This is a genomic window from Metaclostridioides mangenotii (assembly GCF_017873185.1).
Taxonomy (GTDB): domain Bacteria; phylum Bacillota; class Clostridia; order Peptostreptococcales; family Peptostreptococcaceae; genus Metaclostridioides; species Metaclostridioides mangenotii.
This window is the reverse complement of the sequence record NZ_JAGGJX010000002.1, coordinates 1-230,686: the sequence shown is the minus strand read 5'-3', so window position 1 is coordinate 230,686 and position 230,686 is coordinate 1. Positions and strand designations below refer to the sequence as shown.

General features: G+C 32.1%; 197 protein-coding genes, 1 rRNA gene, 1 other RNA gene, 1 pseudogene, 2 riboswitches and 1 other annotated feature (1 of these 203 cut by a window edge). Of the genes and pseudogenes, 46 read left to right on the top strand and 154 right to left on the bottom strand.

The annotated features are described in order from the left end of the window. The 8 genes from J2Z43_RS07175 to J2Z43_RS07145 all read right to left on the bottom strand — a co-directional run. Positions 1 to 258: the start of a glucosyltransferase domain-containing protein gene (locus J2Z43_RS07175; protein WP_209456552.1), read on the bottom strand. It extends 1,365 nt beyond the left edge of the window; the window shows 258 of its 1,623 coding nt (coding positions 1-258); its start codon is at positions 256 to 258; its stop codon lies beyond the left edge, outside the window. 373 nt (positions 259 to 631) lie between these two features. Then, positions 632 to 2,077 (bottom strand): DEAD/DEAH box helicase, encoded by a 1,446-nt coding sequence (locus tag J2Z43_RS07170; protein ID WP_209456551.1) that lies wholly within the window; start codon positions 2,075 to 2,077, stop codon positions 632 to 634. 336 nt (positions 2,078 to 2,413) lie between these two features. Further along, positions 2,414 to 3,082, bottom strand: coding sequence for an ABC transporter ATP-binding protein (locus J2Z43_RS07165; protein ID WP_209456550.1), 669 nt, complete (start codon positions 3,080 to 3,082; stop codon positions 2,414 to 2,416). Between the two features lie 65 nt (positions 3,083 to 3,147). Continuing rightward, entirely contained in the window at positions 3,148 to 5,724 is a 2,577-nt protein-coding gene (locus J2Z43_RS07160) for an ABC transporter permease (protein WP_234926138.1), read from the bottom strand. 179 nt (positions 5,725 to 5,903) lie between these two features. Next, positions 5,904 to 6,287 carry an ATP-binding protein gene (locus J2Z43_RS14780; RefSeq protein WP_234926136.1) on the bottom strand — a complete coding sequence of 128 codons (384 nt, stop codon included), beginning with the start codon at positions 6,285 to 6,287 and terminating at the stop codon, positions 5,904 to 5,906. A gap of 137 nt (positions 6,288 to 6,424) precedes the next feature. Beyond that, complete coding sequence (locus tag J2Z43_RS14775) at positions 6,425 to 7,237, bottom strand: hypothetical protein (protein WP_234926135.1); 813 nt, start codon at positions 7,235 to 7,237, stop codon at positions 6,425 to 6,427. Next, positions 7,231 to 7,941, bottom strand: a complete 711-nt coding sequence (locus tag J2Z43_RS07150) for a LytR/AlgR family response regulator transcription factor (protein WP_209456549.1) — start codon at positions 7,939 to 7,941, stop codon at positions 7,231 to 7,233. Before J2Z43_RS07150 ends, J2Z43_RS14775 begins: the two co-directional genes overlap by 7 nt. Positions 7,942 to 8,367: 426 nt before the next feature. After that, on the bottom strand, positions 8,368 to 9,273 hold the full coding sequence (locus tag J2Z43_RS07145; RefSeq protein ID WP_209456548.1) for a LysR family transcriptional regulator: 906 nt from the start codon (positions 9,271 to 9,273) through the stop codon (positions 8,368 to 8,370). Positions 9,274 to 9,391: 118 nt separating this feature from the next. Here J2Z43_RS07145 and J2Z43_RS07140 point away from each other — a divergent pair, with 118 nt between their 5' ends. Further along, positions 9,392 to 10,582: a coenzyme F420-0:L-glutamate ligase gene (locus J2Z43_RS07140; RefSeq protein ID WP_209456547.1), complete on the top strand. Its 1,191-nt coding sequence runs from the start codon at positions 9,392 to 9,394 to the stop codon at positions 10,580 to 10,582. A 597-nt stretch (positions 10,583 to 11,179) separates the two neighbouring features. On the opposite strand, the gene J2Z43_RS07135 is transcribed toward J2Z43_RS07140, so the two are convergent. The 4 genes from J2Z43_RS07135 to dinB all read right to left on the bottom strand — a co-directional run bounded on the left by J2Z43_RS07135 (position 11,180) and on the right by dinB (position 16,328). Continuing rightward, on the bottom strand, positions 11,180 to 12,559 hold the full coding sequence (locus J2Z43_RS07135; RefSeq protein ID WP_234926215.1) for an amino acid permease: 1,380 nt from the start codon (positions 12,557 to 12,559) through the stop codon (positions 11,180 to 11,182). A 1,171-nt stretch (positions 12,560 to 13,730) separates the two neighbouring features. Continuing rightward, the gene (locus J2Z43_RS07130; protein ID WP_209456781.1) at positions 13,731 to 14,630 is read right to left on the bottom strand and encodes a sulfite exporter TauE/SafE family protein; all 900 of its coding nucleotides are present in this window, start codon (positions 14,628 to 14,630) and stop codon (positions 13,731 to 13,733) included. Positions 14,631 to 14,890: 260 nt separating this feature from the next. Continuing rightward, positions 14,891 to 15,034: a hypothetical protein gene (locus tag J2Z43_RS07125; protein WP_209456545.1), complete on the bottom strand. Its 144-nt coding sequence runs from the start codon at positions 15,032 to 15,034 to the stop codon at positions 14,891 to 14,893. 55 nt (positions 15,035 to 15,089) lie between these two features. After that, entirely contained in the window at positions 15,090 to 16,328 is a 1,239-nt protein-coding gene (gene dinB, locus J2Z43_RS07120; protein WP_209456544.1) for a DNA polymerase IV, read from the bottom strand. Between the two features lie 247 nt (positions 16,329 to 16,575). On the opposite strand from dinB, the gene J2Z43_RS07115 reads away from it, so the two are divergent. The 3 genes from J2Z43_RS07115 to J2Z43_RS07105 all read left to right on the top strand — a co-directional run bounded on the left by J2Z43_RS07115 (position 16,576) and on the right by J2Z43_RS07105 (position 18,168). Next, positions 16,576 to 17,007, top strand: a complete 432-nt coding sequence (locus J2Z43_RS07115) for a MarR family winged helix-turn-helix transcriptional regulator (protein ID WP_209456543.1) — start codon at positions 16,576 to 16,578, stop codon at positions 17,005 to 17,007. 87 nt (positions 17,008 to 17,094) lie between these two features. Beyond that, positions 17,095 to 17,742, top strand: a complete 648-nt coding sequence (locus J2Z43_RS15145; RefSeq protein ID WP_327786944.1) for a pentapeptide repeat-containing protein — start codon at positions 17,095 to 17,097, stop codon at positions 17,740 to 17,742. 171 nt (positions 17,743 to 17,913) lie between these two features. Then, a complete protein-coding gene (locus tag J2Z43_RS07105) occupies positions 17,914 to 18,168 on the top strand; it encodes a CatA-like O-acetyltransferase (RefSeq protein ID WP_209456541.1) in 255 nt (84 codons plus the stop codon). Between the two features lie 115 nt (positions 18,169 to 18,283). Here J2Z43_RS07105 and J2Z43_RS07100 read toward each other — a convergent pair whose 3' ends face one another. After that, positions 18,284 to 18,580 carry an ATP-dependent DNA ligase gene (locus tag J2Z43_RS07100; RefSeq protein WP_209456540.1) on the bottom strand — a complete coding sequence of 99 codons (297 nt, stop codon included), beginning with the start codon at positions 18,578 to 18,580 and terminating at the stop codon, positions 18,284 to 18,286. 115 nt (positions 18,581 to 18,695) lie between these two features. Here J2Z43_RS07100 and J2Z43_RS07095 point away from each other — a divergent pair, with 115 nt between their 5' ends. Then, entirely contained in the window at positions 18,696 to 19,217 is a 522-nt protein-coding gene (locus J2Z43_RS07095) for a hypothetical protein (RefSeq protein ID WP_209456539.1), read from the top strand. On the opposite strand, the gene J2Z43_RS07090 is transcribed toward J2Z43_RS07095, so the two are convergent. Then, positions 19,195 to 19,449 carry a hypothetical protein gene (locus J2Z43_RS07090; protein ID WP_209456538.1) on the bottom strand — a complete coding sequence of 85 codons (255 nt, stop codon included), beginning with the start codon at positions 19,447 to 19,449 and terminating at the stop codon, positions 19,195 to 19,197. The genes J2Z43_RS07095 and J2Z43_RS07090 overlap by 23 nt on opposite strands. Before the next feature lie 279 nt (positions 19,450 to 19,728). Here J2Z43_RS07090 and J2Z43_RS15035 point away from each other — a divergent pair, with 279 nt between their 5' ends. After that, positions 19,729 to 19,857, top strand: coding sequence for a hypothetical protein (locus J2Z43_RS15035; protein ID WP_268828396.1), 129 nt, complete (start codon positions 19,729 to 19,731; stop codon positions 19,855 to 19,857). 49 nt (positions 19,858 to 19,906) lie between these two features. On the opposite strand, the gene J2Z43_RS07085 is transcribed toward J2Z43_RS15035, so the two are convergent. From J2Z43_RS07085 to J2Z43_RS07060, 7 genes and pseudogenes are all read right to left on the bottom strand, one after another. Then, positions 19,907 to 20,680, bottom strand: coding sequence for an N-acetylmuramoyl-L-alanine amidase (locus tag J2Z43_RS07085; RefSeq protein WP_234926131.1), 774 nt, complete (start codon positions 20,678 to 20,680; stop codon positions 19,907 to 19,909). An 18-nt stretch (positions 20,681 to 20,698) separates the two neighbouring features. Next, positions 20,699 to 20,974, bottom strand: a pseudogene (locus J2Z43_RS14765) (phage holin family protein). Between the two features lie 351 nt (positions 20,975 to 21,325). After that, positions 21,326 to 21,613: an ATP dependent DNA ligase gene (locus J2Z43_RS07075; RefSeq protein ID WP_209456537.1), complete on the bottom strand. Its 288-nt coding sequence runs from the start codon at positions 21,611 to 21,613 to the stop codon at positions 21,326 to 21,328. A gap of 64 nt (positions 21,614 to 21,677) precedes the next feature. Then, positions 21,678 to 22,259 (bottom strand): flavodoxin family protein, encoded by a 582-nt coding sequence (locus tag J2Z43_RS07070; RefSeq protein WP_209456536.1) that lies wholly within the window; start codon positions 22,257 to 22,259, stop codon positions 21,678 to 21,680. 409 nt (positions 22,260 to 22,668) lie between these two features. Then, positions 22,669 to 23,181 (bottom strand): GNAT family N-acetyltransferase, encoded by a 513-nt coding sequence (locus tag J2Z43_RS07065; RefSeq protein WP_209456535.1) that lies wholly within the window; start codon positions 23,179 to 23,181, stop codon positions 22,669 to 22,671. Between the two features lie 237 nt (positions 23,182 to 23,418). Then, a complete protein-coding gene (locus J2Z43_RS15140) occupies positions 23,419 to 23,676 on the bottom strand; it encodes an ATP dependent DNA ligase (RefSeq protein ID WP_327786938.1) in 258 nt (85 codons plus the stop codon). Then, positions 23,673 to 24,320, bottom strand: a complete 648-nt coding sequence (locus tag J2Z43_RS07060; RefSeq protein WP_327786937.1) for an ATP-dependent DNA ligase — start codon at positions 24,318 to 24,320, stop codon at positions 23,673 to 23,675. Before J2Z43_RS07060 ends, J2Z43_RS15140 begins: the two co-directional genes overlap by 4 nt. Before the next feature lie 119 nt (positions 24,321 to 24,439). Between J2Z43_RS07060 and J2Z43_RS07055 the strand changes: the two genes are divergently transcribed. The 6 genes from J2Z43_RS07055 (at position 24,440) to J2Z43_RS07030 (ending at position 29,126) form a co-directional block, all read left to right on the top strand. Further along, positions 24,440 to 24,916, top strand: a complete 477-nt coding sequence (locus J2Z43_RS07055) for a ferritin-like domain-containing protein (protein WP_209456534.1) — start codon at positions 24,440 to 24,442, stop codon at positions 24,914 to 24,916. 1,205 nt (positions 24,917 to 26,121) lie between these two features. Continuing rightward, positions 26,122 to 26,520: a hypothetical protein gene (locus J2Z43_RS07050; RefSeq protein WP_209456533.1), complete on the top strand. Its 399-nt coding sequence runs from the start codon at positions 26,122 to 26,124 to the stop codon at positions 26,518 to 26,520. Positions 26,521 to 26,624: 104 nt separating this feature from the next. Continuing rightward, positions 26,625 to 27,086, top strand: coding sequence for a hypothetical protein (locus J2Z43_RS07045; protein ID WP_209456532.1), 462 nt, complete (start codon positions 26,625 to 26,627; stop codon positions 27,084 to 27,086). A gap of 36 nt (positions 27,087 to 27,122) precedes the next feature. After that, positions 27,123 to 27,347 (top strand): hypothetical protein, encoded by a 225-nt coding sequence (locus J2Z43_RS07040; protein WP_209456531.1) that lies wholly within the window; start codon positions 27,123 to 27,125, stop codon positions 27,345 to 27,347. Positions 27,348 to 28,004: 657 nt separating this feature from the next. Then, the gene (locus J2Z43_RS07035) at positions 28,005 to 28,394 is read left to right on the top strand and encodes a hypothetical protein (protein ID WP_209456530.1); all 390 of its coding nucleotides are present in this window, start codon (positions 28,005 to 28,007) and stop codon (positions 28,392 to 28,394) included. A gap of 348 nt (positions 28,395 to 28,742) precedes the next feature. Then, positions 28,743 to 29,126, top strand: coding sequence for a tyrosine-type recombinase/integrase (locus tag J2Z43_RS07030; protein ID WP_209456780.1), 384 nt, complete (start codon positions 28,743 to 28,745; stop codon positions 29,124 to 29,126). Positions 29,127 to 29,230: 104 nt separating this feature from the next. Here J2Z43_RS07030 and ssrA read toward each other — a convergent pair. Both ssrA and smpB read right to left on the bottom strand, forming a co-directional pair. Continuing rightward, positions 29,231 to 29,579: a transfer-messenger RNA gene (gene ssrA, locus J2Z43_RS07025) on the bottom strand. 87 nt (positions 29,580 to 29,666) lie between these two features. Then, a complete protein-coding gene (smpB, locus tag J2Z43_RS07020) occupies positions 29,667 to 30,122 on the bottom strand; it encodes an SsrA-binding protein SmpB (protein ID WP_024621718.1) in 456 nt (151 codons plus the stop codon). A 355-nt stretch (positions 30,123 to 30,477) separates the two neighbouring features. On the opposite strand from smpB, the gene J2Z43_RS07015 reads away from it, so the two are divergent. Then, positions 30,478 to 31,338: an AIM24 family protein gene (locus tag J2Z43_RS07015; protein ID WP_209456529.1), complete on the top strand. Its 861-nt coding sequence runs from the start codon at positions 30,478 to 30,480 to the stop codon at positions 31,336 to 31,338. A gap of 79 nt (positions 31,339 to 31,417) precedes the next feature. Here the strand turns inward: J2Z43_RS07015 and rnr are convergent, their stop codons facing one another. The 4 genes from rnr to J2Z43_RS06995 all read right to left on the bottom strand — a co-directional run bounded on the left by rnr (position 31,418) and on the right by J2Z43_RS06995 (position 35,723). Next, positions 31,418 to 33,562, bottom strand: coding sequence for a ribonuclease R (gene rnr / locus J2Z43_RS07010; protein WP_209456528.1), 2,145 nt, complete (start codon positions 33,560 to 33,562; stop codon positions 31,418 to 31,420). A 264-nt stretch (positions 33,563 to 33,826) separates the two neighbouring features. Then, positions 33,827 to 34,738: a DUF4097 family beta strand repeat-containing protein gene (locus tag J2Z43_RS07005; RefSeq protein WP_209456527.1), complete on the bottom strand. Its 912-nt coding sequence runs from the start codon at positions 34,736 to 34,738 to the stop codon at positions 33,827 to 33,829. Continuing rightward, complete coding sequence (locus J2Z43_RS07000) at positions 34,731 to 35,390, bottom strand: permease prefix domain 1-containing protein (RefSeq protein WP_209456526.1); 660 nt, start codon at positions 35,388 to 35,390, stop codon at positions 34,731 to 34,733. Before J2Z43_RS07000 ends, J2Z43_RS07005 begins: the two co-directional genes overlap by 8 nt. Before the next feature lie 9 nt (positions 35,391 to 35,399). After that, on the bottom strand, positions 35,400 to 35,723 hold the full coding sequence (locus J2Z43_RS06995; RefSeq protein ID WP_027701145.1) for a PadR family transcriptional regulator: 324 nt from the start codon (positions 35,721 to 35,723) through the stop codon (positions 35,400 to 35,402). 104 nt (positions 35,724 to 35,827) lie between these two features. Here J2Z43_RS06995 and J2Z43_RS06990 point away from each other — a divergent pair, with 104 nt between their 5' ends. Continuing rightward, positions 35,828 to 35,968 (top strand): hypothetical protein, encoded by a 141-nt coding sequence (locus J2Z43_RS06990; protein WP_209456525.1) that lies wholly within the window; start codon positions 35,828 to 35,830, stop codon positions 35,966 to 35,968. 325 nt (positions 35,969 to 36,293) lie between these two features. On the opposite strand, the gene J2Z43_RS06985 is transcribed toward J2Z43_RS06990, so the two are convergent. Both J2Z43_RS06985 and J2Z43_RS06980 read right to left on the bottom strand, forming a co-directional pair. After that, on the bottom strand, positions 36,294 to 39,125 hold the full coding sequence (locus J2Z43_RS06985) for a DUF11 domain-containing protein (protein ID WP_209456524.1): 2,832 nt from the start codon (positions 39,123 to 39,125) through the stop codon (positions 36,294 to 36,296). Between the two features lie 387 nt (positions 39,126 to 39,512). Beyond that, positions 39,513 to 39,959, bottom strand: a complete 447-nt coding sequence (locus tag J2Z43_RS06980) for a hypothetical protein (protein ID WP_209456523.1) — start codon at positions 39,957 to 39,959, stop codon at positions 39,513 to 39,515. Positions 39,960 to 40,052: 93 nt separating this feature from the next. On the opposite strand from J2Z43_RS06980, the gene J2Z43_RS06975 reads away from it, so the two are divergent. Beyond that, positions 40,053 to 40,355: a hypothetical protein gene (locus J2Z43_RS06975; RefSeq protein ID WP_209456522.1), complete on the top strand. Its 303-nt coding sequence runs from the start codon at positions 40,053 to 40,055 to the stop codon at positions 40,353 to 40,355. A 960-nt stretch (positions 40,356 to 41,315) separates the two neighbouring features. Here the strand turns inward: J2Z43_RS06975 and secG are convergent. From secG to J2Z43_RS06865, 22 genes are all read right to left on the bottom strand, one after another. Further along, positions 41,316 to 41,540 (bottom strand): preprotein translocase subunit SecG, encoded by a 225-nt coding sequence (gene secG, locus J2Z43_RS06970; protein ID WP_209456779.1) that lies wholly within the window; start codon positions 41,538 to 41,540, stop codon positions 41,316 to 41,318. A gap of 205 nt (positions 41,541 to 41,745) precedes the next feature. Further along, positions 41,746 to 43,035, bottom strand: coding sequence for a phosphopyruvate hydratase (gene eno, locus J2Z43_RS06965; RefSeq protein WP_209456521.1), 1,290 nt, complete (start codon positions 43,033 to 43,035; stop codon positions 41,746 to 41,748). An 81-nt stretch (positions 43,036 to 43,116) separates the two neighbouring features. After that, the gene (gene gpmI / locus J2Z43_RS06960; protein WP_209456520.1) at positions 43,117 to 44,652 is read right to left on the bottom strand and encodes a 2,3-bisphosphoglycerate-independent phosphoglycerate mutase; all 1,536 of its coding nucleotides are present in this window, start codon (positions 44,650 to 44,652) and stop codon (positions 43,117 to 43,119) included. Positions 44,653 to 44,663: 11 nt separating this feature from the next. After that, positions 44,664 to 45,404, bottom strand: coding sequence for a triose-phosphate isomerase (tpiA, locus tag J2Z43_RS06955; RefSeq protein ID WP_209456519.1), 741 nt, complete (start codon positions 45,402 to 45,404; stop codon positions 44,664 to 44,666). Positions 45,405 to 45,512: 108 nt separating this feature from the next. Next, positions 45,513 to 46,715 (bottom strand): phosphoglycerate kinase, encoded by a 1,203-nt coding sequence (locus tag J2Z43_RS06950; protein ID WP_209456518.1) that lies wholly within the window; start codon positions 46,713 to 46,715, stop codon positions 45,513 to 45,515. A 242-nt stretch (positions 46,716 to 46,957) separates the two neighbouring features. Next, the gene (gene gap, locus J2Z43_RS06945) at positions 46,958 to 47,980 is read right to left on the bottom strand and encodes a type I glyceraldehyde-3-phosphate dehydrogenase (RefSeq protein ID WP_209456517.1); all 1,023 of its coding nucleotides are present in this window, start codon (positions 47,978 to 47,980) and stop codon (positions 46,958 to 46,960) included. A gap of 628 nt (positions 47,981 to 48,608) precedes the next feature. Further along, complete coding sequence (rpoN, locus tag J2Z43_RS06940; protein WP_327786936.1) at positions 48,609 to 49,964, bottom strand: RNA polymerase factor sigma-54; 1,356 nt, start codon at positions 49,962 to 49,964, stop codon at positions 48,609 to 48,611. A 113-nt stretch (positions 49,965 to 50,077) separates the two neighbouring features. Further along, the gene (gene xdh / locus J2Z43_RS06935; protein WP_209456515.1) at positions 50,078 to 52,639 is read right to left on the bottom strand and encodes a selenium-dependent xanthine dehydrogenase; all 2,562 of its coding nucleotides are present in this window, start codon (positions 52,637 to 52,639) and stop codon (positions 50,078 to 50,080) included. Then, positions 52,640 to 54,022: a dihydropyrimidinase gene (gene hydA / locus J2Z43_RS06930; protein ID WP_209456514.1), complete on the bottom strand. Its 1,383-nt coding sequence runs from the start codon at positions 54,020 to 54,022 to the stop codon at positions 52,640 to 52,642. 263 nt (positions 54,023 to 54,285) lie between these two features. Continuing rightward, positions 54,286 to 55,629: a nucleobase:cation symporter-2 family protein gene (locus J2Z43_RS06925; RefSeq protein WP_027701132.1), complete on the bottom strand. Its 1,344-nt coding sequence runs from the start codon at positions 55,627 to 55,629 to the stop codon at positions 54,286 to 54,288. A gap of 47 nt (positions 55,630 to 55,676) precedes the next feature. Further along, a complete protein-coding gene (locus tag J2Z43_RS06920) occupies positions 55,677 to 57,362 on the bottom strand; it encodes a selenate reductase (RefSeq protein ID WP_209456513.1) in 1,686 nt (561 codons plus the stop codon). 75 nt (positions 57,363 to 57,437) lie between these two features. Continuing rightward, on the bottom strand, positions 57,438 to 58,769 hold the full coding sequence (gene ssnA / locus J2Z43_RS06915) for a putative aminohydrolase SsnA (RefSeq protein WP_209456512.1): 1,332 nt from the start codon (positions 58,767 to 58,769) through the stop codon (positions 57,438 to 57,440). Positions 58,770 to 58,893: 124 nt separating this feature from the next. Continuing rightward, positions 58,894 to 60,474, bottom strand: coding sequence for an N-acyl-D-amino-acid deacylase family protein (locus J2Z43_RS06910; protein ID WP_209456511.1), 1,581 nt, complete (start codon positions 60,472 to 60,474; stop codon positions 58,894 to 58,896). A gap of 71 nt (positions 60,475 to 60,545) precedes the next feature. Then, the gene (locus J2Z43_RS06905; protein WP_209456510.1) at positions 60,546 to 61,733 is read right to left on the bottom strand and encodes a YgeY family selenium metabolism-linked hydrolase; all 1,188 of its coding nucleotides are present in this window, start codon (positions 61,731 to 61,733) and stop codon (positions 60,546 to 60,548) included. A gap of 144 nt (positions 61,734 to 61,877) precedes the next feature. Beyond that, positions 61,878 to 63,110 carry a diaminopropionate ammonia-lyase gene (gene dpaL, locus J2Z43_RS06900; RefSeq protein WP_209456509.1) on the bottom strand — a complete coding sequence of 411 codons (1,233 nt, stop codon included), beginning with the start codon at positions 63,108 to 63,110 and terminating at the stop codon, positions 61,878 to 61,880. A 221-nt stretch (positions 63,111 to 63,331) separates the two neighbouring features. Beyond that, a complete protein-coding gene (locus J2Z43_RS06895; RefSeq protein ID WP_209456508.1) occupies positions 63,332 to 65,152 on the bottom strand; it encodes a sigma-54 interaction domain-containing protein in 1,821 nt (606 codons plus the stop codon). A gap of 251 nt (positions 65,153 to 65,403) precedes the next feature. Further along, positions 65,404 to 65,781, bottom strand: coding sequence for a RidA family protein (locus J2Z43_RS06890; protein ID WP_024621694.1), 378 nt, complete (start codon positions 65,779 to 65,781; stop codon positions 65,404 to 65,406). Between the two features lie 373 nt (positions 65,782 to 66,154). After that, positions 66,155 to 67,030: an Hsp33 family molecular chaperone HslO gene (gene hslO / locus J2Z43_RS06885; RefSeq protein WP_209456507.1), complete on the bottom strand. Its 876-nt coding sequence runs from the start codon at positions 67,028 to 67,030 to the stop codon at positions 66,155 to 66,157. 172 nt (positions 67,031 to 67,202) lie between these two features. Continuing rightward, positions 67,203 to 67,949 (bottom strand): class I SAM-dependent DNA methyltransferase, encoded by a 747-nt coding sequence (locus J2Z43_RS06880; RefSeq protein WP_209456506.1) that lies wholly within the window; start codon positions 67,947 to 67,949, stop codon positions 67,203 to 67,205. Between the two features lies 1 nt (position 67,950). After that, complete coding sequence (locus tag J2Z43_RS15265; RefSeq protein ID WP_209456505.1) at positions 67,951 to 68,271, bottom strand: small, acid-soluble spore protein, alpha/beta type; 321 nt, start codon at positions 68,269 to 68,271, stop codon at positions 67,951 to 67,953. A 73-nt stretch (positions 68,272 to 68,344) separates the two neighbouring features. Continuing rightward, complete coding sequence (locus J2Z43_RS06870) at positions 68,345 to 69,463, bottom strand: amidohydrolase (protein WP_209456504.1); 1,119 nt, start codon at positions 69,461 to 69,463, stop codon at positions 68,345 to 68,347. Between the two features lie 470 nt (positions 69,464 to 69,933). Further along, entirely contained in the window at positions 69,934 to 71,127 is a 1,194-nt protein-coding gene (locus J2Z43_RS06865; RefSeq protein WP_209456503.1) for an L-serine ammonia-lyase, iron-sulfur-dependent, subunit alpha, read from the bottom strand. A gap of 359 nt (positions 71,128 to 71,486) precedes the next feature. Then, a riboswitch (Lysine riboswitch) is annotated at positions 71,487 to 71,655 on the top strand. A gap of 255 nt (positions 71,656 to 71,910) precedes the next feature. On the opposite strand from J2Z43_RS06865, the gene J2Z43_RS06860 reads away from it, so the two are divergent. The 5 genes from J2Z43_RS06860 to dapB (J2Z43_RS06840) all read left to right on the top strand — a co-directional run bounded on the left by J2Z43_RS06860 (position 71,911) and on the right by dapB (J2Z43_RS06840) (position 76,583). Next, positions 71,911 to 72,912: an aspartate-semialdehyde dehydrogenase gene (locus J2Z43_RS06860; RefSeq protein WP_209456502.1), complete on the top strand. Its 1,002-nt coding sequence runs from the start codon at positions 71,911 to 71,913 to the stop codon at positions 72,910 to 72,912. Between the two features lie 137 nt (positions 72,913 to 73,049). After that, the gene (gene dapA, locus J2Z43_RS06855) at positions 73,050 to 73,937 is read left to right on the top strand and encodes a 4-hydroxy-tetrahydrodipicolinate synthase (protein WP_209456501.1); all 888 of its coding nucleotides are present in this window, start codon (positions 73,050 to 73,052) and stop codon (positions 73,935 to 73,937) included. 150 nt (positions 73,938 to 74,087) lie between these two features. Then, positions 74,088 to 74,840, top strand: coding sequence for a 4-hydroxy-tetrahydrodipicolinate reductase (gene dapB / locus J2Z43_RS06850; RefSeq protein ID WP_209456500.1), 753 nt, complete (start codon positions 74,088 to 74,090; stop codon positions 74,838 to 74,840). A 17-nt stretch (positions 74,841 to 74,857) separates the two neighbouring features. Next, positions 74,858 to 75,574: a 2,3,4,5-tetrahydropyridine-2,6-dicarboxylate N-acetyltransferase gene (gene dapD, locus J2Z43_RS06845; protein ID WP_209456499.1), complete on the top strand. Its 717-nt coding sequence runs from the start codon at positions 74,858 to 74,860 to the stop codon at positions 75,572 to 75,574. A gap of 247 nt (positions 75,575 to 75,821) precedes the next feature. Then, complete coding sequence (gene dapB, locus J2Z43_RS06840) at positions 75,822 to 76,583, top strand: 4-hydroxy-tetrahydrodipicolinate reductase (protein WP_209456498.1); 762 nt, start codon at positions 75,822 to 75,824, stop codon at positions 76,581 to 76,583. Between the two features lie 125 nt (positions 76,584 to 76,708). Here the strand turns inward: dapB (J2Z43_RS06840) and J2Z43_RS06835 are convergent, their stop codons facing one another. The 6 genes from J2Z43_RS06835 to J2Z43_RS06810 all read right to left on the bottom strand — a co-directional run bounded on the left by J2Z43_RS06835 (position 76,709) and on the right by J2Z43_RS06810 (position 83,522). Then, on the bottom strand, positions 76,709 to 77,692 hold the full coding sequence (locus tag J2Z43_RS06835; RefSeq protein ID WP_209456497.1) for an ornithine cyclodeaminase family protein: 984 nt from the start codon (positions 77,690 to 77,692) through the stop codon (positions 76,709 to 76,711). Positions 77,693 to 78,553: 861 nt separating this feature from the next. Further along, the gene (locus J2Z43_RS06830; protein WP_209456496.1) at positions 78,554 to 79,861 is read right to left on the bottom strand and encodes an L-cysteine desulfidase family protein; all 1,308 of its coding nucleotides are present in this window, start codon (positions 79,859 to 79,861) and stop codon (positions 78,554 to 78,556) included. 197 nt (positions 79,862 to 80,058) lie between these two features. Continuing rightward, positions 80,059 to 81,825: a sigma-54 interaction domain-containing protein gene (locus J2Z43_RS06825; RefSeq protein ID WP_330617470.1), complete on the bottom strand. Its 1,767-nt coding sequence runs from the start codon at positions 81,823 to 81,825 to the stop codon at positions 80,059 to 80,061. A gap of 81 nt (positions 81,826 to 81,906) precedes the next feature. After that, positions 81,907 to 82,050 carry a hypothetical protein gene (locus J2Z43_RS06820; RefSeq protein WP_209456494.1) on the bottom strand — a complete coding sequence of 48 codons (144 nt, stop codon included), beginning with the start codon at positions 82,048 to 82,050 and terminating at the stop codon, positions 81,907 to 81,909. Positions 82,051 to 82,132: 82 nt separating this feature from the next. Beyond that, positions 82,133 to 82,693, bottom strand: coding sequence for a class I SAM-dependent methyltransferase (locus J2Z43_RS06815; protein WP_234926210.1), 561 nt, complete (start codon positions 82,691 to 82,693; stop codon positions 82,133 to 82,135). Positions 82,694 to 82,886: 193 nt separating this feature from the next. Continuing rightward, positions 82,887 to 83,522, bottom strand: a complete 636-nt coding sequence (locus J2Z43_RS06810; RefSeq protein ID WP_027701111.1) for a single-stranded DNA-binding protein — start codon at positions 83,520 to 83,522, stop codon at positions 82,887 to 82,889. A gap of 821 nt (positions 83,523 to 84,343) precedes the next feature. Between J2Z43_RS06810 and J2Z43_RS06805 the strand changes: the two genes are divergently transcribed. The 3 genes from J2Z43_RS06805 to J2Z43_RS06795 all read left to right on the top strand — a co-directional run bounded on the left by J2Z43_RS06805 (position 84,344) and on the right by J2Z43_RS06795 (position 87,321). Next, positions 84,344 to 85,270, top strand: coding sequence for a glycosyltransferase family 2 protein (locus tag J2Z43_RS06805; RefSeq protein ID WP_209456493.1), 927 nt, complete (start codon positions 84,344 to 84,346; stop codon positions 85,268 to 85,270). 89 nt (positions 85,271 to 85,359) lie between these two features. After that, positions 85,360 to 85,779: a GtrA family protein gene (locus J2Z43_RS06800; protein ID WP_209456492.1), complete on the top strand. Its 420-nt coding sequence runs from the start codon at positions 85,360 to 85,362 to the stop codon at positions 85,777 to 85,779. A gap of 36 nt (positions 85,780 to 85,815) precedes the next feature. Next, positions 85,816 to 87,321 (top strand): DUF6056 family protein, encoded by a 1,506-nt coding sequence (locus J2Z43_RS06795; protein ID WP_209456491.1) that lies wholly within the window; start codon positions 85,816 to 85,818, stop codon positions 87,319 to 87,321. An 83-nt stretch (positions 87,322 to 87,404) separates the two neighbouring features. Here J2Z43_RS06795 and J2Z43_RS06790 read toward each other — a convergent pair whose 3' ends face one another. From J2Z43_RS06790 to J2Z43_RS06715, 17 genes are all read right to left on the bottom strand, one after another. Beyond that, positions 87,405 to 87,959 carry a transketolase C-terminal domain-containing protein gene (locus J2Z43_RS06790; protein WP_209456490.1) on the bottom strand — a complete coding sequence of 185 codons (555 nt, stop codon included), beginning with the start codon at positions 87,957 to 87,959 and terminating at the stop codon, positions 87,405 to 87,407. A 70-nt stretch (positions 87,960 to 88,029) separates the two neighbouring features. Next, positions 88,030 to 89,187: an ABC transporter permease subunit gene (locus tag J2Z43_RS06785; protein WP_209456489.1), complete on the bottom strand. Its 1,158-nt coding sequence runs from the start codon at positions 89,185 to 89,187 to the stop codon at positions 88,030 to 88,032. 12 nt (positions 89,188 to 89,199) lie between these two features. After that, positions 89,200 to 90,081 (bottom strand): ABC transporter ATP-binding protein, encoded by an 882-nt coding sequence (locus tag J2Z43_RS06780; protein WP_209456488.1) that lies wholly within the window; start codon positions 90,079 to 90,081, stop codon positions 89,200 to 89,202. An 11-nt stretch (positions 90,082 to 90,092) separates the two neighbouring features. Continuing rightward, the gene (locus J2Z43_RS06775) at positions 90,093 to 90,950 is read right to left on the bottom strand and encodes a hypothetical protein (protein WP_327786934.1); all 858 of its coding nucleotides are present in this window, start codon (positions 90,948 to 90,950) and stop codon (positions 90,093 to 90,095) included. Next, positions 90,904 to 91,488 carry an RNA polymerase sigma factor gene (locus tag J2Z43_RS06770; RefSeq protein WP_209456486.1) on the bottom strand — a complete coding sequence of 195 codons (585 nt, stop codon included), beginning with the start codon at positions 91,486 to 91,488 and terminating at the stop codon, positions 90,904 to 90,906. The genes J2Z43_RS06775 and J2Z43_RS06770 overlap by 47 nt, the downstream gene beginning before the upstream one ends. Positions 91,489 to 91,678: 190 nt before the next feature. Continuing rightward, positions 91,679 to 92,560, bottom strand: a complete 882-nt coding sequence (locus J2Z43_RS06765) for a sulfite exporter TauE/SafE family protein (RefSeq protein ID WP_209456485.1) — start codon at positions 92,558 to 92,560, stop codon at positions 91,679 to 91,681. 147 nt (positions 92,561 to 92,707) lie between these two features. Next, a complete protein-coding gene (locus J2Z43_RS06760; RefSeq protein WP_209456484.1) occupies positions 92,708 to 93,598 on the bottom strand; it encodes a sulfite exporter TauE/SafE family protein in 891 nt (296 codons plus the stop codon). Positions 93,599 to 93,732: 134 nt separating this feature from the next. Continuing rightward, positions 93,733 to 94,740 (bottom strand): proline racemase, encoded by a 1,008-nt coding sequence (locus J2Z43_RS06755; protein WP_209456483.1) that lies wholly within the window; start codon positions 94,738 to 94,740, stop codon positions 93,733 to 93,735. Positions 94,741 to 94,794: 54 nt separating this feature from the next. After that, complete coding sequence (locus J2Z43_RS15030) at positions 94,795 to 94,917, bottom strand: hypothetical protein (RefSeq protein WP_268828394.1); 123 nt, start codon at positions 94,915 to 94,917, stop codon at positions 94,795 to 94,797. 68 nt (positions 94,918 to 94,985) lie between these two features. Next, positions 94,986 to 95,456, bottom strand: coding sequence for a glycine/sarcosine/betaine reductase component B subunit (locus J2Z43_RS06750; protein ID WP_209456482.1), 471 nt, complete (start codon positions 95,454 to 95,456; stop codon positions 94,986 to 94,988). 14 nt (positions 95,457 to 95,470) lie between these two features. Beyond that, complete coding sequence (prdD, locus tag J2Z43_RS06745; RefSeq protein ID WP_209456481.1) at positions 95,471 to 96,229, bottom strand: proline reductase cluster protein PrdD; 759 nt, start codon at positions 96,227 to 96,229, stop codon at positions 95,471 to 95,473. Positions 96,230 to 96,303: 74 nt separating this feature from the next. Beyond that, positions 96,304 to 97,029, bottom strand: a complete 726-nt coding sequence (gene prdB / locus J2Z43_RS06740; protein ID WP_077173604.1) for a D-proline reductase (dithiol) protein PrdB — start codon at positions 97,027 to 97,029, stop codon at positions 96,304 to 96,306. Between the two features lie 43 nt (positions 97,030 to 97,072). Continuing rightward, positions 97,073 to 97,375 carry a CBO2463/CBO2479 domain-containing protein gene (locus J2Z43_RS06735; RefSeq protein ID WP_027701100.1) on the bottom strand — a complete coding sequence of 101 codons (303 nt, stop codon included), beginning with the start codon at positions 97,373 to 97,375 and terminating at the stop codon, positions 97,073 to 97,075. 43 nt (positions 97,376 to 97,418) lie between these two features. After that, positions 97,419 to 99,305, bottom strand: a complete 1,887-nt coding sequence (gene prdA, locus J2Z43_RS06730; RefSeq protein WP_209456480.1) for a D-proline reductase (dithiol) proprotein PrdA — start codon at positions 99,303 to 99,305, stop codon at positions 97,419 to 97,421. Positions 99,306 to 99,323: 18 nt separating this feature from the next. After that, positions 99,324 to 100,610, bottom strand: a complete 1,287-nt coding sequence (gene prdC / locus J2Z43_RS06725; protein ID WP_327786943.1) for a proline reductase-associated electron transfer protein PrdC — start codon at positions 100,608 to 100,610, stop codon at positions 99,324 to 99,326. 346 nt (positions 100,611 to 100,956) lie between these two features. Then, a complete protein-coding gene (gene prdR / locus J2Z43_RS06720) occupies positions 100,957 to 102,714 on the bottom strand; it encodes a sigma-54 dependent transcriptional regulator PrdR (protein ID WP_209456479.1) in 1,758 nt (585 codons plus the stop codon). A gap of 88 nt (positions 102,715 to 102,802) precedes the next feature. Beyond that, positions 102,803 to 103,564: a polysaccharide deacetylase family protein gene (locus J2Z43_RS06715; protein ID WP_209456478.1), complete on the bottom strand. Its 762-nt coding sequence runs from the start codon at positions 103,562 to 103,564 to the stop codon at positions 102,803 to 102,805. Between the two features lie 347 nt (positions 103,565 to 103,911). On the opposite strand from J2Z43_RS06715, the gene J2Z43_RS06710 reads away from it, so the two are divergent. Both J2Z43_RS06710 and J2Z43_RS06705 read left to right on the top strand, forming a co-directional pair. Beyond that, positions 103,912 to 104,136: an alpha/beta-type small acid-soluble spore protein gene (locus J2Z43_RS06710; protein WP_027701095.1), complete on the top strand. Its 225-nt coding sequence runs from the start codon at positions 103,912 to 103,914 to the stop codon at positions 104,134 to 104,136. 156 nt (positions 104,137 to 104,292) lie between these two features. Further along, positions 104,293 to 104,847: a DUF4364 family protein gene (locus tag J2Z43_RS06705; protein WP_209456477.1), complete on the top strand. Its 555-nt coding sequence runs from the start codon at positions 104,293 to 104,295 to the stop codon at positions 104,845 to 104,847. Here J2Z43_RS06705 and J2Z43_RS06700 read toward each other — a convergent pair. Next, positions 104,831 to 105,697: a YncE family protein gene (locus J2Z43_RS06700; protein WP_209456476.1), complete on the bottom strand. Its 867-nt coding sequence runs from the start codon at positions 105,695 to 105,697 to the stop codon at positions 104,831 to 104,833. The genes J2Z43_RS06705 and J2Z43_RS06700 overlap by 17 nt on opposite strands. A gap of 163 nt (positions 105,698 to 105,860) precedes the next feature. Here J2Z43_RS06700 and J2Z43_RS06695 point away from each other — a divergent pair, with 163 nt between their 5' ends. Next, entirely contained in the window at positions 105,861 to 106,106 is a 246-nt protein-coding gene (locus J2Z43_RS06695; protein WP_209456475.1) for a TIGR03905 family TSCPD domain-containing protein, read from the top strand. A gap of 93 nt (positions 106,107 to 106,199) precedes the next feature. Here the strand turns inward: J2Z43_RS06695 and J2Z43_RS06690 are convergent, their stop codons facing one another. From J2Z43_RS06690 to J2Z43_RS06615, 16 genes are all read right to left on the bottom strand, one after another. Continuing rightward, positions 106,200 to 107,498: a bifunctional folylpolyglutamate synthase/dihydrofolate synthase gene (locus J2Z43_RS06690; protein ID WP_209456474.1), complete on the bottom strand. Its 1,299-nt coding sequence runs from the start codon at positions 107,496 to 107,498 to the stop codon at positions 106,200 to 106,202. Between the two features lie 22 nt (positions 107,499 to 107,520). After that, positions 107,521 to 108,534 carry a S8 family serine peptidase gene (locus J2Z43_RS06685; protein WP_209456473.1) on the bottom strand — a complete coding sequence of 338 codons (1,014 nt, stop codon included), beginning with the start codon at positions 108,532 to 108,534 and terminating at the stop codon, positions 107,521 to 107,523. A 224-nt stretch (positions 108,535 to 108,758) separates the two neighbouring features. Next, positions 108,759 to 109,469, bottom strand: coding sequence for a LytR/AlgR family response regulator transcription factor (locus J2Z43_RS06680; RefSeq protein ID WP_234926127.1), 711 nt, complete (start codon positions 109,467 to 109,469; stop codon positions 108,759 to 108,761). Positions 109,470 to 109,743: 274 nt separating this feature from the next. Beyond that, positions 109,744 to 112,407, bottom strand: coding sequence for a valine--tRNA ligase (locus J2Z43_RS06675; RefSeq protein ID WP_209456472.1), 2,664 nt, complete (start codon positions 112,405 to 112,407; stop codon positions 109,744 to 109,746). Positions 112,408 to 112,463: 56 nt separating this feature from the next. Next, positions 112,464 to 112,685 (bottom strand) — a binding site (T-box leader). Positions 112,686 to 112,831: 146 nt separating this feature from the next. After that, positions 112,832 to 113,662 carry a polysaccharide deacetylase family protein gene (locus J2Z43_RS06670; protein ID WP_209456471.1) on the bottom strand — a complete coding sequence of 277 codons (831 nt, stop codon included), beginning with the start codon at positions 113,660 to 113,662 and terminating at the stop codon, positions 112,832 to 112,834. A 99-nt stretch (positions 113,663 to 113,761) separates the two neighbouring features. After that, the gene (locus J2Z43_RS06665; RefSeq protein WP_209456470.1) at positions 113,762 to 115,159 is read right to left on the bottom strand and encodes a [Fe-Fe] hydrogenase large subunit C-terminal domain-containing protein; all 1,398 of its coding nucleotides are present in this window, start codon (positions 115,157 to 115,159) and stop codon (positions 113,762 to 113,764) included. 133 nt (positions 115,160 to 115,292) lie between these two features. Continuing rightward, the gene (locus tag J2Z43_RS06660; protein ID WP_209456469.1) at positions 115,293 to 116,180 is read right to left on the bottom strand and encodes an FUSC family protein; all 888 of its coding nucleotides are present in this window, start codon (positions 116,178 to 116,180) and stop codon (positions 115,293 to 115,295) included. Positions 116,181 to 116,319: 139 nt separating this feature from the next. Further along, complete coding sequence (gene phoU / locus J2Z43_RS06655; protein WP_209456468.1) at positions 116,320 to 116,973, bottom strand: phosphate signaling complex protein PhoU; 654 nt, start codon at positions 116,971 to 116,973, stop codon at positions 116,320 to 116,322. 32 nt (positions 116,974 to 117,005) lie between these two features. After that, complete coding sequence (gene pstB / locus J2Z43_RS06650) at positions 117,006 to 117,770, bottom strand: phosphate ABC transporter ATP-binding protein PstB (RefSeq protein WP_024621654.1); 765 nt, start codon at positions 117,768 to 117,770, stop codon at positions 117,006 to 117,008. A gap of 15 nt (positions 117,771 to 117,785) precedes the next feature. Then, entirely contained in the window at positions 117,786 to 118,610 is an 825-nt protein-coding gene (gene pstA / locus J2Z43_RS06645; RefSeq protein WP_209456467.1) for a phosphate ABC transporter permease PstA, read from the bottom strand. Beyond that, a complete protein-coding gene (gene pstC / locus J2Z43_RS06640) occupies positions 118,611 to 119,540 on the bottom strand; it encodes a phosphate ABC transporter permease subunit PstC (RefSeq protein WP_209456466.1) in 930 nt (309 codons plus the stop codon). A gap of 358 nt (positions 119,541 to 119,898) precedes the next feature. Next, positions 119,899 to 120,729, bottom strand: coding sequence for a phosphate ABC transporter substrate-binding protein (locus J2Z43_RS06635; RefSeq protein ID WP_209456465.1), 831 nt, complete (start codon positions 120,727 to 120,729; stop codon positions 119,899 to 119,901). Positions 120,730 to 120,928: 199 nt separating this feature from the next. Then, the gene (pepF, locus tag J2Z43_RS06630; protein ID WP_209456464.1) at positions 120,929 to 122,713 is read right to left on the bottom strand and encodes an oligoendopeptidase F; all 1,785 of its coding nucleotides are present in this window, start codon (positions 122,711 to 122,713) and stop codon (positions 120,929 to 120,931) included. A 22-nt stretch (positions 122,714 to 122,735) separates the two neighbouring features. After that, complete coding sequence (locus J2Z43_RS06625; protein WP_209456463.1) at positions 122,736 to 123,584, bottom strand: DegV family protein; 849 nt, start codon at positions 123,582 to 123,584, stop codon at positions 122,736 to 122,738. 120 nt (positions 123,585 to 123,704) lie between these two features. Beyond that, the gene (locus tag J2Z43_RS06620) at positions 123,705 to 124,352 is read right to left on the bottom strand and encodes an MgtC/SapB family protein (protein ID WP_209456462.1); all 648 of its coding nucleotides are present in this window, start codon (positions 124,350 to 124,352) and stop codon (positions 123,705 to 123,707) included. 144 nt (positions 124,353 to 124,496) lie between these two features. Next, positions 124,497 to 124,658: an aspartyl-phosphate phosphatase Spo0E family protein gene (locus J2Z43_RS06615; RefSeq protein ID WP_077065792.1), complete on the bottom strand. Its 162-nt coding sequence runs from the start codon at positions 124,656 to 124,658 to the stop codon at positions 124,497 to 124,499. Positions 124,659 to 125,145: 487 nt separating this feature from the next. Between J2Z43_RS06615 and J2Z43_RS06610 the strand changes: the two genes are divergently transcribed. Next, the gene (locus tag J2Z43_RS06610; protein WP_024622068.1) at positions 125,146 to 125,367 is read left to right on the top strand and encodes a FeoA family protein; all 222 of its coding nucleotides are present in this window, start codon (positions 125,146 to 125,148) and stop codon (positions 125,365 to 125,367) included. A 12-nt stretch (positions 125,368 to 125,379) separates the two neighbouring features. Continuing rightward, entirely contained in the window at positions 125,380 to 127,317 is a 1,938-nt protein-coding gene (gene feoB, locus J2Z43_RS06605) for a ferrous iron transport protein B (protein WP_209456461.1), read from the top strand. Between the two features lie 296 nt (positions 127,318 to 127,613). Here the strand turns inward: feoB and proC are convergent, their stop codons facing one another. From proC to lon, 16 genes are all read right to left on the bottom strand, one after another. Next, positions 127,614 to 128,417 (bottom strand): pyrroline-5-carboxylate reductase, encoded by an 804-nt coding sequence (proC, locus tag J2Z43_RS06600; RefSeq protein WP_209456460.1) that lies wholly within the window; start codon positions 128,415 to 128,417, stop codon positions 127,614 to 127,616. Positions 128,418 to 128,570: 153 nt separating this feature from the next. Further along, positions 128,571 to 130,940 carry a trans-4-hydroxy-L-proline dehydratase gene (gene hypD, locus J2Z43_RS06595; RefSeq protein WP_209456459.1) on the bottom strand — a complete coding sequence of 790 codons (2,370 nt, stop codon included), beginning with the start codon at positions 130,938 to 130,940 and terminating at the stop codon, positions 128,571 to 128,573. Positions 130,941 to 130,944: 4 nt separating this feature from the next. Beyond that, positions 130,945 to 131,853 (bottom strand): trans-4-hydroxy-L-proline dehydratase activase, encoded by a 909-nt coding sequence (locus tag J2Z43_RS06590; protein WP_209456458.1) that lies wholly within the window; start codon positions 131,851 to 131,853, stop codon positions 130,945 to 130,947. Positions 131,854 to 132,225: 372 nt separating this feature from the next. After that, positions 132,226 to 133,305, bottom strand: a complete 1,080-nt coding sequence (gene htrA / locus J2Z43_RS06585) for a serine protease HtrA (RefSeq protein ID WP_209456776.1) — start codon at positions 133,303 to 133,305, stop codon at positions 132,226 to 132,228. Positions 133,306 to 133,465: 160 nt separating this feature from the next. Continuing rightward, positions 133,466 to 134,812: a glucose-6-phosphate isomerase gene (locus tag J2Z43_RS06580; protein WP_209456457.1), complete on the bottom strand. Its 1,347-nt coding sequence runs from the start codon at positions 134,810 to 134,812 to the stop codon at positions 133,466 to 133,468. Positions 134,813 to 134,870: 58 nt separating this feature from the next. After that, positions 134,871 to 136,499, bottom strand: a complete 1,629-nt coding sequence (locus J2Z43_RS06575; protein ID WP_209456456.1) for a Na/Pi cotransporter family protein — start codon at positions 136,497 to 136,499, stop codon at positions 134,871 to 134,873. Between the two features lie 570 nt (positions 136,500 to 137,069). Beyond that, positions 137,070 to 137,387 (bottom strand): hypothetical protein, encoded by a 318-nt coding sequence (locus J2Z43_RS06570; RefSeq protein ID WP_209456455.1) that lies wholly within the window; start codon positions 137,385 to 137,387, stop codon positions 137,070 to 137,072. Between the two features lie 2 nt (positions 137,388 to 137,389). Next, positions 137,390 to 137,755, bottom strand: coding sequence for a hypothetical protein (locus J2Z43_RS06565; protein ID WP_209456454.1), 366 nt, complete (start codon positions 137,753 to 137,755; stop codon positions 137,390 to 137,392). 84 nt (positions 137,756 to 137,839) lie between these two features. Then, entirely contained in the window at positions 137,840 to 138,928 is a 1,089-nt protein-coding gene (locus J2Z43_RS06560) for an SEC-C domain-containing protein (RefSeq protein ID WP_327786933.1), read from the bottom strand. 492 nt (positions 138,929 to 139,420) lie between these two features. Continuing rightward, positions 139,421 to 139,807 carry a type II secretion system protein gene (locus J2Z43_RS06555; RefSeq protein ID WP_234926123.1) on the bottom strand — a complete coding sequence of 129 codons (387 nt, stop codon included), beginning with the start codon at positions 139,805 to 139,807 and terminating at the stop codon, positions 139,421 to 139,423. Positions 139,808 to 139,908: 101 nt separating this feature from the next. Beyond that, positions 139,909 to 141,030: a type II secretion system F family protein gene (locus J2Z43_RS06550; RefSeq protein ID WP_209456453.1), complete on the bottom strand. Its 1,122-nt coding sequence runs from the start codon at positions 141,028 to 141,030 to the stop codon at positions 139,909 to 139,911. After that, positions 141,014 to 142,267: a GspE/PulE family protein gene (locus J2Z43_RS06545; RefSeq protein WP_209456452.1), complete on the bottom strand. Its 1,254-nt coding sequence runs from the start codon at positions 142,265 to 142,267 to the stop codon at positions 141,014 to 141,016. Before J2Z43_RS06545 ends, J2Z43_RS06550 begins: the two co-directional genes overlap by 17 nt. After that, positions 142,260 to 142,940: a DUF881 domain-containing protein gene (locus tag J2Z43_RS06540; protein WP_209456451.1), complete on the bottom strand. Its 681-nt coding sequence runs from the start codon at positions 142,938 to 142,940 to the stop codon at positions 142,260 to 142,262. Before J2Z43_RS06540 ends, J2Z43_RS06545 begins: the two co-directional genes overlap by 8 nt. 135 nt (positions 142,941 to 143,075) lie before the next feature. Then, positions 143,076 to 144,149 carry an ATP-binding protein gene (locus J2Z43_RS06535; RefSeq protein ID WP_209456450.1) on the bottom strand — a complete coding sequence of 358 codons (1,074 nt, stop codon included), beginning with the start codon at positions 144,147 to 144,149 and terminating at the stop codon, positions 143,076 to 143,078. A 234-nt stretch (positions 144,150 to 144,383) separates the two neighbouring features. Continuing rightward, positions 144,384 to 144,995, bottom strand: a complete 612-nt coding sequence (yihA, locus tag J2Z43_RS06530) for a ribosome biogenesis GTP-binding protein YihA/YsxC (RefSeq protein WP_027701061.1) — start codon at positions 144,993 to 144,995, stop codon at positions 144,384 to 144,386. Then, entirely contained in the window at positions 144,985 to 147,351 is a 2,367-nt protein-coding gene (gene lon / locus J2Z43_RS06525) for an endopeptidase La (protein WP_209456449.1), read from the bottom strand. Before lon ends, yihA begins: the two co-directional genes overlap by 11 nt. A gap of 162 nt (positions 147,352 to 147,513) precedes the next feature. Here lon and J2Z43_RS06520 point away from each other — a divergent pair, with 162 nt between their 5' ends. Together J2Z43_RS06520 and J2Z43_RS06515 are read left to right on the top strand one after the other, a co-directional pair. Further along, the gene (locus J2Z43_RS06520) at positions 147,514 to 148,026 is read left to right on the top strand and encodes a chromate transporter (protein WP_209456448.1); all 513 of its coding nucleotides are present in this window, start codon (positions 147,514 to 147,516) and stop codon (positions 148,024 to 148,026) included. Further along, positions 148,014 to 148,544 (top strand): chromate transporter, encoded by a 531-nt coding sequence (locus J2Z43_RS06515; RefSeq protein ID WP_209456447.1) that lies wholly within the window; start codon positions 148,014 to 148,016, stop codon positions 148,542 to 148,544. The genes J2Z43_RS06520 and J2Z43_RS06515 overlap by 13 nt, the downstream gene beginning before the upstream one ends. A gap of 123 nt (positions 148,545 to 148,667) precedes the next feature. Here the strand turns inward: J2Z43_RS06515 and clpX are convergent, their stop codons facing one another. The 16 genes from clpX to J2Z43_RS06435 all read right to left on the bottom strand — a co-directional run bounded on the left by clpX (position 148,668) and on the right by J2Z43_RS06435 (position 168,283). Then, positions 148,668 to 149,918, bottom strand: coding sequence for an ATP-dependent Clp protease ATP-binding subunit ClpX (gene clpX, locus J2Z43_RS06510; protein ID WP_027701057.1), 1,251 nt, complete (start codon positions 149,916 to 149,918; stop codon positions 148,668 to 148,670). Between the two features lie 11 nt (positions 149,919 to 149,929). After that, positions 149,930 to 150,520, bottom strand: coding sequence for an ATP-dependent Clp endopeptidase proteolytic subunit ClpP (gene clpP, locus J2Z43_RS06505; protein WP_024622090.1), 591 nt, complete (start codon positions 150,518 to 150,520; stop codon positions 149,930 to 149,932). Between the two features lie 46 nt (positions 150,521 to 150,566). Beyond that, positions 150,567 to 151,151, bottom strand: coding sequence for an ATP-dependent Clp endopeptidase proteolytic subunit ClpP (clpP, locus tag J2Z43_RS06500; RefSeq protein WP_209456446.1), 585 nt, complete (start codon positions 151,149 to 151,151; stop codon positions 150,567 to 150,569). Positions 151,152 to 151,224: 73 nt separating this feature from the next. Continuing rightward, complete coding sequence (gene tig / locus J2Z43_RS06495; RefSeq protein ID WP_209456445.1) at positions 151,225 to 152,511, bottom strand: trigger factor; 1,287 nt, start codon at positions 152,509 to 152,511, stop codon at positions 151,225 to 151,227. 146 nt (positions 152,512 to 152,657) lie between these two features. Then, complete coding sequence (locus tag J2Z43_RS06490; protein ID WP_209456444.1) at positions 152,658 to 153,128, bottom strand: metallophosphoesterase; 471 nt, start codon at positions 153,126 to 153,128, stop codon at positions 152,658 to 152,660. Then, complete coding sequence (rph, locus tag J2Z43_RS06485) at positions 153,128 to 154,477, bottom strand: ribonuclease PH (RefSeq protein ID WP_209456443.1); 1,350 nt, start codon at positions 154,475 to 154,477, stop codon at positions 153,128 to 153,130. Before rph ends, J2Z43_RS06490 begins: the two co-directional genes overlap by 1 nt. Before the next feature lie 187 nt (positions 154,478 to 154,664). After that, positions 154,665 to 156,689: an NAD-dependent DNA ligase LigA gene (ligA, locus tag J2Z43_RS06480; protein WP_209456442.1), complete on the bottom strand. Its 2,025-nt coding sequence runs from the start codon at positions 156,687 to 156,689 to the stop codon at positions 154,665 to 154,667. A gap of 67 nt (positions 156,690 to 156,756) precedes the next feature. Beyond that, positions 156,757 to 157,692: a phosphoglycerate dehydrogenase gene (locus J2Z43_RS06475; protein WP_209456441.1), complete on the bottom strand. Its 936-nt coding sequence runs from the start codon at positions 157,690 to 157,692 to the stop codon at positions 156,757 to 156,759. Positions 157,693 to 157,844: 152 nt separating this feature from the next. After that, on the bottom strand, positions 157,845 to 158,273 hold the full coding sequence (locus tag J2Z43_RS06470; protein WP_209456440.1) for a DUF3783 domain-containing protein: 429 nt from the start codon (positions 158,271 to 158,273) through the stop codon (positions 157,845 to 157,847). 166 nt (positions 158,274 to 158,439) lie between these two features. After that, positions 158,440 to 159,201 (bottom strand): epoxyqueuosine reductase, encoded by a 762-nt coding sequence (locus J2Z43_RS06465; RefSeq protein ID WP_209456439.1) that lies wholly within the window; start codon positions 159,199 to 159,201, stop codon positions 158,440 to 158,442. Between the two features lie 229 nt (positions 159,202 to 159,430). After that, complete coding sequence (locus J2Z43_RS06460; protein ID WP_209456438.1) at positions 159,431 to 160,513, bottom strand: glycosyltransferase; 1,083 nt, start codon at positions 160,511 to 160,513, stop codon at positions 159,431 to 159,433. Between the two features lie 417 nt (positions 160,514 to 160,930). Beyond that, positions 160,931 to 163,081 (bottom strand): exosporium glycoprotein BclB-related protein, encoded by a 2,151-nt coding sequence (locus J2Z43_RS06455; RefSeq protein WP_209456437.1) that lies wholly within the window; start codon positions 163,079 to 163,081, stop codon positions 160,931 to 160,933. Between the two features lie 232 nt (positions 163,082 to 163,313). After that, the gene (locus J2Z43_RS06450; protein WP_330617467.1) at positions 163,314 to 163,919 is read right to left on the bottom strand and encodes a nitroreductase family protein; all 606 of its coding nucleotides are present in this window, start codon (positions 163,917 to 163,919) and stop codon (positions 163,314 to 163,316) included. A gap of 254 nt (positions 163,920 to 164,173) precedes the next feature. Then, a complete protein-coding gene (locus J2Z43_RS06445; protein WP_209456436.1) occupies positions 164,174 to 164,668 on the bottom strand; it encodes a DNA-deoxyinosine glycosylase in 495 nt (164 codons plus the stop codon). Positions 164,669 to 164,858: 190 nt separating this feature from the next. Continuing rightward, positions 164,859 to 167,222, bottom strand: coding sequence for an HAD-IC family P-type ATPase (locus J2Z43_RS06440; RefSeq protein ID WP_209456435.1), 2,364 nt, complete (start codon positions 167,220 to 167,222; stop codon positions 164,859 to 164,861). Positions 167,223 to 167,647: 425 nt separating this feature from the next. Beyond that, on the bottom strand, positions 167,648 to 168,283 hold the full coding sequence (locus J2Z43_RS06435) for an NAD(P)-dependent oxidoreductase (protein WP_209456434.1): 636 nt from the start codon (positions 168,281 to 168,283) through the stop codon (positions 167,648 to 167,650). A gap of 339 nt (positions 168,284 to 168,622) precedes the next feature. Between J2Z43_RS06435 and J2Z43_RS06430 the strand changes: the two genes are divergently transcribed. Further along, the gene (locus tag J2Z43_RS06430) at positions 168,623 to 168,967 is read left to right on the top strand and encodes a winged helix-turn-helix transcriptional regulator (protein WP_209456433.1); all 345 of its coding nucleotides are present in this window, start codon (positions 168,623 to 168,625) and stop codon (positions 168,965 to 168,967) included. Between the two features lie 226 nt (positions 168,968 to 169,193). Here J2Z43_RS06430 and J2Z43_RS06425 read toward each other — a convergent pair whose 3' ends face one another. The 3 genes from J2Z43_RS06425 to J2Z43_RS06415 all read right to left on the bottom strand — a co-directional run bounded on the left by J2Z43_RS06425 (position 169,194) and on the right by J2Z43_RS06415 (position 171,810). After that, positions 169,194 to 169,643, bottom strand: coding sequence for a GNAT family N-acetyltransferase (locus J2Z43_RS06425; RefSeq protein WP_209456432.1), 450 nt, complete (start codon positions 169,641 to 169,643; stop codon positions 169,194 to 169,196). A 285-nt stretch (positions 169,644 to 169,928) separates the two neighbouring features. Then, positions 169,929 to 170,546, bottom strand: a complete 618-nt coding sequence (locus J2Z43_RS06420) for an acetate uptake transporter (protein ID WP_209456431.1) — start codon at positions 170,544 to 170,546, stop codon at positions 169,929 to 169,931. Positions 170,547 to 171,162: 616 nt separating this feature from the next. Beyond that, on the bottom strand, positions 171,163 to 171,810 hold the full coding sequence (locus J2Z43_RS06415; RefSeq protein WP_209456430.1) for a DsbA family oxidoreductase: 648 nt from the start codon (positions 171,808 to 171,810) through the stop codon (positions 171,163 to 171,165). Between the two features lie 340 nt (positions 171,811 to 172,150). On the opposite strand from J2Z43_RS06415, the gene J2Z43_RS06410 reads away from it, so the two are divergent. Beyond that, positions 172,151 to 172,312 carry a hypothetical protein gene (locus tag J2Z43_RS06410; RefSeq protein WP_209456429.1) on the top strand — a complete coding sequence of 54 codons (162 nt, stop codon included), beginning with the start codon at positions 172,151 to 172,153 and terminating at the stop codon, positions 172,310 to 172,312. Positions 172,313 to 172,580: 268 nt separating this feature from the next. On the opposite strand, the gene cspC is transcribed toward J2Z43_RS06410, so the two are convergent. From cspC to J2Z43_RS06390, 4 genes are all read right to left on the bottom strand, one after another. Further along, positions 172,581 to 174,254 (bottom strand): bile acid germinant receptor pseudoprotease CspC, encoded by a 1,674-nt coding sequence (gene cspC, locus J2Z43_RS06405; protein WP_209456428.1) that lies wholly within the window; start codon positions 174,252 to 174,254, stop codon positions 172,581 to 172,583. A gap of 9 nt (positions 174,255 to 174,263) precedes the next feature. Continuing rightward, positions 174,264 to 175,949: a S8 family peptidase gene (locus J2Z43_RS06400; RefSeq protein WP_234926121.1), complete on the bottom strand. Its 1,686-nt coding sequence runs from the start codon at positions 175,947 to 175,949 to the stop codon at positions 174,264 to 174,266. Positions 175,950 to 176,452: 503 nt separating this feature from the next. Beyond that, positions 176,453 to 177,250 carry a pseudouridine synthase gene (locus J2Z43_RS06395; protein WP_209456426.1) on the bottom strand — a complete coding sequence of 266 codons (798 nt, stop codon included), beginning with the start codon at positions 177,248 to 177,250 and terminating at the stop codon, positions 176,453 to 176,455. 336 nt (positions 177,251 to 177,586) lie between these two features. After that, entirely contained in the window at positions 177,587 to 178,033 is a 447-nt protein-coding gene (locus tag J2Z43_RS06390; RefSeq protein WP_209456425.1) for a YmaF family protein, read from the bottom strand. Between the two features lie 136 nt (positions 178,034 to 178,169). Between J2Z43_RS06390 and J2Z43_RS06385 the strand changes: the two genes are divergently transcribed. Continuing rightward, on the top strand, positions 178,170 to 178,700 hold the full coding sequence (locus tag J2Z43_RS06385) for a CatA-like O-acetyltransferase (RefSeq protein ID WP_209456424.1): 531 nt from the start codon (positions 178,170 to 178,172) through the stop codon (positions 178,698 to 178,700). Positions 178,701 to 179,165: 465 nt separating this feature from the next. Here the strand turns inward: J2Z43_RS06385 and J2Z43_RS06380 are convergent, their stop codons facing one another. Both J2Z43_RS06380 and J2Z43_RS06375 read right to left on the bottom strand, forming a co-directional pair. Beyond that, positions 179,166 to 179,351, bottom strand: a complete 186-nt coding sequence (locus tag J2Z43_RS06380; RefSeq protein ID WP_209456423.1) for a hypothetical protein — start codon at positions 179,349 to 179,351, stop codon at positions 179,166 to 179,168. A 20-nt stretch (positions 179,352 to 179,371) separates the two neighbouring features. After that, complete coding sequence (locus J2Z43_RS06375) at positions 179,372 to 179,557, bottom strand: DNA ligase-like domain-containing protein (RefSeq protein ID WP_234926118.1); 186 nt, start codon at positions 179,555 to 179,557, stop codon at positions 179,372 to 179,374. A 109-nt stretch (positions 179,558 to 179,666) separates the two neighbouring features. Between J2Z43_RS06375 and J2Z43_RS06370 the strand changes: the two genes are divergently transcribed. Beyond that, positions 179,667 to 180,152 carry a ferritin-like domain-containing protein gene (locus tag J2Z43_RS06370; protein WP_209456422.1) on the top strand — a complete coding sequence of 162 codons (486 nt, stop codon included), beginning with the start codon at positions 179,667 to 179,669 and terminating at the stop codon, positions 180,150 to 180,152. Positions 180,153 to 180,334: 182 nt separating this feature from the next. Here J2Z43_RS06370 and J2Z43_RS06365 read toward each other — a convergent pair whose 3' ends face one another. From J2Z43_RS06365 to J2Z43_RS06340, 6 genes are all read right to left on the bottom strand, one after another. Then, a complete protein-coding gene (locus tag J2Z43_RS06365; protein WP_209456421.1) occupies positions 180,335 to 180,763 on the bottom strand; it encodes an N-acetylmuramoyl-L-alanine amidase in 429 nt (142 codons plus the stop codon). A gap of 197 nt (positions 180,764 to 180,960) precedes the next feature. Beyond that, complete coding sequence (gene rlmD / locus J2Z43_RS06360) at positions 180,961 to 182,319, bottom strand: 23S rRNA (uracil(1939)-C(5))-methyltransferase RlmD (RefSeq protein WP_209456420.1); 1,359 nt, start codon at positions 182,317 to 182,319, stop codon at positions 180,961 to 180,963. Positions 182,320 to 182,507: 188 nt separating this feature from the next. Further along, on the bottom strand, positions 182,508 to 184,268 hold the full coding sequence (pyk, locus tag J2Z43_RS06355) for a pyruvate kinase (RefSeq protein ID WP_209456419.1): 1,761 nt from the start codon (positions 184,266 to 184,268) through the stop codon (positions 182,508 to 182,510). Between the two features lie 75 nt (positions 184,269 to 184,343). Beyond that, entirely contained in the window at positions 184,344 to 185,303 is a 960-nt protein-coding gene (gene pfkA, locus J2Z43_RS06350) for a 6-phosphofructokinase (RefSeq protein WP_209456418.1), read from the bottom strand. Positions 185,304 to 185,444: 141 nt separating this feature from the next. Continuing rightward, positions 185,445 to 189,011 (bottom strand): DNA polymerase III subunit alpha, encoded by a 3,567-nt coding sequence (locus J2Z43_RS06345; protein WP_209456417.1) that lies wholly within the window; start codon positions 189,009 to 189,011, stop codon positions 185,445 to 185,447. A 79-nt stretch (positions 189,012 to 189,090) separates the two neighbouring features. Continuing rightward, positions 189,091 to 189,642: a CD3072 family TudS-related putative desulfidase gene (locus tag J2Z43_RS06340; protein WP_209456416.1), complete on the bottom strand. Its 552-nt coding sequence runs from the start codon at positions 189,640 to 189,642 to the stop codon at positions 189,091 to 189,093. A gap of 154 nt (positions 189,643 to 189,796) precedes the next feature. Here J2Z43_RS06340 and J2Z43_RS06335 point away from each other — a divergent pair, with 154 nt between their 5' ends. Further along, positions 189,797 to 190,354 (top strand): CD3073 family putative ECF transporter S component, encoded by a 558-nt coding sequence (locus tag J2Z43_RS06335; protein WP_027701034.1) that lies wholly within the window; start codon positions 189,797 to 189,799, stop codon positions 190,352 to 190,354. Between the two features lie 87 nt (positions 190,355 to 190,441). On the opposite strand, the gene whiA is transcribed toward J2Z43_RS06335, so the two are convergent. The 7 genes from whiA to J2Z43_RS06300 form a co-directional block, all read right to left on the bottom strand. Next, complete coding sequence (gene whiA / locus J2Z43_RS06330) at positions 190,442 to 191,395, bottom strand: DNA-binding protein WhiA (RefSeq protein WP_209456415.1); 954 nt, start codon at positions 191,393 to 191,395, stop codon at positions 190,442 to 190,444. Positions 191,396 to 191,411: 16 nt separating this feature from the next. Continuing rightward, complete coding sequence (locus J2Z43_RS06325; protein ID WP_024622233.1) at positions 191,412 to 191,837, bottom strand: NUDIX hydrolase; 426 nt, start codon at positions 191,835 to 191,837, stop codon at positions 191,412 to 191,414. A 72-nt stretch (positions 191,838 to 191,909) separates the two neighbouring features. Further along, positions 191,910 to 193,010 (bottom strand): gluconeogenesis factor YvcK family protein, encoded by a 1,101-nt coding sequence (locus J2Z43_RS06320; protein ID WP_209456414.1) that lies wholly within the window; start codon positions 193,008 to 193,010, stop codon positions 191,910 to 191,912. Between the two features lie 15 nt (positions 193,011 to 193,025). After that, positions 193,026 to 193,883 carry an RNase adapter RapZ gene (gene rapZ / locus J2Z43_RS06315; RefSeq protein ID WP_209456413.1) on the bottom strand — a complete coding sequence of 286 codons (858 nt, stop codon included), beginning with the start codon at positions 193,881 to 193,883 and terminating at the stop codon, positions 193,026 to 193,028. A gap of 15 nt (positions 193,884 to 193,898) precedes the next feature. Further along, the gene (locus tag J2Z43_RS06310) at positions 193,899 to 194,612 is read right to left on the bottom strand and encodes a PHP domain-containing protein (protein WP_209456412.1); all 714 of its coding nucleotides are present in this window, start codon (positions 194,610 to 194,612) and stop codon (positions 193,899 to 193,901) included. A gap of 3 nt (positions 194,613 to 194,615) precedes the next feature. After that, a complete protein-coding gene (gene murB / locus J2Z43_RS06305) occupies positions 194,616 to 195,530 on the bottom strand; it encodes a UDP-N-acetylmuramate dehydrogenase (RefSeq protein ID WP_209456411.1) in 915 nt (304 codons plus the stop codon). A gap of 478 nt (positions 195,531 to 196,008) precedes the next feature. Further along, positions 196,009 to 199,134: a cell wall-binding repeat-containing protein gene (locus tag J2Z43_RS06300; protein ID WP_209456410.1), complete on the bottom strand. Its 3,126-nt coding sequence runs from the start codon at positions 199,132 to 199,134 to the stop codon at positions 196,009 to 196,011. 331 nt (positions 199,135 to 199,465) lie between these two features. Here J2Z43_RS06300 and cls point away from each other — a divergent pair, with 331 nt between their 5' ends. The 4 genes from cls (at position 199,466) to J2Z43_RS06280 (ending at position 205,262) form a co-directional block, all read left to right on the top strand. Beyond that, positions 199,466 to 200,947, top strand: a complete 1,482-nt coding sequence (gene cls / locus J2Z43_RS06295) for a cardiolipin synthase (RefSeq protein ID WP_234926116.1) — start codon at positions 199,466 to 199,468, stop codon at positions 200,945 to 200,947. Positions 200,948 to 201,093: 146 nt separating this feature from the next. Then, positions 201,094 to 201,597 (top strand): NADH-quinone oxidoreductase subunit NuoE, encoded by a 504-nt coding sequence (gene nuoE / locus J2Z43_RS06290; RefSeq protein WP_209456408.1) that lies wholly within the window; start codon positions 201,094 to 201,096, stop codon positions 201,595 to 201,597. A gap of 17 nt (positions 201,598 to 201,614) precedes the next feature. Beyond that, the gene (locus J2Z43_RS06285; protein ID WP_209456407.1) at positions 201,615 to 203,504 is read left to right on the top strand and encodes an NADH-quinone oxidoreductase subunit NuoF; all 1,890 of its coding nucleotides are present in this window, start codon (positions 201,615 to 201,617) and stop codon (positions 203,502 to 203,504) included. An 18-nt stretch (positions 203,505 to 203,522) separates the two neighbouring features. Beyond that, the gene (locus J2Z43_RS06280) at positions 203,523 to 205,262 is read left to right on the top strand and encodes an NADH-dependent [FeFe] hydrogenase, group A6 (protein ID WP_209456406.1); all 1,740 of its coding nucleotides are present in this window, start codon (positions 203,523 to 203,525) and stop codon (positions 205,260 to 205,262) included. A gap of 93 nt (positions 205,263 to 205,355) precedes the next feature. Here J2Z43_RS06280 and J2Z43_RS06275 read toward each other — a convergent pair whose 3' ends face one another. From J2Z43_RS06275 to uvrC, 4 genes are all read right to left on the bottom strand, one after another. After that, entirely contained in the window at positions 205,356 to 207,101 is a 1,746-nt protein-coding gene (locus J2Z43_RS06275) for an NADH-dependent [FeFe] hydrogenase, group A6 (RefSeq protein ID WP_209456405.1), read from the bottom strand. Beyond that, the gene (locus J2Z43_RS06270) at positions 207,095 to 208,939 is read right to left on the bottom strand and encodes an NAD(P)-binding protein (RefSeq protein ID WP_209456404.1); all 1,845 of its coding nucleotides are present in this window, start codon (positions 208,937 to 208,939) and stop codon (positions 207,095 to 207,097) included. The genes J2Z43_RS06275 and J2Z43_RS06270 overlap by 7 nt, the downstream gene beginning before the upstream one ends. Before the next feature lie 412 nt (positions 208,940 to 209,351). Continuing rightward, positions 209,352 to 210,296, bottom strand: coding sequence for an HPr(Ser) kinase/phosphatase (gene hprK / locus J2Z43_RS06265; RefSeq protein WP_209456403.1), 945 nt, complete (start codon positions 210,294 to 210,296; stop codon positions 209,352 to 209,354). Between the two features lie 31 nt (positions 210,297 to 210,327). Continuing rightward, positions 210,328 to 212,154, bottom strand: a complete 1,827-nt coding sequence (gene uvrC / locus J2Z43_RS06260; protein WP_209456402.1) for an excinuclease ABC subunit UvrC — start codon at positions 212,152 to 212,154, stop codon at positions 210,328 to 210,330. A gap of 209 nt (positions 212,155 to 212,363) precedes the next feature. Continuing rightward, a riboswitch (cobalamin riboswitch) is annotated at positions 212,364 to 212,557 on the top strand. 139 nt (positions 212,558 to 212,696) lie between these two features. Between uvrC and J2Z43_RS06255 the strand changes: the two genes are divergently transcribed. Genes J2Z43_RS06255 through J2Z43_RS06245 form a run of 3 tightly spaced genes read left to right on the top strand, consistent with a single transcriptional unit; the run spans position 212,697 to position 215,627 of the window. Further along, the gene (locus tag J2Z43_RS06255; protein ID WP_209456401.1) at positions 212,697 to 213,758 is read left to right on the top strand and encodes an ABC transporter substrate-binding protein; all 1,062 of its coding nucleotides are present in this window, start codon (positions 212,697 to 212,699) and stop codon (positions 213,756 to 213,758) included. Positions 213,759 to 213,780: 22 nt separating this feature from the next. Beyond that, complete coding sequence (locus J2Z43_RS06250; protein WP_234926114.1) at positions 213,781 to 214,872, top strand: FecCD family ABC transporter permease; 1,092 nt, start codon at positions 213,781 to 213,783, stop codon at positions 214,870 to 214,872. Then, a complete protein-coding gene (locus J2Z43_RS06245; RefSeq protein WP_209456400.1) occupies positions 214,872 to 215,627 on the top strand; it encodes an ABC transporter ATP-binding protein in 756 nt (251 codons plus the stop codon). The genes J2Z43_RS06250 and J2Z43_RS06245 overlap by 1 nt, the downstream gene beginning before the upstream one ends. A 64-nt stretch (positions 215,628 to 215,691) precedes the next feature. On the opposite strand, the gene nrdF is transcribed toward J2Z43_RS06245, so the two are convergent. From nrdF to uvrB, 4 genes are all read right to left on the bottom strand, one after another. Next, positions 215,692 to 216,657 (bottom strand): class 1b ribonucleoside-diphosphate reductase subunit beta, encoded by a 966-nt coding sequence (gene nrdF / locus J2Z43_RS06240; RefSeq protein WP_209456399.1) that lies wholly within the window; start codon positions 216,655 to 216,657, stop codon positions 215,692 to 215,694. 10 nt (positions 216,658 to 216,667) lie between these two features. Further along, entirely contained in the window at positions 216,668 to 218,770 is a 2,103-nt protein-coding gene (gene nrdE, locus J2Z43_RS06235) for a class 1b ribonucleoside-diphosphate reductase subunit alpha (RefSeq protein ID WP_209456398.1), read from the bottom strand. 301 nt (positions 218,771 to 219,071) lie between these two features. After that, the gene (gene uvrA, locus J2Z43_RS06230) at positions 219,072 to 221,897 is read right to left on the bottom strand and encodes an excinuclease ABC subunit UvrA (protein WP_209456397.1); all 2,826 of its coding nucleotides are present in this window, start codon (positions 221,895 to 221,897) and stop codon (positions 219,072 to 219,074) included. Further along, positions 221,898 to 223,868, bottom strand: a complete 1,971-nt coding sequence (gene uvrB / locus J2Z43_RS06225) for an excinuclease ABC subunit UvrB (RefSeq protein WP_234926112.1) — start codon at positions 223,866 to 223,868, stop codon at positions 221,898 to 221,900. Between the two features lie 741 nt (positions 223,869 to 224,609). On the opposite strand from uvrB, the gene J2Z43_RS06220 reads away from it, so the two are divergent. From J2Z43_RS06220 to J2Z43_RS06205, 4 genes are all read left to right on the top strand, one after another. Then, entirely contained in the window at positions 224,610 to 226,685 is a 2,076-nt protein-coding gene (locus J2Z43_RS06220) for a sigma-54 interaction domain-containing protein (RefSeq protein WP_209456396.1), read from the top strand. Positions 226,686 to 226,916: 231 nt separating this feature from the next. After that, entirely contained in the window at positions 226,917 to 228,092 is a 1,176-nt protein-coding gene (locus J2Z43_RS06215) for a MalY/PatB family protein (protein WP_209456395.1), read from the top strand. Positions 228,093 to 228,135: 43 nt separating this feature from the next. Continuing rightward, on the top strand, positions 228,136 to 229,581 hold the full coding sequence (gene nhaC, locus J2Z43_RS06210; protein ID WP_234926110.1) for a Na+/H+ antiporter NhaC: 1,446 nt from the start codon (positions 228,136 to 228,138) through the stop codon (positions 229,579 to 229,581). Positions 229,582 to 229,701: 120 nt separating this feature from the next. Further along, positions 229,702 to 229,962: a hypothetical protein gene (locus tag J2Z43_RS06205; protein ID WP_209456394.1), complete on the top strand. Its 261-nt coding sequence runs from the start codon at positions 229,702 to 229,704 to the stop codon at positions 229,960 to 229,962. Between the two features lie 490 nt (positions 229,963 to 230,452). Here J2Z43_RS06205 and rrf read toward each other — a convergent pair. Next, positions 230,453 to 230,569 (bottom strand): 5S ribosomal RNA (gene rrf / locus J2Z43_RS06200). Positions 230,570 to 230,686 lie beyond the last annotated feature (117 nt).

Below are 230,686 nucleotides of genomic sequence, written 5' to 3'. Positions count from 1 at the left end.
ACCATTAAATAGAGGTATATTATAATTTCCCCAATTATCTCCTACAAAATCACCCATTACACTTAAAAACCATCTTCCACTACTGGCACCTGCTCCATACCCTTTGGGTGTATTCGTTATACTATCATGGTTATATAAATTATTTACAAAAAAATATAAGTATGATAATAGTCCAAAGAATATTGAAGAAAAAAAACAATAGACAGTGCTTTTTTCTTTAATAAATTCTTTTACTTTATAAATCTCTTTTTCTTCCATTTCGCCTCCAAAAATTTCTGTTTTTTAAAACAAACTTTTACTCCAATATTTTGTTGTATGTATGTATGTATGTATGTAAACATGCATACATATATATATTACATTAAAAGCTTATAATTTACTGTCATATTTTGCTATTTATTGTTTTTTTAATATTTTTTTTCTCAAGAGTGAGTGCTTTCATCTCATATTGCCGTTGATACCGTATTTTCTTTGCCAGAAAGTTGTTGTCCTTTATTGGTGAACTTAAAAAACTCAACATGAATACAGATTGAGATAATTTTACACAACCTAGCATTTTCAATATATTCGTCATTTGAATTTTAAAATTGGTGGAGATGAATCGCAGGAATAATACCCACAAGCATATTTATTACAACTCTGCTTTAGTAACTTTTCGTAGTCTACCTTTTATATTTTTTGTCTGTAATGCTTTTAATACCATATCACCTTTGTTATTTAGTACTTCAACATAAGTAGATACATCAAGAACACTTATAACACCAATGTCTTGTGCACTCATACCTTCTATACTACAAAGTGTACCAACTATATCAACAGGTCTCATCTTAGTTTTTTTACCAGCATTTATATGCAATTTCATGATTTCTTGACTTAGATTTGCACCTTTATCTTCTTTAACCTTTTGTCTTTGCTCTAACTTCTTATCAAATTCAGACTTTAAGCTCATAACAAATCTTTTACTTGGTTTCACCTTCATTGTTAATTCCTTGCCTGTGTATGAGTATATTTCAAATATACGTCTTTCATCAGATTTCATAATAAAGGTAATAGCTCTACCTTCTTTACCTGCACGACCTGTTCTCCCTATTCTATGAACATAATTTTCTCTTAATACAGGTACATCGTAATTTATTACATGAGTGATATTATCTATATCTATACCTCTAGCAGCTACATTAGTTGCTATTAGGTATCTAAAATATCCTTTTTTAAAGTTATTCATTACTTTTATTCTCTCATCTTGTTCCATAGCACCATGTATTTTGTCACATGGATATTTAAGTTTAGTTAATTCATTGTACAGTGATTCTACTTTAACTTGAGTGTTACAGAAAATCACACAGCTATCTGGATTTTCTATTATTGTTACGTCTTTTAATAAATTTAACTTTCCTGTTTCTTCTACTCTATATCCATCTTGTTGTATTCTATCTACTGTTAAAGTTTTTGCTTCAATTTCTATTGTAACAGGGTCTTTCATATACTTTTTTGATAATGAATCTATATCATCTGGCATAGTTGCTGAAAATAACATAGTCACACGCTTAGCAGGTAGTGCTGATATTATCTCTTCGACTTGTCCTAAGAATCCCATACTAAGCATTTCATCTGCTTCATCTAATACAAGGTATTTTATATTATCTGTTGTGAAGTTTCCTTCTTTGATATGATCTATTGTTCTACCTGGTGTTCCAACTACTATATGAGTTTTTTGCTTTAGCTCTTTTGCTTGTAGTTCAAAAGATGATTTACCGTATAACGCTGGTACCTTTATTCTTTTGAATCTTCCTATGTTAAATATATCTTCCTTAACTTGTATTGCAAGTTCTCTTGTTGGTGTTAGTATTAGTGCTTGTGGTTTGTTTTCTTTCCAGTCAACTAGTTCACATAATGGTATTGCGAATGTTGCGGTTTTACCACTTCCTGTTTGTGATTTTACTAGTACATCTTTATTTTCTAGAGCAACTGGTATTACTTCTTGCTGAACTTTTGTTGGTATCTTATAGTTTAGCATATTAAGTGATTTTAGTATTTCATTGCTCAGTTTGTAATCTTTAAAGTTCGTTTTTGTCATTTATATTATCTTCCTTTATGCCATTGTAGTATTTTATATCTATCCTCACTACTAAATAATATCATAAAAATTCTATATCTCCTAATTAGAAAAAAGTAGTGCCTCAAAATGATCTTTCCATTAATTGAGACACTCTTTTGTATAATCTCTATCTCCTTGTTTTAATATAAAAATAATCTAGATGTTAGTAGTAATCACCCCATCTAGCTTATTCCTATTTATAATATATATTTATTTTTTTAGCTGTTACAATCTATATATTGCTTACCCTTTTTCTATTAAATCTTCTATTTTAAAGTATTTTTCTCAATTAATTAAAATACACCTTCTATATAATTACATTGATACTATTTTACCATCACTAATATTTATAATATTATCTGCACTATTAGCTATTTCATCATTATGAGTTATCATAACTAACGTCTGTTTATACGCATCTACACAAAACTTTAGAAGACTCATAACTTCATCAGTTGTTTTACTATCTAGGTTTCCAGTAGGCTCATCTGCAAATATTATTGAAGGTTTATTTGCAAGTGCTCTAGCAATTGCTACCCTCTGTTGCTGCCCTCCTGATAATTCATTAGGAAATTTATTAATTTGAGACTCTATTCCTAACTTGACTATTAAATCGTCTATATACTCTTTATCTATCTTTCCTCTGCTTATTGAGGCAGGAAGAACTATATTGTCATAAACATTTATAACTGGTATTAAATTAAAGCTCTGAAATATAAATCCAAACTCTTCCCTTCTTATCTTTGATAGCTTGTCATCATTTAGAGTATATAAATCTAAATCATCTATCATTACTTTTCCAGAAGTAGGTTTATCAAGTCCTGCCATGCAGTGAAGTAATGTACTTTTACCACTGCCACTTGCCCCTATTATTGCTGTAAATTTATTAGGATCTATTTCTAAAGTTATTTCATTAATAGCCCTAACCTCATTATCATTTTTTCCATATAATTTATTTAAACTTAATGCTCTTAATTTTTTCATAATAGCCTCCTTATATATCATCCGTCTGTTTAGATATATTTATATTTTTATAGAATTCCATATTGTTAATCATTTTGTGAAATTCCCTCAGTTATTGATGTACCTTCTATTTTATCTTTAGATAAATACACTGCAATAAGTCCTATGATACTAAAAATTACAAAGAGTATAACTATTTGTTCTAAAGGAATATTATGCTTTATAGTCCTTTCAAATCCTCCTGCTAAAAGAGTTTTATTCGTTCTTGAAATCCCCCAGTTATGATAAGCTGTTGCAATTATAGCTCCTATTGTAGACGCTACCAATCCATAAAACTCACTTTCAATTATTAGTATCTTTTTTATATCTTTTATACTCATTCCAACTGCCCTTATTGTTGCTATTTCTTTTCTTCTTGCAATAATATTGCTTCTCATAATAAAAATGCTATTTACAGAAAGTATAAGTATAAGTAAACACTGATATATTCCTGCAAGTCTGTCCTCTGAACTTTGTTGTGCTCCAATAAATTTCATGTCTTCACCTTTTCCACCAATTGATGAAAAGGCATAATCCTTTGTCAGTTTCTCTAATCTTTTTTCAACTGGGTATAACTCACCTTTTTGAGTCATTACATAAATCTTGTTATAATCATTCTGACCTGTTAACTCTCTATAGTCATCCTCTCTAAATATTACCTGTGCACCTGCTGCATCAACATATCCATCTTGAGATGCTGCATAAACTTCTTTCATAATAGCACTAACCTCAACCTTAAATGTTTCATACTTTTTAACACCTTCTTTATATACAGGTAATTTTATATCTATAACATCTCCAACCTTTACATCATCAATGACCTTTGCTTCAAATGAGTGTGTAACTAGTGATTGAGTATTGTTTACTAATATAACTTTTTTGTACTTCCCTTCTTTAGCATTTATCAAATTTTCTCCTTGTTCAATAAATGACGCTCTACTATTTAATAACTCATTGCTATATCCCCTTATAAGAAGTGTATATTCATTATTCTGTTCCCCTTGAAACAATGAGTTTCGTCTGTTTAATTCATCTTGATAAGCCTTAGATATTTTATCTTTAGGAACTAAAATATATCCATTAGGATTATAAAAGTTAGGCTCTACACTTTTTACTCCTTCTATATTTTTCACCTTCTCTATCATATTTTTATCGACTTTATAAAATAAACTATCTGTACCATTGTAACTACCATTTACAGTTTTATCTACACTTCCATATGACATCCCAAAGCTTCCACCAGTTATTCCTGCTTCTATATTGGTATTTAATGTGCTTTTTACTGCAAAGCTAAATATAAACATGGTTCCAACCATGGTAATTGCAAGCATTGTTATAATAGTTCTGGATTTATTTCTCCATACATTTCTAATCGCAATACTTATAATCATACTTCCTTGTGTTCTATTTGTTTTTATTTTTTTGAATTTTAATTTTCTTTCATACTTCTCACTGCTTCTTATTGAATCAATTATAGACATCTTCATAGCTTTTCTAACTACTACAAAACTACTTATAGATACAGATAATGTTGAAACTACAAAAGAATAAATTATACTTTGCATATTTATAGTCAGCATAGAACTATACCCATATACTACTCTAACTCCCACGTATGATAAAATAATCCCAATTAATATACCTATTACCGTACCTAAAACTATATAAATAAGGCCTAATACTACAAACATGCTTTTTATTTTCTTTTTAGACATACCAATTGCTCTCATAAGACCTATTTCTATTGTCATATCTTGTAGTATAATATTAAAAATATTGTATATTACAAGAACAGATACAAAAACTAAAAGAACCATATTTTGAAGATTTTCTTTATTATTAGTAGATATATACTTAAATAGATTAGCTGCACTAACTTCCGTATTTTCATGTAAATAGTCCCAACTAAGATTTAGCTTCTTTTCCATTTTACTTAAAAACTTAGATGCATTTTTTTCTGACTTAAGAAATATTGTTCCTTTGTAGGTATCTTCAATTTTTAATGAAAGCTTTGAGTCTTTATATATAAAGGCTTGAGTCTCAGTTCCTCCAATTGCACCAGATATAGAACTATAATATCTATCTGGCTTTTCAATAACACCAACAATTTTAAATGTGTTATTAACACTCTCAATTTTATTTCCTTCATTATCATCAACGTACTTATTCATCAACATTAAATCAATATTCTTATTTAATGGATTATTTATTCCTATCTGATCAGCCGTTTCTTTTTCTATGACTATTTCTCCATCTCTTATTGGACTTCTTCCCACCATCTTATAGTTAAGAGAATCTATAAAATCTTTATCAAATGAATTCAAATCAAATTTAACACCACTTGATTTATTGACTGCTTCACAAAAGTATTTAACTCTGCTTGATTTTTTAACTTCATTATCATTTTCTAGTTCTCTTGCTTTACCTATATCAATTCCCTCAAACCATACTTGATAGTCCCCATGCAAATTTTTTGCTTCTTGTATTTGAGAATCATATCCTGAGTCCCTAATTACAATCATTGAGAAAATAAGCATTACTGAAAGTGCAATACTTGATAGCAGTGCTACTGTTTTTCCTCTTTGTTTTTTCATATACGATATTGCTAGTTTAAATATAGTCAAAACTTTGCCTCCTCTTCTTGTATTAAATCCTCGCAAAAAAATGCTACCTTCTTTGTATAAAAGGTAACATTTCTAAAATTTTGCTTCAATATAAATCCGACAAGTGGTATTTTTTCACCGACAACTAGCATACTAAACCAAACTTGCAATTTTATTAAATGAATAATCATATTAAATTTTTACTCAACTGGTATATGAATAGTAGCCATAAACTTAGACTCACTATCCTTAATTTTTAATTCTCCATTATATTTTTTTATTGAAGATTTTATACTATCAAGACCGATTCCATGAAGAAATTTATCTTTTTTAGAAGTAAAAATCTTATTATTTTTTATTATTACTTTATTTATCTTGCTATTTTCACATCTAACTACATAGTACCCTTTTATAAAAGTACTTTTTATAGTTATATATTTATCTATATTATTATCATCAATTTTCTTACATGCTTCTATTGCATTATCTATTAAATTTGAGAATATGCTACTTATATCAATCATCTCTATGAATTCACATTTACTAAAATCTATACATACATTAAAATCTATATTATTTTCCATACAGGCTTTGCTTTTTTCATTTAAGATAATATCTAATAGTAAATTTCCTGTATTATAAATATTTTTAGTACTTTTTACTTCACCTTCTATATTGTTAATATATTTATTTACATCTTCACTACTATTTTTTAATGATTTTATATTTTCATATGGCTATTCATATCATGGTATACTTGTCTCATTTTTTCTTGTGATTCCTTGACCGTAAAATAGTATTTATACTGCATATCTGATTTTTCGTTTACAAACTCTGCTTTAGCTTTTTCTTTTTCTAATTTTACAGAATTTAAAAATATAGATATTAATAATATATTTACTATAAGTAAAAGATAAGGAAATGTCTCTTTTATAGATGCTGAAAATCTAAGCATCTCTGAAACATAAGAATGAGCAATTTTATTTTTACCTACCATATCATATAAAGTAGCTGCATCTGTAAATGATTTATTTATAAATAAAATTATTAGTAAATTAATTATAGTGGTTAATGCAATGTATAAATAATATTTCTTATTTTTATAGATATCCTCTAATCTATTAAAAAAATGGATGCTAGCCAAAAAAATAATAGCACTACTTATAAGAGTTATTTCAATTATATAATCTATTTTTATAATTGAAATTTGTACAAACCAATAAATACTACATCCTACTAAAATATAAACTAAGCTATATATTAATGAAGTTACAAAAGATTTTCTTGTATTAACTTCATAAAAAATTTTACAAATCAAATATATAGTTAAAAACATCCATAGTATCTGTTGCAGAGATGTTGTTCCAAATCCTAATCCCCTTATAATTGTAAAAATTAAGAATATACTTGTAAGTATATATCTACTCTCAAATTTATATTGATAGACATAACCTTTTTTATTCATTAGCATAAAAAATGAAAATATAAACATTAGCATATTTAAAACAGCTAAAATATAGATACTTACTAACATAATTTCTCCTCTATTAAGTCAAAAAATTTATCTTTTGTCTCCTTAAACCTATACCTGCTAACAGGTACTTCGTCACTATCTTCAAGTACTGCAGCATACTGTTTTATACTTTTAATATGCTCTAGGTTAACTAAAAAGCTCTTGTGGCATCTAAAAAATCTACTACAATCTAACTCCTTTTCAATATTACTCATTGTTCCATTTATTTTGTATACTTTTTTTAAAGTATGTATAGTTATAGTTTCTTTTTGCACTTCTACATAAGTTATTTCACTTATATTTAATTTAATTCGATTTCCTTGTTCTTTTACCATAATATATTTATTTTTTATATCTACTTCTTTCATGCAATTTATTATATTCTCTTTTAAATTCTCATATTTCACTGGTTTTATTAAATATCTATAAGCCCTTACCTCATAACCTTCTAGGGCGTATTCTATTAATGATGTAATAAATATAATCTCTACATCCTCATCTAACGTTCTAATTTTTCTTGCAGTATCCATTCCGTTGATTTTACACATTTGTATATCTAATAAAAGTATGTCTGTATCTTTTAAATAGTTTTCAAGTAATTCTTCTCCTGAATTAAGTATTTCCAATTTATATTTAATAGATAGTTCCTCAAATATTTGATTTATATATACTTTTAACAGATCTTGTTGTTCTTTTTCATCTTCACATATTGCTATTTTTATCACTTAATTTCACCTCATACCCATTTATATTGCTTCATTTATTAATTTTTTATGATATACACTTATTTATTTTATATTCCTTCCATTACTTTGTAGTAATAATTTTCTATTACTTATAATTATAAACTAACTTTTTATTTCTTTGAGTATTTTTATATAGATTAATTAATAAAAAATTCTTTATAGTAATCTCTTACAATGAATTTCAATATAAAAAACCATATTGACTATTACATCAATATGGTTTTCGTGGATTTAAATGGTGGAGACGATTCACGAAAATAATACCCACAATTTCTATATATAAATTTTCTACCTGAGTTTACTTCCACGTACATGTAATCTCGCTTATTAATTATTTTATAAAATGGATTATTTTTTTCTCATCGACTCTATCTCTCTCTAATCTAAATATAATAAACGCATACTTTATTTAATTTTTAATGAAGGGTTAGCAGAAGATAATATCTCAATAAATTTTATAGAAGCTAATGAAAGTGGAACGCTCTTTAAATAACAAACACCAATGCTTCTACTAGGTATCTCTTCTGAAATATTAACCTCATATAATAATCCCTTTTCTAAATAATCCCCTGAGAACTCCTTTACTACACAAGCAATACCTAAATTTATCTTTGCAAACTCCAATAATAAATCAAAAGATCCAAGTTCAAAATCTGAAGAGATTTTTATCCCCTTGGATAGCATGAACTTTTCCACATACTTTCTTGAGTTTGAATTAGGTTCTAGGAATATTAAAGGATATTTTACCAATTCTTCTAATGAAATTTTCTCCGTTGATAAATCCTTATACTTCTCTCCACAAACAAAAATATCTCTAACCTCTCCACAAGGTATTAATTCTAATGAATGATCATCAATTGGAAAATTACAGATTGCAATATTAATTTCTCCTGACTTAATTAAGGCGCAAAGCTCTAAGGTAGTACCATTTATAATCTTAAACTTAAGATTAGGATATCTATTATGAAAGAACTCTAAATATGGAAGTAAAAAATACTTAGATATAGTATCTCCTACTCCAATCTTTAACTCTCCCACAGTTAAATCTTTAAATTCTAATATTTTTTCTTCTCCAGCATTGATTATATTAATTGCTGAATTTACATAATCAAATAAAAGATTCCCCTCATTAGTTAAGGATACACCCTTAGGTGTTCTATTAAAAAGTCTAATATCTAGTTCTCCTTCTAATTGCATTATCGCTTGGCTTACTGCTGGCTGTGTCATGTAAAGAGCCTTTGATGCCTTTGTAAAGCTTTTACTTTTTCCTACCTGACAAAACACCTTATATAAATCTAATTTAGTAACCATATAAGCACTCCTTATATCATATATTCATTATATTTATTTTACTTATATCATTTATTGGTGTATATTACAATAGTATTAAATATTTGAAATCAATTTTAAATTGTTAGGAGAGATTATTTTGGAAAGAGTTATTGGTACAGTTGTTAGGGGACTACGTTGTCCAATCATAAAAGAAGGCGATAAAATTGAGGATATAGTTATAGAAAGTGTACTTAAAGCTTCAGAAGTTGAAGGATTTACTATAAATGATAAGGACATAATTACTGTAACTGAATCAGTAGTTGCACGTGCTCAAGGAAATTATGCTTCTATAGATAATATCGCTAAGGATGTTAAATCTAAATTTGGTGACGATACTATTGGTGTAATATTCCCTATCTTAAGTCGTAATCGTTTTGCAATCTGCCTTCGTGGTATAGCAAAGGGAGCTAAAAAAATAGTATTAATGTTAAGCTATCCATCTGATGAAGTTGGAAATCATCTTGTTGATTTAGATATATTAGATGATAAGGGCGTTAATCCTTGGACAGATGTTTTAACAGAGCAAGAATTCCGTAATCTGTTTGGGTATAATAAGCATGCTTTCACAGGTGTTGATTACATTGATTATTATAAATCTTTAATTCAAGAATATGGAGTTGAGTGTGAAGTAATATTCTCAAACAATCCTAAAACTATCTTAAATTATACAAAGAGCGTTCTTACTTGTGATATTCATACAAGATTTAGAACTAAGAAAATTTTAAAAACAAATGGTGGAGAAAAGATCTATAGCCTTGATAATATATTATGTGAATCTATTGATGGAAGTGGATTTAATGAAGCTTATGGACTATTAGGTTCAAACAAATCAACAGAAGAAACAGTTAAGCTTTTCCCTCGTAACTGTCAACCTATCGTTGATAATATACAAGCTATTCTTAAAGATAAGACAGGAAAAGATGTTGAGGTCATGATTTATGGAGATGGAGCTTTCAAGGATCCAGTCGGTAAGATTTGGGAACTTGCTGACCCAGTTGTTTCACCAGCTTATACATCAGGCTTAAATGGTACTCCAAATGAAATAAAATTAAAGTATCTTGCTGATAATAACTTCGCTGATTTAAAGGGTGAAGAGCTTAATAAGGCAATATCAGAATATATTAAAAATAAGGAATCAGATTTAGTTGGAGCTATGGAATCACAAGGTACTACTCCAAGAAGACTTACTGACCTTATAGGATCATTATCTGACTTAACTTCAGGAAGTGGAGATAAGGGAACTCCTATTATATTCATCCAAGGTTATTTTGATAATTACACAAAGTAATAAATTATAAAAGTGGCTACCGTTTAAAAATTAATTAGTGGTAGCTCCTTTTTTAGTTATTCAAATAATCAGCCGTGTAAATAATTTTATAATTAATTTATATCTATAAAGTAAAAATCCACGATATCTCTATCGTGGATTTTAATGGTGGAGACGATTCTCAACAATCATATCCACGATTATATCTCGACATAAATTTTCCCCCTATGGGATTACTCTAATCACTTTTGATTTTAAACAAATAGTAATATAAATTCAAAAGATAACTTTTACCACCAAACAATAGAATTCATAAAATAGACATTTGGTTAAAGAACATATTCTCTAACTGATTAAATTTTAATTTAAAATATTTTCTCTATTTTCAATTTATGTTTTTGTTAGTATTTTATAAATTATAAATTTATGTAATGACTTATTTTATCAATATGGTTTTCGTGGTATAAGATTTATAATTTGCTACATCTACTATAGTAAGCTCTGCTGTTTTATACCATTAATTATATTAATCAAATATATGTACCTATAAATAGGTAGTTAAGTTTTACCTATATATAAATTCATATATTTGCAACAACCTATTGTTTCATTTAAATATTATTTATTACAACTATGCTTTTTATTACTATTTTTATTTGCATATAAGAAAAATGTTATTAATCCTATAACAAGCCAAGCAACCAGTGGTATAAATGCAACAAATGGTAGCCTAACAAATAAAAATAATAAGATTAGTATAGATAATATTGGAATAAATGGTACTAATGGTGTTTTAAAAGATCTCTCTATATTTGGATATAATTTTCTTAATATTATAACACTAGCACAAACAAGCATATAAATTATTAACATTCCCGAATTAGAAATATTTACTAAGATATGAATATCAAAAAATGCTGTTATTAATGCACAAAGAATTCCATTCCCCCATATAATTACGTTTGGGCTATCTTTAGAACTCAATTTAGATAAATTTGTTGGTAATAAACCATCCCTAGACATTGACATAACAACTCTTGATACTGCATAACATAGTGCAAATAAAACAGCTAGAAGACCGATAACAGCTCCTAATGAAACTACTCCTGCAACACCATGTTGTCCAACTGATTCTAAAACTAATGACATTGCCTCAGGAACATTTAATTCAGTATATTTAAGTACCCCAGTCATTATTAATGAGACAACGACGTATAATATCGCACAAACAATTAATGTTGCTACCATACCCCTTGGTAAATCCTTTTGTGGATTTTTAACATCCTCAACTGAAGTTGCTAATATGTCAAAACCTATAAATGCAAAAAAAGCTGTAGAAGCTCCTGTGAGTACTCCTTTAATGCCGAATGGTGCAAAAGGTGTCCAATTAGATGGTTTGATATAAAATGCTGCAACTACACAGAATAATAATATCACAAATATTTTAATCCCAACCATAGCATTATTAAACTTTTTACTCTCTTTTGTTCCTTGTGATAACATAATTGTAACAAGTAAAATAGCTATTGCTCCAGGTAAATTTGCCACTCCTCCATCAGCTGGAACTTTCGTTAAAGCTTCAGGAATAATAATACCAACCCCATTTAGTAAATTTGATAGGTATCCTGTCCAACCACTTGCAACAGCAGCAACACAGGTCATATAAACCCCTGTTAATAGCCAACCAGTTAAATAACCAACTAATTTACCCATAGAAGCATACGTATATATATAAGCGCTACCTGATATTGGGATTGTAGCTGCAACTTCAGCGTAACACAATCCCACTAAACCGCACACAAAAGCAGCTAAAAGAAATGAAAATATAACTGCTGGCCCTGAAGTAGTAGCAGCAACTACACCTGTTAAAACAAGTATACCAGAACCAACTATTGCCCCTACCCCCATTAATGTTATATCGAGTGCACCCATAGATCTCAGACTAGGATCTTTTTTGTTTTTTTCAATTTCAACGACATCGATTACTTTTTTCTCCATTATTGACACAAGTTTTTTCTCCTTTGTTAATCATTTTAAATTTTTTGTTCATTGCCCTCCTTCTAATACAAATTTTCATAATACAAAGCTATATAAAGTGTTTTATGAACTGTTAAGTATAATAACGTTTCCTTTAAATTTATTAACCACGCTACTAATTTTTAGTTTATTGTCATTTGCATGCAAATGTTTGTATATCTTTAATATCTATAAAAATACAAAATTCATATTATTCGACAAATTCTTTCAATTAAATTCATTATAATACTAAAAAAAATAGAATATGTAAAATTATTATTAGATTTGCGTTAATTTTCTGTTATATTCTACAAATATTTCAATATTATTTGTTTTATTTAATAAAAAAGTAATTATTTTAAATTAATCGAATATTCTAACTTTACTCACTGTATTATTTTTCTATCTTTTAAATATTTAACCATTAACTCGTAAGTTTTTAAGTCCTTACCTACTAACTCTGTTACATAGTCTGGTAATTTCTCTAGTCTTTAGCTTGCTCCACTGTCTATAGCGTAGTCATTTCTTCACTTCATAAAATAAACCACTTGAATGTTTACAAGTGGGTTTTATATGTCCTATAGCATTGAAAAATAAATGCTTGTAACTAATCTCCTATCGGATTGTCTATTAAAGTAGTAAATTGAATTCATGTCGATGTTCATCATTAATTGTAGTGTCTTCGTCAACAAAGTGCATATGTCTACCATTCCAACTGGAATAGGAGGACCAGTTTGTTCAGAATATATGTTCTATTATATTTTGATTGTAAACTTAATAATACAGGTAGTCATTACGATAAGAGCAGTTATTTATCTGCTCTTATCCTTCTTAATCTTTCAGATAGTTTTTTATCAGTAGAGTCAACTCGTCTTGTATATCCTTTTTTTGTTATAGATACCCAGATTAAAGGGATAGTCTTATCTACCCCAAAATTGACAATAAAAAAACACCACATAAAGCGATGCCTTTTCATGATATATAATACATAATGCAAAATGTAAGGAGAAACACGATTACGTGAACCCATAATCCTGTGTACATATTATACACAATTATTTTTATTTTCATACCAAAAACACCTTCAGATATATATTTTAAAGGTGTTAATGGTAAATAGGAAATTATAAGTCAAAACACCGATACCTTTATTCTACAACAACTTCGTATTTTCAGAAGTTGGCTTCTTAAGACCAGCTCTAAGCATTGTCACTGATGTGTAAGTTATTACTAAAATAACTAATATCTTAAGCACATCTAAAGATATCCCTTGGAAAAACATTACCGCCGCTATTACTCCGAATATTCCTCCAAATGCTATCGGAAGAGAAAGTTTTCTAGAGTAAGCATTTTCTTTTATAAACTTCGTACTTGCGACTGGCATAAGCAACGCACATGATGTCATCATGATTGGAAAAGCAACCGCTGGCGACATTCCAAGGAAGTAAACCATCACCATACAAGGCCCATAAAGACCTATCCCAGCAGTCATCAATGCCCCGAGAATAAAATTACCAACAGTTCCTATAACAAGCTTAGCTCCTGTCAACCCTGTTGCATCTCCACCTCCTGGAATCATATTTACCCATGGATGTGATAAAAGCATCAATACAGCAGCTACTGCAAGGGCAACTCCCATTACAATCTTGATCTTTCTATCATCCATTTTTGAGATAATACCTGCTCCCAAATAAGATCCTATTACTGCCGCTGCGACTAATACTATCAGAGTCAGCGGATCTACTTCTACAACCGCTGTGAATATCAGTGCCTGTAATATTATTGGAATGGCATGGCATACATTTAGAGTACCTGGAATCAGTTTATCAGGTATATTCACCTTAAGTCCCTTAAACAATGCAATAGACGTCGCAAAGGATCCTATTCCCAGTGTATCTCCTAAATTAGTGAAAAATCCAATTACAGCACCCTTACCGAAGCTAATGTTTTCTTCTATTTCTCCTCTCTGTCTAGCATTCTTGTAGTCTGTGCCAAATACTATAGCTAGCATTCCTCCAAATACCACAAGTGCTGCTCTTAAAATAGTAAGTATCATTTTTGCTCCTCCAATATTCAGATTTGTTTAAATCTTATCAATTTTTAATATTATAACATAAATAATATCATATTGTGTCCAATCTATTATTATTTCAAAAACTTTACTATTTATTAACATTTGAAAGGCTATATACCAGTTTCCACTTAAAACAGTAAGGGGAGTCTATATTAAGTTTTGCTATTCACATATATTTTTGTATCATATATATTATATTTTTATCTATATAACCATATTATTTTAAGTTGGTTGGGGGGTTATTGGTCTTCAGTTATTGCTCCCATGCCTAGTAATTCTTTTAAATGTTCTAGCTCTTTTTCATCTTCTCTATTAGCTGCATATCCTAAAAATATAATTATAATGCCACCCAAAATTCCAATTAAAGCCAATGTTAAGTCCATAATATACTCCCTTTATATATATTATAGCAAATATAGGAAAATATTTACAATTGCGTTATCTAAATGCTGTAGGGTGTATTACATGTTCTTCCGTGGGATTTATATGTGATAACTCAGTATCTACTAGAGCAATGCCTCTTTGGACTGCATAATGTCCAAATCTATAACGAAGCTTATCTATAGTATTATCAATCTTTTCATGTTTCTCTATTTCCTTGAAATTATCGCCAAAACTCAATTGTACATAGTTAGATGTGGACAAGTTACATGCTCTAACCCCTAGCTTTCTTACAGGCACAAAAGGTTGGTGATGTTTTTTAAATAGCTCAAATGCCTTGTCAAATATCTCTGCTGTGGTATAGCATGGAATAGTTAATTTTCCTTGTCTCTCATACCACTCTAAATCACTATTTCTAATAGTTATTTGTACTGTACTACATACAAAACCATGCTTTCTAAGCCTCTCTGTTACACTCTCTGTAAGTTTATAAAGCACGATCTTAACCTCTTCATCGGTTGTTAAGTTTCTTTTTAGAGTTATAGAATTGCCTATACTCTTTATCTCCGAGCTAGAGTTGTAAAAACTTACGGGAGAATTATCGTATCCATTTGCGAAGCTCCAAAGTTCTACACCTCTTTTGCCTAAAGTCTTCTTTAAAAACTCTGGCTTTGTATATGCTAAATCTCCTATAGTGTTTATGTCGTATTTTAAGAATTTCGTTTTTGTTGATCGACCTACATTTAATAGATCTTCTACTGGTAGTCCCCAAATCTTTTCTTTGAAGTTTTCCTTCTTTATTATAGTAGTAGCATCTGGCTTTTTCATATCACTACCTAATTTCGCAAATATCTTATTAAAACTAACTCCTACAGATGCAGTCAGCCCTAGTTCCTTCTTTACTCTATCTCTAATTTGATTAGCTATAGTCTCTCCGTCCCCGAATAATCTTGCACTCTCTGTAACATCAAGCCAACATTCATCTAATCCAAAACTCTCAATTTTGTCTGTATAGTCTTTATATATATCTATCGCCAATCTTGAAAATCTAAGATACTGCTGATAGTTTGCTGGAACAATTACTAAATTTGGACATTTTTGCTTGGCTTGCCAAATTGGATCACCAGTTTGAACCTTATATTTTTTAGCTTTGTAGTTTTTCGCTAGTATAATACCATATTTACTATCTCCCTGTGGACTAACTGCTAGAGGCTTATCTCGTAATGATGGATTATACAAGCATTCAACACTAGCATAAAAGTTGTTCATATCTGAATGTAATATAACTCTTTCCATAAAATCACCTCATATAACAGAACTGTTGTTCTGAACTTATGTTCTATTATATTCATTATGCGAGTGAAATAATACCGGTAATTAATGTTATAAAAAAAGAGCTAGTATTTACTCTAGCTCTCTACACTCATTTGGTAATTTATCTTCTCTAATTACCTTTAAAACTGGTTGTCTCAAAGATATTATTTGACATTCGCATATTTATAAAGTTATAATATGTTAGAAGTCTAACGAAAGGAGGGTGTATATGTATTTTGATAAGTTAGGAATAAGTAGGAAGTTTTGGATTATTAACCGAAAACTCAGACATATGTTTGACGATGCTTTTGCTGCAAGTGGGGTTACGGGTACACAGGCAGCAGTTCTTCATTTTGTATATACAAAAGGAAAATACCGAGATGTATTTCAGCGAGATATTGAAACGGTTTTTAATATACGTCGTTCATCAGTAACAAGTTTGTTGCAAAGTTTAGAGCGTAAAGGTTTCATTCTTAGGGAGAATGTACAAGAGGATTGTCGTTTAAAGAAATTGGTTCTGACTGATAAATCAATAAATATTGCAGATCATATACAACATAAAATTGATGAATTAAACAACACAATTTTAGATGGATTAAGTTCGAATGAAGTTAATTTTCTTAATGCCTTGCTTACGCAAATAGAAGAAAACTTACCTTAATTTAATGAAAATAATAAAGAAATTTATAAATATATTGTTAGAAGTCTAACATTTATGATATAAAAAATAATAAAGGTGTGATTAAAAATTAAAAATGTAAGATTAAAAAAGCCAATAGTAACTAGTGCAATTAACAATTTATATGAAGATGAGCTTTACAGCTACATATATAATGATGAACTAGTAGAAGATGCAATAATAGAGAATCTTTATATTAGAGATATAGAAAAAGTAAGAGTTAAATTTAGTTCATGTATATTTAAAGGTGTTGATTTTGAAAATTGTGATTTTAGAAAAGTTGATATGACAGATGTTGTATTTGAAAACTGTAATTTATCTAATTTAAATTTTTCAGAAAGTGGGATTTATAGAATTGAATTTATCAACTGTAAATTAACAGGTATAATATTCCATGATTCTGTGCTTAAGAGCGTAAAATTCAAAGATAGTCTATGTAGATATTCCAATTTCGCATTTTCAAAATTTAGAGACGTTTTATTTGATGGTTGTGATTGTCAAAGCGCAATTTTTCAAGAAGTTAAAAATGAGTCTATGGCAGTTGAAAATAGCAATTTAACTAGTTCTGTATTTAGTGGAACAAATTTAAAAAATGTTGATTTTACAAGCTCAAACATAGAAGGAATGGATGTATTATTAAAAGATGTAGAAGGGGCAATTTTTACACCACTTCAAGCACTAGAAATTAGTAGACTATTAAGAATAATAATAAGATAATTGCCTCTTTACAAAGATTGACCCTCCTGTAAGGGGATATAATATACTTTTTGTAGAGGAAACAAGATTTAAATGGGTGTTTTTATATGAAATTTATCAATGTTTATTACAATTATGCGACCAGAGTTCATTTAATCAGCAAGTGGCGTAGCAGGAAAAAAGGAATAGTTTATGGAAAAATACAAAATAATAGATATTAATGAATTTGACAGGTCAGAATACTTTCAATATTTTATGAGTGTAGGTACCACTATCGAAATTACAGTTAAAGTGGATGTAACAAGGATATTACCCCAACTTGATTTACCTCCAAATGTATTCAACGTCTCCTCAATACCATGGATACATTTTGAACATTTTTCTTCAAATACAAATGACTCTGGAAATCAACTAACAACTATGATAACAACGGGGAAGTATGTTTAAATTACTAATAATATAATTTAGCTAGAGATAACAAAAGTGTGTTAAATATAACTTATTATAAGTGGTATCTAAGACGCTTTTGTATTTTTGTGTACTAAAATATAGGAGGGTTAGATTATAAAATTCTTCTTTGCAATTCGTAAAAGTCTGGTACTCCATTTTTCATGGCTATTAGTTCTCCATCTAAAATACATTTTTCATTAACATATCTATGTAACTGGTCTAGTTCTGGAAATCTCGAAATCAACTTGAAATCTCTTTTATTTCTTAAATCTGTACTATCATTATCTAAATATGCAATACATCTAATTCCATCCAACTTTAATTCAAATATATAATCTGGTGAGTCAAACGCCTCTTGCATTTCCGCTATTAACATTGGTTTGATACCTTTTTCATCGAATATATCCATACAATCACCTCTTAAGTTAGTATGGACAATGGTAAGTAATTTTAAGCTTCTTTTCAATGAATGCACCCAAATTTAATAACATATATATAGTAAAACATTATTTAGGAGGTTTATTATGTATGAGAATATTTACCCAAATCCTATTCAATTACAAAATTCAATAAATTTAATACAGGATACAATAAACGCTATGGAGCAAGATCTACTTTTATATAATTGGTTAGGCGATAGAATACCTATTTCAGAACTACAAACTTTACCCTCACCTAATCTTGAAGAAATATATGATATTCTAGAAATAATTGAAACACTAAAAAACGATACCATTAATAATAGCAATTTATTGAAAGAAATATATTATCAATTGACAGGTACTTTTGCCAATATTAAACAAGGTTTTTATTTTGTTCCGCCGAGAGATTTATTTACAGGTGTATACGATGCCATTGTAAAAACTACTGGGTATATAAAGCAATTAAGAGTCATAATGTTTGGATTACCAAATTTTTACTACAGAGATGCACTCTTTAGTATAATATCTGATGAATTAATTCATGGGACCTTGCTTAATTATGTGAATTCAAAATTAATACGCATTCAAATTGAGCGAAATCTTAATATACATATACAGCGATAGAATAATTTTTATCTGTTTTTGCAAAAATGATAAAAAAAAATAAGGGTAGCAATTCAGCTACCCCCTTATACTGTCTACATATATTTTCTATTTTCCAACCACCCAATTCTTTAAAGCCATTACCTACAAACTTAGTCACATTGTCTGGAAACTTCTCTAATCCAGAAAAACACATATATATAACTCCTAATTTTTTGTGTTCAATTATATATGACTTTAATTTTCTTTTCACATTAAATATTAATACTCATATAATTATAAAGAAGCCAGTTATATAGTTTATTTTTTAATAAATATGTCTTTTAAAAATGCTTTTCTATTAACAGTTATGCAATTTACAATTTACTATTTTGTTCACACACGAGTAGGGTGCAATTAAGCTTCCCTTTAAAATTTTTACAACTTTAATTATTTAGCGGATAATGTAGAATTAACAAAAATAATGTAATGCGCATACCATATAATTAGGAATACTTTTATATTCCTATTAATTTTATAAGAAGGTGTTTATATGGATAAGGAAAGATTTTTCTTCTTCGGTTTCGTAATATGCCCAGGTTGTAGAAGAAGATTTGCAAGAAGATGTATATGCAGCAGATGTTGTCGCTGTTCTAGATGTTGTACTTGTAGCAGAGATTAAATTATTGCAATGCTAATTGATGTAGATAAGGCTAGCGATTAAACTAGCCTTATCTACTATACAATACCCTATTCAATGTATCCCATCTATCTACACCATTAAATACTGTGAATCTATCTGGTAAATTCATTTTCTTTAGTGCTTCCTCTGTCCTACCACCAACAACAAATAAGTTCTCTGCCGTATATGATTTAAAATTTACTACGTCCATAACAACACAATCTTCTTTATTCCATGCAAATACTTCCGCAATTGTTCTGTCTGCATCATTACTATATAAAACACAATTCTTTTTCATTTTATTATTACTTCCTTGAATAGTTTTATTTAATATTCCTTCTGCTATTAGTTTAGCAACTTCTCCATAACCTAATTTTGTAGCTATATCATAGTCATTCTTACTATCACAGAAGAATGTTTCTATCATTATAGCAGGGCAGTCTGTAGAGTTAAGCATGTACAAATCTGGTCTGTCTTTTACCCCTCTGCTTGTAAATACTGTCCCAAATTTATTTACTACCCTTTGTGCATACATCTTGCCTGTATTTGAGCAATATAGCACCTCTGTACCTTTTGCACTACCGTTGTAGCTATTTAGATGTAACTCTATACAAAGATCATATTTCTTGCCATTTATACGAGATAATTCATAAGTTCTTTCCTCTGTAGACTTTGCAAATTGTTTCTCTGGACAGATAATAACATCTACCGTACAACCTGATGATCTAAGTATTTTCGCTAAAAAATCAGCTAACATCTTACAATATTGATACTCGTTTACTACTCCATCAGCACTAGTACACAGTAAGTATGCTATGCCCAACTGTTATTGCGATTTTCATTACTGATCATCCCCCTTATCCTTTAATTGTTCTAAAGCGTTTTGTATCTGAACAGGCACTTTAATACCTATTTGACTGCAATTTTCTAATATGCTAAGCCCCTCATTTTCTATATAAAAATAGCACACAAGCGTTCTAAACACTCATGTGCCATTGCTTATTAAACGATCTAAGTAGACTGCTACTATTAATACAGCAAATATAACTCCTTTTCTTGCAATTCCGATAAGTCCTGTACTGCTTGACCATTTTTTTAATATCCAACCTTTTAACATCCCTAATTCAGATTCATCTTTTACACTTCCCTCTGAAGAATTCTCTTCTTTTGATTCATTAGTGATTTCAATCACTGAGTCTTCTGTATCAGTTTCTGCAAAAGAAAAATTAATACTTGTACAAAACAGAGTAAATGCAACGAATAAAGATACGATTTTTTTGTTTTTCATACTATAAATCTCCTTATATTATTTTAAATATATGTTAAAAGTTCGCTCAATTTTTAAAGTAACATGATTTATATTATTAATATATAGTTTTGACAAAACTGGTCATTTTTTAAAATAACTGGAAAATTTAAACAAAATCTAAACAAAAAATAGAGTAGCTATCACTCACGCTACTCTTATTTATTCTCTACACTCATTCGGTGATTTATCTTCTCTAAAACCTTTTAAAACTGGTTGTCTTAAAGATCCTCTGTCATTTGGCATATACTCTACAGTAGCAACTAAGGTAGGCTCTATCCATATAGCATCCTCATTATTTGATCCACTTGGAACGTACTTAATAGGTGGATCACTAGCTTTTTTATACTTATACTGATCTAGTTTCCTAAGGCTCACACCTAATGTAACGTGTCCTTTATATATCAATTCGTTGTTATCATTATATTGTGCAATTACTAAACTAGTCATATTATTTTCTTTTAATTTGTCTTTGATTTGTGAGTATTATTCTGTAAAATGGAAGCTTTCACTATTATGAGTAAACTTTTTTTCCAAACTCATAAGCATCTTTTAAATGATTTGTTCTGTCAATCTGTGGCTTTCCGTTTGTATCACCGCATCCTCCTGCAAGAAGCATTCCTTTATCATTAAATCCAATGTAATTTATAAAAGCATATTTATAATAGGATGTTACTTGCTCAAAAGTCCAAAAGAAATTATCCGCAGACGTTACCAATAATGCACAATCCTTTATTGGGTATTTCTCGTGTCTTCCAAGAGGAGGATTAGGGTCTTCCTCTGCTATAAAATAAAACCTTTCTATAAATGCTTTAATTCTTGACGATATTGTCCAATAATATAGAGGAGAAGCAAAAACAAGCAAATCAGCTGATTTAATTTTAGGAACAAGCTCATTAAAGCTGTCTTTTTGCACACATAGTTTACCGTATCGGCAGGCATTACAACCAATACAGCCTTTTACTTCATTTTTTATAAGTGATATTACTTCTACCTGATGTCCTGTTTCCTTTGCACCTTTTACAAAACTATCTACCAACTGTGCCGTATTACCCTTTGGTCTTCCGCCACCTTGTAAAACAATTATATTATTCATATACTTAACCTCCTGTCAAATTCAAATTTATCGATTGTTTCTTGTGCTTATTATATCATTATTTCTTGGTTTACTTATTTCTTTTCTGCTTTAGAAAAGGACTTATTTAAATTGATAGACAGAACCTAATCAATTTCATTATTTTCCTTTAGAAATAATAATTTTCCAGATTTTAATCCCCATATTTCATCCAAATACATACATACTTTTTTTGAATGAGTTACGATTATAACACATTTATCATGATTATGGGCTAACGATACTAAAATATACATTATTTTTTCTTCTGCAGCAAGTCTATAAAAAAAATAAAAGAGAGTAGCTAAAAGCTACCCTCTTTACTAATTATATTTACTCAACAATCACGCCATTTTGTCGAAGAAGTAAAGATTTGAAAATTTTTTATAGTTCATTTGAAATTCTCCTCTAAAATAGCGTAATAATATTCATCCCACCATTCATTACCTTTTGGAATACATTTTTTAAAAAAGCCTTCCCTTCTCATTCCAATCTTCTCCATAACTCGGTATGATGGAATATTATCAGGCTGACAAGTGGCTATAATCCTATGTAAGTTCATTTCTTTAAAACCATATTCCAAGAAGGCTTGTGCTGCTTCAGAAGCATACCCTCTACTTTGATATTTTGGATTAAAAACCCATCCAATCTCATAAGTATGCTCACCAAAATACTTATAAAAAACAATGTGCCCTATAAGAATATCTTCATCTATTAGTACTACAGGAAATTTTTCAGCTTTAACACCTTTATTTTTATTTACAAATTTTTTTGCATCTTCTTCAGTAAAAACCCCTTCAGGTATATACTTCATAACATTAGTATCTGACGTATACTCATATATAGCTTGCCAATCCTTGAATTCAAATTCTCGTATCAACAACCTTTTTGTTTTTATATGCATTACACAAACTCCCATCATTGTATAAATTTATATTCGAATTTTTTCATTTCCATCTCCTTTTTAATCAATATTATATCAAAGTAAAGATAAATTTTCGAACTTCTTTTAGTTTCTTATTTTTCATCAAATCACTAAAATGATAGTATTTGTTTAAATGCTGATTATATATGAATAAATATCTATTAAATATATTCTTCTCTTATTTACTCTCTACATTCATTAGGTAATTTATCTTCTCTAATTCCCTTTAATACTGGTTGGTTGCCTTAAAGAGCCTTTTTCATTTGGCATATACTCTACTGTACATACAAGAGTTGGTTCTATCCAAACCGCATCCTCATTGCCTGATCCTGAAGGAACGTTTTTGATTGGTGGTAATCCAGTCTTTTTATATTTATATTGAATAAGTATTCTAAGACTAACACCTAAAGTCACATGTCCCTTGTAAACTAGTTCGTTACTATCATTATATTGTGCTATAACCAAACTAGTCATGTTGTTCTCTTTAAGTATATAACTGCACACGACGAAATATCTTTCATATACTTAATTTTAATCCAGTCTTTACTCTTTTTATCAAACCAATACTTGCTGTTCTTGTCTTTTGCGACAATACCTTCTAGTTTCTGTTGTTCTGCTACTTGATATAATGCTTTTCCGTTAGTTTCTATATATCTAGATATCGCAAATCTATCCATCTCATTTATAGTCTTCTCCAATAATTTCTTACGCTCTATTAAAGGTAAATCTGTAACTAACTTATCCTTATAATATATGATGTCATATGCAATGAAACTTACTGGATACTTCTTTGCAGATATTTGCATTTTGAAAGGATCTGAAAATAATGTTCTTCTTTGCAATTCATAAAAGTCTGGTACTCCGTTTTTCATGGCTATTAATTCTCCATCTAAAATACAATTTTCATTAACATACCTATGTAACTGGTCTAGTTCCGGAAATCTTGGGATTAGTTTAAAATCTCTTTTGTTTCTTAAATCTGTACTATCATTATCTAAATAAGCAATACATCTAATTCCATCTAATTTTAATTCGTAAATATAATCTGGAGAGTCAAAAGCCTCCTGCATCTCTGCTATTAACATTGGTTTGATTCCTTTTTCATCGAATATATCCATACAATCAACCTCCTATGGGTAGTATGGTCAATTACGGGTTATTTTAGGCATACAACAAAAAGTATACAAAACTTTAATTAGAACATATATCTATAGTAAAGCTATTTAGGAGGTTATTTATGCCTGACTCAGATACTAACCAATTGAAAAATACAATAAATATGATTGGTGAATCTATAATATCTAAAGAAAAACATTTGCAATTTTTTCAATGGTTGATTGACCATGTTATGATATCAGAACTTTCTCCTATACCATCTCTTTCTCTATCCGAGGCAAAAGAAATAATAATACTTTTAGAATATATAAGGGATGAGGAACTAAAACATCTTGACTTGCTACAAAATTTATATTTTCGACTTACTGGGTCTTATCCCTCGATTTATTATGGGGTTTTTTATCCACCAGTTAATCTTACTGCCGGAATAGAAAACGCACTCATGGAAAATTTAGACTCCGTTAAAAAATATAGACTTATAATGAATGGCTTATCATCATCTTCTGATAGAAGTACGATTTCAAGTATTATATCCGATGAGCTGAATCATACAAACTTATATAATTCTTTACTTATGCAATTTGCAAATATAGTGTAAATGCAATAAAAGGGCAGCAATTAAGCTACCCTTTTACATATCTAAATTAATTTTCTATCTTTTAAATATTTATACCATTCACAATAATATATTATTTTCTATATAGTATACTAGAGTAGAATTATTTAATTACTACTCTATATCAATCCCTAGAATGCTTTAAATAGAACTATATTTCATGTCATCTTTTTAATAAAGATGACATATTTTTTATTATTTTTAGAAACTTATCACAAAATAATAAAAATTTACTCTCACTATCAATTAATATTTTCATATTATAAATAATAAGGAAGGTGATGGATATGGATTGTAATGACAAAACAAATAAAAATTGCTTAAAAGGATCTTGAAATATAGGACAAAATATTTCAACTTCAGCTGCACAAGAAACAGTTTTAAATAGTAATGACAATCAAGAAGATGAAATTGAAGCACAATTAGAAATACTGAAAAACCATATCTGCTTATTAGAGATACAAGCGAAAAAAAGATAGCATAGTTATTGATTATAATTATTATTTTTATGTAAATCTTCCTCTGATATTCAACCTATTACAAATAGCTTCTCTGCTGTATAACTTTTAAAATCTTTTATATGCTACATAGTATATCAGTTTTTATGTAATTGTTTAATGGATAATGTAGAATTAACATTAATAATGTATTTTAATACCATACAATAGGAGTTATTTTTTTACTCCTATTAATTTAATGGGAAGGTGTTTATATGGAAAGATTTTTATGTTGTTGCATAAGATGCTCATGTTGCAGAAGAAGATTTTCAAGAAGACGTATATGCAGCAAATGTTGCCGCTGTTTTAGTTGTTGCACTTGTTGCAGAGAATAAATTATTTAAATATTAATTAATTAATGTAGATAATATAGGGTAGTAATATTATTATTACTAGCTCTTTTTTTACTATTCTGATTTATAATTTATATTTTGTTAGCCCATTACAATCTACATAAATTTTCTCTCTTCCAACCATCCAACTACTTTTCTATATATATATTTTTGAAATACTCACTTATAAAAATAAAAACTTATATTATATATATACATTCTTTCCCAATTATACACTTTAAACGACCAGTTTTGCTAAAATTATTGAATATTTTTATTTATTTTAGTATACATGTATAAATCGTATTATTTAATTTTATCTATATTCAGAATATAATATTTGAAAATTTGTAAGGAGGTGTTAGTTATAAATAAAAATAGATTCTTATTAATTTCTTTAATATCCTTATTATTCATTATTTTCGGTACTTTATTTTATTTAAATAATGGAGCAATCGTATTTACTGGTGAGTCATCAAATTGGGCCGCTAAATACACAGTTCAAAAAAATGACATAAGAAATTTAGAAGTAATATATAAAGATAAAATTAAAAAGGGAGAAGAAATAAAATACATTTGCAAAATAATTGAAAATGGAGATGAGATAACTCGAATTGAAGATAGCTTAACTGAATTTAATGATAAAATTATAGGTAAAAGCAACATTGAAGATCACCTAAATAAGAAAAACAATAAATATTTAGTTATTATTGAATGGAATAATAAAACAGAAAAAATATCTTTATTTCGGAAATAATTTAAGAAAGAATAAAAATTTTATTATATTTTAAAAAATAAAATAAAGGGGAGTTGTTTATGAAAATGATAAGAAAATTTCTTGTATAAACATTATCAATATTTATGGTTGGATCATTAATTTTACCTGTCAATGCAGAAGAAATATCTGAAACTGGTGATAAAACACGTACTTATTCAGAAAAACAAATTACAGATGTAGAATCCCTATACAATATGGGAGAGAGCGGGATTAGCGATGTTGCAGAGAATTCAAATGATGTAGCCAAAGTTATAAACCCCGAAACTGGAGAGGAAGAATTTTTAGAAACGATGTCAACAACTCAATTAGTTGAGGTAAAACAAGCAAGAAACGAATCAGAGGAAACATATGTAAAAACAACTTTTATAAAAGAACCTGAACCAGAGAGTGAAGTAATTCAAACTAGAGCTAGTAAAAATGAAGATGCCTATGATAAAACAGGTGGAGTAAGAGTATACTCAACAGTAACATATACAACTTCAAGCGGGGATGGTAAATTTACATACATAAAAATGACTAAAATGTCTGGTGGATTTTCTATATAAGACAGTTCAATACAAATTACTAGCCGTTCTGTTAAAATGAACCAATATGGTAGGTTGTCTTGTAAACAGCAAGGAGTTACAAATACTACAAGTAGAAAACCTATTAATAATACTTTCGGTTACAGTGTCCCAAACTGGCCTGCAGTTGGAAGAGGAAGTATAGGATATGATACAGGTGTAGGTATAACAGGCAATTTAAAAAAGGAACTTACAAGTGGTCTGTTAATTTTTACAATTCTATATAAATATAAACAAGAGTAGCTTTTTACTTTACATTAATTCTTTCTTTACCAACCAATCAACAACTTTTCCATATGTCTCTTTATAACATTGTCTGGTAACTTATCTAATCCTGATTATCAAATATATCCATACTATCGGTTTTAGCATGGTCATGTAGTGATCATAGTACTTAAATTTGTAAAAGATAAATGGGTACATCAAGGTGCACATACATTTATAGATATAATGGATGGTTTTATCAAACTTAAAATCGGGGGTTAAAAAATGTTTAAAAGAGTCTTTCTAAAAACTATACCAACTTTAATTATTGTCGCCATAACTTCATTAGCTTTCATTTATTATAAAGTAAGCACATATACACCTATAATTTTTTGCTTACAGATAATCGCTTATATTCTTTTATTTTTATATTATTATAAAAAAGAGAATCAAGGGTAGCTATTAAGCTACCCTTTTACTATCTACATATATTTATTATTATCCTTTAACCACTCAACTACTTTTCTATACGTCTCCTTAAAGTCCTTACCTACAAACTTAGTTACATTGTCCAAACAATTTTTTGTATTTATACTATATTAAATTAATAAAAAAAGAGAAATACTTTAAAGGGTATTTAACCTCTGTGTCAAATTTAATCTAAAAGTTTATTAAATTTAATGGAGGTTGATATATATGCGTACTGTAAAAGAAGTAGCCAATTTATTCAATGCTCGTTATAACAAATTTAAAAAGTCTAATAATCAAGTAAAAGATCAGCAAGAAAAAAATTTTATTGAAGATAAGTTAATTAATACATTAAAAGATGATTTACAAATTAATAAAGGTAAAAATGAATTAGAAGATATTATGTATATTGAGTTGCTAATAGAGCAACTTACTTATGAAAGAGAATATAATCAAGAGGAGTTAGTTAATAAAGAAAAAGAAATTGAGGGATTGTATGACCTATTAATTGAATATAATAGAATAATTGAAAATTTTTTAAGGTTTAAAGCAAGGGTTGAAGAAGTGAGCCTTAAGATGGAATTAGCAAGACAAAATATGCGAAACAAAGAAAAATAGGAAGATAATATTTTTGTTTTTTTATTCTTATTCTACTAAGTAATTCAGCTTAAAAGAGGCATCTGAATGAATTTTGATATTCAGATGCTTCTTTACAGTATATAAAGTTAATATTTAACGTTTATTTTTTAATTATACCCTGTATTACCAATGAATAAAGGTTAAATCAACATAATAGTTAGCTCTTTACATATTTTATAACCTTATCCAGTGTATCAAATCTATCTACGCCGTTAAATACAGTATACTTGTCTGGTAAGTTCTTAACTTTTAGGGAATTACAGACTGAGAGATAAAGGAAGCATTAGAAAAACAATTTTCTATGGATAGCCTAAGACTAAAAACTCAATAAGAACTGTTCAGATCCCAACTAATATAATTAGAGAATTAAAATCTCATAAAATCAAAGCATTAGAACAAAAAGTATTAATGGGTAGTGAATACAAGGACAAAGATTATGTTATTTGCAACGACTTCGGGGAGCCTATGAATAACAATAGACCCGCTAAGATTCTACATTCTTCTTTAGATAAGTTAAATATACCTAGAATGAAATTCCATGCTCTTAGGCATACTTACGCTACGCGTTTATTTGAAGCAGGAGTCCCTCCTAAAACAGTGCAAACCTTAATGGGTAATTATGATATAAGTATAACTATGGATATTTACACTCATGTTATGAAAGATTCTAAGTTAGAAGCAGTAGATAAAATAAATGATATTTTTGCTTAAAATCTATATAGGTGTGTCATAGGTGTGTTTATAAATAAAAAACACTTAAATACATCAACTGTAAGTAAGTGTTTTCAACTATTTCAAATTTTCATTTTCTAAATTGGTGGAGACGAGGGGAATCGAACCCCTGTCCGTAAGTCTTTTCCTCGTTGCATCTACGTGTGTAGCCAGCTTAATTAAATCTCGCCTCACATACAAATAAGCGGCAATCTATATATGAGACCAGCCCCGATTAATCTACTTTAGTGTCGAGACACCCACAAAGTAGTTCCCTGCATAATGGCGTCCAGTCTTAGCCGGCAGGAGGGCTAAGAGGGACGAGCAGCATTAGGCTGCTAACGCGTAATTATCGTCTGCGTTTGTTTTAAAGTTCCCCAGTTTTTACGTGACCCAGAGTAACACGACACGCAGCCCCAAGTGCCAAACCCACGTCGAAACCTTTACGCCCCCGTGATGGTTTATAGTCTTAGAGACTTCTTATTTCTTTTGCAAACAATTTTTACTTTGTTGTTCCTTTATAAATTATCTAATTTTTAATTAGTATTTACCTGTCATTTCTCTTTCCATACGTCTTTCTGCATCTTTCTTTGCCATATCTTGACGTTTATCGTATAATTTCTTACCTTTTGCTAGTGCTATCTCTACTTTTACTTTACCATTTTTTAGATATAATCTAAGCGGTATTAGTGAGTATCCTTTTATTGTAGTTGCACCAATTAGTTTTCTTATTTCTGATTTGTGAAGAAGTAGTTTTCTTACTCTTAAAGGATCTACATTAAATACATTTCCTTGCTCGTATTGACTTATATGAACTTGTTTTAAAAATACTTCACTGTTATCTACAGACGCATAGCCGTCGCTTAAGTTTGCTTTACCTTGTCTTAAAGATTTTACTTCTGTGCCTTTAAGCTCGATTCCACATTCGTAAGTCTCGTCTATAAAATATTCATGTCTCGCTTTTCTGTTTGTAGCTAAAACTTTTATACCTGCCATATAAATCACCTTCTTCACTGTTTAATACTAGTAAATATAGATTCAAAATACTATACCTACGATAATCTATGATATCACAATTGATAACTACAGTCAATATGTCCACAACTAGTAGTATCTTCATATTAAGGATATTTGATTCAATTTTTACATATTTTCTTGGATCTTTAGATAAAAATTGATGATTATAAGTATACATTTTTACAAAAAAATTGTAAAATAGACATAAGATGAAAAATTACACCTCTAGAACTTGCAAACACTGAATTTCTAGAATTTATGAAATTATTTCTGATAATTAAAATTTAACTACATATAAAAATAATACTGGCTAGTTACAGGGAGGAAATTGAAAATGGATTTAAGTAAAAAAGTAAGAGTGTTAGAAAGTTATTCTGATGGAAGAAGTGAATTCGAGATATTAGAATACGATAAATTAGAAGGGGCAACTGACCCACTTATGGCAATGGCGCTTCACTTTTCAAAAGAAGCTGGTCTTAAGGGTAGACAAGTTAAAATAAAGCTAAACAATTCTAGTATAAAAACTGAATCAGGCGCTTTATACTACTATAAAGGTCAAATTTCATCAGATGCTAACATCGGAGGAGTTGGGGGATTCTTCAAGAAGAGCATTTCTGGTGCGTTAACTAATGAGTCTGCTATGAAGCCTCAATATACAGGTACTGGTGAAGTTTATCTAGAGCCATCATTCAAACATTATATGGTAATGGAATTAGACAATGACTCATTAATAGTAGATAAAGGTACATTCTATTGTTGTTCTGATACTATAGAAGTTAAAACTTTCGCTCAAAAGAACGTATCATCTGCACTTCTAGGTGGAGAAGGTATATTCCAAATAGAATTAAAAGGAAGTGGAACGGTTATACTAGAGCTTTATGTTCCTAAAAATGAAATCATAGCTTATGAAATAAAACGTGGTGAAGAGTTAAAGGTTGACGGTAACTTCGCACTTGCTAGAACTTCTCGTGTTAACTTTGCTGTTACTAAATCAGATAAATCACTAGTAGGATCTATGTTAAATGGAGAAGGTCTTTTAAATACATTTACTGGAGAAGGAACTGTATGGTTAGCTCCAACTCAACCAATGTACCAATCTTTATCTTTTGGATTTATGCCAGGAAACAAATCAATGAACAATACAGCAACTAATGCTAAAAATATTTTCGGCGGTTTCGGAAACTTAATAGACTAATTCAAACGTAAAACCAAGATGTCAGCTTAGGCTACCATCTTGGTTTTTTTAGTTTTAATCCTAATTATCAAATTAAAAATTAATCTATTTTTTCCTCTTCTTTTTTAACAATAGAAAAATCAATCTCTCTCAAATCTACATTGACTTTATCTACTTTTATTCTAAGCGGATCGCCTATTTTATACATTCTCTTAGTATGCTCTCCAATTACACAGTAGTTTTTCTCGTCAAATATATAGAAATCATCGTCCATATCAGCTAATCTGACCAATCCTTCTATTGTATTTTCTAACTCTACAAATATTCCAAACGAAGTTACTCCTGAAATATTTCCGTCAAATTCTTCGCCAACTTTATCATTCATGTACATAGCTTTATAGAAATCGTGTACATCTCTCTCAGCTAACTCAGCTTTTCTTTCCTGTTCGGAAGACTGAGTAGAAGCATACTCTACTATTGTAGTAAGCTGTGTTTGTCTCTTTTCATTTATCTTATTATTTAATGACTCTTTAATAATTCTATGAATTTGTAAGTCTGGATATCTTCTAATTGGAGAAGTAAAATGTGAATAAAACTTAGCTGCAAGTCCAAAGTGACCATGGCATTCTGGAGAATATTTAGCCTGTCTAAATGAACGCAACATTATTGAGCTTACGGCTCTCTCTTCTTTTTTACCTTTTATTTGCTCAACCACTGCTTGTAAAGCCTTTGGATGAACTTCTTCTAAGTCGCCTTTTATATGGTATCCAAATGCGGAAATGAAATTGCTTAAATTCTCCATCTTTTCTTGAGATGGAATTTCATGAATTCTATATACAAAAGGGAGATTCATCCAATAGTAGTGCTCCGCTATTGTTTCATTACTTATAAGCATAAACTCTTCTATTATTTTATTAGAAATTCTTCTCTCATAATCTTTAATATCTGCTACTTTTCCTTCACTGTCTAAGATTATTTTTGCTTCAGGGAAGTCGAAGTCTATTGATCCTCTTCTTTTTCTCTTATCCATAAGTATTCTTGCAAGCTCTTCAGATATTTTAAACTCTTCTACTAGATTTTCAAAAGTCTTTTTAAGCTTTTCATCATCTTTTTCTAGAATATCTGATACTTCAGTGTAAGTCATTCTAGCTTTTGAATTTACAACACTTTCAAGTATATCATGCTTAACAACATTTCCTTTTTTATCAATTTCCATAATTATAGAAAGTGTAAGCTTGTCTTCAAAAGGATTTAAACTACAAACTCCATTTGACAATATCCTCGGCAGCATCGGTATAACTTTATCTACTAGATATACTGAAGTTGCTCTTTTTAAAGCTTCTTTATCCAATTTACTTTTTTCTTTAACGTAGTGAGTTACATCGGCAATGTGAACTCCAAGTTTGTAGTTTCCATTTTCTAATTTCTCAATAGAAACAGCATCATCTAAATCTTTTGCATCTTCACCATCAATTGTAAAAATCTTTAAATCTCTTAAATCGCTTCTTCTGCTAATTTCTTCTTTTGGAATTTCCACTGCGACTGATTCTGCTTCAAAAACTACTTTTTTAGGAAATTCTTCTGGTAGACCATGTTCTCTAATTATTGAATCTATTTCAACTCCACGATCGCCTTTATGCCCAAGGACTTCAATGATCTTTCCTTCTGGTTTTTTTCCTTCTTCTGGCCAAACAGTAATTTTACATACTACTTTATCTTGTGCTCTAGCTCCACTGAAAAATCTCTTAGGTACATATATATCCTTGTTGAATTTCTTGTTATCAGGTACTACAAATCCAAACGCCTTACTTGGCTCAAATACTCCAACAACAGTATCTACCTCTCTTTTTACTATCTTTACAATTTTTCCTTCTGCCCTTTTATCATCTTGTGCTGGAACTACTACTTCGGCAATTACTCTATCATTGTGCATTGCACCATTTACATCGCCAGCTGGAATAAACAGATCCTGTTCATTTTCTCCATCTGATTCTACAAATCCAAATCCCTTTTTATGTGAAATAAATTTACCAACAAAATTACCAGCACTCTCCGGTGAAACTATTTTTTCTTTTTTAGTAATATTTATATGGCCCTCTTCTTCTAATTCACTTATAAAATTATAGAATAGAGGCATCTCTGATGAATGTATGTCAAATATAGTAGCTAATTCTTCTTTTCTTAGCGGCTGATATGATTCTTCATTTATCAAACCTAATAGGTTCTTTCTAATTTCTGGTGTCATCTTGACCTCCTTACATTTATTTGCGCTTCTACCATTATACACCAATTAAAGTATATTGGTAAAATCATATATTGTAGTGCTATTATTATATTAGTATGCTCAAATTTATTTATATTAATTTACAAACGCATTTAATTTTTCGTTAAAGTTATCTATACCCTAAATTTTATAAAAAAAATACATTATAAAAGCGATATTAAATACGCTGTACAATATAGAATTTACTCTAACTGTATTACGTGCTTAATATCGCCATATTAAACTTTACTCCTCACCTAAAAAATTTAGTTTTATTTTACCGACATTACTTCTAACTTTAATAGTCTTTTCGCTATCTCCAAATATATTTTTATCTACGTTGCTAATTACCTTTCCAACGTCACTTTTAGCATCTAACATAAACTTCTGGCTTTTATCAATGTTTATGACTATCTTTCCTACATCTGTTGAAACATCTATATCGCCATCAATTCTCTCTAGGTTGCATATTACATCTCCTACTTCTGATTGAATACTCCCTTTACCGAGAATCCTTTCTAAAACTACCTTCCCTACATCAGATTTTATTTTATAATTATCGGCTTCAGCTCTATTTAGTTTTATATCCCCTACATCACTTGTAACTACTAATTTTTTAGTATTGATAGCCCTTTCTACTAAAATCTTGCCGACATCGCTTTCTAAAGTTATTTCATTTAAATCCAAGTCGCTCTTTACGTATAAATCCCCGACATCTGATTGTAATTTAAACTTCTCTTTATATTCTTTAGGTAAAAATATCTCCACAACCTTTTTATCAGTTGACCAAAATATGCCGAATCCTTTAAATCTTTTTTTTGGTTCAACAAAACTAAGTTCATTTCCCTGTTTTGATATATTTAGTGTCCTATCATTTTTAAGTTTTTTATCTGATCTCTCTATTACTTTTATTTTATTATCATCAGTAGTTTTTAGTATTATTTCACTTACATCCATTTTAAAATTTATTTTTTCAATTCCATCTAAGTTCTCTTCTCTGACAATCTTGTTTTTATATGCCCAACTTGGATTATTTCCGCCTTTACTAACCCAATTCGAGCCTCCGTTAAATCTTATACCTGTTATTAAAATTCCAGTCATAACTACTATAAGTAATATCAACGATATTATCCTAATTTTCGTAAATTTTCTAAACATAATCTTTTTCCTCTTTCAATTCGATAAACGCACTTATAATTTGATCAACTGCATAACCTATAATAAATATAACCCAAGTAACGTACCAAGCACTAGTTAAAAAACTAATTATAAAGTACGCTGATATTACTATTGCCCATACAGCAGATGAGATCGCCTTTCTAACTCTATTTTTTTGATATCTTACTGTTTTCTTTTCTTTTATTTCTTCAACTATAGATTCATCTTCTCTATCGTATTTTTTTATTTTTGACATATTGTTATACACTAACATTCCCGTTGCAATAGCTACAATAACAAAAAATATTACTATGGCAAATTCTTCTACCCAGCCAAAGGCCTCACTTAGAATAATTCCAATTGGGCTTAGTATATAAAGCATTATTGATATAGCAGTAATCATAGCGGATTTTTTTCTTTCCTCTGCTTCTTTATCGTTGTATAAATTATAATCAAATATAAGATTCCCCACATTACCAATATTTCCTACAACTGACGTATATGCTTCATTTTCATCAATTCCCGCATCAATTAAATCATTATATCTATCTATTGAATTCGCGAGTATCTCCTCTTTTAGTTCTCTTGTTCTGCCATTTGATGGTGCCTTTTCAAACAATCCATCTACATACATTTCTATCTCTCTTCTCATAATACCCCCCTATTTAATCAAGCTATCGATCAGTTTTTTAGCTTCCGACCAATCTTTTTTATTTTGTTCATATACTACAGACCCCAACTTTGTAATTCTATAGTATCTTCTTCTAGCCCCTTGGTTTTCATTTCCCCAGTAAGATTCGATCATGCCACCTTGCTCTAATCTTCTAAATGCTGAATACAGTGTAGCTTCCTTTAATTCGTACTCGTTATCTGTTTTTTCTTTTATTGATTTATTTATCTCATAACCGTAGCTATCTTTTTCTATTAGTCTAGCTAAAATTATTGTTTCTGTATTTCCTCTAATTAAATCAGATGTAATAGACACATTATCTCGCCTCCTTGTCTTTAATCAACTTATCTTATATTCACTATTATAATTATATATACCTCGCCTGTCAATGTATCTTTTAAAATTATGAACATGCACAAATGACAGGCGATTCAAGTAATTTTACTAAAATGGTATATGAATTATCTAAAGAAAAGTTGACATCTATGTTACGCAATTTAGAAACTTATAATGATTTAAATAATAGAAAAACTAAAGTGAAAGATGAATATGAAGGATAATGTATAATTACAAAAAACTAGCCCCCCGGGGACTAATGTAATTGTCCAATAAGTGACGGTCTTTTTTACACCTATCTATAGGTTTAGAATTTTTAAAAAAACCATGTTCGTAATGCACTTGTTGTACTGTCATTACGAACATGGTTATTATCCAAGATGGGAAAAAGCTTGCTAATCATATTAATCATTGTAGGAATGAAGCAACTATAACTAAAGAAATTCTGGGTTTCTTTTATTTTTATTTACAAAATCAATTCCTCATATGCATAATTATTTTTACTCATAATCCTACTTCTGATTAACAACATCGTTATATGAAATAAGTTCAAAAGTCATCGCGACAACGTTCCTTGCAACTACAGTTCTTACAGCTATGCTCCTTACAACTATAGTCCTTGCGCCAATAGTCATTGCGCCAATAGTCCTTACTACTATGGCCCTTGCGACAACAGTCTTTACAACTATGGTCCTTACAACTATGGTCCTTACAACTATGCTCTTTACAACTATGCTCTTTACAACTATGCTCTTTACAACTATGCTCTTTACAACTATGGTCCTTACAACAACATTTCTTAATTTCTACCCTAGATTTCGCAGTATTATTGTTAAGATCTGGATCTGGTGTTGTTGAGGTAACCTGTGCAATATTAATTAGTGCGTCACTGCATGTTGGCTTTATGGTTCCTCTTAAAATAATCACTCTTGAAGTTCCTGCTGGTAATGTGCCTATTTCAAAACTTCCAGTCCATGGTTCAAAGCATTCCCCATTATCCACTGAAAACTCTGGTCTACATAGAATATTTGCAACGTTATCTATTAAAGTAACATTTTGTGCATCTGCTGGGCCTGCATTTGCTACTATTATTGTAAAACTTATACATTCTCCTACACAAGCGCTTTTCTTATTTGCAAATTTCTCTACCGAAACATCAGCTGCTACAACTACTATTGGAGTCTCTACCGTAGAGGTGTTGTTTTCTAGATTTGGATCTGGTGTAGGTGAAGTAACTGTTGCTGTATTAATAATCACCCCTGTTGCTGTTGAGCTAATTGTTCCTCTTATTATAATAACTCTTACTTCTCCTGCCGGTATTGTCCCTAAATTAAGGCTTCCAGTCCATGGTTGGAAAGTTACTCCATCATCTAGCGAGAACTCTGGATTAATAATAGAAGATGGTATATTATCTGTTAGAAGGACACTCTCTGCAGCATTTGGTCCAAAATTTGTAACTACAATCCTATAGCTGAACATCTCTCCTGGTACAGCAAATGATTCATTACCTTGCTTTACCACAGCAATGTCTGCTGCCACGGCTACTACTGGAGTCTCTACCGTAAAAGTGTTATTATCTAGATTTGGATCTGGTGTAGGTGAGCTGACTGTTGCTGTATTTATAATTACACCAGTTGCTGTCGAATCTACTGTTCCTCTTATTATAATAACTCTTACCCCTTCTGCCTCTATTGTTCCTAAATTAAGGCTTCCAGTCCATGGTTGGAAAGTCACTCCATCATCTAGCGAAAACTCTGGATTAAGAATAGAAGATGGTATAACATCCGTTAGAAGCACACTCTCTGCATCAGATGGCCCAAAATTTGTAACTACGATTGTATAGCTGAACGTCTCTCCTGGTACAGCAATTGGCTCATTACCTTGCTTTACTACAGCAATGTCTGCTTCTCCTGGGACTTCTTCAACAAGTAGAGTAACTTCGTTAGAATCTTCGGAAAAAGTAAGTGGTATACCGCCTTCAACAGGTGTATAAGAGTAATCTATCGTTGCTATATTTATAGCAGGATTTGGATTAGGTATACCTTCAACTCTCACCTGGAAAGTTACTGTAACTGTTGTCCCACCTGCAACATCCGGTAGTGTGAAACCTACATTAGGATCTACTCCTGGCTCAGCCACTCCATTAACCATCACACTATCAGGTATAAATAATAAGCCAAGAGGAATAATATCTTTAAAAAATACATTAGTTAGAGGGCTGGTACAAGTATTTGTTAATTGAACGCTATATGTTACTACATCCCCCACAACTGCAGTTGACTTATCGCTTGTCTTTATTGGAATAAATGTTGGAACTATTATTTCATTTAATGCAACATCATCAATAGCATAATCATTTCCAACAACAGCTTCACCTTCACTGAAAAATTCTACTGTAATTTGAGTATTATTTAGAGAATTAATGACAGTTCCTATTTGTTTCCACTCTGGTGCATTTGTATTTTCTGGAATTTGAACTCCTAATGTTTGTTGAAATAGTATATTACCGTTTTGATCAAGTATTCTAACACCTAACTGTGCTGGTGGAAATCCAGTTACCTTAAAGAGATTTAGAATCCATGTGCTAAATAAAAAAACAGTATTAGGTGTAACTGGTACTGTTGATCTAAAAAATACAGCACCTGGATTAAAACCATTTACCACCATCATTCTTCCTGTTTCATTTCCTGTAGTATGATCTGCAATACGCCACCAAGCCCCTATCTGATTACTCATTGCATTATTCATAATATTTTGTACTGTATATTCTCCATCTATAGGTGTAAACTTAGTTGGATCTGGTACTACATACATAAAATCTGGCGTAACATTTGGATATGGTGCTGTAGCAGGTCCTGTATTAGCTGGTGTTCCTGGTGGAAAGAATCCAAATGTTCCATTATCTGCATCTGTAATAAGGTTTATATCGGATAAAGTTGTACATGAATCTAATATAGTTTGTATAGGTGTATAGATTACTGGACCATTTAGTATATTTTGATTTATTATATCAGCTCCTGTTACCGTTATTAACAGCGTATTAGGAGTTGTACAGTCTAAGTTTGTTGTCCCTGTAGGTGGATTCGTCACAAAACTGATTGGTGGTACTGTAGCAATAGGAACTGGACCCACCACTGCATTCGAAAAGTTTCCTGGTGTTGGTACTCCTCCTGCAGTTCCAAAAGCTTCTACAATTCTATAGTCACCATTTGGAACATTTATAAATGAATAATTCCCTACAGCATCTGTAAGAACTACAAGCCTAACCCCTGTTGCTATATTTTGTAATACAATTGGTACATTAGCTATTCCTGAGTCTCCAGCGCTGATAGTTGCACTTCTATCTCTATCAAATGTTAATTGGCCTGATATTGTTGCCATATTATCACTCCTTTGAAATTAAAATTTTAGGCCCATAATATAATATTCTTTTAATTTTTTTATGTGACATTTTTATACAATAAACGAGTTATTTTCTTATAAATATCCGAAATTTAGCAATTAATTGATACTCAATATCTTACGAATATCATTTTATTTAGGTAGAGCGAAGTTCAAATATATCAATGAATTAATCGTTAGTATCAGAATCATTCTTATCACCAGAAAGAGTGATTCTGATACTAACGATTAATTGTGTTATTTCAGTAGCTATCTAGCAATACTTACTAATTTTAAAATAAATAGCTATCTCCTAACCTTTTAAATCGTTAAGAGACAGCTATTTATTTTAAATGTTGTATTATCAAATTAAATATTACTAAATACCTAATTTTTCTTATTCATATCATTGCATACTATCATCCATACAACCAACTTCACAATAACCAATACCGAAAATAATAAAGATATCTCTCTTTTTCCTAAAAGCATTGATATTATAACTATAAAATATTCTATATACACAAAAATAGAGTAAACTTTTGAGTTGGTTTTTTCTCCAATAGGTACATTTCTTTCATCTTTTTTATTTATTTCAACTTCTTCAAATATTGATGGATTTCTCAACATTCTTATACTGCCTATTGTGCTGACAATTCCAGCTGATAATAATCCACAACCTAACCCAAATAAAGTACTCTCTGTGTAGCCATCTGGAAATTTCAATACAATGCCTCTCGCGATTAAATCGCTCCTACCACTAGCAATATAATCGACATTAACAGATTTATCTATCATTTCCATTCCAGAAGGAACGTTTTTACCAGGCGGCACTCCAGTCTTTCTATATTTATTTTGATTAAGTCTCCTAAGACTAACACCTCTTATTATATTTTCATATCATAGATAATAGGGAGGGTGATGGATATGGATTGCAATGATAAAAAAAGTAAAAATTGTTTAGAAAAGTCTTGTTTTTTTAATATTCCCCCTAAACAATTTTCGCTCCTGTCATCAATAATAGGTCTCTTACTAATAGACAATCTTAATACAGATCAACAGAATTCACTCGGTAACTTCATTGTAAATATTGGCCAGAATATTACAACATCAGCAGCACAAGAATCTCTCTTGGCTAATAAAAACAATCAAGATGATGAAATAAATACTCAATTAGAAATCCTTAAAAAACAAATATGTTTATTAGAGAATAAAGTTAAAAAAAAGTAACATAATTTAATTCTAGTTTAAAAACGTTTTAATTTATTGTATAGATAATAAATAATAAAGCATGCTCTATTAAAAATATTTTAAAAGAACATAACATATAAGTTGTTATATTGTAGATTTAACAAAAATAATGAAATTGAATACCTTAATATAGGAGTATTTTTTACAGTTAAGGTGTTTATATGGATAGATTTTTCATTTCTTGTATAATATGTTCACGTTGTAGAAGAAGATTTTCAAGAAGACGCATATGTAGCAGATGCGGTTGCTGTTTTAGATGCTGTTCTTGCTGTAGAGACTAATATGACAAAAATAATTTTATAAAATATAATAGGGTAGCAATTAAGCTACCCTTTATCGTGTCTAACTATCTTTCTATTTAACATATAAAATAAAATTACGACAAAAAAGGTCCTTATAAAAGTTTTATCCATAATAATTATAATAGTAGTACATCAATTTTTTCTTTCTTCTAACCACTGAAAACAATTTTTATAATTATAAACACTTTTTCGACAAAAATTTCATATTATATATCAGTGGACAAGAATATAATCCACTAAAGATTTTTAGTTTTGCATTTTAGTATCCTTTTAGTGAATTGATATACTATTTAATTATCAAAACTTATATGATAAAAAAATTTTTAATTCATTCCTATAAATGTTTTAGGAAAATATGTAAAGTATCATGCCATCTTAATAAACTAAAATAAGATGGCATGTACTTTTTTTAGCCTTCCTTTATATACTTGGAAAGCATTATAATGATCATGATTATGCGAAAAGTTGCTGATTTATTTGATAAATTATAATTGCCACCAAGTTTTACGTTACGGTGGCAAAAAGGTGGCAAACTATAATATTAAAGATGTTTATACATCATATAAACATTGAAATTTAAAATTTTCTCAATCTTTAGCCCTTTCAAATATATTTATTGGCCAGTTAAATTGATATACTACTTATCTAATATAAGTAATGCTAATGCGTTTATAAAAAATAGCACTGCTGTTATTTTCGTTATTTTACCAAGAAATGCTTGCTTCCCTTTTGGCTTGAAATAAGTTTGGTTACCATCTCCACCAAATTGTGAAGGTAAAGCACTCTTTGTATCTTGAGGCATTATACTAACAACCATTACGATTCCTAATACAATTTGTAATCCCATTAAAAAATTATTCAAGTTCACTTTTTATCCTCCTGTTCACACGTTTCTTAAAATCACTACTCTCCAGTTTATCATAATAACTTCTTTTATTCAAGTAATGTCTATAGATATACGAACCCCTCTTGAATGAGTTACTGTATACCTATAGACATGATTTATTTATTATGCTTTATTTATTATGATTTTTTAGTGATTGTATTCCAACGTGTCCCTAAATCAATTATCTTAAGTTGTAGAATGAGTCTAAACCGCAGTATCTAGCTGGCTCACCTATTGTTTCTTCGATTCTTAATAATTGATTGTACTTAGCAACTCTATCAGTTCTTGATGGAGCACCAGTTTTTATTTGACCAGCATTTGTAGCAACTGCAAGGTCAGCTATTGTAGTATCTTCAGTTTCTCCTGATCTATGAGAAATAACGGCTGTATATCCTGCTCTTTTAGCCATTTCTATAGCATCTAAAGTCTCTGTTATTGTACCTATTTGGTTTACTTTTATAAGAATTGAATTAGCCACGCCTGATTTGATTCCTCTTTCTAATCTCTCAGTGTTTGTAACGAATAAATCGTCTCCAACTAATTGAACTCTATCTCCTAATTTTTCAGTAAGTAATTTCCATCCATCCCAGTCTTCTTCGTCTAATCCATCTTCGATTGTAACAATTGGGAAGTTTTTAGCCCATCCTTCGTATAATTCAACCATTTCAGCTGCAGTAAGCTCTTTGTTTTCTCCAGCTAATACATATTTTTTAGTTTCTACATTGTATAATTCTGTAGCAGCAACATCAAGACCTAACATAACGTCTTTACCTGGAACGTATCCAGCTTTTCCTATAGCTTCTACTATTAATTCTAAAGCTTCTTGGTTTGAATCAAGGTTTGGAGCGAATCCACCCTCATCACCTACACCGCAAGCTAATCCTTTTTCTCCTAAAACTTTTTTAAGAGCGTGGAAAACTTCAGCTCCCATTCTTAAGCCTTCTTTGAAGCTTTCAGCACCAACTGGTAGTATCATAAACTCTTGTACATCTACGTTGTTATCAGCATGCTCTCCGCCGTTTAATATATTCATCATAGGAACTGGTAATTGCTTAGCATTTACTCCACCTAAGTATTGGAATAATGGAAGACCTATTTCTTCAGCAGCTGCTCTTGCAACAGCCATAGAAACACCAAGTATTGCATTTGCTCCTAAGTTTGCTTTGTTATCTGTTCCATCTAACTCTATCATAATTGCATCTATCATTGGTTGATCAAATGCGTCCATTCCTTCTAATTCTGGGGCTATTATTTCATTAACATTGTTTACAGCTTTCTCTACACCTTTTCCTAGGTATCTAGAACTGTCACCATCTCTAAGTTCTACAGCTTCAAAAGCTCCTGTAGAAGCTCCTGATGGAACTATAGCTCTTCCTGTGTCTCCACTCTCTAATACTACCTCAACCTCTACAGTTGGGTTTCCTCTTGAGTCTAATACTTCTCTTGCGTATACTAAATCTATCGCTGACATTTTGTTTCTCCCTTCACATCAATAAAATTTATTTAATATTAAAATTTACATCTATCTATACTATCATTATATTATAATGCCTTATTTTTGAAAAGAAATAAGGCTATGACCATCCATCTCTTTAGGTGCACCCAGATCCATCATATCTAATACTGTAGGTGCAATATCAGAAAGCCTTCCATCATCTAGAAGATCGGCATCCTTGTACTTGGCACCAGCTAATATAAACGGAACTTCATTAGTAGAATGCGATGTCACTACTTTTCCTGTTTCGTGATCTATCATGTACTCAGCATTTCCGTGATCAGCTGTAATTATTGCAGCACCACCTAAACTGATGATTTTATCTACTATAGATCCCACACATCCATCAACTGTCTCTACAGCCTTTACAGTAGCTTCTATGCTACCTGTATGACCTACCATATCTGGATTTGCAAAGTTTACAACAATAAAATCAAACTTATCTTCATCGATCTTATTTAATGTATTTTCTAAAAGCTCTGAAGCCGACATCTCTGGTTGTAGATCGTATGTTGCAACCTTTGGAGACGGCACTAACATTCTCTCTTCACCTGGATTTGGCTCTTCTACTCCTCCGTTGAAAAAGAATGTTACATGTGCGTACTTTTCTGTTTCAGCAGCTCTAAGTTGAGTTTTTCCATTATTTGATAAATACTCACCTAAAGTGTTTTCTAATGATTGAGGTTTAAATGCAATATGTACATTTTCAATAGTTGCATCGTACTCAGTCAGGCAAACAAAATGTGTATTTATATTTTCTTTATCAAAATCCTCAAAATTATTATCAACAATAGCTCTAGTCATCTGTCTAGCTCTATCAGGTCTAAAATTGAAGAATATTATGCTATCCCCATCTTTTATTTTACCTAAAGCTATTCCATTTTTTTGTACTACTGTGGGCAATATAAACTCGTCGTTTTTACCTTGCTCGTACGAATTATTTACAGCTTCTTCAGCAGATGCAGCAGTTTCTCCCACACCATATACCATAGCATCGTATGAAAGTTTAATTCTGTCCCATCTCTTATCTCTGTCCATAGCATAGTATCTACCCGATACAGTTGCAAATTCACCTAGATCCACATCTTTTAATGTAGATTCTATTTCCTTTACATACTCTACAGCACTTTGAGGATCAGTATCTCTCCCGTCTGTAAAAGCGTGGATATATAATTTATCTACACCTCTTTTTTTAGCCATCAAAATAAGTGCTTCAACGTGCTCTATATGGGAGTGTACTCCTCCATCTGAAAGAAGTCCCATTATATGAAGCGCGTGTCCCTTAGCTTTATCCATTGCTTCAGACAAAACTTCATTTGTAAAAAAGTCTCCATCTTTTATCGATTTAGTTATTCTAGTTAAATCTTGATATACAATTCTACCCGCGCCGATATTTGTATGCCCGACCTCAGAATTTCCCATTTGAAGATATGGTAGACCTACATCAAGTCCACTAGCTTTTATAAGAGTACTCGGATACTCTTTTGATAATCTGCATAGATTTGGAGTCTGTGCCTCAGCTATTGCGTTTCCTTCAGCATTTTCACTATAACCAAAACCATCCATAATAATTAAAGCAACTGGTTTTTTCATTGTTTCACTCCTTAAAAGTTGACAAGTTCTAAATAGTCTTTAGAAGCTAAACTCGCTCCTCCAACTAATGCTCCATCTATATCACTTTGTCCCATTATTTCTTTTACATTAGAAGGTTTTACACTTCCTCCGTACTGTATTCTAACTTCTTGACTTAAATCTCCGTATAAACCTTTTATAACTTCTCTTATGTAAGAAATTACGTCGTTTGCTTGCTCTGCTGTAGCAGTTTTTCCTGTACCTATAGCCCATATTGGCTCATAAGCTACTACTACTTTTGATAAATCTGAGTCTTTTACTTCTTTTAAAGCTTCTTTCACTTGAACTTCAACTACTTTTTTAGTGTTTTCAGATTCTCTTTCCTCTAAAGTTTCTCCAACACACACTATTGGATTTATTCCCGTTTCTAAAGCTTTTAAAACCTTTTTGTTAACTGTTACATCAGTTTCGTTGAAGTATTGTCTTCTCTCAGAATGCCCAATAACAACGTAATCTATGTTTAATTCTTTTAACATTAGAGGCGAAACCTCTCCTGTAAAAGCTCCATTGTCCTCAAAGTGCATATTTTGTGCTGCAATTTTTATGTCAGTTCCCTTAGTCGATTCTTTTAAATCTTTTAAAAGAGTAAAAGGTGCGCATATTACCGCATCAACATCTGCATTAGTTTTTCCTTTAATATCTGAAACAAACTCTAATGCTTCTTTTATAGTTTTGTGCATTTTCCAGTTCCCAGCAATTATAGGTTTTCTCATGTATTCAAATCTCCTTATATATAAGTTTATTCTTTCTAATGTATCTTTTTATATATTATTGTATATTTTTTTAAATATAAACAAGCTATCTTCTATTTTTATATTATCTTACTTATCGTCTAAAGATACTATACCTGGAAGATCTTTACCTTCTAAGAACTCTAGAGAAGCTCCACCACCTGTAGATACATGAGTCATCTTATCTCCAAATCCAAGTTGGTTAACAGCAGCTGCACTGTCTCCACCGCCGATTATAGTTGTGGCATCTTTTAGGTTAGCCATAGCTTTTGCAACTTCTAGTGTACCTGTAGCAAAGTTTGCAAATTCAAAAACTCCCATTGGACCATTCCAAACTACAGTTTTAGATTTATTTATAGCATCTACGAAGATATCCACAGATTTTGGACCTATATCTAATCCCATATATCCGTCTTTTATGTTTGCATCGTCAGTAACTATTGGCTCTGCATCTTCTGCAAATTTTTCTGCCATTACTACGTCTGTTGGAAGTAGAAGGTTTACTCCCTCCTCCTTAGCCTTCACCATCATCTCTTTTGCGTATTCTATTTTATCTTCTTCTAATAAAGAAGTTCCTACATCATATCCCTGTGCTTTTAGGAATGTATACGCCATTCCTCCGCCGATGATTAAGTTATCCACTTTATCAAGTAAATTGTTAATAACTGCAAGCTTATCTGAAACTTTCGCTCCACCTAATATCGCTGTAAAAGGTCTTACAGGATTTGCAACTGCATCTCCTAAGAATTTAATCTCTTTTTGTATTAAATATCCACAAGCTCTTTCTTCTAAAAATTCTCCCGCACCTACTGTTGAGCAGTGAGCTCTGTGAGCAGTTCCAAAAGCATCATTTACATATATCTCTGCAAGTGACGCTAATTCTTTTGAGAAGTGTTCTTCATTTTTAGTTTCTTCTGCTCTATATCTAGTGTTTTCTATAAGTACTATATCTCCGTCTTCCATTTTATTTACTGCAGCTTTAGCATTTTCTCCTACTACATTATCATCAGCAGCAAATACTACTTCTTTCCCTAACATTTCAGATAACTTTTCAGCTACAGGAGCTAGAGATAGTTCTTTTTTAGCTTCCCCTTTTGGTTTTCCTAAATGAGAACACAATATAACCTTTGCATCTCTTGATACAAGGTTCTCTATTGTAGGCATAGCACCTCTTAATCTATTGTCGTCTGTTATTTGTCCGTCTTTAAGTGGTACATTAAAATCACATCTTACTAATACTTTCTTCCCACTAACTTCTATATCTTCTATATTTTTTTTGTTCAGCATTGACATAGTTAACTCTCCTTTTAAGTAAAGAAATTTATCTTACATTAATAGACATTAATGTATACTTTTATAATATTTAATATATCATATTATTGGTTATTTATGAATAGTATGTCACAATTATTTACGTAAATTCTTTAGTTTTTATAAAATTGAGCAAAAAAGTCCATACCTATGCTAATACACAGATATGGACTTTATTTAATGTTAAATGAAGATAAACAATTTACCAAATATAGGTAACCGGTTTAGTAGGGATTTTCTTCCTTAACAAATCCTCCAACCAATACCAATAATCTTATTAACTGCACTGTATAAGACATCTCATTGTCGTACCAAGCTACAACTTTCACAAGTTGCTCACCATTAACATCGATTACTTTCGTCTGAGTTGCATCAAAAAGAGATCCATAGTAAATTCCAATTACATCTGATGATACTAACATCTCATAATTATATCCAAATGAATCATTTTCCGCTTCTTTCATAGCTTTGTTTATTTCTTCTACGCTTACTTTCTTATCTAAACTACAAACTAACTCTGTAATAGATCCAGTAGGAACTGGAACCCTTTGAGCAGAGCCGTCAAGTTTACCTTCTAATTCTGGTATTACTTTTCCTATAGCTTTAGCTGCACCTGTGCTGTTTGGAACTATGTTATTTGCCGCCGATCTTGCTCTTCTAAAATCACCTTTTGGGTGAGGCGCATCCAGTGTGTTTTGATCGTTTGTGTAAGCGTGGATTGTAGTCATAAGACCTTTTTGTATTCCATAATTGTCGTTTAACACTTTTGCCATCGGTGCAAGGCAGTTAGTAGTACACGAAGCAGCTGAGATTATGGTTTCAGATCCATCTAATGTTTCGTGATTTGTATTGTATACAATCATCTTTATATCATCTGAACCGGGAGCTGAAATAATTACCCTTTTTGCTCCTGCTTTTAAATGTTCTTCTGCTTTTTCCTTAGATGAAAATAATCCAGTACACTCCAACACTACTTCTGTACCTAACTCAAGCCATGGTATATCTGCTGGATTTCTTTCAGATGTAACTTTTACTTCTCTGCCATTTACCACAATATTGTTGCCTTTTATTTCTATTTTATGATTTAGTCTACCTTGGGTTGTGTCGTATTTAAGTAAATATACAAGCATCTCTACATCAGTTAAATCGTTGATGCCGACTATTTCAAATGCTTCTGGCTGTTCTATCATTAATCTAAATGCTAATCTCCCAATTCTACCAAATCCATTAATTCCAACTCTTAACATAAGTTTACCTCCTGTAGTAAGTAATATTTTTAATATAATCTTCGATTATATTTTAAAGTCTTATAGTATTTTAGTTATAATAACTACTATTCAGGTATTTAAGGAAGCCTTTTATTTCTTCTTGTAAAATCTATGTTCTCCATATCGTATAGTATTGTCCAGAAAAACTTAATTATATATAAAATAAAAATAAAAGTTCAATCTATGCTATCAATACAAGTTTATTTTTAAATTTTTCATATAAATATATACTTATTTTTTCAGAATATATTTATACTTATAATTACTGAATATATTTATACTTTTTATTTTATAGTCATCGTTTTATATTGATTGTTTTAGAATATTTTTATATTTTTTTATAAAATAAATTTATTGTATACATACAATATCGATTATTTTTTACAAGATTAGACAGTCATCCTTTTCTTTATCTTATCATAAAAGTTGTCGTTTTTTTCAATTATTTTCTGCTGCAAATTTATTGTTAGTTTGTGATTATTTCAATGTTTTTCTATGATTTTTAGACGAACTTTTCCGCCTTCATCTTAGTTCTTTTACGCTTACTTTTGTTACTTTTTGTCGTTTTTTATGTTCATGTTTGATTGTATCTGTTCTTTTATATTTTTTAATATTTTTTTCTTCTGCTGGATGATAGTATTCCCAACTCTTCTCGGTATTTAGCTACTGTTCTCCTAGCTATATTTATACCTTTTTCTTTAAGAATTTTTGAAATATGATCATCACTTAGAGGTTTGCTTTTATTTTCGCCTTCTATTATTTCTTCTATCATCTTTTTTATACTGATGCTGGAAGCCTTTTCATCGCTCTCTGTATCTATAGCACTGCTGAAGAAATATCTAAATTCGTAAAGTCCATACGGAGTTAGCATGTATTTTCCGTTTACACCTCTACTGATCGTAGATTCATGAAAACCTAATCTTTCAGCTATATCCTTCATCTTCAGTGGTTTTATATATTTTGTACCCTTTTCTAAAAATTCTCTTTGAGCACTCAGAGTCTCTTCAGCTATTCTAAGAATAGTTGTCTTTCTGTTTTCTATGTTTTTAATTAGATCTGTAGCTGAGTTAAGTCTCTCTTTTATAAAGCTCTTTGCATTTTCATCAGAACTGGAATTGCTCAATATATCTTTGTAATAGTTATTTATTCTTATTTTATAAGAATCTTTTTCGTTGGTGTGAACTACAAACTCCCCATCTATTTTTTCTACAAATACATCGGGCTGAATATATACGCTTTTTTCGGAAGATTTTGCCCTTCCTGGTCTTGGATCAAATGATTTAATGATATCCATCAGCTCTACACATTTTTGCAGTGTAATGTTGTATTTTTTGCTTATTTGCTTATATTTATTATTAGCAAGCAAAATCAAATCGTTTTTAACAATTTCTCTTAATACTTTATTATTTATATTTAAGTTGTCCATTTGAATCAACAGACATTCGGATAAATCTCTTGCCCCGACACCAACAGGCTCTAATTGTTGTACAATTTCAAGACATTCATTAAATTGTTCTTCGTTAATTTTTAGTATATTTATTATATCTATATCATTTGATCTAAGGTAGCCGTCTTCATCAAGGCTATCTATTATATACTCACATATCTTTTTTTGTTTTTCAGAAATATTGTATAAGCTTATTTGAAACTTTAAATCCTCGTACAAGTTTGAAGAATACCTAATTAAGTTTTCTAAATCCACTTCGTTATCCGGATTGTAGCTAGATTCTCCCTTATATGTAGATCTAGAGTACTCCATATCCTTTACATACTGCTCCCAGTTTATTTCACTCTTTGTCTCCACTTCAATTAATGGGTTATTTTCCGATTCCTTTTTTATCTCTTCATCTAGCTCTAACTTACTCATGTTTAATATAGTCAATGATTGTTTTATCTGAGTTGTCAAAATCAACTTCTGTGACTGGCTCAATTCTAATCTATTATTAAGGCCCAACTTCGTCACCCCACTTTTATTATAATATAAATAAAAAACCCTTCTTTATAATTACATTCTAACATTTTAGACGTGTATTATGCAAAAGGGTTTTTATATATAAACAATTTTTTACTCAGTTACTATTTCTTTTTATTGTAAGGAGTGTTTTCAAGTGGTAATTTAGTTCTAAATTGCTTATCCATTACATAGTAAGCATTTTGAACAGCTGGCGCTGCTGGTACTGAACATATCTCTCCAACACCTTTAGCTCCATAAGCTAATTCAACATCGTTCTTCTCTATTATTATTGTTTCGATTTCTGGTATATCTATTGATTTAAATAATCCTATAGTACCGAATTTTCCAGTAGGAACAGAATCTTTCAATGGATAATCTTCTGTTAACCCATATCCAAGTGACATTACTACTCCACCTTCTATTTGACCTTCTAGACTTATTGGGTTTATAGCTTTGCCAACATCGTGTGCAGCTATAACTTTCTCTAGCTTTCCATCTTCGTCAAGCATTACTACTTGAGTAGCGTATCCATAAGCAACGTGACTTACTGGGAATTCTTTGTCAGATCCCATCTTATCAGTTACTGATGAGTACTCTCCGTAGAACTCTTCACCATCAAGATCTGCTAGTGTTTTACCAGAATCTAGAGCTTCTTTTAATTTCGTGCTTGCAACTCTTGTAGCCTCTCCAGTAAATACTGTTTGTCTAGATGCAGTAGTGTTTCCTGAATCTGGTGTAGTATGTGTATCAGGTGCAGCGTGAACCATAAGTTCTGGAGCTAATCCAGTAGTTTCACAAGCCACTTGAACCATTACAGTTCCAAGACCTTGACCTATACAAGATGCACTCGATCTTAAATGAACTTTTCCGTCTATAATTACTATATTACATCTTCCTACATCAGGTATACCAACCCCAACTCCGGCATTCTTCATCGCACAAGCTATACCTGCTCTTGGATGAGCTTCATAAGCCTCTTTAACAGATTCTAAAGTTTCTACCAAAGCAGTACCTTCATCAGCTATCTGTCCATTTGGAAGAACTTGACCTGGCTTTATAGCATTTCTGTATCTAATTTCCCATGGAGAAATTCCAACCATCTCAGCCAATAAGTTTATGTTACACTCTGTTGCAAAACAACTTTGAGTAACTCCGAAACCTCTAAATGCTCCTCCAGGAGGGTTATTAGTGTAAGCTGCTCTTCCAACTATATCTATATCTTGATAGTTGTATGGTCCAGCAGCATGTGTACAAAGTCTTTGAAGTACTGGTCCACCTAGAGATGCGTAAGCACCTGTGTCAGTAACTATCTCAGCCTTCATAGCTGTTAAATATCCATTTTCATCACATGCAGTTGTGAATATCATCTCTGCAGCATGTCTCTTTGGATGTATTATCATACTTTCTTTTCTTGTAAGTAGTACTTTTACAAATCTCTTAGTATGGTAAGCAAGTAAAGCAGCGTGGTGTTGGACACTCATGTCTTCTTTACCACCGAATCCTCCACCTACCATTTTATTTATAACTCTTACCTTCTCATGAGGAAGACCTAACATATCAGCACACTCGTGTTGAGTAGCGAATACCCCTTGATCAGTAGAGTAAATTAAAACTCCATCTTCTTCATATGGTCCAGCAACAGCACATTCTGGCTCTAAGAAAGCGTGCTCAGTTGGAGGTGTAGAATAATGCTTAGTTACTACATATTTTGAGTTTTTAATTTTTTCCTCAGCGTTTCCTCTTTTTAGCTCTTGTTTAACTAGAAGGTTTCCTGTCTCATGTATAAGTGGAGCTCCTTCAGCTAGTGCCATTTCTGGAGTGCTAAGTGGAGTTAACTCTTCATAATCAATTTCTACTAAACTCTTAGCTTCTTCTAAAGCTTCTTTAGTCTCAGCAGCTACTAAAACTATCGAATCTCCTAAGTATCTCGTTTCATGTCCTACTGGAATTAAAGTATCCCAATCTTTTTTCAAGTGACCAACTTTTAATGTTCCAGGAACATCTTCAGCAGTAAGTACTGCGACTACTCCAGGATGAGCTTTAGCTTTTTCAGTATTTATACTCTTAACTAATGCTCTTGGGTACTTAGCTCTAACAGCAGAACCGTAGATCATACCATCCATTCTTATATCGTCTACATACTCAGCTGTTCCAAGAGTTTTTGCTACTGCGTCTACTCTTTGAAGACTGTCTCCAACTAGACCTTTACAAGCCACTTTTGGAACTTCCGTACCTTCTCTTAGTATTTTAGCAACTAATTGTACAGCTTTAATTATTTTTACATAACCAGTACATCTACAAATATTTCCTCTTAAAGCTTTCTTTATATCATCCTCAGTTGGATCCGCATTTACATCTAGTAAAGCTTTTGCACTTATTACCATGCCTGGTATACAGAAACCACATTGTACAGCTCCTTGACTAGAGAAAGCATAAGCGTATACATCTTGCTCTCTTTCAGTCATTCCTTCTATAGTAACTATGTTTTTTCCAGCTAATTTATCAGTTTTAAATACACAAGCTTTAGTAGCTTTGCCATCTATTATAACCATACAAGTACCACAAGCACCTTCAGAACATCCATTTTTTACAGAAGTAATATTTTTATCTTCTCTCAAGTAGTCTAGAAGTTTCTTACCTTCTTCTGCTACAACTTTCTCTCCGTTAAGTATAAATTCTACCATCTACTTAGCCCCCTTTGCTTGTCGCCTTTTCACATACTCTCCATTTGGCGAATTGCTAATAACTTTACCATCTTTTACAACTTCGGTACCTCTTAAGTACACTCTGCTTATTACACAATCTACCTCAAAATCCTCATATGGAGTATAATCCACATTTTGTACTTGCATTTCTGCCTTTATTACATCTTTAATATTTGGGTCTAAAACAGTTATATCCGCATCACTGCCTACTTCTATTGCACCTTTTTCAGGGTACATTCCAAATATCTTAGCGGGATTAGTTGACACAACATCAACCAATTGGTTCATCGTTATTTTGTCTTTACAAACTCCGTAAGTGTATAGAAGTTTTATTCTATGTTCTACTCCTGGCCCTCCATTAGGTATTTTACTAAAGTCGTCCTTACCTAATTCCTTTTGCCCTTTAAAATTAAATGAGCAATGATCAGTTCCAATAGTATCTATATCACCATCAGCGATCGCCTTCCAAAGAATTTCATTGTTAGACTTATCTCTAAGTGGTGGAGACATAACGTATTTAGCACCTTCAAACCCATCCTCAAAATATCGTTCTTCATCGAGAACTAAGTACTGTGGGCATGATTCTACAACCACATCTACTCCTCTAGATTCTGCTTTTTTAACTTCCTCTAAAGATTCTTTACAGCTTAGATGGACAACGTATACTTTTGATTTTGCAACTTCAGCGATTTTCATCAGTCTTGATGTAGCTTCTGCTTCTAGTATAGCTGGTCTAGTAAGCGGATGATATCTAGGAGACAAATGACCATTCTCTCTAGCCTCACTTATAAGCTCATCAATTACCTCTCCGTTCTCACAGTGAAAACCTATAATACCACCAATTTCTTCAGATTTCTTTAAGGCTTCATATATCACATCATCTTCTACTTTAAGATTTTTATATGCCATATACATTTTGAATGAAGACACACCCTCATATATCATATCATCCATCTCATCGCGAACAGAATCATTCCAGTCAGTTATAGCCATATGGAATCCGTAGTCCGAATAAGATTTGTTATCAGCTTTTATATGCCATTCTTTAAGCCCGTCTGCTAGCGACTTGCCTTTTGATTGAGTAGCAAAGTCTAAAACAGTAGTTGTACCACCTGCTATTGCCGCTTTAGTCCCAGTAGCAAAACTATCTGCTGTCATAGTAGCTCCGTTATCTAAGTCAAAATGTGTATGAGTATCTATTCCACCTGGAAGAATATAGCTTCCAGTAACATCCACGATCTCATCTCCACTTACTTCTATATCAGATCCTATAGCAACGATCTTTTCTCCATCAATCCTTATATTTGAATTATAAGTTTTTTCATTTGTTACTATTTTTCCACCTCTAAGTATTGTTCCCATATTTATTCCACCTTAATTTTGACAAATCAGAGTTTTAAATTCTTGCTTATTATAAAGACATCTTTTGTGCATGTAATTGCACAAAAGATGCTTTTATAACATAATACTTGTTTATTCTATATTTCTTTTTATTTATAAACTTGTTTATATTTCTTAACTTCTTTTTATTTGTTTTTATCTTTTTACTTCTTTATTTCTAGCAGGTAGCAACCGGAATAATTAGCAATACCAATCGCCTATCAACCTACCCTTAAACAATCACTTTACTGCGCTTCTTCTTTTGCTTTCTTCTTATTTCCTATTTCATTAAAGAATATGTTAAGTATTACAGCAGCCAAACTTCCTGTAGTTATACCACTGTGGAATATAGTTTGAACCCATGCTGGGAAGTTGTTGTAGAAATCAGGGTTTACTATTGGAATAATTGATAGACCAACACTCACTGCAACTATAACTCCATTCATAGTTCCAACAAACTGAACTTTACTTAGAGTTCTTACTCCTCCAACCATTACCATACCAAACATCGCGAAGGCTACCCCTCCAAGAACTGGTTTTGGTATAGCTGCTATAATAGCCGCAAACTTAGGTACAAATCCAAATACTAGAAGCATTAAACTTGCGTACACTGCTACATATCTAGATTTTATTCCAGTAAGACCAACAATACCAGTATTTTGGCCAAAAGGTGTTATTGGGAAAGAGTTGAATATACCTGATAAAGCTGTAGATATACCATCTCCGAATAACGCTCTTTTTATATTTTTACCTGTTACTTCTTTATCCACCATTTCATGTATTGCAATCATATTTCCTACTGACTCAGTCATCAGAACTAACATTATCAGACATAGAGACAGTATTGCCGATATATCAAATTGTGGTAAACCGAACTTAAATGGAGTGTTTATTGAAACCCAACCAGCTCCAGCAACACTACTGAAATCCGCCATTCCAACTGCCATTGAAAGTAATGTTCCAAGTACTATACCTACAATAATCGCAGAACTGTTCCATATACCTTTTAGTAATTTAAAAGATAAAAGAGTTATAACTAAAACTGCCATTGAAAGAGCGAAAGTCTTTGGATCAACCGCTTCAATTTTGTTTAGCGTAATCCATTTGATACCTATTGGAAATAAAGATATACCTATAACCATTACTACAGTTCCTGTAACAACACTCGGGAAAAATCTTATCAGTTTTTCAAACACAGGAGCTAACACTATGCAGAAAAGACCTGCAACTATTACTGCTCCAAAGACGTTTTGGATCGCAATATTCGGATCATTATATGACGTAGCTATCGCTGTCATACCTGCAACCGCTGCAAAACTTGTTCCCTCGATTACTGGTATTCTAGCACCTATAATATTTCCTATACCAACACTTTGTATGAGAGTTCCTATACCTGCCATGAATAGGCAAGCATTAATTAAAAATACAATACTAGTTTGATCTAGTCCTGCAGCATTTCCTACCATCATAGGAACTGCCACCGCTCCTGCGGCCATCGCTAGAACGTGTTGTAGTGAAAACACCCACGAACTTTTAAATGACATTTTTTCATCTACAGGAGCTATTTTAGGGCTGTTATTTTGAGACATAATTGGTCTCCCTTCCTTTTTTCTATTTAATTTTGTCTTATATTATCTTACACTAGGTAAGGATGACAATCTTTTAATGAAGCTGCGAAATCAACTATAACTTTTGGAGCATCTGCTAAAGCACACTCTTTTGTTTCTCCTTCAAAACGGTACATAACTTTATCACCATCTAATAATAATAATCCTTGGTTTGTACTGTCATCAAAGTCACCTTTGTTTGAGAATAGTGTTATACGATCTTTGTATGGAGTACACTTGTCTGGGCAGAATAGGTAACAGTTACCACACTCATTACAGTAATCATCTATATGAAGTAATTTCTTTTCTCCATCAACTATAGTTACTATGTTAGCTCTGTTTGGACATACGTTAGCACAGCTTCCGCAAACTACTTTACATCCAACTCTTACATTTTTGTTTTCGTCAAAAGATATAAATCCTTTTTCACGAACTGTTGGTGATTTTGAGTATTTCTCATCTTCTATTGATTCTTTAGCTAATTTTTCAACTAATTCTACGTCAACTATTTGCTTTTCGTGGTAGTCGCATCCAGCTACCAAATCAGCTAGTTGCTTAACTTTGTTGTATCCTGTTGGCTTAAGAAGAGTAGTAGCTACTGTTATCGGCCAGATACCTGTGTTAAATATTTTTTCTATGTTTCCAGCATCAGCTCCACCTGAGTAAGACATAGCTAACTTACCATCAAAAGCCTTAGCTAATTTAGCTGCAACATTTATGCTTAATGGATATAAACTCTTTCCTGACATGTACATTGCATCCCCAGGAAGCTCATTTTCATCTATACGAACTTGGAATGTATTTGTAAGTTTTACACCGAAAGCTACTCCTTGACCTTCTGCAATCTTTAATAAACGTCCTATCATTGCAACTGCATCGTCAAACTTAAGGTCTACATCGAATTGTTCTTTATCGAATTTTATATAGTCATATCCCATATCATCCATTATTTTTCTAACAGTATCGTATCCTAATAGTGTTGGGTTACACTTTAAGTAAGTATTTATTTTCTTCTCTGTTAATAGATAAGAAACAATTTTCTCTATCTCATCCTCTGGACATCCGTGCATAGTTGATAGAGTTATTGAGTTACATATTTCGGGAGATATAGACTTAACAAAAGCTTCGTCTACATTTTCAAATCTATCAAGGTTATCAAGAGCCCACTTTTCACACTCTTTCCACATATCATTGCTAGAAGCATCTTTTAATCCTTCTATGAAAGCATCTATCTTTTTAGATTGGATTCCTTCTAGGTTGTATCCAACACTCATGTTGAATATAAATGCATCTGGATCTCCGAATCCAAATTCTTTAGCTACTAATTTACAACCAAACCATCCTTTGATATACTCCTCTAATGCTTGTGGAATATATAGCTCAGTAGACCACTCAACGTTGTAAGCTTCGTCATCAGCACGTATACATGGCTTTGATATTGGAAGGTCTTCACCATCTAATATCTGAACAGTTTTTAGCTCAAGAAAACGACTTCCTCCAACATATGATGCGATTAAGTTTTGCGCTAATTGTGTATGAGGCCCAGCTGCTGGTCCTAGTGGATTCTCTAGCTTATGATTGAAAACATTAAGCTCTTTACCATTGTTATGTGTATATAATTTAGATACCCCATAAATAGTATTGTATTTTTCCTTCTCAACCAGTACTCTATCCATTATTTTTGCAAATGGAATTTGTCTCATTATATCACCCATCGATATACCCCCTAAAAAATTTTATAATATTTTGGTTGACCTCAAATCTATGCTAAGATAGATTTCGTTGTCAAATTAATTTCTATTCCATATGTTTTGGCTTAATTCTCTACTCTTAGCAAGTATCTTATCTTCGTCTGCAGAAACTATTACTCTGTCCTTCATAAGTACTTTACCGTTTACGATTGTAGTATCAACACATTTACCGCTTAATCCAAATAGCGTATGTCCTGCGATAGTATTTTCGTTAAGTGGAGTATGCGGATTGTAATCAACTACTATAACGTCAGCGTAAGCGCCTTTTCTAAGTATTCCTAGATCGTTTTTGTAGTAAGCCTTTGCTATCTTTTGGTTTGTATCGAATAGCATTTTTGTAGACTCCATAAATCCTGGTCTTGGATCTTGTAATCTGTGTCTATGGATTATATTAGCAACTTTTTGTGACTCTAATATGTCAGCTGTATATCCGTCAGTTCCTAGACCAACTTCTATGCCTTCGTTGATAAACTCTATAGCTGGACAGCATCCAACAGCGTTACCCATGTTTGACTCTGGGTTGTGAACTACGAATGTGTTAGATTCTTTTAGAAGTTTTACTTCGTTGTCATCTACATATAAACAGTGAACTGCAAGAGTTTTATCACCTAGTACACCAAAATCGTTTAGTCTTTGAGCAGGTCTCTTTCCGTATTTCTCTAAGTTTATATCTACGTCAGCCATACCTTCTGCAACGTGTACATGGTATCCAACATCTTTTAATCCTGCCATTTCAGTTGCACATTTATTAAGAGTGTCATCTGAAAGTGTGAAAGCAGCATGAAGACCAAACATACCTTTTTGCATATCTGTATCATCTTTTTGAGCGTACTTTATAAAGTCAATATTTTCTTTTATTCCTTGATCCATAGTGTTTCCACCATCTCTGTCAGAAACCTCATAACATAGACATGTTCTTATTCCTAAGTCTTTAGCAGCGTCAGATATTGCAAATAGACTTCCTTCTATTGCATTTGGACTTGCATGGTGATCAAATACTGTAGTTACACCATTTCTGATACACTCTAAGTACGTTGCATATGCACTGTATTTTGTATCTTCTAATGTAAGCTTCTTGTCTAACATCCACCATAATCTCTCTAGTATCTCTATGAAATTTTCAGCAGGCTCTCCTGGAACTGCCATACCTCTTGCGAACGAACTGTAGATGTGCATATGAGAGTTTATAAGACCTGGCATGATTATTTTGCCTTTTGCATCTATAAATTCGCTGTTTGGATATTTAGCTTTCATATCAGCTGTTGATCCTATATCAGCTATTTTGTTGTCGTCGATAACAACGCATCCCTCAGTTAAAAATGGGTTTAATGAATCTTGTGTAATAACTTTTCCATTACCAACTAATAACATAGAATATAATCCCCCTTAAAATTTTTCAAACGTTTGACTATAAGAATATCCCGCTTTTTCAAGCGGGATATTTAGTTTTTATTGCTATTACTGTCTTTTGGTTTATTTCTATTATGATTTTATATTATCTTAAAACTTTTCCTGCCTTAATCTTGTGGTATTCATTTTCTTCAACTACAACCTCACCATTAATAATTACATAGTCTATTCCTGTTGGGAATTGCATTGAATCTATGAAGTCATCAGATCCGCTAACTGTATCTTTATTGAATATAACTATATCTGCAAAGTAACCTTCTTTAAGCTCTCCTCTTTCATCTATTCTGAAAGCATCTGCAGCTTTTTTACTCATTTTGTATACAGCTTCTTCAAGTTTAAGAACACCTAACTCTCTAACAAATCTGCCTAGTATCTTAGGGAATGATCCATAAGCTCTTGGATGTGGTTTTCCGCCTAAAAGTCCGTCAGTACAAACATTGTGTTCAGGTCTCTTCATAAACGTAATAACATGTTCTTCTTTTCCGTAGAAGTCAACCATTCCAACTGCATTTTCTTCATCTCTAAGTAAGTCGAAAGTAGCGTCAAGTGGATCTATTCCTCTCATTTCGCCTATTTCTTGTAGGCTCTTACCTATAACATCTTTGTTTTTGTCAGTCTTTACACTAGTTACAAATATTTGATCAATACCTGCAAATTGTATAAAGTTATCCCAACCTTCGATTCCGTTAGCTATATCGTCTTTCATTTTTTGTCTATCGGCTTCATTGTTAAGTCTTTCTATAAGATTATCTGTTCCACCAGCATGTGCCCATGGAGGTAATACAACCCCTAACATAGTACTTCCTGCTGCATATGGATATTGATCTAGAGAAACAGTAAGTCCCTCATCTTTAGCTTTGTCTAATAATTTTAACATTTGTGGAATGAACTTCCAGTTAGATTTACCGCAAACTTTAAAGTGTGAGAAGTGAATTTTAATTCCAGATTTTTTACCTATTTCGATAATTTCTTCCATTGATGGCACTATTGTGTCAGCTTCACTTCTTTGGTGAACAACAAATGGTCTATCGTATTTTGCACCCACTTTACATATTTCAATAATTTCTTCTGTCAATGAGTATGCACATGGTATATATATAAGCCCACTTGATATACCAATAGCCCCTGCTTTTAATTCTCTCTCTGTGATTTCACACATCTTTTGAATTTCTTCTTTTGTAGCAGGTCTATCTTCAAGTCCCATAGCTTCCATTCTGATATTTCCATGAGGCACTAAATATGTCTCATTAAGACCTATCCCATTATCTTCCATCATTTTCAGATAATTTTCAGTAGTCTCATAATTCCAATCTATTTCATCACTTTCACCATCTAGACCTGCAAGATTTTTTCTCCATGGAGATATAAATTCTTTAGGTAATGGGGCCATAGATATACCATCTTGACCCAATACCTCAGTTGTAATACCCTGTCTAATTTTTACCTCATTATATGGATTTACTAAAATCATCAAATCTGAATGGCTATGAGTATCGATAAATCCTGGGCAAACTACTCTACCTTGAGCGTCTATAACTTTATCAGCTTGCTCATTTAGTTTAGCACCTAACTTAAGTATTCTGTCGTTCTCGATTAATAGATCGCCTTCATAAGGTACAGTATTATTTCCATCTATGATCAGCCCATTTTTTATTAAAGTTCTCACAAAACCATCTCCAATTCTATTGTTCAATACCTAAAATATCTCTTATATCATATACAATGTGTCAGTTTAGATTATTTTCCGTAAACTGATTTTAATATACCGTAGTATCCTTTTGCACCTGTGAAAAGTTGCTCTAATTCTATATACTCATCTATAGTATGAGCTAAGTTTTCTTTTGATGGTCCGAATCCTATAGTTCTTATTCCTGCCTCACCTGCGTAGTGGCTTCCGTTAGTACAGAATGAATATTGAGTTATTTCTGGGTTTATTCCAGCTTCTTTTAATCCTTTGTAAGCAGCTTGAACGAACTCATCATTCTCATCGTATAACCAACCTGGGAAGAATCTTTCACTTTCTATTGTGTTTCCTGTGTAGCAAAGTTCTTTTCCGAATGCGTAAGAAACTTTAGCGTTTAGCTCTGAATCTTCTTTCATCATTTTTTCTAATAACTCTTGAACTGGAGCTAAAACACCTTCTCTAGTTTCACCAACTAGTAATCTTCTGTCGAAAGTAGCTTTACAATAATCTGGCACTACTGATGCTCCTGGGTATGGAGAAGATTTTATATCTGTAAGAACTAATATTCCGTCTCCTAATCCACCTTGGTTTGGAGGTGTTAAGTTTTGTATTGCTTGAATAACGTTTGCCATTTTGTAAACAGCGTTTATTCCTTTTTCTGGGTTAGCAGAGTGAGCAGGTTTTCCGAAAGTTTCAACAACTACTTCCGCTCTACCTCTTTGACCTATTTTAAGGTTTAACTCTGAAGATTCACCTATAACAACATAGTCAGGTTTAACTGCAGCACTTATTTCTCTAGCAGAAACACCTTCGAATATTTCTTCATGAACAACACCAGCTACGTATAATTCACCAGCGAAATCCTTGTTAGTATCTTTAGCGAAGTAAGAAACAGCAGCCATCATAGCACTGAATTGACCTTTCATGTCTGAAGTTCCTCTTCCGTATAATTTACCATCAACAATTTTACCTTCGTACGGTGGTTGAGTCCAAGCAGATGGATCTGGAACTGGAACAGTATCTATATGTCCATCAAATAATATTTTCTTTCCTGGTTTGTTTCCTTTTATACAACCTATTATGTTACCGTATCTATCTCTTGACCAGCTGTCAAATCCTAATTTTTCCATGTTAGCTTCTATAGCTTTTACTACGTTTTCTTCTTGTCCTGAATCACTTGCCTGTCTTATTATGTCTTGTAAAACTCCTGTTAATTCTTGTTCTCTTGCTGTAGTTAACATTTCAATTCCTCCAACCATTTCATATTTAATTTTTTTATTTAAATTTTACTATCTTTAATTTTATAGCCTTTAAAACTTGTTATCTTTTAAAATTTCTATCATTTCAAGTTTCTATCTCATTTGAAAATTTAAGCTCTAAACTTATTATTTTCTTCCGTGAGGTCCGTGAACACTTGGGCAATTTCCATCCCATACTATGCTTTTGTACATTTCTGGATCAGTGTCACCTTCTGTACTTATAACTAATACTTTAGAGTTAGCATCTAATTTAAGAGCATCTCTTAAGTCTTTCATATCGTCGTTTGTCATTATTTCAGCTACTAATCCTGTTGTAACAGCTCCTGACTCTCCTGATATTACTTTTTCGTCTCCTCTTAATGGGTTACCTAAAGTTCTCATACCTTTAGAAGCTACCCAGTCTGGTGCAGAAACAAATGCTGAAGCATAGTTTTTAAGTACTTCAAATCCTATTGTGTTTACTTCTCCACAAGCAAGACCAGCCATTATTGTAGGCATATCTCCACCAACAGCTACAGCTTTTCCGTCGTTTACTTCAGCTGATTTGTAGTAGCAATCTGCTTCGTCAGCTTCTACAACTACAGTTATAGGGCACTCCTCAAAAGCGTTTGCAACGTAACCTTGAACAGCTCCAGCTAATGATCCAACCCCTGCTTGAACGAATACGTGAGTTGGTCTATCTACACCGTACTCTTTTAATTGTTCAACAGCTTCTTTAGCCATTGTTCCGTATCCTTGCATGATCCATGCTGGGATGTCTTCGTAACCTTCCCAAGCTGTATCTTGAACTACTAGTCCTCCTGTTTCATTAGCATGTTTTGTAGCTAATCTAACAGCGTCATCGTAGTTTAAGTCAGTTATACTTGCTTCAGCACCTTCGTCTTTTATCTTGTTAAGTCTGAATTCTGTAGATCCAATTGGCATGTAAACTACTGATTTTTGCTTTAATCTGTTTGCAGTCCAAGCAACTCCTCTACCGTGGTTACCATCAGTAGCTGTGTAGAAAGTTACATCACCTAATTCTTTTCTTGTCTCATCTGAGATTAATTTATCGTAAGGTAGTTCTGATATATCTTTTCCTAATTTATCTGCCATCCATTTACCCATAGCATAAGATCCACCTAATACTTTAAATGCGTTTAATCCAAATCTGTAAGATTCATCTTTAACGAATAATCCTCCAACACCTAATTCTTTAGCTAAATTATCTAGTTTCACTAATGGAGTTTCAGTATATTGTGGAAAACTTTCGTGGAATTTTTTAACCTTGTCTATTTCCACATCTTTTAAAAAGTCTATTATTTGTTCTTTGTTATCTGTCTTTGGTAAAGTATTTACTTTCCATTTGATTTCTCTCATTTATTTTTCTCCTTTCAATTTTCATAGTTTTTATTATATTTCTGTCTATATTTAATAGCAATTAACATGCCAACTAAGCTTTCGTTAAATAAATATTTTTTATCTAGTGTCTAAGCCATTTACAATTATTGTCGATTTGTCTGTATCTTTCTCGACCACACAAAAAATTCTCGTTATGATAATATTTTCCCAATTCGAGAATTATCATAACGAGAATTAATTTATTCGTCTTCTAATTTTCTATAAAGAGTGGCTAGGCCTATCCCAAGCTTCTTAGCTAGAAGCTTCTTAGTCTTAGTATCCCTTCCATACTTGTCTAGTAACTTATTTATATACATAAGCTCTAAATCCTTTATTTTAATTATATTTTCTTCATTTTCTAGTAAATCTGCAGATACTTCACTTATATAAGAATTAATCGATTTAGGTAGTGATACATCACTTTTTCCATTTATAGGATCCACTTCTTCTCTGTAGTAATTTAAGATATCTACAGGAAGCATATCCTTATAAATTGTGCCCTCATCATCTACTAAATTCATCATATACTCTACTGCATTTTCTAGCTCTCTTACATTTCCAGGCCAGTTGTAATTGATAAGCATATCCATAACCGGCTCTCTAATTTCATTTAGATGCTTGTCTAATTCCACCGAATATTTAGATACAAACATCATCATCATATCTTCTATATCTTCTTTTCTTTCTCTCAACGGTGGCAAATTAATCGGTATTACATTTATTCTATAATATAAATCTTCCCTAAACTCGCCTTCATTAACAAGATGTAAAAGATTTTTATTCGTCGCTGTTATAACCCTTATATCTAAGTCTATAAGTTTATTAGATCCAACTCTAGCAAATTTTCTCTCCTGAAGAACCCTTAAAAGCTTAGCCTGTAAGTGCATAGGAAGGTCACCGATCTCATCCAAGAATATAACTCCTTCATTCGCGAGTTCAAATTTCCCCACCTTTCCACTACTGTTAGCACCACTAAATGCACCTTTGCTGTAGCCAAACAGTTCACTCTCCAGTAAGTTTTCCGGTATAGCCGCACAGTTTAACGCTATAAAAGGTTTGTTCCATCTATCTCCTTCAGAGTGTATCGCCTTAGCTATAAGTTCCTTACCTGTACCACTTTCACCTGTTATCAGAACTGTCGAATTAGACTTAGCAAGTCTCTTGGTTCTCTGTTTAACTTTCTTAATAGCCTCAGAGCTACCTATTATAGAGTCTATGTTTTTATATCCCCATCCGCTATTTATCTCAGTCCCCTGCTTTGCTGCATACGTTTTATCGAATACTAGTATTCTGTCAAAAGTCGGCACATAAGGATATACGTGGATTTTTTTAGATGTAATATTGAAAACTTCTTTTCCTATTTTAAATTCTACCAATTCTTTTCCATTCGAAAATGTTTCAAGCAGTTTTATTGTAATCAGCTTGTCCAAAGCATCGTTTTTAATTCCCATTTTTTTCAAAGCTATATTGTTTATATATGAAATATGGCTATTGCTATCTAAAATTACCACACCTTTTTCGACATGATCCAATATTTCCGTTAACGTAGTGATCATCTTATCATTGTTGTCGCTAATTTCAAATTCCTCCATCTTCATCGATATAAGGTCTGAAATATGATTTATAAACGTTGTATAACTCTCTAATTTGTTTTTTATTTCTTTCTTCTTATTTACAACAGTGCTTATTGCTCCGATTACACCAATAGTATGATTATCATTATATTTAATCGGAACAGCAATAATAACTTTGTTTAAACATGTCTGGTAATGATCGCACTCTACACATACGTCACTGTCACAAATATCTAAAACCGTCATCTGCTCGCCCGATACTATGACTTTATTGTAAATATATCCCTCTGTAACTACACTTTCATCTATTTTAGATTTGTAGATTCCCGAGCCGCTTATCCTCATCAATCTATCGTCGACAATTTCTATATCTATATCTAATACACTTGCAATAGTTTCAGTATATTTTATCATATATTGTTGGAATTCTTTTAATCTACTTCCCATCAACATACCTCCATAAAAACTTAATTTCAAAAATATAGTATCCACTTATATTTTATCACATATAAGCACGACAAGTTAAGCAATTATTAACAATAAAGCCCTTATTTACAATTTAAAATAAAATTTTATAAAAAAATACCTTTTATTTAGAAAAATGGATTCATTTTGCTAAATAAAAGGCTAAATGTTTTAGATAGATTTATTTATATAGATTTAATATAAACTTTTTTTAGTAGACTTAATTTTTATTATTATATCGTTGCTAAAGCTTCTATTTCAACAACAGCATCCTTTGGCAATTGTGCAACTTGTACACATGATCTTGCTGGTGGATTTTCTTTGAAGTATGTTGCATAAACTTCATTTACATCATTAAAATCTTTAAGATCCTTAACGAAAACTGTAGTTTTGAATACTTTATCCATGCTAGTACCAGCTTCTTCTAATATCGCTTTAACGTTATCTAAAGACGCTTTAGTAGCTAACTTAGGATCAGTCATTAATTCTCCTGTTGCCATATCTATTGGAAGTTGTCCCGATGTAGAAACTATGTTTCCAATTTGTATAGCTTGTGAGTATGGTCCTATTGCTCCTGGAGCTTTCTCTGTAGAAATTACTTTTTTTGACATTTACGTCACCTCCTGCTAAGTTAAGTATTGACCATGTTCTTAGAACACGATTCTAAACACTAATAAACCCTTCTTTATCTAATTAAATCATTTAACTTCGTTGTTAATGATTTATTAATGCTCTTTCATATTTTAAAAAGCAATTTTCATGCCACTTTTATCCTTTTGTTTTATTTTTTTATTAATTCTACTCTTAATGTAAAACTAATACATCTAGCTACAAATCTTCAGAATAAAACTTTTTTAAACAATATAAACGGCACTTCCTTGTTTATCATTATGAGAATTTTATCATAACGAGAATTTTTTTTGATAATTTAGGTAAATTATCACTATACTAATTCAAATTGATAAAATTCCTTAACCTTTTTATTTAAATTGTATCAATAAGATCTTGTAACTCTTTTTCTGAGAATTTATACTTTTGATTGCAGAATTGACATCCTACTTCCGCCTCATTATCCTCTTCTAATAGTTCTATCAAACTATTTTTTCCTATAGAAATAAGTGCTTCAGCCATTCTTTCCTTTGAACAATCGCACCCAAATGCAACATCGCAAGAATCTAGAACTTTTGGATTTAACCCTGATAGTACTTTTTCTAACATATCTTCTGGTTTATCTCCAGATTTTAGCATATCTGTTATAGAAGGAATCTCAGAAATATTTTTTTCCAACTGACTTATGACTTCTTCAGTTGCATCTGGCATAAGCTGTACTATAAATCCTCCTGCATATTCAACTTCATCTTCTCTAGTGTAAACACCAAGCGAAACTACTGAAGGAGTTTGCTCAGACATAGCAAAGTAATTTGTAAAATCTTCAGCTATTTCTCCACTAGCTATAGGATAAGCTCCATTATAAGGTTCTTTTAACCCAAAGTCTTTTATAACTCTTATAACGCCATCTTTACCTACTGCTCCCGCTACATTTAATTTTCCATTTGGGTAATCTTCCACTTCAACATCGGGATTTGACACATATCCTTTTACTGTTCCTCTAGAGTTGGAAGTAACCAATATACTTCCAATCGGCCCTCCACCCTTTATTATTACTGTCAATTTATCCCCATCGTTCTTCATCATAAGGCCCATAATAGAAGTCGCTGTAAGCGTTCTTCCAAGAGCAGCTGTTGCTACTTTTGTAGTCTCGTGTAGACCTCTAGCTTTTTCGACCATATTTGTAGTATCTGCTACAAATGCTCTAACCTGACCATCTCCAGCAATTGCTCTAAGTATATAATCTTTCATTTTATTTCCTCCAAATATTACAGCTCTATTATTTTCACTAATTTCGCGTTAATTTATTCCTTAATTTGCTCTTTAATTTGTTCTTTAATTTTCTCTTTAATTTATTCCTTAATTTTTATTTCTTTTACTTTTTAAAATTTTATCACTTTTATTTTTTAATACTTTATTTAAATCATTTCTTGCATACAAAAAATATTCTTTGGGAAGTACTTTTAGGCTCCTCAAAGGTAAAATCACCATAAACCTTTATATTACCAAATCCCGATTCATTTAGTATTCCTACAATTTCTTCTTTTGTATACGCTCTTTGTCTATGTTCTTCTTCAAACTTATCGAATTTACCTTCTTCATCTTTAATAAAGAAGGCTAAATCCATATCTAGTGTGTTGTCTTCTTCATAGAAAAAGTTTTGCCACATATAAGTTACATCTTCTCTATTTTCTCCGTACATATTGTTTCCTAAAACTTGAGATAATTTATAGTAAGAGCTTATATCGAATATAAATAGCCCATCGTCTTTTAAAAGTTTATATGCCTTTTTAAAAACACCTTCAAGATCTTCATCATCTATTATATAGTTAAACCCGTCACATGCACATAAAACACAATCTAGGTTATCTATTTCAAAATCCAACTCCGTTATATCTTGCTCCAATAAAACAAGCTCTATCCCCTCTTTTTCTGCCTTTTCTCTCGCAACGCCTAGCATTTCATACGATATATCTATACCTGCTATATCGTAATCTTTTTTTGCAAGCGGTATAGTTAAATTTCCAGTACCACATGCAAGCTCAAGTATATTTTTAACCTTTACATCTTCCTTATCTATAATAACTTCTAGGTATTTGACCCAACCATCATAGTCGACCTCATCCATAAGTTCATCGTATACAAAAGCGAACTCAGTGTATTGCTCCATTTTATCTTTGCTCCTCTTTTTTACTCTTCCTGTTTCTGGATGTTAATATACCACCGATTTGACCTGCTTCTTTCGCTGTCAACTCAGCCCAACCGTATTCTTTTACTTTATCTAGAAGCCCTAATTCAGCAGCTATTTCGTATTTCATAAAGTCATTGTTAGTGATTATCTTGGTATTTTTTCCATTAACAATCTTAGTTTTTTTGTGAACTGCTCTATCTTCTTCTACATTTATATCTAAATTTCTATTATTTACATTTTTATAATCTTTAATTTTATCGTTATTTTCATCTCTGTATTTTTTATTATTTTTGTTGTTCATTAAAACCACCCCTTATATCTTTATTTTTGTCATCATAAATGATTTTTATACAAAAATAGAAGGGGGAGGTTTTTTAATCTATAGATTTTTTAAATTTAAGTAGTTTTTTGTATGTTTCTATCGCATTTATAAATATCTTCTCGTCGAAATTAAAGTTAATATTGTGAAGGCTGTTTACGTATCCCTTTTCTTCATTTTTAGCTCCTAGCATAAAGAATAGTCCGGGAACCTCTTTTTGATAGTACGAGAAATCTTCTGATATCATCAGTGGATCTAACTCAATGACATTTTCTTTACCTACAGCTTCTATAAATTCATTAAAAAGATTTTTATCGTTGTTTACCGCTCCATAGTCGTCTATAATCTCCACATCTATCTTACAGTCGTACGAAACTTCAAAACCTGCCGCGATCTTTCTAAGTCTTTCCTTCATTGTTTTGTATACTTCTGGCTTGAAGGTCCTCATAGTTCCTTCCAATCTAATATTTCCAGCAATTATATTTCTTCTAGATCCCCCATTGATACACCCAATAGTAAGGACTGCGTTATCTATAGGACTGAGATTTCTAGAAACTATACTTTGAATTGCATTTACAAAGTTTCCTGCTATAACAATTCCATCCACACTAGTCTGTGGCATTGCCCCATGACCGGTCTTTGAAGTTATATCTATATTTAGATCTCCAATTTGAGCTAGAAAATACCCAGGTCTTAATCCGACATACCCCTCTGGTATTTCTGGATATATATGTAGTCCAAACACTTCATCTACATTGTACTTTTTAAATACGCCTGCTTTAATAATATCTTCCGCTCCACCAGGCCCTTCTTCTGCTGGTTGAAATATAAATACTATATTGTCGTTTAAGCTTTCTATATTATTTGTCACATATTCTATTAGACCTAAAAGAATCGATGTATGTCCATCGTGGCCACATAGATGTTTTGGACCCTCATCACTACAAAGAGCATCTATATCCGCTCTAAAAGCTAAAGTTTTTTTAGGATTTTTACCTTTTATAATTCCAACTACACCTGTTTCTAGAACAGTTTCGTATTCGACACCTAGATTATCAAGGTGATTTTTTATGTATTTTGAAGTCTCAAACTCATTTCTTCCAAGCTCCGGAATCTTGTTTAAAGTTCTTCTATGTCCTAACATCTGTTCAAAAAGTTCATTTTTCTCTCCCATGTTTTTCCCTCCTAATCTATCTATATATTAATTATTTTTTATATTTAAAACTCATATTTCTTACATTTTATAAAAACTTAATTTTTATGTTTATTAGAAATTTATTATAAAAATTTATTTATACTGATTTTATCATAAAAGCTTTTTTAATACTATTTTAAAATTACATACTTATAAGTCTTTATACCTTTTATAGCATCCTATAAAATACAATCTACGATTAATCGACTTTAATGTACTAATCTCTTCTATTATTAAGTATTTTATATGTGATATCATATAAATTATCGAATTTCAGGGTGGTATCATGATTTTATCCAAAATAGAGCGGGATGTTTCGGTTTGATACATACTTTATTATACGTCTTTGCAGGAATCGATATAAGCGTGTTAGTACATACTGAAATTATAAAAGGCTGATTAGATTAACAATTGTTAATTTAATCAGCCATTCTTATTAAATAAATTTCTTAGCAAGAGAAGAAATGCTTTGCAAGTCCACCCTTAGCTGTTTCTTTGTATTTATCCATCATATCTATTCCAGTTTCTTTCATAGTTTGAACAACTTGGTCTAAAGTTATTGAATGGTGTCCATCAGTTAATAAAGAGTAGTCCGCTGCATCGTACGCTCTCTTAGCAGCCATAGCATTTCTCTCTATACATGGTATTTGAACATATCCATATACTGGGTCACATGTCATTCCTAAGTGATGCTCAAGTCCGATTTCCGCCGCATACTCAATATGTCTTACATTTCCGCCTTTTAAGTATGCCACTGCTCCAGCAGCCATAGAACAGGCAGCTCCAACTTCACCTTGACAACCAACCTCAGCTCCAGAAATCGATGCGTTAGTCTTTATTATATTGCCTAACATACCTGCAACACAAAGAGCTTCAACTAACTTTTTGTCATCGTACCCATAATGATCTTGCATTGCAAAGAATATCCCCGGGATAACCCCTGCTGCACCGCAAGTAGGAGCAGTTACTATTATATTTCCAGATGCGTTTTGCTCAGATGCTGCTAAGGCATACGCATACACTAAAGTCGAGAATTCTTTATCTTCTTGATATTTTTTGTAAAAGTCGCCTGCTCTTCTCTTTAGGCTAAGTTTTCCGGGAATCACTTCATCAGTACTTAAACCTTCTTTAACTGCATTTTTCATAGCTTCTCTAATCTTATCTAAATACTCAAGAATGTCCTGACTATCGTTTTCCACTACATAATCAACTAAAGTTTTATTGTTTTCTTCACACCATTTAATAAGATCGTCCATAGTCTCTAAAGAATACACACTGTTAGCTTTACTATTTCTTTGACCTTCTTCAGCTAAAGTTCCTCCACCTACAGAATAAACAGTCCAATCTGCAGTAACTTTCCCGTCTTTATCTAAAGCTTCAAGCATCATTCCGTTTGGGTGGAATTCTTTTACTTCTTCTTCCATCCAAATGATCTCAACTTTTTTTGGGGCTATCGTTTTCTCGATTATATAATCAGTTAAATGTCCTTTGCCTGTAGCCGCTAGACTACCATATAAATGAACTCTAAAACTTTCAGCATCTGGATTATCATTTTTAAATCTCTCCGATGCCCTCTGAGGTCCCATTGTATGTGAACTCGATGGACCATTTCCTATCTTGAATAATTCTTTTAAACTATCCATTATATACCTCCCAATATTTTAATTGATTTTTACATCTAAATTTACATTTTATAATAATAATCTTTTTATTTTGACATCTAATTATATTATACATAATTTAAACAATCAATACATAATAATTATATTAAAAAACTAATTATTGTTAAAAACAGTATTATTTAAAAAAGTTCCATATATTACATATAATTTATACACCAATAACCTTAATTTAACATCTATTTTTAAAGTCTCAATATGAAAAATATGCGAGTTTGATCTCTTTAATTTAATATATTTAATAATATTAAATAATAATTTCGAATATTAAGTTGATTTTATCAAAAATATGTATTATCATTAATATAATTAAATAACCTATAACCTAGGGTAGAGGTGCTTCAACTAATAGTATTCAATAGGAGCTGGCAAGTTTTGATTATTGAAGAAAGGGGTTGTGGCCGAAGATTGTACTGTGCAAAGGTACTTTCTGGGATTGCATATAAAATGTGTAATACTGTCGCTTTTTTAAAGTGGTGAGCTACAGGGTTTACTTTGAATTAAAATGATCACGTACAAAGTATACCTTTGTACGTTTTTTGTTTGAAAGATTTAATAAAAATTTAATTTGGCTATTATATGGATATTGTAATCAAAGAGGATATTTAAGGCATATTTTACAATGTTTTTGGCATTAATCGCAATTTACATAGCAAAATGTTATTCATATAATATAGTAAAGCAAGTTTAAAGAACTACAAACAAAATAGGTTGATAAATATAAATATTAGCAATGAGGTGGATTGTATGAAAAAAGTTAATTTAGCAATTGTCGGTGCAACAGGAATGGTTGGTAGAACATTTCTAAAAGTACTAGAAGAAAGAAATTTCCCTATAGATAATTTATTTTTATTTTCTTCTGCGAAATCAGCTGGATCTAAAGTAAATTACGCAGGAAAAGAATATACTGTAGAAGAACTTACTCAAGACTCTTTTACAAATAGAGGAATTCAGATAGCTTTATTCTCAGCAGGCGGAACAATAAGTGAAAAATTTGCTCCTATTGCTAGCTCAAACGGAGTCTTAGTTATAGACAACTCAAGCCACTGGAGAATGGACCCAGATGTTCCTCTAGTTATTCCAGAGGTAAACCCAGAAGCTATAAAAAACCATAAAGGTATCATAGCTAATCCAAACTGCTCTACTATACAAGCTTTAGTTCCACTAAAACCACTTGATGACAAGTACAAAATAAAGAGAGTTATCTACTCCACTTATCAAGCAGTTTCTGGATCTGGAGTAAAGGGAGTTGAAGACTTAGAAAAAGGTATGGAAGGAAACCCTACAGGATTCTACCCACATCAAATTTCTTACAACTGTCTACCCCACATTGATTCATTTACAGAAAATGGATACACAAAAGAAGAGTTAAAGATGATAAACGAAACTATGAAGATATTAAATAACTACGATCTTAAAGTTACTGCTACTACAGTAAGAGTTCCTGTAAAAAACGGTCATAGTGAATCTATAAACGTAGAATTCGAAAAAAGCTTTGAATTAAGTGATTTAGTAAGTAGTTTAAATTCTGCTCCAGGAGTTGTAGTTGTAGACAATCCTGCAAACAATGAATACCCTACTGCATTTGAAGTAGATGGAAGCGACGAAGTATTCGTAGGAAGAATAAGAAGAGACTTCAGTATAGACAACGGAATCAACTTATGGGTAGTTGCTGATAATATCAGAAAAGGTGCAGCAACTAACACAATACAAATAGCGGAAAAAGCAATAGAATACGATTTAGTGTAAATAAAAATTAATATTAAGTAACTTAACGGCAATATAGTGAAATTAAAATTCTCATTAAGTACAGAAACAAATTGAATTTAAAAGAATTCAGGGTATAATTTAATTATGCCAAATATAAAATTGGGAGGTAATTGATTATGTTATTTAAAGGTTCTGCAGTTGCAATCGTAACACCGTTCACAGAGGATGGAAAAGTAAACTTCAATAAGTTTGGTGAATTATTAGAGTTCCAAATAGCTAACGGAACAGATGCTGTAGTAGTTTGTGGTACTACAGGAGAAGCCACTACTATGACTACAGAAGAACAACTAGATCTAGTAAAATACGCAGTAGAAAAAGTAAATAAAAGAATTCCAGTAATAGCGGGCACTGGATCAAACAACACTATGCACTCAGTATTTATGAGTCAAGAGTGTGAAAAACTAGGCGTTGACGGATTATTAGTTATAACTCCTTACTACAATAAAGCAAACAAAGCTGGACTTAAGCGCCACTTTGAAACTATAGCTGCCAGCGTTAAACTTCCTATAATACTGTACAATGTACCTGGAAGAACTTGTGTAAATATTAGCCCTAGTTTAGTTGCCGAACTTGCTAAAATAGACAATATAGTTGCTGTTAAAGAAGCAAGTGGAGATTTAGGTCAAGTAGCAGAAATAGCTAGCTTAGTTCCAGAAGATTTCGCTATTTACTCAGGAAATGACGATACTATCGTTCCTCTACTATCAGTAGGTGGTCACGGAGTTATATCAGTTCTTGCAAATATATGCCCTCGAGAAACTCACGATATGGTAACTAAGTTTACAGAAGGCGATGTACAAGGTGCAAAAGAATTACAACTTAAATTAGATGCTCTTATAGCATCACTATTTATAGAAGTAAACCCTGTTCCAGTAAAAACAGCTCTTAACTTGATTGGATACGAAGTTGGAGATTTCAGACTTCCTCTAGCGGAAATGGAAGATAAAAATCTTGATGTATTAAGACAAGAATTAGTAAACGCTGGATTTAAAGTAGTTAAGTAATTCAATTTTTAAATAATTTAGCGGTTCAACAATTCAATAATAAAATTTTCAAATAATATTTATGTTGATTGTTTGACTATAGTTTAATTGCTTATAAATTATCTACAGTATTAAGATACAGAATCAAGAAAAGTAACATAGGAGGAAAATATGTTAAAGATAATAACAACTGGCTATGACGGTAAAATGGGTAAAATCCTTGCTGATGCAATAAGAGAAGACGAAACATTGGAGCTCGCTTGCGTTTCAGCTAGAGGTATGTCAAGCCAAGAAGGTGGACTTAAAATATACGATGATATGTCTCAAATAACTGAGAGTGCAAATGTTGTAATCGACTTCTCTCACCCAACAAATTTGGATAACATATTATCTTATGCATTAAATACAAAAACTCCTTTAGTAGTAGCTACAACTGGGTATAATGAAGATGAGAACAATAAAATAACAGAAGCTTCTAAAGTTATTCCAGTATTCAGATCTTACAACATGGCCCTTGGCGTCAATATAATGTTGAAATTAGTAAAAGAAGCAACAAAGCTATTAAAAGGATTTGATATAGAAGTAGTAGAAAAACACCACAACAGAAAAGTCGACGCGCCAAGTGGAACTGCTGTAATGATTGCAGAAGGAATAAAAGAAGTATTATCTGACGTCGAGTTTACATACGGCAGACATGGTAGAGATGCTAAGAGACAACCAAACGAAGTTGGTATACACGCAATAAGAGGTGGAACAATAGTTGGAGAACACGATGCAATATTTGCCGGAGACAGTGAAGTTCTTACAATAACTCACCAATCAGAGTCACGCAGAATTTTTGCAAACGGATCAATAGCCGCCGCAAAATTCTTAGTTGATCAAAAACCAGGACTGTACAATATGGACGACATGTTAAGTATATAAAACAAGGAGAAAAACTAATGGTAAATTTAAATGACGCTTACGAAATAGCAAGATACATCAAAGAAGTAGAGAAAAAAACACCTGTTAAAATCTACGTGAATTCAACTTCAGTAGAGAAAGTTGCAAGCGATGATTTCAAAGTATTTGGAAACAACAGTTCTTATGTATTTATAGGGGACTACGATAAAATAATGGATGCTCTAAACAAATACAATGTTTCAGAAAATGATATGCACATAGAATTTGACAGAAGAAACTCAGCAATACCTCTTAAAAATACATTACATGAGCATGCAAGAATAGAGCCAGGAGCTATAATAAGAGACATGGTAACTATAGAAAAAAATGCTGTTGTAATGATGGGAGCTGTAATAAACATAGGAGCTTCTATTGGAGAAGGTACTATGGTAGACATGAATGCAGTAATAGGAGCTAGAGGAACACTTGGTAAAAATGTTCATCTAGGTGCTGGAGCTGTCGTAGCAGGAGTATTAGAGCCACCTTCAGCAACACCTGTAATAGTAGAAGATGGAGTAATGATAGGAGCTAACGCAGTAATACTTGAAGGTGTTAGAATAGGTAAAGGCGCTGTTGTAGCTGCTGGTTCAGTAGTAACTTCAGATGTAGAAGCTGGATCTGTTGTAGCTGGATCACCTGCAAAAGTTATAAAGATGAAAGATGAAAAAACTGAAGATAAAACTAAACTTATGGATGACCTAAGAAACTTAGATTAATCTATAAATAAACATAACAAAGACCATAAAGATCTAGAATTCATATCGCATGAGTTCTAGGTCTTTTTATATGTCTAAATAAGCATTCAACTATAATTTAAATTAGGTATTCAACTATAATTTTAAAAAATTCTGTTATTTTGACTTTTACACACTTTATAGATACATCTACTTATGCTAAACTTGGGGTAGATTGACAATCAGACTGATGAAAAGGATTAATTTATACAATCTATAGGAGGAAATCATGTTAAAAATAATAGTAAGCGGATATAATGGAACAAATGGATCGATACTCACAAAATGTATTGATGAAGACGAAAACTTAGAGCTAATCTGCGGAGTTTCAAGATCATTAAAAAGCGGATCATATGACGGAAAAAACAAACTATACAAAAACATGGACGACGTAGCTGAAAAATGTGACGTGATAATAGACTTCTCACATCCGGCAAACCTAGATTCGATACTAAAATATGCTTTAGCAAATAAAACACCTATAGTACTAGCGACAACAGGATATTCTCAAGCAGACTTAGAAAAAATAGACAGCGCATCAAAAGAAGTAGCCATACTCTTATCATCAAACACCTCATTAGGAGTCAACATATTTATAGACCTAGTAAAAAAATCAGTAAAACTATTAAAGAACTTTGATATAGAAATAATAGACAAACATCACAAAAGAAAAGAAGACGCACCGAGCGGAACAGCCCTAATGTTAGCAAGCGCAATAAAAGAAGTAGACACAAAAAAATACAACACATACGGAAGACAAGGAAGGGACGCAAAAAGAAGCAAGGAAGAAATCGGAATCCACTCAATAAGGGGAGGATCGATAGTCAGCGACCACGACGTAATATTTGCGGGAGACAGCGAAGTCATAACGTTCAAGCACCAAGCTCAATCAGACGTAATATTCGCAAAAGGTGCACTAGTAGCCGCCGAATATCTTCAAAGCAAAACTGACGGACTATACGAAATGAAAGACGTCTTAAACATAGACTAAAGTAAAGAACGGGAGGATATCTTGTATATACAGTAATCGTGTATTGCATTTCTAGACGCACTTTGCCTAGCATGCACTTTACAGTTACTGTATATGCAAGATATCCTCCCGTTTTTTACAACAATCTACCACTTAGTTCCTACACCAAGTTCCAAAGCCTTATCATAAATCATCTTAGCAGTAACAACATCTTGCACAGAAATCCCAACAGACTTAAACACGATTATCTCATCGTCATTCTCTCTTCCCGCCAAACTGCCATTTATAACGCTGCCAAGTTCACCAGTAAAATCACTCTTAGAAATAATTCCAGCCTCAAGAGGTTTTATAAAATCCCCAGCCTCAGCCAAAACAGCTTCCTCAGAATCAAAGAAAATCTTACTTGCTCTCGTAAGCGTAGTCGGATCAATTTCCTGCATATTAGGTTGATAAGAACCAACACCACTTATAGTAGCACCTTTCTTAACCTTATTTCCATCAAAAACCGGCGTATTCGAAGTCGTAACAGTTATAATCATATCCGCACCATCTACAGCATCATCAGAATTATCAACTGCAACAAACTTAGTATCGTAACTTGCCAGCTCTTTATCCATCGAATCTACAAAATCCTGAGCCTTTTTCAAACTCCTATTAAAAATCCTAACCTCATCCAATTTCCTAGCCGCTAACATAGCCTCCAACTGAGACTCAGCCTGTCCACCAGTACCGATCAAAGCACCTATCTTAGCATCCTTCCTAGCTAAAACATCAAACGCAGCACCAGAAGCAGCTCCCGTACGTATTTGAGTAACATATGTACCATCCAAAATAGAACAAACCTCACCAGTCGTCCCATCAAGTAGCAGAACAGTCGCAGGAGTAGAAGGAATTCCCTTCTCAACATTTTTAGGGAAAACAGATACAATCTTAACCCCGGCACAATCTATATCTTCAATATACCCCGGCATAAACAACAAACTTCCCTCATGTTTAGGCGCAGGAATATTAGTTCTAAGCGGAACAACACTTTTCTTCTCAGTAAAAATCCTAAAGGCCTCTTTATCAGCCACAATAGCATCTTTCATAGTAAAAACACTCTTAATATCTTCCTTGCTAAGCAATAACATAAAATACCTCCATATCGTCTCGTAACACATGAAACATATAATAAAAAATGTAATGTTATACAAAATACATACAACATAAAATTACATACAAATACATTATACGACTTTTCATAAACTTTGCACACAATATTTTAACTTAAAACCTAGAGTTTAGGTTAAAAGTTTCTCATTTTGAACTTCTAAAACTCTGCAATTAGCCATCAATCTCTTTAGCTCCTAAGGTCTTGCCTATTCGCATTAGCTCTTAAGTCTTGCTCTTACGCCCTAAATTTAAAAGGAGTTTTAGGTTCAAATTCCCTACATTTTGAACTTTTAAAACTCTTCAATTAGCCATCGTTCTCTTTATCTCCTAAGGTCTTGCCTATTCGTTTTAGCTCTTAAGTCTTGCTCTTACGCCCTGAAATAAGACAAGAGTTTTAGGTTCAAATTCTCTACATTTTGAACTTCTAAAACTCTACAATTAGCCATCATTCTCTTTAGCTCCTAAGGTCTTGCCTATTCGTTTTAGCTCTTAAGTCTTGCTCTTATGACCCTAATTATTGGAAGATATCTTGCATATAAAGAACCCGTGTATTGCATTCTTAGACGCTCTTTGTCTAACATGCACTACATGGTGGCTTTATATGCGAGATATCTTCCAATTTTTTGCAACCATAAGCCCCAACATATTAACTCACCGGTCCTGAGCTCCTCGCCCTAGCTCTTAGGTCTTGGGCTTCCCGCCCCTAAGTCATGGAAGTAAAAAACGGGAGGATATCTTGCATATAAAGAAACCCGTGTATTGCATTCTTAGACGCTCTTTGTCTAACATGCACTACACGGGTTCTTTGTATGCGAGATATCCTCCCGTTTTTTACAACCTTACTTAACCTTGTTCATATCATCCATTACATTTAGTATCACTTCATCTGTAACAGACATTCCCTTATCACTTACTCTACCTAAATTTCTTATACTCTCCTCGACAGTACTACCTACTATACCATTTTGAGAAGGAACTAAACAATCTTGCTTAGCAATAATAGCACTTTGCATAGCCGCTGAAGCCGCTGATGATAATTTAAGAGCACAACCAGGTTTTGCTCCATCACATATCATTCCACTTAAATCTGCTATCATATTTTGTATAGCACCTTCTATTTGCTCTTGAGAAGAATCCATCAACCAAGATAATCCTGCTGTAGCACCTGTTGAAGCTGCAACACCACATCCGCAAACCGCTGATAATCTTCCTGTAAAGTTTTTAATAAATCCAGTAACTAAATGAGATATAGCTAAAGCTCTAGCTAATTTTTCTTCAGTTTGTGGGAATTTATCGTTGTAGGCAACTATCGGAAGTATTGCAGTTAGCCCATGGTTACCACTTCCATTAGAACTCATAACAGGCATCTTTATTCCAGCCATTCTGGCATCTGACGCACCTGCTGTAAGCATCATTGCGTGGTTGATAAGATCATCTGTTAAAAGTCCATCTTCTATAGATTTCTTAATTCCGTATCCAACGCCTATACCAATTTTTTGATCTAGACCTAAACTCGCCATTTCTTCGTTCATTTTAACTCCATCAAGTAGGAATTCTATATCTTTAAAGTCCATGTTCTCAATATTTTCTATAAGCTCTTTTATTGTCACAGTATCCATAAGTTTTTCTTCAGTAACAGATGAAATTGCTGAAGCATTTTGATCTACTTCATTGTTTAGTAAAACTTCTCCATCTCTCTCTAAATACGTAAAGTTATCGTGTTTTGTTCTTATAATTACTTTTGCAGTATGGTCTTTACCTTTTAGACTAACCTCTATAAATACTTTTTCCTTAGTATCAGCTGGAGATATTGAGATAGCATTGTTGTCCATGTATTTTTCACTATCTTCAACTTCTTCAGTAGTTAAAGTTTCAAGTACGCTTAATCCATTTTCAGAATGCCCGCCAATAATTCCCATAGCTGCAGCTATTTTAAGTCCTGCTCTATTAGAACCTGGTATACCAACACCCATACCGTTTTTGTAGATGTTTGGACTAACTGACATTTCGTTTTCTAATACTTCTTCACCTAATAATTCTTTAGCTTTTGCACAAGCTAGTGCAAGTGCAACTGGCTCCGTACATCCAACTGCTGGTTTAACTTCTGCTTTTAATATATCAATTAATTCTGCTCTTATATCTCTCATAATATTTCCTCCTCAAATATAATTATAAATTTATACCTTAATATAAAAGCAAAAACTATGCCAAAATAAAATCGTTTTTATATTTTTTATACACTAGAAATACCAATACTTTGATGTGATTTTCTTTCATTTCACAAATATCCAGTTAAAAAATATATTCAAAAAGAAACAAAATAATCCCAAAATGAGATTGTATGTCAATTTGGGATTATTTCATATTTTTCAAGTTTTCTATAAAGAGTCGATCTAGATATCCCTAAAGACTTAGCTGCTAGATCTTTATCTTTTTTGTAGTCTTTGTATTTATTCAAAGCTTTTATTATCTCTCTTCTCTCTAACTCATCCAGTTTAACGATATTTTCATCTTCTTCTCCTGGAGTTACATCTATATTTTTAACCTTTTGAGGTATTACATTTATAGTTATTATTGGTGTAGAAGACATATTTACACTGTACTCTATAATATTTTGTAATTCCCTTATATTTCCAGGCCATCTATAATTAATCATGGTATCTACAACGCTCTCTTCTATGCCTACTACTTCTTTTTCCAGCTTCTTAGAGTATTCCTTTATCATGTAGTCTATAATCTGTGGAATATCCTCTTTTCGCTCTCTGAGGCTCGGAAGTTTTATAGGGATTACATTTAATCTATAAAATAGATCTTCTCTAAATGTCCCCTCTGCTACCATTTTTTCTAAATCTTTATTTGTAGCTGCAATTATTCTTACATCTACATAAATATGGGATTTGCCTCCAAGTTTGTTTAGCTCCTTTTCTTGGAGAACTCTGAGTAACTTTGCCTGCAAGTGAAGACTCATATCACCTATTTCATCAAGAAATATGCTACCTTTATGAGCGAGTTCAAATGTACCTATTTTACCACCCTTTTTTGCACCTGTAAAAGCACCTTCCTCGTATCCAAATAATTCACTCTCAAGTAGATTATCCGGTATAGCGGCACAATTTACAGTTATAAATGGATTATCAACTCTATTGCTGTGGTTGTGTATAGCCCTGGCAAATAGCTCTTTACCTGTACCACTTTCTCCTGTTATTAAAACTGTAGAAGTCGATTTCGAAGCCATAGAAGCCTCTTCTTTAGATTTCATAATCGCTCTGCTATTTCCTATTATATTCTCAAGTTTTATTCTGTAATCCTTATTCATTTTATTGTAGTTTTTGATAGCATCTTTTTTATCTATAAAGTCTATTACATAGCCCTTCAATTCGCCTTGAAGCTCTATTTTATTCATATTGTAAAGCCCTTTTGAATCATGACCGTTCCTTCTGTAGAAAAAACTACAAGACTTATTCTTCTTAAAGTTATCAATCGAAGGTCTATTTATAAACTCTAGCTCTCTAAATATATTCTTGCCTGTCATTTCACCTTTAAGATTGAATACTTGCATAAATTTAGAGTTGTATTTATCTATTTTTCCATTTACATCAATCGATACGACAGCCTTGTCCATATTATCAAATAGAGTTTCGAGTTTCTTTTTTTCTAAATCTAGTTCATAAGTCTTTATATGAGCTTTTAATTTGCTCGATATTAGATCAGCCATCTTCCCTAAGAAATTAATCAGATCGTTTTCTTTATCTTTAATTACCTGTGCCTGATCTTCGGTAAATGCTATAAGGCCAATTACTCCATAAGATTTATCTTCGTACACAATAGGGCAACAAACCTCTGCAAACTCCATACAGTTTTCGTTTCCACAACATTCTTTACAAATTTCACTACTCTGAGGATCGTCTATGAAAATAATGGATTGATCTGTGTATGATTTTTTGAATGCAGAATACTCATTTACTCTTTCACCTATCTTATCAAGATAAATGCCTGTCCCAGCGATTCTTACCAAGTGGCTGTTTACTATTGTAACATCTATATTTAGCACAGATTCAATAGCATATGCTATGTTTTGTATATCTTCTTTTATATATCCTAGTTCCATCATATGAATCATTCCCTATTAATTTATTCTATATTGGATTGCCCTTTATCCCTTTATTGGTTTATTCTTTATCTCTAGATTTGTTTATTCTTTATCCCTATTCTTTCTTATGAATAGAGTCTCCCTTATATCTTTCAACACAACTAAAATTTTATTCAATGTAAACTGAATAGATATCAACATTACAAACAACATTACTATTATTATTACCCTGTATTCTAAACCCATAATCTACTCTCCTTATCGAGAAAAGACTAGGCTATTAGCCTAGTCTTTTCCATGTTGTATCTATATTTATATATTAACTCATTTATCTTCTTTTTCCTATATAAATGTATTTATTTGTTCTAAATTCTTCTAATTTTCCTTCAAAATTTAGATTTAGAAATGCGTTAAACACTTCGTGTGGGTAGTAAAATTTTGAATGAAATCCACAGAATCTATCTTTAAGGTATTCCAATTTCACTTTAAAGTTTTTAAAGTTTAAATCCTCAATAATAAGATCTCCTTCATTCTTTAATACTCTTCTAATTTCAGATGATGCCTTTTTAAAGTTTTGTATTTCGTCTAATTGATCTACCACAATTAGTTTGTCAAAATAATTATCTTCAAATGGTAGGTATTCTAATGTACCTTTGACTACATTGCAGTTTTCATTGTGTACTAAAGAATAACAAACATCTTCATAGTTACTATCTTCAAGTATTGTAACAGAGGTTCCATACATTCTAAGTCTTTTACCTAGGCTTCCTATTCTGCCTACCAGTAAAATTCTTTCCCCCACATTGTATTTTATCTTCTCTAAAAAACATCTTATTTCATCAATTTCAGCTGATGCTTTGGTGTTATGCTCATTCACCTGAAGTAACATGCTTTTCACTATATTTCACCTCTTTAATCCTCTCTCTAAAATAATGTACAAGATACATTATACTAAGTGACTCTCAACTATTCAATAGCAAAATAAAATTATTTTTTTTAATAAAAACTGTATATGGAATATACTAGATTATTTGATTCATTTTACACAGAAAGCAATTATCATTTGCACTAAAAGTAGCTTTTTAGGCGTTATTATTTTCATAAAGTTTCTTGATTTTAGATATAGAAACTTCATATGCTACCTTTTTAAGTACTTCTCCATTGTCAAGTTTCTTCTCATACTCTCTGCTCTGTACTCTGCCCCAAAGTTGTATCCTATCCCCTATATTTAGGTTTTTAGCAAATTTTGCATTCCTCCCCCAAACTATTGCTGGTATGTAATCTGACTTATTGTACGGTCTATTGATAGCCATGAGAAGATCTGTAATTTCTCTTCCCAATGGTGTTTGTCTATAGACTGGATTTTTGCATATGTAACCATCCAAAAATATACTATTTGGATCTTTATTGTCATCCTCTATTTGAGTTATTTCTCTAACGAAGATTGTTAGTATCAATCGATTCTTATTATCTATCGATTTGTTATAAGATCTAAGTTGACCTGTAACACTAACAAAGTTTTGTTCTTCAATATCAATATCTTGAAGCAGTCTTTCTGAGATTGTTATTGGAAGTATATCAAATGAATCACTCAATCTATTTATTTTTATATCAATATTATAAAATTTTTCTCCAAAAATTTCATGGCTGAACTTTAGCTCATTTTCTAGCTCCCCTCTTAAGTTTACAACGTTATTCTCAGTATTAATCGATATCATATTTTATCCCTCCAAATTTGTTAAATTCTTATGTTTTCTTGTTTACTTATACAATAAATATATTTAACCGGAAGGCCTTTTATTACAAATACTTAAGTATTTATTTTTCAAAAAAGCCATTCTAAAACTCGACTAGAGCTAGGATGGCTTTTGCTTATCGCATAAATTAAAAACTTTATTTAGATTTTCTAAAGACTTGTTATATCTTCGTCTATTCATGTACTTCCATTCTTCCAGGTTTAAATAATTATTCCAGTCTCTTTAAAACTTCTTAATATATTACCAACATTTATTAAAGGTAATTTTTTAACTTCCTTTAGAACACGATTTAAACTATATAAAGTTGATTATCCTACCCCATTTGTACCTGCAAAAATATAATATGTTTTTTCCAATTAAAACACACCCTTGTTATAGTTCAACTCCTCTAAAATAAGGCTAAGTAGTCTTACTTAATCATCCTCGGGTATGATTGTTTCAATGTCTAATTGGAATACAACTTGTTTATAGCCCCCATATTTGCTATAATCGTAGTGTGGTTTTTGACAGAACAATTATCACATAGTTTAGGGGTTCTTTTGAACCCCTTTTTTAATTTTTATATAAGAAAGGGATGTCTCAATTTTTTTATTTTGAGACATCCCCATGTTTTCTATCTTTCGATAATTTTATGTTATTTATTATTATATATGATATACTAAATTGTAAATTAATGTAAATATTGATGATATTTTATTAACAAAATAAATCTAAATATTTTCTTGTTACATTTGAAAATGTTCTAATTTTATTTTGTTCTTAAGAATTAAAGGAGAAATAGTATGGAAAAATTATCGGTAATAATACCAGCCTATAATGAAGAGAAAATGATATTTAATATCTCAAAAATAATATCTTCTCTTTTGGAAAACAAAAATATTCCATATGAATTAATTTTTGTAAATGATGGTTCAAAGGATGACACCTGGGAAAAAATTCTATATGTTTGCAATCAAAATAAAAATATTAAAGGTTTTAACTTTTCTCGAAACTTTGGTAAAGAAGCCGCTATTTTTGCCGGTCTTACATATGCAAATGGGGATTGTTGTGCAGTAATAGATTGCGACCTTCAGCATCCACCTGAAACATTATTGGAAATGTATAAGAAATGGCAAGAAGGATATGAAGTTGTAGAAGGTATAAAGGCTTCAAGAGGTAAAGAATCTTTTTTACATAAAGTGGCTGCTAAACGTTTCTATTCATTTATTAGCTCGGCAACTAAAATTGATATGTCAAGAGCTTCAGATTTTAAATTATTAGATAGAAGAGCTGTAAATATACTAAGATCTATGCCTGAAAAGCATATATTTTTTAGAGCTTTATCTTCTTGGGTTGGGTTTAAGACTACATCAGTTGAGTTTCACGTACAAGAAAGAAATGCTGGAAATTCAAAATGGACTACTTCATCTCTCATTAAATATGCAATTACAAATATAACATCATTCTCTACGGCACCTATGCAATTGGTCACATTTACAGGAATATTATTTTTATTTTTTTCAATTATTTTGGGTGTTCAATCGCTATATAATTATTTTTCAGGGCAATCTCTAGAAGGATTTACAACAGTAGTACTTCTATTGTTAATTGTAGGAAGTGTCATTATGCTAAGCTTAGGTATTATAGGATACTATATAGCGAAGATATATGAAGAAACCAAAAATCGTCCAAGATATATTGTTTCTGAATATAAAAATCATATAAATTAGATCGTATAATCAAATTAAAATTAAACTATTAAATTATTTAGAAAAATTATGAAGGAAACAAAATAACCTTCAATAAAAAGGAATTATATATGAATAAATTATTGCAACTATTTTATAAATATAAGGAAGTTTTAATGTATTTATTTTTCGGAGTTCTAACAACTATAGTAAGCGTTGTGAGTTTTTATATTTCTAGTGAGATATTAGCAATACATTATCTTATTAGTAATGTAATATCTTGGATATTTGCTGTAGGGTTTGCATACGTTACTAATCGTATATGGGTATTTGAAAGCAAAACTAAAGAAATAAAGACAATATTAAAAGAGATATTTACATTCGTAAACTGTAGACTTTTATCTGGAATTATAGATATGATAACTATGTTTATTCTTATAGATATCTTTATTATCGATAATATGTACGCAAAGATCTTTACACAGGTTATTGTAGTTATATTAAATTATATCTTTAGTAAATTAATTGTTTTTAAAGATAATAATGATTAAATTTTACTTTATTCATTTAATTGGGGAGAAAATAATATGAAAAGAAAGTTATTAAAAAATCCTAGGGTTTATATTTCCATTGTGTTGATTTTATTTTTCTTATTTTTTGCAATTCAAGTTCCATATAGTCATGACGATTGGCAATGGGGAAGTAAAGCAAAATGGTTATTAATGCTTGATGGTTTTAAAATCTACAATGGAAGATATCTTGGAAATTTATTTGAAATTCTTATAACAAGAAATATCTTAGCTAAAAATATAGCTCTTACTTCAGGAATGATATTGATTATTTTATCTATATATAAACTTATAGCTCGTGAAGCGAAAACAAAAGACAGAACTGTTTTATTTTTATTGGTATCTATTTTGAATCTAGCAATACCTAGAGATATATTTAGGCAAACATATTCTTGGATCGCGGCGTTTATCAATTTTATACCACCAGTTATACTAATAATATTGTATTTGATTATTATAAACGAAATATTTGACGATAAAGTTAATGATCCTAATACACTAAAATATCCAATTTGGGCAACTTTTTTAATGATACCTTTAGGTATCTCGACGCAGCTTTTCAGTGAACATACGACAGTGTATACGGTCTTTTTATCAGGCTTTATAGTGATTTACACATTTGTAAAGTATAAGAAGTTATATAGTCTTCAAATAGTATACTTAATGTCAACTATAGCAGGTGCTTTTATAATGTTTTCTAATGGATCTTATACTAATGCAGTAAATAATACTGATGGATATAAACAAATTACCTATTCAGTAATGGGGATCGTCGATTTATATGTAAAGCAAATATCTAACTTCTTATTTTTAAATAATTGGTTACTAAATAGTATGCTTGCTATTATTTGTATAATTATCATTCAAAAAAGTTTTGATTCTAATAAGAAAAATTATGTAAAATTGATAATAGGTAAAATTCAGATATTTATTTTATCTACTTACATGGCATATAGTATATGTTATAAGGTATACCCAGCTTGGAATATATTTACTAATCCTGATAAAACGACTTATTTCAACGCACTGTACTCTTTGTTATTCTTTATAACTGTTATAACAGTTATACTTATGTATATTGATAGCAAAGGTCTTAAAATAAAAATATTTATGATCTATGGATCTGGTTTAGCAGTTGCAATGCCATTAATAATTGCAAACCCAATAGGAGCTCGTTGCCTATATGCATCGTATATTTTTTTCATAATATCTACTATTCAATTACTTGTATATTTAGTTAATAACACAAATATTAGATTGCATTCATTCAGTTTTGCAATGGTGGGTATTTTAACTACGATATGTATATTTTATTCAAGTATCTTTATAGATGTAGGTATTGCAGAAAAAACGCGACTAAAAACTATAAATAATGCAGTATCTAATGGAGAAAAGTCTATTACCCTATACAGATTACCATATGAAGATTATTACTGGACTACAGTTCCACCTGATGATCATTGGGAATCATATTTTAAGGAATTTTACGAAATTCCTCAAGATGTTAAACTTTATTTCGAATAGAAATTAGAATTACATATAGATGAGTGATAAACAATAAACCTTTAGTTGTTATTGACTAAAGGTCTATTCATTTTAACGCATCCCTAGATTTCTGTTCCACCGTAGAATCTAGCGATTTTTTCACCAAATCCACCATCAAGGAGTCCATCTTCTAATGTGATGACTAATTTATGGTCAGCTAATAATTCGGTCAGCATTTCTTTATCGATTCCTGTGATAAAGCGAGGATTAATTAAAGTTGCATTGATTCCCATTGTTTCTTGTAATTTTGTGTGAACCTTCTCACCTAATTGATAAAAAGCACCCAGACCGATAATCGCCACTTCACTTCCTTCAATGGTTTTCTTGTATTTGTTTAATTGTGAGAAGTCAGCTTCAACTTTATTGCCTGTTGTAACAATACCTTTGCTTGGCACACGAACGACAACAGGATGTTGATCTTGTTCAACACCCCATTCTAACATGGCTAGATACTCTTCTTTATTAGTAGGCGCAAGGTATACGATATTTGGAATGTTAGCCACAAGTGGGATATCGAACATACCTAAATGCGTCGCGTCCATTCCCGTGATTCCGCTTCCATGAACAACGATTAATGCTGGATTACCATTAACGGCTAAGTCTTGAGACTGATTCATGCCAACCTTTGAAATAGTTTAATATTGAGTCCAAGTCCTCTTAGTTAAACAATAGTTATACCTAGATTAATTATATAGCTTGTTTTTTTCCTAAATATTTTATTAAATATATTACAACTGGTATAGATACAGCCACCAAACTTATTAATACAGTTGAATATAATGTTGGATTTCCAAAAATATTATAAGTATTAGGATAAATAAACATACCTTCCACCTTAATAGACTCTGCCAAATTTATTTCCTTAAAAACTCTAGATAGCACAGCTATCGGAATAAAATCAGATAATAACATCGGTACATAGTACATCCCTAAACTAAATAAAAGTGATATCATATTATTTTTAACTAATAAAGACATTAACATAGTTACTAACGCAAATAAAGTTGCACCTATAAAACTAATTCCTAATCCTATAACATAAAAATCAATAATTCTCATATCAAAAGGAGTTAATCTATAATATTTAAATAACTCTAAAGGTTTATCCCATCCAATAAAATCATATCTTAGCGCGCTCATCATATATATACTATTTATTATAATAAATACTATTGCTGTAAATATTAAGCCACTTAATATTTTAGATAAAACTAACTTATTTTTTCCATTTCTACAACTTAACATTATTTGAGCACTATTACTTTGATACTCATCACTAAATATTGGAGCCAAACCTACTACTATTAGTATGCTTATTAATGTTGCTATAACTTTAAAATCAGTAGTTGTATTCCACCCATATGTAAAATAGGATTTTGGTTCTTCTACATTTTTCACTTTCCCATATATATAATTAAGATTTTTATACTCATATGTATCTATTTTATTTTCTTTTTCTAACTTGATTATTTCACCTTTCATTTCATTTAATTTATAGTATTGATTATCTACTATATACGTTGGCTCTGGATTTACTATAGCATCATATAAATAATGTTTATAAACTACTTCTTCTTTTGTAAGTTTTTTCCCACTTTTTTCTTTTTGAACTATATTTTCTGCAATTTTTTCTAGATTTGATCTTTCCTCTTGTGTAATCACCTTACCTTCATGCTCTTTCATAACACTATAGGCATCATCAATACTATCTAATCCCTTAAACTTTAAGTATACACTTTGACCTACTACATTAAAAATACTAAATAATACAGTTAATATTAAAACTATTATCACTGATTTTTTAGAAAATATTTTATATAACTCAAATTTTATTAAATCTAACATTCCAAATTCCCCCTACTTATTAGCACTTTCATTAAAATAATATAAAAATACATCTTCTAAATTTGGCTCTTCTTCTATGTATTTGACTTCTTTTATATTAGGCTTATTATCCCCTACTATCCTTACACAAATTTCATTATTTGTTCTAATCATGCTAGATATTTTGAACTCATTTTGAACATCTTCTAAATCTATTTCACTAATGTTTAATGTATGTACCTTACCTCTAACAATATCCAAAATATCCTCTAATGATGATTTTTCAACTAATTTACCTTCTTTCATAACAATTATTTCATTTGCCATAAACTCTATATCTGAAACTATATGTGTTGAAAATATTACTACTTTATCTTTAGACAATTGTGATATTAAATTTTTAAATCTTATTCTTTCATTTGGATCAAGTCCTGCTGTTGGCTCATCTAATATAAGTATCTTAGGGTCATTTAAAAGAGCTTGTGCAATTCCTAATCTTTGTTTCATGCCACCTGAAAATTTTCCTATTTTTCTTTTTCTATCTTTTTCTAAATTCACAAACTTTAAAAGTTCATTAACTTTACTTTTCTTAATTTCTTTATCTACACCCTTTAGTGCTGCTACATAATATAAAAACTTTTCTGCTGTGAAACTTTTATAAAATCCTATATTTTGAGGTACATATCCTATTAAATCTCTATACTTAGCCCCTAATTTACTTTTACTTTCTCCGTTTACTAAAATATCTCCACTACTAGGATTTGATACATCCGCAATTATTCTCATTAAAGTTGTTTTACCTGATCCATTTGGTCCAAGTAATCCATATATTCCACTGTGTAGAGTTACATTAAATTTATCTACTGCTAATTTATCTTTAAATTTCTTGCTTATACTGTTTATAATCAGTTCCATAAAATATCCCCCTAAAAGTCAAATGTTCTGTAATCTATACTATTTATACTCTTTTTATAAAATAATTTTGATGCTATTACTACAGATATTACTGACATACCTAAAACTATAAATGTATTGATGTTAGTTATTTCTGCTATTTTCTCATATATACTAATACTCAATACTCCTAATATCCATATCGCTATACATAAAGTGATACTATTTATACTTCTATATATAGAAGTAATAGCTAAAGATATTGATCCTACTAAAAATATAGGAATTAGCCATATACTAATCATTTTAAATAAGTTAATGTCTGAGTAAGTATTATTTAAACCAATACTAATAATGATACTTATAAATATAGAAACCACATTTATAATTATTAATCTTGATAAAACAATTTCTCTTAAAGAGTATTTATAGCTAAGTTCTAACTCCCACACATTCTCATCTCTTCCTTTTATAATTTGAAATATTCCAAGTAGTATTGGTATAGGTGCAATTATAGATGCACTTAAATATATACTTAAATTCAACTTGATTGTGGTTATAGTACCTACTAATATTAATAATAATGATGATATAATATATACTTTGCCAATTAAGCTAAACTGGAATTTAACTAAGGCAATATAATTTTTCATTCTTTCTAAAAATATACTCTGCTCCTTTATGGCCTGTACTTCTTGTTTCGGCATATATGATTTTAATATATCAATTGTAGAATCTATTTTTTGTTCATCAACCTTATTAATTACATAATTATCTAGAAAATCTTCTATATCCATTAAATCTGCTTCTACTAAATCTTCAAATTGTTCATCTTCTAAGTTTTCACATCTTAGTTTGTATATGTTGCAATTCGTCTTCAAACATATCACCTCCAAGTAATTTCTTTAAATTTTTTATTCCATTAAATAATCTTGATTTTATAGTGTTTTCATTATCTCCGGTAATATCACTTATCTCTTTTATTTTTAAATCGTTATAATACTTTAAAAATATTGCTTCTCTTTGAAGACTTGGTAAGTTTGCAACAGCTTCTTTTATTTTTATTGCTTCTTCTTTTTTAGAAATTATATCAATAATATTTAATGTATCTTCTATTTGATGTTTTTCTATATCATAGTTTTTAATTCTTTGTTTATATGTTTTACTTCTAAAGTAATCTTTTGTTGTATTTACTGCTATTTTTAATAACCAACTTTGAAACTTCCTATTTTCTAAATTATATTTATCTATGTTTTTCATCATTTTTATAAATACATCTTGGGTTATATCGTAGGCTATATTATAGTCATTTGTGGTTCTATATATATAGCTATGTACAAGATCATAATGTCTTTTAACTAGTATTTCCATTGCACTTTCATTTCCTTTTAGTATCTCTTTTATTAGCTTTTCATCAGTCTGTGCCAAATTCTCATCCCCCTTTCACTTATATAACGAGTTGTGTTTATAAAAGGTTTTATTTTTTTATAATATATTTTTCTATTTACTTTACTCAATATAATATTTTACTAAAAAAAGGCAGATTGCTCTGCCTTTTTTTGCTTACTTTTTCTATTCATTTAATCTTTATATATATCTAACCGATTATAATCATTTATTAACTTTTCCTTTTTAAAGCTGATCTAAGCATAGTTGCTGAAGTATATGCAATGACAACTATTACCACTAATTTTAAATAATCCATTGGCAATCCTGTAAAAAACTTCACTGCAACTATAACCCCGAATATACCGCTTATTGCAATAGGAAGCGATACTTTCTTACAGTATGCACCTTCTTTTATAAACTTTGCACTCGATACAGGCATTAAAAGTGCACAAGATCCCATCATTATAGGGTATGCAACTGTTGGCGACATCCCTAAAAAATACACCATGGCCATACAAGGCCCATAAAGACCAATTCCAGCAGTCATAAGAGCACCTAATATAAAGTTACCTACAGCTCCTATTAAAAGCTTAGCGCCTGTAAGACCTGTCGCTGTACCACCTCCTGGCATCTTATCTATCCAAGGATGTGATAAAAACATTATTACAGCTGCTACTGCAAGTGCTATACCTACAATGATTTGAACTTTCTTTTCATCCATTTTTGATATGATTCCTGCTCCTAAATACGAACCTACTACTGCTGCCGCTATAAGCACTATAAGTGTAAGCGGATCGACTTTTACTACCGTTGTATATATAAGTGCTTGTGTAATAATCGGTATAGTATGACATACATTTAATGTTCCAGGTATATTTTTGTCTGGAATATTTAGCTTTAAAGCTTTAAATAATGCTATTGATGTTGCAAATGAACCTATTCCTAAAGTATCAAATAAATTTGTTATAAATCCAATAATAGCGCTTTTTACTACACTTATATCCTCTTCCAACTTCTTTGCTTTTGCCGCTATCGAGTAATCTCGACCAAATATTATAGCATAAACGCCTCCAAAAACAATCAACAATCCTCTTAAAATACTAACTACCATTACATTTCCTCCGATGTCAAATTTCTATTTAGTATACTGTTAATTAAAAAATAGCAATAAAAAATAGTAGATTAATAATAATCTACTATCTTTATATTAATAACTAACATAGTTATTTTAATAAATTTTTAACTAAATTACAACTTTTTATTGAACTTCAGCTTTCTTTTTAGTTGCTGACATTAACATTGTAACAGCTGTGTAAGCGATAACTGCAACAACTAGAAGTTTTAGTATATCCATAGGTAAACCTTGGAAGAACTTAATTGCAACTATAACCCCAATTACACCACCTATCACTATACCTAGAGATGCTTTTTTGCTGTATGCTTCTTCTTTTATAAACTTAGAACTTGCAACCGGCATTAACATTGCACAAGATCCCATCATTATTGGGAAAGCAACGTCTGGTGACATTCCTAGGAAGTAAACAAGAGCCATACAAGGTCCATATAATCCTATTCCAGCTGTCATTAATGCTCCTAGTATAAAGTTACCTACTGCACCTATTATAAGTTTAATACCTGTAAGTCCTGTTGCAGTTCCACCACCTGGCATCATATCAACCCAAGGATGAGATAATAACATTATAATTGCTGTAATTGCTAATGCTATCCCCATTATTAATTGAACTTTTTTCTCGTCAAGTTTAGCTATTATTCCTGCTCCAATATATGATCCAACAACCGCTGATGCTATTAATACTGTAAGTGTAAGTGGATCAACTTTAATAACTGCTGTAAATATAAATGCCTCTAAAAGTACTGGTATTGTGTGACTAACATTTAAAGTTCCTGGTATTAGTCTATCAGGTACTTTTATTTTTAAAAACTTAAACATCGCTACTGTAGGTGCAAATGAACCTATGCCTAAAGTATCACCAAAATCAGTCACAAAACCTGTAGCAAGTGATTTTCCAAAGCTAATATCTTCTTCCATTTTTCCTTCTTTATTAGCTTTTACTACATCTCTACCAAATATAATTCCGAAAAACGCTGCAAACGCAACAAATAAACCACGCACAATATTGACTATCATTTCAAGTCCCCTTTCTTTTTTTGTTATATTCTGATAATTCTATCCCTATTGATTACTTAGATTTTGTTTTATACTATAGAGTAGCGATTTTATTTTGCTACTCTATAGTATTCAAATCATTGTTAAATAATTACTTATTTTAAAATAAATCCGTATTTAACTGGATCTTCATCATCAAACATAAAGTTGTTGAATCCTGTCATATAAGCAGAACCACTTATTCTTGGGATTATAGCGTTGATATCTCCAACTTTAGTAGTTTCTACTATTTCACCTTTGAATAATGTTCCTAGTATACTTTCATATACGAATTTTTCTCCTATTTTTAATTCACCTTTAGCGTAAAGTGTAGCAAGTTTAGCACTTGTTCCAGTTCCACATGGAGATCTGTCTACTTGACCTTGACCAAATATAACAACATTTTTGTAAGTTGCTTCTGGATGAGTAGGCTCATCGTAGATTTCAATAAGGTCTACAGTTTTTATGTGAGCTAAAGTAGGATGTTGTATTTCTATAGTTTCATTTATGATGTCTCTTAACTTCATAGATAGTTCAGTTAATTTACCAGCATTTTCTGGAACTATTTTTAATCCTAATTGGCTAGCGTGGATTATAGCGAAGAAACTTCCACCGAATGATATATCGAATTTAACTGTACCAACACCTGGTAAGTCAACTTCTACTCCTTCTTTGTATAAGAAAGATGGTACGTTTAAGAAAGAAACTTCTTTAGCTTTACCATCTACTACTGATACATCTCCTCTTACTATCCCTGCTGGAGCTTCCATAACTATGTGAGTAGTTGGCTCAGTTACTGGAACAACACCAGTTTCTACTGCAACTGTCATAGCACCTATAGTACCATGTCCACACATGTTTAGGTATCCTCCACCATCCATGAAGATTACACCAAAGTCAGCTTCTGGATCACAAGGTTGAGTCATTACTGAACCAAACATATCATTGTGTCCTCTTGGCTCTAACATTATACCAGTTCTTATATGATCTAAGTTTTCCTCTAAGAATTCCTTTTTCTCAGCCATTGTGTTACCTTTTATATTAGGTATTCCACCTACTACGATTCTTGTTGCCTCTCCTGCTGTATGAGAGTCAATTGCTTGAATACTTTTGCTGAATTTCATTTAAAAAATCCCCCTTAGTTTTTATTTGCCTATTTTGCATCTTCGACTTCTCCACTACTCATTTCGAGTTTTAGAAAAAAAGTGCTTTTCGGCGTCAACTTTTTCTATATTATTTCGGCCAATCTTTTCAGTATCTACATGGCCCTCTGTCTTATAATAATCAACTATGGTCTTCATATATTTATTTTTAACAATAAATCCATGAATTACCATAACTGTAAGACTAATAGTTGGAATTAATTCTTTTATTTACTATGGTTTCTCATCTTTAATTTCAAAAAAGCAAGCGCTTTCTTGGCGTCAATTTCATTTGTATTGTTTTCACCGACAACCTCTGTTTCAATTCCTTCTTCAGACTTGTTTATATCTACTATAGTGTTCATGTACTCATTAGTAACTACAAATTTTGCTTGAACACCATTGAAGGTAACTCCTACAGTGGGTATGTCTCGTTTACCTATCTCTTCAAATGTATTTGCGTAATCTACATGCGAGTTTCCCCAACCATCTGAAGATAGGATAACTCCATCTACACGCATAGCCTCTAACCACGCTGCTGTTCTCTGACCGACAAAGGTTTTGTATTTATTGTCTTGAGGTGTACCAAGTACTATAACCCCTACAAGGTCTACATCTTTGTCTTCTCCTACAACATCTAAAAGAGGATCTCTAAAGTGATGGAGAGAGGTTTCTTTTGTTGAAGGTCCTATTCCCATTTGCTTCTCCTCCTTTAAGTCATGGCTCTAAGAGCGCCATCCCTGTATTCATTTGGTGAAATTATCATAGGCACATTACACATATCTATAATAGATGTACCTCCGTGGAATCCACTCGGTTCATCTGAGAATAACTGATTGTCATACATTGCACCTTGCCCGGCAATCTGCTTGACGATTACAACTTTTTTTGAATTAGGTTTGATTTTGTCAAAATATTCACGAGATTCCGCAGCATTTCGCCCATCTTCTACTTTTAAAATGTCCCTAATTTCTTGTATAAATTCGTCACACACTTTAAATGATTCCAGAGCTAGGCTTCTTGAAAATGGCAACCCGCCTTTTAGTGTAACATCCAGATGTATTATATAATCATTTTTGTCCGGTGTCCCACATCTACCAAAGACCATTTGTTCGCTAAGAATACCTTCAGATGATCCAAATTCATGCATTTGTCTGCCATCTTCATCTACACCTGTCAGCATTACATAGACACCCGTAAGTGTATGTGTGATTCCTTCTCCAATTCTTCCCAGTACTTTAGTTGATATCGGTATTATATCCATAATAGTATTTATCTCTCTATTATGGTCTCCTGGTTTAATTATATCTAGCTTGATATCTGTGATCAATTCACAATTTGCCAATAGTTCATCAACTTTACTAACATTTATTATAAGTTCATTTTTGTCAATTTTAGTCTTCGGTCCAGATTTAACTTCGTTAATGTGAAATGGCTTTATTACTAGCCTTCTCAATATTTTTTCTTCCATTAAATTCACCTTTATTTGTAAACCCTACTTCTTAAAATTTAAGAAGCAGGGTTTTATATTTTGACTATTATCTACTAGATACTAGCATGATACTCATATGGTAATGGAACAATCTTACCAGCTGAAGGTATCGCTACTAATTGTCTTAAAGTATCTTTAAGTATTCCTGTTTGCATTTCTATATTATTTGGTTCACCAGCGTTAGCACCCATTGGAACTAATGGAGCAACAGCTCTAGGAGATCCGTTTTGTCTAACTACTGGAGGAAGAGCTGCTATCATTATTGTTGGTATACCAGCTTCTTCTATGGCTCTCTGCACGATCGCGGCAGTTCTATGGCAAGTACCTCAGCCTGCTGTCATAACTACAGCGTCAACGCCCTCTTCTTTAAGCTTTTGAGCTATTTCTGGACCAGTTTTTTCAGTAAATGCTGTTTGGTCTCCACCACCACCCATGAATGTGTAGTGCATTGGAGCGATAGCTTTTACAAATCCTTCTTTAACTATTTCATGTAATCTATCTATAGGGAACATACAGTTTATGTCTCTATTTGCATCTGCGTTATCGTATCCACCATGTGATACCATTAAATCTTCAACTTTAGCACTATCAGGTACAACTCTGTAAGTTGTATCACCTGCTAAATTGAATCTCTTGTCACTCTTTAAATGTACACCTGCTGCTGTAGCTAAAGCAATTGTCATATCTTTTAATTCTTTAGTTACAGGAGTCCATACTGGAGGAGGTGTTATTGGTACGAAAATTTCAGATTGAAGTCCTTTTACTGATGTAAGACTCATATATTTCCTCTCCCTTCTATATTTAAAACCTTGAATTTAGAATTTATTTATTTTCTAAGTCATTCTTTTCTTGCATTCTTTTTTTGATTGCTTCTCTTGTCTGTCTTTCTCTCTCCATATTGTTGAGATACTCTTGGTTTGGCTCTGGATCCAACACTTCTGGATAGCTTAACAGAAATCCAACTTCCTGACCTATTTTAGGCTTATCTTCAGTTATAAGCATTCTGTGTGGAATTTTAAATTGTCCAAGTCTACCTTTTAAATCTATAGTAACACTTGCCTCAGTAATTTCCACGATAACTCCTTCATACATTCTCTCTGAAGATATATACTTTAATCTATCCATACTACATTTTCCTCTCTTTGCCAAATTTACTTATATATTAATCTTAGTTAGCTTCTACTTCGTATATTTCTTTTCTCTTCTTACTCATTGGTAAAGATTGCTCATTTTCTTCAAGAACTATCTTCTCTCCAGTAGCTTTTTCTATAGCATCCACGTTATTTAATTTAACATTTGGATTCCATTTTCTTTCTGGAGTTTTTACTTCTTCACCAACCATAGCTGTTTTAAGCATAGCCATAGCTCTTACTGCATCTTCTGGTGATAAAGTATTGTTTGATAATATTTCGTTCTCTATACCTTGTCTAGACTTGTTGTTATCAACCATGTGAGTCATGTACTTGTTACCAACAACTAGAGCACCTTGAACAGCTGAGAATGTAACACCAACTACTGGTATACCTCTCTTACCGATTTCTTCTATATGAGAAGCGAAGTCTATGTGGTTATTACCAAATCCTTCTGTAGTTATGATAGCTCCATCTACTTCCATAGACTCAACTAACATACCTAATCTCTTAGATACGTAGAATTTCTCAGAGTTTGCTTGTGGAGAACCAACGAATACAACTCCTACTAAATCTACTTCTTCATCATCCATAGCTCTTATTACTAATGGCTCTCTGAAGTAATGTCTTGACATCTCTTTAGAAGCAGGTCCTATACAAGTAAGTGCATGTATACCACCATCTAATACTTCAAGTGGAGAAAGAACTACTGGTATATTTCCAAGGTCAACGTTTGGATGAGCTCCTAATGTACCAACTGGTTCAACTGGTAATATTAAGTTATCATGCATTGCACCTTGTCCCATTATTTCTTTTATTACAACTATCTTTTTCTTTCCTGATCTTCTGTATTGCTCTATAACTTCTTCATCAACAACTAGAGAGTTATCAGCTTTCTTAAGAGCTTCTCTTACTTCTTGTATTACGAAGTCGAATGCCTTATGAGCAGCTAGTGGTCCAACTCTTTCCATGTTAGTTCCAGCTTTTATAGTTGCTTGACCTTTGATGAATATTTCACCTTTGTCAGCAGCACCTGGTCTACCCCACATGATGTTAGTTTCAAGAACACCTTCTGAAGAACCGAATTCACCTATTTGAACTCCGTTTTCGTCTGTTCCTGTAAGAACTGCAACAACACCATCTAATACTCTAGTAACACCTTCACCAAGCTCACCTTCTTCTTTAGTAGCTATTGGTTGGATGTCCATTACAGCTTCACTGTACTTACCGTAATCAGCTGGAGTTATTATTTCTAATTGTAAATCTTTAACTAACTCTTCAGTAGCTTGAGCATCTGCACAGATCTCTTCAGCTTTTCTTATGAAAAGAGTAGTTCCTTCGATTTTAGTCTCATCAGCAAATTCAACTTTTTCTATTTTATAGTGAGTTTTCTTTAAACTTCTAAGCAGTTTGCTTTCATCAACTGGAGCTGCAACTTCTGCTACTGGAGCAACTGCTGCACTTTCTACTGCTGCAGCTGGTACAACACCCATTTGAGCTGCTACACCTAAAGGAATTTCTAAGTTGATATCTCTTCCTTCACCTATATGAATCTTAACAGTTTGTCCTGATGCTGCCATTGGAGCAACTGGTGCTACTGGAGCTACTGCTGCTACTGCATCAGCAACTGGTGCTTCTTCTTCTGCTGGTGCTTCTTCTACACCTGCCATTGGAACTACAGCGTCTAAATCAGCAGCTGTTATTGGCATTAAAGCGTCTACAGTTTTCACTAATTTCGCTCCTAAAACTTGACCAATTTTTAAGCATTCGTCTGAAATAGTTAATAATCCTGAATCTTCTAAATCCGCAAATATAGCTGGATCTTCTAAATTTGATGGTTCTAATACTGTCCCTGCCTCAGCTCTACAGCAGCATACCGCTGGGTCATTTTCATGAGCTTTCGCTGTTTCTACAGTTATTGACATATTAAAATACCTCCTCTGTTATTTTTTTCTTCTATATAGTCTATGTCCAGCCGCTCTTAATGTATGGTCTGTACTATGGTATACTGGCAATCCTAACCTAGGTGCCACTTGCATCACTGTGTTAGTTCAATCCTCACAGTTAGCTATAAGTACAGCTTCAGCGCCTTGACTTTTTAGCTTAAGAACTGTTTCTGCTTGTCCTGGACAGATTCCAGGTAAGTCACATCTATATCTTCCATTAACTTCTACCATTCTCTTGCATCTTTCTTCTGCAACTACTTCAGCATTCATCATAGAAGCTATTTCTTCTAATCTTTGCTCTTGAGCTCCACATTCACATGCAATTATTCCTAACTTTTTCTTAGTTGTTGGGAATGGCATAGAAACTAATATTCCACCAAGTGTCTTAACTACAGGGCTATCTTCTTCACCGTGTTTACCTGTGAAAGGTCCACCTAAAACGATTTCCCCGTATGGTTTAACAAATCCACCGGCTTCTTCTATAAAGTATTTTACAGGCATCCCTATAGGAACATCTAAAAATACATGACCTTCGTTTTCAGCGCCTTTAACTCTTCCTGCTACAGTTAAGTCTTTAGTTATAACTGGTCTTCTATCTTCAATTGCAGCAACTATATTTTTTATAGTCTCAACATTTGATATTATTGCATTTGCCTCAAGTGGCAATTGACCAGGTACAAGTTCTACACCTAATAGTTCTCTTATGATAACTCTCTCGTCACCAGCTGGGTACATATTAGATAAAAACTTCACTTCTACCTTAGGCTCGTTCTTACAAGCGTTTTCTAAAGCATCGACAGCTTCTTTATGATGTTTCTTTATAGCTATATACGCCTTATCAGCTTTTGTAATTTCAAGCATGTATTTTAAACCTTTAACTATTACTTCTGGGTGCTGTTCCATGAATCTCATGTTGTGTTCAAGAATTGGTTCACACTCAGCGGCGTTTGCTATAACTACTCCACCAGGTAATTCACCTTTTAATTTAACATGAGTAGGGAATCCTGCTCCTCCTGATCCAACTACACCTGCTTCTTGTATAGCTTCTAGGTAAGTGTCAGTATCTTTTATTTTTACAAATTCTTCAGGTTGATCTTCATCAGCCTCTATAAATATAGAAGCATCTGTAATGTCCACTACTTTACCATATACACTTGAGTGAATATTGGCTCCAAGTCCCGTTGGTTCAGCAATAAGTTGTCCTTTTTTAACAGATTGTCCTACTTCAACGATTGGTTTACATGGTGCTCCTACGTGTTGTCTTAGTTCTAATCTAAGTACGATTGTAATCACCCCCTCCTAAATTTATCACTACAGAATATATTAAGCAACTTGCGTGCCAACTTCATCAGTTAAAGTTTTTTTCTATAGTGACATTTTATATTATAGCATTTATTAAGGTGTTTGCTATATTTTAAATTTTTCCTTTTTTAATTTCATCATAAATTTAACGAAATAAATCATTAGAGATTCTAGTCTTTACAGGGTCATTTTGTCGGATTTTGGACACTTTTGTTGTATTAATGATCAAATTTATTGATAAAAAATCGTCAAACCCATGAATTTACTAGATCGTTAATTTTTTTTCATATTTCGTCAAGAATTAGTCATATGTCTATTTTTCGACATTTTAATTTTTCTGGAATTTTATATTGTATTGTTCTATCTTATAATATAGTGTTGTTCTGGGTATATTTAATATCTTAGCGGCTTTAGCCTTATTGCCATTAGCCATTTTCAGAGCTTTATTAATATTTTTTATCTCTAGTTGTTGAGTGGCTGTAGTCAAATCTAAAGGATAATCTTCTTCAATAGCTATCTGTTTCGTCTGCTCGATTAAATAGCTCGGGAGGTCATCTACATCTATTGTATTCGAATTAGAAAGAACTACAATATTTTCAATAGTATTTCTAAGCTCCCTTATATTTCCTTTCCACCTGCAAGCTTCTAATACTTCAAACGCTTCCTTAGTAATGTTTAAAATAGGTTTGTTATTTTGTAAGCAAATTTCCTCTAGAAAACTGTGTACTAACAAACCTATATCCTCTTTACGTTCTCTAAGCGGCGGTATATTTATTTCTACTACATTTAATCTATAGTATAGATCTTCTCTAAATGTTTCTTCTTTCACCATGGCCTCAAGATCTTTGTTAGTGGCAGATATAACCCTTACATTTATTTTTATTGTAGTATCCCCACCGATTCTTCTAATTTCCTTTTCTTGAAGCACCCTAAGAAGTTTCGCCTGCATATTTAACGGTAAATCTGCAATCTCATCCAAAAATACTGTTCCATCTCTGGCTAATTCGAAAATTCCAGACTTCCCCTTCTTGCTTGCTCCTGTAAATGCACCTGATTCGTATCCAAAAAACTCACTTTCAAATAGTTCATTTGGAATAGCACTACAGTTAACTGGTATAAATTGGCCTTTTCTATTGCTGTAATCGTGGATTGCTCTAGAAAAAACTTCTTTTCCCGTACCACTTTCTCCGCAAATAAATATACTACTGTTGGTCTTTGCGACTTGTTTTGCAATTGACTTAGCCTTTTCTAGTTTGTAACTTTTTCCTAATATATCGTTAAAACTTCCCTTTGATAGGTTTTTAACCTCATCTTGTAGGTATTTCAACTTATCGTGAGTTTGCTCTAGTTCTATTGATAAATTTTTAGCTTCAGTTACATCGACTTCCGTACAGACAACTCCAATAAATTCATCTTTGAAAAATATAGGTTTAGCATGAACAAGTCCGTGCATTCCCTTCTTTTTATATGTGTAGTATACATCGCTCATGCTCTTCTTAGTATTCAGTACTTTTTCAGAGACCGTTCCCTCTAAAAAATCGCTCATCTTACTTCCAACTATTTCTTCAGATTTAATATTGTAACGCTCTTCCATAAATTTATTCCATAGTATTACTACGCCCTCTTTATTTATAGCGCATATACCTTCTTTTATCTCGCCTATGATATACTTCAAAGTTATTCCATAGTCTTCTAAATTCATGTAAAGATAGTCTCTGATATGCTCTTGTGTCAGCACTCCAATAATCTTTTTATCTTCCATTACAGGAAGTATACCTATTTCATTCTTTATCATTAGGTCTCTACACTCGTCGAGATTAATTCCTTTTTCTACAGTGATCACATTTTTCTTCATAACTTGATCTACTGTTTTGCTTTTGCTCTCTTTACGGTTATCTAGATGATGTATATCAGTCATAGATATAATACCCTTTAAATCTTTCTGGCCATCTATTACAACTAAAGTTTTTCTATTTGTCCTTATCATTTCGTTTATAACATCTTGAATAGACAAATTAGTATTTACAGATGCGATTTTCAAATCCATTACTTCTTCTACTTTTTTTACTTCTGGAATAGAAAACATAACTTTCCCTCCCCCGATTGATGTATACTTTAATTTTAACACAATCTACAGTAAAAATATAAAAAATAGATTTCTTGCTATTAATTATTTATTTTCGCTTCTGTTCGCCATTCGAATCTACTGTGTAATTATCTTTATATATAACATTTGACACGTTATCTATTTTATATCCATCTCTTTCAAGTGTAGTAAGAATTGTATCCAAATAGTTTTCTACTCCTTCAACATCGGCGTGAAAAAGTATAATAGATCCAGGTCTAACATCCTTTACAACTTTTTCAATTACATGATTTGCGCCTATTTCCTTCCAGTCTGTTGAATCCAAATCCCATTTTACTACTTTATATCCAAGTTCTTCACATACTTTTAAAGACTTAGAATCTGTATCTCCATAAGGTGGTCTAAAAAGCATTGTGTCTACACCAGTTACTTCTTTTATTTTTGTTCTAGTAGTTTCTAATTCATTTTCAATGTCTTTTTTTGAAATCTCTTTAATATTTGCATGTGTATTCGAATGGCTACCTAACTCATGACCGTTTGCAGATATTTTTTTTGTGTACTCCTTATTGTCATCTATCCAGCTTCCAACTAAGAAGAATGTTGCTTTTACATTGTGCTTTTCCAAAATATCCATTATTTTATCTATATTATCAGTACCCCATGCAACATCAAAAGTAATGGCAATTTTTTTTTCATTAGTATCAACTCTATAAATCGCCATTTTAGAATTATCATTTACATCATTAAAGTATTTAATACCATAAGAAAAAGAAAAAACTAATCCAATAAGTATACAAAAGTATACTACACTATTTATCAATACTTTGGTCCTTCTAAAATTTGATCTCATATAATCCCTCCATTAAAAATACCGTATATTTAAACTTATTTTTTAAATGCACAAAAAATTACTGTTAATTCATATAACCTATTTAATTAATATTAAAATTTAAATTAATAGGTTATATGACTTTAATTTTTAATTTTTTTTACATTATTACCTATCTTTCTCAGTATATATTGCATTTCATTTGGACAAATTACTATTAACATCACATTGATAAAAAAGTTGTCAGGCACCATCGTAAAAAGTATGTTCTTGGACAATTTAAGCATGCATTTCATACAACATCGTTTACAAGCTTGATATCTCTTTTATAAAAGTGTTGTTGACATCAATTAAGGAGGATAATTACTATGACAAATTCAAGTTCAAACAACAGAACAGTTGTACCTGAAGCCAAAGCTGCTTTAAACCAAATGAAATTGGAAATAGCTAATGAATTAGGTTTATCTAACTACGATAATATAGATAAAGGTAATTTACCATCTAGAGTGAATGGATATGTTGGTGGATATATGACTAAGAGATTAGTTGAAATGGGTGAAAAACAATTGGCTGAAAATAACTGGAATAAGTAGTAATTTTGACATCCAGGAAAAATAGGGTACCTTTTAGGTACCCTATTTTTTATCTTTAACAAACATTATGAATTATCATTAAAATGTACTTTCAATTTTTCACTTTTTAGTTTAATATAATAATAGATTGTAAAATAGTTTTGGAGGATGATAAGTATGTTTGAAAACTCATCTGAGGAATTAGCATACCACAAGCTTTTAGTTTTATATATTTTAAGGAAAATTAAAACTGATTTGACTAACTCTCAAATAACACAAGTTGTTCTTGAGACAGAAATGATAAATTATTTTTCACTTCAACAGATGCTATCTCAACTGATGGATTCAAAACTTTTAAAGATCCACAAAAAAAACGACAGAGAGTACTACACGCTTACTCAAAAAGGGTTAGAAACTCTTGAGTGTTTTTCTACAAGGATACCTGAAAACGTAACTGAAAAAGTTGACCATTATATAGATGTAAACGGTGAAAGTCTTTTAAATGAAACCCAGGTGAAATCGAGCTTTGTAAAACAAAGTGAAAACGAATTTATCGTAAATCTAAGAGTTATAGAAAATCAATCGAATTTAATAGATTTAAATTTAAATGTTTCGTCTCAGAAACAGGCAAATCTAATTTGTAACAATTGGAAAAACAATGCTTCTTACATGTACGCTCAGGTAATTGACTTACTTGTTCGTGATACAAATGAGCCTACAGACACAATATAGCTGTAGGCTCTTTGCCTACTTTAATAGTCTTTAGTAAACTGTGATTATGGGTTTCGTATACATTAATACAGTTTCTATTCGTATCCGACACCAAAAGAATTTCTTCATCTTCCGGTATTGCAAGACCTTGAGGAACTCCGTTCACGCCTATATCGTCAATTTGTTCTCTAGTTTTATAATCAAATATTTTTACACATCCATATCCTAAATCTGTTATATATATCTTATCTCTACTATAATTAAACCTAACTTCTACAGGCAATAGGAAATTATCCATTACTTCTTTAATCTGTAGATTAATTTTATTAAATATCACAACTTTTCCATCAAGAGTTGGAACATACATATCTCCATTTAAATGATCTAACCTCAAATGCCACAGTTTATAATTTACAGTTACACTTTTTTCTACATATTTATCTATCATATCTATACATGAGATGGAGTCATTAGATGGAACATACAACTTCTTATCTCTTTTACTAAAATCAAATCCATGTGGCATCTCACCAACTTTTATAACAGCCACAGGTTCAAGTGTCGATCTGTTTAATACATAAATGCTGTCTGAATCTCCATTGGATATAAATATATCGTCATCATTTAGCAAAATTTGATTTAAGCTTCCTCCTATCGATGCACTCTCAACAACTTTCCCACTCGATAAATCTAAAACGTACAGTACTCCATCAGTAAGACTTGGCACATAGATATAGTCTTTATCTTTATCAATGCAAAAATGATGAGGGTAAATATTTTCGTCAAGGAGAATCTCTCTTTCTAATTCTAGTGTTTTTCTGTCTATTACACTTATGCTCTTTGACAAATAATTAGAAATATAAATTTTCAAGTTAAACCTCCTCTCACAACCCCTAAATTATATATACATACTTAAATAAATATGATATCAAAGGCAATAATGTTATCAATTAATTTAATTTGCAATAATATAATTAAGTTGGTATCATGTTAATATCAATATATAAAAATATCATAGAATTGGAGACTTAATAATGAAAATAGTTTTTAAACCATCTGGAGTATGTTGCAGAGAAATGAGTTTTGAAGTGGATGAAGACAATATAATTACAAGCGCTGAATTTATCGGCGGATGTAGTGGAAATTTATCAGGACTAAAGAGCCTAATAATTGGACAAGACGCAAAAGATGTAGCTACTAAACTTGAAGGAATTCACTGTGGTGATAAATCGACTTCATGTCCAGACCAGCTATCAAAAGCAATAAATCAGTCACTTTAATATTAAAGTGACTGTTTTTTTATTTTTACTGTATAATTTTTATTTAACTTTATACTTATCTTACTTATCTGTAATTGCCTGTACTTCTAGGCATTAATTTTCTTCTTTTATTATTGTTCTAATCGAACCTATCATATATAATGATCCTGCTGCAATTATTACATCGTCTTCATTTGATTTACCAATAGCGTATTCTACAGCGTTATTTATATTTTCAATTGCAACAACATCTTCTACATATTTAGAAATCTTTTCTTTTAGTAATTCCGTTTCCATAGATCTATCACTTACAGGATATGTAGCTACTACCTTTTTAAAATATGGAGTTAATACTTCTAAGACACTGTCCACGTCTTTGTCCTTCAACATCCCTATAATCAAAATACCTTTTTTACCCGAAAAGTTCTTTTCTAACACTTTAGCCAAGGACTTTGCTCCATCTAAATTGTGAGCTCCATCTATTATAAATAGAGGTTTTTCTTTTATAACTTCAATTCTACCTGGCCACTCTGTTTTAAGTAGCCCGCTTTTTATATTGTCTATGCTTATATTAATTTTATGATTTTTATTTAAGTACTCTATTGTATTTATAGCAAGTATTGAATTTTTGATCTGATGCTCTCCAATAAGGGCTATCTCTATATTTTCATACTTAGAATCAGAGCTAGTATAGTTAAATACTTGTGATTTTACATCGCTTTTAACAACTTCTATGGATCCAAACTCAACACCTATAAACTCTGCATTTTTTTGTTTACAAATATCTTTAATTACTTCTTCCGCTTCTCTTTTTTGTCCGTAAACAATGGCCGCACCATTTTCTTTGATTATACCGGCTTTTTCGTATGCTATTTTTGGGATTGTATCACCTAATACCCCAATATGATCTAAGCTTATCGATGTTATTACACTAACTAATGAACTGTTTATTACATTAGTTGCATCATATCTACCGCCTAGTCCAACTTCCAGTACTACATAATCTACTTTACAATAATTATAATAATAAAATGCCATAGCTGTGACTATTTCAAACTCTGTAGGACTTGAATAGCCTTCTTTTAACATAATAGAAATCTTTTCATCTATTAGTTGTACTATTCTTGCAACCTCGTCTCTCGGTATTTCCTTTTTATCTACTCTTATTCTTTCAGTAAAGTTTTCTAAATAAGGAGATGTGTAAAGACCTACACTGTAACCTCCATCTATTAGTATGTTGGATATAAATGAACAGACTGATCCCTTTCCATTTGTCCCAGCTACGTGAATTATATTTAAATTTTCTTGAGGGTTTCCTAGCAACTCTAACAACTTAGTTATAGTTTCTAGACCTAATTTCATTCCGAACCTATTAGTATTCGAAATATACTTTAATGCTTCATCATAATTCATTTTATTTCCTCCACTTTAACCATTAACCTTTTATATACGTCTCAACAAGCTCTGTAATAGAATATATTGATAATAAATCGTGTCTTGTTATATTCATAAAATCAAACTCAATACCGAAACATTCTTCAAACCTTCTCAATAAGTAATAACAATTGTTTCTGTTTAAACCAATATATTTATTGAACAAACTACATTCATAAATAAAATTATCTTCTTTTGGTATATTTAAAAACTCTTTGATAATACCTACAACAGTTAAAAATAATTGATTATCATTTTTGTATAGGCCAACTTTAAAATCCGGGTTCCTTTGGGCCTCTTTTAAATCACTGCTAGTCCAATTATTTTTCTTAGATAGAATTTCAAGCTTTTTATTTAAACTCTCAAACGATAACATTGGATTTTCGTATAATAGCCTTGCAACTTTACCTGTTAACATTGCAGCTGCATAGCTATTGCAACGGTCAGATAGAGTATAGTTATTATCTGTATTGCAAACCATCCTTGCGTTTGAATCTATCACACACTGTATATTTGCTTTTTCATTGTACCAAAAGATATCTTTTTTATTTAGTATACTACCCTTTACGCCTATAACACCTGAAAAAACAGCTGGATAACTTTCATTAGCTGTATTATCTGTAGGACATATAATTATTTTATCCTTTTCATAAAGCTCACAACATATTTCATGTAGTCTTTTGATATCTTTGCCGTCTTTTACCGTAATATTCATAAGAACTATTCTTATATCGCTTTCTAATATGAGGCGCAATCCTTCCTCAATAAGCTCTAAATTTGAATTTCCAAACTTATCTAGTACCTTTACTGCAATTAACTCTACATTGTTAAGTTCTTTTTTAATTATAGATGCACATGCTGTTCCATGTCCATTCTCATCACCATAGCTATCTGTTTCAAACATATAGTTGTGGATACACTCATAACTTATTCCTGTAATCTTATTATCTTTTAAATAGTCGTGATACCTATAAATACCTGTATCTAAAATTGCTACTTTTACTCTATCATTCATATAAATAGACACCCCATCATTAAGATTTTTACTATTGATCTACACCCATCAAACTTTAATAATGCAGCTAAAAAATACGTAAACTTATAAAAAGAATTCGTCTACCCCTCTAATATATTTTTTAAATACAAAAACTTTAAAAAAGAATACAAACATACATATAAATCAAACATTACTCTTAATAAAAAATAGGATCTATTAAACTACCAAATAGCTATATATATCTACAATGTTGCCCCTAACGCTGAAGCTAGTTTAATCTTCAAATCCTTCAATCTGTGTTTACTAATTGGAATCAAATTATCTCCCAGTGTGATCGTATTGTTTTCGATTATATCAATCTTTATTAAATTAACAATATAACTAGTATGACATCGATAGAACTTCTTCTGATTTAGCATCTTCTCTATCTGTTTCATACTCATGCTATGTCTATAATCTCTATATTCAGTATGAATAACAACATCTCTTCTGTCAGTTTCAATAAACAGAATGTCATCTACAATAATTTTTGTTGACTCTTTTTTACTATTAAGCAGTAAATACTCGTCTTTTTTCTCGAGTAACATGTCAATACAAGGATTCAAATTATCTTTAAACTCTTCATAGCTTTGACATTTCATCAAATATCTATATGCGTTTACTTCGTATCCATACCTTGCGTAATCAGCAGAAGCAGTCATAAAAATTATTTCAACTTTTTTATCAAATTTTCTAATTTCTTTTGCAGTTTCAATACCATCCATCTTATTCATTTGAATATCTAACAATATAAGATCAGCATCTTTGGGATAATTATCTACTAATTTCTCACCTGAAGCGAATTCTATGATTTCATATTTAAGGTTTCTGTTTTTGAGAACACTATCTGTCAGATCTCTTACAACTTTCCTGGCTACGGCCTCATCATCGCAAATTAATACTGTTAACATCATTAATCACCCCAATTGTCAATTACTATACTTCAATCAACATGATAAGTTCTATTTAAATAGATTTTAACATATATTGACAATTATATCACTCATTATATGCGCTTATTTCAATATATTCAGACTATGTAAAATTCAACTACCATAAAAATTTCATTTTTCAAAAGCTTGTAATTACACGAGTTTTTAGGCTATATTAAAAGGAAATAGACGTACCAAATATAATTTGATACGTCTATTGAAACCATAAGCTGTCTTTTTACATAAGATAAATTAATTAGTTTTTCTCCTGTAAATTTACAAGTCTTTCTTCTACTGATTTAAGCATTTCCTCAAACTTATCTTTTTTAGCCTTTTCTTCATCTACTAAGCTTTGAGGTGCTTTAGCTAAAAATCCTTGGTTTGAAAGCTTTCCATTTACTCTCTTTATCTCTTTTTCTATATTATCTTTTTCTTTTGAAAGTCTTTCTATTTCTTTTTCGAAGTCTACAAGTTCTGCAAGAGGTATAAATATTTCTCCTCCATCGTTAACAATACTTACAGCATCTTCTGGTATTCCAGATTTGTCTCCTGTTATTTCTACCGCAGAAGCAGAAGCCAAAGTAGTAAAATAATCCTTTCCTAGTTCAAAAGCTTCTTTTGCATCTTCATTAGGAACTATAATAACTTTAGCTTTCTTAGATGGCGGAACATTCATTTCTGATCTAACGTTTCTTATACTTCTAATTCCACTCATTATAGTTTCCATCATGTCTTCTTCTTTTGCCATGCAATCTTCTTCAATGTATTTAGGCCAATCCGCTACAATAATAAATCCTTCTGAATTAGGTATATGAGTGTATATTTCTTCTGTAATAAATGGCATATACGGATGAAGTAATTTTAATACTTTCTCTAAAACATAAGTTAATGTATAAAGAGCTGATTTTTTAGCTTCTATATCTTCTCCATAAAGTCTCGGTTTAACAATCTCTATATACCAATCACAGTACTCTGACCATGTGAAATCCGAAATTTTTTGTAGAGCTATTCCTAGATCAAATTTATCCATATTTTGAGTAGCTTCTTTAACTAAGTTGTTAGCTCTAGATATTATCCACTTATCTCCTAGAGTTAAACTGTCTTTAACATCTTCTCTAGTTATATTTTTAAATTCATCGCCTTCTATATTCATAAATACAAATCTAGATGCGTTCCATAGCTTATTTGCGAAATTTCTAGCATATTCTACTCTTTCCATGTAGAATCTCATATCATTTCCCGGGGAATTTCCTGTTATTAATGTATATCTTAGCGCATCCGAACCGAATTCACCGATTATATCAAGTGGATTTATACCATTTCCTAGAGATTTACTCATTTTTCTTCCTTGTGAGTCTCTTACAAGCCCGTGAACTAATACATGATCGAATGGCTTTTCATTCATACAGAACATACCTGCAAATGCCATTCTTACTACCCAGAAGAAAATTATATCGTAACCTGTTACAAGTACACTTGTTGGATAGTAGTAATCTAATTCTTCAGTTTTATCAGGCCATCCAAGAGTAGAGAAAGGCCAAAGTGCAGAACTAAACCATGTATCAAGAACATCTTCATCTTGTTTTAAATCAGCGCTTCCACACTTACTACATTTCTCAGGTGCAGAATTAGCTACTATTATCTCTCCGCAATCTTGACAGTAATACGCGGGTATTTGATGTCCCCACCATAACTGACGAGAAATACACCAGTCTCTTATATTCTCAAGCCACTGTAGATAAGTCTTGTCAAACTTGTCTGGTACAAATTGAAGATCTTTATTATTTAATATATCTATAGCTGGTTTAGCAAGCTCATCCATCTTAACGAACCATTGCTCAGATAATCTTGGCTCTACTACAGTATGACATCTATAACATGTACCAACATTGTGGTCGTGCTCTTTTATTTTTATTAAGTATCCAGCATCTTCAAGATCCTTAACTATGGCTTTTCTACATTCAAATCTATCCATGCCTTCGTATTTTCCACAAAGTTCATTCATAGTTCCATCTTCATTCATTACATTTATCTGCTCTAGGCCATTTCTTTGCCCAACCTCAAAGTCGTTAGGATCATGCGCAGGAGTCATCTTAACTACACCAGTTCCAAACTCTAAGTCAACATAATCATCCGCTACAATCTTTAATTCACGCCCTACTAGCGGTAGTATTGCGGTCTTTCCGATATATTTTTTATATCTTTCATCTTCAGGATTTACTGCTATTCCAGAGTCACCTAAAATAGTTTCTGGTCTTGTAGTCGCTATTTCTAAGAAATCATCGCTATCCTTAAGATGATATTTTATGTGATAGAAGTTTCCATCTTGATCTTCATATTCAACCTCGGCGTCAGATAGTGTAGTCTTACAATCTGTACACCAGTTAATTATTCTATTTCCTCTGTATATTTGACCTTTTTCATAAAGTTTTACGAAGAATTCAGTAACAGATTTATTACATCCTTCATCCATTGTAAATCTCTCTCTATCCCAGTCACATGAATTTCCAAGTTGCTCAAGTTGATTTACTATTTTTCTACCGAATTCATTTCTCCAGTCCCAAGCTCTGCTTAAAAACTCTTTTCTTCCAAGTTCGTACTTAGTTTTTCCCTCTTCTGCTTTGATTCTCTCAACAACCTTAACTTCAGTCGCTATAGACGCATGATCAGTCCCTGGTATCCAAAGTGCTTCAAACCCATCCATACGCTTCCATCTGATAAGTATATCTTGAAGAGTGTTGTCTAGTGCATGCCCCATGTGTAACTGTCCAGTTATATTTGGTGGCGGCATAACTATTGTAAAAGGCTTCTTATCAGGATTTGGTGAACTCTTAAAGTATCCTTTATCCATCCACGTCTTATACAGTCTTGATTCAAAATCTTTTGGATTGTACGTTTTTGCCATATTGATTTCTTTCATAAATTTTACCTCCTATTGTATTAATTTTCGAGAAATAAAAAAGAGCTTTAAGTCCAACAAAGGACGAAAAGCTCGCGTTACCACCTTAATTCCAAAGCATATTATATACTTTGGCTCTCAAATGAATTTAACGGTTCAACCCGTCTAAACCTACTACTATTTCAGTTTAGAAACTCCGAAGCTACCTTCAGTAAATCTGTACCTAGGAAATCTTTCAGCCGGTGAATTTCCCTCTCTTAAAGCAGTTTTTACTTACTCCTCTTCATCATAGTATTTAATGTAATTACTATTATACAACTATTATTCGTTTTGTCAATTACTTTTTGTTTATTTTCAGAATTTTCTAAATCAGTTATTATAAGTAATATATTTTTGTATAGGCTATCTTTAGTTTATCTTATAGACCTTATACTCAATTTAAAAATTACTGCAAATTCTCTCTCCAGTAGTTTTTAGGAATTTCATTTTCACTTATAGGAAGAATTGTGTAATCTCTCTTTTTTAAAATTTCTATGATACTGCTTAGAGCTTTTACGCTCTGCTTTTTTTCATGTATGAGAACTACAAGTTCATCCCTATCTCTGCCATAATAAAGTACATTGCTGACTATCTGATCCTCACTGGATTTCCAATCAAGTGTATCTAAATTCCAGTCCCAAATCAAGTATCCATTGGCAACTAGCTTTTTATAAGAACTCTCTGGCATATACGGCTTACTTCCATACGGCAACCTTATTAAATTAGATGTTTGACCACTTATTTCTTTCATAGTATTTTTACAAGTTTCAAATTCATCTAAAGTTGCCTGAGGTGTCTTATAAAGCATTTTTACATCGTGCGATACACTGTGAAATCCTAAACTATTGCCCTCATTTACTATCCTTTTGACTTCTTTTTTATAGTTTTTCATATTTCTATCGATGAGAAAGAAAGTAGCCTTGACATCATTTTCATTTAGTATATCCAATAACTCATTAGTAAATTTACTAGGACCATCATCTATTGTTATGTAAGCCACTTTTTTTGGAGTAGCTCCAGGTCCTTTATTTTTTTCTTGGGAAGTATCGTACATTATCTCACTCAGGGTCTTCTTTTGTAAAATTAGGTCAACATCTTTTTTATCGAGCTCAACTGCTGTTGAAGTCTGTACACTTTTATCACCTTGCTTAGTGACTGCTCTTACACCAATAAAACTAATAAAAACAGCTAGACCAATAATCAAACTAATAATCGTCTTCTTGTTTTTTAAATTCATCCCCCAAATCTCCCTCTACTACATACATTAGAACAGCTTAAAATAATGCCTTTTTTAATATTCTATTGTAAATGCACAAGGTTTATAACTATATTCGAACTATTTTTTATTTTCAAAGTCTCTACTAAATATATTTTTGACTTGTTCTTCTTCTTTTTCACCTAAAGACTCTAACCTTTTTATACCAAGCGATGTTAAGAATTGAAGTACATTAACGTTATCAAATGGCGTTTCCATATTTGTAGCATCACAGTAGTCGTTTACATTTTGAGTCCCTTCTTCTACACTAAGAATCCTTTTCGGACCTCCAACACATCCTCCTACGCATCCCATTCCTTCTATAAATGTAGCTTCAAGCTCTTTATTAATTACTTTCTTCATGCCCTCTTTACAGTTTTTAGCTCCATCAAATGAAGTAGCCACAAATGGTATATCTTTATTCAGTCTCTTAACCGAGGACTCTACTGCTTTACTTACTCCACCAGTTCTAGCATATACTCTACCAGCCGCTGAAGCTTCAGTTCTCTCTTCATCTTCTAGTTCTTCAGGCTTTATCTCAAGGGCGTCAAAGATTTCTTCCAATTCTTTAAATGTTAAAACGAAATCAACTGCGTCTTTAATATCATCTAAAATAGCCTCTTTTTTCTTCGCAATACAAGGTCCTATAAATACTACTTTTGCGTCTGGATCTAAAAATTTGATTGCCCTTCCACAAGCCACCATCGGTGACACAGACGGAGATACATTTTCTATTATCTCAGGAAAACTGTGTTGTATTAGGCTGACCCAAATTGGACAACAGCAACTTGTTATAAAGTACCCACTTTCTTTATTTTCTATATGGTGTTGATATTCATAGGCCTCTTTGGCAGTCAACATGTCAGCGGCCAGAGATACCTCTACCATATCCTTGAATCCCATCTCTTTTAAAGCCGATCTCAATTTTCCCGGAGTAGCTTCGTTGCCGAATTGTCCTACAAATGCAGGTGCAACTATAGCGTACACAGGTTTATTATCATCCTTGAGCAGATCAATCATAGGAACAAATTGTATTTTGTCCGATATAGCTCCTAACTTACATGCAGATATACAGTCTCCACACGTGCTGCAAGAGGATTCTTCATGGTGACTCATATGTTTATCCCTAACCGTGCACGATTCATCTTCTCCATTGTTTTGATCGCAGTATTTACACGCATCTTTTATTACCGAAACTATTGGTTCCTTAATTTCTCCTAAGTCTTTTGCCTCTTGTAGTATATCTTTTATAGTTTTAGGTGAATCATCAGCCGCCTCTAAGCCCATTACTATTCTTATTAGATTTACTATAGTCTGTTTATCAAACTTTTCTTCATAAGTGCTGTCTTCATTTAAAATTCTATCTGGTATCTTATCTATATCGTCAGTCTTATCGTACCATATGGACTTTACTAGCTCATTGAAGATCATCATCTTATACTTGTCGAGTATTTTTACTTCGCTTTCTACATTATTCATAAACTTCCTCCTTGGTTTTGAGCAATTTATTCTATTTATCACATAGTTATATTAAAACAAAAAAAGTATTTCCTGGATTTATACTCAATATAAGTATAATGTTTCCGGAAATACCCTAATTTATTTACATATTTTATAAATCTTCCTCTAAAGTTATAGAAGTGTTCAATTTATTTAAAAATTCGATCTCACACAGTATTTTCATAAGGTGATAATTGAATACCGGACTTTTTTCCTCGTCAATGGTCCAGTCAAGTTTTTCTACGCCAAAAGTGTCCTTCAAACAATTATATGTCTCTTCTTTCAAGTACAGTTTATCTTCAAGCAAACATATTGACTGCATATGAAAGTAAATTTCTCTACATGTATTTATAGTTTTTTCTAATATATCCACATTAGCTTGACTTAAACTATAGTCTACTTCATCCAAATACTTTGAGTAAATGCTCTCTAATCTTCTAATTACCTCTTTTATCTCAGACGCATCCTTTTCTTCTTTATCGACTATTCTATTCTTAACCCATTCAAGAGTCATATTTTCAATCATCTTAAATTTATCTAATGTATTATCAAAATAATTTGGTCTGGCAAGTACGTAATTTACAACGACACCAAATACTACTCCAACAGATGTATCCAAAACCCTGTGGATAGAATAATATACTGGGTCGCTTGTTCCAACTCCTAGATGTATTGCTAAAAATGTAACACATCCTACTACAATAGTATTTGCCTTTAAGAGATTACAGATATATATTGTAATTATTATACCAATACTACATAAAAACGGATCTCCCGGCTTTATAAGAGCAAATAAAAATCCAATAATACCGCCCAATATAGTCCCCGCAACTCTATTAAATCCAGATTTAAGAGACCCTTTTACAGTATCTTGAACCGAAATAATACATGCAACTGCTGAAAAAAATAAATTTTCTGCTACAAATTTCCCAAGTAACATACAGAAGAATACAGCTATCCCAGTCTTTATAGTTCTCATTCCCAATTTTGGTATTCTCAAAACAATAACCTCCAAAAAGATATTAATTTAAATAATGTCCTTTTTAATACCTTTTTATTAGTATAACACATAACGTTATTTTTTTCATTTTCCAGAAACATATACAAAACTTTCAAAATAAATAAAAAAAGAGATAAGGTTAACCTATCTCAACCATATCTCCATCTACTGCATATATAATTTGTTCGCATACATTCGTTATGTGATCGCCTATTCTCTCTAAATATCTACCTATAAATAGAAGTTTAACTCCTTGATCTATAGTCTCAGGTTTTCTGTGCATTATACCAAGTGAATCTCTTTTAACAAGGGTATATAAATGATCTACTTCATCATCCATATCACCAATACTATAAGCAAGCTTTGTGTCTAGATTTTCTAGTGAATGTCTCGTTTTAGCCAACATCTCTACGCATACTTCAGACATCTTAGGTATATCTATAAGGTCTTTTATATACGCTTCCTTTACGATTTCCAACATTTCTTTTGAAATATTTGCTGCATAATCACCTATTCTCTCAAGTTCTATCGCTATATTTGCAAATGCGTATATAATCCTAAGATCTCTAGCCATAGGTTGCTTTAAAACTATAAGCTCAATACTTTTATTTCTTATTTGTTCTCTTAACTCATTTATAATATCGTCGTCTTTTATAACTTCTTTTGCACCTTCTATATCTCTGTTTACCATACAAGTAACCGACTTATCTATCGCCACTTCACATTTTTCCATCATAGTGATGATGTACTCTTTTAAATTGTCTATGCTTACATCCAAACTATTAATTTTCATACTTAACTCTCCAATTATTTAATATAAAATTATTAACCAAATCTACCTGTTATATAATCTTCTGTACGCTTATCAGTAGGATTGGTAAACATAGTTTTAGTATCTCTAAATTCTATTATCTCTCCATTTAAGAAAAACGCTGTCTCATCAGATATACGAGCTGCTTGCTGCATATTATGAGTAACTATAACTATTGTATACTGTCCTTTTAAACTTGCTATAAGCTCTTCTACCTTAGCTGTAGAAATTGGATCTAATGCAGAAGTCGGTTCATCCATTAGTATAACTTTTGGTTTCATCGCCATAGTTCTAGCTATACATATACGTTGTTGCTGACCTCCTGATAGGCCTAAAGCTGATGATTTCAAACTATCTTTTACATCATCCCAAATAGCCGCTCCTTTTAAACTCTCTTCAACTATTTTATCTAATACTTTTTTGTCCTTTACCCCTTGTATACGAGGCCCATAAACTATATTATCATATATACTCATAGGAAACAAATTCGCCTTTTGAAATACCATACCTACCTTTGTTCTAAGATCTATAACATCTTGAGACTCGTAAATATCTTTTCCATCAATCACTATTTTTCCGTCTATTGTAACATTTTCAATAAGATCGTTCATTCTATTTAAGGTTCTTAAAAAAGTAGACTTTCCGCAACCTGATGGACCTATCAAAGCAGTTACTTTGTTTTCCTTTATGTCTATGCTTATATTCTTTAGAGCTTGTTTTTCTCCATAAAATAAATTTAAATCTTTAACACTAATTTTCATATTGTTGTCCAAATACATAGTTACACCTCTCGTTTAATAATTAGCTCTATTGAACTTTTTAACTACAAATTTTGTTAAAATGTTTAGTACAAAGACTAGAACTATTAAAACTATACCGACGCCGGTTGCTGCTGATATATCTCCACTTTCTTTTGTAAGCAGATATGAATGAACTGTCAAAGTTCTCGCACTGTCGAAAATTCCACCTGGCATATTTGCTACCGTACCTGCTGTTAAAAGCACTGCAGCAGACTCGCCTATTATTCTACCTACTGATAATATTATACCAGATAATATTCCCGGTATTGCACTAGGAAGTATAACTTTGTACAAAGTTTGAAATTTTGTCGCTCCAAGAGCTAAAGACCCCTCTTTATACACTTGCGGTACTGTCTTTAGAGCTTCTTCAGTAGTACGAATTATAACTGGAAGTATAATTATAGATAATGTAAGTGATCCAGCTAGTATCGAGTATCCGATACCTAGAGTAACTACAAAGAATATTCCCCCAAACAATCCGTATATTATAGATGGAATACCTGCTAATGCCTCTGTTGCAAATCTAACTATTGTAACTAGCTTGCCTTGTTTTGCATACTCTTGTAAATATATGGCACTTAGTATGCCTAGAGGTGTTGCTATTAAAATAGATACAGCTACAGTGTAAAGTGTTGTTATAATCATAGGAAGAATTCCACCAGCTCCACTTGAAGAGTATCCACTAGTCAAGAACTGCAAGTCTAACTTCGACATACCTTTTATAAAAATAAAACCAACTATTGACACTAAACATGCGATTGTAAAAAACACTGATAAAAATATTAACGCTTTTAGTAAGTTTTCTTTAAACTTTCTCATTTATTTAACCACCTTGTTGGAAATTTTATTTAATATAAGATTTAACATTAATATGAATACAAATAACACTACACCTGCTGCAAATAACATGTCTTGATGAGTTCCATACGCATAACCCATTTCAAGAGCGATGTTTGTAGTAAGAGGTCTTACACTGTCTAGTAAGGATGTTGGCAGTATAGTTGAATTTCCCGCAACTAATATTATAGCCATTGTCTCTCCCAAAGCTCTTCCTAATCCTAAAACTATAGCAGATAATATTCCCGATTTAGCTGCAGGTATAACTACCTTAAACACTGTTTCGATCTTAGATGCACCAAGTGCAAGCGAACCTTCTTTATATACTTTAGGCACCGCTCTTATAGCCGTTTCTGATACAGATACTATTGTAGGTAATACCATGATTGAAAGCACCACTATAACCGCCAATAAAGTTTGTCCCTTTGGCGCATTGAATACACTTTGAATAACTGGCACAATTACTACAACTCCAAATATACCGTATAGAACTGATGGTATACCTGCTAAAAGCTCAACTGCTGGTGAAATTATCTTAGCTACTTTTTTAGGTGCTAATTCTGCGATATACACTGCTGTAAGAACTCCTATTGGAACTCCTATAAAAAGAGCTCCTAAAGTACCGACTATTGATGCAACTATCATCGGTGAAATTCCGAAAACACCTATCGAAGGCACCCACTCATTTCCAAATAAAAATTCTGTAAACGAGTAATGTTCAAATATAAATGGCTTTAACCCTTTGTAAAATACAAAGCCTATTATTATAAATAAGCACGCTACACCTAAGAGTGCACTGATCATAAATACATGCTCAGCGATTTCATCAGTCAAATACTTCAACTTATTCTTGTTTGGTGATTTACTTACGCTTTTTTTTTCAAATTTAACATTTCCTGATTTTGCCAACATTTATATCCTCCTTTACAAACACCTACTATATTTAAGAAGCTATAATACTCTGCTTGTTTAAGTTTATTTTTTGTATGTATTATCTATCTTTATTTTATATTTTTAAAGTTAAATTGATGTTATAGAGAAGTTAAGCATCCGTAAAGTTCGTTAAGGTTTATAAGTCGCTCCTCCAAATATCGAATGATAATGTAGGCATTTGTTAAAATATTTCGCCTAAATTTACTTTTCGATCGCAAACAAGGCCGCTATCTCACTTGAAATAACAGCCTTAATTAACAATATCTATAGTATAGATTACCCAAATCAAGCTTCAATTAATCCTCTATTAAATAATTTTCAAAAAAATATTTAACTACTATTTTATACTTACAAATCCATGTTTTTCGACTACTTTCTGACCATCTTCACCAAGTATATAGTCTATAAATTTCTGACCTTCTTCTGTAAGCTTTTCATCTTTGTATATAAGTAGAAATGGTCTAGATATAGCATATTTATGTGTTTTTACATTTTCATTACTAGGGACAACTCCATCAATTGATACGCTCTTAACAGACTTGTCCACATATCCCAGTGAGATATACCCAATTGCATTTTTATTGTTTGATACTGTCGTCTTGATATTTCCAGAACCATCACTTATAAGTGCACTTTTAATAAGTTCTTCTGGGCCATATCCTACTATTGATTCAAATCCTTCTCTCGTTCCAGACCCATCTTCTCTAGAAACCACTACTATAGGTCTGTCGTGACCACCTAACTCTTTCCAGTTAGAAATTTTACCCGTAAATATATCTTTAACTTGCTCTTTAGTTAAATTGCTTACTTTGTTATCTCCATTTGTTATTATGGCAATTGCATCAAGGGCAATCTTTGTTTCCGATAAATCCGCTTTTTTCTCATCGCCTTTTAAATCTCTCGATGTCATACCTATCTCAGATGTTCCCTCAATAGTATTTTTTATTCCAGATGAAGAACCTATTTGCTGAACTTCTAAATCTATATCATTGCTCAATGTTTTTTTGTACTCTTCTACTAGAGGTTCCATTACAGCCCCTACAGATGTAGACCCAGATATTGTCACTTTTTGTCTTTCTCCTCTATTATTGTCTTTACTACATCCGACAAATAAAACTCCTGCCAATAGCACTACAATCAAAAATAGTGCCTTTTTATATTTAAACATCGATGTTTTTCCTCCCATAAAAAAAGTTATTATATAAATAAAGCTATATTTACATAATAACTAATTTTTGTTAAGCCGATATTACATACTTGTTAAGAAAAAGTAAATACAGCCAATCCTATATTTTTTAAATTTTTATTATCCTTAAAATTATCTTTTAATACTTATAAATAAATTAAAAATAAATTTACACTATATTTTATAGTTCTTTCTCTAATTCATCTACTAAGCTCTTGAATACATTTATCGCTTCTTCTACTGATTCTTTTTTCTCCATATCAACTCCAGCACCTCTTAGCTGATTAAGTGGATAATCAGAACCTCCACTCTTCAAGAAGTTTATATATCTTTCTTTTGCAGCTTCTTCTCCAGTTAAAATCTGTTTGCTTAATGCACTTGCTGCTGAAAATCCTGTAGCGTATTTATACACGTAGAAGTTAGAGTAAAAATGTGGTATTCTAGCCCATTCTAATCCTATTAATTCATCTACTACTGATGATTTTGAATAGTACTTCTTGTTTAAATCGTAGTATATATTTGTAAATTCCTCTGCTGTAAGAGGTTCTTCTGCTTCTATCTTAGCATGTGTTATCTTCTCAAACTCAGCGAACATAGTCTGTCTATAAACTGTAGTTCTAAACTGTTCTAGATAATAGTTCAAAAGATATATTTTTTCTTCTTTTGAGTCTGATTTTTCTAGTAAATAATTGATTAAAAGCAACTCATTTAAAGTAGATGCTACCTCTGCTACAAATATCTTATAACTAGAATATATATAAGGTTGTGTAGATTTTGAATAATAACTATGAACTGAGTGACCAAGCTCATGTATCAATGTAAACAGTGAGTTTAGATCATCTTTATAGCTCATAAGTATATAAGGATGAGATCCGTAGCTACCCCAAGAGTATGCTCCACCTTTTTTACCCTCATTTTCATATACATCTATCCAGCCCTCTGAAAAAGCCTTTCTAATTACATTTAGATAGTCTTCCCCAAGTGGGGCTAAAGCGTTTAAAATTATGTCTTGAGCTTCTTCATACGGTATCTTTATATCGTATTTATCAGTAAGTGGAACGTACAGATCATACATATGTATTTCATCTAGTTCCAAGAATTTTTTCTTTAATTCAATATATTTATTTAGAGTAGGTAAACTTTCATCTATAGCTGAAATCAAGTTGTCATAAACCTCTACATTTATATCGTCTTCAAATAGAGATGCCTCTATCGCCGATTTGTGATTTCTAACTTTAGCATAAAATATTTCAGATTTTATAGCTCCGTAAAGAGTCGATGCAAAGGTGTTTTTATACATTCCATAAGTATTGAACTCTGCCTCAAAAGCATCCTTTCTAACTCTTTTATCCTTGCTCTTAATGTAAAGAGAGTAATTTGAATGCGATAATCTAACCTTTTCTCCATTTTCGTCTTCTATCTCTGGAAACTCCATGTCTGCATAAGCAAGCATATCGTATACATTTTCTGGAACTGATGATATTTCTGATGTTGCTGCCAAAAGCTCCTCTTCTCTCTCGCTAAGTGTATGAGGTTTATCTCTAAGCAAATCATCGACAAACTTTTTATAGAAAGAAACTTTTTCATCTTTTAAAAACTCATTTAGCACCTTTTCATCCATAGCTATTATTTCAGGTACTATATACGATGTTGCCATGCTTAGCTCAGCAGATAGCATTTCTGTTCTTGAAGCATCTCCTTGATATATATTGATTCTAGTATCTTCATGTTGCTTCATATGCGTGTAAACATATAAATTCTGAACTAATCTCGACGCATTCTCAAAAACGCTAAGTGCATTTAAAAAGTTTTCTTTATTTTCGCCTAATTTACCTCTATACTCTTTAACTTCATTTATATATTCTTTTACAGTCTTTATATCTTTATCAATGGCTTCTTTGCTCGAATACATTTTATCAAGTTGCCATTTAAATTTATCATCTATTTTACTTCTATCTGTTCCCAATACTAACACTCCTTTTATAATGTTATAAGACAGCTACAAGTATCGCTCCCTCTGATGTAAATGTTCCCATTATAGGTCCTATACTTGCGGTTAATATCTCTTTAAAATCATAATGATCTTCTATATACCTCTTTATTTTTGTTACTTTATCTGGGCAGTTTGAATGTGCAATTGTAACAGACTTACCAGTAACATCTCCGACGCTATTTTTCACATATTCGAATAACTTTTTAAGGCTGTTGACTTCCCCTCTTGCTTTGTCTATAGGCTTTACTAGACCTTCATCTATTTTAATCAAAACTTTGTAATTTAATACACTGATTATTTTTCCTGCAATAGGATTAACTCGACCGCCTTTAACAGCATTTTCTAAAGTATCTAAAACTCCATAGAATACGATATCCTTTTGCTGTCTTTCTATATCTTCAAGTATTTCATCCATACTTTTACCTTCTTCTATTAGTTTTGCACACTTTGAAATCATAAGTGCAACTCCTATAGATCCGCTTTTACTATCTACTACTTCAATTCTTTTTTCTGGATGTTCTTCTAGGTATAATTGTTTAGCTAGAACCGCATTGCTGTAAGTACTAGATAGTTTAGAAGTCAATGTTATTACTAATAGCTCTTCGTGATTTTCATTTTTGAAAAGTTCTATAAATCTTTCTGGTGAAGGGCTAGACGTCTTTGGTAATTCAGCACTTGACCTCATTTTTTCATAGAAAGTGACATCATCAATCTCTAATCCTCCAACGTAAGATTCATCTCCAAAAGAAACATTTATCCCTACTAAGTCCGGATTTGCTCTTTCTAATATTTCTTTTGGAAAGTCGCAAGATCCATCTGTCACAATCTTAATATCTTTTTTCAAACTCTACACCTCAGTCTCATTTGTAATATATTTATATTGTATTTTTATTATTTGATATACCTTATATTCTATACATTTTGGTCAAAATATTCCATCTTTATTTTTTGTATATTCTAAAATCTATTCGGAATACTCTATACCTATTATACCATCTAGGTTTGTAATTTCGTTAGTTATAAGTCCTAAAACTATTCTCCTATCATGAAGCACCGTTAACACAAGTTCCCAAGACTCGCTATTACAGCACTCTACATTGATATTTTTTACAACAATTTGCCCTTCTTCTAATTTTTTACATATAATAGAAAGCATTTTTAAATCATCAACTTTTATCCTCACAGTGTTTTTTTCATGTCTAAATAAAAATTCAGAACCAACTCTAAGTAAAAATAGAGTAATCACTATAGAAAGCCAACCTAATATAGATAGTGTATAATACCCACATCCAATAGCCAGCCCTAGACAGGCAGTTGCCCACATTCCTGCGGCAGTTGTAAGACCTTTGACCCCGCCCTTAGTCTTTAATATCGCTCCTGCACCTAAAAACCCTATCCCTGTCAAAACTTGACCTGGTATTCTAGAAGGATCACTGCTTGCATAATCAGCTACAAGTTGTATAGATACTATTGCAGATATACATGCCCCTAGGGCGATTAGTATATGGGTTCTAAATCCTGCAAACTGATGTATCTTCTCTCTTTCTAATCCTATTAGCCCTCCAAGGACTAAAGCTAACACTAATTTAGAAACTATTTCCAACGTATTCATATTGTGCCCCCCTTAGTTTTTATTCATATCTTATATAATTATCAATATTATATAAATATAGTCTAAAAGATCTAAAATTATTAATATTATATTAAATTAATAGCTTATTGTGATTTGGGTATAAAAAAAACCCACATGTGTGGGTTATTTGTTCAAGCTCATGTATTTATTTATAAGTGTGTCGATTTTTTTGCTTGACGCTACTAATTCTTCACTAAATATCTCTGGATATTCAATATATGTATTTATTTCATCTCTAACTGATTCAATCTCAGATCTTAATTCCTCTAATTTATTATTTTCCATAATGATCTCCAGTATTACAATTTTTGTATTTTTATATGTATATCTTATCAAAGAACATCATATTTTGTCAATATTCTATCAATAAAACTTGGGTATAATAGGCTAAATTTAAGGATTACTTTTATGTTTTATTCTATTATACGTGTACTTTAACAAATACAATTTTATATTAGTGTACAGTTTAAATTTAAACATATATTTTATTAAGAGATTTCTCTATTTTACCCTTAATATTTTCAGAAGATTCTTCATAAAAACAATAATAAATTACCCTATTTTCATTATAAAATTCGTTTTAAAAAATAATTTCAACCTCGCTTAATTGCTGGGTTTGTCTTGACTTTTTTGCATTTACTTGCTATAATATATTAAATGAAAATGAAAGTCATTAGGTGGTACTAATGAGGACTGTTCTGATTTTAAAAAGTCTCTCAAATCACCTATTATTAAATAAGTGATTGATAAAACATTAAAGGAGGTGTCGTTTATGACAGTTAAAGACTTAAAAGTTGGACAAAAAGGCACTATCAATAATATATATGGAAACGAAAAATTGGCTAAAAGGCTTCTTGCATTAGGGTGCATAAACAATACTGAAGTTGAAGTTAGAAAAATTGCTCCATTAGGAGATCCAATAGTAATTAGATTTAGAGGATTTGATCTAGCAATAAGAAAGGCAGATGCTAAAAATATTTCCTTACAACAATAAGGGGGCTTTAAATTGATTAATGTGGCATTATTAGGTAATCCAAACGTTGGTAAAACTACAGTTTTTAATTTGTTAACCGGATCTAACCAGTATGTGGGAAACTGGCCTGGTGTAACAATTGAAAGAAAAGAAGGTTTTATTGGAGATGACATCAAGGTTACTGATTTACCTGGAATCTATGCAATGGATACATTTTCAAATGAAGAAAAGGTATCTAAAGAATATTTAGAAGAAGGCGATGTAGATGTTATAGTAAACGTCGTCGACTCAACAAATTTATCGAGAAATTTATATTTGACAACGCAACTTATGAAGTACGACAAACCTATTGTTATATTTTTAAACATGTTAGATATCGCTAAGTCTAAAGGAATAACAATAGATGTAAAAAAACTTAGCCAAGAGCTAGGCGTCGAAGTTTTCCCACTGATTGACAAAGACAAGGCAGAGGTTGATAAAATATCTGCTAAGATAAAATCTATCTCAGGCGAGACATTTAAATACAAAACAAGCTTTGGAGATGAGACTCAGACATATAAAGAGATCGAAGATATTTTATCTTCATGTGTTGTCAAAGAGGATAACAAGAAAATATCTATAAGTGAGAGAATTGATAACATAGTATTAAATCCAATACTAGCTTACCCAATATTTATCGGTATTTTATATCTACTATTTAAATTTACATTTGACTGGGTAGGTGGACCCCTACAAGAGCTATCAGAATCACTTATTGGGCAGTTTATTGAAGCTCCGGTAACTAGTTTATTAGTGTCTTCAAGTCCATGGTTTAAATCACTTATCGTAGACGGTATCATAGGAGGTCTTGGAGGTACACTGCCTTTCTTCCCACTTATATTTACTTTATTCTTAGGTATTTCATTATTTGAAGACAGTGGCTATATGTCAAGAACTGCTTTTTTAATGGACAACATAATGAAAAAGGTAGGGCTTTCTGGTAAAGCATTTATACCAATGGTAATGGGAATGGGTTGTTCATCACCAGCTATAATGGCTACAAGAACACTAGAAAGTGAAAAAGATAGGAAAGTAACAGCTCTTATAGCACCACTAATGACATGCGGTGCTAAGCTTCCAATATATGCACTATTTGTAACAATATTTTTTAAAGAAAATGCAGCACTAGTAACAACATCTTTATACTTGCTTGGAATAGTTGTAGCAATACTAGTTGCACTTTTCTTAAACAATACCGTATATCAAGCGGAGGTAGAGCCTTTTATATTAGAGCTTCCAGAATATAAAGTTCCTAAATTAAAAGCACTATTTAAAAGCGCATGGAACAAATCTAAAGGCTTCTTAATAAAAGTTGTTACAATAATGTTTGCAATGTCCGTTGTTATTTGGGCACTATCTTCTTTTAATTTCAGCGGTTTTACGGAAGAAATAAACAACAGCTTCCTCGCATCAATAGGGAAAGTGATATCTCCTTTATTTAAGCCATTAGGATTTAAAGACTGGAAGATTTCAGTAGCTTTACTAACAGGACTCAGTGCAAAAGAAATTGTTGTAAATACCTTAAATATACTATACAGTAATATTTACACTACATTACCAGCCGTATTTACTGGTGTTACTGCGTACACATTCCTTGTATTTACAGCTTTATATACTCCATGTATCGCTGCACTTGCAACTATGAAAAAAGAATACGGCAACAAAATGATGTTCATATCATTTGCATACCAATTTATACTTGCATGGGTAGTTGCTTTCATGGTTAATATCATTGGAGGTGTAGTATTTATGAATGGTTCAATTGTCGAATTACTTGTCGCTGGTGTTATAGTAGCAGCAGCACTATTTATACTATATAGAAATTTAAAATCTACTAAATCAGGAAAAGGCGGATGTAGCGGATGCTCAGGCTGTCCATCAGCTTCACAAGGGTGCCCAAGCGAAAAAGCAAAGGCTAAAGACCAAGACTAATTATATTAAATACATTAAATAAAAAGAGTATCTCAAAGTAGGACCACCGCTTCGAGTTACTCTTTTTTATTTTTATGTTTTTTATTTGTAGTCTTTAATTTTTACATCAGAGCTTTACCAGAAAGATACTTTTCTATGTTCTTGTTTTTTAGCTTTTTATTTTTGCTTTTTCTACCCTGATCTGCCCTGCTGAAATCGCCATTCCGGGCGTAGATGGCAGTCAATACCATACCAATAGTTTTACCTTGAAGCGAACACAGGGCTACTCCCGAAAAGGCAATTTCAGCGGTAACTACCTACTTACTCATTTCGATAGATTTATCTACACTTGCTACTGTAGCTTTTATAACGGCTGATCTAAGCCCTTCTTCTTCAAGAACTTTAACGGCTTCAATTGAAGTTCCCGCTGGAGAGCAAACCATATCTTTTAAATCGCCTGGGTGTCTTCCAGTTTCAAGTACCATCTTAGCTGATCCTAATACTGATTGTGCTGCAAATTTGTAAGCTTGAGCTCTTGGCATACCTGCCATTACACCACCATCTGCCATTGCTTCTATAAACATAAATACTTGTGCTGGCGCTGATCCACCTACTCCGATAACTGCATCCATTAGAGACTCTGGTATTATTTCTGCTTGTCCAAAAGCCTCGAATAGCGCTTTTATCTCTACAAGCTCTTCATCTGTTACATTTTTATTTTTACATAATCCAGCCATTCCTTCACCAACTAGTGCTGGAGTATTTGGCATTGTTCTGATAACTTTTTTATCTGATCCTACTGCTCCCTCTAAAGATGCAATAGTTTTACCTGCTGCTATTGAAACAATTATTTTATTTGTATCTATGTAGTCTTTCACTTGTCCTAAAACTAATTCAACTACATTAGGCTTAAGCGCAATTATTATTACATCAGAATTCTTAACAACTTCTGCTGATTCTTTTGTAGTATTCACACCGTAATCAGCTTTTACTCTATCAAGAGCTGCCTGATTTAAGTCTGATATAGTTACATCATTTGGTTTTACTAATCCTGCATTAAGTACCCCACCTAATATTGCAGTTGCCATATTTCCTGAACCTATTATTCCTAGAGTTTTCATATTAAATTTCTCCTTTTAAATAATTATTGTAACAATTCAATAAGCTAACTCTAATTTTAGAGTTAGCTTATTGTGATAAGCCATGCTTATATTATATATAAATTTCAAATTTTCTACAAATTAAATCAATATATAATTTATACTAAATTACCTCTAGAAAGATTGCTCAGTTCTTCCTATTATCTCATCTTGCAATGTTCTACTTAAGTTGTTAAAGTGATCACTATACCCTGCAACTCTAACTATAAGATCTTTGTAATCTTGAGGGTTCTTTTGAGCTTCTAGAAGTACATTTTTGTCAAATACGTTGAACTGGATATGATGTCCATCCATACTGAAATACGATCTAACTAAGTTAGCCATATTGTCTAGACCTCCATCCCCTACAACTACAGATGGTGCAAATCTTTGGTTAAGCAATGTTCCACCAGTTTTTAAATGGTCCATCTTAGCACATGATTTAATTACTGCTGTAGGCCCATTAGTGTCAGCGCCTTTTTCTGGCGATATACCTTCTGATAGTGGTTTTGCAGAAAGCCTTCCATTTGGACTAGCACCCATAACTTCACCAAAGTATATATGACAAGTTGTTGGAAGCATATCAACTCTGTACTGTCCTCCTGCTACTGTAGGTCTTCCTGTAACTTCATTGTAGTAAGCCATAAAAACTTCTTGCATTACTTCATCTGCATAGTCATCATCATTACCATACTTAGGAGTTTTATTTAACACCATATTTAGTATAGCTTCATAACCTTCAAAGTTTGCATCTATAGCCTTAAGTAATGTATCCATATCAAACTTTTTTTTGTCGTATACATTGTACTTAATAGCTACTAAAGAGTCTGTTATAGTCCCTATACCAACTCCTTGAATGTATCTAGTATTATATCTAGATCCACCTCTTTGGTAGTCTTGAGCTTTTTCTATACAATCATCAACTATTGTAGACATTAACGGAGATGGCATATGTTTTCCGTACAATCTCTCTATTACGGAATTCCCTTCAACTTTTATATCTATTAGATAGTGCATCTGCTTCTTAAATGCGTCAAACAATTCTTCATAAGTTTTGAAATTTCTAGGATCTCCAGTTTTTATACCTATTTGTTTCTTAGATATTGGATCGTATCCATCATTTAATGCGAGCTCTAACATTTTCGGGATATTGAAATATCCTGTAAGTACGTAAGCTTCTTTTCCGTAGCATCCAGTTTCAACACAACCACTTGTCCCGCCAAGTCTAGCATCTTCTATAGTTTTTCCGGCTTCCATAAGCTCTGAGATTATGGCTTCAGTATTGTAGAAAGCAGGTTGACCCCATCCTTTTCTAGATATCTCACAAGCTCTTTTTAAAAATTTTTGAGGAGTCTTTTTACTAATCTGTACATTCGAACTTGGCTGTATAAGCTTCATTTCATCCATTACGTCTAGTATTATATAACTTACTTCATTTACCCCATCTTGCCCCTCTGGATTTACCCCACCAGTGTTTATATTCGCAAAATCTGTGTAAGTACTACTTTCTTTTAGCGTTATACCAACTTTCGGAGGTGCTGGTTGGTTGTTGAATTTAATCCATAAACACTCAAGTAACTCTTGTGCTCTGTCTCTATCTAAAATTCCATCTTCTACATCTTTTTCATAGAAAGGATTTAGGTGCTGATCTAATCTACCTGGTGTGAACGCATCCCAAATATTAAGCTCAGTAGTTACACCTATATGAGTAAACCAGTACATCTGTAGAGCTTGATGATAAGTTTCTGGTTTATGAGCAGGCACTACATCACAAGTCTCAGCTATTAAAAGAAGATCTTTCTTTTTATTTTCATCAGTTTCAATTGCAGCTAGTCTTCTTGCTTCTGCAGCATATCTTTTTCCATAAGCGATCATTGCATCACAAGCTATTCCCATACCTTCTAGATCTGCTTTTTTATCATATGCCTCTGGATCATTTAAGAAATCTAATCTAGCAATCCTGTTTATAACATCTTGCTTTAAATCTAAAAATCCTTTTTTGTATATTGTGTCTCCACATACTGTATGGCCTGGGGCTCTTTGCTCCATAAACTCTGTAAATATACCAGTTTCATAAGCATCCAGCCACTCACTAGTCATAGATTTAAGCATCTTATCTCTTATTTGTCTCTTCTTCCAGAATGGTATTATTTCTTCTTCATGAATTCCTTTTGATTCTGGCGAAACAGAAAAGCTTATAATATCTCTATTGTTCATTACATCTAAATCTTCAGGTGTATGACAACAAAGTTCTGGATATGTAGGGGCTCCATTTGGAGAGTCACCCTTTTCTCCAACAATAAGTTCTCCATCATTTATAGGTAAACTTCTATTTTCCATATAATGTTTAAATGATAAAGCACGCAGTATTGGTGTTTCCACACTTCCTTCATACTTCTTATAAGCTTCTGTCATTAAGATTGCTCTCTCCATAGAGATATGTGGCTCTGCATTGATGCTTTGCTCTCTCAATTTTTTAGTTCTTTCAAATGTACCTCTAGACATATTCTTATCCCCCAATCTTAGTATTAAAATTATTTTGTTCAAACAAATCTTTTATCTCTTCCATTTTTTCGTCGCTTGGCTTTTCAAACTCATCGCCATCATAAGCTTTGTATAACTTCTCATACTTATGCTTTCCTATATTATGATAAGGTAAAAGGCTTACTGCTTTTATATTTAGAGGTTTTAAAAACTCTATCATATTTTTAACCTCTAGATTATCATCATCTACATTTACCCCTACTATTAGAGGTATTCTTATGTTTATATTTGCTTTATTATCACTTAAAAATTTCAGGTTTTTAAGTATTAAATCATTAGACTTACCTGTAAATTTCATGTGTTTTTCATCGTCTATTAACTTAATATCGTATAAAAATAAATCTGTGTATTCTAATATTCTCTCGTAGTTTTGCGTCTTTGCATAACCACAAGTATCTATAGCTATGTGAAAACCTTTGCCCCTGCAAAGTTTTACAACCTCATTTATATAGTCCATATCCTGTGCCATTACCTCTCCACCAGAAAGAGTAACTCCACCGCCAGACTCTTCATAAAACATTCTATCTTTGTACAGCTCATTGACCAGTTCTTTTGGAGTATACTGCTTACCCACCATTTCTCTTGCATTGTTTATACAGTAGTCAAGGCAAGTTTCACACTGCTCGCATTTTTCAAAATCTAGACATACTTTTTCAGTGTCTCTGTATATTGCACCATGTGGGCATATTTTTATACAAGCTTCACACCTAGAGCACTTCTCTTCATTGTACAAAACTTCTTTTGAATACGCCTGACTCTCAGGATTATGACACCATGTACATTTAAGAGGACACCCCTTAAAAAATACTGTGCTTCTTATTCCAGGTCCATCATGTATGCTACATTTTTGTAAATTTATTACAAATGTATCCATAAAATTTACCCCCTAACAGTTGATTACATACTTTCACTATTAAATAACTATATTAATTATTTTTTAACAAACTTCATTATATATATATTACTATATTCGTTATAATTTTGTCTATACTTTTTTAAGTAATATTAAATTTTTAACCTTGATTTTCATGCTCATAAATTTTTCATGCTATTTTATACCTATTTTTATATTTATATTTAATTCATTCATTAATTAAACTTTAAAAACTGTTAATCTTTTATAAAAATTTAGCAAAAAATAAGACTATTGTTAGATATAATATATTCAATTTCACATATATGAATACTTATATCTAATAATAGCCTTAAATCTATTTTATTATAGAGATTAGATTTTATTTTATGTCTAGAATTGTGCGTTTAACTTAACTTCTTTTCCGCCTCTATTTAGTACTATTTCAGCTTTTTTACCTTTTGAATATCCGTAAAGTGTTTTGTTTAAATCATTCATTCCAGTTACTTTAGTGCCGCCAATCTTAACTATTACATCCGCTGCTTTAATTCCTGCTTTATCTGCAGTTGAATCTGCTATTACCTCAGCTACATATACACCATCTTTTGCTTCTAAATCCATTCCTGTAGCCTCTTCATAATTTGTTAAGTCCATTCCTTTTATTCCTAATGTAACTTTTTCGTACTTACCGTTTTCTATAACCTCTTTAACTATACTCTTAGCTGTATTTATTGGAATTGCAAATCCCATACCTTCTCCTTGCGATGCTTTTGCAGTATTTATGCCGATTACCTGACCTTTACTATTAAGAAGTGGACCACCACTGTTACCTGAGTTTATACTTGCATCAGTTTGAAGAAGCCCAGTCATTTTAGCTTGCTCAGTCTCTATACTTCTATCAAGTCCACTTATTATACCTTGAGTAACACTTTTTTGGAATTCGAGTCCAAGTGGATTACCTATTGCTATCGATATATCCCCGACTTTAATCTTATCACTGTCTGCAAATTCAGCAGGTGAAAGACCACTTTTCTCTACTTTTACAATCGCTAAATCCAATTGTGAATCGTACCAAACCACTTTCCCCGATGTATCTGAACCATCGTTAAATAATACGTTTACACTAGTAGCTTTTCCGTCTGAAACAACATGTGAATTTGTTAGGATATATCCTTTAGAGTCTACTATTATTCCTGTACCGACTCCTTTCATTTCAGAAGGGAAAAATCCACCGCTTCTATCTACACTTGTTGTTGTGATACCAACTACTGATGGAGTAGCTTTTTCTGCTACTGCTTGGTATACATTTTCCGATTTCCCAGTGTCATTTACTACAATATCTTGAGATTTTGATGTGCCATCTGTACTAAAAAGAGTATTCTTTAGAACTAATACCGTTGCTGCAGAACTTAATATAGAACAAATGACAGCAACCAAAATGGTTATTTTAATTAATTTGTTTCGAAACATAATATCCTCTCCAATCTATAATATATTCTTACACCATTTCGCCTTATATTTTATAACAAATTTAATAAATTTATGTATAAAAAAATGAAATCATCTAGGTGTTAACTTATGTCTCACTTAGTATGATTTCATTATATTCTTTAAATCTTAATTTAAACTTAACTTATAATCTCTTTTCTAATTTTATTTTGTGTGATTCATATCCCGGTTTGCCCGAAAGTGCAAACATATTATTTTTGTATTCCTCTACTCCAGGCTGATCAAATGGATTTATTCCAAGTAAATAACCACTTATAGCACATGCCTTTTCAAAGAAATACACTAAATATCCAAAATTATACTCGTCCATATTTGGAATATTTATTATTAAATTGGGAACGCCACCATCATTATGTGCAAGAATTGTCCCTTGATACGATTTAAAATTTACAAAATCCAAACTTTTTCCAGCCAAGAAATTAAGCCCGTCCAGGTTCTCTTCAACATAAGGTATTTTTAATTCACGCTTTGTATTTTCAACATTTAAAACAGTTTCAAACATTATTCTTTTACCATCTTGTATATACTGGCCAATTGAGTGTAGATCCGTAGAGTAGTTTACAGATGCAGGGAATAGACCTTTATGATCTTTACCCTCACTTTCACCGAATAATTGCTTCCACCATTCACTTATATAGTGAAGTTGAGGCTCGTAGTTAACTAGCAACTCAACATCTTTACCACTGTTATTTAGTATATTTCTCACTACTGCATATTGATAGCAATCATTCGACTTTATATCTGGAGTTTCAAACTTAACTCTAGCATCGTTTGCTCCCTCCATGATCTTATCTATATCAAATCCAGATGCACAAATAGGTAAAAGTCCTACAGCAGTCAGCACTGAATATCGTCCTCCTACATCATCAGGTATAACAAAGGTTTCGTAGCCTTCATTTTCAGCCATCTTTCTAAGTGCACCTTTTTCTTTGTCAGTAGTCACGTATATTCTATTTTTTGCTTCTTCTTTACCGTATTTATTTTCAACATATTCTCTAAATATTCTAAAGGCCAAAGCAGGTTCAGTTGTGGTTCCTGATTTTGATATAACGTTAATTGAAATGTCTTTTTGATCTATCAAATCTAAGATATCATTGATATAAGTAGAACTTAAGTTATTTCCAACAAAATAAACTTTAGGAGACTTTCTAACATCTTTATCTAGCTCATTACTAAAAGTATGCCCCAACATATTTATAGCTGCTCTGGCACCTAAATAAGACCCCCCTATACCAATTACTAATAATACATCCGAATCTGATTGTATTTTTTTAGAACACTTTTTTATTTTTTCAAATTCAGACTTATCGTAATCTCTAGGGAGATCCATCCATCCTAAATATTCATTTCCTAATCCGTTTTTATTGTGAAGCATAGAGTGTGCATCATCCACACTTTTCTGCATAGAATCTATATCATTTTGTGAAAAAAATCCAATAGCTTTTTTATAATTAAAATTTATCATATTCATAAATAAACCTTTCGTATTTATACTCTATTGAAATTATACCACAGGATTAAGCCATTAACTATATCTTTCCAATTCTCTGAGCAATAACTTGTTGTGCAATATTTACAGCGTGATCAGATACTCTTTCTAAATTTCCTACTACATCTATGTATATAACCCCATTTTCAATACTACATAGATTTTCATTTAATCTTCTCATATGATTTGCCTTACATGATTTTTCTAGCATGTTGACATGTTCTTCTATTCTAAGGACTTTATAAGCAAGCTCAACATCGTCCTTCTTTATCGACTCAATTGCATAATTGTATCCAGTTATAACTTTGCTGTACATCTCTTCTAGCTCTTTTCTTCCCTCTTCAGAGAATACTATTTTAGAATCGACAGCTTCTTGAGACAGTTCCGCTATATTGTTAGCGTGATCTCCAATTCTCTCTATATCATTAACTGTATTAAATAAAGTATCTACAGTCTCTCTATCGTCGTCATCTAATGACGCCTTCGAAAGATCCAGTAGATAATTTAATATTTGTTTTTGCAAATCATTTATAAGACCCTCACGCCTGTAAGATCTATCTATATCCTCTTGAGATAATTCAAGTAATCCTCCCATAGCCGCATTCAAACTTTCCCTTGCTTTTTCACTCATCCTAACAGTTTCTTTAACTGTATTTCCGAGAGCTATTGTTGGAGTCTCTATCATTCTACTATCTATATACTTAACTATTCTAGCTTCATCCTCATCTTCATCGCCCTCTTTATCTGGTACCAACTTCATAGCTAGTTTGATTATAAGACTATTAAATGGCATCAACACTATAACAGATAAAATATTAAACAGCGTATGAGTATTTGCTATTTGTCTAGCCACATTTCCTGGGTCCCAAGATGTAACTAAAGCCACAACTGGTTTGTTAAGCAACAACAAGAATATAGCAGTACCGAGGATATTAAAAATCAAGTGCATAACTGCAGCTCGCTTTGCATTCTTATTTGTACCAATACTCGATAGCAGTGAAGTTACACAAGTACCTATATTTTGGCCGTACAGTATAGGCAATGCAGCTCCAAGCGGTATAATCCCTTCTGAAGCAAGTGCAACCAACATACCCATTGATGCACTTGAACTCTGTACTATCGCGGTAATCGCAAATCCAAGCAATAAACCAAGTATCGGTTTATTGCCAAAAGTAACCAGTAAATCCGTAAATCCCTTATAATCTCTTAAAGGCTCGACAGCACCTTTCATAAACTCCATACCTGTAAATAATATACCAAAACCGATTAAAACCTCAGCAAGGTTTTTGACCTTTGCACTATGAGCAAATAAATATATAATGATACCTATTCCTAAGGCAATTGGAGCCATACCATCTAGGTTAAAAGATACTAATTGGGCGGTTACAGTTGTCCCAATATTAGCACCCATTATAACGCCGATAGCCTGCTTTAATGTCATAATTCCCGCGTTAACAAACCCTACAACCATTACAGTAGTAGCACTTGAACTTTGGATAATCGCAGTAACTCCTGTACCAACTAAAATACCCATAATCAGATTACTTGTAAGTAATTCAATTATTTTTTTTAATTTCGTCCCTGCAGATTTTTGAAGCCCATCTCCCATTAAATTCATTCCATAGAGAAATAGACCCAATCCTCCCATCAAATTGATTGTAATTTCCAATGTATTTCCTCCCCTTAAGAGTTTTCAGAACCTTTTTACACCTCTTGTATTTTACCAAATTTCGAGTTTTGTAGTGTTAAATGTATGTTAAAAATTATAATTGCATTAAGTTTTTGTTAAATCTTGGCTAAACTTTTTTTACTTGCAAACCTTTTTTCTAACCTACCCACTCCATGACGATTCATATCTATTTTAATATTTCATTTGAAAATTTATTTTTTATGCTTGAAGTCATTTAATTGTTTTTTATATTATTATTTTTCTAGTTGTTTTCATAATATATTTGGTTTTGTTTTATATAACTGATCTCGTTTTTTATTTTAAATTCATATCTGATTTTGATTTCGTTTTTTATTTTGTTTTTATTATTTTTATATCTGATTCTGATTTTGTTTTTATATGATTTAGTTTTTTGGGATTTTTTATATGATTAGTTTGTAATTTTGATTATGATTAGATATTTTGATTTATTATGTATTTTTTTATTATATCCTAAATTAATTAAAAAGGATATCTTAAGTGAATACTAATCACTTTAAGATATCCTTTTTATTTATTCATTACATTGTATTATTTTTTCGAATAAATTAATTCTATATTTTCTTTGTTTAGATCCGCTATTAAAACTTCTTCAACTATAAATTTATTTAATTTATCTTCGAAGTCATTTTGGCTATTGTATTCGCCATAGTTTTCTACTATAGCTAAAGCTTGGGTTGTTATCCCTAGCCTCTCAACTAAAGAGTCTTCTACTTCCATAATGACAACTTTAACATCGCACACGAAGTTTTCTTTGTCTCCAATATTTATTTCGTCGTCAAATTTATATATAGAAAATTCTACTTGGTTTTTGTATGGAGTTATGTTTTCTATGCCAATTAGATCCATTTCTAACTCCCTTGTGTTATAAGACCTTTTATGATCTTCATATTGTTGAATACTTTTTCGATAAAGTTTTCAGCTTCTTCATTGTCTAATAGCTCTATTTCTAAAGATTCATCATCTAAAATGTCTTTTTCTTCACAGTATTTCTTTGCCATTTCAATTAACTGTTCTCTTTTGTCTTTTGATAAATTGTACTCTTTATAATCTACAATTATATACTGTCTTGTATCTAGGTGCCCACTATTGTTGTACCCTATTTCTATGTGGTATATAAGTGCATGCACTTCATCTCCTACACAGATAGGTACAGCTGGATTGGATTTTATAAAGTTAGTTGACACTGTAATTTCTTTGCCTAGACTAAGATTCATTCTTTAATACCTCTTTCTAAAACATTGTATCATCACAAATAGTTTTATATCTTACATATTTTTATATATTTTTAAACTTCTTTATTATGCGTTTTTAATTTCTTTGTATCTCTTACCTAATGTACTAGCACTTGTATCGTACTTTTTAGCTACTTCAGCTTGAGTCGCAGTTTCACCATTTTCTTTCTTGATGTGGTATTCAACCGCTGCTGCCCAGCTGTTTTCTGATCCCTTTATTTTATCCATATTATTATTTTTGTATTCAGCCCAGAAATCTACGCATTTAGCAGAAATTTCGTCGTCCGAATTTTGTTTTATAAGATCAGTAACTTTACAATCCGCTTGAGATGGCTCTTTTATTTCAGAAGCATCTTCATTCTTAGTTACAGCAACTTCATCAACTAAGTCTTTCTCTCTCTCTGCTTTTAAATAATCAGCGACTCTCTTATCAAGTAACTGTTGAATGTATTTGTAAAGTATATGTGTGTGATAGATCAAGAAAGTTTTCTTATCTTTGTATACACTCTCATATTGATTATGTAAATTGTTAATATCATTAACGATAAGATCCTTAACTTCATCAGATATACTAAGTGTTATATCTATAAGTAGACTTGTATCTCCAACATGTATAGGTCTAGCGATAATTGCGCTTCCTACTTTAAATTCCTTTAATAAATTTACATCAGCTGTAGTTACTTCATCACCTGTTAAACAATCTTTCAATTTAACCTTTCCAGATGACATGTCCATTATCTCGTAAACGCTTAAATACGATTCAAATAAGCTTTTTAATATGTCTATATCTACTTGTGTCAATGTGTTTTTATTTTCTTCAAAGAAATCTACTGTAATCACTTTATTTACATTATTCATTTCCATTATGTGATCTTGAATAAAGTAAGTATTGAAAAATACCTCGAATTTCGAGTTAATTTCTTCATCATCCATAATAAAGAAAGCTTCTTTTGCCTTCTCTAATTCATCTTTAAACTTATCCTGCTTTGAATAATTGTAAAGTCTTGTATATAAATCAGTATATTCTTTTTGTGAAAGCCCAACTTTTCTCGCAGCTCTCTCTGAAATTAGGTCTTTATTCATACAACATTTTTTATATTTTTTGCCGCTGCCACATGGACATAGCTCATTTCTTCCCAACAATGTGACTTTCACTCCCCCATCAATAAATTAAAAGTACAATTCGTAATTATACCACATATTTTCATGGATATGTTAAATTTCAACGTTTTTCTAAGTTTTTTTAGCAAAGTGTCAGTTATTTGTCTTTTGACACCACTTATCCACAATTACCACTTACGATTTTACCATATTTAGATATTTTTTAAAACCTGTATTTATTAAATAAAAATGCCAATAACTTGCTAGGTTTTTTCTCAAATTTAGCTTCACGCACCTAATTAACTTCTTTCTTTGTATTAATTTGTCCTCTTGTATAGCTCCTATAGCTAGTAATTTTTTTAATGTAATATATGATTTTGTAATATTTATATATTATATTATCTTGGTTTTTTAAGAAATTAAAAAGGGTAGCAATTAAGCTACCCTTTTACGCATTATAGAAAATGACTCTTCAACTAAAACTAGAACTCTCTCTTTTTCAACATGTAAAACACTCTAGAATCCTTATCCTTACCATAAAAATTTCTATTTAGGATAGAACTGTTCTGTATCGACAAATACTGCAATATCATCTCCACCATAGAGCACTTTTATTGTAAAACTACCAACCTTGCTCTGTGGAACTGGGACTGTGTTTAAATATCCTTTTTCTTTTAAAGTCTCCACGCTTATATTTTCAGCAATGCTCTTATCATCACTTATTGCAATACTTGTTGCGGTTGCAATATTAGCTGCATTTGTATAGTCTGCATTTAACTTTGCGTTATCCTGAACTTTCCCGTATTTCACAAGTGCGATACTCGAAAGGATCCCTAGTATAGTTATAACAATTACCATCTCAACAAGTGTAAACCCTTTTTTCTTTCTATCTTTTAATCTAAATAACTTCTTATTTTTTATTTTTATCCCCAATACACGCTAACCTTTCTCAAATAATTTTTTACTGTTACTGTATTTATCACACTATAATTTTTTATTTTGTATAGATTCTATGCGTAACTTTATTTCACTAACTATACTGAAGATATTATTTCAAACATAGGTGTTACCATTGCTATTATTGAAGAACCTATAATCGCTCCTAAAATTATTATAATTACCGGTTCTAAAAGCTTTATCATTTGCTCTATCTTTATATTGAGTTCATTTTCATAAAATTTGTTAGCTGTTTCTAAACTTTCTTCAAGTTTTCCGCTCTCTTCACCTGCCTTTACCATAGATATAAAAAGTTCTGGGAAAAACTTAACCTTCTCAAGTGAAATTCCTATTGAATTTCCCTTTTTTATGTAGTTGTTAGCACTTGATATATCTTTATACACATGTTCGTTATCTACAACATGGGCAGAAATATCTATCGCTTCAATTATTTGAACTCCACTGCTTATAAGTATCTTCAATGAGCTCGAAAATCTCGTAGTTATTATCAATTCGTTCAACATCTTAGTAACAGGTAATTTTAGTTTTACTTTATCGATATAATTCTTAAACCATTTGTTATAGACAATAAAGTAGTACCATAAGATCAATACTGCTATAAATATTAAAGACAATATTGTTAGGTTACTTCTTAAAAAGTTCGATGTAAATATTAGTATTTTTGACAAAAGTGGTGGCTCTATCGCATTACTTGAAAAAATGATTTGAAAATTTGGAATGATGAATAACAAGATAAATACCATAGATGTAAATGATAAAGTAATTAAAATTATTGGATATATCATTATTGTAATTATCTTAGACCTAAGCTTGTACTCCTTATCGAAGTAATTTGATAAAGATTCCATCACTCGATCTAAGTAACCACTCACCTCTCCTGCAGAGACTGTATTTATAAAAAAACTTGAAAATGATTCTGTACTTTGAAATGCTTGTGTTAAAGTCTTTCCACGCTGGATTTGATCAGAAATATGTGCAAGGGCGTCCTTTGCAGTTTTACTAGAATGTTCTTTAACTATATTTAGGAGTTTTATTATCTCACAACCTGATTCCAGTAAAATAGCTATTTCCCTACACATAACTCTAAGTTCTTTGGGTTTTATATGCTTTGAGTTTGAAAAATTATTATTATTATTATTTTTATTTATCTTTAATATATATTTATTTAAATTAGGAGTATAATCATACAATTTCTTCAATAGATATACACTCCTCTAAAGTCGTAATCTTTTTTTCTATTAATCTTCTACAACAGTCATTAAATGTAATCATTCCACTGCTTATAGCTATATTTTTTATATAATTTATATCTGGAGATTCCTTTATACATGTTTTTATATCGTCATCTACATTTAAAACTTCATAAATCGCAGTTCTACCTAAATATCCGATATCGTTACATTTCTTGCACCCTACTGCGACTTTAGTTTTTATTTCTTCGTATAAGTTATCCTTTATAGATATCTCATGGCTACAATCACCGCATACTTTTCTAACTAGCTTTTGAGACAAAACTCCTATTATGGAAGCGCTTAATAAATATGGTTCAATCCCCATCTCTAGAAGTCTCGTTATAGCTGACACTGCATCATTCGTGTGAAGTGTACTTATTACTAGGTGGCCTGTTATAGCCGCTCTTATCGCTATTTTAGCCGTTTCTAGATCCCTGATCTCCCCTACCATAATTACATCTGGATCTTGTCTTAATATACCTCTAAGTCCATTTTCAAAGTTTAGACCTATTTTTGGATTTATTTGAATCTGATTTATCCCATCCATCTTGTACTCAACTGGATTTTCTATTGTCATTATATTCTTACTTGTGTCTCTTAAGTCATCTAGTAGAGAATATACTGTTGTCGTCTTCCCACTGCCAGTAGGGCCTGTCACGAGAATAAGTCCTGACTTTTTACCGATCATTCCCTCTATTAGATCAATTGATTTTTTAGAAAATCCTAGCTCCTTTTTACTTTTTAAAAATGAATCTCTATTTAAAATTCTGAGTACTATCTTTTCCCCAAATATCGTAGGCATTGTGGATACTCTAATATCTATAACCTTCCTTTTTACTTTAATATCTACTCTTCCATCTTGAGGTAGCCTTCTTTCAGTTATATCCATACCAGCGCTCAGCTTTATAATGGTACTCAGTGCTGAGTAATCGCCAATTTCTACGCCTGATCTTTTTATAATCTCTCCATCTACCCTCATTCTAACAACAGTCTTTTCTTCAAAAGGTTCAATATGTATATCACTCGCATTTAATTCAACAGCTATCGTTAAAAGATCATAAAATAATCTCTTTATAACATTGTTGTCATCAGCATTTATATTTATGTACGAATTTAAATCATTTGTATCCGATACATTATTTAAGTAATTTCCTTCATCGTTTAATAAAAGTTGTGGTGCCACGCTCTTTTCTATTTTACTCACCCTCTATATATTTTAAATTATTAGGTAAATTTGTCTTTTTCATATGAATTTTCTTATCAAATTTTATATTTATTTTTATAGGATTTTTTAACTGAATTCTATTTAGATAATCACTTCCCTGTTCCATATAACTTGATAATTTTTTATGATCTCCTATTGCTTTTATTACATAAGGTTGTGCAACAGGAGTTCCGTTTATATTTATATGACTACCAGCAAGTGCTATTTCTGAATACTGATTAATCCTCTGGTCATTTATAGAAACAAAATCTGCACCCTCAGACTTCAGCTCATTTACAATATTTAAAAGAATCCTGTTGTAGTCGACTAAATTAGAAAGATTTCCTTCCTTTTCATCTATTGCATCAACAGTCATTATTATCCCTGATCCTTCTAATTCTGTATAAGAAAGATTTTCTTCTAGAGAATTTATGTCTTTGGCTTCATCTGAACTTTTGAAATTTTTGCTTAACTCTTCTACTTGATCATCTAGCTTTCCTTTTTCTTCTTGAAGAGCTTTTACAGACTTTTTCTTTTCTTTGATTTGTGATTTTACTACTTTATCTTTGTTTCCATAAACAGCGTTATCGCTAGCAGTGTCCTTTATCATACTTCCGATAAATATACCTAATATTGCACTCGTTAATATTATAAACATATATACTTTTTTCATACTGATTAGCTCCCTACAAATTAATTCAAAATCTTTGAGTTTTCTCTACTATAATATCATATAAAATAAGTAGTAGGTGGGTTAATATTTAAATAGAAAGAGCAAGTTCATGGTTGTGAACTTGCTCTTTGGTATCTATTTTTTATAGCGATTTATTTTTTTAATTATTTCTTCTCTCAACTCACTAACTTTATCGAAATCCATGTTAGGTACATAGTAGCCCTCCATGATATCGTGATTTGCTTTTGCTCTCTTTAAACTTGATATTGCAAGATTCAATAGATCATCTAATGCTTTTTCATCAGTTTTTAAATCTTCTTCGTATTTTAATAATTTCTTTTTATCTAGGTATTCGTTAAAGTCTATTGTCCTTCTTTCGCTAAATAGATTGCTTACTGTGAATCCTATGTTTAGATTTTCTATATACACGCTTTCTACTTTTTCAGGTATCAATGGATAGTGGTATAATTCTACTTTCATCCCCTTAAGTTCAGCTCTATCTGCTATTCTTTTTATAAATGTAGATTTTCCTGTTCCTATTTCTCCTGATAGGTAATATATTTCTGCGTCTTCAGGAAAAATATTGCCTGTTTGATCTACACATCCGACTGGAGTTATAGCTGATCCAAATAAATGTACTTTTTTTCTATATACTCCTGTGTTCTTTATATCTTTAAATAGTTCGTCTATAAATTTCTCAGTCATCTTATTTAATTTTGCTCTATTCAAACAAGAAGAGTTCTTATCTTGTATTCCTATATATATAGGTTCTGCTGCTGCTAGGTACTTATACGCTCTTTTGAAGCAATCACTTATGTCGATATCCGTTTCTATTATTTTATTTTTATTCTTTTCAAGTTCTGCTGTGTTTAGAAAATCACCTAAGTTTACTATTTCATCTTCTGCCCCTGGAAGTTTAGGGTCTACTATATGTGGAGACGTCCCATCCAATAAAAGTACTCCTAATTCTTTGATTACTAGTGCATCAAGTGAGTTTGGGTCTGATGGGCAGTGAAACAATTCTATATCGTATCCCTTGGAATTGTATTCTTTTGCTAATTTTTTCATTAAGGAAGATTTTCCTACTCCTGGTCCTCCTTTTAAACAGAATATTCTATTTACGTTTTCAGGAACTATATAGTTAAAAAATGAATACGATCCTTTTGAAGTGTTACCACCAGGAAATGCTCTTTTAATTTTGCCTTTCATTGACAATCCCCTCCTAAAAAATATTTTTCACTCTTCTAAGCATATTACTAAAATTCTTAATTTATTACTCCAGTTAACATATTCATCACACTTATTAATAGTATTATCATTTTATTGTATATAACTTATATTTAGTAAAAATAATCTTTATAATAAAATAAAAAGGATCAACTATTGTGATAAATCTACATTTTAGTATTATGTAGTAATCAAAATAGCTAATCCTTTTTTATTTTAATCTAGTGTTATTTCGTAGCCATGCTCATTATACTGAGCTATTATTTCGTTCCACAGCTCTTCAACTCCAGTTTTCTTCAATGATGAAACTGGTATTACTTTTTCTTCTGCTGCCATCTGCAGTTTTCTTCTAATTATACTTATATGCTTTTGGTATTGCCCTCTTGAAATCTTATCTGATTTTGTGGCTACTACAGCACAGTTGTATCCGTAGTGCTTTAACCATTCGTACATAAGTTTATCGTCTTCAGTTGGCTCATGTCTTATATCTACAAGTAAAAATATAGAGCAAAGTACATCTCTATCTTCTAGATATCTTTCCATGATACCTCCCCATTTTTGCTTTTCACTTTTAGCTACTCTTGCATATCCATATCCAGGTAAGTCTACAAAATAAAACTCTTCATTTATCAAATAAAAGTTAATCGTTCTAGTTTTACCTGGAGTTTGACTTGTTCTAGCAAAGTTTCTTCTATTTAAAAGTGTATTTACAATAGAAGACTTTCCTACATTAGATCTACCAACAAGGGCTATCTCTGGGATACCCTCTGGTGGATACTGTGATTTATTTACTGCACTCATTGTTATTTCTGTGCTTCTAATTTTCATCTTTTACACCACTTTTCATTAAAGCTTGTTCTAACACTTCTTCCATATGATCTACTAAAACGAATTCCATTTTTTCTTTTACATTTTCAGGAATTTCTTCTAAGTCAGACTCGCAATCTTTTGGTAGTAGTACTTTTGTAATCCCAGCTCTATGTGCTGCTAGAAGTTTTTCTTTAACTCCACCTACTGCAAGAACTCTACCACGAAGAGTTATTTCTCCAGTCATAGCTATATTTCCTGGTACTGCTCTCTTTGTAAGAGCTGAAGTAACTGCTAGAGCCATTGTTATACCTGCTGACGGTCCATCTTTTGGTACTGCTCCTTCTGGTATATGGATGTGTATGTCGTTTTCCTTATAGAAATCTGGATTTATATCGTACTTATCAGCTATTGATCTTATATACGATATTGCTGTTCTCGCAGATTCTTTCATAACATCTCCAAGTTTACCAGTCAACACAATTTGACCTTTTCCTTTTACTACGTTTACTTCTACTTCTAGTGTAACTCCACCTACTTCTGTCCATGCAAGACCGTTTACTAAACCTACATGAGCTTCTTTGTCCGCTAACTGATATCTGAATATATCTTTTCCTAAATATTCTTCTACGTTTTCTTTTGTTATTTCAACGCCTTCTAGCTTTGGATCTTCTACAAACTTCTTAGCAACTTTTCTACATATTTTACCTATAGTTCTCTCTAATGTTCTAACCCCAGCTTCTCTCGTATAGTGATTTATTACCTCTCTTATAGCCCCTTCATCCATCTTGATAAAGTCTTCTTTAAGAGCATGCTCCTTAATTTGTTTCGGAATTAAATATTTTCTAGCTATATTAACTTTTTCTTCTTCAATATATCCAGAAACTTCTATTATTTCCATTCTATCAAGCAGTGGTCTAGGTATATTGCTAAGACTATTTGCTGTAGTTATAAAAAGTATTTTAGATAAATCAAAAGGTATTTCTAGATAATGATCTACGAAATCTTTGTTTTGTTCTGGGTCTAGCACCTCTAGCATCGCAGATGCCGGGTCTCCTTTGTAGTCTGCAGCCATTTTATCTATCTCGTCTAATAAGAACACTGGATTTTTAGTTTGAGCCTCTTTAACGCCGTTTATAATTCTTCCTGGTATAGAACCTACATAAGTTCTTCTGTGACCTCTTATTTCTGCTTCATCTCTAACTCCACCAAGTGAAAGTCTTACAAAACTCTTGTTAAGTGATCTAGATATTGATTTTACTATAGATGTCTTACCAACTCCTGGAGGTCCAACTAGACAAATTATAGGGCCTTTGTGAGTTTTAGATAGTTTTCTAACAGCTAAGTACTCAAGTATTCTTTCTTTAACTTTTTCAAGTCCATAGTGATCTTCATCTAGTATCTCTTTAGCTTTAATGATATCTAACTTGTCCTTTGTCTCTTTGTTCCAAGGAAGCGAGAATATTGTATCTAAATAGTTTCTACTCACTGATATATCCGGTGACATAGGTGAAATCTTAGAGAATTTATCTATCTCTTTACTTATCTTTTCTCTAGTCGCCTTAGGAACTTTAAGCTTGCTTAGTTTCTCCCTGTACTCTTCAGCCTCTGAGTTTATATCTTCTTCTTCACCTAGTTCTTTTTGAATAGCTCTAAGTTGTTCTCTTAGATAGTACTCTTTTTGAACTTTGTTCATTTGTTTTTTAACTCTTAAAGTTATTTTTTTCTCAATTTTTAATATATCAATTTCTTCTAACAATATTGAATATATTAATTCTAGTCTTTTTTTAATATCGAATTCTTCTAAGATTTGTTGCTTTTGGTTTGGCTTCAAATAAATATTAGATGCTATTGTATCGATATATCTATCTACATCATCTATATCAGCAAGTGATATAAGTATCTCTGGTGATACTCTGTTTCCGATATTAATGTACTCTTCAAAAGAATCAAATACATTTCTTACAAAAGCTTCTATCTCTGCTTCTGTCTCAGCGTCTTCATCTTTTTTGTCGTAAATTATTTCTTCAATTACTGCCTTGTAGTATCCTTCATCTTGATTTAATTCTTTTACTTTCCCTCTAGACACACCCTCAACCAATACTCTCACTGTATCTCCAGGAAGTCTTATCATCTGTTTTACTTTACAAATAGTACCTACATGATAGAAATCCTCATCAGTTGGTTCATCTATATCCGACTCTTTTTGAGATGTCAAAAAGATTAGATCTTCATCCCCTAACATAGCTTCATCAAGGGCTTTAAGAGAGAGTTCTCTGCCTATATCGAAATTTAAAATCATATATGGGAATATTGATAATCCTCTAAGAGGAATCAATGGCAATTCGTGTTCTACCTTAGTATAATTTTCTTCCATATCATATCTCCTTTACTTATACTTTTAGTGTCGCTTGTTATATTATATATTTACGATAACTAATTTTCAACATAATAGCTGTCATTTAATAATATTTTAATATCTACTTCTTATGATATAATATAGTGGTACTACAAACTTTACATTATGGAGGCTTGCATTATGTTTAAACTATTTTTAACTTTCTTAAAGATAGGAGCTTTTACTTTTGGCGGTGGTTATGCCATGGTTCCTCTTATCCAAGATGAGCTTGTTACAAAACAAGACCTTCTCACAGAAGAAGAATTTCTAGACTATCTATCTATAGCTCAAAGCTATCCGGGTGTATTAGCTATTAATATATCAGTTTTACTTGGTTATAGATTATATAAAATACCTGGAGTACTAGTATGTGCTCTCGGCTCAGCTCTTCCATCATTTTTTATTGTACTGACAGTTTCGTATTTGTACTTTAAAAATTCATCTTCTAAAATTTTAGATGGCTTCTTTATGGGAGTTGCACCAGTGGTTATAGCTCTTATACTCCACTCATTTGCTAGTCTTTTTGAAAAACTACCAAAGACTAAAGTAAATATAATTATTTTGGTGATTACATTTGTTTGTGTCGCCGCATTTAATATTAGCCCTGTTTATTTAATCATCGGAGGGGGAGTGTATAGCTTATGTCAAAAATAATATTACTTTTTTTATTATTCTTCAAAATAGGTGCCTTTAGTTTTGGTGGAGGTTATGCTATGCTTCCATTTATACAACAGGAGTTTATAACGAAAAACCACCTTATTACTAGTCAAGAATTCCTAGATTTGCTAGCTATATCACAGTCAACTCCTGGTCCTGTAGCTATCAACAGCGCTACATTTGTAGGCTTTAAGACAGCAGGCGTATTAGGCTCATTGGCAGCTACAATAGGTGTATCTTTATTTGCAATAATCGGACTTACAATTATTTCACGACTATTTGACAAATTTAAAGATAATAAAAAAATTGAAAATTTACTTATTGTGCTTAGACCTATCACAATAGGTTTTATCCTTGCAGCAGCATTTTCTTCTGGTAAGGATGTTCCATGGAATTTATACGCTATTGTAGCTTTTATAACTTCGTACTATATACTACATAAGAAGAAAATCGGATCAATAGCAATAATTTTCATATACGGCGCAATAGGAATAGCTCTCACATTTATAATGTAATAAATTACTATAAAGATTTATTACATTATAAATAGCACATATGTGATATTTATAATCTAAAAAATAAATAACTTTTTGATTAAATTATAAAAAAGGAGCTTAATAAAGCTCCTTTTTTATATGCTATGCACTCTCTTCTTGATCTTTAAGTACAATTTCAGGCTCGACATCAGAATCTTTAACAGACTCTTCTGTAACTATAACCTTCTTAATATTTTCTCTTGATGGTACCTCAAACATAGTTTCCATCATGATCTCTTCGACAATACTTCTAAGACCCCTTGCACCTGTATTTCTCTCTATAGCCTTTTTAGCAATAGCTTTTAGCGCGGCGTCTTCGAACTCTAGCTCAGCGTCGTCAAGTTCAAATAATTTTTTGTACTGTTTAACAAGAGCATTTTTTGGCTCTTGAAGTATACGAACCAACGCACTTTCATCCAGTAATTGTAAAGTTGCTATTACTGGTATTCTTCCTATAAATTCAGGAATTATACCGAATTTAAGCAGGTCTTCTGGAAGAACTTTTGCGTACATCTTACCGATATCCATATCTTTCTTGCTTTCTATCTTAGCTCCAAAACCTAGAGTCTTATCTCCTCCACGTTTTTGGATGATTTTTTCTATGCCATCGAAAGCCCCACCTAATATAAACAGTATATTAGTAGTATCTATCTTTAAAAATTCTTGGTGTGGGTGTTTTCTTCCACCTTGTGGCGGAACATTTGCAACTGTACCTTCTAGTATTTTAAGAAGTGACTGTTGAACACCTTCACCACTAACGTCTCTAGTGATGGATGGGTTTTCAGATTTTCTAGCTATTTTATCTATCTCATCTATATAGATGATTCCCTTTTCTGCTTTTTCAATATCAAAATCCGCTGCTTGAATAAGTTTTAAAAGTATGTTTTCAACATCTTCTCCAACGTATCCAGCTTCTGTTAAAGAAGTTGCATCTGCCATTGCAAAAGGTACATTTAAGGTTTTGGCTAATGTTTGTGCCAGTAGTGTTTTTCCAGAACCAGTTGGACCTAGTAATAGAACATTACTCTTTTGAATCTCAACATCTTTAGAGATAGCTTTTTTCCCGCCTATTCTCTTATAATGATTGTAGACTGCTACTGATAGAGATTTCTTAGCTTTTTCTTGACCAATAACATAGTCGTTTAGTATCTCCATCATCTCTTTTGGCTTTGGTAGAGATATAGAACTATCTTCTATAACATCTTCCATTTCCTCTTGGATAATTTCGTCACAAAGCTCAACACATTCATCACAAATGTAAACATTTGGGCCTGCAATTAATCTTCTCACTTGATCTTGATTTTTACCGCAGAACGAACATTTTAATTGTCGTTTATCTTCGTATTTAGACATATTAACCCTCCCTACGGTCTGTTTTTGTTTGTAATTACTTCGTCAATTAAACCATATTCTTTTGCTTCTTCAGCACTCATAAAATTATCACGCTCAGTATCCATCTTAACTTTTTCAAGTGGTTGACCTGATCTCTCTGATAAAATTGTATTTATTGTTTCTTTAATATTTAATAACCTTTTAGTGTGTATTTCTATATCTGTTGCTTGACCTCTTGTTCCACCAAGTGGTTGATGTATCATAACTTCACTGTTTGGTAAAGCGAATCTCTTTCCTTTTGCTCCTGCTGTAAGTAAAAAAGCTCCCATTGATGCAGCCATTCCTATACAGATTGTGCTTACATCTGGTTTGATATACTGCATAGTATCGTATATAGCCATCCCAGCTGTAACACTTCCTCCTGGAGAATTTATATATAGGTATATATCCTTATCCGGATCGTCCGCCTCTAAGAATAAAAGCTGTGCTACTACAAGTCCAGCTGTAATATCATTTACTTCTTCACCTAAAAATATTATTCTATCTTTTAGTAACCTTGAGTAAATATCGTAAGATCTTTCTCCTCTTCCAGTTTGCTCAACAACTACAGGTACTGATGCCATTTGCATTCCCCCCTTTTTTATTATTTATCAAACTTAGATAGATATACTATGGTCTATTTGCAACAACTTCATCTATTAAACCGTATTCTTTTGCTTCAATCGCACTCATAAAGTTATCGCGTTCTGTATCCATTTTAATTTTTTCTAATGATTGACCAGTTCTCTCAGATAAAATTTTATTAAGAGTTTCTTTAGTTTTAAGTATTCTTTTAGCATGAATTTCTATATCTGTCGCTTGACCTTGAGTTCCACCAAGTGGTTGGTGTATCATGATCTCACTGTTTGGTAAAGCTAATCTCTTTCCTTTTGCTCCTGCTGCAAGCAAGAAAGCTCCCATTGATGCAGCCATTCCTATACATATAGTACTTACATCTGGTTTGATATATTGCATAGTGTCATATATAGCCATTCCAGCTGTAATACTTCCACCTGGAGAATTAATGTATAAATGTATATCTTTATCAGGGTCATCTGCTTCTAGAAATAACATCTGAGCTACTACTAATCCTGAAGTAACATCGTCGACTTGATCGCCAAGAAATATAATTCTATCTTTTAATAATCTTGAGTAGATATCATAAGATCTCTCTCCTCTTCCTGTTTGTTCAACAACTACAGGTACTAATGCCATATGCCATACCCCCTTTTATCTATACAATTTGCAGTGGGCTAGCCACCCACTGCAAGTTATTTATTGTATTTAATTATGCTAATTTTGCATTTTCAACTAATAAATCTATTGTTTTTCTCATCTTGATTTGATTTTTTATATCTTCTAAATCTTCTGCTCTTAATGCTTTCTTTAATTCATCTAACTTCATATTGTACATAGTAGCCATTGATTCTAATTCAGTGTTAAGTTCTTCTTCAGTAGCTCCTATTTCTTCTTTATCACAGATAGCTTCTAATACTAATGATGATTTAACAACCTTTTGAGCTTCGTCTTTTCTTTCTTCTTTCATCTCATCAATAGTTCTACCTGTCATTGATAAAAGCTGATCTAAACCAAATCCTTGAGCTTGTAGTTGATAGTGTAACTCGTTCAACATATTGTCTATTTGAGTTTTTACCATAACTTCAGGAACATCTACTTCTGTACCTTCAGCAACTTTTTCTACAACTTTGCTTCTTAATTCGTTTTCAGCTCCAACTTTTGCTTCTTCTTCTAATTTTATTCTAGTGTCTTTTTTAAGTTCGTCTAAAGTATCAAATTCACTAACATCTTTAGCAAACTCGTCATCTAGAGTAGATAATTCTTTAACTTTTACATCTTTTATAGAAACTTTGAATACTACTGGCTTACCAGCTAAATCTTCAGCATGGTACTCTTCTGGGAATGTAACATTTACATCTACATCATCTCCAGCTTTTTTACCAACTAATTGCTCTTCAAATCCTGGTATAAATGAGTTTGATCCTATAACAAGGTTGTGGTTTTCACCTTTTCCACCTTCAAAAGCAACCTCATTGTCAAATCCTTCAAAATCTATTACAGCTGTATCTCCATCTTCAATAGCTTTTTCTGGAACACTTACCATTCTAGCATTGTTTTCTAACATTTGATTTAACTTAGCATCTATATCTTCATCTTTTACAGTATCATCAACTTTTTCTACTTCTATACCTTTATATATACCCAATTCAAACTCAGGTTTAACTTCAACGTTAAGAACCATTACTATTCCGTTATCTTCGCTTATTTCTTCAACATCTAGGTCTGGATTATCTATTGGATCTAAATCTAATTCTTTTACTGCTTCTGGATAAACTTCTGGGAATAGTATTTCTATAGCGTCGTTATAGAAAAGCCCCTTTCCAAATTGAGTTTCTAAAACTACTCTTGGAGCTTTACCCTTTCTAAATCCTGGTATATTGTAATTTTTTCTAGTTTTTTTGTAAGCTTTTTCAACTGACAAATCAAAACTTTTTCTATCTACTGTTATTTTAAAATTAACCTTATTTCCTTCTTTTTTAATTAGTTCTGCTTTCATTATTTTACTCCTCCTAATAATCTTTATGCAATTCCCCATATTGGTATTATAATTCATTCGTTCAATAATGCAACCTCTTAATTATATCACATAAGTTTTTTTATTTACAAGTAAACCATCATATGAATTTAACAATTATATTCAGCTTACAGTCTCACTTCTTTTACATCTACTTTTTCGCCATTTATTCCCATTATCACAATACTTGGATAACTAACTTGTCTAGGAATAGAAGCACTTCCAGGGTTCAAAAAAAGTATACCATCTTCTTGATCTCGATACGGTGTATGTGTGTGCCCAAATACAACAATATCTATATCAAGTTCTTTAGCTTTTTTCTTAAGAGATTCTACACCGCTTTTCACATTATATTTATGACCATGACATAAAAACACCTTTTTATCTTCTATATTAAATATCAATTCTTCTTCTACATTTTCATAGTCACAATTTCCCTTTACTGCAATAATGTCTATGCCTGTAGCTTGGTTGATATATTTCGAATCTACAAAGTTGTCTCCTGCGTGAAGAATCAAACTGCAATCTTTTAGATACTCTATAGCTTTATCAATGGTATTCTTAATTCTATGAGTATCGCTTACTATTCCGACTTTCATTATTTATTAACTCTCTTTTCAAATTCAACTCTCATAAATCTTAAAGCTTGAGCTCTATGACTTATAGTATTTTTCATATCGCTAGACATTTCTGCAAATGTTTTGTTGTACTCATCTACTATAAACAAGCTGTCATATCCAAATCCATTTTCTCCAACTTCTTCAAATCCAATTCTTCCATCGCATGTACCCCTAACAGTAAATGTCTTTCCATCTGGGAATACAACAGCGATCGCAGATACAAACTTTGCGCCTCTTTTTCCTTCAGGCACATCTTTCAAGTCTTCTAGAAGTTTTTTTCTGTTGTCTTCATCTGTGGCATTTTCTCCAGCAAATCTAGCTGAGAAAATACCTGGTTTTCCACCTAAAGCGTCGACTTCAAGTCCAGAATCATCTGCTATAACTATCATTTTAGTTTCCTTCGCAATTCTTCTAGCCTTGATTAATGAATTATGTTCAAAAGTTTTCCCGTCTTCTACGATCTCTATCTTATCTAAATCTAAATCTTTTAGTGTGTATATATTATAATCTAAACCTTTTAGAATAGAGTTCATCTCTTTTAATTTATTTTTATTACTTGTCGCTACTACTATCTCTTTGCCGTACTCCATTCCGATTATTTCCTCAGTTATTTCGCCAAGAACTTCTTTTTGTATCTTTATAAGCTCTTTATTCCCAATCTCAGCGATTTCTAATAGCATATACAAATCTTTTTTAGAAAAAGGCTTATCCTCTCCTGCTCCTTGAACTTCGACAAACTCACCTCTATTTGTCATAACGATGTTCATATCGACTGAAGCTTTATAATCTTCTTCATAACATAAATCTAAAATGTACTTCTGGTCTACAACACCGACACTAACAGCTGATACAAAACTAGTTATAGGCATTTCCTTAATAATCTTTTCTTTGTACATTTTATATATAGCATCTGCCACTGCTACAAAAGCCCCAGTAATTGAAGCTGTTCTAGTTCCGCCATCTGCCTGGATCACATCACAGTCAACCCAAATAGTTCTCTCGCCTATTTTATCTAAATCTACAACAGATCTTATCGATCTACCTATAAATCTCTGAATTTCTTGAGTTCTACCATCTAGTTTTCCTCTAACTGCATCTCTTATTTTTCTTTGCTTAGTAGACATTGGAAGCATTGAGTACTCAGCATTTATCCATCCTTTTCCAGTATTTCTTAAAAAAGGTGGTACTTTATCTTCAACATATGCAGTACAAATTACTTTAGTTTCTCCCATTTCTATAAGTACTGATCCTTCTGCATACTTAGTGTAATTTCTCGTTATCTTTACAGGTCTTATATCATCAAAACTTCTTCCATCAATTCTCGCCATACTTATTCCTCTCCTAAGCTATATTGTTCTTTCATTTGTTTAGCTATACTGTTCTTGCTTTTATTCAGCTATTTTGTTCTTGTTTTTCTTTAGCTATATTTTCTTGCCTTTCTTTGATCATTATTCTCTAATTAAAAGCCTAACACTATTTGTCAAAGTTTTCTACATTATGTGAGCAATTTTTAGCTTATTTTGATAATTTTTTTTCAACTTCTTCTTTTGTGTCCAATTCAAGCAATTCATTGAAGTAATCTTCATCCACTACTTTTACATTTAATTCTTCTGCTTTTGTAAGTTTACTTCCTGCTTCTTCTCCAGCTAATACAAATGTAGTCGATTTACTTACACTCGAAGTAACCTTTCCGCCTCTTTTTTCAATTAATTCTTTTGCATCATTTCTCTTAAGGGTTGGAAGTGTACCAGTAAGTACTATCTTCATCTTATCGAATATTTTAGCTATATCGTCGGAATCATCCTTTAGCGATTCAGTATTTACTCCAGCTTCTATAAGTTTATCAATAACTTCTATATTTTTATCTTCATTAAAGAATTCTACAACACTATGTGACATAATGTCTCCAAATTCTTCTAAGTCGTTCAAATCTTCAACCTTTGCATCTATTATTTCATCTAAGTTCTTATAGTTATCAGATAGTATCTTCGCTGCCTTTGCACCTATAAATCTTATTCCCAAACCATTTATAAGTCTCCACAGATCATTTTTCTTTGATGCCTCTAAAGAATTTAAAAGATTATCAGCCGATTTTTCGCCCATTCTCTCTAAGTTTACTATATCTTCTTTCTTTAAATAATACAGGTCAGCTATGTCTTTTATAAGGTTCTCATTAAGTAAAAGAGTTACTATAGATTCACCAAGTCCATCTATATTCATTGCATCTCTAGATACGTAGTGTATGATTCCCCTTCTTATTTGAGCTGGGCAAGACATGTTTATACATTTAACTGCGGCTTCACCTTCAAGTCTTACTGTCGGTTCAGAACACGCTGGGCATTTATCTGGCATTACAAAATCCACTTCGTCTCCAGTACGATCTTCTTTAATTACTTCAAGAACCTTTGGAATTACATCGCCAGATTTTTGAACGAGTACAGTGTCATTTATCTTTATATCTTTTTCTTTTATATAGTCTTCGTTGTGAAGAGTTGCTCTACTAACTGTAGTTCCAGCAAGTCTAACCGGCTGTAAAATAGCACTCGGCGTAATAGTACCTGTTCTTCCAACTTCTACAACTATATCTTGTATTTTAGTTGTCTTCTTTTCGGCAGGGAATTTATATGAAGTTGCCCATCTAGGACTCTTTGCCGTGTTACCCATAGCTTCTCTTTCTTCGATATCATTAACTTTTATAACCATTCCATCTATCTCAAAGCCAAGTTTGTCCCTATTTTCTGACCAGTAATTAATGTGATCTATTACTTCATCTATATTTTTACATACCTTATAATTCTCTATTATTTTAAACCCTTGATCCTTTAAAAACTCTAGTGATTCACTGTGAGTTTTTATAGTGAAATCGTTTATATTTTCGAGATTAAAAGCAAATATATCTAAAGGTCTTTTTGCCGTAAGTTTTGAGTCTAATTGTCTAAGAGAGCCGGCAGCTAGATTTCTTGGATTTGCAAACAATTGTAATCCTTGATCTTCTTGCTGTTCATTTACTTTTTCAAAATCATCTTTTGATATAAATACCTCTCCCCTTATTATAAGCTCATTTTTTTCCTTTATTTTAAGTGGAATAGTTTTGACAGTCATAAGGTTTTTAGTTATATCTTCTCCAACTACACCATCACCTCTAGTTGAACCATTTTTAAATTCACCATTTTGGTATGTAAGTCCAACTGATAAACCATCTATTTTAAACTCAACAACATACTCTAAATCCTTTTCTGCTAAATCTCTAACCCTTTTATCAAAGCTTCTTATCTCTTCTTCTGAAAATACATTTGCAAGGCTTAACATAGGAGTCTTGTGAACTATTTGATTGAATTTGTCTAGAGGAGCACCTCCAACTCTATTAGAAGGAGAATCTATCTTTTTAAGTTCTGGGTTTTCTTCTTCTATCGATATTAACTCTCTCATTAACATATCATAGTCGTAGTCTGAGATTTCTGGTTGATCTTGATTGTAGTATTTTTCATTGTGATAATTAATCTCTTTAATTAAATCGTTCATTTTATTTTCTATATTCATAATTTAATTATCTCCTATTGCAATATATTTTCTATTTATTCTCTATTTTATTTTAAACTTTTATACCTTAATATCCTTTTTTTAGGTTCACAACATTTTTTAGTTGTGCTCCTTTTATAAATTTTTCTAGGTTATTGTGCACCAAATTGAATACTCTATCCGGATTTTTATCTGACCACCAAGAGTTGTGAGGTGTTGCTATTAAATTTTCAAACTCCCATAGTTTACTATCTTTATTTAAAGGCTCTTCTTCAAACACATCTAAGGCAACTCCTCTAAATTTTTCTATGCAGTTTATTAAATCATCTTGATTTATCAGATTTCCTCTACCTATGTTTATAAAAGCAGATCCTTCTTTCATAAGTTCAAACTTATCTTTATTGACAAGCCCTATTGTCTCTTTTGTTGACGGCATTGATGCTACGACAACATCGCATTCTTTAAAAACCTCGTCCATATCTGAAGTTGCAAAGCATTTATCAAAGTAATCTCTATTGCTTCCCTTCGTGTTTACACCCCATATTTCAACATCGAAAGGTTTTAATCTCTTTGCAGCTTCGGTTGCAATTGTTCCAGTTCCTAAAAATCCAACTCTAAGGCCGCTAATTTCTCTTGTTGTAAAATCTGTCTTCCACTCTTTATTTTGTTGATTTTTATAAAAGCTAATTGTGTTTTTGTATATGTCTAATATAGACTTAACTATCCACTCACCAATAGGTATGCTGTATCCACCTCTATTATTAGCGACCATTATATCTCTATTAATTATTTCTTCTTTAGGAATTTGATCTATTCCTACGCTTGTTGTCTGTATATATTTTAAGTTTTTCATTTGTTTTATATCTAGTCTCGAAAAACTGTCATAAGTTACCAAAGCATCAACTTCGTTTATTTCATCATTGTTTTCTATAATTCTCTCAGATTTATATATTACTTCATATCCTAAGTTTCTTATTGTATCTAATTTTTCTTCATCGTATTTAACTGTGAATAATACTTTCATTTGTATTCCCCCTCGTAAAATATCTAATTAAATAATCTACCAAAATTAATCATTGAATAGTAATAAATAATTTACTTGCTGAAATTTTTTAAGAAATTTATTTATAAAATTATGTAACTTCATATATTAATATTAAGTTTTAATCTATAGATTTAGTCCTCTTGATGTTCAAATTGTTTTCCAGTAGAAAGTGCAGTATTCTCCTCAATAAGGTTTGCAATTAAGTTATTCAGCGTCCAGTTTATTGATGTTTCAGTTACCATCGCTGTAAGAGGTTTCCTCATTCTCATCTTTTTAATACTATCTAAAAAACCGCTTACCCTTTGAGCAGGCATATTATTGAATATAATAGCTTTATTTAATAAGACTTTTTCGCTATTTTCTTCTATATCTCCAGACAATATATCTTTTATTATATTTTCTCCATGTTTTCCATTTACAACTATATTATCCTTTATTCCAGCAAATCTACTTACATTTTTAACTAAAGATAATTCCTTTTTGTCAAAATTAACAAGAATTACACATGACCTATTATCATTACTAAATTTATTTTTATTTGATATTTTTTCAAAACTCATATAATTCTCCCCTTTATTCAAAATTAAAAAACGTTTATATATTTTAATTTACCCTATAAATTTAAATTAATCAATTTTTATGATAAAAGATTTCATTTATTTCTCAATAAAACAAAACCAACTTTCCATTTGTAAACTATTTATATGAAAAGTTAGTTTTTAATTATTATTTATATGGAATTTTTGTAGAACATGGTACCCCTACCGTGCACTTACCGCATATATCGCAAAGTCCAAGATACGAGTACTTTTTATCGTTTTCTAAACATATATCGTAACAGTTATTTCTTACAAATTCATCAACTTTTAAGGCATCGTTAACACATCTTCTTACACATGCTTTGCACTTTCCATTCTTTTTATATAGGCAATATTCCTCATTTAGTCTATTAGAAGGCTCTAACTTTAGACTTGTAACTATACTACCAATTCTTCCACAGCAACCTTTTTCTGTAATCATCATGTTATTTAAACCAAAAGATCCAAGTCCCGCAATATAAGCAACATGTCTTTGAGACCAATCACTTATAAGTTTATCTGTGTCAAAGTTATAAGTACCTGGTATTGCGTAAGATTTATAACCACTATCTTCAAGTTCATCTTCTAAATATTGATTTAGTTCTTGCATTAATTTATTTGATTCCACATATGCTCTTGCCCATTCTTCAGAGCATTCCCTACCTTCTATATTGCTTTTATTAATTTCGTCAGTAAACGGTATAAAATATACGATAACAGTCTCTGCTTCATCCAAAAAATCTTTTGGCATTGCATGTGTACTACTTACCGCACTCTTCAGATTATAGAAAAGTGAATCGTTTGCATCAGCAAACCTTATAATTGCATCTTTCCAACGGGTGTGTACGTCTTCTCTGTTAGAAAATTCATTTATATAGCTTCTTATTAAGAATTCAACCTTTTCATTCATGAAAACTCCCTCCAAATTTAATTATCTTTTTGTGAATTTGTTAAAACTGAAACCACTAATAAATTGTAACAATATATAACTCATACACTTTATGATAAATCTATTTTTAATATAGAGCAATATATATAAAAAAGCTATATGTAGATATTCGATATGAAAGCTACATATAGCTAGATCATTTACTCAGCCCCCTTGAATAATATTTCAAATAAATAAATCTCCTCATGTTTTATTTTTTCTTATTCTTCAAGCTATTGTAATAATTTTCATTATACAAAACAGCTTCATTATTAGGCTTAAGCTTCTTTGATTTTTCATGATAGAAAATTGCCTTTTCTACGTCACCTAATCTATCATAACAAACACTTAACTGTATACTTGGTATGAAATCATAGCAATCATTTAATTTAAATCCTTGTTTTACATCATTTATATCCTTATTTAATGCTACTTTATACCAATATATAGACTGTTTATATTGAGCTCTATCAAATAGATGTTTAGCTACATCACAACATATTTCCGCTCTTGGTTCATCAAATTCAAAACTTCTAAAAAGTGAATATAAAGCTTTTTTATCCTCTTTTATTAAGTAATAGCATGTAGACATATCTTTACATGCGCTAATGCAATCTTCTATCCATCCCTCTCCTGAGTCTAAAAAATCTTCAAATCCTTTTATAGCTTCTTCATATCTATAGTTGTAGTATAATTCTCTCGAATAATAAAACTGTTCTCTTGGACCCAATTTTTTCCCGTCTTTTATCATCTTTTCAAAAATTCTAATGTTTCTTTTAGGATCTTTATGTCCTTCTTTTTTGTGGGTAATTGCTACCTCAGAATGAATTATATTTCCAGATGGTACTATTACTTCATGTATCTCTCCAACCCATCTATAATTATTTTTTCTTTTAAATATCCTCTCTCTAAAGTATGAGTGAGTAGGTTTGCCATCAGCATCAAATGCTACATTATATTTCATCATAACCATGTCAATTGTACTACTCAATGATTTTTTTAATTTAAGTAATCCTACTTTATCTTTTTGTAGAATAACATCATCAGCGTCAAGCCACATTATATAACTTTTGCTTGCCTTAGAAAATGAAAAATTACGAGCAGCTGCAAAATCTTCGATCCACTTAAATTCATAAACTTTATCTGTATATTTTCCAACAATATCTTTCGTTTTGTCAGTAGATCCAGTATCAACTATAATAATTTCATCAACAATATCTTTTACTGAATCTAAACATCTCCCTATAACGTCCTCTTCATCCTTAACAATCATACATAAACTTATATCAATCATGAAATACCCCTCTCAATGTAAATTTTTTATCTAGTTTAAAAATATTTCTGCATAAAAAACTACTAACATATTTCGACATTCTTTAATTTACTCCATGTCTAACTATGTTAGTTGATTGAATATCATTTTGAAATATAAAATAGTTCTTGAATAATTAATAATCCAAATCCACAAAATTCCTATATGTGCAATAAAGTATTAATTATCTCTGTATGTATTAAATATATTATTTAAAAATCTAATTTATTACTTTCCCCATATAAAATCCAATCATATTATTATAATTTAACTTTTTCTAAAATCTACACGATAAAATAATTATTCAAAAAAATAAAAAGCTTATTGGCGATTTATAATAATCGCCAATAGCTATATTTAAACTATTTTATATTAATAGTATTATTTACATTAAAGTTCTTATAATATAGTTATACCAGCACTCGCCTGTCCTACTAGACTATTAACTAATGTAATACCTGCAGCTGTAATAGAGAAAACCATTAATATTCTTGTTTGATTTGTTACTGGTATACTTAGTCCAGTTAAAGTTGCATTAGCTGTATCGCCAACTACAATTGGACCTACTAATGGAGATAATGCAACTGATGCTCCTGCTATTGGAGTAAAGATATCATTAGGTGTAGGTGAACTGTACAAGTGAGCAGTTACTGTAATTGTAGTTCCTGTAATTGCCAATCCAGCTGTTGCACTAAAATAAGCTGATATAGAACTTATAACTCCACCTCTAGGCATTGAGAAAGCCACGTTATTAAGACCAAGTAAATCTATAGTTGATCCTAAAACTGTAACACCTGGAACTGCGAACCCAAAAGCTATAAATGAAGGTAGACCTACTGCTCCTCCAAGTACTGAAGTTAACGTAATCGGAGTACCTGATGCAAATGGAATTATAGCTCCATTTCCAGTTGTTCCTGTTGCTCCTGTTCCTCCTGTCGCTCCTGTGTGTCCTGTTGCTCCTGTTGCTCCTGTTACTCCTGTTGCTCCTGTTACTCCTGTTAATCCTGTTGCTCCTGTGTGTCCTGTTGCTCCTGTGTCCCCAGTTGCCCCTGTTACTCCTGTTGCTCCTGTGTGTCCTGTTGCTCCTGTGTCCCCAGTTGCCCCTGTTACTCCTGTTACTCCTGTTAATCCTGTGTGTCCTGTTGCTCCTGTTGCTCCTGTCGCTCCTGTATCACCTGTTGCTCCTATTAATCCTGTTGCTCCTGTGTGTCCTGTTGCTCCTGTTGCTCCTGTTGCTCCTGTTAATCCTGTTGCTCCTGTGTGTCCTGTTGCTCCTGTGTCCCCAGTTGCCCCTGTTACTCCTGTTAATCCTGTGTGTCCTGTTGCTCCTGTTGCTCCTGTGTCTCCTGTTGCTCCTGTCCCTCCTGTCACTCCTGTTAATCCTGTTGCTCCTGTGTGTCCTGTTGCTCCTGTTGAACCTGTCGCTCCTGTATTTCCTGTTGAACCTGTCGCTCCTGTTAATCCTGTTGAGCCAGTTAAACCTGTTGGACCTGTCGCTCCTGTATCTCCTGTTACTCCTGTTACTCCTGTTACTCCTGTTGCTCCTGTATCTCCTGTATCTCCTGTTGCTCCTGTATCTCCTGTATCTCCTGTTGACCCTGTTGCTCCTGTTGCTCCTGTTGAGCCTGTCACTCCTGTATTTCCTGTTGAACCTGTCGCTCCTGTATTTCCTGTTGAACCTGTCGCTCCTGTATTTCCTGTTGAACCTGCCGCTCCTGTTACTCCTGTTGAACCTGTTGAACCTGTTGGTCCTGTCGCTCCTGTCGCTCCTGTGTCTCCTGTTGAGCCTATTGAGCCTGTTGGTCCTGTTGAACCTGTCGCTCCTGTTGGGCCTGTTGGGCCTGTTGCTCCTACTGTTGCTCCTGTTGGGCCTGTTACACCTGTTGCTCCTGTCGCCCCTGTCACCCCTGTTGGGCCTGTGCCTGTTGCTCCTGTTGAACCTGTCGCTCCTGTTAATCCTGTGTCTCCTGTTGAGCCTGTTGGACCTGTCGCTCCTGTTGCTCCTGTTACTCCTGATATAAAGTCATCTATAGTAACAATATCAGAACCAGGTCCAGTTGTTACTGTTATGTCAAGTGTAGAAGACTCAAATATTAAGTCATCCCCTAGGAATAAAGGTACACTACTACCAGTAGGACCATTTCCAATAACATGAAGTAATACTTGATCTGGATCAAATTCGCCAGTTGGGCCTGTTGGGCCTGTTATGCCTGTCCCTCCTGTTGCTCCTGTTGCTCCTGTTCCTCCTGTTCCTCCTGTTGCTCCTGTTGCTCCTGTTCCTCCTGTTGCTCCTGTTCGTCCTGTTGCTCCTGTTCCTCCTGTTGCTCCTGTTCCTCCTGTTCGTCCTGTCGCTCCTGTCGCTCCCGTCGCTCCTGTTGCTCCCGTCGCTCCACGGCGTGGGCAGCAATGTGGTGGTTTAGGTCTATGACAATCATCGCAGCAATCATCATGACAACCATCACAGTGGTCATTACAACAATCATTACAGCAATTGTTTTTGTTGAATTTTAAATTATCGTCTTCACTAAAATATTTATAGTACTTTCCCATTAATCAATCACAACTCCTAATCTTTCTTATTTGAGCCTATGCTCTCTATATATTATGTTCGTATTCAAATTCTTGTGATTAATTTCTTATTCGACTTTATTGTATATTTTTACAGAATTAACTTCCTTTTTTTTATTATATTTAAAATTTATTAAAATATAGTTTAAATTTAAATATAACAAAAAGAGGTATCCAATATTAATATCGAATACCTCTGTGTTATTTCTATATATTATTTAAATGCTTTGTATTTTTCATCCAATGGCCCAAACTCTTTATCATCAGGTGTTGATGTCGGATTACCAAATGGCATTTGAGCTATAAACTTCCAGTTACTTGGTATATCCCAAGTCTTATAAACATCTTCATTTATAAGTGGATTGTAATGTTGAAGAGATGCTCCTAGTCCTTCTATCTCTAGAGACGACCAAACTATATATTGTAACATACCGCTAGTTTGTTCAGCCCATACTGGGAAGTTATCTTTATAAAGAGAGAATCTGTTTTGAAGGTCTTCTACAATTGATTGATCTTCAAAGAATAAAACTGTACCGTATCCAGCCTTAAATGAATTGATCTTACCTTCTGTAGAGTTTTTAAATTGCTCCTCTGGTGTTACTTGACTTAATTTATCTTTAGCTATTTCCCATAATTTTTCATGGTGATCCCCAAACAGCACTACAACTCTCGAACTTTGGCTGTTAAATGCTGAAGGAACAAAATTAACTGCATCCTTTATAACTTCTTCGATTCTATCTTCACTAACTTCAATGTTTCTATCTAAACCATATATTGTACGTCTTTTCTGTAAAATTTTATAAAAATTTCTTCCCATCATAACTTACCTCCATTTTAATTTATCAATCTATTTAACAACTAGTATATATTTTTATGTTAATTTCCTTGTACTATATATATACCTATATGTTTACTTTTCAAACAGATTATAACTAAAAATTACTAATTAGTATTATATATTATTTTTTTGAAAGCAGTTAAGCGTTATATAAATTATTTATATATTACATATTATATGAATTTATTTTACAAATAATTTATATACCTACTTTAACGATTGTTCAATCCCTTATTTTACAAATAATCCAATATCCTTTTATACTCATCGATTAAATCTTCATATGAATATCTAGCTCTATTTGCTGAACTTGTAGAAGGTAGATATATAGATTCTATCCCTGAATTTGGATAACAGTGTTTTTTGTACAAATCCGTAGCCTTTTTTCCAGTTGTAAATACAGCTTCTACATGGCTATTTATTATTATATTGTTTATATCATTTGCCTTGGGATTTTTTATACTGCTATCCTCAGCACCTTTTATTTCGCAGGACTTCAAAACATCCCACAGGGCAATATGGTGCCCCTTTAAAAACATGATTTTTTCTTCATTATTATTAAATTTATCTATAGAAAATATCTCAGACATTATAGGCCAGAATCTGTTTTGAGAATGTCCATAGTAAAAGCCTACTTCTCTCGACTTTGGAGATGGCATTGTCCCTAGTATTAGAATTTTCGAATTTTCATCATACACCGGTTCAATTGTATGTGTAATTTTATCTAGCATTTGTTCTCCTTTCAAACTATCCTTATCCTCTAACTTCTCAGTGATAAGTCAATGCGTGGTAACAACGTTTAACTCCCTACCTCGCAAAAGAGATGAAAACTGTCAATAAATAATCTATCAATATTAATTTCCTTAACCCTGTAAGACACTTAGAGAACGGATTACTTTATATTTGAACTTCATCTTGTATTTAAGCTTGTACTTTATATTTAAACTTATATTTAATAGCGATATACTTCTTAATGGTAAATGTAATCATCATTCTTATAAAGTTATACACCGGGATAACCGATAGCAATAAAGGAACAGCTATCATTAGCATCCTTATACTTAATACATTTTCAAGAGAAAATATCCCTCTAAAAAATACAATTAATATGATAAACGTACTTATGAGAATTACTAACATTGTACCAATTTTTTTGTTAATTGGTTTAGAAATTCTAACTAGAGATGTAAAACATACAGCACCTGTTAACACAACACATAGAGTTGATTTCATTCCAAAACTAAGCTCAAAAAAACTTCCTAGAACCATTATAGTTAGTATATATACAACTACTGATATTCCAGATGAAAATGCAGGGATCAGTACATTCACTAAAAAACCAGCCTTTATTTGAGAGTAGTTTGGTCTTAAAGCTAAGAAAAATGAGGGTATCCCTACACCAAGTGCTGTGATTGGCATAAGTTGTATAGGATGAAATGGATACGCTGAGTTTATAAATATAAATAAAGTCGCTAGTATCGTTGAATACACAGTTTTCATTAAATACTGAGATGCAACTTGCTGTATATTATTGACAACTCTTCTACCCTCCATCACTACGCCTACCATAGAATCAAAGTTTGAGTCTAGTAAAACGAAATCAGATACTCCCTTAGCCGCATCACTACCTTCTGCCATAGCAATACTGCAATTTGCCTCTTTTAATGCTAAAATATCATTTACTCCATCCCCAGTCATTCCGACTGTATATCCTTGATCTTTAAATGCTTTTACTAACTTTTTCTTTTGCTCAGGACTAACTCGTCCGAAAACCTTATACATCTCAGTGAATTTAATTAAATCCTCATCGTCCGAAACATTACTCATATCTATATACTGTTGTGCACCATCAACACCTGCTCTACTGGCGATTTGTGATACAGTTTTTGCATTATCACCCGAAATAATTCTCACTAAAACCCCTTGATCTTTAAAGTAGCTAAGAGTGGCTTTTGCTTCAGGTCTAATTGTATCTTCCATAATCGCTATTCCTAATAATTTTAAATCTTCAGGGAGTTCATTATCACTAATATGGTTTTCTGAATGAGCAAATGCTAAAACTCTCTCACCTCTACTAGTTGATCTGTCAATTCTATCCTGTATTCCCTTTGGTATGCTTTTAAAGATATATTCAGGAGCTCCCATTACATAACTCCCTTGAGATTCAAAAGTAACTCCACTCCACTTTCTCTCAGAAGAAAACGGGACTTTAGATATAGTCGTCCAGTCATTAGGTTCTGCTAAAACTGATTTTAAAGCAAGACTAGTGGCATTGTCATCATCAAGACTGAAAACTAAAGTTGATATAGCTTTTTCAAGATCTTCATCATGTTTATCAGAAAATGAGACGATATCTAATACTTTTATTTTTCCATCAGTGATAGTACCAGTTTTATCTAGGCATAGCAGGTCAACACGAGCCAAATTTTCTATCGATCCCATTGTTTTGACTAGGACTTTTTTTCTCGTTAGGTTAATTACACCTACTGCTAAAGCAATAGAAGTAATAAGAATTAATCCCTCTGGAATCATCCCTATTACTGCCGCAGCAGTTCCCAGTATTGCCTGAGTTTTATCTACACCAGTTGCAAACTTAGACATAAAAAGAAGTATTCCTATTGGAATTATAGCAAATGTAAGCATTTTTATTATTATTTTCAGAGTTCTTATAAGCTCACTATTTATATCCTTTGATTTTTTAGCTTCCATCGCAATCTTAGAAGCATGGCTCTGTTCTCCAACATTAGTTACTTTTATATACGCTGACCCACTTATAACAAAACTTCCCGACATAACATCAGAATCTACGTATCTATAAACAGGATCCGATTCTCCTGTCAATTGCGACTCATCTACTTCAAGTCCATTTGTTTCAATAACTGTTCCGTCAACACAAAGTTGATCTCCTCTACGAACCAGTATTACATCATCTTTAACCAAATCTTGTTGGTTTATTTTTATTTCCTCACCATTTCTTACTACACTAGCTTTAGCTTGGTTCAATAAGGATAATTTATCTACGCTCTTTTTTGCCCTTATTTCTTGAATTATACCTATAAATATATTAGATACTACTACTCCTAAAAATAGCAGATTTTTATAACTTCCTGTATATATAATAAAAGCAGCTATTACTATATTTATAAGATTAAATAATGTACATATATTATCTGTAAATATTCTTTTATAGCTCCTAGTTAATGGCTTTATAGGTAGATTGCTTTCTCCACACTTAATTTTTTGTTCAACTTCAGCGCTTGTCAATCCATTGATATTTTGATTCATGTTTTACAGTCATCCCTTCTACCTAAATTACTATCTTATTATTAATATTCCAAAATATACTTTATTTATATAGTTATTATATTTTTTGTTTTTATTTATTTTAAATAATATCATAATTAGACATATACTAATCGAAAATTAAGTAAATCTTTAGTATTTTTAATAAATTTTTGTATCTTTAGATAATATCTTGGCAGATATATAAACTATATTCTAAACAATAATTTATAACAATAAAATAGAGGGAGTTCACAACGACTTTAGTCATATTGCAAATACTCCCCATATATTGTATATATTAAAATGTTTATAGCTATATAGTTTTATAGTTTTGTTGTTTATAACTATTTATCTGCTCTATTTATAGTTGAATAAAATAATTTACTATATAATCAACCCTTAAGTTGATATGTTCATTAATCAACTTACTTAGATACTACTGAGAAACGCTCTTGTATATGTTTTGCGTTTTCTGCCTCATCAATCATCGCTACAGCAAAATCTGCATAGCTTATTTCGCTTTCACCTTTGCTATTTAATGTAAGAATATCTCCTCCAACTTTGTAGCTTCCAGTGCGAACTCCATCTGCAACAAAATTTGCTGCTGGACTTAAATATGTCCATTTAACATCATTTCTAGTTTTTATTTCGTCAAATGCTTTCCCCATATTTACTGCTATTGGCATATAATCATCAGGGAAATCTGGAGTATCCATCAGTCTAGTTTTAAGTTCTTTATCTACATACAGACTTCCTGCTCCTCCTACTACTAATAGACGATTCTCTTTTCCACTAAGCACGTCTGCAAAGTGCTTTAATGATGTATAGTGAAGTGGTAGGGTCTCCTCTGTCCAAAATCCCAGTGCATCTACAATTACATCGAACTCTTTAAGGTCGCTGTAGTTTATATCTAATATATCTCTTACAATTAACCCTGCTTTATTATTTATATTTCCGTTATCTTTTCTAACTATCGCAGATGTGTCATGACCTCTCTTTATTGATTCTTCTAATAGTAAACTCCCTTGTTTACCTGTTGCTCCTATAACTGCTATCTTCATAATCTTTTCCTCCTGAAATTTAGTTTATAGTTTTATATCCTAATTTTATGTTATTATTTTATTTGCTTAATTTAAGTTTAAAAGTTTTAGTATATTTAGTAAAGTAAGCACTTCAAAGTGCTCTAGTATCTCTTTGTATACTATTATGTATTTTCAATATATTTATAATTATTTTTTTATAATATATTCAATTTTATTTGTAAATTAATGATAAAAGTATTATAATCAGTCTGTAAAACTAACTGAAATTACAAACTAGATAAACAAAAATTAATAAGGTAAATAAAAGGTAGATAAGTTACGAATATAATATATAATAAAATTTTAGGAGGTCTCGATATGGTAGAAAATAATTTACCCGCATGTCCTGTTGAGGTTACACTTCAGCTCATCGGAGATAGATGGAAGGTCATAATATTAAGAGATTTGATGGACGGTACTAAAAGATTCGGAGAACTAAAAAAATCTGTAGGCAGTATAACCCAGAAGGTACTTACTTCTAACTTAAGAGCAATGGAAGAAAGTGCGCTTTTAACTCGTAAAGTATATGCAGAAGTTCCTCCGAGAGTTGAATACACTCTTACAGAGGTAGGATACAGTCTTAAACCTATCTTAGATGTAATGTATGATTGGGGAACTACTTATAAAAACAATGCTGAAATTACAAAAAGAGCACAAGTTTAATATAGCTTGTGCTCTTTTATTTGAGTTTTTAGATTGAAATAAGGTCTGAAACGAAAAATTTACAGTTTTTAATTTCCTCAATTTTTCCTTATTTCTCTTACTTTGTACCATTAATCAACCCTGTTTCACGAATATCATCAATAATTTCCCTTATTTTTGATATTTCCCATATCTTTCAACACAGAGTTCATCTTTTTGTATTAAATATGTAAAAACAATATTCTATCTACATATTTCTATCAAATATCATTTGATTGTAATCCAAGTCTTCAAATCCAAGTCTTCTATAAAGAGCACTTGCACCTTCATTTTTACCTGTGACTTCTAAACGGAAACGTATAACTTCAGGGAATGAATCAAACATCCAGTTGAAGAATTTCTTTCCATATCCTTTTCCTCTACATTGATCTTTTAGATAAAGTTCCTCCAATATAATAGTTTTTCCACCCGCTTCACATGAATAAGTCATAGCCATATATGCAAATCCTACAACATCATCACCTTCACTTAAAACAGCGCCACATACTGAAGGCTCATCTCCAGCTGCATCCATAAATGAACGCTCAAGTATACTCATATCTACCTTGTGAAGAACTGCATCACTGTTGTAAAATTCATCTACCATATCCATAACTTCTTTTTTGTCACTTAGCTCCATTTTTCTAATCGATAACATTGCTATTCTCCCTTCCTTATGTCACTTATTTTTCAATGCTTAAATCTTCTTAACTTTTAAATACACTATATTACCTAGTTTTGGCAATATCTCATCACTTTATTCTAATTAAATTGATTATATCATTGTATTAAACTTATTAACAAATTCCTGATAAAATAGAGATTTATATTAAAATACTAATAGTTATAGGTGGTGATTATATCAATATACATTGGATTTTTTAAACCAAAAAACCAGTACTATATGTACTGGCTCAATAAAATATAGTTATAATTGCTAGTCCTACTTAATAAGAGCTTTCCCAACTGGAAGAACTACTCTCTTGTAGTGTGTATTTAAAACTGAAGCACCCGATCCATAGAAAGATAAAAGGGCTATTAATAATTCCGAGTAAGCTGCAAGACTGTGACCTAATTCTGGAGCTACTCCGAAAGTGCTCATTGAAAGTCCCAAGAAAAGAAAGTCAATTAAAACAAATATAGAAAATAGCACTTTGTGTGTTCCAGCCGCTCCATATGTCATAAATAAAGTAAATATAAGATACCCAAAATAAATAAATCCTAATTGATTTACATCAACTGCCTGCTGTAAAGTCACACCAAATACTCCGTAGTTTATTAACCAACAAGATGCAACTACTAACCAGAAAAATCCGTACGCTCCAAATGCTGTACTTCCAAATGTATTATTTAATTTCGCATCATTTATAGATGCGTATATCTGTGCTAAACCACCTAAAAATATTGCTACTGGTAAAACATAAGAAAGATCTGATGTTATACCTAATTTTTGACTTGAAGCTACTAAAGTCACCATTGCTAATCCAAAAAGCCCTATTGCTGAAGGATCGGCTACACTCACTGTCACATTCTGTGAAATTTCTGTCGAGTGAACACTCATAAAAAAATACCTCCTAAATTTATATTTTATTTTTCCCTTTATAAACATTAACATAAAAAGGTAGCTAACTCAAGAATTTTCAATCAACTCAATAGTTTTTATACATTTTTAGTATCTATAATATAATTCAACTCAAAAAAAACTAGCGATTCAGTATTTATCGCTAGGGATGTATTTATTCTGTTTACTTTTTTAATTTTGATTTTTCGTAATTAAACGGTATACTCGTACCCTCTACAACATCTTCAATTCGCCTGCCACTATTTTTTCCAAAACCTTTTCTTTATCATCACAATATACTAGATGTACCATAATTTTCCTCCAACTAAATTAATTTAACATATGTATTTTAATTATTATATCATGCCGTAAATTGACATACCTCTCATTTCATGCACTTAAAAGTAAGCTTATTGATTTCTGTCTCCTATGATTACTGATTATTAAGTTACGATAATTATATTGACTTGCTAGATATGTGTCAACAAATACATAAAAAAAGGAGATTTTTAAACGTTTAAAATCTCCTAAATAAAACTATTAATTAACCTCATTATTCAATCCGTTAATTAAGTATTTAATACATGTTCTTTGCTTCACTCGTTAATTTATGTTATTAATTTTTACTCTTTGCTTCATCCGTTAATTTATTAATCGCCTTTAAAAGGTCGCCGTAAGGTTGTGCCCCCGATATCTTGTATTTACCATTCATAACGAGAGTAGGAACAACATCTATTCCATATTTATGAACAAATTTAAAATCTTCCTCCACATCTCCTTTAACCTTATCAGAGTCGTATAAGTTTTTCCATTCGTCGAAATTCAATCCTGCTTTTTTAACACATTCATATATAACTTCATTTTCTTCAACATTTTTACTTTCAACAAAGAACGCATGTTGTAGATTATCAAACACATCCCAATAAGCAAGCTGACCACCTAAAATTCCAGCAGATTTTGCCGCGTACAATGCTGGCATTGAAATAGGAAAAGGATAATCTTGCTTTTGCATACCTTCAATATTAAAACGATGTAACTCATCTACTTGATTGGCGTGTTCCCAGTGAGGAATTATTTCCCCTTTTGCTGCCTCTCTTGATCCAAACATCAATTTAAAATCTTCTATACTGCTTAATAAAGCAAACGATCTATGGATAATCTCTATATCGGGATTCTCTTTAGCTAATTTTCTCATTTTATAAGACATTGGAAAGCAATAGCTACAAATTACATCGTGGAAAAACTCTATAGTTATTTTTTTCATTTTAAAACCACTTCCTTTTTAAAATTTTTTAATAATTTACATTTAAACTTAAAATAATTTTTAACTAAATAAATCATCTCAATCGTTTAAATATCAATTTATGAAACTATTTTACTTCATTAAATAAAACACCTATATACAGTATATGATAATAATATATCATATGATCGGTTTACTACCTTAAAGTCACTTATTTATGTTGATACCCAAACTAACTGCTATAAATACATACATATTATAAAAATTGAACCAAACTTACTATATTTCTATTTTTTTCTAGATATATATAACCCAAAACAAACGAATAATAAATATAAGGCATAAATTTAGGAGGCTTATCATGCAAAATAATTCATATGAAATAGCAAAGTTGGGAAATCCAGAGGAAAGTGCAATAAAAAAAGCTGAGAAACTAATAAAAGATGAAACAGGAAAAGATCTTGTTATTATCGCTTGGGAAAAAAACTTAACCAACAGCGTAAATGAAAACAAACATCACTAAAAATTTAAGCAATTTAAAAAAATGTGTGCCTTTTTATATTTAATAGTACAAAAAGGCATACATTTTATATTTTTTATTAGCAATAACTTGACATATAATTTTTGATGCTAATATATTTAATTTTTGATTTCTATTTTCTTGCGAGTATAGTAAATATAAAGAATAATATATATCTATTAATCTTTATAATAAAACATCCAAGTGCAACTAAATCATCAATTTGGAAGGTTTTAACTTTTCAACTGATTTTCTCAATAAACCTTTTTCCTTATAAATTATCTGAAATTTTTTGAATTGTTGTTTTAAAATCAACTACACCATAACCTAGAGAGCTATTGGGATATTTGTATAGATCATTTTTTCTTGTCGCCCCTAGTTTTAAATATGTACTTAATATTTCTGGTAATAGTAACATTTTTGGCATTTTACTTTGTTTTCTAATATATTCCATAATCAATGCTAACATCCCTGATACAACTGAGCTACTTACACCTGTTCCAGTACCTACTTTATAACTATCATTTCCATAAGTTGAAATAATATTGACACCAGGTGCCACAATATCTGGTTTCACTCCAGCTATTTTTACTGGGCCTTTTGATGATCCAATCCATATTCCATCATACCTACTATCATAGGCTCCTACAGTAATGGTATTAGCCCCGCTACCATAAAGAGTTGTAGTAGAAAATGAATCTGAATCAATAAATCCATCCCCTATATCTAAAAGATTTTTATTCGGAAGATAAACATGATATTCTCCACTTTGATATATATCGGGCCTTACCCTTAGAGTCCAAGCTCCTGGTTTCATATTCCTTAGATTTATTTCGAGAAGCTCGGATCCCGATGATATCCACGGGTAAAAGTATCTAACTACATACGTTGTGTTTTCTAAATTAAATTTTCCAATGTATTCATAGTAATCAGGTGCATAGTATGCAGTATAACTAACTTCTCCACCTGGAGAAATTACGGTTGCATTTACCCTATCTAAATCGCCTCCCTCTAGATAGATATCTAGATTTTCTCCCTCTCCAAATTTTATAGTAATATCATTTACATCTGATTGATTTGAAAATTTACCAGCATAATGTATATATGTATTTCTTTGATCTCCTGCCCCACTTACAACAACAATTCCTGGATATTGTAATTCATTAAATGTATTGAGAAGTGACACAAGTCCAAATGAAGATCTTAATCCAAGTGTTAAATTTATTATTAATGATTTCTCTTCTTTAATTGCAACGTTTATAACATATGAAAATGCAGCTAGAAAATCTGTTGCAGTGTAGTTTTGCTTTTCCACATAATACCTTCCAGGATATGTTCTTAATTTAACTACAATCAATTCAGCCCCTTCTGATATTCCTTTGTTATTAGAATTCACCCTTCCTTCTCCCACAGTAATACCAGCAGCCATTGTACCTGTTCCCACATCATCTCTACTTAAACTTCCATCATTTCTTGCAATAGCTGCATTTAATTCATCTTTTGTAAACTCACTTCCAAATAGATACCCTTCAGGCGGAGGATTTATGATACCCTCCTGATCCCATAAGCTTATTATCTTGCTAGATCCATCATTTCTAATTAGATCTGGATGCAAATAGTCTACTCCTGAATCTATAATTGCAATTAGTACACCGTCCCCTGTTATGTCATTGTAGACATTATTATAAAGATAATTTACCCCTGAAACTTCTCTAGCGCTATCGCCCAAAGCGTGGTCATCTGATATTTCTATCATCGAACTCATTGGTATCGTCTCACTATACCAAGATACTTCATATATATCGTTTAAGGTTTGTGATTTAAAGTCTTCAGGTGTATATATAACCGCTAATCTATCATTTAATATAATAAATTTATTTAAACCTCTCGCACGAAAAGCGGAAGCTAAATCACCTTGATATACTATATAATAAGATTTTTCCATATTTACCTCCTATCTAAAAACATCAAACATCTTTCTTATATCTAATACACCGTATCCATAACTATTGTTTGGGTATTCTATATTTTGATTTTGACTAGCTCCTAATTTTAAAAATGTTTTTAAATTGGATGAATACGCTTGTCTTAAGTACAATCCATCAACAAGGGTATATTGAAAGTACATTGCAGCCCCACCTGATACATTGGCTGCTGCTGCTCCTGTTCCTGTTATAGTTCCATAAGTATTATTAGGATATGGCGCAATTATATTTACACCAGGAGCAATAATGTCAGGCTTTAACCAGTTTTGGATTGTTGGCCCTCTAGACGATCCGTTCCACAAACTTCGATTTAAAGAATTATATGCTCCTATAGTTATAATTTCTTCTCTGATTCCCGGATAATTAATTGTATAATCCGGTTTTGAATTTCTAAACCTCGTTCCGCTTTTTATAAACACTCTATTTGGCAAGTATAAATTATACCCTCCATTAATTATAGTTATACCAGTAAGTCTAATGGACCATACTCCACGTTTGACACTTTTCAAATATATCTGTGTATATTGTTGTCCCGACAAAGGTGTAGGATATGAAGATATTAAAGTGTACGATGTACCTTCTAAATCGAATAAGCCACTTACTTGCAAATAACTGGCATACGCACCTATATTTCTTGTATATTCCCCTGAAGGAGAGTATACTCTAACATCCATTTGGTCTGGATTCTCTACCCATAGATCTATAGTTAACTCTTCTTCATCTTCGCTAAGCTCAAGCTCTATATCTACTACTTCCCCTTCAGTTTGCATCCTTCCTGATGTATGTGTCTGTGTATCTCCCTCATCTCCTGCCCCTACAACTTCACAAAATCCTATATCATAATATCTTGTCGTATCTATATTTGTAAGCCCAAGAAGATTATTGCTACCCAAAGATATATTTATAACAAGAGGTCTTCTTAACTGGCTTGCTCTCATATAGGCGTATTGTGATGATACATGTAGCATTGCATCATTGTAATGTCCATCTATAGTTGCGAGCTTTATAATAATTAACTCCGCATCCTCAGCTACCCCAGCGTATTCAGGATTAATATTGCCCATACCTGCACATATACCGCTTAGCATCGTACCTCTTCCCTCTTCGTCTTGCGATAAACTAGGATCATTATCCTGAATAGCTCTATTAATATCTTCTCTAGTATATTCTGTTCCAAAATAAAATCCTTCCGGAGGATTCCCCTCCTTAGTCTGATCCCATAAATAAAGTATTTTAGAAGTTCCATCAGGATATATGAAGTCTCTATGTAAATAGTCTATCCCACTATCTGCAATAGCAATTATTACTCCCTTGCCTGTTATTGATATATTAGGATTATTTTTAAAATAGTTAACACCTATACTTTCAGTTGAAATCACCCCATTAGATGTACCTTGAGATACTTTAGATAATGGAGCCATTCTAACCGTCTTTTTGACATTAGATACTGATCTCATTGCTAGTATATTTTCAAATCCTCTAAGAAAATTTGCACTATTAAGGCGCAAGACACCATAGTTATCGCTGAGTCTAATAAATTCATACTGATATCCAGCCTCCTCATACTCATTAAAAAAATTTGGTGAAAATGTTATATTAAAATCGTACAAAACACTCTCTTGCCTCATAAGACTATGATTTATTTTTCTTTCCATTTTATCATTCCTTTTTTCTATTATGTAAGACATAAACAAAGTATGAATTAGATTTAGAAATAAATTTTTTATATTTATATATATAAAAATATGTATAATATTAATATATATAGCTCGATGAAAAAAAATATAACTTGTTAGTTTATAATTATTATTAAGAGTACATAGTTTTTATCTAAATAATTCTTAAGAAAATAAATATGTAATTACAATAAATAGGTCTTTGTAATCCATTATTCAATTTAAGTTACTTTTGAATTTAAAATAAGGCAGGTAACATTACGTTACTTGCCTTATTTATATAATCTGTATTATAAATACTATCTATATTTGTACACATTACTCTATTTAGCATTTTATATGCTAAAATATTATATAAAAATAACGCCGATCTTACTAAGGTTTTAATGCAATTATCTCAATATCAGTAAAGTTATCTAAATTAATTTTTATTCTTTTATCGCTATGTTCATTAATTGTTATTAACGTATTGTCTTTATCTGTTATTTGACTTTACTTTTTTGAATAGATTTATTTAATATTTGTAATTCCTCTTTTGTCACATAACGCCAAGTTCCTACTTCCATTTCTTTCAACTCAATATTCATGACTCTAATTCTTTTTAATTTAACCACTCTAAAACCTAATACAGTACACATTCTACGTATTTGTCGATTTAAGCCTTCTGTTAAAATAAGGCTAAATGTTCGTGAGTTTATCTTTTTTACTTTACAAGGTTTGGTCATTTGATATTTTTTTGTGACCGCATTATAAATTTTTACACCACTTTGCATTCGTTCTATAAATGCAGGTGTAATGTTAGCATTTATGCTTACAATATATTCTTTTTCGTGTTTATATGTAGAACGTAGTATTTTATTTACGATATCTCCATCATTGGTCATTAATATTAGTCCTGATGTGTCTTTATCTAAACGGCCAATTGGAAAAAGTGGTTCTTTATAATTCAAATAATCAACGATGTTGTCTTGGTCAGCTTGATCAGTAGTACATGTAATGCCGGTTGGCTTATTAAGGACAATATATACAAAATCTTGTTTTGGTATAATTTTATTCCCATTTACAAACACTTCTTGATTATCAAATACTTTTGATCCCACTTCTGCTATTACTCCATCAATCATGACTTTACCATCTTCTATGAAACGATCAGCCTCTCTTCGTGAACAGTGACCTGAACTACTTATATACTTATTAAGTCGTATTGACTCTTTTTTTTCGTGTTCAATAATAGAAGTTGTTGTTGATTCTTTTTCTCCAACTTGATGAGCATGTCTCATATCTTATACCTCACTTTTTATTATCATTACATTGTTTGAGTATCTGATTATAATACTTAATACTTAATACTTAATACTTAATACTTAGATAAGTATAGCATAGATAATGTCTAAATATCATCCATTCTAGCATCCTAAAGAGTATCTTTTATTTCGCTATGCCTTCAACTTCTTATATAATTTATTCCTTAAATTTTGGGTATAAAAAAGACGCTTCTCTTATAAGAAACGTCATTGACACTATATGCCTTTCTTCTCTTCATAAAATAAACCCACTTGAAATGTTTACAAGTGGGTTTTATATAGACTACAGCATTGAGAATTAAATGCTCGTAACTAATCTCCTATAGGATCATCTATTAAAGTGGCAAATTGGAATTCATGTTGATGTCCATCAACAACTGTAGTGTCTCCTTCTACAAAGTGAACATGTCTACCATTTCCAACTGGAATAGGAGGACCTGTTACATCACAAATCTTGTGGAAGTGATCTTCATAAAAATCTGTTCTGTTACTAAGCTTATGAAAATGACTTCCATCTGATGTAAAAATCGCTTCTCCTGTTACACATGCAAAACGGTGATTATGTGGATCCTCTTGTGGTTCTGCGATTTTTACACTTCCTTCATACTCATGTGTATGAGTTTGCTCTTCATCAGGTTTCCAATTTGATCCACAATGCTCATGCTCTTTTTCTTTGCGGCAATGGCAACTTTCGAAACAATTTCTACAATCTTTACAGTTACATTTATCTTCATTATTTCTTCTATGACAACAACCCATAAAATTTCTAACTCCTTTTTATAATTATTGTGAGATAAATATTCTTCTCACAATATTATTTTATGAATTTTATACATAATTGTTACAAAATATGACATAATTTGTTCTATTTAATTATTTGTTTTAGCTTCTGACTATGAGCAAGGCAAAGGGATTTGCTTTTTATCCCCTAGTCCTGTATATGGCCTCAGTTGCAGTAAATGCTCAAATGGAATTGCGAACTTATGTCAATGAAGCTGGAGAAGTTGGATACTGGGAACAAGTCCACCCATCGTATACGATTTTTCATAAGGATACACATACCTTTTCGGAACTTTGGACGGAATATTTGAAAGAATTTAAGGTGTTCTATCAAAATTATAAAGAGGATATGCACTTGTACGGAAATGATCACAGCTTCTTTCCTAAAAAGGATTGCCCAGTCAACAACTTTCCTGTATCTTGCATTCCATGGAGTAGTTTTTCTGGATTCAATTTGAACTTATTCGGAGACAATCAATTTCTCTCGCCAATCATAAACTTTGGTAAATACTTTGAGATGGGAGATACTGTTCAACTACCAGTTTCCGTACAAATCCATCATGCAGCCGCAGATGGTTACCATGTTTCTCAGTTTCTTGTTGATCTGCAAAAACTCGTATTAACAGCAGAAGAATGGCTGTTATAAGCCATTTCTTATTATATATTTTAATCGTATTTCATATAAAAAAGGAAGCATATTACTGCTTCCTTTTTTATTTCCTCTGTTTCGCTGGTGTTTTCATCGTCTATAAGTGAAAGGTAAGCGTTTACGGTAAATTGTCTTGAATAATTAAAATGCTTTATCAAATATTTCGTTGGTAGTTAAGCAAGGCATTACTAAAGATCCTTTCCTTTCATATGACATTAAAGAGTTTTACTTACTGTATCGTTTTATATTGTATATTTACTCGTTGAAAACAATTTGGCACACATTTAAATTATAGTGCCATTTTTTAAATATTTAAAGGTTCTTTCTTTTTAGCATTAATTTGACCCATTTATTGTGAGTGTATTACTCCTTTAATATTTTTATTGATTATATTTAACTCATTATAACGCCACGGTAATGTGGCAGCCCCTCCATTAGCAGATACGGCCCATAGCACTACTTTTATTGAATTCTGTTTGCCAAATTCCTTGCTTCTACTAAGCTAGAATGTCCTTTAATTTCCCTATTTTTCATAACTCCTGACTGAGTAACTATTCCCCTGTCCTTCCAGCCCATGTACTTTATAATGGCTTTATAATGACTGATAGTTGGATCTACTGCGGCGGTATGAGTATATCCATAGACCACCACAAGTAGCGCCGTATCCGTTATAGGCATAGGCTTCGATCCACAAAGTTCCTTTTATTTCTTAAATCTGTACTATCTTTATCTAAATAAGCGACGCAGCGTATCCCGCCTAATTTTAATTCGTAAATGTAATCTGGAGAGTCAAACGCCTCTTGCATCTCCGCTTTTAACATTTGTTTGATTCCTTTTTCATCGAATATACTCAAACTATCAAAATAGTATGGTCAATGATGGGTTGTTTTAAGCATATAATAAAAGTATACAAAACTTTAATTAGAACATATATCTATAGTAAAGCTATTTAGGAGGTTATTTATGCCTGAAGAATTTTACCCAAATACTGACCAATTACAGAATATAATATATATGATTGGTGAATCTATAATATCTAAAGAAAAACATTTGCAATTTTTTCAGTGGTTGATTGATCATGTTATGATATCAGAGCTTTCTCCTATACCATCTCTTTCTCTATCTGAGGCAAAAGAAGTAATAATACTTTTAGAATATATAAGGGATGAGGAACTAAAACATCTTGTCTCGCTACAAAATTTATATTTTCGACTTACTGGGTCTTATCCCCCGATATATGAAGGAGTTTTTTATCCACCAGTTAATCTTGTAGCTGGATTAGAAAACGCGCTCATGGAAAATTTAGAATCCGTTAAAAAATATAGACTTATAATGAATGGTTTATCATCCTCTTCTGATAGAGATACGATTTCAAGTATTATATCTGATGAGCTGAATCATATAAATTTATATAATTATTTACTTATACACTTTGCAAATATAGTGTAAATGACAAAATAGGGTAGCAATTAAGCTACCCTTTTATATCTACAACAATTTTCTATTTCCCTACCACTCAACCACTTTTTATAAGTATCTTTAAAGTAAAGTCATTACCTATAAACTTAGTTGCATTGTCAGGATACTTTTCTAGCCCATTTGATGCCCCCCCACCTGTAGCGTAAGCATTTCTACATAAAGCTCTTATAATCTGCTATATCCACTATGGTAGAATTAGGAATAAATTCTTTCATTATAACAGCAACTGCTTTGTCTTTATCTCCACTATAAACAATCGCATTCTCGTATGTCTGTGGTTTAGTTTCATTTTTATTTTCATTCTCTATTGATTTATTTAAAATAACTTCTGCTATTGATTTAGCAACTTCTCCATAACCCAATTTTGTAGCTATATTATTGTCTTTTTTACTATAACAGAAGAATGTTTCTATCATTATAGCAGGACAATCCGTAGAGTTAAGCATGTACAAATCCGGTCTATCTTTTACATCTCTGCTTGTAAATACTGTACCCAACTTGTTTACTACTCTTTGTGCATACATCTTGCCTGTGTTAGAGCAATATAAAACTACTACTCCGTCAGCACTAGTCATACGCATGCTACAATGCTAATAGAAAATGGTTCTAATGTAAAGGATGTGCAAGTTAGGCTTATACTAATATAGAAACTACTTTAGGAACATATACTTACGCTACTAAAAATTAATTATAAAATAAATTGCCAACGAGAAAAATCTTACGTTGGCAATACGTTGGCAATTTATATATTTTCATGAAATTAAAACTCTGAATTCAGCTACACTCTTGTAATTTTAGCTACACTTTCTACATGAGTACTATGAGGGAACATATCAACCGGTTGAATCTCCCTACACTCATATCCATGCTCGTTTAAATACGCCAAATCCCTCGCCAAAGTAGAAGGATTGCAAGAAACGTAAACTACTTTTTCAGGATTCATCTTTACAATAGTATCTAGAACTATTTGATCGCATCCTTTTCTAGGTGGATCGACAACTACTACATTTGCAGTTTTACCCTCTTTATACAGCCTAGGAACCACTTCTTCTGCTTTCCCTGTATAAAATTCTGTATTGTATACATTATTGTTCTCTGCATTTATTTTTGCATCTCGTATGGCTTCTTCTACTATTTCTATTCCGTATACTTTTTTTGCATGTTTTGCTAAAAATAACGATATAGTTCCTATTCCGCAGTAAATATCGTATACTATATCATCTTTATCTAAATCCGCATACTCTAAGGCTTTATTGTATAAAACTACTGTCTGAACTGGATTTACTTGATAAAAAGATAGCGGTGATATGTTGAATTCCAATTCACCTATAGTATCACTTATTTTTCCGTCTCCATAAACAACTATATTCTCTTTTCCAAGCACTACATTTGTATCTTTTTTATTAACATTCAGCACTAGTGTTTTAAATCCTGGAATATTTTCCTGTAAAACTGAACAAAGCTCACCTAAGTAAGGTAGATCACGACCGTTTATAACAAGTATTATCATCACTTCATTAGTTGAAAATCCGACCTTTGTTACTAAATGCCTTATGATACCTTTATGAGTTTTTTCATTGTACAAACTTATCTTATAAGCTCTTATATACGTCTTAATTATTTTGACAATTTTATCGTTTACTTCGTGTTGAATTACACATTTGTCAGTAGCGATTATATTGTGACTTTTCTTTTTATAAAATCCTACCGCTGGTAATCCATCAATGTTTTGTATAGGGAATTGAGCCTTGTTTCTGTATCTAAAAGGATTGGACATACCAAGAGTATCTTTGATATTTACATTCTCTAGTTTGCCAATTCTTTCTACTGCCTGTTTAACTTCATTTTTCTTTAACTCTAGCTGTTTGCTGTAATCAAGTTCTTGAATCTGGCAACCACCACAATCTTTAAGATCTTCACTACATACTCTAGCTACTCTAAATGGAGATTCTTCTATTATTTCAACAATATCCCCAACAGCGTAGTTTTTTTTAGATTTGTTTATTTTTACTTTTATTTTATCTTGAATTAGCCCACCCTCGACGAAAACAGTAAAGCCATTGTATTTGCCTACTCCTACTCCGCCTTGGCCTATGTCGACTATATCAACGACATACTCCTCATTTTCCAATAGCATATTTTTTCCTCCGAACATTTTACACCTAAAGCAATGATTGCTTTAGGTGAGTTGATTATTTCATATTTAACCACAATACTTTATTTTAACAAATATTGTCGTACTATAAAAGACTTAATGTCGATAATTATTAAAAAATATAAAGAATATTTTCGGCTTTAGTTTAAAATAGTAAATTTTCGTTGAAATTACAATACTCTTGATGAACCTCTATATACAACACCTCTTGCTGCATCTACAGTCACTGTTTCGCCTGTTTCAACTTTTCCTATTATTCCTGTAGCTGATAATATTACTGGGATATTCATAGTAAGACCGAAAATTGCAGCATGTGAAGTCATTCCACCTTCTTCTGTTACTATTGCGCTAGCTCTCTCTAAATAAGAGTTCATGCCTGAATTTATCACTGGAGATACTAATATATCGCCATCTTTAAAGTCATCCGCTTCTCCTTTAGAGTCCATCAAACACACTCTACCTTCTATTGTTTGACTGCCAACACCCATTCCTTTTACTATTTCTTCGCTAATTACATGTACTTTTATTAGATTTGTAGTACCGCTAACTCCAACGGGCACTCCTGCAGTTACCACTACAAGCTCACCATCTGAAATATATCCTGCACTTCTAGCGCTATCTATTGCAAGCTCTATAACCTCATCTGTGTCTTTTCCTTGACCGCATTTTACTGGATATACTCCCCAAGTTAATGCTAATTTTCTCATTACTTTTTCATCGCTTGTTGTAGCTATTATTGGAGCTTTTGGTCTAAATTTAGAAACCATTCTAGCCGTATGACCAGAAGCAGTCGCAGATATTATTGATGACGCATTTAAATCTACTGACATCGAACAAGTTGCATGACTTATTGCATCAGTAACACTTATCTCTGCAAATTCACTACCTTTAAGTGACTTAACGTATTCTAATGTTTCCTCTGTTCTTTTGGCTATTGTAGCCATCATTTTAACCGCTTCAACTGGGTATTTACCAGCAGCTGTTTCACCAGATAACATTATAGCATCTGTACCATCGTAAATTGCATTTGCAACATCTGTGACCTCAGCTCTTGTAGGTCTAGGATTTCTAATCATCGAGTCTAGCATTTGTGTTGCAGTTATTACTGGCTTTGCAAGTTCGTTACATTTTTTTATCATCATTTTCTGTACAATTGGCATTTCTTCTGTCGGTATCTCAACTCCAAGATCACCTCTAGCTACCATTAGTCCATCAGACACTTTTAGTATCTCATCAAGATTCTCAACACCCTCTTGATTTTCTATCTTTGAAATTATTTGGATATCTGTCGCATTGTTATTTTCTAGTAATTCTCTTATCTCAAGTACATCTGATGCTTTTCTTACAAATGATGCCGCTATATAATCGATTCCTTCTCTTATTCCAAATTTAATATCCTCTACATCTTTCTCTGTAAGAGCTGGTAGGTTTATCTTAACACCTGGAACATTGACTCCTTTATGGTTTTTAACTATACCTGAGTTTTCTACTACACAGTTTATCTTATCTCCACCAATATCCTTTACTCTAAGACCTACTAAACCGTCATCTATAAGAATAATATCACCTGATTTTACATCGTTTACTAAATTTTTATAGCTCACTGTACATATATTTTTATCCCCAAGTACATCTTCCATAGTGATTGTAAAATCTTGTCCATCTTCTAAAAACACTTCTGGGTCTTTAAAGTTCCCTGTTCTTATTTCTGGTCCCTTTGTATCTAAAAGCATTGCTACTGGTTTATTTAATTTTGCGCTAACTTTTTTAGCTATATCGATTCTCTCTTTTTGCTCCTCGTGATTTCCATGTGAAAAGTTGAATCTACATACATTTAGCCCTTCTTCCATAAGCTTAGTAAGTGTTTCTTCGCTCTGTGATGCTGGACCTAATGTACACACAATTTTTGTTTTATTCTTTTTATCTAACATCAGGCTGCTCCTCCTTGTCATAACCTATATTAAATTTCGTTGATTTTTAAATTTTATGTTTATTGTTAAATTTAATTAAATAGAAAGTATCTTTGCCATTTCATAGATATCTCTATCAAAGTTTTTCTTTTGAGAAAGAGCCTCTACTATTTCTTGATCCACTATTTTATTATCTTTTATCCCTACTACTCTAGCACTGACTCCATCTAACAGTAACTCTACTGCTCTTACTCCTAGCTTGCTCGCTAGTATCCTATCAAATACAGTTGGACTTCCACCTCTTTGGACATGACCTAAAATTGTAACTCTTAAATCTAGCCCAGATGCTTCTTCTAGTTTTCCTTTAAGATTTCCTGCACTATCCGCTCCTTCAGCTAGTAAGATAATACTGTGTCTTTTACCTCTTTTTTGCGTGGTTTTAAGTCTAAATGCTATATCATCTATATTAATAGGTTCTTCTGGAACTACTATAGTTTCAGCTCCTCCTGCAAGTCCTGCATAAAGCGCTATATCTCCGCAGTGTCTACCCATAACTTCTACAATGTTTACTCTCTCATGTGAAGATGAAGTATCTCTTATCTTACTTATAGCGTCTACAACAGTATTCATTGCTGTATCAAATCCAATTGTGTAATCAGTATATGCTAGGTCGTTATCAATAGTCGCTGGTATTCCAATTGTGGCTATACCCAATTCACTTAGTTTACTCGCGCCTATAAACGATCCATCACCACCTATTACAATAAGACAGTCTATATTGTGTTTTTGTAGAATTTTAGCTGCTTTAATTCTTCCTTGAGGAGTTTTAAATTCGTCGCTTCTTGAAGACTTTAAAATCGTTCCACCTCTATGAATTATGTCTCCAACAGATGATAAGTTCATCTCTTCAAAATCCTCTTCTAGTAAACCATTGTAGCCTCTATTGATTCCATAAACTTTACACCCATAATATATTCCCGATCTTACTACAGCCCTTATCGCTGCATTCATTCCAGGAGCATCTCCACCACTAGTCAACACGCCTATACTTTTCATATGCTTAGTCTCCTTATGTTTGTCATACTAACAAGTTTTGCATTAATATTTATTAAAAAGTATCATTGATTCCTATAATCAACTTCGACTTCATAAATTAATGGTAATTGATACTTTTCGCTACTCAATAAATTGTCATCCCTACTTAACTTTTATATTGCCACCAGGCATTATTTGCTCTAAATTGTAGATAAGTTTATCGTCAGCACTAGTACTAACGCCAGTCATTTTATATGCTTTTTTATTGCCTGAACTATTTTCATCTTCAGGGAATAAATATATTTCGTCATTTCCCGGATGTCTGTATGCTATATCTGTGATAGTATCTGTCAATTCTGTGTTTTTCAAACTATCAATTTTAATATATATCTTTTTAGACTGAACTACTTTGTTGTACTGCACAAAATTTCCATTTGGTCTTCTGTAGTTATTTTCATTGAACTCAGAATGGTCTAATATATCCTTAATCTCTCTTGCTATAAGTTTTGCTTCTTCCTCTTCTTTTATACTCAAAGTACCTTTTATAACTACTATTCCATCTTCGTTTAATACATCATTGTACTTTTGAAGCAGTTGAGGAAAAACTATAACTTCTATAGATCCATAAAGGTCCTCTAAATCTACAAATGCCATTAAATCATTTTTTCTAGTAGTTTTTACCGATTTTTTAACTATCATACCACCCATTATTACATCAGTTTCATTTAGTTTTAAGAAGTTTTCTTCATCTTCTTTTAATGCGTTCAATTTTCCATTATCTGTAGAAGTTCTCTCTAAAATTTCTTCCTCGTACTCAGAAAGTGGATGTCCACTTACATACATTCCCAGAACTTCTTTTTCAAGGCCTAACCTTACTTTTTCATCGTATTCTTTTACAATTGGTATTGTATATAAATCTTGAATTCCATTGTTTTCCTCAGCGTCTCCAAGTCCATCAAATAACGAAATCTGCCCTTTTATATTTTTCTTTCTATCCATTGCTATACTATCTAAAAGAGGCTCATATCCAGACATTAAGCCCGCTCTATTTCCACTTATATCATCAAATGCCCCACATTTTATAAGACTCTCTATAACTCTTTTATTTGTATCCTTTTGATCGAGTCTTTTAATAAAATCCATAAAATCAGGGAACTCGCCTACATTTTGTCTCTCATCTATAATATTATTTATTATATTCACACCGACGTTTTTAACTGCTGCTAATCCAAATCTTATATTATTTCCTTCAACTGAGAATTTTGAAAAACTTTTATTTATATTTGGAGGAAGCACCTCTATATTCATAGCCTTACACTCTCTTATATACTCGACAACTTTGTCGGTATTTCCCATAATACTAGTGATTAAGGCAGCCATAAATTCAACAGGATAATGCGTCTTCAGATATGCTGTCTCGTACGCCAAAACTCCATATGCAGCGGCATGCGACTTATTGAATGCGTACTTTGCGAAATCTATCATATCGTCAAATATCTCATTTGCTGCTTCTTCAGGCACGCCATTTCTTACACATCCCATGATCTCGATATTGCCTTCATCATCGTATTTACCGTGTATAAAGTACTGTCTCTCTTCTTCCATTACATCCATTTTTTTCTTACTCATCGCTCTTCTAACAAGGTCACTTCTACCATAACTGTATCCACCTAACTCACGAACTACCTGCATAACCTGCTCTTGATAAACAAGGCATCCATAGGTAACATCCATTATAGGTCTAAGTTTTTCATGAAGATAAGTAACTTTTTCTGGATTATTCTTATTTTCTACGTACTTTGGTATTGAATCCATTGGGCCTGGCCTATAAAGTGAAATACCGGCTATAATATCCTCAAATTTATCTGGTTTAAGTTGCTTCATGAAGCTCCTCATTCCAGCACTCTCGAGTTGGAACACCCCAAGTGTATTACCTGATGCCAAAAGCTCGTACACTTTTGGATCGTCATAATCCATCTTTGAAAAATCTATTACTTCTGTATAACCTTTAGCTTCTCTATTTTTCTCAATTAATTCAAGAGCATCATTTATAACTGTAAGGGTTCTCAGACCTAAGAAGTCCATTTTAAGCAGTCCAAGCTCTTCTAATGTCGTCATAGTAAACTGAGTAGTAATAGAATCTTGATGTTTATAAAGCGGAACGTACTCATCTACAGAATCCTTAGATATAACTACACCAGCTGCATGTGTAGAAGCATGTCTAAGCATACCTTCTATCTGTTTTGATAGATCTAATATCTCTTTAGTCTCACCATCTTCATCGTACATAGATTGTAGATTTGGGTTGGTATCTAAAGCTTTATCTATAGTCATCCCTAAAGCGAATGGAATCTCTTTTGCAATTCTATCCACTTTGCTGTATGGAGTATCTAATACCCTTCCAACATCTCTTATAGCAGCTTTTGCTCCCATTGTTCCAAATGTTATAATCTGGGCGACATGGTCTTCTCCATATTTTCTCTTAACATAATCGATAACTTCCTCTCTTCTCTCATAACAGAAGTCGATATCGATATCGGGCATTGACACACGTTCAGGGTTTAAGAAACGCTCAAACAGAAGTGAATACTTGATTGGGTCTATATCGGTAATTTTAAGTGTGTATGCAACTATCGATCCAGCAGCACTACCCCTTCCCGGTCCTACTAATATATCGTTTTGCTTTGAAAAATTTATAAAATCCCAAACTATTAGGAAGTATTCTACATATCCCATCTTCACTATTACATCTAACTCAAAATTAAGTCTGTCTATCGCTTCTTGATCAGGCTCTCCGTATCTCTCTTCAAGTCCTTTAAAACAAAGCTCTCTCAAATAACTCTCTGGAGTTTTTCCATCAGGAACATCGTATTTAGGAAGGTGAATAGTGTTGAAATCAAACTCTATATCACACATTTCCGCTATCTTAACAGTATTATCTAATGCTTCTTCTATATAAGAAAAAGCCTCTTCCATCTCTTCTCTAGACTTTAAGTAAAATTCTTCACTACCAAATCTCATCCTATTTGGATCGTCTACTGTTTTACCCATCTGAATACACATAAGTACATCGTGAGTCTTAGAATCCTCTTTTCTTACATAGTGTATATCGTTTGTGGCAACTAATGGTATACCGGTCTCCTTAGATAATTTTATGATTCCGGCATTTACCTCTTTTTGCTCTGGGATATTGTGATCTTGAACTTCAAGGTAGAAATTGCCTTCACCAAATATATCGTTGTACTTTGTTGCGTAGAATTTTGCCTTGTCGTAGTTTCTATTCATTAGCGATTTGGCGACATCACCAGCCAAACAAGCAGACAATGCAATTATTCCTTCGCTATGTTTTTCTAATTCCTCCAAGTCGACTCTTGGCTTATAATAAAATCCCTCTGTATAGGAAATTGACACAAGCTTTATCAAGTTTTTGTATCCCTGCATATTTTTAGCAAGGAGTACTAAATGCCCTTGATGTTTATCGTAATTTGGGTCTTTATCCCTAATAGTTCTCGGTGCTGTGTACACCTCGCAACCTATTATAGGTTTGATACCCTCTTTTTTTGCCGTTTTATAAAAATCTATAACTCCGAACATATTCCCATGATCAGTTATAGCAATTGCACTCATATTCAGTTCTTTGGCCCTTTTTATAAGGTTTGGAACTCTTGAAAATCCATCTAGCAAACTATATTCCGTATGCACATGAAGATGAACAAAATCTTTACTCATTTAGACATCCCCTCCTGTATAATAATTTTACCATAAAAGTTTAGACTAAAACTCTTTATATAAAATTTATAACTAGTTTTTAATATAGTTTTTTATATACATCATTTATAGACTCCTCTAGTCTTGACTCATCAATTCCAAATATAGGTATATCTATTGTATATTCGTCTAGAAGTTTTATTAGTTCATCAATAAATACTCCCTTACCGTCTATCAGCTTTATATCTCCTATTTTCTCACTTAAATTTTTACATCCACTAAGTTCTCCATGCCATTCTTTAGAAGAACATGTTTTGTTGTATCCACAACTAGGACTTCCATCTATTGCAATTATACCTCTTATCTCATAAGCATTATCTATATACATCTCCATTTGATATATATAGCTTAATAATAACTCTCTACACTTTTCTCTATATATAATATTATCAAACTGTTCTTTTGAGTGACCCCATCTATTTATTCCATACATCAACAATTCAGGACATGGAAGTTGAATAATTCCAAATCCATCTTCAATTAACTTTTTATTAAAGTCTAATGCTCCTTCATACTCCGATGATCCTTCTACTTTGCTATTACAATTTAGTATACAGTGACATTGTATAACAATCTTTTTATTTCTTATCATGGTCTCCTCCAATATTTTCATATAGAAATGTATTATAATTTCAACTTCTGTATAGTTATTACCTATACTTCATATCTTATTTTGTAAAGTTTTGTATAATTATATAGTAATAATATCACATAATTAGTTTAATATACACGAAAGGATATCGATTATGAAAACAAAAGCTTTAACTTTTAGTGCAATGTGTATAGTTTTAAATGTAGTTGTCGGATCTATTATGCAGGCTATAAACATACCCTTATTATTCTTAGACACTTTTGGAACTATAATGGGTGCTATAATACTCGGTCCTCTATACGGAGCTATTATAGGTGGTGGTACAAATTTAGTTCTTGGAATAATATTAGGACCTATTAACTTCCCTTTTGCTTTAGTTAATATTGCCCTTGGACTTTTTGTAGGATTTGTATCAAAAAAATGGAAATTTAACTACATAACTGCCGTATTAACTGGTGTGGTACTAGCTGTATTATGTCCGCTAATTGGAACTCCAATATCTATAGCTGTCAGTGGCGGCTTAAGCGGCAGCGGGGCTGATTTATTGGTTGGATTTTTAAGACAAAGTGGAGAAAGTATATTTCAAGCTGCATTTCTAGGTAGAATAACAAGTAACATAGTTGATAAACCAGCATCTTGCATACTTGCTGTATTCTTAGTCTCTAGATTACCTAAACGATATTTAAATGAACTTAAAAAAGCTGAAGCATAAATTTATTCTTTTTTATTTAAAAGGACTCCATATAGTGGTCACTTTAGTGTCCACTATATGGAGTCCTTTTAATATATACTATAATCTTTATAAATTATTTTCTTCTCTCAATCCATCAGCTATTTCACCTAATTTTCTAAGTCTGTGGTTAACACCCGACTTGCCAATTGGTGGATCAAGCATTTCACCTAGCTCTTTAAGTGTCATATCTTCATATTCTACTCTTATCTGTGCAATTTCCTGTAAGTTGTTTGGTAAATTGCTTATTCCTATTGTTCTCTGTATTAGATTTATATCTTCTACCTGCCTAACTGCTGCATTGACAGTCTTTGAAAGATTTGCTGTCTCACAATTTACAATTCTATTAACATTATTTCTCATCTCTTTTAATATTTTAGTGTTTTGTAGACTGAGTAGAGCATTATGCGCCCCTATTACACTGAGCAAATCTGAAATTTGCTCACTCTCTTTTAGATAAACAATGTAATTGCTTTTTCGAGGAACTATCTTGCTGTTTAATCCAATTGAGTTTATCAAATCTTTTAATGAGATAGCAAATTCCTCAGAGTTTGTCACAAATTCCATGTGATAGCTCTTATCTGGATCACTAATTGAGCCTCCACCTAGAAAAGCACCCCTTAAAAAGGCTCTCTTGCATTCATCTTGCTCAACTAATTTTTCTGGGACCTTATCTACAGTGAAAAATCCATCTCCTGGTTCTAACATTCCAAGCTCTCTTAGGAGCTCTGTAGCTCCCATTTCGTCCGTAACTGTAAGTACATAACTATTATTTCTCTTCAACATTTGATTCTTGTTTATAGAAATAGTAGTGTTGATATCGAAATTATTTTTTAATAATTTAAAAACTTTACGTGCTATTGAATTTAGCTCTGTCAATATTTTCAAATTTATTTTTTTATATCCAGCTATCTGTAAGCTACCCGCAGATTTTACTATTGCTGCTAATTCCGCAACAGCTACACTGCGTTCTTCGGGCAAAATTCTAGCTAATTCATTTTTTGTATCTGTAGAAAACGACATGTCGATCACCTATACATTAATTTTTCTTGATTCTTTTTTTAATTTCTTCTAATGCTACTTTTATTATCTCTTTTTCGTCGTCATATCTAGCCATATCCACTACTCTATCTAAATGTACAAATTTAGCATCTATAAAACCCTCTTCTTTTTGAGGAACTGTATCCATATTTCTAGACTGCATTAAATACCAAAATACGGTCTTGTGAACTGCTTTATTTTCATCCCAATTTTCTTTAAATGTGTAGTGTATCTCGCCTAAATACTTGAGTATATCCGCCTTTACTCCTGTTTCTTCGTTTACCTCTCTAAGAGCTGCCTCTTCGTTACTTTCGCCCTCTTCTACTTTACCTTTTGGCAATACCCAATCACCATTAAACTTCCTCAGTAGAAGAACAGCGTTTCCAAATAAGACAACACCTCCAGCACTGACCTCTTCTCTCATAGATGTTCACTCCTTAAAACTAACATAATAATAAGGATTTCTACATAAATTTTTAAAACCCTTTTATCTTAACTACATACAACTGTGATTAAGTGCCAGCTCTATTATTATGTTAGATATGTATTTTGCATCATGTCTAATGTAGTTATTCTTTATCTCAACCATATTTTTTTCGATACATTTAATACCCATATCTTTTAATCCTTCAACTTGCTTCTTATCTAACAAAACTTGTTCTGCTCCATCGTGTTTATATAGATTTAAAACTTGTTTTGGGAGCATCTCGTTGTTTACAATAACATAATCTATTATATTGCTTCCCACATGCTTCTCTATAGCTTCTACATGATCAAATACATTGTATCCGTCTGTCTCTCCTGGTTGAGTCATTATATTAGATATGTATACTTTTGGTGCTGAAGAGGCCTTTATAGCCTTCACAACATCATCAATTAATAAATTAGGTATTATACTAGTATACAGGCTTCCTGGACCTATGACAATAATATCCGAATCATAAATTGAATTTATAACATCTTTTAATGGCTTAACATCAGCTGGTTCAAGGCTTATTTTTTCTATAGAAGTTTTTCTTGCTTTTACTTCTTTTGGTATAATTGATTCTCCCTTTATAACACATCCATCTTTAAATTCTGCAATCAAATTTACATCTTCCAGTGTTACAGGTAGTACTCTACCAGTTATTGCAAATATTTCACTCATTTTATATACTGCAGTTTCAAAATTTCCATAAAGTCCATTCATAGCGGCCAAGAAGAGGTTTCCAAAACTTTGTCCTTTGAGCTGACCGTCAGAAAATCTATACTGCATAATTTCATTCATAGTAGGTTCGATATTTGCTAGCGCTAACAGACAGTTTCTTATATCGCCAGGTGGTAACATGCCTAGATCTTCTCTCAAAACACCTGATCCACCTCCGTCATCCGAAACAGTGACTACAGCTGTAATATTTTGAGTAGTGTGCTTTAGACCTCTTAAAAAAACTGACTGCCCTGTACCCCCACCTATTACTACAACCTTTGGATCGTAACATTCCACAACTGATCTAGTAAATAGTTTCTTTCTCTCTTTTCTAGCTTTTAGATACAAAAATAGTGTAATGAATAGACCAATCCAACCTAATATGCTTACCAAAATAAGTATTTCAAACATAAAATTGCCTCCACACTATCTCAACATAGAATCTCTGTGTTTTTTAACAACTCTGTAGCCTTTTTCATTCAAATCATCAGCTAAAAGATTTGTTATAGTAACTGATCTATGTCTCCCCCCAGTACACCCTATTCCTATTACTAGATGTTGCTTTCCTTCATCTATGTATTGAGGAATTAAGAAATGTATCATGTCTAATAGTTTTTTATAAAATTCTTTACTTACTGGAGAATTCATGACATAATTTCTAACTTCTTCGTCATCACCTGTCTTAAATTTCAGTTCTTCTAAATAATAAGGGTTTGGCAAAAACCTAACATCAAACACTAAATCTGCATCTGTTAGAATTCCGTGTTTAAACCCAAATGAAACTACTGAAATAGTTATATTTAAATTATTTTCACCTTCATAATAAATTTTCTTTATCTCTTCTTGAAGATCTCTAGGTTTCATATTCGATGTATCAATTATACAACTTGCTGACTCCTTAAAAGGCTTCATTATCGCTCTTTCTTTCTTGATACCTTCAGGTATCTGCATATCTCTAGCAAGCGGATGATTCCTTCTAGTCATTTTGTATCTTTTTAGAAGAACATCATCGTTGCAATCCAAATAAAGCATCTCATAAGCGTAGTTCTCTTTTTTTAGGTAATTTAAGCTCTCATGGAAATCTTTGAAAAATTGAAGTCCTCTAATATCCACACCAAGTGCAACCTTATCAATACTTGAATTAGGTTGGTAGCATATCTCTGCAAATTTAGTTATCAATGCAGGTGGTAAGTTGTCTACGCAGTAGAATCCTAAATCTTCCAAAGCTCTCATTACTTCACTTTTACCAGATCCTGATAAACCTGTAACTATAACAAATTTCATGATACTACCTCCCTTTTATAATATAATATTTTCTATCAATGAAACATCTAGATCCGACTCTTTCACTGTCTTCATAGCTAGATTGAAATTTCCTACTTTTATCGGTGCATGTGCATCAGATCCAATTATAAATTTATTTCTTATGCTCTTTATCTTTTGAATCTGCTCAGCATTTAAAAAATTATGGCTACTGTTAATTTCAAGTCTTGTATCTGTCTCAAATGCAACCTTTGCTACATCCTCTATATAAACATCGCCTTTATCTCCAGGGTGTGTTATACAAAATATATCATTTTTTTTCATAGCATTGATTACTGCATTTGTATTGTAAATCTTCGCTTTTTCACTCTTCATAGTGTAATTTTCAAAGTGGTTTAAAGCAGCTGTCAATGATGTAGGCTTTGAACCAAAATGGTAACCTGCCATAACATAATCTAAATACTTTCTATCATTATCGTCTACATCTATATTGCCTTTATCATCTAGCACATTGCATTCAAGCCCTAAAAGAATTTTAATATCTGGATACTTTTCGTTTAATAGGTCTATTTCTCCCCTCATTATAGGGATATCACTTTTTTTGACACCGTAAGTAATATGTTTATGACTGTGATCAGAAATTCCAAGTATACCTATTCCCTTTTCTAAAGCCATTTTTACGTTATCCTCAATAGTTCCTTTACCGTGGCTAAATATTGTATGTGTATGATAATCAGCTAATATTTTCATTTTTTAGTCCTCTCCAAGTATCTTTACTTCTTCCTCTAACATTACTCCAAACTTTCTATATACTGTACTTTTTACTATATATATTAGGTCTAATAAGTCTTTAGCTTCTGCATCTCCTAAATTTACAACAAATCCGCAGTGCTTTTGCGATACTTGTGCTCCTCTAAGTGTAAGACCTCTAAGTCCACTTTCATCTATTAATTGACCTGCATAATGCCCATCTGGCCTTTTAAATGTACTACCCGCACTCGGATAGTTTAATGGTTGTTTTGTAACCCTTCTGTTTGTAAGGTCGTCTATATGTGCTTTTATTTCATCGTAGTTACCTTTTTCAAGCTCAATCTTACAAGATAGTACAACACACTTTATATTGGCTACAAGACTGTTTCTATACTTAAACTCCATCTCTTCATTAGAAAGTTCTCTGATGTTTCCATCCATATCAATAATTCTCACAGATTTAACTATATCTTTCATCTCTCCACCATAGGCACCTGCATTCATACAAAGCGCTCCTCCTATAGTTCCCGGTATACCAGTTGCAAATTCAAATCCTTTAAGTGAATTTCTTAGTATCTCTCTTCCAAGCGTTGATAAAAGCGCACCTGACTGTACTTCCACTGTATTTCCTTCTATCTTAGAGGTATTAAAATTATCTGCTATTTCGATAACTAATCCTCTAAGTCCACCGTCTTTTACCAACATATTTGACCCATTTCCTATTATCAAATACGGAATATCGTCTTCCTTTATAAATTTAAGTATTTCTCTTATCTCTTCCTCTGTTCTAGGGGTAACCAATATATCTGCTGGTCCTCCTACTTTAAAGGAAATATGTTTTTTCATAGGTTCATCTATTTTAATATCTTCCTTATTAACTATTTTCAACAATTTTTCATATACATACTCTTTATTCATAACTATAGATTTCCTCCAAAATTTCAAATCTTTATTTTAATTAATTTTATTGTATTCTAGGTTTAAAAATAATAACTATTTTAAGTCTATATTTTGTATTTATTTTCTCTTTTAATGTTAATGTGTAAATCTTTAATACTTGAGTAATAATAAATTTAAACAGACTCGTACCTATTATAATTCATTATACTCTATTATAACATTCCATTAGAGTTCTGTATTTACTTTTCTTTAAAAATGAGGTGTTTTAATCTATTTATTTTATTAATTAATATTATAGAATAATATCTAAATGTAATATCAATAATTACTCACCATGGCTTCTAAAATATTGATTTCAGTTTATAATTAAATACCTATATAACTTTATATAACTTATATGCTCCAATATTATAAATAAATAGGGTAGCTTAAAAAATTATTAATTTTTTAAGCTACCCTCTATTTCTTAATTACTTAGATAATTCTTATTCTTATACTATTTTGTACCGCCTAATTTTATTCCATTTTGAGTGAATCTTTCTGATATTTTTACTGCTGTTTGATATCTATCTTTACCTGCGATTCTCTCGTTATTTACTACTCCATAGCTTGGAAGACTATTTTCTACATCTTCTGAAACTGAAGCTGTTCCTCCTGCTATTAGAACATTCTTGATAGACCAATCTCCAATTCTATCTTTTGTTATGGATGTTAATTTAGTCGGCTCTGTTAACATTATTGGAGTTCCATATCTTCCTGCCAAGCTATTTACCGTTATCCCATCAGGGAAATCTGTTCCATCTACTAGTATCATATCCGCTTTATTTCCTGCGGATGATCTAACTTTTTCTCCTATTATGGACGCTGTTTCATATCTATCCAATCCACCTAGTCTTTCTACTTTATTTCCTGCTAAACTATTTTCTACTTTTTGTGAAACTGAGTCATAGCTACCACCTATTGTGATGTCATTAATTCCCCAAACTTTCATTGTATCTTTAGTTGTGATGTTTAGATCTTGTGGTTGTGTAAGTAGTATTGGTGTTCTTTTATCGGACGCTAAACTAGATATTGTTATTACGTCAGGAAAGTTTGTTCCATCCACTAACATAGCTTGATTTTTATTACCTGATAATAATCTCACTTCATTACCAACTTTTTCAGCTGTTCCGTATCTATCCTCTCCAGATAATCTTGTTACAGTATATCCAGTTAATTGATCTACTACTTTTTCAGATACTGAATCAGGACCACCAGATATTATTACTGTATTTACACCTAATCTCTTTATTTCATTCAATGTTTCTTGATTCACGAAGTCTTTTTCTGTAAGCAGAATCGGGCATTTTTTCTCATTAGCTAGCACTGTCGCTGTAAGAACGTCTGTATATTTTTCACCACTGGCTAGTATCACTGTTCGTGATGGTATTGGTGGATCTACTGTTCCTCCACCTCCGCCAGTTGATTTCCACTTAGCGTATAGTGTAATATCTTCATTAACTTGAGTATCTGCAAAGCTATATTTTTGAGTTAAACTCTCTTCTTTGTACCAACCTTCAAATTTATACCCTGATTTCTCAGGATTTAAAGGCTCTGTTGCATATCCCCCTTTATCGAAGGTTTGTGGATCAACTGCTGAACCGCCCTTTGAATCGAAGGTTACTGTTACTTTTACTTCTTTTACTTTCCATACTGCATAAAGCGTATTTTCACCAGTAGCAACCTCATTATCAGCATTAAATGTGATTGTACTTCCATCTGAATAAGCTGGGTCTGCAGTCGTTGCATTTGGATCTGTAGACCATCCTAAAAACTCTTCTTCATCTTTTACAGGTTTCAAATCAGCTTTATTTTTTACGTTCCCACTTGCATTTATATATTTTATATCATAGTATTCATCTGGATTTGCACCCTCATAATATGCAGATCCATCAAATGCTGTTAGTTCTGGTAGTGTGAATGTTCCTCCATTTGCATTGTATTTTACCCATGATATTTCCACTGAACCAATATCCTTATATCTATCAAATCCTCTCTGATCAGCTCCAGATTGTTGTGTTTTATTCTTATTGTCTGCTAAGCCCTCTGGCTTTATCGGTATCGTTGGTACTACAATACTTTCCTTGTCTGTACCCGCCTTTACTATAGAATAATTATTTGTTAACATTACATTGCCATTTCCTAAAACATCTTCTAGAGTATACTGAGGATCTGCACCTTTATCTGCATTAATCAAATTATTATCTAATTGAGTAGTTAAACTATTAGAAATATCTTTATAGTTACTAGCATCATTTATTTTTCCCTCAGTATTATAAACTTTATTTCCTATAAAAAGTGTATTATTACTAGTCACGCTAGCAGTAGCAAGGAATCCTGCTCCACTCAATGCCACAGCTCCTCCAGTTTGATTCACTGTAGAACTTTCATTTCCAGCTTGATTTCTAACAAAAGTATTTCCAGTTAAAGTGTTAGTCATTTTACTAGACCCACCGTTTTTAAAATACTGAATAGCTCCACCAGTTACATTAGCTCCATCTAAGCCATATGCTTTATTGTTATAAAAAGTACAATTTGTAATATCAGTTGTCAATCCTGGGTTTCCTGTGCCTTGGATCATCATAGCACCACCATCATCATAGGCAAGATTACTATCAAATGTAGTTTTGTCAATAGATACCGTAGCTCCATCACGGCCATCTAATATGTATATAGCTCCTCCATCATAAGTATTTTTGACTTCAATGCCCTCTCCACTAGTTTCATTACCATAAAAATAGGATTCATTTATTTTAAGATTTCCACGAAGATAGTGAAGTGACATTGCACCTCCACCACCACCAACTACCCCTGAATTTAAGCATCCGTTTACATTATTTCTAAACATAGTATTATTAATAACCAAATCACCAGTATGGGATTTAGAAGCTATTGCTCCACATTCGTACCCATAACCAGTACTGGAGTTATTCTCTATGATAGAGTTACTTATTTCAAGATTAACATTACAATTATCTGCAAGTCTAATTGCTGGTGCAGAATTATCAGCTTTATTATTTGCAATTTTCATATTATCTAATTTTATACTTACATTTGCATTCCCTGAAAAAGGTATCCATATTGCCCCATTTATAGAATTTGTTAACTCCATATTTTCTAAAATCATATTACCGTTTGTAGATTTTATATTTAACAGTTTTCCTGTCGTTTCATTCTTACCATTTATATTTATATTTTTAATTTCTAATCTTCCACCACTGTTTTTATTAACTGAGATTAAATCTCCAATATAACCTGATCCTGGAGATAGTGTTAGATTACTACCATCTATAGTTAAATTAAATGAATTTCCCTTGTCTATTACTATAGCTTCACTAAGTTCAACTGGAAAATCATCCGAAAGTTTTATCGTTAAATCCTCCGTTTGTGTTTCTATCTTGCTCTTCAATTCTTCAATAGCCGAAATATAGACTTCATTTGCCCTTACTTCTTTTTTACTTTTATCTGCTTTCTTCATATCCATTCTAACTGCATCACCCTCAAGTGCATGCACCAAATTAGTCAAATAAACTCCATTAAAAGAAAGTACTCCTATTAAAATATAGGCTAATAATTTCTTCATACTATCATCCTCCAATACTGTATTTTAAAATAATTGCACATAACTTTTACTAAAATTAGATAGTTACATACTCATATTTAAAAAATAACACACTAAATTCCTTAGTATGTCTTCATTGGTGTGAAATGGCATTTTTTTGTTGTGAATAAGATATACAGTATCAAAATCAATTTGTTTATTTTTTAACTAATCAATTTTTTATTCTTTCTTTAAACATCTATTTTCTACGTTTACACTATCACTATTACAAAAAATCTATCAATTTTAACATTATTTATATATAATAGTACTTATTACAATGCTATTATATAGCTATTCAGGAGGTAGGCATTTGTTGTATTTAGGGGTATTTAAGGCGTCAATTTACGGATTCGCTATAACAATTGTATATGTAGTAAACTTTTTAGTCGTACTTAATCTAGTATTTAGGGAAAAGAGAAATTCAAGCACAACTCTGACTTGGATCACGATCCTTGTTTTAGTTCCCGTACTCGGATTTGTACTTTACTTTATATTTGGAAGGGATTTATCAAAAAATAATATGTTCCAACTTAAAGAGAAGGACGATAAGATTCTAAAAAGTAACATATTAAAAACTCAAGTTGCCCTTCATTCAGATTTAAGATTCGATAGATCTGCCAATGAACATAAAGACATGATTTCAGCACTGGCTAATTCAAATAACGCTCACTACACTACAAATAACTCTGTAGATATCTATCCAGATTCTAGCAAGTTTTTTAACAGCCTCATTGTTGAGCTTAAAAAAGCAACTAACTATATTAATATTCAGTTTTATATATTTAAAGATGACAGTATCGGTAAGGAAATAATAGATATTCTTGTACAAAAAGCTAAGGAAGGCGTTGAAATAAGGTTTTTGTACGATGACGTCGGGGGAAGGAACCTAAGCCAAAAATCTATAAATCATCTGAAAGAAAACGGTGTAAAAGTGGCGAGCTTTTTCCCTTCTTTCCTTAAGATAGTTAACTTTAATATAAACTATAGAAATCACCGTAAGATAGTCGTAATAGACAACTGTGTAGGATTTGTAGGCGGATTTAATATCGGCGATGAATATCTTGGTCTAGATCCTAAATTTGGTGAATGGAGAGATACTCATACAAAACTTACAGGTGACTGTGTTATGGATCTTAATATGAGATTTATGCTCGACTGGAAATACACTACAAAAGAAGATCTCGACTTATATAGCCATTTCCAAAACAGCAGTGTAAAGTGTAGATGCGAAGATGGCAATATCGGCGTTCAGATAGTTTCAAGTGGACCCGATATAATCGACTTGGATGAGATAAAGTACGGATACATTAAGATGATACAAAAGGCTACTAAATATGTATATATTCAAAGCCCATATTTGATTTTGGATAGCACTCTTATCGAAACTCTTAAGCTTGCTTGTTTATCTGGAGTCGATGTAAGGATAATGATTCCATCTAAACCAGATCATCCTTTTGTATACTGGGCATCCTACTCTTATGCTGGGGAGTTGTTAAAGTTTGGAGCCAAAATATATACCTACGGAGAAGATGCCTTTTTACACGCTAAAACTATTGTCTCAGATGATTCAATATGTTCAATCGGTACGGCAAACATGGATATAAGAAGTTTCGAACTCAATTTCGAGGTCAATGCTTTTATATATTCACAGGAAAAATCTATAGAGCTTAGAGAAATATTTGAAAGAGATATTATTAATTCTAAAGAGATAACTCCTGAAATTTATCATTCAAGATCTACATATATTAGATTTAAAGAATCTATTTCTAGATTATTATCATCAGTCTTATAAAATTCAATTGAATTTAACAAGGATTTTATAATAATATAAATTCTTTGTTAAATTATTGTTAATAAGTGATTTATTTTTACATGTTTTTTGATATAATAATTTAAATGGTGTAAATATAAATAAATCTAAATGAAAGAGTGATGCAGATGTGTAATTTTTATTCACAGAACGAAAAACTATTTTCAGACTTAAATGATTTTATTGTCAAAGTAGAACCATCTGAAGGTGCCCTTATTCAAGTACTACACCGTGCACAGCAAATTTTCGGGTATCTTCCTAAAGAAGTTCAACTCCACATATCTAAAAAGCTAAACATTCCACCTTCCAAAGTCTATGGAGTTGTAACATTTTATTCTTATTTTAAAACAGAGCCTATTGGTAAGTACAAGATCAGTGTTTGTACCGGTACTGTTTGCTTCGTAAAAGGAGCGGATAAAATACTCGCTGAATTTGAAAAACAGCTCGGTATTAAATCGGGGCAAACCACTGACAACTTAGAATTTTCATTAGAGAGTTTAAGATGCGTAGGAGCATGTGGTCTCGCTCCTGTCGTTACCGTAAATGAAAAAGTTTATGGAAATGTAACACCCAAACAAGTTTGTGAAATACTAGATTCTTACAAAGAAAAGGAACTACAAACAAATTATTAATATGTGAGGTGTAGACGATGCATAAAATAAATTCTTTTGTTGAACTAAAAGATATGGCTCAAGAATTAAAACCTAGATTAAACCTTAGATACAATCACGCCAAGGAAAACATCAAAAAAAGAGAGATCCTAGTTTGTAGCAATACAGGATGTATATCATCAAATAGCTTAGTAATCATAGATAAATTAAATGAAGAAATTGTAGAATTAGGCATTGGAGATAAAGTCTCTGCCCATGCTACAGGATGTTTTGGGTTCTGCCCACAAGGTCCTATAGTTAAAATTTTTCCAGATGATGTTTTTTATGTAAAAGTCAAACCAGAAGATGTTTCCGAAATTATTCAAAAACATATTTTACAAGATGAAATTATATACCGTTTATTATATGAAGAACCCTCAAAAGATCATGAGAAAGTTAAGTATCAAGATGAGATGGATTTCTATAAGAAGCAGTCAAGAATTGCTTTGAGAAATTGTGGAATTTTAGATCCCAGTGATATAAGCGACTACATAGCCAACGAAGGATACCTAGCACTTGGAAAATGCCTAGAACTCCTTACTCCTGAAGAAGTCGTTTACAAAATTAAAGATTCTGGACTCCGCGGTAGGGGCGGTGCAGGGTTCCCTACAGGAGACAAATGGAAGGCTGCGGCTTCAAATCCTGTAGGTCCAGATGGCAGAAAGTTCGTAGTCTGTAACGCTGATGAAGGAGATCCCGGAGCCTTTATGGACAGATCTATATTAGAAGGAGACCCTCACTCTATTTTGGAAGCTATGGCTATTTGCGGTTATGCTATAGGTTCTAATACTGGATACATATATATAAGAGCAGAATACCCCAAATCAATTGAAAGACTTGGTGTAGCTATTGAACAAGCTAAAGAATCCGGACTACTCGGAAAAAATATTCTTGGAAGTGGATTCGACTTCGATATTGAATTAAAACTTGGAGCTGGAGCATTTGTCTGCGGTGAAGGTACTGCACTAATGCACTCTATTGAAGGTAAGCGTGGAGAACCGAGAATGAAAACCTATAGTTCATCAAAGAGCGGTCTTTGGGAATCACCAACATGTCTAAACAACGTCGAGACTTTTGCCAATATTCCGCCAATTATCTTGAAAGGACCTGATTGGTTTTCAAGCTACGGAACAGATGACTCTTCAGGTACTAAAGTATTTGCATTAGGTGGAAAGATAAATAATGTAGGTCTAGTCGAAGTTCCAATGGGTCTTACTCTAAAAGAAGTTATCTATGAAATCGGTGGCGGTATACCAGAAGGAAGAAAACTCAAAGCCGTTCAAACTGGCGGACCATCTGGTGGTTGTATACCTGTTGAACATATAGATACACCTATAGATTTTAAGTCCCTAAAATCCATCGGATCTATGATGGGTTCTGGAGGAATGCTTGTTTTGGATGAACAAGATTGTATGGTAGATTTAGCTAAGTTCTTCTTAGAATTTACCGTTGAGGAATCGTGCGGAAAATGTTCTCCTTGTAGAATAGGTACTACAAGACTTTTAGAAATTTTAACTAGAATAACAGAAGGTAATGGAACTCTTCAAGATATAGACGATCTTAAAGAATTATCTGAAGTAATAAAAGATGCTTCACTGTGTGGACTTGGTAAATCAGCCCCAAATCCTGTTGTTACTACCCTACAGTATTTTATGGATGAATATATAGCGCATGTTATGGACAAAAAATGTCCTGCTGGTAAATGCCAAAATCTACTGTCATTTTATATTACAGATGACTGCAGAGGATGTACAAAATGTTCAAAGGTTTGCCCTGCATCTTGTATATCTGGCACACCTGGAAAAATACACTGTATCGATACATCAAAATGCTTAAAGTGCAATACTTGTATAGATAGCTGTAAATTCAACGCTATAATAAAAAAATAATCGTTTGGGGGAATTAAAATGAATCTAGTTAATTTGACTATCAATGGCAAGCCAGTTTCAGTCCCAAAAGGAACCTCCATACTGGACGCTGCTAAAACTATAGATATTAAAATACATAACTTGTGCTATCTTAAAGCCGACGAAATCAGAAGACTAGAAACGTGTGCATCGTGCCGTGTTTGTATGGTCGAAACTGATAGAGGACTTGTTCCTTCATGCGGTACTCTTGTTAAAGAAGGTATGAAGGTTGAAACAAATAGTTTAAGAGCACTAAACACTCGTAGGAGAATCGTTGAACTAATACTTTCAGATCATCCACAAGACTGTCTTGTCTGCGAAAAAAATGGAGAATGTAGACTTCAAGAAATCGCAGCAGATCTCGGTATAAGACAGATAAGCTTTAAAGGGTCAAAGTCGATAGATAAGATGGATACATCTAGTAAATCAATAGTAAAAGACCACAGCAAGTGTATTCTGTGCAGAAAATGTGAAGCTGTATGCAATAAAATTCAGACAGTTGGGGCTATTTCGGGTATAAATAGGGGTTTTAATACTGTAGTTGGAACATTTTTCGACGCCGATATGGTCGATACTGAGTGTACGTACTGTGGACAGTGTGTTGCGGTCTGTCCAACAGGATCTTTAAGAGAAGTAAACAATATCTCTCAAGTTTGGAGAGAGCTGAAAAATATAGATAAAACTGTCGTGGTTCAATTAGCACCTGCCGTCAGAGTTGCTCTTGGAGAAGAATTCGGGCTCGACTCAGGAGGTTTATCTACCGGAAAAATTGTAGCAGCTTTAAAAGCATTGGGATTTGAATACGTATTCGATACAAACTTTGGAGCTGATCTTACAATAATGGAAGAAGCTTCTGAGCTAATTCACAGACTTAAACATAATGAAAACTTACCTATACTTACAAGTTGCTGTTCTGCTTGGGTAAATTTTATTGAGTACAATTACCCAGAAAAACTAAACCTCGTATCGAGTTGTAAATCTCCTCAGCAAATGTTTGGTGCTATTACAAAGAGTTACTTCGCAAATAAAGCAGACATAGATCCAAAGGATTTATGTGTTGTTTCTGTAATGCCTTGTATTGCTAAAAAATACGAAACAAATCGCGAGGAATTAGAAGTAGACGATATAAGAGATAACGATATATCAATAACTACAAGAGAAATAGCCCATATGATAAAAGAATCTGGTATCGATATACTCAGCCTAAAAGATGAAGACTTCGACTCACCTCTTGGAGAGTCAACTGGTGCCGGAACTATCTTTGGAGCAAGCGGTGGAGTTACAGAAGCTGCTCTTAGAACTTCCTACGAGTGGATTACAGGGGAAACTCTAGAAAACGTAGACTTTAAAGAAGTAAGAGGATTTAGAGGAATCAAAGAGGCTCAAATAAATATAGGTGGATCTGAAGTAAATGTATGTGTTGTCAACAGCTTAGGAAATGCCAGAAAGATAATGGATGACATAGTCGATGGAAAATCAGACTACCAAATAGTCGAAGTAATGGCGTGCCCAGGTGGTTGCATAGGTGGCGGAGGTCAACCTTTCCACTTTGGAGACTACAGTATAGTAAAATCTAGAAGTAAAGCACTTTACAAAATCGATTCAAATAAGGAAATTAGAAAATCACATGAAAACCCTAGCATAAAGAAATTGTACGATGATTTCTTGGGAGAACCATACAGTGAAAATTCCCATAAGTATCTCCACACCACATTTAAGAATAAAAGCGAAGTCTATTAATTATATATAAATAACTAATAAACTGATCAACTAAATTTGTAACTAAAGAAAAAACTGTCTCAGCATTTGAGACAGTTTTTTATATTATACTCGCTACCTAACAGATTCAGGCATTTCCCATTTGTGGTGGTTTGTATGAAGCAGTTTATGTGATTTATGTGATAGTGGTTTCTCAAGATAGTTTTTGTATATATCAGCTATCGAAGGATTCTCATGTGAAAATCTTATACTATTGTTTTTATCTAAATTGTACAGGACGCCGCACCTTTCTTCTCCGAGTTCTTCTCCAGCATGTATAGGTTGACCTCCTCCTGCTGCACAACCCCCTGGACATGCCATAACTTCTACAAAATCGTACTTCTTCTCGCCACTTCTTATCGATTCGATTAATTGTCTTGCATTTCCTAGACCACTCGCAATTGCAAGATTTAGAGATGTTCCATTTAAATCAATTGTAGACTCTTTTATTCCATCCATACCTCTAATATTTTTGAATAGGTCGGCATCAGGATTTTCCCCCATTACCAAATAATAAGCCGTTCTTAGAGCCGCCTCCATAACTCCACCAGTAGCTCCAAATATAACTCCTGCACCTGAACCTATTCCTAGAGGCATATCGAATTCCTCCTCTTCAAGTAAACTTACATCTATATGCTCTGATTTTATTAGTCGAACCACCTCTCTAGTCGTCCAGACGAAGTCTACATCTTTTTCAGCACCGCTGTCGTTTATATTAGGTATATCGCATTCGTGTTTTTTAGCTACACATGGCATTACCGAAATGCAGCATATTTTAGATGGATCTACTCCCAATATATCGGCGTAATAGCTCTTCGCAACTGCCCCGAACATCTGCTGTGGAGACTTAGCCGTTGACAGTGAATCCACCATATCTGGATATTGAGACTTTAAAAATCTAACCCAACCCGGACAACACGATGTAAACATCGGATATTTGCTCTTTTCTCCACTTCCAAGCCTCTCTAAAAACTCGCTTCCCTCTTCCATAATAGTTAAATCAGCTGAGAAGTCTGTATCAAATATATAGTCGAACCCCATCTTTCTAAGTGCAGAAACAAGTCTTTTCACAGTTGCAAATTCTCTAGAAAGTCCTAAAGCTTCCCCCCATGCTGTTCTAACAGATGGTGCAACTTGAATAATTGTAATTGTATCAGGTTCGTTTAAAACGCCATTCATTCTAAGTATTTTACCTACATCGTCCCTCTCGTGAAGAGCCCCTGTTGGACAGTGAGTTATACACTGACCGCAGAGTGAACAATCTGCATCTTTTATATCTCTATTTAGAGAAACATCTACAGTCGTACGCGAACCAGTCTGCGCTATATCCCAAACTTGTAGATCTTGTATCTTGTCACAAACTTGCACACAACGCATACATTTTATACATTTCCCCTCTTCTCTGATTAATGGGAAATCTTTAGGCCAATTTGAGTGTGGAACCTCTAATTTATAGTGGTTTTCAGGAAAATTTAAGTTATTTGCCAATGTTTGCAGTTCACAGTTTCCACTTCTACCACATGTAGGGCAATTGCAATCGTGTTGAGACAGTATTAGCTCTACATTTGTGCGACGTGCTTCTCTAACTCTAGGTGAATTAGTCGATATATCCATTCCCTCAGCTACTATATTATTGCATGCAGTAATAAGTTTTTCTATTCCTTTCATCTCTACAACACATACTCTACATGCACCTATTTCGTTTATTCCCTTTAAATAACAAAGGCTTGGTACTGACATCCCTGCCGATTTAGTAGCCTCTAAAATCGTTGTTCCTTCTGCTACTTCTATTTCTGTATTATTTATTTTTAACTTTACCATTGAGATACTCGACCTCCTTTGAAAACTCCATATCCAAAATAATCACATCTTAGACACCTATTTGCTTCCTGTTTTGCTTCTTCACGAGACATAGATAGCTCGACCATATCGAAATCTTTTATTCTATCATCTGCATCTCTCTCCATCATATTTACTCTTCCACATGCTGGGCGATCATCCAACCTTGCAGTTGGTATTTCTACATCCGTCGAAATTATATGGTCAAATCCTAGGTATGTATCTATATTTGCCGCTGCGACCTTTCCCGCTGCAATTGCACGTATCACAGTCGCTGGACCAGTTACGCAATCCCCTCCTGCAAATACTCCATCTGTATTTTCAACAGCACTCCATGCAGCCGCATCAATTCCACCTTTTTTGATAGGTATTCCGGCATCTTCAAAGTGAGGAGTTTCTATACCCTGGCCAATTGCGACTATTACTGTATCACATGGTATTCTTACTTTATCTAAATTAGAATCCGATGGTCTTGGTCTTCCATCTTTACCTATTAGGCCTACCATCTTAGGAGAAACCCAAAGCGCTTTTACATTGTTGTTTTCATCTGTTTCAATATACTCTGGAGAGTGAAGTTCAAGTACATCCGCCCCCTCAGCTATTGCGCCTTCTACTTCGTCCATAAGCGCAGTCATATCTACTTTACGTCTTCTGTATACAACATTCACCTTTTTAGCACCTAGTCTTATAGCTGAACGAGTAACGTCCATTGCGACATTTCCTCCACCTATTACAACGACTGTCTTGTCTTTAAAATCTGGCATTTCACTGTCCCCTATATTTCTTAGCATCTCAACAGCCGAGATTACTCCGTTTGCATCTTCATTTTCTATACCTATTTTTTTATCTGTATGAGCTCCAATCGAAATATACACTGCATCGTATTCTTCTCTCAATTGGTTCATTGAAATTTCATCATCACTACTTCCGATTGATGCCTCTATCTTAACTTCCACACCAGTATCTAGTATAGATTTTATATCCTCTTCCAAACTTTTTCTTGGCAACCTATAACTAGGTATACCGTAAGTTAACATACCACCAAGTAGTTTTCTCTTCTCAAATACGGTAGTTTGATGTCCCATTAACTGTAAATAGTAAGCTGCACTAAGTCCACTTGGACCACCACCAATTACAGCAATTTTTTTACCCGTTGACTCTGCGTTTTCAGGATTAGGAACATACCCTGCATAATCTATTGCCATTCTCTTTAAGCCCCTTATATTTACTGAGTCATCTATCATATTTCTTCTACATCTTGCCTCGCAAGGATGTTCACATACTAATGCACAGGCTGTTGGAAATGGATTATCTTTCCTGATAAGTTTAACTGCATCCGCATATCTCTCCGCTCCAACTAACGCTATGTAACCCGGTATATCAACATCTGCTGGGCAGAGTGCCACACAAGGTACTGGTTGTTCTAAATGACAGAGACATCTTCCCCTCAAAATGTGCTCTTCATAATCATTTCTAAAACCATCAAGTCCTTTAAGTACCATCTCTGCTGCCTCGTATCCTATCGCACAATCCGCAGAATTTGCTATTACACGAGCTGTCCTCTCAATCAAGTCAATAGTCTCTAAAGTAGCATCCCCATTTAAAACATCTTCAAGTAAATTCCCCAATTGACCAAGCCCAATTCTACACGGTACACATTTTCCACAAGTTTGAGCGTGGCACATCTTTAAAAAAGATGATGACATATCTACAGGGCATAATCCTGGAGGACTGGCGACAATTCTTCTTTCTAGATCTCTATACAGCTCTTCAACAACCATTTGAGCTTTACTTCTAGTAATCATACTCAATCTACTCATAAACCTACTCCTTTCAAATCAATTTGACTTTTAATTTATAAACGCTTTATTATTATTTTAACATTCATAATTTTATGAATTTTTTATTATAAGATATTATATCAATGCAAAAATATTTTTACAACTAAAATATACTTTTAACAATCCTTAGAAAATACAGTATTTGATATATTTTATCGAAACAAAAAAGGTATATTTCAAAAATATGACATTTGTTATTTGATTAATACCATGTAATGTTTCATAGTAGCTGTTACAATAGTAGTAGATTTTTTTCTTTCTCTACTATAAACACCCTCTACGCTTTTACAATTATACAATCATCTAACTCAGTCAATCTTTAAAACACACCTTATAAGCCTAATCCTACTATCTATTCAAATGCCTTAACACTAATTTCTACCAATTTAATCTATTCATCATCATTGGATTTCTTGTCTATCATATCTATAAGCTTGTTATTGAATTCATACGCGGCATCATATCCCATTCCCTTTTGTCTAAAGTTCATAGCCGCAACCTCGATGATCATGGAGGTATTTCTACCTGGTCTAACTGGTATTACAAGCTTTTCAAGGTTTATACCGAGAATTTTTTCGTAGTCTTTATCTAGACCGAGCCTGTCGTAATATTTTGTACTATCCCAAGCTTCAAGATACACTACCATATCTATAGTCTTTGAATTCTTTATAGCTCCTACACCGTACAAGCTCCTTACATCTATTATGCCTATTCCTCTAATCTCCAATAGATACTTTAAAATTTCAGGCGATGTTCCGACAACCTTATGGTCCTCCTGCTTTCTGATTTCAACAGAATCATCTGCGACAAGTCTATTTCCTCTTTGAACTAACTCAAGAGCTGTCTCGGATTTCCCTATATTGCTGTCACCCTTTATCAGCACACCAATTCCATATACATCGACCAATACACCATGTATTGTCGTAGTTGGAGATAGCCTAGCTTCTAAATAGCTTAGAAGTTTGCTTGTTATTTTACTTGTATTCATTTTAGTTCTAAGTAAAACTCTATTGTACTTCTTTGCGTATTCAATAAAATCAGGGGTAGCAGCAAGCCCAGAAGTCATAATTAAAGCTGGTATATCGTACGAAAAATATTTATCTAATATCTCTGCTCTTTTCTCTGAATCTACTTTTGCAAAATAGTTGTACTCAGTCTTCCCTACTATTTGAATTCTATCATTTGAAAAGATCTCAAAGTAACCAGCTAATTGCAATCCCGGTCTATTTAATTCAGCCGACTCTACATAAATATCAGATTCCTGTGGCATATAAACAATTTCTAATCGTAAATCCATTGCTAAATCTTTAATCGCTACTCTTTTCTCTGTATCCATCGATTACCTCTCCTCAATTATTGCTCTTTTATTATTGATCTTTTATTATATCTTTATGGAAAAATTTATATACGCTCTCTGAGGACGACTTATTCATTCCATCAGCTTCGTTTAATTCTTCTATAGATGCAGCCTTTATTGCATCAATATCCTTAAAGTGGTTTAAAAGAGCCTTTTTTCTCTTATCACCTATTCCCGGAATATTATCCAGCACAGATTTAGTAATCGCCTTATTTCTAAGACTTCTATGATATGAAATAGCGTAATTGTGAACTTCTTCTTGAATACTCGCCACAAATCTATATAAGTTAGAAGTCTTATCCAACTCTATTTCTCTATCTTTATTTACCAAGCCTTTTGTCCTGTGGTTGTCATCTTTATACATTCCCCAAAGAGGAATTTCTAATCCGTATAAATCTAGAATTCTCTTTACTGAGCTAACTTGTCCCTTACCTCCATCTAATAGCATAAGATCTGGTAAATTGCCGTACTTTATCCTTCTCTCTACTATTTCAGCCATAGAGTCGTAGTCATTCGGGCCTTCAACAGTCTTAATCTTATATCTTCTGTACTCTTTCTTATCTTTCTTTCCCTTGGTGAAAACCACCATACTTCCAATGGAATCCACCCCTTGTATGTTAGAGATATCAAAAGATTCTATCCTCTTTGGAATTTCATCTAAATCCAGTATTTTTTGTAGTTCTTCAAGAGCACCCATACTCTTTTCGTACTTTCTCTTGTTCATATCAGAGAATTTCTCAAGGTATTCAATGGCATTTTTTCTGACCATGTCCACTAAACTCTTCTTTTCACCTTTTTGTGGGACTCTAATTGTTACTTTTTGTCCCTTTTTAGTTGTAAGCCACTCTTCTAATACAAAACTATCTTCTATTTCGTCTTCTATAATCAATTCTTTTGGAATATATTCTTGTTCCATGTAGAACTGTTTCACAAATGATCCCAATATAGAAGATCTTGGACTATCGAGCACTCCCTCAAGGATAAAGTGCTCTCTTCCTACGATTTTACCGTTTCTTATAAAGAATACTTGTACACAAGCCTCATCATGAGCTCTTGCCATAGCAATTATATCTTGATTTAAATCCAATGCTACATTGTCTATCTTCTGTTTTTGTACGAGTTCTTCAAGGCTCATAATCTTATCCCTGTACATAGCAGCATCCTCAAAATTAAACTCTTCAGAGCATTTTTGCATTTTCTCTGTCAGAATTTCTATTAATTTTTCCTCTTTTCCGGATAAGCAGTAGATTATTTCATCTATCATCTTTCCGTACTCTTCTTTACTAACTGTTCCGGTGCAAGGACCTACGCATTTTTTTATATGCTTATTTAGACAAGGTCTCATATTGTTTTTAATTGCTTTATCTATATCGATATTACAACTTCTAATCGGGTAAACACTTCTAAGCGCCTCAATTGTATCATTTACGGCGGAAATATTAGTGTAAGGTCCAAAGTACTTAGCTTTATCCTTTAGAACCCTTCTAACTTTTAGAAGTCTTGGAAAATCCTCATTAACTGTTACCTTTATATAAGGATAAGTCTTATCGTCTCTAAGCAGAACATTGTACTTTGGTCTATATCTTTTAATCAAGTTACACTCTAAGATAAGTGCCTCAAGTTCAGAATCGGTTATAATATACTCAAATCTATCAATATTAGTAACCATAGACTTAACTTTAGAGGAATGATTTTTAGAAGATTGGAAGTACTGTCTTACTCTATTTTTAAGTGATATAGCTTTCCCTACATATATGATATTGTCAAATTTATCTTTCATCAAATAAACACCAGGCTCAGCTGGTAGATTTTTTAAATGTTCTTGTATATCAAACAAAATTATTCCTCCATTAAAATATTCTCTATATTTAAATTATACCTCAAATATCTACTTTTAAAAGGTTTTAGAACTTATATTCTAAACTTCTTAATTTAGTCTAGTATTTTAAATACTTGTACTTTCCATTCTATGTAACAGTAAAGGTAGGCAAATATTACCTTGTTTAAGTAGCAGTTGCATAAAACGAATAATTATGATAAATTTTAGTAGTTAACTTATATTAAGTGATTAAGTAAATTGTAGTTTACTTAATAAGAGGGAATCAGGTGAGAATCCTGAGCGATCCGGTCACTGTATTCAGGGAACCTAGTTTTGTATACCATTGCAGATAAATCTGTGAGAAGGTGAAGTTAGGTTTTGATCTGTAAGTCAGGAAACCTGCTTAATATTGAGATGAAGCTTCCGTGCAAAGCATAACATCTAATACATAGTATGAATTCCATACATTGTTTTTAGAATGCCTGCTTTTTAGCAGGTTTTTTTAGTACAAACCAGGGGCTTCTTCTGTTGATAGTATATTTATATTAAGAGGAGAAAAAATGAAAAAACAAAATTTTTTAAAAAGTTTTTTATCAGTATTGATAGTTTCAATATTGGTATTGGGAACTACTGCTTGTAGTCCTAAAAAATCTGAGTCTGATAACAAAGAGGGGAACAGTCCTCAAGCTCAAGTTGAAACAGATTCAAAACCCGAAAAAACAAAATATCCACTGACTATAACAACTTATGGATCTGATGGCGAAGAATTAAAAACTGTTTATAAAAAAGCTCCAGAGAAAGCCTTAGCAGTTTATCAAGGGTCTATCGAAACACTGTTAGCTCTAGGATTAGAAGATAAAATAGCCGCAACTGCTGGGCTAGACAATGAAGTCTCTTCAGATTTGAAACCAGCATTTGACAAAGTTAAATACCTAACAGAGTTTGCACCATCTAAAGAATCTGTAACAATGCTAAATCCAGACTTAATACTTAGCTGGGGATCTTACTTTGGCGATAAAACACTTGGAGATGCAGCAAGCTTAGTAAATAACGGTACAAATATTTATATAAATTCAAATACTCGTAAAAAAGATGCTGTAGCTAGAACTCTTGAAAATGAGTTTACTGATATCTTAAATTTAGGTAAAATTTTTGATGTTCAAGAAAAAGCTCATCAAATTGTAGATGATATGAAATCAGAAATCGACAAGGTCGCTGCGAAAACATCTAAAATAGAAAAGAAGCCTACAGCATTGATCCTTGAATTCCAAGGAGACACTATTGTAAACTATGGAGCATCAAGTCTTGGTGGAGATATGGTTACAAAGCTCGGCGGTAAACTTGTCAATGAAGACGGGGCTGATCTTGGTAAAGAAGATATAATCAATCTAAATCCAGATGTAATATTCGTAGTATATATGCCTTATTCAGGTGATGATGCAGAAAAAGTTAAAAAGGAAAACCTAGATAAAATTTTAGAAGATAAAAGCCTAGCTAGCCTTTCAGCTATTAAGAATAAAAGAGTTCAACCTATTATGCTCGGAGATATGTATGCTAGCGGTATACGTACAAAAAACGGAATCGTAAACTTTGCTGAAGGGTTATATCCTAATTTAAAATAGGAGTTTATATAAAAAATAATAAATGAAAAATCTTACTAATAATGATAGAAGTTTTAAAACAAAATTAAATAACATGCCCTTGTACTACTCGATACTTCTGATTTTAATCGTTTTCTTGGTATTTTCAATACTTGCATCTATTACATTCGGCAATGCAGATATCTCAATAAGAGAAGTTTACAGTGTAATAGCATTTGAGTTACTGCACTTTGATTCACTTTCAAAGTTTGCAGAAGGACCTATTCACGATGTAGTATGGCTACTTAGATTTCCTAGAGTTTTGCTAGCGATATGTATAGGCATGGGGCTTTCGGTATGTGGTGTGGTAATGCAGGCGGTCGTTAAAAACTCCCTTGCAGACCCCTATATACTCGGGGTTTCATCTGGAGCATCGCTAGGTGCAACCACAGCAATAATGCTTGGATTTGGGGCTCTATTTGGAAGTAATTCAATCGGTATAATGGCTTTTTTAGGTGCACTTGCAGCTACATTTGCAGTTATGACACTGTCTAACATGGGCGGGCGATCCAATTCATCTAAACTAGTTCTCTCAGGTATGGCAATTGGAGCTGTGTGTACTGCTTTTTCCAACTGTGTTCTGTACGTTACCAATAATAAAACAGCAGCAGTGGAAGTAGCATACTGGACTATGGGCAGCTTGGCCGGAGCAGACTGGAGTAAAGTATTGCTATTGCTTCCACTATTCATATTGGGTACATTGTTTTTCTGTACACAGTTTAGAAACTTAAACCTAATGTTAATGGGCGATGAGGTATCTATCACTCTGGGTACTGATCTATATAAATACAGGATATTATACATGATTATCTCATCTATTATTATTGGATTTGCAGTGTACGCTGCGGGTATGATTGGATTTGTCGGTCTTATAATTCCTCATATTATACGTATGATATTTGGTACGGACCATAAAAAAGTTATCCCCCTTAGTGCTGTTACTGGATCGATCTTTATGATATGGGCGGATGTGCTTTGTAGAGTACTCATCCCAAATTCAGAGATACCTATAGGTATACTTGTATCGATGATAGGTGCACCGTGTTTTATATATCTAATGGTTAAAAAGTCATATGGATTTGGAGGTGGCGAATAATGAATATAGAAGCTAAGAATATTGAATTATCATATGGAGCTGAAAAAATCCTCAAAGACGTCAGTATCAATTGCAATGCAAAAGAATTTATAGGAATTATAGGCCCCAATGGAAGCGGTAAATCCACTCTACTTAGATGTATTTATCGAATTCTAAAACCTTCAAATGGATGTATCTATTTAGATGGAGATCCTCTTCAATCTGTAAATGTAAAAGACTCTGCTAAAAAAATTGCGGTAGTAGCGCAACACAATGACTACAACTTTGAATTTACTGTCAGAGAAATAGTGCTTATGGGAAGATCCCCACATAAACGTACAATGGAAAGAGATAATAACGATGATTATAAAATAGTTGAAGAATCACTAGATATTGTGAATATGAAAAACTACGCTGATAGGAATTTTTCTACTCTATCTGGTGGCGAACGGCAAAGGGTAATTCTAGCTAGGGCGCTTGCTCAAAATACGCCTTGCTTAATCCTTGATGAGCCGACTAATCACCTAGATATTACTCACCAGATACAGATGCTTAAAACAATTAGAGAGCTCGATGTCACTGTAGTTTCAGCTATACACGACTTAAATATTGCAGCTACGTACTGTGACCGTATTTATGCTTTATGCGATGGAAAAATTGTAGGTGAAGGTAACCCGGAAGAGATATTGACTACAGATTTTATATGGCAAATTTACGGTGTCGATTCGGAAATCGTAAAAGATTCAAAAGGACAGATACATATTTTATATACGTAATCTAATTAAAAAAACTGGGAGTTTTTAATGATTTTTTATCATTTAAAGCTTCCAGTTTACTTTTCTAATTTGAAAAATCAAAGTCGCTATCCTGTAATTCCTCGTATGTACCCTTTTGATATCCGTTACCCTTAGTTGAGAAAAAATCATGCATTTTTGTTTCTGTGCTAAGCCCATTTAATACTATTGGATTCACATTATCAACTGTATATTCTTCAGCAAAACCTAAATTCTCTAGAGCCTGATTTGCGTTGTATTTTAAAAAGTTTTCAACCTCTATGTCTAGACCTGTTCCACTGTATATTGTCTTAGTGTACTCTATCTCGTTTTCCATAAGAATGTATAGAATTTTATATACTTTGTTTTTAAGTTCTTCTTTAGTAGAATTTGAAAATTCATTGTATTTTTCTTGAGCAAGTAGCCCGATATATTTTCCATGTAGAGATTCATCCCTCAATATAAGCGAAATAACTTCACCGCTCGCAATCATCTTCCCTTGACCAGATAGGAACAACGGATAAAAAAATCCGCTATAAAATAAAAAGCTCTCTAAAAATACACTTGTAGCCATAGCCATATACAGACCTTCATCGTCATTTGTATTATTGTATTGTTTTAATACTATATCAACTTTTCTCTGAAGTGTGGGCTCTGTTTCTATCCAATCAAATAACTCATCTATTTCTATATTGGACAGCAATGTAGTAAAAATAGAAGAGTAACTTTTCGCGTGAATCTCCTCCATAGTTCCCATAAATGATAAAACAGCCTTTCTCTGTAAGTCTTCCGTCAGACTCATCATAGAAGGAATTCCATCATTCCCCTGCTTAGTATCCAGAAGGGTAAGACCTCCTAGGACTTTTTTATATAGGTTTCTCTCTTCATCTTTCAACTGAGACCAAGATTTTAAATCTTTAGATATCGGAACCTCTTCAGGTAACCAAAATTGTTTTACATTTTGATTCCAAAAAGCCTGTGTAAAATTATCATCTTCTTTATTCCAATTAACTGCTTTATTTACAAAACTCATAACATCCTCCTTATACTGAACAAGCTAAACATTCGTCTGTTGCATCTCTAACCATTTTAGTTCTCGTGTAGTAAAGGCTTTTTAAACCTTTTTTATATGCGTATATATAGTATCTTGCTATATCTCTGGTAGTCTTATCATCTGTAACAAACAGTGTAGTAGAAATTCCTTGATCTATATGAGACTGTATTGTAGACACCATATCTATCACCTTAAACATATCCATTCTATATGCAGATTGATAGTACAGTAGATTCTCATTGCTCAAAAATGGCATTGGATATATAGTTGTAGAATCTCCGTAAGTTCTAACCTCTATCTGCTCTGTTATAGGCATTACACTAGATGTAGCATTTTGAACATAGCTTATACTCTGTGTTGGAGCTATTGCTAGTAAATATGCGTTATATAACCCGTTTTCTGCAACCGAATTTATAAGTTCTTTCCAATCCTCTTTTGTAGGTATATCCATTCCCTCAAATAATTTTTTAACCTTTTCCATTTTAGGTAAATAGTCGTTTTCAATGTATTTTTTTAATACTTCGCTTTCTTCTCCCTTTGCGTACTCAGATTTTTCGAATCCTTTAAAAGTACTATTTTTTTCTATTGAGATATTCATAGAAGATTTTATGGCGTAATATCTAATCATCGCAAAAAATACATCCACAAATTCAATTGCCTCAGCTGATGTATACAATATGCCTTCTCTAGCAAGGTATCCGTGTAAATTCATAGCTCCAAGCCCTACTGCATGAGATGCACTGTTTCCATTTTTTATAGTAGGTACCTCGTTTATATTTGTATTTTGACTTACAAATGTCAAGGCTCTTATAGCTGTATCCACTGTATTTTCAATATCATTGTTATCCATAGTGTTCGCTATATTTAGAGAACCTAGATTACAACTTATATCATTTCCCCAAGTATTATCTCCGCCGTATCCTTTTATATCAGATGGCGTTTGATACTGAAAAATTTCACAGCACAGATTAGACATTTTTATTGTCCCTACATCTTTTAATATATGCTCTCTATTTGCAGCATCTATAAACATAACATAAGGGTATCCACTCTCTTGCTGTGTTTGGGCAATTTTTGTCAACATCTGTCTCGGATTTATCTCCTTTTTCCTTATATCAGGATCATTAGCCAGTCTATCGTACCATTCATCTAAATGAATCTCATCTAAGTGTACTCCGTATTTTTTATATACTGTATGCGGATAAAAAGCATAAGCCATTTTATTTTTTTCAGCAAGTTCCATAAATTTATCTGGTATTATAGCTCCTAGCGACAATGTCGCAAGTCTAATTTTTTCGTCAGCATTAATTTTTTTAGTGTCCATTAACAATTCAAAGTCCGCGTGGAAAACATTTAAATAGACTGCCCCAGCCCCTTGTCTAGCTCCCATTTGGTTAAAATAGCTAAAAGACTGTTCAAGCATTTTGGCAACTCCTACTACTCCTCCGCTGGCACCTTGTATTCCTTTTATAGATTCATTACTAGCCCTAAGTCTAGTTAGGTTAATAGCAACTCCTCCGCCTATCTTAGAAAGGTGATTTGAAGCTCCTACAGCATATGAAATCCCTTCACAACTGTCCTCTACAGACAATAGAAAACAACTTACCATTTCACCAGATCTTTTTCTACCAGAATTTAAAAATGTAGGTGTGGCAGGTTGAAATTCTTGTCTTATAAGCTTCTCTGCTATTCTCATAGCTAGATTGCTGTCCCCATCACCTAAAGTCAACGCACATATGATTACTTTATCCTCATAGCTTTCCAGTAATTGAGAACCATCATCGCTTTTTAAAGCGTAATTATCATAAAATTTACTCGCACTCATATACGATTTAAATGAAAAGTTTTCAGACTCTATTTTCTCGTATAGATCCTCTATAAACTTCCTGCTATAATTATCTACAACATTTTTATCATAGTATTCATTTTCTATTAAATAATCAAATCTTTCATATGTACTTTTAAATTGCTTACTTCTTTTTAAAACAGACTCTTTTATATAAACATCTAATGCCTCTTGATCCTTCTCTAATTGGAATCTATTCTCTTCTGTAGGCATTAAAACCTCATTATTTAATTCTATCCACTTCATAAATACGTCCCATCCTATCATACTATATATTGTGTTTGACTTCCAAAGTATACACTATATATAGTGTATACATCAATATTTATAGCCCAAATTTTATCAACATAATTTTATCATTTTATGTTTTTAATTTTTTTATATGGGTACAAGAATGTTTTGACTTTAATAAAAAATAAGATACGAAATAAAATAGACGATAAATAATATTAATATCCTCCTAAATATCTTCGTACCTATATAATCTTTTGAACTAAAAAAGCGACAATCTAGTTGTCGCTTTAATAAACTTAATGTATTATATGATCTACTCAAAATATTTTTTTAAAAACTGTCCTGTATAAGAAGCTTCTACTTTAGAAACTTTTTTTGGAGTACCAGTAGCAACTATTGATCCTCCCTTATCTCCACCCTCAGGTCCAAGATCGATTATATAATCACAAGCCTTAATTACATCTAAGTTGTGCTCAATAACCACTACAGAGTTTCCAGTATCGGCTAATCTCTGTAAAACTTGAATTAACTTATCTACATCCGCAATATGAAGTCCTGTTGTAGGCTCATCTAAAATGTACAGAGTCTTTCCTGTTGGTCTCTTACTAAGCTCAGTGGCTAGCTTAATTCTCTGAGCTTCTCCACCCGATAACTGCGTAGAAGGTTGCCCAAGTTTGATGTATGAAAGTCCTACATCTACAAGTGTTTCAAGTTTTCTTCTGATATTTGGAATATTCTCAAAGAATTCAACTGCTTCCTCAACATTCATATCCAACACATCTGATATTGTCTTATCTTTGTATTTTACTTGTAATGTCTCTCTGTTGTATCTATCACCTTTACAAACTTCACAAGGTACATATACATCAGGAAGGAAGTGCATCTCTATTTTTATAATTCCATCGCCTTTACAAGCTTCACATCTTCCACCTTTGACATTGAAACTAAATCTTCCCTTTTTATATCCTCTAGCCTTTGCTTCATTTGTAGCAGCAAATATATCCCTTATCTGATCGAATACTCCAGTGTAAGTCGCTGGGTTCGAACGAGGTGTCCTTCCTATAGGACTCTGGTCTATATTTATTACTTTATCTATATTTTCTATTCCTCTTATCTCTTTATGTTTACCCGGTCTCTTTCTAACCCTGTTAACAGCACTAGATACACCTTTGTAAAGTATATCGTTTATAAGTGTACTCTTACCTGATCCAGAAACACCTGTTATATTCACAAATTTGCCAAGAGGTATTTTTACATCTATATTTTTCAAGTTATTTTCAGAAGCTTTAATTATTTCTAGGAAGTTTCCATTTCCTTCTCTAGTCTCTTCAGGAATTGGAATTATCTTTTTACCACTTAAATACTGCCCTGTTATAGAGTTTTCATTTGCTATTATCTCATCTAAAGTACCTTGTCCTACTATTTCTCCACCGTGGATTCCCGCACCAGGTCCTATATCTACAATATGATCTGCTTCTCTCATCGTGTCTTCATCGTGCTCTACAACTATAAGAGTGTTTCCTAAATTTGTAAGGTTTCTTAGTGCAGATATAAGTCTGTCATTGTCCCTTTGATGAAGACCTATACTTGGCTCATCAAGTACATACAAAACTCCAACTAGAGCAGAACCTATTTGAGTAGCAAGTCTTATACGCTGTGCCTCTCCTCCAGATAGTGTTCCAGCTTTTCTAGATAAGTTTAAGTAGTCAAGCCCAACATCCCTCAAGAAAGTAGCTCTCTCTTTTATCTCTTTGACTATTTCCTTAGCTATAAACTGCTGTTTTTCTGTAAGAACTAAGCCATTCATAAATTCAATCAATTCATTTACAGAAAGATCCGTTACATCCATTATATTTTTTCCATTAATAAGTACGGCTAGAACTTCTTTTTTTAATCTTTTTCCCTTACATTTCGGACAAGGTCTTTCAGCCATATACTCTTCTATTTTATCTCTAGCGTACTCTGAATTGGTTTCACTGTATCTTCTCTCTAGGTTTACAACTACTCCCTCAAAGTAAGACTTGTACTGTCTAACCCCTCCAAATTTCGATTCGTAAGTGAATTCTACCTTTACATTTTCTCTTCCATAAAGAAGTTCATCTATAAACTCTTCTGGTAAATCCTTAAATGGTGTAGTCAGAGACACTCCAAAATGATCTGCAAGGCTTTTAATCATCTTGCTGTAGTAAGTGTCATCGTTAACTCCTGTAGATCCCCAAGCGGCAATTGCACCTTGTTTTATAGATAAATCCTTATTTGGAACAACTAGATCAGGATCTACCTCTCTGCTCTCACCAATCCCCTTGCAAACACCACATGATCCAAATGGAGCATTGAATGAAAACATTCTAGGAGATAGTTCTTCTATTGCAATTCCATGTTCTGGGCACGCAAATTTAGTTGAAAACAGTATCTCATCTCCATCTACGACTTGCGCTAAAACTAATCCATCTGCAAGTTTTACAGCTGTTTCCACTGAATCGGCAAGTCTTGATTCTATACCGTCTTTCACAACAATTCTATCTACAACAACTTCAATGCTGTGTTTTTGATTTTTGGTTAAATCTATATCATCTGTTACCTCGTAATTTTCACCATCGACTCTTACTCTTACATAACCATCTTTTTTAATGCTATCCAGCACTTTTTTATGAGTACCTTTCTGACCTCTGACAACAGGAGACAGAATTTGTAGTTTAGTTTTATCCGGAAGTTCTAAAATTTTATCTACTATCTCTTGAATAGTCATCTGGCTTATCTTTTCTCCACAAGTAGGGCAGTAAACATCGCCGACCCTTGCATATAAAAGTCTAAGATAATCGTATATTTCTGTAACCGTTCCAACGGTAGAACGTGGATTTTTAGATGTAGTTTTCTGATCTATTGATATAGCAGGCGAAAGTCCTCCTATATACTCTACACTTGGTTTTTCCATTTGACCTAAAAACTGTCTTGCATAAGAGGATAAACTCTCTACATAACGTCTTTGTCCTTCTGCATATATTGTATCGAATGCTAAAGATGATTTTCCAGAGCCTGATAAACCTGTAAATACAATGAATTTATCTCTTGGAAGCTCTAGACTTACATTCTTTAGATTGTGTTCTTTTGCCCCTTTTATAACTATTTTATCGTCCATTTACTTTTGTATCCTCTCTTCCAATTCTTTAATCTTATCTCTCAACTGCGCTGCTCTCTCAAACTGTAAATCTTTCGCAGCTTCTAACATCTCAGCTTTTAATTTTTCTAAGTTTGCTTTCATTTCATCTATATCGTCTGTATCTTTAATTCCATATACAACTTCATCTTCAGCAACCGCAGTCGCTTCGATACTATCTCTTATATTCTTGACTATAGTCGTCGGAGTAATGTTGTGTTCCTCGTTGTACGCATTTTGTATCTCTCTTCTTCTTTGAGTTTCATCTAAGGCATTTCTCATCGAATTTGTAATCCTGTCTGCGTACATTATTACCCTACCGTTTTCATTTCTGGCAGCACGTCCTATAGTCTGTATCAATGATGTCTCAGAACGTAAGAATCCTTCCTTATCTGCATCTAATATTGCAATCAAGGATACCTCTGGGATATCAAGACCCTCTCTAAGTAAGTTTATACCTACTAGAACATCAAATTTACCTAATCTAAGATCCCTTATTATTTCAGTTCTCTCCAAAGTAACAATATCTGAATGAAGGTATTTAACCTTAATTCCTACTTCTTTTAGATAATTCGTTAAGTCTTCACTCATCTTCTTAGTAAGAGTTGTGATCAATACCCTCTCTGATTTTTCAATTGTCTTGTGTATCTCTCCAAGTAAATCATCTATTTGATTATTTATAGGTCTAACATCCACTATTGGATCTAGTAGTCCTGTAGGTCTTATTATTTGCTCAGCTACAGTTTCTGAATGTTCTATTTCATATGGTCCTGGAGTTGCACTTACAAATAGCATCTGATGTATATTCTCTTCGTACTCAGAAAAGTTCAAAGGTCTATTATCAAGAGCCGAAGGAAGTCTAAATCCATTATCTATAAGAGAAGTTTTTCTAGATCTATCTCCTGCATACATACCCCTTACTTGAGGAATAGTAACATGCGATTCATCTACAATTATAAGGAAATCATCTGGGAAGAAGTCCATAAGTGTGTAAGGCTTCTCACCCTCAGCCCTTCCAGTTATATGTCTAGAGTAGTTTTCTATTCCTTGACAGAATCCTATCTCTCTCAACATCTCTATATCGTAATTTGTTCTCTGCTCAATACGCTGAGCTTCGAGCAACATATCTTTTTCTTTAAATATATTTACAGTTTCTTCTAGCTCTTTCTCTATTGCCGTTATCGCTTTTTCTATTCTCTCTGGAGTTGTTACATAGTGTGATGCCGGGAAAATAACTATATGACTTCTTACACCCTCTATCTTTCCAGTAATATAATCGATCTCGGTGATTCTCTCTATTTCATCGCCAAAGAACTCTATTCTTATGGCCTTTTCATCATTACTTGCAGGGAATATCTCAAGTATATCTCCTCTTACTCTAAAAGTACCCCTAGTAAAGTTGATATCATTTCTCTCGTACTGAATTTCTATCAGCTTTTTTATTACTTCATCCCTGTCTCTTTCCATTCCCGGTCTAAGTGATAGCATTAGCTCTTTATAGTCCTTTGGATCACCCAAACCGTATATACATGAAACAGATGAAATTATTATTGTATCTCTTCTTTCAAGTATAGAAGCAGTTGCAGAGTGTCTAAGTTTATCAATTTCGTCATTTATACTAGCATCTTTTTCTATATAAGTATCACTGTGAGCAACATAAGCCTCAGGTTGATAGTAATCGTAGTAACTTACAAAATACTCAACCGCATTGTCGGGAAAAAAATCCTTGAACTCACTGTACAGCTGTGCAGCAAGGGTCTTATTATGTGCCATAATCAGCGTGGGTCTATTTATTTCCTGAATAATATTCGCCATTGTAAATGTCTTGCCAGATCCAGTTACACCTAGTAAAGTTGAGAATTTTTCACCATCATTTATTGATCCCACAATTGATTTAATAGCTTCTGGTTGGTCTCCAGTAGGCTTAAAGTCAGATTTTATTTTGAAATCCATACTAATCACTTCCTTTTTTCGAACATTAGTTCCTAATATATATCATTATATCACAATTAAAATTATTTTTTAATCATATTTCATTTTTATTCTAAAGATTTCTTTTCCATTTTTGGGGATATACCTTTTTTGTAGGAATTTATAATATAAAAAGGCCTCTATGGGGGATAGAGGCCTTTATGGGGGAGATTGAGTAATCTATTTTGCTTTATATTACGTTTACATTATATATTATGTCCTAAAAGTCGGAGTCTCAAACATTTTTTTGAATAAATTTTTTAAAAATAAGAGGTTTTTATAAGAGGATGTAGCCAATGCTAATATAACGTAAATATTCCATCCATTCTCAGACTAATATTGTCTGATTTGGGATATTATATTTCTATATTTATTTCTTAGCATTTCATTACTATTTATGATAAGCCACCTTTTTAGTTAGTTTAAATTTAATCCGTAAATACAACTTTAATAGGTTCCATGTTTCCATTGTTCTACAACCCATATTTATTTAACTTAACTTTGTTAATCATAAATACAAAACGATTAATAATATTTAAACTTTGTTAATTAAAAAATCTACCTTTAATTTAAATTTTAAATTTGGAAGTAATTTAACTCAGTTAAAAAAACCAAAACTTTTTCTAATATTAGGATTTTGTCTTTTACTGAATTACTGTTATAATACATGTGAAACTAGAATGTATTAGCAATAATTAAGTATAAGTTAAGTGAGGTATATAGATGATCTACAAAGAACTGGCAATTATAACGCTTAAAAAAGACGCTGGCGAAATATATAAAAATCAAATTAGATATTTTTTGGGAGATTATATCAAAATTAACCTATACTCTTTTGAAGAAAATAATTTTCACACTTTAAAAGAGAAACTAATACTCCTATCTGTATATATGAAGCATGATGAGATTGCAAAGATATCTTGTGCTGATGCTCAAATACTGATTCCAAAACTTACTTTTGAAAAGTCTAGTGTCGATACAATGACTGTTCTACAAAAAAATGAAACAGTTTATATGTATAATTTAACAAGGGAAATGGCTTTAGAAACTATTTCATTGGTATATAGACTTGGTATCGACCACCTTAATATACTTCCTTGTTATCCCAACATGGAAAATCCTCCAGTTAATAATACAATTTTGACTCCGGGTGAAAAAGTAATGTTTGATACTAATTTGTGCAATATCATAGATCTAGGATACAGAATCATAGATATAAGTTGTATTATAGAAATAGGAATAAAAACTAATCTAGATCACATAATAAAAGACGATCTTATAAAAAAGTATATGGAAAAGATAACTCCGACGAGTTATTGTACCGAAACATTGCTAGCAAACAGAAATAAATTAGAAAATCAATTTGATCTTTTGTTATCGATCATTGACGATGGAATAATATGTATTGACCATAGTGGAATCGTACAATTTTATAGTCATATAGCAAAGAAAATACTCGGCATTAACGATAATCAAATGATAGGTAAAAAAATAAGCAAATATATAAGCGATATTGATTTTGATAACATTATAGAAAATAGGACACAAATATTTGGAAAGCTAATTAAAATTAATAATCTTGATATAAATATAGAAGTTAAATATATACAACTTAATATCTTCGATGGGTTTATAATAAAAATTACTAAGTTTTATCAAGCGGAGAAAAAACAAGCTAAGCTACGTGCTCAATTGGTTAACTCAGGAAATATCTCTAAATATACTTTTGAAGATATAATAGGATGCTCAAAAGAGATTAATAGCACAAAAAAGCTAGCTTATAAAATGTCTCAATCAAACTCTTCTATTTTGATTATTGGTGAAAGTGGTACTGGTAAAGAATTGTTTGCACAGTCTGTACACAATGCATCTAATAAAAGTTTTGGTCCATTTGTAGCATTTAACTGTAGCACTTTTCATGAAAGTCTTCTTGAAAGTGAACTATTTGGTTATGATGAAGGTGCTTTTACAGGCGCTAAAAAGGGTGGAAAAATCGGTCTTTTTGAACTAGCGAACAACGGAACTATTTTCTTAGATGAAATAAGTGAAATGGATCTAAATTCTCAAGCCAAACTTTTACGTGTAATACAAGAGAAGGAAATAAGAAGAATTGGTTCGGATAAAGTTGTAAAAATAGATGTTAGAATAATTGCAGCTACTAATAGAGATTTAAATGAGCTTGTCCATCAAAATAAATTTAGAAAAGACCTATATTTCAGATTAAATGTTCTTCCCCTAAAGATAAAACCTCTAAGAGAGCGTACAGATGATATATTTCTTATATTTGATTCCTTTAAAAAGGAATTAAACACTAACTTTGAGCTAAGTGAAGAAGTAAAGAATATTTTTAAAAATTATTGCTGGGAAGGTAATGTTAGAGAACTGAAAAATATCGCTGAATACTTTTCATATCTAGATAAGGAAATAATAGAGATATGTGATTTTCCTGAATATATATTAGATATAATTAAATCTGGAAATAACAATATCCCGTTGCACCTTAACGAACCAATAGATTGTAATAATAATTCAAATTCTCTTAAATTTAAAAGACCTTTAAGTGAATATTTATTTGTTCTTAATCAGCTAAATACAGCTTATAATTTAAGGCAGCGAATTGGTAGAAGGACCCTTCACAACCTAGCTTCTTCAAATGGTATTTTTTTAACTGAGCAGCAAATAAGGGTTATACTAGTAGACCTACAGGATAATGGATTTGTAGATATACTAACTGGTAGAGGTGGATCAGTAATAACTAAATCTGGAATAGAATTTTTAGATAATTATAAAAGGGTTTAATGGGATACGTTTTGCCCCATTGTACCCATTATTTCGTTAAATAATAGTTTATAATATAAAAAAATACCTCTCCACTATATTAAGATAAAAAAACTTAATATTTTATATATTTTACACACATGTTATTACAATACTTGTGAACCTATTAATTCTCTTTTTATATAAAATTTATTTTATGGCATATTAATTGCTTATCTAAATTATATCAAATATTAATTGGAGGAGAATATTATGAATTACAATTTTGATACTGTTGTAGACAGAAGTAATAATTTTGCAGCAAAGTGGTCTGAAATGGATAAGAAATATGGAACTAACGATATCTTACCTATGTGGATAGCTGATATGGACTTTAAGGCTGCACCTTGTATAGTTGAGGCTATAAGAAATAGAATGGATCAGGAGATATACGGTTATACTACTAGGCCAGATTTTTATAATGAATCGATCGTTAATTGGGTCTCAAAAAGATATGGTTGGAATATAAAAAAAGAATGGCTAATTTTCAGCCCAGGAGTTATGCCAACAATAAGCTTACTTATTCAAGAATTAACTGAAAAAAATGATAAGATAATGATTCAAGAACCCGTTTATAGTCCATTTAATAGTATCGTTAAGGCTAATGACAGGGAATTAGTAATAAGCCCTTTAATTAGGCAGGAAAACGATAACTATATAATGGATTATGATGAAATCGAGGCAAAAATTAAAGATGTCAAATTGTTTATACTTTGTAATCCGCATAACCCTGTTGGGAGAGTATGGACTAAAGAAGAACTAAAAAAATTAGGTGATATATGTATAAGAAATGGAGTTAAAATTATATCTGATGAGATTCACAGTGATATAATATTAAAAGGCTATAAACACACTCCTTTTGGATCAATATCTGAAGAATTCGCTCAAAATAGTATTACATGCATGGCACCTACCAAAACATTTAATATAGCCGGGCTTCAAATGTCTCAAGTTATACTTCCAAATGAAGATGACTATAAAAAATTAGATACAGCTTTTACTAGAATAGATATAAAAAGAAATAATGCCTTTAGTTTAGTAGCAACTGAAGCAGCTTATAACCACGGTGAAGAATGGCTTGAGGAATTTCTAGAATATTTAGAAGGTAATATAGACTACGCAATAAAATATATAGAGGAAAATATCCCTTCTCTTAAAGTTCATAAACCTGAAGCTACTTATTTGCTGTGGGTGGACTTTAGTAAACTTGGTAAAAGTGATGAAGAAATTGCAACTGCGTTAGTAAAAAAAGGTAAAATAGCCCTTAATAATGGTCCTTCTTTTGGTATAGGTGGAAGCCAATTCCAAAGAATTAACTTGGCTTGTCCTAGATCTATGGTTGAAGAAGGATTAAATAGAATAAAAACTGCGGTAGATTATCTGTTATAAAATTAATATAAAACTACTTAAAAACCCGAAAGGAATAAAAATCATGAGTAATACAGAAAAAAGAAAACCCACGTTTAGATTCGCATTATTAGTTATACTTGCAGTAGTTGGTTTTGCTACTATAGGTATGGTCGGATTCGGAGCATCTGTTACTACAGTGTTCCTGCTGTCATGGCTTATAGTTGTACCTGCAGCCATGAAACTTGGATACACTAATAGTGAAATAGAAAGAGCTGGATTTGAGGTTGGAGTTGATGCTTTCCAATCAAATTTTATAATATTATCAGTTGGAGTACTTATAGCGGCATGGTTAGCATCAGGGACAATACCGACAATAGTATACGGAGGTCTTTTAACAATAACGCCTAAATACTTTTTAGTTGCCACTTTACTAATTTGTTCTGCAACATCATTAGCTACTGGTACATCTTGGGGAACTCTAGGTACTTCTGGTGTCGCACTTATGGCTATTGGTAATAGTATGGGTGTTCATCCAGGTCTAACAGCTGGAGCTATTATATCTGGTGCATTTTTTGGTGATAAGATGTCACCTTTATCAGATTCAACGAATTTAGCAGCTGCAGTATGTAAAACAGATATAATGACTCATATTAAACATATGATGGGTACTACAGTTCCATCTTTTATGATTTGTCTAGTTTTATATACAGTTATTGGTTTTAAGTACGCAGGCAATACAATAGATAGCCATCAAATAAACGAAGTAATGACAGTATTAGAAAGTAACTTCCACATAGGATTTGTAGCACTGATTCCAATTATATTCTTAATGATATTACTTGTTCTACAAAAGCCGCCTATTATTTCAATATTATCATCAGCAGTTATGGCAGGTATCATAGCATTTTTTCAAGAAGGTCAAAAAATACCAGATATACTAGATTATATGCTAAACGGATTTAACATTGAGACTGGTCTTGAATATACTGATAAATTATTAAATCGCGGCGGAATAATGAGTATGGCTGAAACAGCATTATTAGTATTCGTAGTATTCGTAATTGCTGGAATTTTACAGAGAACAGGATTTTTAGAAGTATTACTTGAGCCAATGATAAAGAAAATTGGCCAGTCAAGAACTAAGTTAGTGGGAACTACATTCATAGTAAGTTATCTTGCAAATGCTTTTAGTTCATCAATGATGTTTACATCAGTATTCGTAGGGACAGCAATGTCACCGATTTTCAGAGAATTTAAATTGAAACCAGAAAATCTATCACGTATAATAGAAGATACAGCTACTTTAGGTGCACCTCTAATACCATGGAATTCTAATGCTATATTCTGCAGCCAAACGTTAGGAGTTGGAGTATTTACATTTATACCTTTCTGCTTTTTAAATTGGATAAGCCCTATAATTAACTTTATATACGGAGCAACAGGATTTAATATGAATACGTATACCGATGAAGAATTAATTGAATTAGAAAAACGAGAACTTGAGTGCCAAAATTTCGCAAACATATAATAATATAAAAATTTAATTGAAGTCTATATATAGAGTTAGTTATTGGACATCCTATATATAGGCTTTATATACTTTATATAACTTATATTATATGTACATAATATTAAAAGGAGAAAATTAATGGAATTTCATTTATATTATATAATTCAAGATGTCATTGGGGTTTTGATATCTTTTTTAGGGATAAGATTGTTTTTATTGTCTCTTAAAATAGCATCTATAAACAAACTATCTAAAGGTTCTTTACTCCTTATGACCAGATATACACTAATGATACTAGCTGGAGTTAACTTATTATTAAATAAATTTGGATTAAAACCTTGGATAATAAGTATAATACTAATGGTTCTGGCTTTAGTTCCTTTTTCAAAAAAAAAATAGAAGTGGAAATGTAAAACTCCTGGCTGTAGCTGCACAGGAGTTTTACATTTCCACTTCTATTTACAATCTAATATATTTTTATGAAATAAGCTCTCCAATCTTAATTGAATTCCTAATATATATTTATCTTTATTTGCAATCTTCATTAAGCAGTATTTGCCTGCTCTAGAGTAGCGAGGTTGGACAAGAAAACAAAAAAATAAAATGAAAAACATAAAATTAATAATTATTTTTTAAATTTTCTCCTTGCTCTTGAATTTGACTTTAATTTTGATCTTCCGCACAAAGCCCTAACATAGGAAGTTTTAGATTTAAATAAAATAGAGGTTAATAGTTGAATTTCGAATGGATATAAGGATGTTGTTGTGAGCTTGTAGACGTCTGGCGTGGTTTCTTAGCCAGCCTACAAGCTCACAATGTCGTCATCATATACGTTCGGATTTTAACCATTAACCTCTCCATTTTTTAAATTAAAAACTAAAAAAAGACTACGTGGCTACGTCTTACTCTCCCAGGCAGTTTCCCACCAAGTACCATCAGCGCAAGAGAGCTTAACTTCTGTGTTCGGAATGGGAACAGGTGTATCCTCTCTGCTATAGTAACCACATAATCTTTAAATTAGAGTTAGTACTCTAAAAACTACATATATAATTTAGTAAATCATCTAAAATCAGGTCAAGTCCTCGATCTATTAGTATCGATAAGCTCCATACATTGCTGCACT

What these genes read in the sequence shown, in the direction of transcription:
- J2Z43_RS07170 (WP_209456551.1), bottom strand. Translation starts at nt 2,077, where the DNA reads ATGACAAAAACGAACTTTAAAGATTACAAACTGAGCAATGAAATACTA.
- J2Z43_RS07165 (WP_209456550.1), bottom strand. Translation starts at nt 3,082, where the DNA reads ATGAAAAAATTAAGAGCATTAAGTTTAAATAAATTATATGGAAAAAAT.
- J2Z43_RS14780 (WP_234926136.1), bottom strand. Translation starts at nt 6,287, where the DNA reads ATGGAAAATAATATAGATTTTAATGTATGTATAGATTTTAGTAAATGT.
- J2Z43_RS14775 (WP_234926135.1), bottom strand. Translation starts at nt 7,237, where the DNA reads ATGTTAGTAAGTATCTATATTTTAGCTGTTTTAAATATGCTAATGTTT.
- J2Z43_RS07145 (WP_209456548.1), bottom strand. Translation starts at nt 9,273, where the DNA reads ATGGTTACTAAATTAGATTTATATAAGGTGTTTTGTCAGGTAGGAAAA.
- J2Z43_RS07135 (WP_234926215.1), bottom strand. Translation starts at nt 12,559, where the DNA reads ATGGAGAAAAAAGTAATCGATGTCGTTGAAATTGAAAAAAACAAAAAA.
- J2Z43_RS07125 (WP_209456545.1), bottom strand. Translation starts at nt 15,034, where the DNA reads ATGGACTTAACATTGGCTTTAATTGGAATTTTGGGTGGCATTATAATT.
- dinB (WP_209456544.1), bottom strand. Translation starts at nt 16,328, where the DNA reads ATGGAAAGAGTTATATTACATTCAGATATGAACAACTTTTATGCTAGT.
- J2Z43_RS07115 (WP_209456543.1), top strand. Translation starts at nt 16,576, where the DNA reads ATGTATTTTGATAAGTTAGGAATAAGTAGGAAGTTTTGGATTATTAAC.
- J2Z43_RS07105 (WP_209456541.1), top strand. Translation starts at nt 17,914, where the DNA reads ATGGAAAAATACAAAATAATAGATATTAATGAATTTGACAGGTCAGAA.
- J2Z43_RS07100 (WP_209456540.1), bottom strand. Translation starts at nt 18,580, where the DNA reads ATGGATATATTCGATGAAAAAGGTATCAAACCAATGTTAATAGCGGAA.
- J2Z43_RS07095 (WP_209456539.1), top strand. Translation starts at nt 18,696, where the DNA reads ATGTATGAGAATATTTACCCAAATCCTATTCAATTACAAAATTCAATA.
- J2Z43_RS15035 (WP_268828396.1), top strand. Translation starts at nt 19,729, where the DNA reads ATGGATAAGGAAAGATTTTTCTTCTTCGGTTTCGTAATATGCCCAGGT.
- J2Z43_RS07075 (WP_209456537.1), bottom strand. Translation starts at nt 21,613, where the DNA reads ATGACTAGTTTAGTAATTGCACAATATAATGATAACAACGAATTGATA.
- J2Z43_RS07070 (WP_209456536.1), bottom strand. Translation starts at nt 22,259, where the DNA reads ATGAATAATATAATTGTTTTACAAGGTGGCGGAAGACCAAAGGGTAAT.
- J2Z43_RS07065 (WP_209456535.1), bottom strand. Translation starts at nt 23,181, where the DNA reads ATGCATATAAAAACAAAAAGGTTGTTGATACGAGAATTTGAATTCAAG.
- J2Z43_RS15140 (WP_327786938.1), bottom strand. Translation starts at nt 23,676, where the DNA reads ATGACTAGTTTGGTTATAGCACAATATAATGATAGTAACGAACTAGTT.
- J2Z43_RS07060 (WP_327786937.1), bottom strand. Translation starts at nt 24,320, where the DNA reads ATGGATATATTCGATGAAAAAGGAATCAAACCAATGTTAATAGCAGAG.
- J2Z43_RS07055 (WP_209456534.1), top strand. Translation starts at nt 24,440, where the DNA reads ATGCCTGACTCAGATACTAACCAATTGAAAAATACAATAAATATGATT.
- J2Z43_RS07045 (WP_209456532.1), top strand. Translation starts at nt 26,625, where the DNA reads ATGGTTGGATCATTAATTTTACCTGTCAATGCAGAAGAAATATCTGAA.
- J2Z43_RS07040 (WP_209456531.1), top strand. Translation starts at nt 27,123, where the DNA reads ATGAACCAATATGGTAGGTTGTCTTGTAAACAGCAAGGAGTTACAAAT.
- J2Z43_RS07035 (WP_209456530.1), top strand. Translation starts at nt 28,005, where the DNA reads ATGCGTACTGTAAAAGAAGTAGCCAATTTATTCAATGCTCGTTATAAC.
- smpB (WP_024621718.1), bottom strand. Translation starts at nt 30,122, where the DNA reads ATGGCAGGTATAAAAGTTTTAGCTACAAACAGAAAAGCGAGACATGAA.
- J2Z43_RS07015 (WP_209456529.1), top strand. Translation starts at nt 30,478, where the DNA reads ATGGATTTAAGTAAAAAAGTAAGAGTGTTAGAAAGTTATTCTGATGGA.
- rnr (WP_209456528.1), bottom strand. Translation starts at nt 33,562, where the DNA reads ATGACACCAGAAATTAGAAAGAACCTATTAGGTTTGATAAATGAAGAA.
- J2Z43_RS07005 (WP_209456527.1), bottom strand. Translation starts at nt 34,738, where the DNA reads ATGTTTAGAAAATTTACGAAAATTAGGATAATATCGTTGATATTACTT.
- J2Z43_RS07000 (WP_209456526.1), bottom strand. Translation starts at nt 35,390, where the DNA reads ATGAGAAGAGAGATAGAAATGTATGTAGATGGATTGTTTGAAAAGGCA.
- J2Z43_RS06990 (WP_209456525.1), top strand. Translation starts at nt 35,828, where the DNA reads ATGACAGGCGATTCAAGTAATTTTACTAAAATGGTATATGAATTATCT.
- J2Z43_RS06985 (WP_209456524.1), bottom strand. Translation starts at nt 39,125, where the DNA reads ATGGCAACAATATCAGGCCAATTAACATTTGATAGAGATAGAAGTGCA.
- J2Z43_RS06975 (WP_209456522.1), top strand. Translation starts at nt 40,053, where the DNA reads ATGGATTGCAATGATAAAAAAAGTAAAAATTGTTTAGAAAAGTCTTGT.
- eno (WP_209456521.1), bottom strand. Translation starts at nt 43,035, where the DNA reads ATGTCAGCGATAGATTTAGTATACGCAAGAGAAGTATTAGACTCAAGA.
- gpmI (WP_209456520.1), bottom strand. Translation starts at nt 44,652, where the DNA reads ATGAAAAAACCAGTTGCTTTAATTATTATGGATGGTTTTGGTTATAGT.
- tpiA (WP_209456519.1), bottom strand. Translation starts at nt 45,404, where the DNA reads ATGAGAAAACCTATAATTGCTGGGAACTGGAAAATGCACAAAACTATA.
- J2Z43_RS06950 (WP_209456518.1), bottom strand. Translation starts at nt 46,715, where the DNA reads ATGTCAATGCTGAACAAAAAAAATATAGAAGATATAGAAGTTAGTGGG.
- gap (WP_209456517.1), bottom strand. Translation starts at nt 47,980, where the DNA reads ATGTTAAGAGTTGGAATTAATGGATTTGGTAGAATTGGGAGATTAGCA.
- xdh (WP_209456515.1), bottom strand. Translation starts at nt 52,639, where the DNA reads ATGGTAGAATTTATACTTAACGGAGAGAAAGTTGTAGCAGAAGAAGGT.
- hydA (WP_209456514.1), bottom strand. Translation starts at nt 54,022, where the DNA reads ATGGGAACAATACTTAGAGGTGGAAAAATAGTAACAAATGAAAAAACT.
- J2Z43_RS06925 (WP_027701132.1), bottom strand. Translation starts at nt 55,629, where the DNA reads ATGTCTCAAAATAACAGCCCTAAAATAGCTCCTGTAGATGAAAAAATG.
- J2Z43_RS06920 (WP_209456513.1), bottom strand. Translation starts at nt 57,362, where the DNA reads ATGGGTGATATAATGAGACAAATTCCATTTGCAAAAATAATGGATAGA.
- ssnA (WP_209456512.1), bottom strand. Translation starts at nt 58,769, where the DNA reads ATGTTATTAGTTGGTAATGGAAAAGTTATTACACAAGATTCATTAAAC.
- J2Z43_RS06905 (WP_209456510.1), bottom strand. Translation starts at nt 61,733, where the DNA reads ATGTTAACTACAGCAAGAGAACAAGAATTAACAGGAGTTTTACAAGAC.
- dpaL (WP_209456509.1), bottom strand. Translation starts at nt 63,110, where the DNA reads ATGAGAGAAATCAAATGGAAAGTAAATACTTTACCAAAGACAGATAAC.
- J2Z43_RS06895 (WP_209456508.1), bottom strand. Translation starts at nt 65,152, where the DNA reads ATGGGAAGTAGATTAAAAGAATTCCAACAATATATGATAAAATATACT.
- J2Z43_RS06890 (WP_024621694.1), bottom strand. Translation starts at nt 65,781, where the DNA reads ATGTCAAAAAAAGTAATTTCTACAGAGAAAGCTCCAGGAGCAATAGGA.
- hslO (WP_209456507.1), bottom strand. Translation starts at nt 67,030, where the DNA reads ATGAAAGATTATATACTTAGAGCAATTGCTGGAGATGGTCAGGTTAGA.
- J2Z43_RS06880 (WP_209456506.1), bottom strand. Translation starts at nt 67,949, where the DNA reads ATGGAGCAATACACTGAGTTCGCTTTTGTATACGATGAACTTATGGAT.
- J2Z43_RS15265 (WP_209456505.1), bottom strand. Translation starts at nt 68,271, where the DNA reads ATGAACAACAAAAATAATAAAAAATACAGAGATGAAAATAACGATAAA.
- J2Z43_RS06870 (WP_209456504.1), bottom strand. Translation starts at nt 69,463, where the DNA reads ATGGGAGAGAAAAATGAACTTTTTGAACAGATGTTAGGACATAGAAGA.
- J2Z43_RS06865 (WP_209456503.1), bottom strand. Translation starts at nt 71,127, where the DNA reads ATGGATAGTTTAAAAGAATTATTCAAGATAGGAAATGGTCCATCGAGT.
- J2Z43_RS06860 (WP_209456502.1), top strand. Translation starts at nt 71,911, where the DNA reads ATGAAAAAAGTTAATTTAGCAATTGTCGGTGCAACAGGAATGGTTGGT.
- dapA (WP_209456501.1), top strand. Translation starts at nt 73,050, where the DNA reads ATGTTATTTAAAGGTTCTGCAGTTGCAATCGTAACACCGTTCACAGAG.
- dapB (WP_209456500.1), top strand. Translation starts at nt 74,088, where the DNA reads ATGTTAAAGATAATAACAACTGGCTATGACGGTAAAATGGGTAAAATC.
- dapD (WP_209456499.1), top strand. Translation starts at nt 74,858, where the DNA reads ATGGTAAATTTAAATGACGCTTACGAAATAGCAAGATACATCAAAGAA.
- dapB (WP_209456498.1), top strand. Translation starts at nt 75,822, where the DNA reads ATGTTAAAAATAATAGTAAGCGGATATAATGGAACAAATGGATCGATA.
- J2Z43_RS06835 (WP_209456497.1), bottom strand. Translation starts at nt 77,692, where the DNA reads ATGTTATTGCTTAGCAAGGAAGATATTAAGAGTGTTTTTACTATGAAA.
- J2Z43_RS06830 (WP_209456496.1), bottom strand. Translation starts at nt 79,861, where the DNA reads ATGAGAGATATAAGAGCAGAATTAATTGATATATTAAAAGCAGAAGTT.
- J2Z43_RS06825 (WP_330617470.1), bottom strand. Translation starts at nt 81,825, where the DNA reads ATGATGGAACTAGGATATATAAAAGAAGATATACAAAACATAGCATAT.
- J2Z43_RS06820 (WP_209456494.1), bottom strand. Translation starts at nt 82,050, where the DNA reads ATGGGTTTAGAATACAGGGTAATAATAATAGTAATGTTGTTTGTAATG.
- J2Z43_RS06815 (WP_234926210.1), bottom strand. Translation starts at nt 82,693, where the DNA reads ATGTTACTTCAGGTGAATGAGCATAACACCAAAGCATCAGCTGAAATT.
- J2Z43_RS06810 (WP_027701111.1), bottom strand. Translation starts at nt 83,522, where the DNA reads ATGATATCGATTAATACTGAGAATAACGTTGTAAACTTAAGAGGGGAG.
- J2Z43_RS06805 (WP_209456493.1), top strand. Translation starts at nt 84,344, where the DNA reads ATGGAAAAATTATCGGTAATAATACCAGCCTATAATGAAGAGAAAATG.
- J2Z43_RS06800 (WP_209456492.1), top strand. Translation starts at nt 85,360, where the DNA reads ATGAATAAATTATTGCAACTATTTTATAAATATAAGGAAGTTTTAATG.
- J2Z43_RS06795 (WP_209456491.1), top strand. Translation starts at nt 85,816, where the DNA reads ATGAAAAGAAAGTTATTAAAAAATCCTAGGGTTTATATTTCCATTGTG.
- J2Z43_RS06790 (WP_209456490.1), bottom strand. Translation starts at nt 87,959, where the DNA reads ATGAATCAGTCTCAAGACTTAGCCGTTAATGGTAATCCAGCATTAATC.
- J2Z43_RS06785 (WP_209456489.1), bottom strand. Translation starts at nt 89,187, where the DNA reads ATGTTAGATTTAATAAAATTTGAGTTATATAAAATATTTTCTAAAAAA.
- J2Z43_RS06780 (WP_209456488.1), bottom strand. Translation starts at nt 90,081, where the DNA reads ATGGAACTGATTATAAACAGTATAAGCAAGAAATTTAAAGATAAATTA.
- J2Z43_RS06765 (WP_209456485.1), bottom strand. Translation starts at nt 92,560, where the DNA reads ATGGTAGTTAGTATTTTAAGAGGATTGTTGATTGTTTTTGGAGGCGTT.
- J2Z43_RS06760 (WP_209456484.1), bottom strand. Translation starts at nt 93,598, where the DNA reads ATGATAGTCAATATTGTGCGTGGTTTATTTGTTGCGTTTGCAGCGTTT.
- J2Z43_RS06755 (WP_209456483.1), bottom strand. Translation starts at nt 94,740, where the DNA reads ATGAAATTCAGCAAAAGTATTCAAGCAATTGACTCTCATACAGCAGGA.
- J2Z43_RS15030 (WP_268828394.1), bottom strand. Translation starts at nt 94,917, where the DNA reads ATGAAGACCATAGTTGATTATTATAAGACAGAGGGCCATGTAGATACT.
- J2Z43_RS06750 (WP_209456482.1), bottom strand. Translation starts at nt 95,456, where the DNA reads ATGGGAATAGGACCTTCAACAAAAGAAACCTCTCTCCATCACTTTAGA.
- prdD (WP_209456481.1), bottom strand. Translation starts at nt 96,229, where the DNA reads ATGGAAGAAAAAATATTGAGAAGGCTAGTAATAAAGCCATTTCACATT.
- J2Z43_RS06735 (WP_027701100.1), bottom strand. Translation starts at nt 97,375, where the DNA reads ATGGATAGATTAAAGTATATATCTTCAGAGAGAATGTATGAAGGAGTT.
- prdA (WP_209456480.1), bottom strand. Translation starts at nt 99,305, where the DNA reads ATGTCAATAACTGTAGAAACAGCGAAAGCTCATGAAAATGACCCAGCG.
- prdR (WP_209456479.1), bottom strand. Translation starts at nt 102,714, where the DNA reads ATGTTTTCTATTCCAGAAGTAAAAAAAGTAGAAGAAGTAATGGATTTG.
- J2Z43_RS06715 (WP_209456478.1), bottom strand. Translation starts at nt 103,564, where the DNA reads ATGAGATCAAATTTTAGAAGGACCAAAGTATTGATAAATAGTGTAGTA.
- J2Z43_RS06710 (WP_027701095.1), top strand. Translation starts at nt 103,912, where the DNA reads ATGACAAATTCAAGTTCAAACAACAGAACAGTTGTACCTGAAGCCAAA.
- J2Z43_RS06705 (WP_209456477.1), top strand. Translation starts at nt 104,293, where the DNA reads ATGTTTGAAAACTCATCTGAGGAATTAGCATACCACAAGCTTTTAGTT.
- J2Z43_RS06695 (WP_209456475.1), top strand. Translation starts at nt 105,861, where the DNA reads ATGAAAATAGTTTTTAAACCATCTGGAGTATGTTGCAGAGAAATGAGT.
- J2Z43_RS06690 (WP_209456474.1), bottom strand. Translation starts at nt 107,498, where the DNA reads ATGAATTATGATGAAGCATTAAAGTATATTTCGAATACTAATAGGTTC.
- J2Z43_RS06685 (WP_209456473.1), bottom strand. Translation starts at nt 108,534, where the DNA reads ATGAATGATAGAGTAAAAGTAGCAATTTTAGATACAGGTATTTATAGG.
- J2Z43_RS06680 (WP_234926127.1), bottom strand. Translation starts at nt 109,469, where the DNA reads ATGATGTTAACAGTATTAATTTGCGATGATGAGGCCGTAGCCAGGAAA.
- J2Z43_RS06675 (WP_209456472.1), bottom strand. Translation starts at nt 112,407, where the DNA reads ATGAAAGAAATCAATATGGCAAAAACGTACAATCCAAAAGATTTTGAA.
- J2Z43_RS06670 (WP_209456471.1), bottom strand. Translation starts at nt 113,662, where the DNA reads ATGAATTTAAAAAACAAGAAGACGATTATTAGTTTGATTATTGGTCTA.
- J2Z43_RS06665 (WP_209456470.1), bottom strand. Translation starts at nt 115,159, where the DNA reads ATGAATAATGTAGAAAGCGAAGTAAAAATACTCGACAAGTATAAGATG.
- phoU (WP_209456468.1), bottom strand. Translation starts at nt 116,973, where the DNA reads ATGAAAATTAATAGTTTGGATGTAAGCATAGACAATTTAAAAGAGTAC.
- pstB (WP_024621654.1), bottom strand. Translation starts at nt 117,770, where the DNA reads ATGTATTTGGACAACAATATGAAAATTAGTGTTAAAGATTTAAATTTA.
- pstA (WP_209456467.1), bottom strand. Translation starts at nt 118,610, where the DNA reads ATGAGAAAGTTTAAAGAAAACTTACTAAAAGCGTTAATATTTTTATCA.
- pstC (WP_209456466.1), bottom strand. Translation starts at nt 119,540, where the DNA reads ATGTTGGCAAAATCAGGAAATGTTAAATTTGAAAAAAAAAGCGTAAGT.
- J2Z43_RS06635 (WP_209456465.1), bottom strand. Translation starts at nt 120,729, where the DNA reads ATGTTTAAATATAAAAAGGCACTATTTTTGATTGTAGTGCTATTGGCA.
- J2Z43_RS06620 (WP_209456462.1), bottom strand. Translation starts at nt 124,352, where the DNA reads ATGAATACGTTGGAAATAGTTTCTAAATTAGTGTTAGCTTTAGTCCTT.
- J2Z43_RS06615 (WP_077065792.1), bottom strand. Translation starts at nt 124,658, where the DNA reads ATGGAAAATAATAAATTAGAGGAATTAAGATCTGAGATTGAATCAGTT.
- J2Z43_RS06610 (WP_024622068.1), top strand. Translation starts at nt 125,146, where the DNA reads ATGACAGTTAAAGACTTAAAAGTTGGACAAAAAGGCACTATCAATAAT.
- proC (WP_209456460.1), bottom strand. Translation starts at nt 128,417, where the DNA reads ATGAAAACTCTAGGAATAATAGGTTCAGGAAATATGGCAACTGCAATA.
- hypD (WP_209456459.1), bottom strand. Translation starts at nt 130,940, where the DNA reads ATGTCTAGAGGTACATTTGAAAGAACTAAAAAATTGAGAGAGCAAAGC.
- J2Z43_RS06590 (WP_209456458.1), bottom strand. Translation starts at nt 131,853, where the DNA reads ATGGATACATTTGTAATAAATTTACAAAAATGTAGCATACATGATGGA.
- J2Z43_RS06580 (WP_209456457.1), bottom strand. Translation starts at nt 134,812, where the DNA reads ATGAATATGATAAATTTTAATTATAAAAAAGCTATTGGATTTTTTTCA.
- J2Z43_RS06570 (WP_209456455.1), bottom strand. Translation starts at nt 137,387, where the DNA reads ATGGATCTAATTGGCATAGAAAACATAACTCCATACAAAAACCAAGTA.
- J2Z43_RS06565 (WP_209456454.1), bottom strand. Translation starts at nt 137,755, where the DNA reads ATGAATCTTAGTCTAGGCAAAGAAATTACAGTGTCAACTAACTTTATA.
- J2Z43_RS06540 (WP_209456451.1), bottom strand. Translation starts at nt 142,940, where the DNA reads ATGAAAAAAGTATATATGTTTATAATATTAACGAGTGCAATATTAGGT.
- J2Z43_RS06535 (WP_209456450.1), bottom strand. Translation starts at nt 144,149, where the DNA reads ATGAAAGGCAAAATTAAAAGAGCATTTCCTGGTGGTAACACTTCAAAA.
- yihA (WP_027701061.1), bottom strand. Translation starts at nt 144,995, where the DNA reads ATGAAAATTAGAAGCACAGAAATAACAATGAGTGCAGTAAATAAATCA.
- lon (WP_209456449.1), bottom strand. Translation starts at nt 147,351, where the DNA reads ATGGAAGAAAATTATACTAAGGTAGAACACGAATTGCCATTGATTCCT.
- J2Z43_RS06520 (WP_209456448.1), top strand. Translation starts at nt 147,514, where the DNA reads ATGTTTAAACTATTTTTAACTTTCTTAAAGATAGGAGCTTTTACTTTT.
- J2Z43_RS06515 (WP_209456447.1), top strand. Translation starts at nt 148,014, where the DNA reads ATGTCAAAAATAATATTACTTTTTTTATTATTCTTCAAAATAGGTGCC.
- clpX (WP_027701057.1), bottom strand. Translation starts at nt 149,918, where the DNA reads ATGTCTAAATACGAAGATAAACGACAATTAAAATGTTCGTTCTGCGGT.
- clpP (WP_024622090.1), bottom strand. Translation starts at nt 150,520, where the DNA reads ATGGCATCAGTACCTGTAGTTGTTGAGCAAACTGGAAGAGGAGAAAGA.
- clpP (WP_209456446.1), bottom strand. Translation starts at nt 151,151, where the DNA reads ATGGCATTAGTACCTGTAGTTGTTGAACAAACAGGAAGAGGAGAGAGA.
- tig (WP_209456445.1), bottom strand. Translation starts at nt 152,511, where the DNA reads ATGAAAGCAGAACTAATTAAAAAAGAAGGAAATAAGGTTAATTTTAAA.
- J2Z43_RS06490 (WP_209456444.1), bottom strand. Translation starts at nt 153,128, where the DNA reads ATGAAAGTCGGAATAGTAAGCGATACTCATAGAATTAAGAATACCATT.
- rph (WP_209456443.1), bottom strand. Translation starts at nt 154,477, where the DNA reads ATGGCGAGAATTGATGGAAGAAGTTTTGATGATATAAGACCTGTAAAG.
- ligA (WP_209456442.1), bottom strand. Translation starts at nt 156,689, where the DNA reads ATGAATATAGAAAATAAAATGAACGATTTAATTAAAGAGATTAATTAT.
- J2Z43_RS06475 (WP_209456441.1), bottom strand. Translation starts at nt 157,692, where the DNA reads ATGAAAGTATTATTCACAGTTAAATACGATGAAGAAAAATTAGATACA.
- J2Z43_RS06470 (WP_209456440.1), bottom strand. Translation starts at nt 158,273, where the DNA reads ATGAGTTTTGAAAAAATATCAAATAAAAATAAATTTAGTAATGATAAT.
- J2Z43_RS06465 (WP_209456439.1), bottom strand. Translation starts at nt 159,201, where the DNA reads ATGAATGAAAAGGTTGAATTCTTAATAAGAAGCTATATAAATGAATTT.
- J2Z43_RS06460 (WP_209456438.1), bottom strand. Translation starts at nt 160,513, where the DNA reads ATGATTGATATAAGTTTATGTATGATTGTTAAGGATGAAGAGGACGTT.
- J2Z43_RS06455 (WP_209456437.1), bottom strand. Translation starts at nt 163,081, where the DNA reads ATGGGAAAGTACTATAAATATTTTAGTGAAGACGATAATTTAAAATTC.
- J2Z43_RS06450 (WP_330617467.1), bottom strand. Translation starts at nt 163,919, where the DNA reads ATGATGGGAAGAAATTTTTATAAAATTTTACAGAAAAGACGTACAATA.
- J2Z43_RS06445 (WP_209456436.1), bottom strand. Translation starts at nt 164,668, where the DNA reads ATGCTAGATAAAATTACACATACAATTGAACCGGTGTATGATGAAAAT.
- J2Z43_RS06440 (WP_209456435.1), bottom strand. Translation starts at nt 167,222, where the DNA reads ATGAATCAAAATATCAATGGATTGACAAGCGCTGAAGTTGAACAAAAA.
- J2Z43_RS06435 (WP_209456434.1), bottom strand. Translation starts at nt 168,283, where the DNA reads ATGAAGATAGCAGTTATAGGAGCAACAGGTAAACAAGGGAGTTTACTA.
- J2Z43_RS06430 (WP_209456433.1), top strand. Translation starts at nt 168,623, where the DNA reads ATGGTAGAAAATAATTTACCCGCATGTCCTGTTGAGGTTACACTTCAG.
- J2Z43_RS06425 (WP_209456432.1), bottom strand. Translation starts at nt 169,643, where the DNA reads ATGTTATCGATTAGAAAAATGGAGCTAAGTGACAAAAAAGAAGTTATG.
- J2Z43_RS06420 (WP_209456431.1), bottom strand. Translation starts at nt 170,546, where the DNA reads ATGAGTGTTCACTCGACAGAAATTTCACAGAATGTGACAGTGAGTGTA.
- J2Z43_RS06415 (WP_209456430.1), bottom strand. Translation starts at nt 171,810, where the DNA reads ATGAAAAAAATAACTATAGAGTTTTTCCACGATGTAATTTGTAGCTAT.
- J2Z43_RS06410 (WP_209456429.1), top strand. Translation starts at nt 172,151, where the DNA reads ATGCAAAATAATTCATATGAAATAGCAAAGTTGGGAAATCCAGAGGAA.
- cspC (WP_209456428.1), bottom strand. Translation starts at nt 174,254, where the DNA reads ATGGAAAAATCTTATTATATAGTATATCAAGGTGATTTAGCTTCCGCT.
- J2Z43_RS06400 (WP_234926121.1), bottom strand. Translation starts at nt 175,949, where the DNA reads ATGGAAAGAAAAATAAATCATAGTCTTATGAGGCAAGAGAGTGTTTTG.
- J2Z43_RS06395 (WP_209456426.1), bottom strand. Translation starts at nt 177,250, where the DNA reads ATGAGACATGCTCATCAAGTTGGAGAAAAAGAATCAACAACAACTTCT.
- J2Z43_RS06390 (WP_209456425.1), bottom strand. Translation starts at nt 178,033, where the DNA reads ATGGGTTGTTGTCATAGAAGAAATAATGAAGATAAATGTAACTGTAAA.
- J2Z43_RS06385 (WP_209456424.1), top strand. Translation starts at nt 178,170, where the DNA reads ATGAGCAAGGCAAAGGGATTTGCTTTTTATCCCCTAGTCCTGTATATG.
- J2Z43_RS06370 (WP_209456422.1), top strand. Translation starts at nt 179,667, where the DNA reads ATGCCTGAAGAATTTTACCCAAATACTGACCAATTACAGAATATAATA.
- J2Z43_RS06365 (WP_209456421.1), bottom strand. Translation starts at nt 180,763, where the DNA reads ATGCGTATGACTAGTGCTGACGGAGTAGTAGTTTTATATTGCTCTAAC.
- rlmD (WP_209456420.1), bottom strand. Translation starts at nt 182,319, where the DNA reads ATGCTATTGGAAAATGAGGAGTATGTCGTTGATATAGTCGACATAGGC.
- pyk (WP_209456419.1), bottom strand. Translation starts at nt 184,268, where the DNA reads ATGTTAGATAAAAAGAATAAAACAAAAATTGTGTGTACATTAGGTCCA.
- pfkA (WP_209456418.1), bottom strand. Translation starts at nt 185,303, where the DNA reads ATGAAAAGTATAGGCGTGTTGACTAGTGGTGGAGATGCTCCTGGAATG.
- J2Z43_RS06345 (WP_209456417.1), bottom strand. Translation starts at nt 189,011, where the DNA reads ATGAGTAAAGATTTTGTTCATCTTCATGTGCATACGGAATATAGTTTG.
- J2Z43_RS06340 (WP_209456416.1), bottom strand. Translation starts at nt 189,642, where the DNA reads ATGATAAGAAATAAAAAGATTGTTATACAATGTCACTGTATACTAAAT.
- J2Z43_RS06335 (WP_027701034.1), top strand. Translation starts at nt 189,797, where the DNA reads ATGAAAACAAAAGCTTTAACTTTTAGTGCAATGTGTATAGTTTTAAAT.
- whiA (WP_209456415.1), bottom strand. Translation starts at nt 191,395, where the DNA reads ATGTCGTTTTCTACAGATACAAAAAATGAATTAGCTAGAATTTTGCCC.
- J2Z43_RS06325 (WP_024622233.1), bottom strand. Translation starts at nt 191,837, where the DNA reads ATGAGAGAAGAGGTCAGTGCTGGAGGTGTTGTCTTATTTGGAAACGCT.
- J2Z43_RS06320 (WP_209456414.1), bottom strand. Translation starts at nt 193,010, where the DNA reads ATGTTTGAAATACTTATTTTGGTAAGCATATTAGGTTGGATTGGTCTA.
- rapZ (WP_209456413.1), bottom strand. Translation starts at nt 193,883, where the DNA reads ATGAAATTTGTTATAGTTACAGGTTTATCAGGATCTGGTAAAAGTGAA.
- J2Z43_RS06310 (WP_209456412.1), bottom strand. Translation starts at nt 194,612, where the DNA reads ATGAAAATATTAGCTGATTATCATACACATACAATATTTAGCCACGGT.
- murB (WP_209456411.1), bottom strand. Translation starts at nt 195,530, where the DNA reads ATGAATAAAGAGTATGTATATGAAAAATTGTTGAAAATAGTTAATAAG.
- J2Z43_RS06300 (WP_209456410.1), bottom strand. Translation starts at nt 199,134, where the DNA reads ATGAAGAAATTATTAGCCTATATTTTAATAGGAGTACTTTCTTTTAAT.
- nuoE (WP_209456408.1), top strand. Translation starts at nt 201,094, where the DNA reads ATGTGTAATTTTTATTCACAGAACGAAAAACTATTTTCAGACTTAAAT.
- J2Z43_RS06285 (WP_209456407.1), top strand. Translation starts at nt 201,615, where the DNA reads ATGCATAAAATAAATTCTTTTGTTGAACTAAAAGATATGGCTCAAGAA.
- J2Z43_RS06280 (WP_209456406.1), top strand. Translation starts at nt 203,523, where the DNA reads ATGAATCTAGTTAATTTGACTATCAATGGCAAGCCAGTTTCAGTCCCA.
- J2Z43_RS06275 (WP_209456405.1), bottom strand. Translation starts at nt 207,101, where the DNA reads ATGGTAAAGTTAAAAATAAATAATACAGAAATAGAAGTAGCAGAAGGA.
- J2Z43_RS06270 (WP_209456404.1), bottom strand. Translation starts at nt 208,939, where the DNA reads ATGAGTAGATTGAGTATGATTACTAGAAGTAAAGCTCAAATGGTTGTT.
- hprK (WP_209456403.1), bottom strand. Translation starts at nt 210,296, where the DNA reads ATGGATACAGAGAAAAGAGTAGCGATTAAAGATTTAGCAATGGATTTA.
- J2Z43_RS06255 (WP_209456401.1), top strand. Translation starts at nt 212,697, where the DNA reads ATGAAAAAACAAAATTTTTTAAAAAGTTTTTTATCAGTATTGATAGTT.
- J2Z43_RS06250 (WP_234926114.1), top strand. Translation starts at nt 213,781, where the DNA reads ATGAAAAATCTTACTAATAATGATAGAAGTTTTAAAACAAAATTAAAT.
- J2Z43_RS06245 (WP_209456400.1), top strand. Translation starts at nt 214,872, where the DNA reads ATGAATATAGAAGCTAAGAATATTGAATTATCATATGGAGCTGAAAAA.
- nrdF (WP_209456399.1), bottom strand. Translation starts at nt 216,657, where the DNA reads ATGAGTTTTGTAAATAAAGCAGTTAATTGGAATAAAGAAGATGATAAT.
- nrdE (WP_209456398.1), bottom strand. Translation starts at nt 218,770, where the DNA reads ATGAAGTGGATAGAATTAAATAATGAGGTTTTAATGCCTACAGAAGAG.
- uvrA (WP_209456397.1), bottom strand. Translation starts at nt 221,897, where the DNA reads ATGGACGATAAAATAGTTATAAAAGGGGCAAAAGAACACAATCTAAAG.
- uvrB (WP_234926112.1), bottom strand. Translation starts at nt 223,868, where the DNA reads ATGGATTTCAAAATAAAATCTGACTTTAAGCCTACTGGAGACCAACCA.
- J2Z43_RS06220 (WP_209456396.1), top strand. Translation starts at nt 224,610, where the DNA reads ATGATCTACAAAGAACTGGCAATTATAACGCTTAAAAAAGACGCTGGC.
- J2Z43_RS06215 (WP_209456395.1), top strand. Translation starts at nt 226,917, where the DNA reads ATGAATTACAATTTTGATACTGTTGTAGACAGAAGTAATAATTTTGCA.
- nhaC (WP_234926110.1), top strand. Translation starts at nt 228,136, where the DNA reads ATGAGTAATACAGAAAAAAGAAAACCCACGTTTAGATTCGCATTATTA.
- J2Z43_RS06205 (WP_209456394.1), top strand. Translation starts at nt 229,702, where the DNA reads ATGGAATTTCATTTATATTATATAATTCAAGATGTCATTGGGGTTTTG.